At 63.3% G+C, this 229,756-nt stretch carries 204 protein-coding genes, 1 tRNA gene and 2 pseudogenes (2 of these 207 cut by a window edge); 102 read left to right on the plus strand and 105 right to left on the minus strand.

Annotated elements, in window-relative coordinates; genetic code table 11:
* Together CIT40_RS07070 and CIT40_RS07075 are read left to right on the plus strand one after the other, a co-directional pair.
* A protein-coding gene (locus CIT40_RS07070) for a hypothetical protein (RefSeq protein WP_094895173.1) crosses the window boundary here: on the plus strand, positions 1-675 show its final stretch. 2,250 nt of this gene lie to the left of the window's left edge; only the last 675 of its 2,925 coding nucleotides appear in the window; its start codon lies beyond the left edge, outside the window; the stop codon is at positions 673-675.
* Between the two features lie 12 nt (positions 676-687).
* Positions 688-1,029 (plus strand): hypothetical protein, encoded by a 342-nt coding sequence (locus tag CIT40_RS07075; RefSeq protein WP_148667174.1) that lies wholly within the window; start codon positions 688-690, stop codon positions 1,027-1,029.
* Positions 1,030-1,133: 104 nt separating this feature from the next.
* Here CIT40_RS07075 and CIT40_RS07080 read toward each other — a convergent pair whose 3' ends face one another.
* The 5 genes from CIT40_RS07080 to ctrA form a co-directional block, all read right to left on the minus strand.
* The gene (locus tag CIT40_RS07080) at positions 1,134-1,400 is read right to left on the minus strand and encodes a hypothetical protein (RefSeq protein WP_094895175.1); all 267 of its coding nucleotides are present in this window, start codon (positions 1,398-1,400) and stop codon (positions 1,134-1,136) included.
* Between the two features lie 40 nt (positions 1,401-1,440).
* Positions 1,441-1,686 (minus strand): hypothetical protein, encoded by a 246-nt coding sequence (locus tag CIT40_RS07085; RefSeq protein ID WP_148667175.1) that lies wholly within the window; start codon positions 1,684-1,686, stop codon positions 1,441-1,443.
* 108 nt (positions 1,687-1,794) lie between these two features.
* Positions 1,795-2,172 (minus strand): hypothetical protein, encoded by a 378-nt coding sequence (locus CIT40_RS07090; RefSeq protein ID WP_094895177.1) that lies wholly within the window; start codon positions 2,170-2,172, stop codon positions 1,795-1,797.
* A 1-nt stretch (position 2,173) separates the two neighbouring features.
* Positions 2,174-2,578: a DUF350 domain-containing protein gene (locus CIT40_RS07095; RefSeq protein ID WP_094895335.1), complete on the minus strand. Its 405-nt coding sequence runs from the start codon at positions 2,576-2,578 to the stop codon at positions 2,174-2,176.
* Between the two features lie 161 nt (positions 2,579-2,739).
* On the minus strand, positions 2,740-3,441 hold the full coding sequence (ctrA, locus tag CIT40_RS07100) for a response regulator transcription factor CtrA (RefSeq protein WP_008138878.1): 702 nt from the start codon (positions 3,439-3,441) through the stop codon (positions 2,740-2,742).
* Positions 3,442-3,914: 473 nt separating this feature from the next.
* Between ctrA and fliI the strand changes: the two genes are divergently transcribed.
* The 5 genes from fliI (at position 3,915) to CIT40_RS07125 (ending at position 8,788) form a co-directional block, all read left to right on the plus strand.
* Positions 3,915-5,240 carry a flagellar protein export ATPase FliI gene (gene fliI, locus CIT40_RS07105; protein WP_094895178.1) on the plus strand — a complete coding sequence of 442 codons (1,326 nt, stop codon included), beginning with the start codon at positions 3,915-3,917 and terminating at the stop codon, positions 5,238-5,240.
* 121 nt (positions 5,241-5,361) lie between these two features.
* Positions 5,362-5,781: a flagellar export protein FliJ gene (gene fliJ / locus CIT40_RS07110; protein ID WP_008138882.1), complete on the plus strand. Its 420-nt coding sequence runs from the start codon at positions 5,362-5,364 to the stop codon at positions 5,779-5,781.
* A 184-nt stretch (positions 5,782-5,965) separates the two neighbouring features.
* A complete protein-coding gene (locus CIT40_RS07115) occupies positions 5,966-6,511 on the plus strand; it encodes a sigma-70 family RNA polymerase sigma factor (RefSeq protein WP_094895179.1) in 546 nt (181 codons plus the stop codon).
* 22 nt (positions 6,512-6,533) lie between these two features.
* Complete coding sequence (locus CIT40_RS07120) at positions 6,534-7,592, plus strand: anti-sigma factor (protein WP_094895180.1); 1,059 nt, start codon at positions 6,534-6,536, stop codon at positions 7,590-7,592.
* A gap of 236 nt (positions 7,593-7,828) precedes the next feature.
* Positions 7,829-8,788, plus strand: coding sequence for a helix-turn-helix transcriptional regulator (locus CIT40_RS07125; RefSeq protein ID WP_094895181.1), 960 nt, complete (start codon positions 7,829-7,831; stop codon positions 8,786-8,788).
* Between the two features lie 1,445 nt (positions 8,789-10,233).
* Here the strand turns inward: CIT40_RS07125 and CIT40_RS07130 are convergent.
* The 8 genes from CIT40_RS07130 to CIT40_RS07165 form a co-directional block, all read right to left on the minus strand.
* Positions 10,234-10,437, minus strand: coding sequence for a hypothetical protein (locus CIT40_RS07130; RefSeq protein ID WP_094895182.1), 204 nt, complete (start codon positions 10,435-10,437; stop codon positions 10,234-10,236).
* A 294-nt stretch (positions 10,438-10,731) separates the two neighbouring features.
* A complete protein-coding gene (gene flhA / locus CIT40_RS07135) occupies positions 10,732-12,873 on the minus strand; it encodes a flagellar biosynthesis protein FlhA (protein WP_162307386.1) in 2,142 nt (713 codons plus the stop codon).
* 279 nt (positions 12,874-13,152) lie between these two features.
* Positions 13,153-13,455 (minus strand): copper-binding protein, encoded by a 303-nt coding sequence (locus tag CIT40_RS07140; RefSeq protein WP_094895184.1) that lies wholly within the window; start codon positions 13,453-13,455, stop codon positions 13,153-13,155.
* 10 nt (positions 13,456-13,465) lie between these two features.
* Positions 13,466-13,948 (minus strand): cupredoxin domain-containing protein, encoded by a 483-nt coding sequence (locus tag CIT40_RS07145; RefSeq protein WP_414645398.1) that lies wholly within the window; start codon positions 13,946-13,948, stop codon positions 13,466-13,468.
* 8 nt (positions 13,949-13,956) lie between these two features.
* Positions 13,957-15,291: a copper oxidase gene (locus tag CIT40_RS07150; protein ID WP_094895336.1), complete on the minus strand. Its 1,335-nt coding sequence runs from the start codon at positions 15,289-15,291 to the stop codon at positions 13,957-13,959.
* 13 nt (positions 15,292-15,304) lie between these two features.
* A complete protein-coding gene (locus CIT40_RS07155) occupies positions 15,305-16,729 on the minus strand; it encodes a TolC family protein (RefSeq protein ID WP_094895186.1) in 1,425 nt (474 codons plus the stop codon).
* Positions 16,730-16,738: 9 nt separating this feature from the next.
* Positions 16,739-17,020, minus strand: a complete 282-nt coding sequence (locus CIT40_RS07160) for a hypothetical protein (RefSeq protein WP_094895187.1) — start codon at positions 17,018-17,020, stop codon at positions 16,739-16,741.
* A 74-nt stretch (positions 17,021-17,094) separates the two neighbouring features.
* Positions 17,095-17,538, minus strand: coding sequence for a hypothetical protein (locus CIT40_RS07165; protein ID WP_094895188.1), 444 nt, complete (start codon positions 17,536-17,538; stop codon positions 17,095-17,097).
* A 226-nt stretch (positions 17,539-17,764) separates the two neighbouring features.
* On the opposite strand from CIT40_RS07165, the gene CIT40_RS07170 reads away from it, so the two are divergent.
* Positions 17,765-18,952: an MFS transporter gene (locus CIT40_RS07170; protein WP_193550928.1), complete on the plus strand. Its 1,188-nt coding sequence runs from the start codon at positions 17,765-17,767 to the stop codon at positions 18,950-18,952.
* Here the strand turns inward: CIT40_RS07170 and CIT40_RS07175 are convergent.
* Positions 18,949-19,356, minus strand: coding sequence for a DUF4864 domain-containing protein (locus tag CIT40_RS07175; RefSeq protein WP_094895190.1), 408 nt, complete (start codon positions 19,354-19,356; stop codon positions 18,949-18,951). The genes CIT40_RS07170 and CIT40_RS07175 overlap by 4 nt on opposite strands.
* A 65-nt stretch (positions 19,357-19,421) precedes the next feature.
* Positions 19,422-20,059 (minus strand): annotated as a pseudogene (locus CIT40_RS07180) (TetR/AcrR family transcriptional regulator).
* 251 nt (positions 20,060-20,310) lie between these two features.
* Between CIT40_RS07180 and CIT40_RS07185 the strand changes: the two are divergent.
* Genes CIT40_RS07185 through CIT40_RS07195 form a run of 3 tightly spaced genes read left to right on the plus strand, consistent with a single transcriptional unit; the run spans position 20,311 to position 24,114 of the window.
* Positions 20,311-20,808 (plus strand): (2Fe-2S)-binding protein, encoded by a 498-nt coding sequence (locus tag CIT40_RS07185; RefSeq protein ID WP_094895192.1) that lies wholly within the window; start codon positions 20,311-20,313, stop codon positions 20,806-20,808.
* Positions 20,805-21,860, plus strand: a complete 1,056-nt coding sequence (locus CIT40_RS07190) for an FAD binding domain-containing protein (RefSeq protein ID WP_094895193.1) — start codon at positions 20,805-20,807, stop codon at positions 21,858-21,860. Before CIT40_RS07185 ends, CIT40_RS07190 begins: the two co-directional genes overlap by 4 nt.
* Positions 21,853-24,114, plus strand: coding sequence for a xanthine dehydrogenase family protein molybdopterin-binding subunit (locus CIT40_RS07195; protein ID WP_094895194.1), 2,262 nt, complete (start codon positions 21,853-21,855; stop codon positions 24,112-24,114). The genes CIT40_RS07190 and CIT40_RS07195 overlap by 8 nt, the downstream gene beginning before the upstream one ends.
* Before the next feature lie 42 nt (positions 24,115-24,156).
* Here the strand turns inward: CIT40_RS07195 and CIT40_RS07200 are convergent, their stop codons facing one another.
* Both CIT40_RS07200 and CIT40_RS07205 read right to left on the minus strand, forming a co-directional pair.
* Positions 24,157-24,309 carry a hypothetical protein gene (locus tag CIT40_RS07200; protein ID WP_167443330.1) on the minus strand — a complete coding sequence of 51 codons (153 nt, stop codon included), beginning with the start codon at positions 24,307-24,309 and terminating at the stop codon, positions 24,157-24,159.
* A gap of 191 nt (positions 24,310-24,500) precedes the next feature.
* On the minus strand, positions 24,501-25,049 hold the full coding sequence (locus tag CIT40_RS07205; RefSeq protein ID WP_094895195.1) for a cupin domain-containing protein: 549 nt from the start codon (positions 25,047-25,049) through the stop codon (positions 24,501-24,503).
* Positions 25,050-25,198: 149 nt separating this feature from the next.
* Between CIT40_RS07205 and aptA the strand changes: the two genes are divergently transcribed.
* Both aptA and CIT40_RS07215 read left to right on the plus strand, forming a co-directional pair.
* The gene (gene aptA, locus CIT40_RS07210) at positions 25,199-26,527 is read left to right on the plus strand and encodes an omega-aminotransferase AptA (protein WP_094895196.1); all 1,329 of its coding nucleotides are present in this window, start codon (positions 25,199-25,201) and stop codon (positions 26,525-26,527) included.
* Between the two features lie 70 nt (positions 26,528-26,597).
* Positions 26,598-27,863 carry a D-amino acid dehydrogenase gene (locus CIT40_RS07215; protein WP_094895197.1) on the plus strand — a complete coding sequence of 422 codons (1,266 nt, stop codon included), beginning with the start codon at positions 26,598-26,600 and terminating at the stop codon, positions 27,861-27,863.
* A gap of 157 nt (positions 27,864-28,020) precedes the next feature.
* Here the strand turns inward: CIT40_RS07215 and CIT40_RS07220 are convergent, their stop codons facing one another.
* On the minus strand, positions 28,021-28,665 hold the full coding sequence (locus CIT40_RS07220) for a helix-turn-helix domain-containing protein (protein WP_162307387.1): 645 nt from the start codon (positions 28,663-28,665) through the stop codon (positions 28,021-28,023).
* A 167-nt stretch (positions 28,666-28,832) separates the two neighbouring features.
* On the opposite strand from CIT40_RS07220, the gene CIT40_RS07225 reads away from it, so the two are divergent.
* The 4 genes from CIT40_RS07225 to CIT40_RS07240 are packed head-to-tail and all read left to right on the plus strand — an operon-like array spanning position 28,833 to position 32,305.
* Complete coding sequence (locus tag CIT40_RS07225; RefSeq protein WP_094895199.1) at positions 28,833-29,591, plus strand: ABC transporter substrate-binding protein; 759 nt, start codon at positions 28,833-28,835, stop codon at positions 29,589-29,591.
* Between the two features lie 36 nt (positions 29,592-29,627).
* Entirely contained in the window at positions 29,628-30,281 is a 654-nt protein-coding gene (locus tag CIT40_RS07230; RefSeq protein ID WP_094895200.1) for an amino acid ABC transporter permease, read from the plus strand.
* Positions 30,278-31,009, plus strand: coding sequence for an amino acid ABC transporter ATP-binding protein (locus tag CIT40_RS07235; RefSeq protein ID WP_094895201.1), 732 nt, complete (start codon positions 30,278-30,280; stop codon positions 31,007-31,009). The genes CIT40_RS07230 and CIT40_RS07235 overlap by 4 nt, the downstream gene beginning before the upstream one ends.
* Before the next feature lie 12 nt (positions 31,010-31,021).
* Entirely contained in the window at positions 31,022-32,305 is a 1,284-nt protein-coding gene (locus CIT40_RS07240) for an NAD(P)/FAD-dependent oxidoreductase (RefSeq protein WP_094895202.1), read from the plus strand.
* 94 nt (positions 32,306-32,399) lie between these two features.
* Here the strand turns inward: CIT40_RS07240 and CIT40_RS07245 are convergent, their stop codons facing one another.
* Entirely contained in the window at positions 32,400-33,989 is a 1,590-nt protein-coding gene (locus CIT40_RS07245; protein WP_094895203.1) for a gamma-glutamyltransferase family protein, read from the minus strand.
* Positions 33,990-34,109: 120 nt separating this feature from the next.
* Between CIT40_RS07245 and CIT40_RS07250 the strand changes: the two genes are divergently transcribed.
* A complete protein-coding gene (locus CIT40_RS07250) occupies positions 34,110-34,883 on the plus strand; it encodes an enoyl-CoA hydratase-related protein (RefSeq protein ID WP_094895204.1) in 774 nt (257 codons plus the stop codon).
* Positions 34,884-35,016: 133 nt separating this feature from the next.
* Here the strand turns inward: CIT40_RS07250 and CIT40_RS07255 are convergent, their stop codons facing one another.
* Both CIT40_RS07255 and CIT40_RS07260 read right to left on the minus strand, forming a co-directional pair.
* Positions 35,017-35,193, minus strand: a complete 177-nt coding sequence (locus tag CIT40_RS07255; RefSeq protein ID WP_167443331.1) for a hypothetical protein — start codon at positions 35,191-35,193, stop codon at positions 35,017-35,019.
* Positions 35,194-35,202: 9 nt separating this feature from the next.
* Complete coding sequence (locus CIT40_RS07260; RefSeq protein WP_094895205.1) at positions 35,203-35,436, minus strand: DUF6894 family protein; 234 nt, start codon at positions 35,434-35,436, stop codon at positions 35,203-35,205.
* A 207-nt stretch (positions 35,437-35,643) separates the two neighbouring features.
* On the opposite strand from CIT40_RS07260, the gene CIT40_RS07265 reads away from it, so the two are divergent.
* The 3 genes from CIT40_RS07265 (at position 35,644) to CIT40_RS07275 (ending at position 39,757) form a co-directional block, all read left to right on the plus strand.
* A complete protein-coding gene (locus CIT40_RS07265) occupies positions 35,644-37,716 on the plus strand; it encodes a PQQ-dependent sugar dehydrogenase (RefSeq protein ID WP_094895206.1) in 2,073 nt (690 codons plus the stop codon).
* On the plus strand, positions 37,673-38,614 hold the full coding sequence (locus tag CIT40_RS07270) for an SMP-30/gluconolactonase/LRE family protein (protein WP_162307388.1): 942 nt from the start codon (positions 37,673-37,675) through the stop codon (positions 38,612-38,614). Before CIT40_RS07265 ends, CIT40_RS07270 begins: the two co-directional genes overlap by 44 nt.
* Positions 38,615-38,731: 117 nt before the next feature.
* Positions 38,732-39,757, plus strand: a complete 1,026-nt coding sequence (locus tag CIT40_RS07275) for a histone deacetylase family protein (protein WP_094895208.1) — start codon at positions 38,732-38,734, stop codon at positions 39,755-39,757.
* A gap of 19 nt (positions 39,758-39,776) precedes the next feature.
* Here the strand turns inward: CIT40_RS07275 and CIT40_RS07280 are convergent, their stop codons facing one another.
* Entirely contained in the window at positions 39,777-40,475 is a 699-nt protein-coding gene (locus CIT40_RS07280; RefSeq protein WP_244611921.1) for a 4'-phosphopantetheinyl transferase family protein, read from the minus strand.
* A gap of 637 nt (positions 40,476-41,112) precedes the next feature.
* Here CIT40_RS07280 and CIT40_RS07285 point away from each other — a divergent pair.
* Positions 41,113-42,063: a DUF6492 family protein gene (locus tag CIT40_RS07285; protein ID WP_094895210.1), complete on the plus strand. Its 951-nt coding sequence runs from the start codon at positions 41,113-41,115 to the stop codon at positions 42,061-42,063.
* 10 nt (positions 42,064-42,073) lie between these two features.
* Here CIT40_RS07285 and CIT40_RS07290 read toward each other — a convergent pair whose 3' ends face one another.
* Positions 42,074-43,141 (minus strand): endo-1,4-beta-xylanase, encoded by a 1,068-nt coding sequence (locus CIT40_RS07290; protein ID WP_094895211.1) that lies wholly within the window; start codon positions 43,139-43,141, stop codon positions 42,074-42,076.
* A gap of 321 nt (positions 43,142-43,462) precedes the next feature.
* Between CIT40_RS07290 and CIT40_RS07295 the strand changes: the two genes are divergently transcribed.
* The 3 genes from CIT40_RS07295 to CIT40_RS07305 all read left to right on the plus strand — a co-directional run bounded on the left by CIT40_RS07295 (position 43,463) and on the right by CIT40_RS07305 (position 45,877).
* Positions 43,463-44,899 (plus strand): lipopolysaccharide biosynthesis protein, encoded by a 1,437-nt coding sequence (locus CIT40_RS07295; RefSeq protein ID WP_094895212.1) that lies wholly within the window; start codon positions 43,463-43,465, stop codon positions 44,897-44,899.
* Between the two features lie 445 nt (positions 44,900-45,344).
* Complete coding sequence (locus CIT40_RS07300) at positions 45,345-45,488, plus strand: hypothetical protein (RefSeq protein WP_155525988.1); 144 nt, start codon at positions 45,345-45,347, stop codon at positions 45,486-45,488.
* The gene (locus CIT40_RS07305; RefSeq protein WP_193550909.1) at positions 45,485-45,877 is read left to right on the plus strand and encodes a 4-fold beta flower protein; all 393 of its coding nucleotides are present in this window, start codon (positions 45,485-45,487) and stop codon (positions 45,875-45,877) included. The genes CIT40_RS07300 and CIT40_RS07305 overlap by 4 nt, the downstream gene beginning before the upstream one ends.
* Positions 45,878-45,913: 36 nt before the next feature.
* Here the strand turns inward: CIT40_RS07305 and CIT40_RS07310 are convergent, their stop codons facing one another.
* Positions 45,914-46,141: a hypothetical protein gene (locus CIT40_RS07310; RefSeq protein WP_094895214.1), complete on the minus strand. Its 228-nt coding sequence runs from the start codon at positions 46,139-46,141 to the stop codon at positions 45,914-45,916.
* A gap of 54 nt (positions 46,142-46,195) precedes the next feature.
* A complete protein-coding gene (locus CIT40_RS07315; protein WP_094895215.1) occupies positions 46,196-46,873 on the minus strand; it encodes a Crp/Fnr family transcriptional regulator in 678 nt (225 codons plus the stop codon).
* A gap of 939 nt (positions 46,874-47,812) precedes the next feature.
* Between CIT40_RS07315 and CIT40_RS07320 the strand changes: the two genes are divergently transcribed.
* The 8 genes from CIT40_RS07320 (at position 47,813) to CIT40_RS07355 (ending at position 57,432) form a co-directional block, all read left to right on the plus strand.
* Entirely contained in the window at positions 47,813-49,045 is a 1,233-nt protein-coding gene (locus CIT40_RS07320) for a branched-chain amino acid ABC transporter substrate-binding protein (RefSeq protein ID WP_094895216.1), read from the plus strand.
* A gap of 120 nt (positions 49,046-49,165) precedes the next feature.
* A complete protein-coding gene (locus tag CIT40_RS07325) occupies positions 49,166-50,113 on the plus strand; it encodes a branched-chain amino acid ABC transporter permease (protein ID WP_094895217.1) in 948 nt (315 codons plus the stop codon).
* A complete protein-coding gene (locus tag CIT40_RS07330; protein ID WP_094895218.1) occupies positions 50,110-51,402 on the plus strand; it encodes a branched-chain amino acid ABC transporter permease in 1,293 nt (430 codons plus the stop codon). The genes CIT40_RS07325 and CIT40_RS07330 overlap by 4 nt, the downstream gene beginning before the upstream one ends.
* Positions 51,399-52,169: an ABC transporter ATP-binding protein gene (locus CIT40_RS07335; RefSeq protein ID WP_094895219.1), complete on the plus strand. Its 771-nt coding sequence runs from the start codon at positions 51,399-51,401 to the stop codon at positions 52,167-52,169. The genes CIT40_RS07330 and CIT40_RS07335 overlap by 4 nt, the downstream gene beginning before the upstream one ends.
* A complete protein-coding gene (locus CIT40_RS07340; protein ID WP_094895220.1) occupies positions 52,169-52,864 on the plus strand; it encodes an ABC transporter ATP-binding protein in 696 nt (231 codons plus the stop codon). The genes CIT40_RS07335 and CIT40_RS07340 overlap by 1 nt, the downstream gene beginning before the upstream one ends.
* A gap of 222 nt (positions 52,865-53,086) precedes the next feature.
* Positions 53,087-54,292 carry an ABC transporter substrate-binding protein gene (locus CIT40_RS07345; protein WP_094895337.1) on the plus strand — a complete coding sequence of 402 codons (1,206 nt, stop codon included), beginning with the start codon at positions 53,087-53,089 and terminating at the stop codon, positions 54,290-54,292.
* Positions 54,293-54,379: 87 nt separating this feature from the next.
* The gene (locus tag CIT40_RS07350) at positions 54,380-55,576 is read left to right on the plus strand and encodes a CaiB/BaiF CoA transferase family protein (RefSeq protein WP_094895221.1); all 1,197 of its coding nucleotides are present in this window, start codon (positions 54,380-54,382) and stop codon (positions 55,574-55,576) included.
* Positions 55,577-55,875: 299 nt separating this feature from the next.
* A complete protein-coding gene (locus tag CIT40_RS07355; protein WP_094895222.1) occupies positions 55,876-57,432 on the plus strand; it encodes a L,D-transpeptidase in 1,557 nt (518 codons plus the stop codon).
* A 33-nt stretch (positions 57,433-57,465) separates the two neighbouring features.
* On the opposite strand, the gene CIT40_RS07360 is transcribed toward CIT40_RS07355, so the two are convergent.
* The 7 genes from CIT40_RS07360 to CIT40_RS07390 all read right to left on the minus strand — a co-directional run bounded on the left by CIT40_RS07360 (position 57,466) and on the right by CIT40_RS07390 (position 64,465).
* On the minus strand, positions 57,466-58,278 hold the full coding sequence (locus tag CIT40_RS07360) for a class I SAM-dependent methyltransferase (RefSeq protein ID WP_094895223.1): 813 nt from the start codon (positions 58,276-58,278) through the stop codon (positions 57,466-57,468).
* A 54-nt stretch (positions 58,279-58,332) separates the two neighbouring features.
* Complete coding sequence (locus tag CIT40_RS07365) at positions 58,333-60,639, minus strand: caspase family protein (protein WP_094895224.1); 2,307 nt, start codon at positions 60,637-60,639, stop codon at positions 58,333-58,335.
* A 105-nt stretch (positions 60,640-60,744) separates the two neighbouring features.
* Complete coding sequence (locus CIT40_RS07370) at positions 60,745-61,284, minus strand: VOC family protein (protein ID WP_094895225.1); 540 nt, start codon at positions 61,282-61,284, stop codon at positions 60,745-60,747.
* Between the two features lie 102 nt (positions 61,285-61,386).
* Positions 61,387-61,716: a tripartite tricarboxylate transporter substrate-binding protein gene (locus CIT40_RS07375; protein WP_283810073.1), complete on the minus strand. Its 330-nt coding sequence runs from the start codon at positions 61,714-61,716 to the stop codon at positions 61,387-61,389.
* Positions 61,713-62,354 carry a Bug family tripartite tricarboxylate transporter substrate binding protein gene (locus CIT40_RS07380; RefSeq protein ID WP_283810074.1) on the minus strand — a complete coding sequence of 214 codons (642 nt, stop codon included), beginning with the start codon at positions 62,352-62,354 and terminating at the stop codon, positions 61,713-61,715. The genes CIT40_RS07375 and CIT40_RS07380 overlap by 4 nt, the downstream gene beginning before the upstream one ends.
* 11 nt (positions 62,355-62,365) lie before the next feature.
* The gene (locus CIT40_RS07385) at positions 62,366-63,259 is read right to left on the minus strand and encodes an MBL fold metallo-hydrolase (protein WP_094895226.1); all 894 of its coding nucleotides are present in this window, start codon (positions 63,257-63,259) and stop codon (positions 62,366-62,368) included.
* 3 nt (positions 63,260-63,262) lie between these two features.
* Positions 63,263-64,465 carry an ABC transporter substrate-binding protein gene (locus CIT40_RS07390; RefSeq protein ID WP_094895227.1) on the minus strand — a complete coding sequence of 401 codons (1,203 nt, stop codon included), beginning with the start codon at positions 64,463-64,465 and terminating at the stop codon, positions 63,263-63,265.
* Positions 64,466-64,631: 166 nt separating this feature from the next.
* Here CIT40_RS07390 and CIT40_RS07395 point away from each other — a divergent pair, with 166 nt between their 5' ends.
* The 3 genes from CIT40_RS07395 to CIT40_RS07405 are packed head-to-tail and all read left to right on the plus strand — an operon-like array spanning position 64,632 to position 66,715.
* The gene (locus CIT40_RS07395) at positions 64,632-65,330 is read left to right on the plus strand and encodes a TetR/AcrR family transcriptional regulator (protein ID WP_094895228.1); all 699 of its coding nucleotides are present in this window, start codon (positions 64,632-64,634) and stop codon (positions 65,328-65,330) included.
* A complete protein-coding gene (locus CIT40_RS07400; protein WP_162307389.1) occupies positions 65,308-65,859 on the plus strand; it encodes a carboxymuconolactone decarboxylase family protein in 552 nt (183 codons plus the stop codon). The genes CIT40_RS07395 and CIT40_RS07400 overlap by 23 nt, the downstream gene beginning before the upstream one ends.
* A 10-nt stretch (positions 65,860-65,869) precedes the next feature.
* Positions 65,870-66,715 carry an SDR family NAD(P)-dependent oxidoreductase gene (locus CIT40_RS07405; protein WP_162307390.1) on the plus strand — a complete coding sequence of 282 codons (846 nt, stop codon included), beginning with the start codon at positions 65,870-65,872 and terminating at the stop codon, positions 66,713-66,715.
* A gap of 113 nt (positions 66,716-66,828) precedes the next feature.
* Here CIT40_RS07405 and CIT40_RS07410 read toward each other — a convergent pair whose 3' ends face one another.
* Genes CIT40_RS07410 through CIT40_RS07425 form a run of 4 tightly spaced genes read right to left on the minus strand, consistent with a single transcriptional unit; the run spans position 66,829 to position 69,373 of the window.
* Positions 66,829-67,338, minus strand: a complete 510-nt coding sequence (locus CIT40_RS07410; protein WP_094895231.1) for a DoxX family protein — start codon at positions 67,336-67,338, stop codon at positions 66,829-66,831.
* Complete coding sequence (locus tag CIT40_RS07415) at positions 67,335-68,117, minus strand: HvfC/BufC N-terminal domain-containing protein (RefSeq protein WP_094895232.1); 783 nt, start codon at positions 68,115-68,117, stop codon at positions 67,335-67,337. Before CIT40_RS07415 ends, CIT40_RS07410 begins: the two co-directional genes overlap by 4 nt.
* Positions 68,107-69,024, minus strand: coding sequence for an MNIO family bufferin maturase (bufB, locus tag CIT40_RS07420; RefSeq protein ID WP_094895233.1), 918 nt, complete (start codon positions 69,022-69,024; stop codon positions 68,107-68,109). The genes CIT40_RS07415 and bufB overlap by 11 nt, the downstream gene beginning before the upstream one ends.
* A 43-nt stretch (positions 69,025-69,067) precedes the next feature.
* The gene (locus tag CIT40_RS07425) at positions 69,068-69,373 is read right to left on the minus strand and encodes a BufA1 family periplasmic bufferin-type metallophore (RefSeq protein ID WP_094895234.1); all 306 of its coding nucleotides are present in this window, start codon (positions 69,371-69,373) and stop codon (positions 69,068-69,070) included.
* Positions 69,374-69,685: 312 nt separating this feature from the next.
* Here CIT40_RS07425 and CIT40_RS07430 point away from each other — a divergent pair, with 312 nt between their 5' ends.
* The 3 genes from CIT40_RS07430 to CIT40_RS07440 all read left to right on the plus strand — a co-directional run bounded on the left by CIT40_RS07430 (position 69,686) and on the right by CIT40_RS07440 (position 73,758).
* On the plus strand, positions 69,686-71,782 hold the full coding sequence (locus CIT40_RS07430; RefSeq protein WP_094895338.1) for an adenylate/guanylate cyclase domain-containing protein: 2,097 nt from the start codon (positions 69,686-69,688) through the stop codon (positions 71,780-71,782).
* A 104-nt stretch (positions 71,783-71,886) separates the two neighbouring features.
* A complete protein-coding gene (locus tag CIT40_RS07435; protein WP_094895235.1) occupies positions 71,887-72,471 on the plus strand; it encodes a HutD/Ves family protein in 585 nt (194 codons plus the stop codon).
* Between the two features lie 96 nt (positions 72,472-72,567).
* Positions 72,568-73,758: an adenylate/guanylate cyclase domain-containing protein gene (locus tag CIT40_RS07440; RefSeq protein ID WP_162307391.1), complete on the plus strand. Its 1,191-nt coding sequence runs from the start codon at positions 72,568-72,570 to the stop codon at positions 73,756-73,758.
* 40 nt (positions 73,759-73,798) lie between these two features.
* Here CIT40_RS07440 and CIT40_RS07445 read toward each other — a convergent pair whose 3' ends face one another.
* Positions 73,799-74,302 (minus strand): hypothetical protein, encoded by a 504-nt coding sequence (locus tag CIT40_RS07445; RefSeq protein ID WP_094895237.1) that lies wholly within the window; start codon positions 74,300-74,302, stop codon positions 73,799-73,801.
* Positions 74,303-74,519: 217 nt separating this feature from the next.
* Here CIT40_RS07445 and CIT40_RS07450 point away from each other — a divergent pair, with 217 nt between their 5' ends.
* Both CIT40_RS07450 and CIT40_RS07455 read left to right on the plus strand, forming a co-directional pair.
* Positions 74,520-75,314 carry an adenylate/guanylate cyclase domain-containing protein gene (locus CIT40_RS07450; protein ID WP_094895238.1) on the plus strand — a complete coding sequence of 265 codons (795 nt, stop codon included), beginning with the start codon at positions 74,520-74,522 and terminating at the stop codon, positions 75,312-75,314.
* A 231-nt stretch (positions 75,315-75,545) separates the two neighbouring features.
* Positions 75,546-75,758 (plus strand): hypothetical protein, encoded by a 213-nt coding sequence (locus CIT40_RS07455; protein WP_094895239.1) that lies wholly within the window; start codon positions 75,546-75,548, stop codon positions 75,756-75,758.
* 45 nt (positions 75,759-75,803) lie between these two features.
* On the opposite strand, the gene CIT40_RS07460 is transcribed toward CIT40_RS07455, so the two are convergent.
* From CIT40_RS07460 to CIT40_RS07480, 5 genes are all read right to left on the minus strand, one after another.
* Positions 75,804-77,300 carry a sugar ABC transporter ATP-binding protein gene (locus CIT40_RS07460; protein ID WP_094895240.1) on the minus strand — a complete coding sequence of 499 codons (1,497 nt, stop codon included), beginning with the start codon at positions 77,298-77,300 and terminating at the stop codon, positions 75,804-75,806.
* A complete protein-coding gene (locus CIT40_RS07465) occupies positions 77,297-78,391 on the minus strand; it encodes an SMP-30/gluconolactonase/LRE family protein (RefSeq protein ID WP_094895241.1) in 1,095 nt (364 codons plus the stop codon). Before CIT40_RS07465 ends, CIT40_RS07460 begins: the two co-directional genes overlap by 4 nt.
* The gene (locus CIT40_RS07470) at positions 78,388-80,505 is read right to left on the minus strand and encodes an ABC transporter permease (protein ID WP_094895242.1); all 2,118 of its coding nucleotides are present in this window, start codon (positions 80,503-80,505) and stop codon (positions 78,388-78,390) included. Before CIT40_RS07470 ends, CIT40_RS07465 begins: the two co-directional genes overlap by 4 nt.
* A gap of 77 nt (positions 80,506-80,582) precedes the next feature.
* Positions 80,583-81,599: a sugar ABC transporter substrate-binding protein gene (locus CIT40_RS07475; RefSeq protein ID WP_094895243.1), complete on the minus strand. Its 1,017-nt coding sequence runs from the start codon at positions 81,597-81,599 to the stop codon at positions 80,583-80,585.
* A 39-nt stretch (positions 81,600-81,638) separates the two neighbouring features.
* Positions 81,639-82,610, minus strand: a complete 972-nt coding sequence (locus CIT40_RS07480; RefSeq protein ID WP_094895244.1) for an ABC transporter permease — start codon at positions 82,608-82,610, stop codon at positions 81,639-81,641.
* Positions 82,611-82,851: 241 nt separating this feature from the next.
* Here CIT40_RS07480 and CIT40_RS07485 point away from each other — a divergent pair, with 241 nt between their 5' ends.
* Complete coding sequence (locus CIT40_RS07485) at positions 82,852-83,805, plus strand: helix-turn-helix domain-containing protein (RefSeq protein ID WP_094895245.1); 954 nt, start codon at positions 82,852-82,854, stop codon at positions 83,803-83,805.
* 48 nt (positions 83,806-83,853) lie between these two features.
* On the opposite strand, the gene CIT40_RS07490 is transcribed toward CIT40_RS07485, so the two are convergent.
* The 3 genes from CIT40_RS07490 to CIT40_RS07500 form a co-directional block, all read right to left on the minus strand.
* Positions 83,854-84,045, minus strand: coding sequence for a hypothetical protein (locus CIT40_RS07490; protein WP_094895246.1), 192 nt, complete (start codon positions 84,043-84,045; stop codon positions 83,854-83,856).
* Between the two features lie 218 nt (positions 84,046-84,263).
* Positions 84,264-84,632, minus strand: coding sequence for a rhodanese-like domain-containing protein (locus CIT40_RS07495; protein ID WP_094895247.1), 369 nt, complete (start codon positions 84,630-84,632; stop codon positions 84,264-84,266).
* A gap of 294 nt (positions 84,633-84,926) precedes the next feature.
* Positions 84,927-85,055 (minus strand): hypothetical protein, encoded by a 129-nt coding sequence (locus tag CIT40_RS07500; protein ID WP_007600646.1) that lies wholly within the window; start codon positions 85,053-85,055, stop codon positions 84,927-84,929.
* 171 nt (positions 85,056-85,226) lie between these two features.
* Here CIT40_RS07500 and ku point away from each other — a divergent pair, with 171 nt between their 5' ends.
* Together ku and CIT40_RS07510 are read left to right on the plus strand one after the other, a co-directional pair.
* A complete protein-coding gene (gene ku, locus CIT40_RS07505; RefSeq protein WP_094895248.1) occupies positions 85,227-86,165 on the plus strand; it encodes a non-homologous end joining protein Ku in 939 nt (312 codons plus the stop codon).
* A gap of 2 nt (positions 86,166-86,167) precedes the next feature.
* A complete protein-coding gene (locus CIT40_RS07510; protein WP_094895249.1) occupies positions 86,168-86,506 on the plus strand; it encodes a hypothetical protein in 339 nt (112 codons plus the stop codon).
* On the opposite strand, the gene CIT40_RS07515 is transcribed toward CIT40_RS07510, so the two are convergent.
* The 7 genes from CIT40_RS07515 to CIT40_RS07545 form a co-directional block, all read right to left on the minus strand.
* Positions 86,503-86,997, minus strand: coding sequence for a 2'-5' RNA ligase family protein (locus CIT40_RS07515; RefSeq protein ID WP_162307392.1), 495 nt, complete (start codon positions 86,995-86,997; stop codon positions 86,503-86,505). The two genes, CIT40_RS07510 and CIT40_RS07515, sit on opposite strands and share 4 nt — an antisense overlap.
* A gap of 31 nt (positions 86,998-87,028) precedes the next feature.
* Positions 87,029-87,292 carry a hypothetical protein gene (locus tag CIT40_RS07520; protein ID WP_094895251.1) on the minus strand — a complete coding sequence of 88 codons (264 nt, stop codon included), beginning with the start codon at positions 87,290-87,292 and terminating at the stop codon, positions 87,029-87,031.
* 205 nt (positions 87,293-87,497) lie between these two features.
* Entirely contained in the window at positions 87,498-89,657 is a 2,160-nt protein-coding gene (locus CIT40_RS07525; RefSeq protein ID WP_094895252.1) for an exonuclease domain-containing protein, read from the minus strand.
* 531 nt (positions 89,658-90,188) lie between these two features.
* Entirely contained in the window at positions 90,189-90,557 is a 369-nt protein-coding gene (locus tag CIT40_RS07530; protein WP_094895253.1) for a hypothetical protein, read from the minus strand.
* 271 nt (positions 90,558-90,828) lie between these two features.
* The gene (locus tag CIT40_RS07535) at positions 90,829-91,566 is read right to left on the minus strand and encodes a hypothetical protein (protein WP_148667178.1); all 738 of its coding nucleotides are present in this window, start codon (positions 91,564-91,566) and stop codon (positions 90,829-90,831) included.
* Positions 91,567-91,802: 236 nt separating this feature from the next.
* Positions 91,803-91,878: transfer RNA gene (locus CIT40_RS07540), tRNA-Ile, on the minus strand.
* Between the two features lie 333 nt (positions 91,879-92,211).
* Positions 92,212-93,186 (minus strand): Bug family tripartite tricarboxylate transporter substrate binding protein, encoded by a 975-nt coding sequence (locus CIT40_RS07545; protein WP_162307393.1) that lies wholly within the window; start codon positions 93,184-93,186, stop codon positions 92,212-92,214.
* A 107-nt stretch (positions 93,187-93,293) separates the two neighbouring features.
* On the opposite strand from CIT40_RS07545, the gene CIT40_RS07550 reads away from it, so the two are divergent.
* Positions 93,294-94,268, plus strand: coding sequence for a TAXI family TRAP transporter solute-binding subunit (locus CIT40_RS07550; protein ID WP_094895339.1), 975 nt, complete (start codon positions 93,294-93,296; stop codon positions 94,266-94,268).
* Between the two features lie 182 nt (positions 94,269-94,450).
* On the opposite strand, the gene CIT40_RS07555 is transcribed toward CIT40_RS07550, so the two are convergent.
* Both CIT40_RS07555 and CIT40_RS07560 read right to left on the minus strand, forming a co-directional pair.
* Entirely contained in the window at positions 94,451-95,665 is a 1,215-nt protein-coding gene (locus CIT40_RS07555) for an ABC transporter substrate-binding protein (RefSeq protein WP_094895257.1), read from the minus strand.
* A gap of 100 nt (positions 95,666-95,765) precedes the next feature.
* The gene (locus CIT40_RS07560) at positions 95,766-96,659 is read right to left on the minus strand and encodes a helix-turn-helix transcriptional regulator (RefSeq protein ID WP_094895258.1); all 894 of its coding nucleotides are present in this window, start codon (positions 96,657-96,659) and stop codon (positions 95,766-95,768) included.
* Positions 96,660-96,945: 286 nt separating this feature from the next.
* Between CIT40_RS07560 and CIT40_RS07565 the strand changes: the two genes are divergently transcribed.
* The 3 genes from CIT40_RS07565 to CIT40_RS07575 are packed head-to-tail and all read left to right on the plus strand — an operon-like array spanning position 96,946 to position 100,912.
* Positions 96,946-97,773 carry an ABC transporter substrate-binding protein gene (locus tag CIT40_RS07565; protein ID WP_094895259.1) on the plus strand — a complete coding sequence of 276 codons (828 nt, stop codon included), beginning with the start codon at positions 96,946-96,948 and terminating at the stop codon, positions 97,771-97,773.
* Positions 97,774-97,827: 54 nt separating this feature from the next.
* On the plus strand, positions 97,828-98,937 hold the full coding sequence (locus tag CIT40_RS07570) for a molybdopterin-binding protein (RefSeq protein WP_094895260.1): 1,110 nt from the start codon (positions 97,828-97,830) through the stop codon (positions 98,935-98,937).
* Positions 98,938-98,947: 10 nt separating this feature from the next.
* Positions 98,948-100,912, plus strand: coding sequence for a molybdopterin biosynthesis protein (locus CIT40_RS07575; RefSeq protein ID WP_094895261.1), 1,965 nt, complete (start codon positions 98,948-98,950; stop codon positions 100,910-100,912).
* A gap of 47 nt (positions 100,913-100,959) precedes the next feature.
* On the opposite strand, the gene mobA is transcribed toward CIT40_RS07575, so the two are convergent.
* Both mobA and fdhD read right to left on the minus strand, forming a co-directional pair.
* Positions 100,960-101,601, minus strand: coding sequence for a molybdenum cofactor guanylyltransferase MobA (gene mobA / locus CIT40_RS07580; RefSeq protein ID WP_094895262.1), 642 nt, complete (start codon positions 101,599-101,601; stop codon positions 100,960-100,962).
* On the minus strand, positions 101,582-102,472 hold the full coding sequence (fdhD, locus tag CIT40_RS07585; protein ID WP_094895263.1) for a formate dehydrogenase accessory sulfurtransferase FdhD: 891 nt from the start codon (positions 102,470-102,472) through the stop codon (positions 101,582-101,584). The genes mobA and fdhD overlap by 20 nt, the downstream gene beginning before the upstream one ends.
* Before the next feature lie 209 nt (positions 102,473-102,681).
* Between fdhD and mobB the strand changes: the two genes are divergently transcribed.
* The 13 genes from mobB to CIT40_RS07650 all read left to right on the plus strand — a co-directional run bounded on the left by mobB (position 102,682) and on the right by CIT40_RS07650 (position 116,879).
* Positions 102,682-103,209: a molybdopterin-guanine dinucleotide biosynthesis protein B gene (gene mobB / locus CIT40_RS07590; RefSeq protein WP_094895264.1), complete on the plus strand. Its 528-nt coding sequence runs from the start codon at positions 102,682-102,684 to the stop codon at positions 103,207-103,209.
* A gap of 9 nt (positions 103,210-103,218) precedes the next feature.
* Positions 103,219-104,475, plus strand: a complete 1,257-nt coding sequence (locus CIT40_RS07595; RefSeq protein ID WP_094895265.1) for a molybdopterin molybdotransferase MoeA — start codon at positions 103,219-103,221, stop codon at positions 104,473-104,475.
* A 44-nt stretch (positions 104,476-104,519) separates the two neighbouring features.
* On the plus strand, positions 104,520-104,783 hold the full coding sequence (locus CIT40_RS07600; RefSeq protein WP_094895266.1) for a sulfurtransferase TusA family protein: 264 nt from the start codon (positions 104,520-104,522) through the stop codon (positions 104,781-104,783).
* 315 nt (positions 104,784-105,098) lie between these two features.
* Positions 105,099-106,754, plus strand: coding sequence for an OFA family MFS transporter (locus CIT40_RS07605; protein WP_094895267.1), 1,656 nt, complete (start codon positions 105,099-105,101; stop codon positions 106,752-106,754).
* Between the two features lie 90 nt (positions 106,755-106,844).
* Complete coding sequence (locus CIT40_RS07610) at positions 106,845-107,120, plus strand: hypothetical protein (protein ID WP_094895268.1); 276 nt, start codon at positions 106,845-106,847, stop codon at positions 107,118-107,120.
* Positions 107,121-107,367: 247 nt separating this feature from the next.
* Positions 107,368-109,077, plus strand: coding sequence for an NADH-ubiquinone oxidoreductase-F iron-sulfur binding region domain-containing protein (locus CIT40_RS07615; protein WP_094895269.1), 1,710 nt, complete (start codon positions 107,368-107,370; stop codon positions 109,075-109,077).
* The gene (gene fdhF / locus CIT40_RS07620; protein WP_094895270.1) at positions 109,074-111,842 is read left to right on the plus strand and encodes a formate dehydrogenase subunit alpha; all 2,769 of its coding nucleotides are present in this window, start codon (positions 109,074-109,076) and stop codon (positions 111,840-111,842) included. Before CIT40_RS07615 ends, fdhF begins: the two co-directional genes overlap by 4 nt.
* A gap of 210 nt (positions 111,843-112,052) precedes the next feature.
* Entirely contained in the window at positions 112,053-112,526 is a 474-nt protein-coding gene (gene ybaK, locus CIT40_RS07625) for a Cys-tRNA(Pro) deacylase (RefSeq protein WP_094895271.1), read from the plus strand.
* A gap of 133 nt (positions 112,527-112,659) precedes the next feature.
* The gene (locus tag CIT40_RS07630; RefSeq protein ID WP_094895272.1) at positions 112,660-113,103 is read left to right on the plus strand and encodes a hypothetical protein; all 444 of its coding nucleotides are present in this window, start codon (positions 112,660-112,662) and stop codon (positions 113,101-113,103) included.
* Positions 113,100-113,960 carry an alpha/beta fold hydrolase gene (locus CIT40_RS07635; protein WP_094895273.1) on the plus strand — a complete coding sequence of 287 codons (861 nt, stop codon included), beginning with the start codon at positions 113,100-113,102 and terminating at the stop codon, positions 113,958-113,960. The genes CIT40_RS07630 and CIT40_RS07635 overlap by 4 nt, the downstream gene beginning before the upstream one ends.
* A gap of 16 nt (positions 113,961-113,976) precedes the next feature.
* Positions 113,977-115,173: an ABC transporter substrate-binding protein gene (locus CIT40_RS07640; protein ID WP_094895274.1), complete on the plus strand. Its 1,197-nt coding sequence runs from the start codon at positions 113,977-113,979 to the stop codon at positions 115,171-115,173.
* A 60-nt stretch (positions 115,174-115,233) separates the two neighbouring features.
* Positions 115,234-116,115: an NAD(P)-dependent oxidoreductase gene (locus CIT40_RS07645; RefSeq protein ID WP_094895275.1), complete on the plus strand. Its 882-nt coding sequence runs from the start codon at positions 115,234-115,236 to the stop codon at positions 116,113-116,115.
* A gap of 8 nt (positions 116,116-116,123) precedes the next feature.
* Complete coding sequence (locus CIT40_RS07650; protein WP_094895276.1) at positions 116,124-116,879, plus strand: IclR family transcriptional regulator; 756 nt, start codon at positions 116,124-116,126, stop codon at positions 116,877-116,879.
* Between the two features lies 1 nt (position 116,880).
* On the opposite strand, the gene CIT40_RS07655 is transcribed toward CIT40_RS07650, so the two are convergent.
* Positions 116,881-117,561 (minus strand): GntR family transcriptional regulator, encoded by a 681-nt coding sequence (locus tag CIT40_RS07655; protein ID WP_094895277.1) that lies wholly within the window; start codon positions 117,559-117,561, stop codon positions 116,881-116,883.
* A 158-nt stretch (positions 117,562-117,719) separates the two neighbouring features.
* Here CIT40_RS07655 and tcuA point away from each other — a divergent pair, with 158 nt between their 5' ends.
* Together tcuA and tcuB are read left to right on the plus strand one after the other, a co-directional pair.
* Positions 117,720-119,111 carry an FAD-dependent tricarballylate dehydrogenase TcuA gene (gene tcuA, locus CIT40_RS07660; protein WP_094895278.1) on the plus strand — a complete coding sequence of 464 codons (1,392 nt, stop codon included), beginning with the start codon at positions 117,720-117,722 and terminating at the stop codon, positions 119,109-119,111.
* Positions 119,098-120,198, plus strand: a complete 1,101-nt coding sequence (tcuB, locus tag CIT40_RS07665) for a tricarballylate utilization 4Fe-4S protein TcuB (RefSeq protein ID WP_094895279.1) — start codon at positions 119,098-119,100, stop codon at positions 120,196-120,198. Before tcuA ends, tcuB begins: the two co-directional genes overlap by 14 nt.
* A 4-nt stretch (positions 120,199-120,202) precedes the next feature.
* On the opposite strand, the gene CIT40_RS07670 is transcribed toward tcuB, so the two are convergent.
* Positions 120,203-120,871, minus strand: coding sequence for an alpha/beta hydrolase (locus CIT40_RS07670; RefSeq protein ID WP_094895280.1), 669 nt, complete (start codon positions 120,869-120,871; stop codon positions 120,203-120,205).
* A gap of 5 nt (positions 120,872-120,876) precedes the next feature.
* Positions 120,877-124,281 (minus strand): acyl-[ACP]--phospholipid O-acyltransferase, encoded by a 3,405-nt coding sequence (locus CIT40_RS07675; RefSeq protein ID WP_094895281.1) that lies wholly within the window; start codon positions 124,279-124,281, stop codon positions 120,877-120,879.
* A gap of 679 nt (positions 124,282-124,960) precedes the next feature.
* On the opposite strand from CIT40_RS07675, the gene CIT40_RS07685 reads away from it, so the two are divergent.
* Positions 124,961-125,581 carry a TetR/AcrR family transcriptional regulator gene (locus CIT40_RS07685; protein WP_162307394.1) on the plus strand — a complete coding sequence of 207 codons (621 nt, stop codon included), beginning with the start codon at positions 124,961-124,963 and terminating at the stop codon, positions 125,579-125,581.
* Between the two features lie 12 nt (positions 125,582-125,593).
* Here CIT40_RS07685 and CIT40_RS07690 read toward each other — a convergent pair whose 3' ends face one another.
* The 3 genes from CIT40_RS07690 to CIT40_RS07700 form a co-directional block, all read right to left on the minus strand.
* Positions 125,594-126,901: a GGDEF domain-containing protein gene (locus CIT40_RS07690; protein WP_094895282.1), complete on the minus strand. Its 1,308-nt coding sequence runs from the start codon at positions 126,899-126,901 to the stop codon at positions 125,594-125,596.
* 241 nt (positions 126,902-127,142) lie between these two features.
* Positions 127,143-128,447 carry a nicotinate phosphoribosyltransferase gene (pncB, locus tag CIT40_RS07695; protein ID WP_094895283.1) on the minus strand — a complete coding sequence of 435 codons (1,305 nt, stop codon included), beginning with the start codon at positions 128,445-128,447 and terminating at the stop codon, positions 127,143-127,145.
* Positions 128,448-128,521: 74 nt separating this feature from the next.
* On the minus strand, positions 128,522-129,442 hold the full coding sequence (locus tag CIT40_RS07700) for a LysR family transcriptional regulator (RefSeq protein WP_162307395.1): 921 nt from the start codon (positions 129,440-129,442) through the stop codon (positions 128,522-128,524).
* Between the two features lie 102 nt (positions 129,443-129,544).
* Here CIT40_RS07700 and pcaH point away from each other — a divergent pair, with 102 nt between their 5' ends.
* Both pcaH and pcaG read left to right on the plus strand, forming a co-directional pair.
* A complete protein-coding gene (gene pcaH, locus CIT40_RS07705; RefSeq protein WP_094895285.1) occupies positions 129,545-130,333 on the plus strand; it encodes a protocatechuate 3,4-dioxygenase subunit beta in 789 nt (262 codons plus the stop codon).
* Positions 130,334-130,336: 3 nt separating this feature from the next.
* Complete coding sequence (gene pcaG / locus CIT40_RS07710) at positions 130,337-130,963, plus strand: protocatechuate 3,4-dioxygenase subunit alpha (protein WP_094895286.1); 627 nt, start codon at positions 130,337-130,339, stop codon at positions 130,961-130,963.
* A gap of 4 nt (positions 130,964-130,967) precedes the next feature.
* Here the strand turns inward: pcaG and CIT40_RS07715 are convergent, their stop codons facing one another.
* Positions 130,968-131,867 carry a helix-turn-helix domain-containing protein gene (locus CIT40_RS07715; protein WP_094895287.1) on the minus strand — a complete coding sequence of 300 codons (900 nt, stop codon included), beginning with the start codon at positions 131,865-131,867 and terminating at the stop codon, positions 130,968-130,970.
* A gap of 50 nt (positions 131,868-131,917) precedes the next feature.
* On the opposite strand from CIT40_RS07715, the gene pobA reads away from it, so the two are divergent.
* Positions 131,918-133,090 (plus strand): 4-hydroxybenzoate 3-monooxygenase, encoded by a 1,173-nt coding sequence (pobA, locus tag CIT40_RS07720; protein WP_094895288.1) that lies wholly within the window; start codon positions 131,918-131,920, stop codon positions 133,088-133,090.
* Positions 133,091-133,117: 27 nt separating this feature from the next.
* On the opposite strand, the gene CIT40_RS07725 is transcribed toward pobA, so the two are convergent.
* The 3 genes from CIT40_RS07725 to CIT40_RS07735 all read right to left on the minus strand — a co-directional run bounded on the left by CIT40_RS07725 (position 133,118) and on the right by CIT40_RS07735 (position 137,265).
* Positions 133,118-135,268 carry an adenylate/guanylate cyclase domain-containing protein gene (locus CIT40_RS07725; protein WP_094895289.1) on the minus strand — a complete coding sequence of 717 codons (2,151 nt, stop codon included), beginning with the start codon at positions 135,266-135,268 and terminating at the stop codon, positions 133,118-133,120.
* Between the two features lie 17 nt (positions 135,269-135,285).
* Complete coding sequence (locus CIT40_RS07730; protein WP_162307396.1) at positions 135,286-135,954, minus strand: hypothetical protein; 669 nt, start codon at positions 135,952-135,954, stop codon at positions 135,286-135,288.
* A gap of 186 nt (positions 135,955-136,140) precedes the next feature.
* A complete protein-coding gene (locus CIT40_RS07735; protein WP_094895291.1) occupies positions 136,141-137,265 on the minus strand; it encodes an HD-GYP domain-containing protein in 1,125 nt (374 codons plus the stop codon).
* A gap of 272 nt (positions 137,266-137,537) precedes the next feature.
* On the opposite strand from CIT40_RS07735, the gene CIT40_RS07740 reads away from it, so the two are divergent.
* The 13 genes from CIT40_RS07740 (at position 137,538) to CIT40_RS07800 (ending at position 150,292) form a co-directional block, all read left to right on the plus strand.
* On the plus strand, positions 137,538-137,861 hold the full coding sequence (locus tag CIT40_RS07740) for an STAS domain-containing protein (protein WP_094895292.1): 324 nt from the start codon (positions 137,538-137,540) through the stop codon (positions 137,859-137,861).
* Positions 137,861-138,226 (plus strand): response regulator, encoded by a 366-nt coding sequence (locus CIT40_RS07745; protein WP_094895293.1) that lies wholly within the window; start codon positions 137,861-137,863, stop codon positions 138,224-138,226. The genes CIT40_RS07740 and CIT40_RS07745 overlap by 1 nt, the downstream gene beginning before the upstream one ends.
* Positions 138,223-140,298, plus strand: coding sequence for a chemotaxis protein CheA (locus CIT40_RS07750; protein ID WP_094895294.1), 2,076 nt, complete (start codon positions 138,223-138,225; stop codon positions 140,296-140,298). The genes CIT40_RS07745 and CIT40_RS07750 overlap by 4 nt, the downstream gene beginning before the upstream one ends.
* Positions 140,298-140,759, plus strand: coding sequence for a chemotaxis protein CheW (locus CIT40_RS07755; RefSeq protein WP_162307397.1), 462 nt, complete (start codon positions 140,298-140,300; stop codon positions 140,757-140,759). The genes CIT40_RS07750 and CIT40_RS07755 overlap by 1 nt, the downstream gene beginning before the upstream one ends.
* A gap of 38 nt (positions 140,760-140,797) precedes the next feature.
* Positions 140,798-142,492 (plus strand): methyl-accepting chemotaxis protein, encoded by a 1,695-nt coding sequence (locus CIT40_RS07760; RefSeq protein ID WP_094895296.1) that lies wholly within the window; start codon positions 140,798-140,800, stop codon positions 142,490-142,492.
* A 64-nt stretch (positions 142,493-142,556) separates the two neighbouring features.
* Positions 142,557-143,033: a chemotaxis protein CheW gene (locus tag CIT40_RS07765; protein WP_094895297.1), complete on the plus strand. Its 477-nt coding sequence runs from the start codon at positions 142,557-142,559 to the stop codon at positions 143,031-143,033.
* Between the two features lie 56 nt (positions 143,034-143,089).
* Positions 143,090-144,889 (plus strand): methyl-accepting chemotaxis protein, encoded by a 1,800-nt coding sequence (locus CIT40_RS07770; protein WP_094895298.1) that lies wholly within the window; start codon positions 143,090-143,092, stop codon positions 144,887-144,889.
* A 130-nt stretch (positions 144,890-145,019) separates the two neighbouring features.
* Positions 145,020-145,874: a CheR family methyltransferase gene (locus tag CIT40_RS07775; protein ID WP_094895299.1), complete on the plus strand. Its 855-nt coding sequence runs from the start codon at positions 145,020-145,022 to the stop codon at positions 145,872-145,874.
* Positions 145,875-145,891: 17 nt separating this feature from the next.
* A complete protein-coding gene (locus CIT40_RS07780) occupies positions 145,892-146,983 on the plus strand; it encodes a protein-glutamate methylesterase/protein-glutamine glutaminase (protein WP_094895300.1) in 1,092 nt (363 codons plus the stop codon).
* A 5-nt stretch (positions 146,984-146,988) separates the two neighbouring features.
* Positions 146,989-148,716, plus strand: a complete 1,728-nt coding sequence (locus tag CIT40_RS07785) for a chemotaxis protein (RefSeq protein WP_094895341.1) — start codon at positions 146,989-146,991, stop codon at positions 148,714-148,716.
* A 141-nt stretch (positions 148,717-148,857) separates the two neighbouring features.
* Positions 148,858-149,304, plus strand: coding sequence for a hypothetical protein (locus CIT40_RS07790; protein ID WP_094895301.1), 447 nt, complete (start codon positions 148,858-148,860; stop codon positions 149,302-149,304).
* Between the two features lie 176 nt (positions 149,305-149,480).
* Positions 149,481-149,693, plus strand: a complete 213-nt coding sequence (locus CIT40_RS07795; protein ID WP_244611922.1) for a hypothetical protein — start codon at positions 149,481-149,483, stop codon at positions 149,691-149,693.
* Positions 149,694-149,845: 152 nt separating this feature from the next.
* On the plus strand, positions 149,846-150,292 hold the full coding sequence (locus CIT40_RS07800; RefSeq protein ID WP_094895303.1) for a CHRD domain-containing protein: 447 nt from the start codon (positions 149,846-149,848) through the stop codon (positions 150,290-150,292).
* A 46-nt stretch (positions 150,293-150,338) separates the two neighbouring features.
* Here CIT40_RS07800 and CIT40_RS07805 read toward each other — a convergent pair whose 3' ends face one another.
* The 3 genes from CIT40_RS07805 to CIT40_RS07815 all read right to left on the minus strand — a co-directional run bounded on the left by CIT40_RS07805 (position 150,339) and on the right by CIT40_RS07815 (position 153,329).
* Positions 150,339-150,704, minus strand: a complete 366-nt coding sequence (locus tag CIT40_RS07805) for a VanZ family protein (RefSeq protein ID WP_094895304.1) — start codon at positions 150,702-150,704, stop codon at positions 150,339-150,341.
* Positions 150,705-150,842: 138 nt separating this feature from the next.
* Entirely contained in the window at positions 150,843-152,429 is a 1,587-nt protein-coding gene (locus CIT40_RS07810) for an EAL domain-containing protein (protein WP_094895305.1), read from the minus strand.
* Positions 152,430-153,155: 726 nt separating this feature from the next.
* Entirely contained in the window at positions 153,156-153,329 is a 174-nt protein-coding gene (locus tag CIT40_RS07815; RefSeq protein WP_167443332.1) for a hypothetical protein, read from the minus strand.
* Between the two features lie 969 nt (positions 153,330-154,298).
* Here CIT40_RS07815 and CIT40_RS07820 point away from each other — a divergent pair.
* The 3 genes from CIT40_RS07820 to CIT40_RS07830 all read left to right on the plus strand — a co-directional run bounded on the left by CIT40_RS07820 (position 154,299) and on the right by CIT40_RS07830 (position 155,465).
* On the plus strand, positions 154,299-154,589 hold the full coding sequence (locus tag CIT40_RS07820; RefSeq protein ID WP_094895307.1) for a hypothetical protein: 291 nt from the start codon (positions 154,299-154,301) through the stop codon (positions 154,587-154,589).
* Positions 154,590-154,631: 42 nt separating this feature from the next.
* The gene (locus CIT40_RS07825; RefSeq protein WP_094895342.1) at positions 154,632-155,048 is read left to right on the plus strand and encodes a hypothetical protein; all 417 of its coding nucleotides are present in this window, start codon (positions 154,632-154,634) and stop codon (positions 155,046-155,048) included.
* Between the two features lie 138 nt (positions 155,049-155,186).
* Complete coding sequence (locus tag CIT40_RS07830; RefSeq protein ID WP_244611924.1) at positions 155,187-155,465, plus strand: hypothetical protein; 279 nt, start codon at positions 155,187-155,189, stop codon at positions 155,463-155,465.
* 15 nt (positions 155,466-155,480) lie between these two features.
* Here CIT40_RS07830 and CIT40_RS07835 read toward each other — a convergent pair whose 3' ends face one another.
* Positions 155,481-156,692 (minus strand): hypothetical protein, encoded by a 1,212-nt coding sequence (locus CIT40_RS07835; RefSeq protein WP_094895309.1) that lies wholly within the window; start codon positions 156,690-156,692, stop codon positions 155,481-155,483.
* 217 nt (positions 156,693-156,909) lie between these two features.
* Between CIT40_RS07835 and CIT40_RS07840 the strand changes: the two genes are divergently transcribed.
* Together CIT40_RS07840 and CIT40_RS07845 are read left to right on the plus strand one after the other, a co-directional pair.
* The gene (locus tag CIT40_RS07840; RefSeq protein WP_244611925.1) at positions 156,910-157,122 is read left to right on the plus strand and encodes a hypothetical protein; all 213 of its coding nucleotides are present in this window, start codon (positions 156,910-156,912) and stop codon (positions 157,120-157,122) included.
* Positions 157,123-157,191: 69 nt separating this feature from the next.
* The gene (locus CIT40_RS07845) at positions 157,192-157,431 is read left to right on the plus strand and encodes a hypothetical protein (protein ID WP_148667180.1); all 240 of its coding nucleotides are present in this window, start codon (positions 157,192-157,194) and stop codon (positions 157,429-157,431) included.
* Between the two features lie 28 nt (positions 157,432-157,459).
* Here CIT40_RS07845 and CIT40_RS07850 read toward each other — a convergent pair whose 3' ends face one another.
* Entirely contained in the window at positions 157,460-157,837 is a 378-nt protein-coding gene (locus CIT40_RS07850; RefSeq protein ID WP_094895311.1) for a hypothetical protein, read from the minus strand.
* A gap of 278 nt (positions 157,838-158,115) precedes the next feature.
* On the minus strand, positions 158,116-158,487 hold the full coding sequence (locus CIT40_RS07855; RefSeq protein ID WP_244611926.1) for a hypothetical protein: 372 nt from the start codon (positions 158,485-158,487) through the stop codon (positions 158,116-158,118).
* Positions 158,488-158,623: 136 nt separating this feature from the next.
* Between CIT40_RS07855 and CIT40_RS07860 the strand changes: the two genes are divergently transcribed.
* Positions 158,624-159,094, plus strand: coding sequence for a hypothetical protein (locus tag CIT40_RS07860; RefSeq protein WP_244611927.1), 471 nt, complete (start codon positions 158,624-158,626; stop codon positions 159,092-159,094).
* Positions 159,095-159,097: 3 nt separating this feature from the next.
* Here CIT40_RS07860 and CIT40_RS07865 read toward each other — a convergent pair whose 3' ends face one another.
* Positions 159,098-159,760, minus strand: coding sequence for a hypothetical protein (locus tag CIT40_RS07865; protein WP_094895314.1), 663 nt, complete (start codon positions 159,758-159,760; stop codon positions 159,098-159,100).
* Positions 159,761-159,819: 59 nt separating this feature from the next.
* Positions 159,820-160,557 (minus strand): metallophosphoesterase family protein, encoded by a 738-nt coding sequence (locus CIT40_RS07870; protein WP_094895315.1) that lies wholly within the window; start codon positions 160,555-160,557, stop codon positions 159,820-159,822.
* Between the two features lie 193 nt (positions 160,558-160,750).
* Between CIT40_RS07870 and CIT40_RS07875 the strand changes: the two genes are divergently transcribed.
* On the plus strand, positions 160,751-161,377 hold the full coding sequence (locus tag CIT40_RS07875) for a transglutaminase-like cysteine peptidase (RefSeq protein ID WP_094895316.1): 627 nt from the start codon (positions 160,751-160,753) through the stop codon (positions 161,375-161,377).
* Between the two features lie 11 nt (positions 161,378-161,388).
* On the opposite strand, the gene CIT40_RS07880 is transcribed toward CIT40_RS07875, so the two are convergent.
* The 3 genes from CIT40_RS07880 to CIT40_RS07890 form a co-directional block, all read right to left on the minus strand.
* A complete protein-coding gene (locus tag CIT40_RS07880; protein WP_244611928.1) occupies positions 161,389-162,708 on the minus strand; it encodes a hypothetical protein in 1,320 nt (439 codons plus the stop codon).
* 102 nt (positions 162,709-162,810) lie between these two features.
* Positions 162,811-163,086 (minus strand): hypothetical protein, encoded by a 276-nt coding sequence (locus CIT40_RS07885; RefSeq protein ID WP_094895317.1) that lies wholly within the window; start codon positions 163,084-163,086, stop codon positions 162,811-162,813.
* A 74-nt stretch (positions 163,087-163,160) separates the two neighbouring features.
* Positions 163,161-163,733 carry a hypothetical protein gene (locus tag CIT40_RS07890; protein ID WP_244611929.1) on the minus strand — a complete coding sequence of 191 codons (573 nt, stop codon included), beginning with the start codon at positions 163,731-163,733 and terminating at the stop codon, positions 163,161-163,163.
* Between the two features lie 264 nt (positions 163,734-163,997).
* On the opposite strand from CIT40_RS07890, the gene CIT40_RS07895 reads away from it, so the two are divergent.
* The 6 genes from CIT40_RS07895 to CIT40_RS07920 all read left to right on the plus strand — a co-directional run bounded on the left by CIT40_RS07895 (position 163,998) and on the right by CIT40_RS07920 (position 171,538).
* Positions 163,998-165,200: a polysaccharide biosynthesis/export family protein gene (locus CIT40_RS07895; RefSeq protein WP_094895318.1), complete on the plus strand. Its 1,203-nt coding sequence runs from the start codon at positions 163,998-164,000 to the stop codon at positions 165,198-165,200.
* 120 nt (positions 165,201-165,320) lie between these two features.
* Positions 165,321-165,947, plus strand: coding sequence for a hypothetical protein (locus CIT40_RS07900; protein ID WP_244611930.1), 627 nt, complete (start codon positions 165,321-165,323; stop codon positions 165,945-165,947).
* Positions 165,948-165,976: 29 nt separating this feature from the next.
* Positions 165,977-167,479 (plus strand): O-antigen ligase family protein, encoded by a 1,503-nt coding sequence (locus tag CIT40_RS07905; protein ID WP_244611931.1) that lies wholly within the window; start codon positions 165,977-165,979, stop codon positions 167,477-167,479.
* 142 nt (positions 167,480-167,621) lie between these two features.
* Positions 167,622-168,236 carry a hypothetical protein gene (locus tag CIT40_RS07910; protein ID WP_094895320.1) on the plus strand — a complete coding sequence of 205 codons (615 nt, stop codon included), beginning with the start codon at positions 167,622-167,624 and terminating at the stop codon, positions 168,234-168,236.
* A 262-nt stretch (positions 168,237-168,498) separates the two neighbouring features.
* Positions 168,499-170,805, plus strand: a complete 2,307-nt coding sequence (locus CIT40_RS07915) for a polysaccharide biosynthesis tyrosine autokinase (protein WP_094895321.1) — start codon at positions 168,499-168,501, stop codon at positions 170,803-170,805.
* Positions 170,806-170,911: 106 nt separating this feature from the next.
* Positions 170,912-171,538: a hypothetical protein gene (locus CIT40_RS07920; protein WP_094895322.1), complete on the plus strand. Its 627-nt coding sequence runs from the start codon at positions 170,912-170,914 to the stop codon at positions 171,536-171,538.
* Positions 171,539-172,349: 811 nt separating this feature from the next.
* Here the strand turns inward: CIT40_RS07920 and CIT40_RS07930 are convergent.
* From CIT40_RS07930 to CIT40_RS07980, 11 genes are all read right to left on the minus strand, one after another.
* Positions 172,350-173,287 (minus strand): IS630 family transposase gene (locus CIT40_RS07930; RefSeq protein ID WP_094895323.1). Its coding sequence is split into 2 segments (ribosomal slippage): positions 172,350-172,690 and positions 172,690-173,287, totalling 939 coding nucleotides; the frame shifts between segments, so codons are not numbered across the junction.
* 455 nt (positions 173,288-173,742) lie between these two features.
* On the minus strand, positions 173,743-174,858 hold the full coding sequence (locus CIT40_RS07935; protein WP_162307399.1) for a glycoside hydrolase family 5 protein: 1,116 nt from the start codon (positions 174,856-174,858) through the stop codon (positions 173,743-173,745).
* A 140-nt stretch (positions 174,859-174,998) separates the two neighbouring features.
* A complete protein-coding gene (locus CIT40_RS07940; protein WP_094895325.1) occupies positions 174,999-176,219 on the minus strand; it encodes an acyltransferase family protein in 1,221 nt (406 codons plus the stop codon).
* Positions 176,216-177,862, minus strand: coding sequence for a heparinase II/III family protein (locus tag CIT40_RS07945; RefSeq protein ID WP_244611932.1), 1,647 nt, complete (start codon positions 177,860-177,862; stop codon positions 176,216-176,218). The genes CIT40_RS07940 and CIT40_RS07945 overlap by 4 nt, the downstream gene beginning before the upstream one ends.
* 200 nt (positions 177,863-178,062) lie before the next feature.
* On the minus strand, positions 178,063-179,376 hold the full coding sequence (locus CIT40_RS07950; RefSeq protein ID WP_109862215.1) for a phenylacetate--CoA ligase family protein: 1,314 nt from the start codon (positions 179,374-179,376) through the stop codon (positions 178,063-178,065).
* Entirely contained in the window at positions 179,367-180,467 is a 1,101-nt protein-coding gene (locus tag CIT40_RS07955; RefSeq protein ID WP_148667182.1) for a glycosyltransferase family 4 protein, read from the minus strand. The genes CIT40_RS07950 and CIT40_RS07955 overlap by 10 nt, the downstream gene beginning before the upstream one ends.
* The gene (locus CIT40_RS07960) at positions 180,448-181,509 is read right to left on the minus strand and encodes a hypothetical protein (protein ID WP_148667183.1); all 1,062 of its coding nucleotides are present in this window, start codon (positions 181,507-181,509) and stop codon (positions 180,448-180,450) included. The genes CIT40_RS07955 and CIT40_RS07960 overlap by 20 nt, the downstream gene beginning before the upstream one ends.
* Before the next feature lie 164 nt (positions 181,510-181,673).
* Positions 181,674-184,190, minus strand: coding sequence for a glycosyltransferase (locus CIT40_RS07965; RefSeq protein WP_094895330.1), 2,517 nt, complete (start codon positions 184,188-184,190; stop codon positions 181,674-181,676).
* A gap of 176 nt (positions 184,191-184,366) precedes the next feature.
* On the minus strand, positions 184,367-185,677 hold the full coding sequence (locus tag CIT40_RS07970) for a glycosyltransferase family 4 protein (RefSeq protein ID WP_094895331.1): 1,311 nt from the start codon (positions 185,675-185,677) through the stop codon (positions 184,367-184,369).
* Positions 185,658-186,962, minus strand: coding sequence for a nucleotide sugar dehydrogenase (locus tag CIT40_RS07975; RefSeq protein WP_094895332.1), 1,305 nt, complete (start codon positions 186,960-186,962; stop codon positions 185,658-185,660). The genes CIT40_RS07970 and CIT40_RS07975 overlap by 20 nt, the downstream gene beginning before the upstream one ends.
* Before the next feature lie 267 nt (positions 186,963-187,229).
* Positions 187,230-188,726, minus strand: a complete 1,497-nt coding sequence (locus CIT40_RS07980) for an undecaprenyl-phosphate glucose phosphotransferase (RefSeq protein ID WP_244611933.1) — start codon at positions 188,724-188,726, stop codon at positions 187,230-187,232.
* A gap of 337 nt (positions 188,727-189,063) precedes the next feature.
* Here CIT40_RS07980 and CIT40_RS07985 point away from each other — a divergent pair, with 337 nt between their 5' ends.
* Both CIT40_RS07985 and CIT40_RS07990 read left to right on the plus strand, forming a co-directional pair.
* Positions 189,064-189,975: an ABC transporter substrate-binding protein gene (locus CIT40_RS07985; protein WP_244611934.1), complete on the plus strand. Its 912-nt coding sequence runs from the start codon at positions 189,064-189,066 to the stop codon at positions 189,973-189,975.
* 209 nt (positions 189,976-190,184) lie between these two features.
* Positions 190,185-190,460, plus strand: a complete 276-nt coding sequence (locus tag CIT40_RS07990; protein ID WP_244611935.1) for a hypothetical protein — start codon at positions 190,185-190,187, stop codon at positions 190,458-190,460.
* 326 nt (positions 190,461-190,786) lie between these two features.
* Here CIT40_RS07990 and CIT40_RS07995 read toward each other — a convergent pair whose 3' ends face one another.
* Positions 190,787-191,476 (minus strand): class I SAM-dependent methyltransferase, encoded by a 690-nt coding sequence (locus tag CIT40_RS07995; RefSeq protein WP_162307400.1) that lies wholly within the window; start codon positions 191,474-191,476, stop codon positions 190,787-190,789.
* 327 nt (positions 191,477-191,803) lie between these two features.
* On the opposite strand from CIT40_RS07995, the pseudogene CIT40_RS08000 reads away from it, so the two are divergent.
* The 3 genes and pseudogenes from CIT40_RS08000 to CIT40_RS08010 all read left to right on the plus strand — a co-directional run.
* Positions 191,804-192,070, plus strand: a pseudogene (locus CIT40_RS08000) (transposase); the annotation flags it as partial.
* 199 nt (positions 192,071-192,269) lie between these two features.
* Positions 192,270-193,367 carry an acyltransferase family protein gene (locus CIT40_RS08005; protein ID WP_094895334.1) on the plus strand — a complete coding sequence of 366 codons (1,098 nt, stop codon included), beginning with the start codon at positions 192,270-192,272 and terminating at the stop codon, positions 193,365-193,367.
* Between the two features lie 145 nt (positions 193,368-193,512).
* Positions 193,513-194,898: a mannose-1-phosphate guanylyltransferase/mannose-6-phosphate isomerase gene (locus tag CIT40_RS08010; protein ID WP_193550911.1), complete on the plus strand. Its 1,386-nt coding sequence runs from the start codon at positions 193,513-193,515 to the stop codon at positions 194,896-194,898.
* A 21-nt stretch (positions 194,899-194,919) separates the two neighbouring features.
* On the opposite strand, the gene fcl is transcribed toward CIT40_RS08010, so the two are convergent.
* From fcl to CIT40_RS08080, 15 genes are all read right to left on the minus strand, one after another.
* Complete coding sequence (gene fcl / locus CIT40_RS08015; protein ID WP_094892797.1) at positions 194,920-195,870, minus strand: GDP-L-fucose synthase; 951 nt, start codon at positions 195,868-195,870, stop codon at positions 194,920-194,922.
* Positions 195,851-196,936 (minus strand): GDP-mannose 4,6-dehydratase, encoded by a 1,086-nt coding sequence (gene gmd, locus CIT40_RS08020; RefSeq protein ID WP_094892796.1) that lies wholly within the window; start codon positions 196,934-196,936, stop codon positions 195,851-195,853. The genes fcl and gmd overlap by 20 nt, the downstream gene beginning before the upstream one ends.
* Before the next feature lie 494 nt (positions 196,937-197,430).
* Entirely contained in the window at positions 197,431-198,036 is a 606-nt protein-coding gene (locus CIT40_RS08025; RefSeq protein ID WP_244611936.1) for a hypothetical protein, read from the minus strand.
* A gap of 41 nt (positions 198,037-198,077) precedes the next feature.
* On the minus strand, positions 198,078-198,521 hold the full coding sequence (locus CIT40_RS32950; RefSeq protein WP_479686350.1) for a DUF968 domain-containing protein: 444 nt from the start codon (positions 198,519-198,521) through the stop codon (positions 198,078-198,080).
* Between the two features lie 227 nt (positions 198,522-198,748).
* On the minus strand, positions 198,749-199,156 hold the full coding sequence (locus CIT40_RS08030; RefSeq protein ID WP_244611937.1) for an ERF family protein: 408 nt from the start codon (positions 199,154-199,156) through the stop codon (positions 198,749-198,751).
* Between the two features lie 216 nt (positions 199,157-199,372).
* Positions 199,373-199,816 carry a transglutaminase-like cysteine peptidase gene (locus CIT40_RS08035; protein WP_244611938.1) on the minus strand — a complete coding sequence of 148 codons (444 nt, stop codon included), beginning with the start codon at positions 199,814-199,816 and terminating at the stop codon, positions 199,373-199,375.
* Between the two features lie 55 nt (positions 199,817-199,871).
* Positions 199,872-200,054, minus strand: a complete 183-nt coding sequence (locus tag CIT40_RS08040; RefSeq protein ID WP_094892795.1) for a hypothetical protein — start codon at positions 200,052-200,054, stop codon at positions 199,872-199,874.
* Between the two features lie 107 nt (positions 200,055-200,161).
* Positions 200,162-201,352 carry an ERF family protein gene (locus CIT40_RS08045; RefSeq protein ID WP_094892794.1) on the minus strand — a complete coding sequence of 397 codons (1,191 nt, stop codon included), beginning with the start codon at positions 201,350-201,352 and terminating at the stop codon, positions 200,162-200,164.
* Entirely contained in the window at positions 201,336-202,190 is an 855-nt protein-coding gene (locus CIT40_RS08050; protein WP_094892809.1) for a YqaJ viral recombinase family nuclease, read from the minus strand. The genes CIT40_RS08045 and CIT40_RS08050 overlap by 17 nt, the downstream gene beginning before the upstream one ends.
* 200 nt (positions 202,191-202,390) lie before the next feature.
* Complete coding sequence (locus CIT40_RS08055; RefSeq protein ID WP_094892793.1) at positions 202,391-202,945, minus strand: DUF5681 domain-containing protein; 555 nt, start codon at positions 202,943-202,945, stop codon at positions 202,391-202,393.
* A complete protein-coding gene (locus CIT40_RS08060; RefSeq protein ID WP_148667185.1) occupies positions 202,932-203,570 on the minus strand; it encodes a DUF5681 domain-containing protein in 639 nt (212 codons plus the stop codon). Before CIT40_RS08060 ends, CIT40_RS08055 begins: the two co-directional genes overlap by 14 nt.
* Entirely contained in the window at positions 203,567-204,847 is a 1,281-nt protein-coding gene (locus CIT40_RS08065; RefSeq protein ID WP_094892791.1) for a site-specific DNA-methyltransferase, read from the minus strand. Before CIT40_RS08065 ends, CIT40_RS08060 begins: the two co-directional genes overlap by 4 nt.
* 251 nt (positions 204,848-205,098) lie before the next feature.
* On the minus strand, positions 205,099-205,995 hold the full coding sequence (locus CIT40_RS08070) for a DMT family transporter (RefSeq protein ID WP_094892790.1): 897 nt from the start codon (positions 205,993-205,995) through the stop codon (positions 205,099-205,101).
* 54 nt (positions 205,996-206,049) lie between these two features.
* The gene (locus CIT40_RS08075) at positions 206,050-207,351 is read right to left on the minus strand and encodes an MFS transporter (RefSeq protein ID WP_244611993.1); all 1,302 of its coding nucleotides are present in this window, start codon (positions 207,349-207,351) and stop codon (positions 206,050-206,052) included.
* 120 nt (positions 207,352-207,471) lie between these two features.
* A complete protein-coding gene (locus CIT40_RS08080; protein ID WP_094892808.1) occupies positions 207,472-208,266 on the minus strand; it encodes a protein-L-isoaspartate O-methyltransferase family protein in 795 nt (264 codons plus the stop codon).
* Positions 208,267-208,334: 68 nt separating this feature from the next.
* Between CIT40_RS08080 and CIT40_RS08085 the strand changes: the two genes are divergently transcribed.
* From CIT40_RS08085 to CIT40_RS08095, 3 genes are all read left to right on the plus strand, one after another.
* A complete protein-coding gene (locus tag CIT40_RS08085; protein WP_334265239.1) occupies positions 208,335-213,590 on the plus strand; it encodes an amino acid adenylation domain-containing protein in 5,256 nt (1,751 codons plus the stop codon).
* 194 nt (positions 213,591-213,784) lie between these two features.
* Positions 213,785-214,765 carry an LLM class flavin-dependent oxidoreductase gene (locus tag CIT40_RS08090; protein WP_094892787.1) on the plus strand — a complete coding sequence of 327 codons (981 nt, stop codon included), beginning with the start codon at positions 213,785-213,787 and terminating at the stop codon, positions 214,763-214,765.
* Positions 214,766-214,812: 47 nt separating this feature from the next.
* A complete protein-coding gene (locus CIT40_RS08095) occupies positions 214,813-218,841 on the plus strand; it encodes a non-ribosomal peptide synthetase (protein WP_094892786.1) in 4,029 nt (1,342 codons plus the stop codon).
* A gap of 809 nt (positions 218,842-219,650) precedes the next feature.
* Here the strand turns inward: CIT40_RS08095 and CIT40_RS08100 are convergent.
* The gene (locus CIT40_RS08100) at positions 219,651-219,788 is read right to left on the minus strand and encodes a hypothetical protein (protein ID WP_155525989.1); all 138 of its coding nucleotides are present in this window, start codon (positions 219,786-219,788) and stop codon (positions 219,651-219,653) included.
* A gap of 959 nt (positions 219,789-220,747) precedes the next feature.
* Between CIT40_RS08100 and CIT40_RS08105 the strand changes: the two genes are divergently transcribed.
* Positions 220,748-229,756 carry the 5' portion of a beta strand repeat-containing protein gene (locus CIT40_RS08105; RefSeq protein ID WP_155525990.1) on the plus strand. The gene runs 4,077 nt beyond the window's last position, so only the first 9,009 of its 13,086 coding nucleotides appear in the window; its start codon is at positions 220,748-220,750; its stop codon lies off the right edge, out of view.

Here is a 229,756-nt window from a genome sequence, read left to right on the forward strand (position 1 = left end):
GAGCAACTGACGGTGAGCGGCCAGTGCTGCCCGTCCGGCAGCAAGCCGCAGCCCGACGGCAGTTGCCAGCCGCCGCTCAAGCAGGGATGTGCCCCCGAGCAACTCACGCCGAACGGCACGTGCTGTCCGACCGGAACGAAGCCTCAGAATAATAATACGTGTGGTTCATTGGTCGGCTGCCCACCCGGAACGAACACCGATCCGCTGACTGGCCAGTGCTGCCCGTCCGCGAGTGCTGTGGCAGGCGTCAAGGCGGCGTGCACGTGTCCGCAGGACCAGTTCCTCGTCGATGGCAAGTGCGTCGGAAACGCACCGCCGGCTGTAGGCGGCTGCTTCGCCGGCTATGTGAAGTTGCCAAACGGATCCTGCTGCCTCGCCTCGCAAGCGACATCCGGCGGAGAGTGCTGTCCGGCCGGCCAGAAGCTGGATGCCGACAAGCGCAAATGCGTGGCCGCGGGAGGGGCGACCTTCGTGCCGACCACGCCGCATCTGCCGCCGCCGATCGTCGTTCCCGGCAAGCGCGGCAAGATTGTCGCGCCGCCTCCGCCGCGGCCGCCGGTCGTCGTCGTTCCGCCGCCCCCGAAGCGTGTCGTTCCGCCCAAGCGCTTTACGCCAAGGCCAATCGATCGGCCAAGGCCGCTTCCGCCGAAAATCCGTCGCCAGATCGATCAGTAGGGAGAGATTTTGATGAAGCTACGAAAGCTCGCACCAGTGGCACTCGCGATCGCAAGTCTTGCCTGTGCCGTCACGTTGAATAAGGCCAAGGCCGGCATCGAGGCAGGATTGGCCGACGCCACGGCGCGAGCGGAGGCGCAGCTGCCGGTCAGGTTGGCACAAACGACGGTCGCGACGCCGAAGCCGAAGCCTGTGAAGAAGACCAAGAGCTTGAAGGTCGAACACCCCAAGACGAAGTGGCTCAATCCGCAGCCCGAACCGCCGATGGCGGGCAAGAAGCCGGTGCAGGGCAACAACTGGCTAAACCCGCAGCCGGAGCCGCCGCGGCCGGATACGACGAAGAAATTGCAGTAGGGACGGTTTGGCGCGTCGTTCTCGGGGCGCGCTCACCGGCATCATTCAAAAATTGCAGCGCGACAGCATCCCTGCCGTCGCGCTCCAAAATTCGTGCGTAGGCGTCAGTCGTTGGGGCCGGGCGATTTGTTCTGCTTCACCGTCGGAACATTCTTCCTGTGGATTTCCGCCTTGCCGCCGCCACTATAGTTTCCGCTGGCCGGCTGATGTTCACATTTGCAAGGCTGCGGCGTGATGTTCGGCGGACGGTCGTTCTGCGGTGGCGGCAGGCAGACCCGAACCATGCCAGGCGGGCAGGGCCCGGCTTCCACGGCGGCGGTTAGTGATGCCAGCGCGAGGAGGGCGAGAGCCGACGTCATGACGATACGCATCGTTGCACCTCGATTGTTGAAGGATGGAGCTGATCCGGGCTCAGTCGTTGGGACCGGGCGACTTGTTCGGCTTCACGGTCGGCACGTTCTTCTTGTGGATCTCGGCCTTGCCGCCCCAGGTCGGACTGCCGGGTGCATTCTCGCAGCGGCAGCGGGGCGGACCCATGGGCGGCCGGTCGCGCGGTTGCGGCTCGCAGACCTGGACCATGCCGGTCGGACAGGGCGCGGCTTGCACGGTCGCCGACAGCGATGCCAGCGCGAGGAGGGTCAGTGCCGACGTCGTCATCACGCGCATCATTGCACCTCGATCTTGGTGGCCACACCGGCCATCGAGGCTTCACATTACAGAGCAGCAGCAGGTCGGGGTTTGACGTGTCTCAATCACGCAGCGGCTTTAGCCGCCGCCCGAGAAGCCGTGCCCGAACGAGCCGAAGCCGCCGCGGCTGACGCTGCTGTGGCCGGAATCGGACGACGTTGCCGAAGCGGAATGGCTCGAGGAATCGCCGCCGAAGAAGCTCGATCGCGACGACCAGCGCGAGCTGCCGCCTGACGAACTGCTGCTGCTCGTGCAGGTCGTGGTCGTCTGCCCCGGCACGGCGCCGGGCGTCGGCTCGCAGCTCTGCCGCGGCATCATCGTGTAGGCGGTGGTGCCGACCGCGAGCGTGCCCATCACCAGCAGCGCGACATGGCCGGAGCGCTTGGTCGGCGGCGACGGCGGCCCGGTGACCGGCCGGCGCTTGCCGAACTCCTTCTTGGACGGTCTGTCGGCCATGTCAGTAGATCATGCTGGCGGCGTTCAGGAGCCCCGCGGCGAGCGAGGAGAGCCCGAGCCAGATCGCGGGCGCAAGCTCGCCGGCGGCGATCCGCGCCGACAGGTTCGGCACCGGCACTTTCACGAGAAAGAACACGATGACCTGCACGATCAGCGCGATCACCGCCCAGATCAGGCAGTCCAGCACATTGGCCGAATGCGCGATGGCGCTGACCAGCGGCGCCACGAAGCCGAGCAGGCTGAGGCCGAGCGCGATCGCCGCGGCGGGCTCGTTGTCGCGGATCAGCTGAAACTCGTTATGCGCGGTGATGCGGGTGTAGACGAACAGATACGCCACGATCGCGATTAGCCCGGTGCAGAAATAGACCAGGAAGGCGGGCAGGCCGGTCAGTGATTGCAGGATCATCGTTTCCCCATCGTGCAGCGACCATTCGTCGGCGGGGGAAGGATAGCGGTTCAACGTTAAGCTGGGGATGAGGCGATCCCCCCAAAAACAAAACCCCGCCATTTGCGGCGGGGTCCAGGCTGGGAGGAGCGAGCCGTGGCTCGCGACGTAAACCCAGAAGATCAGGCGGGAATGCGCTCTTCGTGCTCGTGCGGCTCGCGCAGCACGTAGCCGCGGCCCCACACGGTCTCGATGAAGTTGCGTCCCTCGGAAGCGTTGGCCAGCTTCTTGCGGAGCTTGCAGATGAAGACGTCGATGATCTTCAGCTCGGGCTCGTCCATGCCGCCATAGAGATGGTTGAGGAACATTTCCTTGGTGAGGGTGGTGCCCTTGCGGAGCGAGAGCAGCTCCAGCATCTGGTATTCCTTGCCGGTCAGGTGCACGCGCTGGCCGCCGACTTCCACCGTCTTGGTGTCGAGGTTGACGACGAGGTCGCCGGTCTGGATGACCGACTGGGCGTGACCCTTGGAGCGGCGCACGATCGCGTGGATGCGGGCCACCAGCTCGTCCTTGTGGAACGGCTTGGTCATGTAGTCGTCGGCGCCGACGCCGAGACCCTTGACCTTGTCCTCGATGCCGGCGAGGCCGGAGAGGATCAGGATCGGTGTCTTGATCTTGGAGACCCGGAGCTGCTTGAGCACGTCGTAGCCGGACATGTCGGGCAGGTTGAGGTCGAGAAGGATAATGTCGTAATCGTATAATTTACCGAGATCGACGCCTTCTTCCCCCAAATCGGTCGTGTAGACGTTGAAGCTCTCAGACTTCAACATCAGCTCGATCGACTGCGCGACGGCGCTGTCATCTTCAATCAGCAAAACGCGCATGCCAGTTCCCCATAGTCGCCGCTCCTGGGCGTCAGGTCGGCCGCATTCGCGGCACTCAACAAAACGCCTTTGAACAACTGATTCGGATCCTGACAACAGATGGTTAACAAATCCTGATTCTGGAACGCAAGTCCCCCCGGTGCAATTTTTCTCGAATCGCCCTAAGGTCTTGCGCGTGAAGCAGCTTTCGTCACCCAGCTCCGTTCAAGTTCCACTTTAAGAGACGGGCCTAACCGACTCCCGCGACTCAGCCTTCTTCTGAAGGGGAGTCACGCTCAGTCACAAAGACAGTGACGCAATGATTAATGATGCGGGTAAACACGAAGTTAAGCTCCGTTCAGAAATATGGCGAAACTTAAGGTTTTCCCCGTGAAGGCCCGGATCGCCAAAGCAACCTCTCGAGGCGACCTGTTAAGGCGATCGCCACAAAGGCCCTCTCGTGAAGGCGCGGCTCTGATGAAAGCCCTCTCAGTATGAAAGCTCTTGCCGAACAGATCGGCGATATCGACGGCATCAATATTTATGGCCGCGTGGTCGGCGTTCGCGGCCTGATGGTCGAGGTCGCCGGTCCGATCCATGCGATGTCGGTGGGTGCGCGGCTGGTGATCGAGACCGGCGCCAACCGTTCCATCCCCTGCGAGGTGATCGGCTTCTCCGGCAACAATGCCGTGGTGATGCCGTTCGCCGGCCTCGACGGCGTGCGCCGCGGCTGCAAGGCCGTCATCGCCAATGCCGCCAATCAGGTGCGGCCTTGCGCGGCCTGGCTTGGCCGCGTGATCAATGCGCTCGGTGAGCCAATCGACGGCAAGGGGCCGCTGCCGCAGGGGCCGGCGCCGATGCCGTACCGCAACACGCCGCCGCCGGCGCATTCGCGCAAGCGCGTCGGTGCCCCGCTCGATCTCGGCGTGCGCGCGATGAACACCTTCCTCACGTGCTGCCGTGGCCAGCGCATGGGCATCTTCGCAGGCTCCGGCGTCGGCAAATCGGTGCTGCTGTCGATGCTGGCGCGCAACGTCGACGCCGCGGTCAGCGTGATCGGGCTGATCGGCGAACGCGGCCGCGAGGTTCAGGAATTCCTGCAGGACGATCTCGGCGAGGAGGGCCTCGCGCGTTCGGTCGTGGTGGTCGCAACCTCCGACGAGCCGGCGCTGATGCGCCGCCAGGCGGCGTATCTGACGCTCGCGGTCGCCGAATATTTCCGCGACGAGGAACAGGACGTGCTTTGCCTGATGGATTCGGTGACGCGCTTTGCCATGGCCCAGCGCGAGATCGGCCTGTCCGCCGGCGAGCCGCCGACCGCCAAGGGCTACACGCCGACGGTCTTCACCGAGCTGCCGAAACTCCTGGAGCGCGCCGGGCCGGGCCTCGGCGAGGGCGCCATCACCGCGATCTTCACGGTGCTGGTCGACGGCGACGACCACAACGAGCCGATCGCGGACGCCGTCCGCGGCATCCTCGACGGCCACATCGTGATGCAGCGCTCGATCGCCGAGCGTGGCCGTTACCCCGCCATCAACATCCTCAAATCCGTCTCGCGTACCATGCCGAAATCGGCCGATCCGGAGTTCTGGCCCGTCATCCAGAAGGCGCGCGCGGTGATGGCGACCTATGCCGACATGGAGGAATTGATCCGTCTCGGCGCCTACCGGGCCGGCTCCAGCCCCGAGGTCGACGAGGCGATCCGCCTGCATGAGCCGCTGGAAGCGTTCCTGAAGCAGCGCAAGGACGAAAATGCATCCCTGGCCGACGGCTACCGCCAGTTGGCTCACATCCTCGGTAATTTGGAAACGGAACGCTAACTTTGTCAGGTCATCATCCGATCCTACAGAGTAGCAGTGCCGGTCTCGGCCCGAACAGGGCCTGTGGGGCGACCGGTATCGTCCCACGTGCAGCGAGGGGACTTCTGGGGAGTACGAGTCGATGAAGTCACGAGATACCCTCATCCGCCTGAAGAAGTTTCAGGTCGACGAGAAGCGCCGCCGGGTCACCCAGATCGAGACCATGATCGCCGACTTCCAGCGGATGTCGACCGATCTCGAGCGCGAGATCACGACCGAGCAGGAGCGTGCCGGGATCAACGATCCCTCGCACTTCGCCTATCCGACCTATGCCAAGGCCGCGATCCAGCGCCGCGAGAACCTGACCCGCTCGGCCGACGAGCTCAAGGGCCAGCTCGACGAAGCCAAGGCCGCGCTGGCCGAGGCCTTCGAGGAGCTCAAGAAGGTGGAACTGCTCGACGAGCGCGACCAGGCCCGCGAGCGCGCCGAAGAGAACGCCCGCGAGCAGGCCGACCTCGACAGTATCGGCCTGATGCGCGCCCGCATCGGCGCCGTCGCCTGAAGACAGAGCCGGCGGCCCAAGCGCCCGAGAATTTGTGAAACCCGGACCCGCAAGGTCCGGGTTTTCGCATGTGCTGTCCACAGCTTGGCGCCGCCCCCCTTGGTGGTCGGCTTGGCCGCGCGCTATGGTAGCGAAGTGCCGGGGCCTGCGCGGAACGCGATGGCCCGCGTGTCGAGGGGGCTGAATGCTGACGCCAGCAGAGCTGGTCGGGTTGATCGAGGCGGTGGCGAAGGGCGATCAGGCCGCGTTCGAGCGCCTTTACGCCGCCACGCGCGCGAAACTCTTTGGCGTGGTGCTCCGTATCTTGCGCCGACAGGATCTCGCAGAGGAGGTCATTCAGGAGGCCTACGTCAAGATCTGGCACGGCGCCGCCGGGTTCAATCCGGCGCTGGCCTCGCCGATCACGTGGATGGTCTCGATCGCGCGCAACCGTGCGATCGACATCGTGCGCAAGAAGACGGAAAGCTCCATCGAGGAGGAGCCCCAGGCGATGGAGGTGGCGGCCGACAGCCCCGATCCGCTGGCGCGCCGGGAGATGACCGAGGAGCTGAAGCGGCTGCTGGAATGCATCGGCCGGCTCGAGCCCGACCGTCAGCGACTCGTGCTTCTCGCCTATTACAACGGCTGGAGCCGCGAGCAATTGGCGGAGAAATTCGCCGCTCCCGTCAACACGGTGAAGACGTGGCTGCGGCGCAGCATGCTGGATATCCGGGAGTGCCTCGGACTATGAGGATGGTTTTGGACCGCAATTGATGGCCTACACGGAGGACCATATCGCGCTCGCCGCGGAATATGCGCTCGGTACGCTCGATGCCGATGAGCGCGCGCAGGTCGAGATCATGATGGCGGTGGACCCGGCGTTCGCCGACATCGTGCAGGCCTGGGCCTATCGGCTCGGCGCCCTCAACCAGATGGTCGGCTCGGTCGAGCCGCGTCCGATCGTGTGGGAGAACATCAGGTCCGAGATCGCGCGCACGGCGCAAGCGCTGCAGCCGCCTGGTCTGGCCGACATCGTGCCGCCGCCGATGCCGCCCGTCGAAGCCGCGCCGCCGCAGTCATCGTCGGAGAAGTCACCGTCCGAGCAGGGACCGCAACCAGAGCCGCAGCCCGCCGAAGCAGGGCAGCCCGAGCCGATGCGCTCCGGATCCGATGCGATTGGCGACATCGCGCCGGTGTTCATGCCGCAGGTCCATGCGCCCGACCCTGATGTCGTCCGCACGCCGCAGGTGCCGATCGTCGACGACACCAACGTGATCCATCTCGAGGGCCGCGTGAAGCGCTGGCGCGGAATCGCATCCGCGGTCGGCGCGCTCGCGGCCGCGCTGCTGGTGACGTTGTCGCTGCAGATCTTCCTGCCCGACGCGCTGCCGAACGGCTTGCGTCCCGCACCGCGCATCCAGACGGTGGAAGTGAAGACGCCGACCGCACCGCTCGCCGGCGCGGCGCAATACGTCGCGCTGCTGCAGGGCCAGGCCGGCGGTCCCGCCTTCATCCTCACCATCGACGGCGCGACCAAGAACTTTACCGTGCGCAAGGTCGGCGCGACGCCGGAGCCCGGCAAGAGCTTCGAACTCTGGCTGATCTCCGACAAGTTGCCGCGCCCGCGCTCGCTCGGCGTGATCGGCGCCGGTGATTTCACCGCGCGCCCGCTGCTCGCCTCCTATGATTCCGAGGTCGTCAACGGCGCGACCTACGCCGTCACCGTCGAGCAGGCCGGCGGTTCGCCCGACGGCCGGCCGACCTCGTCCCCGGTGTTTTCCGGCAAGCTGATCGAGACCGTGCCGCCGTCCCAGCCGCAGGCGAAGAAATAGGTCCCGTAGCCCGGATGAGCGAAGCGACATCCGGGACGTCTGTTCCCGCATGTCGCTTCGCTCATGCGGGCTACAAGAGCCTGTTCCTGTCGCCACGGTCCCTGCCGCCGTCGCACCCCGACAACTCCCCCTGAATCCGCCCCCGATTTGAACCTTGCCGCTCTTTGCGGCGTCAAATCCCCGGAATTTGCAGTCGGCGCCGCCGATCGCGGAGCCGAAGAGGGGCCAGAAATCAGATGGATGCAGCGAAAACGCCCGGCATCTTCGTTCATCAATATACGGGGCTACCGCAAGGCCCGGCGTTCGAGCATTGGCGCGAGCGGGCCTTCGGCGCCTGCGGCCTCGATGTCGGGCCGAGCCATGGCGCCAGCATCGATTGCCGGCTCCAGGTCAGCGTGGTCGACAACATCGCGCTTGCCATTCCCGAAGGCGCCTCCGCGCAATATTCGCGCACGCAGAGCGGGCTTGCTGACGGCAGCGACGATCTCGTCCTGATCGCGGCACATGCCGGTCTCGTCCGCGTGCGACAGAACGGCCATAGCGTCGAGCTCGCGCCTGCGCAGATGGTGCTCGTCGACATGGCCGTCACCGGCTCCGTCGGCCACACCGACGATGATCGTTTCACCACCATCCGCATGCCGCGCCGGGCGCTGCTCGACATCCATCCGCGCGCCGAGGACAAGCTGTCGCAAGTCCTGATCGACGGTGCGGTCGCCGAGACCATCTTCCGCTACCATGCGCTCGCCGCCAATCACGCGCCGCATCTCGACGCGGTTGGCCAGCGCCTCACCGCGCAGCACATGGTCGATCTCGTCGGCCTCCTGCTCGGCACCGATGCCGAGCATGCCAGCCTTGCCCGCGGCCGCGGCCATGCGGCGGCGCGCCTCGACCTCATGCGCGCCGATGTGATGGCAGCCCTCGGCCGCAACGATCTCTGCCTGTCCGAGATCGCGACGCGCTCTGGCCTCAGCCCGCGCCAGGCGCAACGCCTGTTCGAGCAGGCTGGCACCACCTTCACCGAGTTCGTGCTCGAGCAACGCCTGCTCCAGGCGCGAAAACTGCTCGGCGATCCCCGCGCCAGGGCGCGCAAGATCAGCGACATCGCGCATTCCTCGGGCTTTTCCGATTTGTCCTATTTCAACCGCGCCTTCCGCAAGCGCTTTGGCGCGACGCCGTCGGAACTGCGCGAGGCGTGACGCGACAAGTTCTGCGCGCGTAGCCCGGATGAAGCGCAGCGCAATCCGGGGCCTTTGAGCGTCTGGGCGAGATCCCCGGATTACGCTGCGCTCCATCCGGGCTACGAGATATCGCGTTGCCTGACGGGCAAAACACCCAATCGGTCGGTCAATCCAGGCCGTCAAAAATATTCCACTTTACCGAAATTCGGAAAGCGCGTATGTGTCGCCTCGACCCGGCCCAAGGAAGAGGGGCGTATCGCGATCGTCACGAACGCGGGCCGGACGGCGGTGGACGCAGATCGCATTGGCGCGAAGGGTTTTGCAGGGCGGGCAACCGTGAGCAAGGCCATCGCGCACACGACCGGTGTGATCGGCGTACGGCAAAATCGTGTGGTCCTGGCGCCCGCAGTCTGGCGTCAAGTGTTGCGGTGATGTGGAGGGCCCAACCGGGCCCACGCATCGGTCATCCGCAAGGCGACGGGGCAATAGTGCAACGCTCCCGGGGAGAGCACGACATAAGCCGTAAAGCCACTGCGCAGGGAAGGCCGGGATGTCTCCGGTTGCCCTGTTCTCCGCTATGCAGCAGCACACGCAGTCTGCCCTTGGCATGGCGGTCCACGGGAGCCAACCGGCTCCCGGCCTTCCCTGCGCCCTCTTTCAATCGAGGGTGAAGCGATCAAGCAAAGCTCGGGCGAAATGCGCCGCGAGAATGCGAAGGTGTGCCTGCCGCTTGAAAGCAGAATACCGAATGTTGTCACGAGCACTAACTTGCGACCGTCACCCTGAGGTGCTCGCCTCTTCGGCGAGCCTCGAAGGGCGACAGCCCGGCTGCACCAGCTCGGCCGTTCAACCTTCGAGGCTCAGCCTGCGATGCGTTCGCATCGCCCGCCTCGCACCTCAGGATGACGGGACGGATATTGCGAGCGCGGAGAGATTGAGAATGGCTCGACCCCGCGCGCCAAAAAACCGCTCTCGTGCCCCGGACGCAGCGCAGCGTCTCCCCGGCGATGCGAAGCATCGTCCGGTCGACGATGCGCTGCAGAGCCGGGCCCCATGTGGCAGCGCGCGCTGTGGCCTTCTGGGTCCCGGCTCTGCGCAGCAGCGTAAGAACGCTGCAGCGCGTCCGGGACACGAGAGCGGGCGCGCCGCCCCTACACGCTCCATCATTGCGAGGAGCCCTTGCGACGAAGCAATCGAGACTGTCTCCTCGGAGGGATTCTGAATTACTTCCGCCTTCGCCAAAGGCTTCGGCGGACACGTCGCGGCGCTGGCAATGCCGATGTTGTGGAAAGCTTCGGAGGACCTCGCTGCCGCCTACGCCGCATACCCCAGACATGAGAAAGCGCCCGTGGGGGGCGGGCGCTTTCTGTAGTCGACTTGGGGTTGGGGTCGTCTACATATCCACGTGGCGACTTTGGGGGGCTGGTAAAGAGCCGCGTGAATTCAAAAAACTCGTGTCTCCCTTAGCGAACGAGCGAGGTGTTCGCGCTGGTGATGGTGACCGGCTTGCCGGCCTTCATGACGCGGGCAGTCTGCGTCAGGCCTTCATCAGAACTCGTCGTACGCGCGGTGATGCCAAGGCCCGCGACTGCGATGCCGGCAACAAGGGCGACGGCTACGATCTTCAGGTGGGTCGAGCGGTCTGCGCTGTAAATCGAGTGGTTCATGGAAGGCTCCTGCCGCCATCTACCCGAAGTAGTCGCCTGCGTGTTTGGGCAGGTTCATGCTTCCGGTGCCCAACAACCTAGTATTGGGGGGATTCGTTCCCAAGAGGCCATCACAAGAGCGTGAACGGTCGTGAAAAATCGCGATCAAGAACGAACCTCGATCGTGCATTTTGGCAATTATTTCAAAGCTGTAATGTGCCTATCGGGCACCCTGTCGCCGATTGGTCGACAAGGTGCCTGGAACTCAAAAACCATTTGCCTGTGGCCGAAAAACACACGGCTTCTTAAGGCAAATCAGATGCTTCCGACCGTTTTCAACCTCGCCCTGGGGTGGATCTCAGCCTGCGACAGCACCGTCGTCTGGGCGCGGAACCGCTCCACCAGGGAGCGCACGAAGGGACGAATTGCCGCAGAGGTGACCAGCACCGGAGCCTCGCCCTCGCGGGCGGCACGCTCGAACGCCTCGCGCACGCCGGTCATGAACTCCGACAGTTTCGAGGGTTGCATCGCCAGGCTGCGCTCCTCGCCCTGGCCGATGATGGATTCGGCAAAGGCCTGCTCCCATTTCGCCGACAGCGCGATCAGCGGCAGATAGCCGGCATAGGAGGTGTTCTGCGCGCAGATCTGCCGCGCCAGGCGGGCGCGGACGTGCTCGACCATGGTGGCGGGATTGCGCGAGAAGGCGAGCGAGTCCGCGATGCCTTCGAGGATGGTCGAGAGATCGCGGATCGAGATGCGCTCGGCGAGCAAGAGCTGCAGCACGCGCTGGATGCCGGAGACCGTGACCTGGCCGGGGACGATGTCCTTGACCAGCTCGCTCTGCTCCTTCGGTAGCTCCTTGAGCAGCTTCTGCACCTCGCCATAGGACAGCAGGTCCGACATGTTGGCCTTGAGCAGCTCGGTGAGATGGGTCGAGAGCACGGTGGCGGCGTCGACGACGGTGTAGCCCTTGAGCGAAGCCTCCTCCTTGAGGCTGGCGTCGACCCAGGTCGCGGGCAGGCCGAAGGTCGGCTCGGTGGTGTGGATGCCGGGCACCTGCACCTGGCTGCCGCCGGGGTCCATGACCATGAACTGGTTCGGCCAGATCTTGCCGGTGCCGGCGTCGACCTCCTTGATCTTGATGATGTAGGTGTTGGCCTCGAGCTGGACGTTGTCGAGGATGCGCACCGCCGGCATGACGAAACCCATCTCGATCGCGAGCGAGCGGCGCAGCGCCTTGATCTGCTCGGTCAGGCGGTCGGTGCCGTCGGGGCCGTTGACCAGCGGCAGCAGCGCGTAGCCGAGCTCGATCTTGAGGTCGTCGATCTTGAGCGCCGCGGAGATCGGCTCCTCGGCCACGGCGGAGCCCGGCGCACCCGGCGTTCCCGCGGCAGGTGCGAGCTTGGCGGCTTCCTCGGCCCTGGCCGTCACCCGGTTGCGGTTGCGCGCGTTCCAGGCGAGCGCCGCGGCGCCGGCGCCGAGCGCGAAGAAGGGAAGGGTCGGGATGCCCGGCAGCGCTGCCAGCACCAGCATGACCGCGGCGGACATCGCCAGTGCCTGCGGATAGCCCGAGAACTGCTTCATCAGCGCCTTGTCGGCGGCGCCGGAAACGCCGGCCTTGGAGACGAGCAGGCCCGCCGCGGTCGAGACGATCAGCGCCGGCACCTGGGTGACGAGGCCGTCACCGACCGTCAGCAGCGTGTAGCTGCGCCCCGCGTCGGCGAAGGACAGGCCTTGCTGCGCCACGCCGATGATCATGCCGCCGACGACGTTGATGAAGACGATCAAGAGGCCCGCGATGGCGTCGCCGCGAACGAACTTCGAGGCACCGTCCATGGCGCCGAAGAAGCCGCTCTCGTCCTCCAGCTCCTTGCGGCGATGCTTGGCGACCGCCTCGTCGATCAGGCCGGCGGAGAGGTCGGCGTCGATCGCCATCTGCTTGCCAGGCATGGCATCGAGGTGGAAGCGCGCGGCGACTTCGGCGATACGGCCCGAACCCTTGGTGATGACGACGAAATTGACGATGATCAGGATGGCGAAGACGATGATGCCGATGACGAAATTGCCGCCCATCACGAAGCTGCCGAAGGCCTCGATGACGTGACCGGCGGCCGCCGTGCCCTCATGCCCGTGCGACAGGATCAGCCGGGTCGAGGCCATGTTGAGCGACAGGCGCAGCATGGTCGAGATCAAGAGGACGGTCGGGAAGGCGGAGAATTCCAGCGGCGCCTGGATGAACAGCGAGGTCATCAGGATCAGGATCGAGAGCGTGATCGAAATCGCCAGGAACAGGTCCAGCACGATCGCGGGCAGCGGCAGGATCAACACCACCAGGATGGTGAGGACGCCGAGCGCCAGCGCGATGTCGCCGCGCTTGAGGATGGCCACGACCTCGGCAAGGGTGGGGAAGCCGGCGTTCGTGCTGCCTACGCCCTGTCCCGCGGTGACGTCGACCATGGTAGCTGCTCCCCCGCGCGACTGCCGTCCGCGCGCCCCAATTGTCTGCGCGGCGGCCGAAGGGCCGCCGTTTCGAAAGTGAGGCACCGCACTGGCGTCCACAGGGATCCCCCCGTTTTACGCGGCTGACGACACTCGACTTCACCCGGCAATTCTTGCCGGGTGTATGGTTAGCAAAGGGTTAACGCGGGGAGCGGCAGGCGGTCAGGCCGGGGTGTTTCGGGCCCCGGGTCGTCATTCCGGGGCGCCCGGAGGGCGAGCTCGGAATGACGGAAGGGGCTATTTCGCCTTGTCGATTCTGGTCACCGTATAACCCGAAGCCGCCTCCTCGGCCTCGAAGGTCACCTTGTCGCCGACCTTCACCTGCTTGAGCATCGCAGGGTCCTTGACGCGGTAGACCATGGTCATGGGGTCCTCCATGCCGAGGCTTTTGGCCGGCCCGTGCTTGAGCGTGATCTTGCCGGCGCTCTCGTCGATCTTTTTGACCTCCCCGCTGATCGAGGCCGCGCCGGCCGCGAGCGCGGCAGTGGCAAGACCGACAGTCAGCGTCAATGCTGCGGCAGTGCGAATGATGCGGTTCATGGGAATCTCCTTATCGTGACTTCACGGTGACGTGGCCGACCATGCCGTAGTCGCGGTGGTCGGGAATGAGGCAGGAAAATTCGAACGTGCCGGGCTTGCTGAACTTCCAGAGAATCTCGGCCGTCTTGTTCGGGGCGAGCCTGACACCATTGGGATCGTCATGCTCCATGTGAGGATGCTTCTTCATCTCCACCGCATGCGCGAGATTCTCCTTCGGCGTGGCGAGCAGGAATTCATGGTCTTCCTTGCCGACATTGCGGAGCACGAAGCGGATCTGTTCGCCGCGCCTGACCTCGATCCTGGCCGGTGCGTAGTCCATCTCGTTCAGCAGGATCTCGATGGTGCGCGCGGGCTTGTTGGGGTCGCCGGGCTCGCCGGCCGAAAAGGTCGCGTGCCCGTGCTTGTCGTGCGCGAGGACGGGCACGATCGATAGCGCAGCCAGCGCGAGGCCGAGCCTGATGGTCTTCATCGTCATCTCCGGTTGGTGTTTCATCGAAACGCTCACATCTTCATCTTGTGCGTCGGCTTGCCCGGCTGCTGCCGCGCTGGCTCCGCGGCCGGAGGCGTGACCTCGTAGGCGACGGTACCCTTCGGGAATTGATAGGGGCCGGGATCGCGATAATCGTCGCGCGCGAGGTCCTCGCGGATCTTCATCACCGTGAACATGCCGCCCATCTCGATCGGGCCGAACTGGCCGGTGCCGGTCATCATCGGCAGCGTGTTGTCGGGCGCGGGCATCTCCATGTTGCCCATCGCCATGCCGGTCGAGCCCATCGCCATGCCGTCAGGCGCGAGCTTACCAACGGCCTTGGCGAGATCCTTGCGCGACACGCCGATCAGATTGCGCACCGCGTGCCCCATCGCATTCATGGTGTGATGCGATTTGTGGCAGTGGAACGCCCAGTCGCCGGGATTGTCGGCGAGCACGTCGAAGACGCGCACCGCGCCCACAGGGACGTCGGTCGTCGTCTCCGGATATTGCGCGCTCTCCGGAATCCAGCCGCCGTCGGTGCAGGTCACCGCAAAGCTGTGGCCGTGCAGATGGATCGGATGATTGGTCATGCTGAGATTGCCGATGCGCACGCGCACTCTGTCGCCGAGCCTGACCGGCAGCGGATCGATGCCGGGAAACACCCGCGCATTCCAGGTCCACATGTTGAAGTCGGTCATCTCGTTGACCTGCGGCAGATAGGTGCCGGGATCGACGCGATAGGTGCTCATCACGAAGACGAAGTCGCGGTCGACGGGCCGGAAGCCGGGATCGCGCGGATGCACGACGACCATTCCCATCATGCCCATCGCCATCTGCACCATCTCGTCGGAATGCGGGTGGTACATGAAGGTGCCGCTCTTCCGCATCTCGAACTCGTAGACGAAAGTCTTGCCCGGCTGGATGTGCGGCTGGGTCAACCCGCCGACACCGTCCATGCCGCTCGGAATGATCATGCCGTGCCAGTGCACGGTGGTGTATTCGGGCAGGCGGTTGGTGACGAAGATGCGGACCTTGTCGCCCTCGACCGCCTCGATCGTCGGGCCCGGCGACTGGCCGTTGTAGCCCCACAGATTCACCTTCATGCCCTCGGCGAATTCGCGCACCACGGGCTCGGCGACGAGATGGAATTCCTTCCAGTCGCCGTTCATGCGGAACGGCAGCGACCAGCCGTTCAGGGTGACCACCGGGCGATAGTCGGGGCCGCTGTTCGGATGCAGCGGCGGTTGCATCACCACCTTGTCCATGTGCGCGGCTTCCGGGATCGATGCCGCCTGCACGCGGCCCTGGACCGCGGATGCGCCGACGAGCGCGGCGGTGCCTAAAAATCCTCTGCGGGAAAACATTGCGGTCTCCATGTCAGTGGCCGGCATCGGCAGGCGCTGCCGCGGCGATGGTGGTTGAATTGTCGCCGCCCGCAGCAGGCGCGGCGCCGCCATTGACGGCGGTCTGCAGGTCGGACTGGGCGAGGAAGAATCGTTGCCGCGCATCGATCGCGCCGCGTAGCGAGGCCAGACGCTGCCGCGCTTCGGTCAGCAGCGCAAAGATATCGACCTGCATGCTGGAGAAGCGGAGCTGCATCTCCTCGGTGATGATCTTGCGCAGGGGGATGATCTCGCGCTGATAGTGGCTGGCGATGTCGTAAGCCGAGCGATAGACCCGATAAGCATCGCGCGCCTCCGAGCGAACGTTCACGGCGCGCTCGGTCAGGCGGTTGAAGGCGAGGTTGTAGGTCTCGGCGGCCTGCCGCACCCGCACCTCGCCGCCGTCGAAGATCGGGATCTGGAACTGCACGTCGAAGCCGCGCTCGCGAAACGGCGCGCCTTCCGGATCCTGCGTACGCCGTGAAATGCCGGCGAGATCGAGCAGAGTGACGAAACGCGTCGCCTCGGTGAGGTTGAGCGATTTTGCCAGCGTCGTCAGCTCCAGTCGGGCGATCTGCAGATCGATGCGATGGGCCACTGCATCGGCCTCGATCGAGGGCAGGGCCTGCGGCCGGCGCGGCAGCGGCGGCAATTGATTGGGCAGACGGAAGTCGAGACCGCCGTCCCACAATCCCATCAGGCGTGCGAGCCGTTCGCGCGCACTCGCCGCCGTCTGCCTTGCGGTGGCGAGGTCGGCGGTGGTCTCGGCGTAGAAGACCTGTTCACGGGCCTGGTCGAGCTTGTTGAGCGAGCCGGTCTCGCCGAGCTTGACCGCAAGCTGCGCGGTCGATTCGGCCGTCGCCTTCGCATCCGTCAGCAGCGCCGCCATCTCGTTGCCGGCCAACGCGCGCCAGTAGGCGCGGCGGACGTCGGCGGCGAGCCGCAGCGTCGCCAGCGCCGCGCGCAACTGGGCCTGGCGAAAACGCTCGCGGGCGATGTCGGAGCGGAACGGCAGGGTGGCGAGCGCAAGGATATCGCCGACCACCTGGCGCTCGATCTCGCTGGCGCCGTTGCCCGAGATCCGCGAGATCGAGAACACGGGATTGGGCGGCAGGCTCTGCTCGACCAGATCCGTCTCGGCCAGCGCCAGCTCGTTATAGGCGGCCTGCAATCCCTTGTGGTTGAGCAGTGCGATCTGAACGGCGGCCTCCACGCTCAGCGTGCGCGAGAGCAGTTGGCGGACACGTTCATCGACTGCGCCCGCCCCATCGGCCGTTCGCACGAATGCCACGTCCTTGTTGATGCTCTGGCTCGTCAGCTCAGAGACCGCGTTCATGCCGCTGTCGGGCGAGAACGCGGCGCAGCCGGACACGCTGAGCGCGGTGAGGATCAGGAGACCTCGCGCAAAATGGTGGGTCATGGCGCGCTCCTAACGGTCTTGCTTCGGCTGCGGCGTGACGGCGTCGTTGCGATCGCGCCATGGCGCCGGCGCCGCAGGCCGCAGGCTGGTGTAGGGCGCGATGGTCGACCGATAGCCGACAGGCGCGATCTTCGCCGAGGGATCAGCGGGATCGGCGCCGGCGACTTGCGTCGTCGCCGGCATGCAGCCGGACAGCGCCAGCGCAGCGCCGGTCAGCAGCATATGAAATCGAAAGTGTCGTCCTCGCGCCGCGGATGCGGCGGCGGATTTCGCCGCGGAAAGCGTCAGCATGATTCATCCCTGATCTGAGAGACCACAGGTTCGCGCGCGCAAAAGCGCGCTCGGCCCGAAATCGTCGCTTCAGATCAGGTGATGGGAGGGCGGTAGTGCAGGGGCGGCGCCGCGCTGTGCAGGCTGGCCACGATCTCTGGCGCGCAGGTGGAGACGGGCGCGGCCGGCTTGGCGACGGTGGGAAGATCGGCCGGCAGCGCGCTCACGCACATCATCGCGCAGCACGGGCCGGCTGTGCCCTTGCCGCCATGATGATGGGAATCGGGCGCGTCCTGCGCGGCGGCCTGGTGATGCGCGTGTGCCCCGGCATGATCGTGCGAGGTGCCGTCATGCATGTGTCCGGCGAGCATCTGCTGCTGCGTTGGCACGAGATCGGCCAGCACGGTCTCATCAAGACACGGCGCCGGACCACTGCCCCATGCGAGGCTTGCCGCCGGCGCGAGCACGCAAAACAGATAGGCAAGGGCAATGATTCGCCCCACCTTGATCCGCATCGCTCGTGTCAGTTGCAGCAACATTCCGCCAGCATGTATCCGCGCGGCAAAGCTGCACACGCGGATTGCAAACTAATGGCAAATCGCGCATTCGCCAAGCAGCTTTTACCGCAGTGCACCGCGCATGCCCAATATCGCGCCACGATGCTTGACCCCTTTAGCATCCGCGGGCCATGGTCCCGCCGTGCACGCGCCAAATCACTCAGGACAAACGTCTGGAGCATTCAGCCCTGATTCCCGTCAGGCCTGGATACGGCTTTTGCTTGCGCTGATGATCGGCTCGATCGGCGGCGTCGGCATGTGGGCGATCGTGGTGATGATTCCCGCGGTGCAGACCGAATTCTCCGCCAGCCGCGGCGCGGTGTCGCTGGCCTTCACCCTCATGATGTTCGGCTTCGGCCTCGGCGGCGTGATCGCCGGCAAGATCACCGACCGCTTCGGCATCGTGCCGGCGATGGCAATCAGCATCGCCTTTCTCGGCGTCGCGAATACGTTCGCGGGGCTGTCGAGCGAGCTCTGGCAGTTCGTGGCGGCGTATTTCCTGATCGGGCTCGGGACGTCGGCGACTTTCGCGCCGCTGATGGCGGAGGCCTCGCACTGGTTCGAGCGCTATCGCGGCCTCGCCGTGACCATCGTCGCGAGCGGCAATTATTTCGCCGGCACGATGTGGCCCCCGATCGTGAACTGGGGCATGCAGGAGGTCGGATGGCGCCACACCCATATCGGCATCGGCATCGTCTGTGTGAGCCTGATGACGATCCTGGTGCTGGTCCTGCGCGCGCAGATAGGTCACGACAAGGTCCACGACCACGCCAATGCGCCGCCGCCGCGCGTCGATCTCAAGCTCTCGACCAACACGCTGACGGTGCTGCTCTCGATCGCCAGCATCTCCTGCTGCGTCGCCATGGCGATGCCGCAGGTGCATATCGTTGCCTATTGCGGCGACCTCGGCTACGGCGTGGCGCGCGGGGCCGAGATGCTGTCGCTGATGATGGCCTGCGGCATCGTCAGCCGCATCGGCTCGGGCTTCCTCGCCGACAAGATCGGCGGCATCCGCACCCTGCTGATCGGGGCGCTGGCACAGGGCTTTGCGCTGGTGTTCTATCTGTTCTTCGACAGCCTCGCCTCGCTCTATCTCATCTCCGCGATGTTCGGCCTGTTCCAGGGCGGCATTGTGCCGAGCTACGCCATCATCGTGCGCGAGGCGATGCCGGCGCGAGAAGCCGCAACGCGCGTCGGCATCGTGATCTTCGCCTCCGTGTTCGGCATGTCCTTCGGCGGATGGGTGTCGGGCGTCATCTTCGATGCCACCGGCTCCTATGCCGCAGCGTTCGCCAACGGCGTGGCGTGGAATGCCGTCAATATCGTCATCGTCGTGACGCTGCTGATCCGCTCGCGGATGAGTGCGGCGAAAGCCGGGCCGGGCTTTGCGACCTAGACCGCCTGTCCCGCCTTCAGCAGCGTGCAGCCGGTGATCTTGTAACTGCCGTCCGGCTGCTGCTCGAGCGTGTAGAGAGCTTCCCAGGCCTCGCCGTTGGCATCGACGATATGGACGCGCTGCGCGATCCAGCTGCCTTCGCTCTTGCCGTCGCCAAATTCGAAGCTGTTGTGCCGGTAGACCGGCGCGTAGCCTTTCTGAACCATGGACATGAAGATGTCGGGCGCGGGGAATATTTCCTTGAGCGCCGGCGCGGCGTGGGCATAAGCGCCGGCCGCATCGTCGCGCGCAAAAGCCTGTTCCTGGGCCCGGATCACGCCCTGTGCCGTGGTGACGTCGTCGGCGGATGCCGAGACGGAGCTGAAGATAACGCTGATAGCGACGAGCAAGGCGGTAATGCGCATGACAGGCTCCGCGTTGAAATCCCGGCGATACCGATTCTAGCACGCCCTGGGGGAAGTACGGCACGCTATCGCTTTCGTTTCACCGCCAGCTTCGCAGGCTTGGCGGTACGCGCCTTGGCTTTGCCCGCTGGCTGCACCGCAGCCCGTCGACGAACACGTCGAGCATGCGCAGCACCGAGGACTGCCAGCCGGGCTGGTCGTGCATGTAGCACATGCCGACGAGCGCCCTGAGCAAATCCTCCGGGCTGACATCGCCGCGCATCTGGCCGGCCTCCACCGCGCGCGCGAGCAGCGAGCCGATCGCCCTGGTCAGCCGGTCCATCGAAAACGCCGCGAGTTCCGACGAACTCTGGAACGTCAGCGCCAGTGCGGCCGACATGCCTTTTTTCGTGGCGACGAATTCGACATTGGACCGCAGCCACTGCCGCAAGGCCTCGACCGGATCCTTGGCGCTTTTCAATTGTTCGGCAAGCTCGCTGAGTTGCTCGACCTCGCGCCGGTACACCGCCTCGAACAGATCCTGGCGTGTCGGGAAATGCCGATACAGTGTGCCGATGCCGACCCCGGCGCGTTTGGCGACGGCCTCCAGGCTCGCCTCCGGACCGCCGGCGTTGAACACGGCCTTGGCGGCCTCGAGCACGCGCTCGCGATTGCGCACGGCATCGGCGCGGGGCTTCCGGGTCTGGTCGCTGTGGTCGTCCATATCAGGCAATGTAGATCACGAATTGGTTAGATTGAACCCTTGTTGAACCTTTGCCGGCCTGCATCGCGTTGTACGCGCATGGGCTTTTGACCAATTTCAATATTTTCTCACCGGCCCTTGTTAAACGGAGGGAGCCTCCGTATCTTCGCCTTGATGTTGGCCGGCTTCTGCCCGGTCAATTCAGATCGACGGCGGCCACGGCGGTGGCGCGCTGCGCGATCACTCATGTCCAAATCTGATCGGAGCCTTGTATGAACCACTCCATCAGCCTCACCGTGAACGGTGCGCGGCGCGACTTCGTCCTCGACGATCCGCGCGTCACGCTGCTCGATCTCTTGCGTGAGCGCCTTCATCTCACCGGAACCAAGAAGGGATGCGACCGCGGCCAGTGCGGCGCCTGTACCATTCTGGTCGACGGCAAGCGCATCAACTCCTGTCTCGCGCTCGCGATCAGCCATGACGGCGCCGACATCCTCACCATCGAGGGCGTCGCGCGCGGCGACCAGTTGCACCCGGTGCAGGCCGCTTTCATCGCCCATGACGGATTTCAGTGCGGCTTCTGCACGCCCGGCCAGGTCATGAGCGCGATCGGCATGATTCAGGAGGCGCAGGCCGGCAACGATCCCGAGCGCATCCGCGAATGCATGAGCGGCAATCTGTGCCGCTGCGGCGCCTATGCCGGGATCGTCGATGCCGTGCTCGAGGCGCAAGGACAGATGGACCAGACCAACCAGAGGCGCTCGGCATGAAACGGTTCGATTATGTCAGGCCCGCCACCGTCACCGAAGCCGTTGCCGCCGCGGCTCAGCCCGGCGCCGTCTATCTCGCCGCAGGCACCAATCTGCTCGATCTGATGAAGGGCAATATCAGCCGCCCGGATCGTCTGGTCGACGTCACGCATCTCGAAGGACTTGACGCGATCGAGCGCCTCGCCGACGGGTCGTTGCGCATCGGTGCGCTCGTCAGCAATGCCGATCTCGCGCACGATGCGGACTTCGCCAGGTCCTATCCCGCCGTCGCCGAAGCCCTTCTCTCCGGAGCGTCCGCGCAGTTGCGCAATGCCGCGACCGTTGGCGGCAATCTGCTGCAACGGACGCGCTGTGCGTATTTCTATGACACCGCCAGCCGCTGCAACAGGCGCGAAGCCGGCAGCGGCTGCGACGCCCGCGGCGGCGAGAACCGCACCCACGCCGTGCTCGGCTGGAGCGAGAACTGCATCGCGACGCATCCGTCGGACTTCTGTGTGCCGCTGGTTGCGCTCGATGCCATCGTCGAGATCGAGGGTCGGGGTGGCCGTCGCGAGATCGCGCTGGAGGAGTTGCATCGCCTGCCCGGCGATACGCCCGAGCGCGAGTCCGCGCTCGAGCCCGGCGATCTCATCGTGGCGGTGCGCCTTCCGAAGGCGGCGCGTGAATTTGCCCCGCATTCGCGTTACCTCAAGGTTCGCGAGCGCACCTCCTACGCCTTCGCGATGGCGTCGGCCGCTGCGGCGTTGCGGATCGAGAATGGCAGGATCGCGGAAGCGCGGCTTGCGCTCGGCGGTGTCGCCGCAAAGCCCTGGCGTGCCCTCGCCGCGGAGGACGTTCTCAAGGGCGTCGCGCCCACGGCCGATGCCTTCCAGGAAGCCGCCTTGCGCGCGCTCACCGACGCAAAGCCGTCCGGCGACAACGCCTTCAAGATCGAGCTGGCACGCCGCATCGTCGTGCGCGCGCTGACCCTCGCTGCCGCCGGGACGCCCGCGCGCCTGCCCGCACTGCCGGCCTCTCCCTTTGCCCCGACATCAGGAGCGATCCATGCCTGAGCTCAACCTGACCAGCGCACCTGCCCATCTGCGGCACGGCTCGAACATCGGCCAGCCGCTGACCCGCCGTGACGGCGTTCTCAAGGTCACGGGGCAGGCGACCTATGCCGCCGACAATCATCCGGCCGGCATGCTGTTTGCGGTCCTCGCCGTTTCCAACATCGCGCGTGGCCGCGTGACCTCGCTCGATGTCGCCGCCGCCAAGCGCCATCCCGGCGTCGTGGATGTGATGACGCCGGACCACAAGCCGCAGCTTGCGATCGATCCGGAGATCAAGACCAATCCATTCGTGTTCCGGATGGAGGTGCTGCAAAGCAACGAGGTGCGCTACGCCAACCAGCCGATCGCGGTCGTGATCGCCGAGACGCTCGAAGCTGCGACGGAAGGTGCGGCGCTGCTGGCGCCGCGCTACGAGACGCTGCCCGCGCTGGTCGGGCTCGATGCCGGCGATAGTTTCGTGCCGCCGGTCGTCGGCGTCGGCAACCCCACGGAAAATCACCGCGGCGATGTCGAGGCGGGCCTTGCCTCGGCCGAGAAGCAGATCGATGCGGTCTATGAAACGCCGCCGCAATATCACAACGCCATGGAGCCGCATGCGATCGTTGCGGCATGGGATGGCGACAATCTACAGATCGACATGCCGACCCAGGGCCTCATGCTGTCGCTCGCGCGTGTCGCCGAGCTGTTCGGCATCGCGCATGACAAGATCCACATCCGCAGCCCGTTCCTTGGCGGCGGCTTCGGCTCCAAGGGATTGATGGCGGGGCCGCCGGTGCTCGGCATCATGGCGGCCAAGCTGGTCGGCAAGCCGGTCAAGCTGGTGCTGCGCCGCGAGCAGATGTATGGCCCGGTCGGCCATCGCGCGCCGACGCGCCAGCGCCTGCGCGTCGGTGCCGACGGCGAGGGACGGCTGACCGCGCTCGATCACCACGCGCGCACCGTGTCGAGCACGTTCGACGATTTCTACGAGCCCGCGGCCGATGCCTCGCACACGCTCTATGCGGCACCCGCGATCCGGACCTCGCACGATGCCGTGCGCGTCAACACCGGCACGCCGCTGTTCATGCGCGCGCCCGGTGAGGCGACCGGCTCGATCGCGCTGGAGAGCGCGATCGACGAGATGGCGTGGGCCTGCGGCATCGATCCGCTCGCCTTCCGCCTGAGGAACTACGCCGAAGTCGAGCCGGTCAGCGGCAAGCCCTTCTCGTCGAAGGCGCTGCGGGCCTGCTACGACCAGGGCTCTGCGCGTTTCGGCTGGGCAAAGCGTCCGCTGCAGCCGCGGCAGATGCGCGACGATGCCGGATTGCTGGTCGGCTGGGGCATGGGCACGGCGACCTTCCCGGCGCTGATGTTCCAGGCCGAAGCACGCGCGACGATCCGCCGCGACGGCTCCGGCGTGATGGAGATCGGCGCACACGACATGGGGCAGGGCGCCTGGACGGCACTGGCCCAGATCGCCGCCGACGCCGTCGGCCTCGATATCGACCGCGTCACGTTCAAGGCCGGTACGTCAGACTTGCCCGATGCCGGCATCGCCGGTGGCTCCGCCCACACTGCAACCGCCGGCGCGGCGATCCATAGCGCCGGCGCGGCCGTGATCGCCAAGCTTGCCGATCTCGCCACCGGCGACGAGCGATCGCCACTGTTCGGCGCCGGCAATACCGGCGTGATCGCGCGCGACGGCCGGTTGATCCGGCGCGACGACGAGAGCCGCGGCGAGAGCTACGCCGAGATCCTCGCGCGCGCTGGCGTCGGCGAAGTCGAGGCGCGCGGCACAGGCGCGCCGAACCCTGCGGCGATGGAGGAGTATGCGATGCATGCCCATGGCGCGGTGTTCGCGGAGGTGAAGGTCGATCCCGATCTGGGCCAGGTCCGTGTCAGCCGCATGGTCGGGGCCTTCGCCGCCGGACGGATCGTCAACCCGCGGATGGTGCAAAGCCAGCTGTTCGGCGGCATGATCTGGGGCCTCTCCTTCGCGCTGCACGAGGAGGCCGTCACCGACCGGCGCAGCGGGCGGATCATGAACGCCGATCTCGGTGAGTACCATGTCCCCGTGAATGCCGACGTGCCGCCGCTCGACGTGATCACCGTCGAGGAGCACGACCCGCACGTCAACGCGCTCGGCATCAAGGGCGTCGGCGAGATCGGCATCACCGGCAGTGCCGGTGCCGTCGCGAACGCGGTCTGGCATGCGACCGGCGTGCGCGTCCGCAAATTCCCGATCAGGATCGAGGAGTTGCTCACGCAGCGCTGAGGCGGCAGGCGGGGCGAGGCCTGCTCGCTCCGCGGCGGCCGATCAGTTCATCATCCTGCGGAGAGACTTGATCTGCTCTCTCTGCGCTTCGATGTATTTCGCGATGGCCTTACGCAGCTCGCGCGAATGGAGCTTGTCGGTGTCGAGCTGGACTTCATCGAGCGCGGCTTCGGCATTGGCGAGAGTGGTCTTCATGCGCGAGCTCCTGTTACGAAGCGGCCCTGGAGTACCCTGGAGTCCGGGGCCATAACCTCAGCACCTCTAAAGCCAGGCTGCTCGGCTACGGTTCGTAATATATAGAGGTCCGGCGCGCAGAAATTGAGATGGCTCAACCACCGTAAGATACCGGTGGCCCGTATGATCCCGGATGGGACTGATCGGGGCCATCAGAACGTCGGCGGCGTGCAGGCCGAGATCACTTCGCACGGCTTGCCGCCGACGCAGCGGAAGCGATGCGGGCGTCGGCTCTCGAAATAATAGGCATCGCCCGGATTGAGAATGCGCCGCTCGTCCTCGACGGTGACCTCGAGCTTGCCCGAGATCACGATGCCGCCTTCCTCGCCGTCATGGACGAGGTGGACGCGGCCGGTGTCGCTGCCGGGCTCGTAGCGCTCCTTCAGGATCTGCAGGCTGCGGCCGAACAGATTGTCGCCGATCTGTCGATACGAGATCGGCTTCTTGCCGACCTCGGTGAGTTCCTCGGCGCGGTAGAATATCTTGCGCCTGGACTCCGGCTCCAGCGCGAAGAACTCGGCGAGCCCCATCGGAATGCCGTCGAGGATGCGCTTGAGCGCGCCGACCGACGGATTCATCTGGTTGGATTCGATCAGCGAAATCGTCGAATTGGTGACGCCGGCACGCTTGGCGAGCTCCCGCTGCGACAGCTTCTGGCGGGCCCGGATGAATCGCAGCCGTCCACCGATGTCGACGCTCATGCCCCTGGTCCCTGTTGCAAGTGTTGCGGATCGCGCAAATATGGACCAGTGGGCCCAGCTAAATCAATGGCTTGCAGGTCTCCAGAAAAGGACTTGTTGCGCATCTGAAGCCGTGCCTCTGCTGTATCGTCAGCAAAGGAGCGTGGCCCGTGACCCTTCATCAGATTCCGAACACCATCAAGACCGATTCGTTCTGGATGCCGTTCACGGCCAACCGGCAGTTCAAGAAGGCGCCGCGCCTGTTCTCCTCTGCGGAGGGCATGCACTACACCACCGTCGACGGCCGCAAGGTGATCGACGGCTCCGCCGGCCTCTGGTGCGTCAATGCCGGTCACGGCCGCAAGCAGATCGCCGCCGCAGTCGAGCGCCAGCTGATGACGCTGGACTTCGCGCCGTCGTTCCAGATGGGCCACCCGCTGGCGTTCGACTTCGCCGAGCGGCTCGCCGAGATCGCGCCGAAAGGGCTCGACCGCATCTTCTTCACCAACTCCGGCTCCGAGTCGGTCGACACCGCGCTGAAGATCGCGCTCGCCTATCATCGCGCCAACGGCCAGGCGAGCCGCACCCGGCTGATCGGCCGCGAGCGCGGCTATCACGGCGTCGGCTTCGGCGGCACCTCGGTCGGCGGCATGGTCGCCAACCGTCGCGCCTTCACCACGCTGCTGCCGGGCGTCGACCATATCCGCCACACCCACGATCTCACCCGCAACGCCTTCGCCAAGGACCAGCCCGAGCACGGCGCCGAGCTCGCCGACGATCTCGAGCGTCTGGTCGGCCTGCATGGTGCCGAGACGATCGCCGCCGTGATCGTCGAGCCGGTGCCCGGTTCGACCGCGGTGCTGCCGCCGCCGAAGGGTTATCTGCAGCGCCTGCGGGAGATCTGCGACAAGCACGGCATTCTCCTGATCTTCGACGAAGTCATCACCGGCTTCGGGCGTCTCGGTACGCCGTTCGCCGCCAATTTCTTCGGCGTCACGCCTGATATGATGACGACCGCCAAGGGCATCACCAACGGCACCATTCCCTGCGGCGCGGTGTTTGCGCATCGCAAGGTGCACGACGCCATGATGATCGGCCCGGAAAACGTCATGGAGCTGTTCCACGGATACACCTACTCCGCGCATCCGACCGCCTGCGCCGCCGGCATCGCGACGCTCGACATCTACAAGGACGAAGGCCTGCTGACGCGCGGTGCCTCGATTGCCGAATATTGGCGCGATGCGCTGCATTCGTTGAAGGGCCTGCCCAACGTCATCGACATCCGCAATTGCGGCCTGATGGGCGCGGTCGAGCTCTCGCCGCGCGACGGCGCGGTCGGTGCGCGCGGCTACGACGTCATGGTCGACTGCTTCAATCGCGGGCTCTACTTCCGCATGAGCGGCGACTCCTTCGCGCTGTCGCCGCCCCTCATCGTCGAGAAGAGCCACATCGACGATATCGTGTCGATCCTGGGCGATGCCATCAAGCGGGTGGCCTGATAATTGCTCTCGCCGTTGCGAGTTGTTTCCTTGCAGCGGCGAGCGTGATGCCGCGGGAGTTTGACCAAGCGTGAAAGTTCTGATCCTCGGCAGCGGTGTCATCGGTGTCACCTCTGCCTACTACCTCGCACGTGCCGGCCATGAGGTGACGGTCGTCGACCGTCAACCCGAGCCGGCGCTGGAGACCTCTTTCGCCAATGCCGGCGAAGTGTCGCCCGGCTATTCTTCACCCTGGGCCGGGCCCGGCGTGCCGGTGAAGGCGGTGAAGTGGCTCCTGATGAAGCACGGCCCGCTGGTGATCCGGCCGAAGCTCGATCCCGTGATGTGGGTCTGGCTGCTCAAGATGCTGCGCAACTGCACCAGCGCGCGTTATGCGGTCAACAAGAGCCGGATGATCCCGATCGCGGAATACAGCCGCGACGCCCTGCGCGATCTGCGCCGTGACATCGGCATCCAGTATGACGAGCGCTCGCAAGGCACGCTGCAGCTGTTCCGTTACCAGGCGCAGCTCGACGGCACGGCTGAGGACATCGCCGTGCTCAAGCAATATGGCGTGCCCTACGAGACGTTGAGCCGCGAAGGCTGCATCGCCGTCGAGCCTGCGCTCGCAGGCGTGAAGGAAAAGTTCGTCGGCGGGCTCCGCTTGCCGCAGGACGAGACCGGCGACTGCCACATGTTCACGCAGGCGCTGGCCAGGCATGCCGAGGCGCTCGGCGTCCGCTTCATGTTCAACACCGGCATCGATCGCATCGTCACCGAGGGCGCGCGCGTCAGCGGTGTTGTGACCAGTGCCGGGATGTTGCAGGCCGACGCTTACGTGCTCGCGCTCGGCAGCTATTCGTCGCGGCTCGCAGCCCCGCTCGGCATTTCGCTGCCGGTCTATCCGGTTAAGGGCTATTCGATCACGGTGCCGATCAAGGACGCTGCGGGCGCGCCGGAATCCACCGTGATGGACGAGAGCTACAAGGTCGCGATCACGCGCTTGGGGAATCGCATCCGCGTCGGCGGCACCGCCGAAATCTCGGGCTTCTCGACCAAGCTCTATGATGCGCGCCGCGCCACGCTGGATCATTCGCTGACCGACCTGTTCCCGCGCGGCGGCGATCTCTCCAAGGCGACGTTCTGGAGCGGCCTGCGTCCGATGACGCCTGACGGTCCGCCCGTGATCGGCCCGACGCCGTATGCCAACCTCCACCTCAACACCGGCCACGGCACGCTCGGCTGGACCATGTCCTGCGGCTCGGCGCGCGTGCTCGCCGACATGCTGTCGGGCAAGAAGCCGGATATTGACGTGAGTGCGCTGACGGTGGACCGGTATAATCACCGGTTCGGGTAGTCGTCTCTCCTTGCGACTAAATCTATCGCCGTCACCCTGAGGCGGCCACGAAGCGGCCCTCGAAGGGCGGCGGCCCGGCTCTATCGGGGCCGTGCATCCTTCGAGGCTCGCTGCGCGAGCACCTCAGGATGACGGAATAAAGATTTGTGTGTGGGGCCTACCCCGCCCCGGTCACGCAATTGACCCACAGCACCACGGCCTTCGCATCCTCGGCCGGATTTGAAAACCGGTGCGGCCTGCGGCTGGCGAACCGAAAGCTGTCGCCGGTCTTCAGCGACCAGATCTCGTTGTCCACCGTCAGCATCATCTCGCCTTCGAGCACGAGGCCGGCTTCCTCGCCGTCATGGGTGTAGAGCTCGTCGCCGGTGGAGCCGCCGGGCTCCAGATGGACCAGGAACAGGTTGAGCTTGTTGTCGGTGCTCGCCGGGCTCAGCAATTGCTTGGAGACGCCGGTGCGCCACAGTTTCAACTCCGGCCGCTGAAGTCCGCGCGTCACTACCCGATCGGATGAGCCATCGGCGCTCGGGCTTGCGCCGAACAATGCGGCGATGCCGACGCCGAGCACGTCGGCAAGTGTGGCCAGCACGCGCAGCGAGGGCGACGACAGGCCGCGTTCGATCTGGCTGAGGAATCCGATCGAAAGCTCGGTGCGCGCTGCGACCGTCTCCAGCGAGAATTGCCTGACGCGTCGGAGATCCCTGATGCGGCGGCCGACCGCGACGTCCATCGCAGGCTCCGCCGGCTTGGCGACGGCTTTGGCCTTCACCCGCTTCGCCGGCTTGGATGCCGCCGGTTTGCGCATTCTCTTGCCACCGCTCACGTCAAACCGCTTCCTTCATGTGCATGAAAACAACTTGCAACGTCAGCGAAAGTGTGACCAAATTTTCATATTGGTGAAAATAGGCCGAAACGGTTCGGCTCGCAATACCCGCGAGCCGCCGCCACCGGCCAGACCCAAAGGGGGATGCGATGAAGCGTTTTGGTCTGGCCGCGATGGCGGCACTCGCGCTGGCGGCACTGACGCCGGCCTCGGCGCAACAGGTGCTGAAGGTCGGCTCGACGCCGACGGGCATTCCCTTCACCTTCCTCGACACCAAGACCAACACCATCCAGGGCATCATGGTCGATCTCGTCACGGAAGTGGGCAAGGATGCCGGCTTCAACGTGCAGATCGAGCCGATGCAGTTCTCGGCGCTGATCCCGTCGCTGACGTCCAGCAAGATCGACATCATCGCCGCCGCGATGTTCATCACCGCGCCCCGGAAAGAGGTCGTCGACTTCTCCGATCCGATCTACACCTACGGCGAAGGCCTGGTGGTGCCGAAAGGCGATACCAAAGCCTATGCCACGCAGGAGGACCTGAAGGGCGAGACGGTCGGCGCCCAGGTCGGCACCGCCTTCGTCGACGCGCTGAAGAAGTCCGGCCTGTTCGCCGACGTGAAGGCCTACGACACCATCCCCGACATCCTGCGCGACGTGAACACCGGCCGCCTCAAGGCCGGCTATGCCGACTATCCGATCCTCGCCTACAATCTGAAGCAGGGCGGCTTCCCCGAGGTGCGTCTCGTCGATGGCTACAAGCCCGTCACCGTCGGCTCGGTCGGCATCGGCGTGCGCAAGGGCGAGGCCGCGCTGCTCGGCAAGATCAACGCGTCGCTGGCGAAGCTGAAGGCCAACGGCACCATCGCCAAGATCCTCGACAAATGGGGCCTGAAGGCTCAGGGCTGATCAAGGCTCATAAGGCTTGTTAGTGAAGGCTTGCCGATGAAAGGCTTCTGGCACGACGCCGTCGAGTTCTTTCCGATCCTGATGAGCGGCGTCGTGCTGACGATCGTCGTCACCATCGGCTCGCTGCTGCTCTCGACGGTGCTCGGCCTGATCTGGGCGATGATGCGGGTCTCCGGGATCAAGGCACTGTCGTTGCTCAGCGCCAGCCTGATCAACGTGATCCGCGGCATCCCGATCATCGTGCTGCTGTTCTATCTGTATTTCGTGATGCCCGATCTCGGCGTCACGCTGTCGGCGCTGCAGGCCGCGATCCTCGGGCTCGGCATCGCCTATTCGGCCTACCAGGCCGAGAATTTCCGCGCCGGCATCGAGGCGATCGACAAGGGCCAGATCGAGGCGGCGCAGTCGATCGGCATGGGCTGGTGGCTGACGATGCGCCGCGTGGTGCTGCCGCAGGCGGTGCGCATCGTGCTGCCGCCCTACGGCAACGTCATGATCATGATGCTGAAGGATTCCTCGCAAGCCTCGACCATCACGGTCGCCGAGCTGGCCCTCCAGGGCAAGCTGATCGCGTCCTCGACCTTCAAGAACACCAACGTGTTCACGATGGTGGCGCTGATGTATCTCACCATGAGCATTCCGCTGATCCTGCTGGTCCGTCATTTCGAGAAGCGGGCGGGCAAGAAATGATCGAGCTCAACGACGTCCACAAGAGCTTTGGCCAGAACGAGGTGCTCAAGGGCATCACGGCCTCGGTCCAGAAGGGCGAGGTGGTCTGTGTCATCGGCCCGTCCGGCTCGGGCAAGTCGACCATCCTGCGCTGCATCAACGGGCTCGAAAGCTACGACCGCGGCGAGATCAGCATCGAAGGTCTGAAGGTCGATCGCGACGCGCCGTCGATCGTGAAGGTTCGGACCCAGGTCTCGATGGTGTTCCAGCGCTTCAACCTGTTTCCGCACCGCACGGCGCTGGAAAACGTCATCGAGGGGCCGCTCTACGTCAAGAAGGAAGCCCGCACGCAGGCGCTCGAGCGCGGCCGCGCGCTGCTTGCGCAAGTGGGGCTCGCCGAAAAGGCCGACGCCCATCCGCCGCAACTTTCCGGCGGCCAGCAGCAGCGCGTCGCGATCGCGCGGGCGCTCGCGATGCAGCCCAAGGCGATCCTGTTCGACGAGCCGACCTCGGCGCTTGATCCCGAACTGGTCGGCGATGTGCTCGGTGTGATGCGCAAACTCGCCGATGACGGTATGACCATGGTCGTCGTCACCCATGAGATGGGCTTTGCCCGCGACGTTGCCGACCGCGTGCTGTTCATCGACGGCGGAATCATCGTCGAGCAGGGGCCGGCCAAGGCGCTGCTCAACCAACCCCAGCATCCGCGCACGCAGGATTTTCTGCGGCGCGTGCTGCATCCGCTCTGACCGGTTCTCGATATGACGCGCCTGCCTCTGCCGCCCTCGCTCTATGCCGACACCGCCGTTGCGCCGGTTGCCACGCCGCCGCTCGATGTCGACAAGAATGTCTCCGTCGCGATTGTCGGCGGCGGCTACACCGGTCTCTCCACCGCGTTGCATCTGGCGGAGCAGGGCGTCGAGGCGTTGGTGCTGGAGGCGCAGGAGCCGGGTTGGGGCGCATCCGGCAACAATGGCGGCCACACCAATCCCGGACTGAAGCACGACCCAGATCGGATCGAGGCCGATTTCGGCGCAGAGCTCGGCCGCCGCATGATCGCTTTCTCCTACGGCACCACGAATTTCACCCACGAACTGATCCGCCGCTTTCAGATCCCTTGCGAGGCGCGGCAGAACGGCACGCTGCGTGCGGCCTATCACGAGGCCAGCGCCGCCGCGATCGAAACGACCGCGCAGCAATGCATCCGGCGCGGCATGCCGGTGACCTATCTGAACCGCGAGCAGCTCCGCGAGATGACCGGCACCGGCCGCTACATCGGCGCGATGCTGGACGCACGCGGCGGCGATCTGCATCCGCTCAGCTACGCCCGAGGTCTCGTGCGTGCGGCGATCTCGGCCGGCGCGAAGGTGCATGGCGAGACGCCAGCTCTGTCGCTGCGCCGTGAGGGCGCGCGCTGGCGCATCGAGACGCCGAAGGCGGTCGTGCATGCGGACAAGGTCCTGCTCGCCACCAACGGTTTTACCGACGATCTCTGGCCGGCGCTCCGCCGCACCATCGTGCCGGTGTTTTCCTCGATCGCCGCCACGGCGCCGCTCTCCGACGCGGTGGCCCGCGCGATCATGCCGACGCGTCCCGTGCTGTACGAGAGCGGTCACATCACGGTCTATTACCGCATCGACCAGCACAACCGTCTGTTGATGGGCGGCCGCGGCCCGATGCGCTGGATCAAGTCGCCGCACGACGTTGCCTATCTCATGCGGTATGCCGAGCGGCTATGGCCGCAACTGAAAGGCGTTTCCTGGACTCACGGCTGGAATAGCCGCCTCGCCATCACCGGCGATCACTATCCCCATGTCCATGAGCCGGCCGAAAACATCCTGATCTCGCTCGGCTGCAACGGCCGCGGCGTCGCGCTCGCGACCGCGATGGGCGCGCAGCTGGCGCGACGGCTGATCGGTGGCGCCAAGGCCGAGATCGACATGCCCATATCAGGAATCAAGCCGATCCCGATGCATGCGTTCTGGCCGGTGGGTGTGACGACCGCCGTGATCGCGGGGCGCGTGCGGGACAGGTTGGGGATTTAGCGCGACTTAGATTTGCGGTCGCTCCAACGCAGGTGCACTCCCTCTCCCGCAAGCGGGAGAGGTTAAGCAGCCAGCAGCGAATGTTCGAATCGTCTCAGCTTTCCGCGATCGCATCCGCCCAAGGCTGAAAGATCTCGATCGCGCCGGAATTGACATCGCCCTCGCGCATCACCACGCTCGGGCAGGCGAATTTCTGCGGCAAGGCCTGCACGCGAGTCTCCTCGTAGTCGAAGCGCGCGGCAAGGGCTTTGCGCACATCCTCCGGCAGGCGGGCGTCGCCGATCACCACCGCGCCTTCGCTGGCGTCGATGCGCGGCTGGTGGATGGCGGCATCGAGATCCATGCCGAAATCCATCGCAAAGGACGCGAGCTGCAATACCGAGGGCAGGATGCGGCGCCCGCCGGAAGCGCCGATTGCAAGACGTTTGCCGTCTTTGGTCTCGGCGATGACGGGCGTGTAGTTGCAGAGGCAGCGCTTGCCGGGCGCAAGCGAATTGGTGGTGCCCGGCGTCGGATCGAACCACATGATGCCGTTGTTCATGGCGATGCCGGTGTGCGGCGTCACATATCTCGAGCCGAACGACGACAGCAGCGTCTGCGTCACCGCGGCGATGTTGCCGTGGCGGTCGACCACGGAAAAATGCGTGGTGCAGGCGGGCGCCAGATATTCGGCGCCGAGCGAGCGCTTGCCGTCGGCATCGCCCATGTCCTTGAGCCGCTCGCGGAAGGCCGCCTGCAAAGCGAGGGCGTATTCGACATAGGCGGCCGCGTCCGGCGCGCTTGCCGGCTTCAGGCTCTGCTGCAGCAGGCGCAGCGCGTGCGCCATGGTAGGGCCGGCCGTGAGCTCAGGCGTCGCATAGACCTTGCCGTCGCGATACGGGATCGCCAGCGGCTCGCGCAAATGCGCGCGGAAGGCGGCGAGGTCCTCGACCGACAGCGAACCGCCATCGGCCTTGATGTCGGAGGCGATGCTCCTGGCGAGATCGCCCTGGTAGAAATCACGCGGTCCGGCCTCGGCGAGATACGACAGCGTCGCTTTCAGCGTGTCCTGCGGCAGTCGCGTCTCGGCCTTGATGCCCCATGGCGCGGTCGGCGGCAGGCCGTCCTTCAGGAACGCTGCCGCGCTGGCGGGATAGCGCCTGAGATCGGCTGCCGAACCGGAGATCGTCACCGTGGTCCACCAATCGACCAGCAGGCCTTCGCCGGCGAGCCTGGCTGCCGGCGCGACCAGATCCTTCCACGGCATCTTGGCGTAGCGGCGATGCGCCTCTTCCATCCCGGCGACGACGCCGGGCACCGCGATCGAACCTGGGCCGTGGATGTTGCGATCGTCCTTCACCCGCGGCCAGGGGAACAGATCGGAGGCCGCGCCTGCGCCGCTGAGCGGATAATCGGCGGTGCGCAGGCTCTGCGGCGCGGACATGCCGTAGTCGATCACCTGGTAGCTATGTTCCTTGGTGCGGTAGAGCACCATCGCACCGCCGCCGCCGATGCCACTGTTCCAGGGCTCCAGAACGTTCAGCGCCATGGTGGTCGCCACGACGGCGTCCACGCAGTCGCCGCCCGCCGCCAGCACCTGCGCCCCCACTTCGGCCGCCCGCCGCGATTGCGAGGCGACGATGCCGCCCTTGGATCTGACGGCGGGTTTGCGGACGGTTTGGTTGAGGCTGAACTGGTGAGGCATGGTGTCGTCTTGATCTCTGTTGTTTTGGCGTTGCTGTGCTGGCGCGGAAGCTCGGCATTGGCGGGACGCGCGAAGGATGGCACATTGCCGCCAACGAGAAAATCCAAAGGGAGACGCGGCATGGCTGGTGTGAAACAGGCGCGGGATGGCACGGTCGGAATCCTGACGCTGGACGAGCCGGCGAGCCTGAATGCGATGACGCCGGACCTGCTCGGTGCGCTCGCCGCCGCCGTCGGCGAGATGTCGCAGGACGAGGGTATTCGAGCCCTGATCCTCACCGGCGCGGGGCGCGGTTTTTGCTCAGGACAGAATTTGAAGGCGTCGGAAGCGCTGGGTGAGGATATTGCGGCCGGCGTCATGCGGTTCTACTGGCCGGCCTTCGAGGCGTTGCGCGAATGCCGCGTGCCCGTCGTCGTCGCCGTCAACGGCGTCGCGGCCGGCGGCGGCTTCAGCCTGGCGATGGCCGGCGACATGATCGTGGCGGCGCGGTCGGCGAGCTTCATCCAGGTGTTCAGCCGCATCGCGCTGGTGCCGGATCTCGGCTCGACCTGGCTGCTGCCGCGGTTGATCGGCCGCCAGCGCGCGCTCGAGCTGATGTTGTTGAACGAACCTCTGACGGCCGAACGCGCCCATGAGATCGGCCTGGTGCGGCACGTCGTCGACGATGCGAAGCTGATGGAGGAAGCGCTGAAATTGGCGCGGCGTCTGGCCGAGGGCCCGACGCGCGCCTTGGTGGCAACGCGCCTGCTCGTCGATGAGAGCGAGCATGCGACCTACGAGGCGCAGTTCCGCAGGGAAATCGAGCTTCAGGCGGTGGTCCGCAAGAGCGCCGACGCGATCGAGGGGCGCAACGCTTTTGTCGAGAAACGCACGGCGAAGTTTACGGGGAAGTGAGTTGGGCGCGCTTGCCCTACTCGTCATGCCCAGGCTTGTCCCGGGCATCCACGTCTTTGACCCACGTCCAAAAACGTAGATGGCCGGGACAAGCCCGGCCATGACGACGGAGGTCAAAGCGACGAACCCGCGCTCACAGCGAGCGGTTCAGCCGGCTGGCCTGATACTTGGCGCGCCATTTCGGGCCCGGCCCGCGCATGTAGTGCAGCTCGGGGCGGTAGGGATTGCCGGCGACCCGGATCAGCGTCTGCCATTTGGTGGCGACGAAGCTCAGCGGCTGGCGGAAGAGGCTCAGTGACGCGATCAACATGACATCACCTCAATGCGGCTTGCCGAGCATGGCAGTGAAGGGGAGATCGAAAATCTCTTCGCCGTCGTCGTCGCTGACATGGATCACCCAGTCGCGCCAGTCTTCGTTGCTGGGCGTCAGGATCATCGACCGCATGATTTGGGAGGCACGGTCGCGCGCCTCCGTGAGATTGGAGACGGCGGTGCCGTAGCGGTCGATCAGCGTGCCCTCGGTATTGGAGCAGTGAAAATAGACCTGGACCATATGCGCCTCCTGGCGGGAGCAACTTGGATGGCAAATCGATACCACCCGAAGCCTTCGCGAAACATTCGGGTCGATTCCGGTGAGGGAATCTACGGAGGTTGGTCGGCTCAGAGGTCGTTAAAGGTTTAATCACAGGCGAGTGATGTTGAACTGGACTGCGTTCGGACGGCATGGAACAGATTTTCGCGCGAAGTCGGAGGAGATGCCGTGAGCTACTTCACATCCAGGCGTGAACGCCAAAGCCTGCGCGCATGTGCGGGGTTCCTGGCGGCGCTGCTTGGGCTCACCTCGGCGGCGGCGTCGGAGCCGCTCCGCCGCAGCTTCTATGCGATCGGCGCGGAAACCTGCGGTGACGGCGATCTCGCTTTTCCCAGGATCCAGATCGGCATGAAGGCCGGATTTTGCGCAGGCCTCGTCGCCAGCGAAGAGGATCGCCTTAAATTTCCGCGCGCGATCGTCCAGGTGCCGGGCCGCGAGCTGTTCGTGGTGGCCGACATGGGCGGCTGGGGGCACAGTGATGGACGGTTGCTGCTGCTCGATCCGCGTGCGGCCCCGGGGCAGCGGTTCAAGGAATTGCTGACCGGCGTCGAATATCCGTTCGGCCTCGCGATCGGCCCGGACAGGAAGCTCTACGCCTCGACCGCCGAGACCATCTTCCGGTTCGATCCCCTCGCCGACAATCCGCGCGGCACGGTCGAGACCATCATCCGTCACATGCCGGGCCGGCGGATCACGCTGCCCGACGGCACAAAGGTCGAGGAGAGTGCGCATCCGCTCAAGCAGTTCGTCTTCGACAAAAACGGGCGGCTCTTCGTCAATGTCGGCTCCCACAGCGACGATTGCATCACGCCGGCGCCGATCACAAAGCCTTGCGCGGCGGCCGAAGGCGCGTCAGCGATGGCAGCGATCTGGCTGTTCACGCCGCCTGCGGGTGGCGTCTTCCCGGTGCTGAAGCCCGGGGATGCCGATCCGCCGCACATTGTCTATGCGCGGGGCTTGCGCAATTCGATGGCGCTGGCGCTGCATCCGAATTTTCCCGATGCCGGCTACGCCTTCCTGCAGGGCGAGAACAGCCGCGACTTGCCGGATATCTTCAAGCCGAACGAGGAGATCAACGCGATCGAACCGGGCAGGCATTATGGCTGGCCCTATTGCTACGATCTATCGACGCCGAGCCCTGAATTCAGAAACGTGCTGCAGGGCGGGGTCTACAAATCGCTCTGCACGGCCAACGCACTCTACAAGCCGCCGCTCTCACTGATGCCGCCGCATGGCGCGCCGCTCGCGATGCTCTATTATCACGGCAGAAAATTTCCGGAGCTGGAGGGCAAGCTGCTGGTCGGTCTCCACGGCTACCGTCCGACCGGCAGCCGTGTCCTCGTCTACGATGTCGACGATCACGGTTTCCCCAAGCTTTCCCCGGCGCCGGTGCGTTACCGCGTCAGTTGCGCCGCCGATCCGGCGCGCAGCTTTCAGACCGACGCGGGCGAAGTGGCCGCCGCGCCGTTCGATGAGCTGATCGCAGGCTGGCACCGCGTCAACGGTATCCGGCCGCAAGGCGCGCCGGTCGGCATGACGGTTGCGGAGGATGGCGCGATCTGGCTGGTCGAGGACAAGAACCAGACGGTGATCCGCATCGATCGTGCTGCGGGTGATCCGCCGCCACCGCTGCCGTGCGACATGCGCAGCCAGGCGATGATCGACCAGCTCGCAGCTTTCGTCGCCGGGGATGCGCGGAACAGCGCCCGGCTGACCACGCTGCGCAAAGGCCTGGTCGAGAAGCATTGCCTCGGCTGCCATTCCGATTTCGGTTTGAAGGGCGGCCAATCGGAGGCGGAGAAGGACGCGGCGGTGCTCCGCTTCATGCTTTCGCAGGACGGCTGGATCTATCCCGGCGATCCCGGCGCCGGCAGACTGCGCACGCGGCTGCGCGGTCTCGGCGCCGAGAAGCTGATGCCGCCGGGCGGCGAGGGCTTGCCGAAGACCGAGCCCGGCTATGCGCGCCTGCTCGACACCATGGATGTGCTCGTCGCGACGATGGTGCCGGGCACGCGGATGCGGATCAAGCCGGGACCACCACAGCGCAAGTTCTTCGGCAAGGCCAACAAGGAATGCGGCGAAATACCGACTGGGAAGGTCGTTGTCGTGACACAAAGGAACGCTGTAGACAAACCCGGCTTCAGCCGATTCTTCCGGCCGGCCGATCCCTTCCTGAATGGCGAGTGCAGCGACGGCGATGGCTATTACATCCGGCAGGAATTTCTGGTGCCTGTGCAGTAGCGTTCTTCTCGTCGTGGCGACGGCGTCCGCCCGGGCCGAGACCAAGCTGTTCGAGAGCGCGCAGGTGACGCCTCCCGGCGAATACACGCTCGGCATCGAGGGTCCCGCGGCTGACCTCGATGGCAATTTGTTCGTGGTCAATTTCGGCAAGCCCGGGACCATCGGACGGCTGCCCGCCGGCGGCACCGCGTCGGAGCCATTCACGGCGCTGCCCGAGGGGAGTGTCGGCAACGCCATCCGCTTCGATCGCAGCGGCACCATGTTCATCGCCGACTACAAGAAGCACAACATCTTCGCGATTGCGAAGGGGGCGACGGAGCCGTCCCTGTGGTTTCATTCCGACGAGATGAACCAGCCCAACGACATCACGATCGCGCGCGACGGCACGATCTTTGCGAGCGATCCGAACTGGAAGGGCAGGGAAGGTCATATCTGGCGGATCGCCAAAGCCGCCGACGGCACGGTGCAGGGACAGATCATGTCGGCGCCGCGCGCGATGGGCACCACCAACGGCATCGATCTCAGCCCCGACGGCAAGACGCTCTATGTCGGGGAATCCAGCAGCGGCCAGATCTGGTCCTATGCGATCAACGGCAGCGAGCTGACGGCTGCAAAACTCGTCAAGGCGTTTCAGCCCGACACCGTCGACGGGTTGCGCACCGATGTTGCCGGCCGGCTCTATGTCGCGCGCATTCTCAAAGGCACGATCGCGCTGATGAAGCCGAATGGCGCGGTCGAGCGGGAAATCGCGCTGAGGGCCAAGGAGCCGACCAATCTCGCCTTCGGCGGCAGCGACGGCAAGACCGTCTTCGTCACCCAGCGCCAGGGCGGCTTCATCGAGTCTTTCCGCACCGACCAGCCAGGGCGCGAGCACTGCCTCCAGCGCGGGCGCTGCTGAGCCCCGGTCTGCTTCCGTCGCAGGGCGCGACGGCATTCTTCTTGCTTGCATCTGGCCGCCGCAGGGATCAAGAAATCCACGGCCCGCCTTGAGAGCCTGCGAGCACGGAGTGTTTGAGTGAAAGCCGTCCATACCGAACTGCACCGCAGCCACGATCCGCAATTCTTCCTGGTCCGCGGCGTCGTCAAGCGCACCACCGAGCAGCCGGAGCGTGCCGACCGCCTGCTCAAGGGCTTAAAGGACGGCAAGCATCAGCTGATCGAGCCGACCATATTCGGGCAGGGGCCTCGCGCACGCGTTCATAGTCCGGAGTATCTGTCGTTCCTGAGCGAGGCCTGGGACGCCTGGACCGCGCTCGGAGATTCCGGCCCCGAGATGATCGGCAACATCCATCCGGTGCGCCATGCCGCGACCTATCCGACCCACATCGTCGGCAGGCTCGGTTGGCACACCGCCGACACCGCGGCGCCGATCGGTCCGGGCACATGGGCTGCGGCCTGTGCCGCGACCGACGTTGCGGTCACCGCCGCGCAGATGGTGATGGACGGCGAGGATGCGGTCTACGCGCTCTGCCGTCCGCCCGGTCATCACGCCTATCGCGACATGGCCGGCGGCTTCTGCTTCCTCAACAACAGCGCGATCGCCGCCGCGCATCTGCGGCAGAAGCACGAGCGCGTCGTGATCCTCGACGTCGACGTCCATCACGGCAACGGCACCCAAGGCATCTTCTACGCCCGGCCCGACGTCTATACGGTGTCGATCCACGCCGATCCCGTTGCCTACTATCCCTATGTGTGGGGCTATGCGCACGAGCGCGGCGAGGGACCCGGCCTCGGCACCAATCTCAACATCCCGCTGGCGATCGGTACCGGCGATGACGGCTACATCCAGGCGATGGACGTCGCGCGCAAGGCGATCGAATCCTTTGCCCCCGGCGCGCTCGTCATCGCGCTCGGCCTGGATGCCTCCGAGCACGATCCGCTCAAGGGATTGGCGGTCACGACGCCGGGTTTCCGCCGCATCGGCCAGGCCATCGCCAGGATGGGCCTGCCGACCGTGTTCGTGCAGGAGGGCGGTTATCTCTCCGATATTCTGGGCGCGAACCTGACCTCGGTGCTGGCGGGATTCGAAGAGGCGCGGTGATGCCGCGTCCGCGGCGGCGTCACTCAGCCGCTTCCTGCAGCGGCCAAGCATTGCGGCTGATGGGAAGGCCACCGTCCGCACGGGAGCCGTCGGCGATCGCGAGGCGATGCGAGGGCGAGGGCGAGTACAGCGAGAAGCGCCAGCCATCGGGATCGTCGGCGATATCGGGCTTGAAGCTGATCTCGATGGCCTGGTGCGAGACCTGCATCGCGAAGGCGTCGAGCGGCAGATTGAGCCCAAAGCCCCTGGCCTTCAGATAGGCTTCCTTGAGCGTCCAATAGTCGAAGAAGCGTTCGGTCGCGGCCGGCTCCGGCAGTGCCCGCAGCGTTTCGACCTCCTCCGGCGCAAAGAAGCGAAGCGCGGTGGACAGCGGCGCCACACGCCGCGACACGGTTTCGACGTCGACGCCGACGGATTCATGCCTCGACACGACGCAGGCGACGCAGCCGTCGGCGTGGGACAGGCTGAAATGCAGCGCGCTCGATGTCGCGGGCGCTGCGACAAACGGCCGTCCGTAACGGCCGGCTGCAAATGACCAGTCGGACGGCGCGACGTTGGAGGCGATCTGCGACAGCGCCAGGCGCAGCATCGCATGCGCGAAAATATACTGCCGTCGATGCCGCTCGAACATGAAGCGATCGGCACGGGTCCGTTCATCGACCGAGAGCAGCCGCCGGCACTCCTCGACCGCGCCCGGCGCGTCAATGGATTCGATCAATCCGACAAAGAGCTCAATTCTGTCGTTCGCCATCAATTGGGCCTTTAGCGCCAGGCCGTGGGAAAATCCCCGGTCCCGACGGAAGAAACAACTGAGCAAGAATCAACCGCGCAGACCGCTTCTAGCGATCCACCCGGGCGAATTCTTGTCGATTTGCAGGCCGGTTTACAGGCGCAAGCTTGTGCGAGACTCCAAGCTCGACCGCGAGCGGCCATCCTTCGAAAAGTGAAGCCTGACGGTTCCTGCGCGCCGCGGCCGATGCAGCCTAGTTCGTCTCGGCAACCAGTATTTTTTGGAAACCTTTGCGATCCTCGTTGCCCAACGAGGTACCCCTGAAAAATTCGATCACAGCCATAACGACCCCCCGGTCGAAAATATTCGTCCAAATCAAAACGCAGGAACAATCTTGCGCGATGAGGCCAAATAATCAAGCTGCAACTGGGTCATTCACAGCTTTGGCGAGTGAACCGTAGTCATCCGGGATGGCTGAGCGCTCCGTCGCTCCAGCCGAGCGTAGGCCGAACGCTGCCGTCGGATGGCTAACGCTTCGTTTCATTTTACCTTGATTGCGAATGGACGTATCCAACGCATGCCGGCGCCGCTATGAGTAAGGCCTGATGGCCATTTGAGCGCGCCCATGCATTCCGTTGCCTTGCTGACTGCCAGCTATGCCAAGGATATCGAACGCTTTTCGCTGCTGAGCGAGAGCATCGACACCTGGCTCACCGGATACACGCGGCATTATGTTCTCGTTAACGACGAGGATGTGCCGCTGTTCGCGCGGTTCGCCTCCGACAAGCGGGTCATCGTTCCGGCCTCGCGCTACTTGCCGAAATGGCTGTTCGCGCTGCCGCCGGCGCTCCAGTTCATCAGCAAGCGGCGGGTCTGGCTGTCGCTGATGTCGTCGCCGGTGCATGGCTGGCACATCCAGCAGATCCTCAAGATCGCCGGCGTCCTCAACGCGCCCGAACAGCGCGTCTGCATCCTGGATTCGGACAATCTGTTCTTCCGCGAATTCGACGTCGGCCGATATGCCGGCGCCGAAAAGACGCCGCTGTTCGTCACGCCGAAGGACATCGGCGCTGGTCACCCCTTGCATGGGCTGTGGCTGCGCACCGTCGATCAGCTTCTCGGCATCAAGGACCGCTCATTCCCCGCCGACGATTATGTCGGCAATGCGCTGGTCTGGGACAAGGGCACCGCGCGTGCGATGACCGATGCCATCAAATCGGCGACCGGGTTGAACTGGGTTCTGGCGCTGTGCCGGAAGAAGAAATTCTCGGAATATCTGATGTACGGCCATTTCGTCGCGAACTCGCCCGTGCATCTGGCCACCCACCGGGTCACGGAAGACAGCATCGCGGTCTCGCATTGGGACGACACGCCGCTCGACCGGCCGGCCATCGAAGCGCTGATGCGTGCCGCGAGGCCCGAGCAGGTCGCGCTCTGCATCCAGTCCTATTCGTCGACCTCGGTCGATGACATCCGCGACGTGTTCCGCCTCAACTCGCGCGATCGCCGGGCTCCGAGCCTTGCGCCGGACCATATCGACGACGCGGCCGAATTCGAGGCAAAGGCGCGCGGCTAAGCTCGCGCCTTCACGCGTCCTTCGTGAATTTGCTGATCACGTCCATGAACGGCTTCGGCTTGAACTCGCCGTCCAGCGGCAGCGGGCGGTTCGGCTGCTTGTCGGCGCGCGCAAAGACGCCGTTGATCCAGCTGTAGCGATCCGAGAGGCCCCAGGTGAGGATCGAGCGCACCGGGCCGCTGGTCGAGATCGCCGTCAGCAGGTCGTTGACGCGCTTGGCGACGATGGCGTCGCGCTCCGCCGGATTGCCCGTCAGCTTCTGATCGTCGACGTCGAGCTCGGTCACATACACTTCAAGTCCCCAGGAGCGCAGCTCGGTGACGAACTCGGCGAGCCCGTGGGTGTCGATCTCGAGCTCGGCATGCAGATGCGATTGCAGCCCGACGGCGTGGAGCGGAACGCCCTGGTCGAGCAGGTCCATGATCAGGTGGCGGTAAGCCGCGCGTTTGGCAATGAAGGAGTCCTTGGCGGACTCGATGTCGTATTCGTTGATCGCGAGCTTGACGAAGGGATCGGCTGCAGCCGCCGTGCGGAACGCCAGCGGAATCCAGTTCTGACCGAGATGCTGCGTCCAGAACGTGTCGCGTCGGTCCTTCGGGCTGCGGGGATTGTCCGGGATCGGCTCGTTGACGACGTCCCACGAGGTCAGCTTGTCCTTGTAGTAGGAGACGACGGTGCCGATGTGATCGACATAGGCGCGCTCGACGCCCCTGGTGTCCTTGATCTGCTTGGCCCAGTCCGGAATGTCGTGATACCAGGCGAGCGCGTGGCCGCGCATCGTCAGGTCGTTATCCCGCGCAAAATCCAGGATCGCGTCGGCGCGTTCGAAGTTGAACGTGTGCGCGTTCGGCCGCAGCATCGGCCATTTCAGTTCGAGCACCGGCACCACCTGGGTGCAATAGGTGCTGATGGCTTCGCCGAGCCTGGGATCGGCTTGCAGATCCCAGAGCGTGGCCGCCGCGCCGAACCCCTGATGGCGCTGTGCCAGTTTCGACGCCGGCGCCGCCGACACGGATGCGCCTGCCGCGAGTGCTGCGGCGCCGCCGAGGAGAAATTCGCGTCTGTCGAGCCTGGTCACGGCAGTCCTTTTTCGAGCCAACGCAGCATCGTACCAAGCGTCGCCCCACGACGCCGGGGTTTCGTGTCGTGGGGTTAACTTCCGCCGTCTGCAGGTCGTGGTTTCCTGCCGTGATCGCGCCTTGCCGGTGGAGGAAGGGCAAATTTAACGCTAACGCGCGAAAGCGGCTTCACGGCTTCATTCGCGGCCCGATCTGCAGACTTATGTGACACTCTTGAGCGATGCTGCGGCGCTTTCGTTCGCCCCGCCAAAGGGCCCATTCAAGGCCGCATTGATGAACGGCCGCCACACTCGCAAGACCGCCGCCGGTCCCGTGCCCGCATGCTGAACCGCCATTTCTCGATTTATCTCGTCGCCTACATCCTGCCTGCGGCGGTGGGCTTCTTCGCGGTCACGGCCTATACACGGCTGCTGACGCCGTCCGAGTACGGCGTCTATGTCGTCGGCATCAGCCTCGCCGGCATCCTGGGTGCGATCTTCTTCGCCTGGATCAAGCTGTCGGTGTCGCGCTATCAGGCGATGTCGTCGGAGGTGGATTTTCGCGGCACGGCGATGGTCGCCTTCGGCCTCACCGTCGCGGTGCTCTGCGCCACCACCCCGCTGGTGTTCCTGTTCCGCAGCGACCTCAGTGTCGAACTGCTGCTCGCCAGCATGTTCGTCGCGATCATGGTCAACGCGGTCGACGTCGGCCAGGAGTTCGAACGCGCCAAATTGCGGCCCTACCGGTTTGCCGCGATCTCGATCGTGCGCAGCGTGTCGAGCGTCGGCTTCGGCCTGCTCGGCATCTGGCTCGGCTGGGGCGGATTGGGCTTGCTCGCCGCGTTCGGCCTGGGATCGCTCACCGGCATCATCCTCAACCTGGTCGGCGACCGCTCCAAAATCGCGCGCTTCGAGCGCAGCCAGTTCATGCAGCTGGCCCGCTACGGCCTGCCGTTGACGCTGGCCGGGCTCTCCGTTGCGGTCTATTCGGCCTGCGACCGGCTGATCGTCGCCTATCTGCTCGGCAAGGACGCCGCCGGCATTTTTGGCGTCGCCGCAGACCTGCCGCGCCAGTTCATGGTCATGATCGCCTCCAGCGTTGCGGCGGCCACCGTGCCGCTGGTGTTCCGGTCCTTGTCCGAGAATAACGAGGAGACGACGCGGGAGCGCTTGACCGAAAGCCTCGAGCTGCTGCTCGTGGTCGTCGCACCTGTTGCGATCTGGCTCGCGCTTGCGGCGGACCAGGTCGCCGGCACGCTGGTCGGTGTCGACTTCCGCGCCGGTGTCTCGGCGCTGCTGCCAACCCTGGTGCTCGCCCGCTTCTTCGGTATCGCCAATCAGTTCTACGTGCAGATCAGTTTCCAGCTCGCCGAGCGCCCCTTCATGCTGGCGGCGCAATCCTTCCTCACCCTGGTGGTGAGTGTGGCGCTGATGTTCGCGCTGGTCGGAAGCTACGGTCTCCTAGGTGCCGCGCTGGCGACGCTCGCGACCGAGGCGCTCGGCTTCATCGTCGCAATCGTGCTGATGCACCGGGCTCACCCCGTGCCGTTCGATTTCAACCGGCTCGCCGGCATCGCAATATCGGCTGCGGCAATGGCGGGGACGATCCTGTTGGCGCGATCGCAAGTGGGTGGCACCGGCCTCATGGCGCTGATCGTCGTCAGTTTTGCGGGCGGTTCCGCTTATGCCGTCGTGGCGTGGCTTCTCAATGTCGCCCAGGTGCGGACGCTGTCGCTGCGCCTCTTGCGGAACTTCAACCGGAAAGCGCTGGGCGTCTAGCGGAGATGCCCGCCGAGCGGGACGCCGGCCGGGGCGGCCGGGTTCAAGGCGGAAGAGAACTCTCCTCGAGAGCAATATTGACCAGTAACTTCGGACCCGGCGGTCCATGCTGGGCTTATCACCGTCCCTCATCGGCAATCTTTCGGTGACTGAGAGTGCTGTCGTGCTCTCGCCTGACCCGCGGTGCATCGCATGCATTTGCAACATTCGCACACATACGGTTCTCCACCGGCATCGGCCCAAGGTCCGCGCTGTCATTGGTGCGGCGAAGCAATGAGCTTGTGGAGAATCCCCGGTCTATCGGCCTTCGAGATCGGAACATTCGGATGCGCCGGGTGCCAGCGAGGTTATTCCGCCGCAATCGAAACCGATCCGATGACATCGGCCGCCGTTCTCTGGCTGGACAGCCGAGGCTTGCGGCCACCGACTTGAGCGAGTCCGCCAAATGGAAGATCTGGAAGACTACGTCCATCGCGAGAACCTCAAGATATTCAGGCGGGAGATCGATCTGGAAAAAGACGCCGTCCGGCGGCGATGGCTCTTGAAGCGTCTGGCCGAGGAAGAAGCGAAGCGCCGGGCCCCGACATGACAGGCGGCCGCCGGGAGTACCTGCCCAGCGACGCCAAAGGGAGATGTTTGGTGAGCGGATACATACTCAATACCCGAGGAAACCGTGCCGGCGTCGTGAACGGCGCATCGATTTTCGATCTCTCCGGCAAGAAGGTCTACGATCTTCGGGGGAACGGCATCTACCGCCTCTCGGGTGAGTTGGTCGGCCATACGCGCGACGCGTCGGGCTGCGACAAGCGTCTGGATCGTGACAGCCAAGCGCTACTCGCGGCCCCGGGATCGCCGGAGCCTGAAGAGCCTGAGAACCGTCCCGAGCCGCCAAGGCAGCCATCCGCCACCTTTGCGGAAGCAATACGCCTGCGCCGGATCATCTCCGACAGCCCGTCCGATCGTCCCAAGAAGGCGTGATCTGTCGTCCCGGGCGGGGCCGGGTCGACCAGAAATCTAGTTCAGCGGCGACCGCACCCTGGTCGCAGCATCATAGACCAGGATCTGCAGCATCGGGAATCTGCCAAGCAGCTCGGTGCCGGCTGCCCGCGCAGCCGCTTCGCTGTCATGACGGGTCTTGAAGTGGCCGTCGACGATAAGCGCAAAGCCATCGGCTGGGGCTACGTCGGCCCTTTGAACCGTTCTCGGCTCGATCTCCTCTGCTTGCATGGTCGGCCTTTTCATGGGGTGCCTTCAATCGTTGCAGGAGATAGCTCGAGGCCCTCGCCTTCAGTCGTTTCAGTCGTCCCTCACGATCTCAGGCTTGTCGTACAAGACCGCGTTCAGGAGGGAACTATGAACCTCGATCTTGCCGTTGTAGGAGATGAAGCCGAGCTTGCGAAACTTGTTCATGAAAAAGCTGACGCGGGATCGGGTTGTCCCGATCATCTCCGCGAGCGTCTCCTGGCTGACCTTCGCCGAGATGGGTTGAGTGGCGCCGTCCGTGCCGAAATTCGCCAGCAGCAGCAGCAGACGCGCAAGCCGCTTCTCGCTCGAATTGAACAATTGGTCGATCAGGTCTTCTTCGATGCGGCTGTTGCGACTGAGCAGATATCCCATGAACAATTCGGAGAACTTCGGTTCGGCCCTGAGTACGACGAGCATCGCTGATTTCGTGATGGACGTGATCAGGCATTGCTCCATCGCCACCGTCGTCGAAATCCGCAAGGGATGGCCGTTCAGGCAGCCCTCGCCGAAGAATTGTCCGGGCTCCATGATCCCGACCACGGCCTCCTTGCCCTGTTCGGAGACGACGAGAACCTTGATCCTGCCCTTCTGAATGTAGAAAACGGCATCCGCGGCGTCGCCTTGCGAGAACACGACCTGATTCTTGGCGAACTTCAATATGGCTTTGCCCTGGCCGACCTTGGCGAGGAAGAGCTTTGGATCGAACGCGCTTTTCGCCGCTTTTGGCATGATGTCGTCAAAACCTGATGGTGAGAGCTCGAGCCTAGCAGGGCTTGGCGGGGCGAGTTAGGCAATTCTCGGTTCCGGCTCGCGCTCGCCCCTGACCCTGGCGGGCAATTTCGCGGCGGCTTCGGCCGGTTGCCAAGCGACTCGCCTGCGCTCAATGCCCCGCGGGGATTTGAAGCAGCGTCGCCACGCGCCGATCGGCGATTCCATTACAACCCTTCGATCTGCTCCTCGTCGGTGAGGGCGACATGTTCACCGGCGGGCTGATCGCTCTCCACACCCCGAAGGGCCAACGGATTGGCGAACGAAACGGTCGTCCGCGTTGTTCTGATGGTCGCTACCTTACGCGCTCTGCCCCGGCGGCTGTTTGGTCGATCTCATCGGTCGTCGATGGAGATCTTGTGAATGGTCCCGCACTTGCAGCACTCGAAGATTCTAAGATCGGGTCCGTCACGAGACGCCCCGACGTGGATCAGCATCATGCGACTCTGGCAGGCCGGGCACGGCGGTCGTGGGATCGGAATCAACGTCGGCTCCGGACGACTGTAGACCTCGGACATATGAAGGTACTCCCCATATGGCGGGGGATGCTGGATCCGAAGCCGCCGCCGATGACAGCCGATTCCGGCCGCGTGGCGGCAAGCATGCCGCACCAAGCTACCCGTCTCTGTTCAATATTGCTCATATTGCCGGAATCGCCGGCCGTGAGATCCGCGTGATACGTCGTCCGCAGCACGCACGATTGCCGTTCTATTTTCTCGCCGCGGAAAGCTCCTGTCAGGGTTCAGACAGCCGCTTTATATTCATGGCCCCGGGGGGAGCCATGTTCGGTTGTGCTTGATAAACGGGGGGCATTCTGCTCATAAGAGGCTGAAATTGCGCTGCAACACGCGCAAAAGAGCCCATCGACTAAAGTCGATAGCCAGCGAGGAAACGAAAAGAATGCGCAAACTCACTTTGGCCATTGCCGTGATCGCCCCGATGCTCGGTCATGCCGCCTCGGCCGAGGACACCATCAAGATCGGCTACATCGATCCGCTCTCCGGCGGCGGTGCCAGCGTCGGCGAGGGTGGCCTGAAGACCTTTCAGTATCTGGCCGAAGAGATGAACGCCAAGGGCGGCATCCTCGGCAAGAAGATCGAGATCGTCGGTCTCGACAACAAGACCAATCCGCAGGAAAGCCTGGTGCAGGCTCAGAAGGCGATCGACTCGGGGGTCCGCTTCATTACCCAGGGCAACGGTTCGTCGGTCGCCGCGGCGCTGTCGGATTTCGTCACCAAGAACAACACGCGCAATCCCGGCAAGGAAGTCCTGTACTTCAACTACGCCGCCGTCGATCCGAGCCTGACCAACGACAAGTGCAGCTATTGGCATTTCCGCTGGGATGCGGGCTCCGACATCAAGATGGAAGCGCTCACCAACTACATGAAGGACACCCCGTCGATTAAAAAGGTGTACCTGATCAACCAGGATTATTCCTTCGGCCAGTCGGTGCGATCAGATGCGCGCAAGATGCTGGGCGCCAAGCGGCCCGATATCCAGATCGTCGGCGACGAGCTGCATCCGCTGCTCAAGGTCACCGACTTCTCGCCCTACATCGCCAAGATCAAGGCCTCCGGGGCCGACAGCGTCGTCACCGGCAATTGGGGCCAGGACATCGCGCTGTTGCTCAAGGCCGCAGCCGACGCCGGCCTGAAGGTCAACTGGTACACTTATTATGCCGGCGGCGCCGGTGGGCCGACCGCGATCAAGCAGACCGGCCTCGACCACCAAGTGTTCCAGATCACCGAAGGCTTCGCCAATTCGGGCAACCAGTCGGCGATGGATTTCGAAAAGGCGTTCCGCGCCAAGGTCGGCCTCTCGCTGTGGTATCCGCGTGCCGTCAATGAGATGCGCATGTTCAAGGCGGCGGCCGAGAAGGCCAATTCGATCGATCCCGTGAAGGTCGCGGCGGCGCTCGAGGACCTGAAGTTCGAGGTTCTCGACGGCGGCCAGGGCCTGATGCGCAAGGACGACCACCAGTTCTTCCAGCCGATCTACATCTCCTCCTTCGGCAAGCTCGCGGCCAACGAGCCGTTCGACGAGGAAAACACCGGCTGGGGCTGGCATCTGGTCTCCAAGGTCGACACCGCGCAGGCGATGGTCTCCACGACCTGCAAGATGGCGCGGCCGTAATCACCTGGCCCATCGCGCTCCCGCGGCCATCACTGGTCGCGGGAAGGCGGCGGGCGGAAGGCCTTTGATTGGACGACATTCACCCGGGGCCATCAGGCCCCGGCCAGAGACGAGTGCGCTGTGCTTGAACTCATTGTCATTTCGACCCTGAACGGCGTGCTGTTCGGCATGCTGCTCTTCCTGCTGTCGAGCGGGCTCACCGTCATCTTCAGCATGATGGGCGTGCTCAACTTCGCCCATGCCAGCTTCTACATGCTCGGCGCCTTCTTCGGCTTCCAGCTCACCAAATGGATCGGCTTCTGGCCGGCGCTGGTGCTGGCGCCGCTGCTGGTCGGCGCCATCGGCATGGCCGTGGAGCGCTACGGCCTGCGCAACACCCACAAGCACGGCCATGTCGCGGAATTGCTGCTGACGTTCGGGCTTGCGTTCGCCATCGAAGAGATCGTGTCGATGATCTGGGGCAAGAGCCCGGTCGATTACCGCGTGCCTGCGCTGCTCGACTTCCCGGCCTTCACGATCTTCTCGACCAATTATCCCGCCTACAAGCTCTTCATGCTGGGCGTCTCGGTCGTGATCTTCGTCGCGCTGCTGATCGTGCTCAAGCGCACCCGCGTCGGCCTGATCGTGCAGGCGGCGCTGACGCATCCGCATATGGTCGGGCATCTCGGCCACAATGTCGGGCGCGTGTTCATGGCGGTGTTCGGCGTCGGCAGCGCGCTCGCGGGCCTTGCCGGTGTCATTGCCGGTCCCGCGCTGGTGACCCAGTCCGACATGGCAGCCGCACTCGGCCCGATCCTGTTCGTGGTGATCGTGTTCGGCGGCCTCGGGTCGCTGCCGGGCGCGTTCATCGCCTCGCTGGTCATCGGCCTGGTGCAGACTTTTGCGGTGGCGCTCGACGGTTCGCTCGCCAGCGCCTTCGGTCCGCTGGATCCGTCGGCCGGGCCCTCCGTCCTCACCGACATCTGGAACGTCACCATCGCTCAGGTCGCGCCGATCGTGCCTTATCTGCTGCTGGTGATCATTCTGATCGTACGCCCCATGGGCCTGATGGGGACACGCGAATCATGAACGCCAAGGTGCCCCCGAACCCGACTTCGACATCGAAGCCTGCCGGCGACGGCCTGCGCTTCTACGGCGTCTGGCTGCTCGGCATCGCCGCGCTGATCGTCCTGCCGATGATCTTCTCTTCCGGCGGCTCGCTGACGTCGTTCAGCCTGATCGGCATCGCGATCGTCTTCGCGCTGTCCTACAACATCCTGCTCGGCCAGACCGGCCTCTTGTCGTTCGGTCATGCCGTGCATTACGGCCTGGGCGGCTTCGCCGCCTGCCACATGATGAATGCGGTCGTCGCGCACAAATGGCCGATCCCGCTGCCGTTCATCCCGCTATTCGGCGGGCTCGGCGGCCTCGTGTTCGCCATCATCATCGGCTGGGTGATGACCAAGCGTGCCGGCACCGTGTTCGCGATGATCTCTCTCGGCATCGGCGAATTGGTGGCGTCATCTTCGCTGATCCTGCGCTCGGTGTTCGGCGGCGAAGCCGGCATCACGACGGACCGGACCGCGCTGCCAAAGATATTCGGCTGGTCGTTCGGCCCGCAGCTTCAGGTCTATTACCTCATCGCGTTCTGGCTGGTGCTGTCGGCGATCGCGATGTACGCGCTGACTAGGACGCCACTGGGCCGGATCAGCAACGCCGTCCGCGACAATCCCGAACGCGTCCAGTTCATCGGCTACGATCCCCACGTCGTCCGCTATCTCGCCTTCTGCTTCGCGGGCTCCTTCGCCGGCGTCGCCGGCGGGCTCGCCGCGATCAATTTCGAGATCGCGAACTCCGCCTATCTCGGCGCGATCCAGTCAGGCCTCGTGCTGTTCTCGACCTTCATCGGCGGCACCGCCTATTTCTTCGGGCCGATCCTCGGCGCGATCCTGGTGACCTACCTGCAGCTCGGACTGACCAGCGTCACCAGTGTCTGGCAGCTCTATTTCGGAATCATCTTCATCGGCATCGTGATGTTCTCACCCGGCGGCATTGCCGGCCTCCTGATGATGCACCGGCCGCTGGTTCGTGCAGGGACGCTTCGGACGGTGATCCCGTCCTATCTCGTCGCAATCGTGCCGACCCTGGCGCTGGCCTGCGGCGTCATCCTGACGATCGAGACGGTTGCGCGCTATTCCGGCGGTGAGGCCATCAACCTGTTCGGCATCGGCTTCAAGCCGCAATCGCCGCTGACATGGATCTCCGCTGCGATTCTCCTGGTCGGAGGCGGCTTCGTCGCACGGCTGACCTGGCGGCGGATCGCGGAGGCGTGGGACAGGGCTGCGACGGTCGCCCGTGACCGGGGGTATCTGGCATGAGCGGAGCGGTCCCCGGGAAAAGCCCAGCCATCGAAGTCCGCGCCGTCGAAAAGCGCTTCGGCAATGTCGGCATCATCCGCGACCTCAATCTGAGCGTCGCGCAAGGCGAGCGTCACGCGATCATCGGCCCGAATGGTGCCGGCAAGTCGACGACGTTCAACCTGATCAGCGGTCATATCAAGCCGACCTCGGGAGAGGTGAAGCTGAACGGCGAGGTGATCTCGGGCTTGCAGCCGTTCGAGATCAACCGGCGCGGCCTGTCGCGCTCGTTCCAGGTCACCAACGTGTTCGCGCGGATGTCGGTCTGGGAGAACGTGCGCTGCGCCGTGCTGTGGGCGACCGGGCATCGCTACGCCTTCTGGAAGAACGTCGACAGCCTGCCCGAGGTGCGCGAGCGCACCGCGAAGATCCTGGACGACATCCATCTCACCCATCGGCGCGACGTTCCGGCCGGTCTTCTGACCTATGCCGAGCAGCGCGAGCTCGAGATCGGTATCACCATCGCGAGCGGCGCGACCGTCGTCATGCTGGACGAGCCGACTGCCGGCATGAGCAACGCCGAAACGGAGCGCGCCGTGGCGCTGATCCGCCGGCTGACCGAGGGCAAGACCCTCGTCATCGTCGAGCACGACATGAGCGTCGTATTCGGCCTCGCCGACCGCATCTCGGTGCTGGTCTACGGCCACATCATCGCATCAGGCACGCCGGAAGAGATCCGGCGCGACCCGAAGGTCAAGGAAGCCTATCTCGGCGAGGAAGCGCACTGATGCTCGAGGTCAGGGATCTCCACGCCTATTATGGCAAGAGCCACATCCTGCAGGGCGTCGATCTCGACGTCGGCGCCGGCGAAGTCGTGAGCCTGCTCGGCCGCAACGGCGTCGGCCGGTCGACGACGGTCAAGGCCATCATGGGCGAGGTCGCGCCGCAGGGGACGATCCGCTTCAAGGGCAAGGACATCGTCGGCCTGCCGAGCTACAAGATCGCGCGGCTCGGGCTCGGCTATGTGCCCGAACATCGCGATATCTTTCCGAGCCTCACGGTTCGGCAGAACCTCCTGCTCGGCATCAAGGATACGCGCCGGCCCGGCAAGTGGCGGATGCAGGACATGCTCGACATGTTCCCCAATCTCGCCGCGCGCGCCGATACGGCCGCGGGCGTGCTGTCCGGTGGCGAAAAGCAGATGTTGACGACGTGCCGGACACTGATGGGTGATCCCGATCTGATCATGATCGATGAACCCACCGAAGGCCTCGCGCCGCTGATCGTTCAGCAGGTCGGTGATCTCATCGCGCGGATCGCGCAGGCGGGCGTTGCCATTCTGCTGGTCGAGCAGAAGCTGTCGATTGCGCTCCGCATCTCCAAGCGCGTCTACATCATGGGCCACGGCCGCGTCGTGTTCGAGGGCACGCCGGACGAGCTCAAGGCAAATGCCGCCGTGCGGCAGGAATGGCTCGAGGTCTGACGCTGCCTTCAGTCGGTGAGCTCGCGGAATAGAACGGCTGCAAGCTGCGCATACGCATCTGAATTCTTCGCTACATCTCCCGCGTCACATTCAGGCTATCGTCGCGTTCGCCGGCATCGCAATCGATGCCGCCGATGATAACCAAGAACAGAAGTGGAGGACGTTGACGACGGCCTGTGGGCACGCGCGTCGATGCACTCTGCCGGGGAAGGAGATGCCGACATGCCGGGAAAACAACTGGTCCGTGGAGCTGTTGCTCTATTTGCAGTCCTGAGCGCCGCTTCGGCTGCGGTTGCCGGGAACTACGACACCGGCGCCACCGACAACTCCGTCAAGCTCGGACAGACCATGCCGTATTCGGGGCCGGCCTCCGCCTATTCCGCGATCGGCCGGGCTGAAATCGCTTACTTCAAGATGCTCAACGACAAGGGCGGCATCAACGGCCGCAAGATCGAACTGCTCAGCATGGACGACGGCTACTCGCCCGCGAAGACGGTCGAGCAGGTCAGGCGCCTCGCCGAGAGCGACGAGGTGCTGGCGATGTTCTCGATGCTCGGCACCGGCCCGAACATCGCGGCCCAGAAATACCTCAACGCCAAGAAGATCCCGCAGCTGTTTCCGTCGAGCGGCGCCAGCCGCTGGAACGATCCGCAGCATTTCCCCTGGACCACCGGCTCGCAGCCGACCTACCGGACCGAGGGGCGGATCTACGCCAAATGGATCCTTGCCAACAAGCCAAACGCGAAGATCGCGGTGATCACGCCGAACGAGGATCCCGGCCGCGACTATCTCGCGGGCTTCAAGGAAGGGCTCGGGGAACACGTCAACCAGATCGTGTCGGAAGCGACCTATGAAACCTCGGATCCGACCGTCGACTCCCAGATCGTCAAATTCAAGGCCGCCGGCGCCGACGTCATTTTCAACGAATGTACGCCGAAGTTCGCTGCGCAGGCGATCAAGAAAATGGCCGAGCTCGGCTGGAAACCGCAGATCATCCTTCCCGCCGTCTCGAATTCCGTCGGCTCGGTCCTGGTGCCGGCGGGGCTCGAAAATTCCGTCGGCATCGTCACCGGCGCCTTCCTGAAAGATCCCGGCGATCCGCGCTGGGAGAACGATGCCGGCATGAAGGCCTGGCGGGAATGGATGAAGACCTACAATTCCGGAGCCGATCCCGCCGACATCTTCAACGTCACCGGCTACACCATGGCGCAGATCATGGAGCTGGTGCTGCAACGCTCCGGCAACGATCTGACGCGCGCGAACCTGATGAAGCAGACGCAGTCTTTCAAGGACGTCGAGCTGCCGATGCTGCTGCCGGGCATCAAGCTCAACACCTCTGCGGAACAGGTGACGCCGATCCGCCAATTGCAGATGGCGCGCTTCAACGGGAAGTCCTGGGAGCTGTTCGGCGACGTCATCGGCGAATAGGATCGACGTCTCGCGACCGGCGGGCAGGGCACCAGCCTTGCCCGCTTGAAAATTGCCTGCATCGCTTGCTCCAGCCCGGGTGACGACATGACGACAGCAACCGGTCCCCTCAGCGGCATCCGCGTTCTCGACCTGACGAGCGTGCTGTTCGGTCCCTATGCCGCGCAGATGCTCGGCGATTGGGGCGCCGACATCATCAAGGTCGAACCGCCCGCTGGCGACACCTGGCGCTACACCGGCGTGTTCCGAAACCGCGGCATGAGCGGGCAGTTCATGGCCGTGAACCGCAACAAGCGCAGCCTCGCGCTGGATCTGAAGCATCCGGACGGCAAGGCGGCGCTGGCCAGGCTGATTCCGACGGTCGATGCGCTCGTCACCAATGTGCGGCCCGCGGCGATGGCGCGGATCGGTTTCGGTTACGAGGCCTGCGCGAAGCTCAACCCGCGGCTGATCTATGCCGCGGCGACCGGCTTCGGACAGGACGGCCCGTGGGCTGCGCGCCCCGCCTTCGACGAGATCATCCAGGCCGCCTCGGGCCTCGCATCGTCGATCGGATCGGACGAGGAACCGGCCTTCGTCCCGAGCCTGATCGGCGACAAGATCTGCGCGATGGCGATGGTCGGCGCAGTCTCTGCGGCCTTGTTCCGGCGTGAGCGCACCGGGCAGGGCCAGATGGTCGAGGTGCCGATGCTTGAAACCATCGCCGGCTTCAACAGCATCGAGATGCTCGGAGGCCACGCCTTCGATCCGCCGATCGGCCCGACCGGCTACAAGCGGATGAAGAACCGGCGCCCGGTGCGGACCAAGGACGGCTGGCTGACCATGCTGCCCTATTCCGGGGACAATTGGTGCGCCTTCTTCGAGGCCGTCGGTCGTCCCGAGTTGAGCGACGAGCTCGGTGTGCGCGATCCCGTGTTGCGCTCGCAGAACATCGACAAGATCTACGACCGCATGAGCGAGATCGGGCCGACCCGCACCACCGCGGAGTGGGAGGAATTGCTGCTGCGGCTCGACGTGCCGCACACGGCGTTCGCCAGGCTCACCGAGATCGGCGAGCAGCCGCATCTCGCCGCGGTCGGTCTGTTTGCAGAGATCGATCATCCCACCGAGGGACGGATCAGGCAGGCGCGCCCCGCGACCAAATTCTCGGAAAGCCCGGCCGGCATCCATCGCATGGCGCCGCGCCTTGGCGAGCACTCGCGCGAGGTGCTGCGCGAGGCGGGCCTGAGCGATGCTGAAATCCAGGCTGCGGTCGACAGCAAGGCGGTCGGGGTCGCGTCGTAAGCCGTCCAGGAACCATCACGCAATTCTCTGTGATGACGGTCACATCGCGCGCTTAGGTCTTCGACCTGATACGTCGTTCATCTCACCAGCCGACACTCTGCCGCAGTGATTCGTGCCCAGCCCAGGCGGGCCGCGGCCCCGGGCCACCTTCCGCCCGCGCGACCCCTCGTATATGAGAGATTGCCGCCTACGAGGTCCTGATATTGCCGGATACGGAACGCAAGGTGGCTGCGATTTCTTAATCCAAAGATCGCAATCTGACCGATAGAGCGCGGACTGGTACTGGACCGGGGTATGGCATGAAAGACCTGATGACGACGGCGCAATCCTCCACGGCGATGCGGCGTTGGCGGCTCCCCGGACTTGTTGCGCTCGCGGCAGTGGCCGTCATCGCGGCGGCGCCGCCGGCCGACGCGGCCAAGCAGGCGCGCCAACCGGCCGAGGCGGTCGCGCAGCGGCAGGCCGGCGAGCCGATCATGGCGATCGTGTCGATCAAGAGCCAGCAGGTCACCTTCTACGATGCCGATGGCTGGATCCTGCGCGCGCCGGTTTCGACCGGCACCACGGGGCGCGAGACGCCGGCCGGCGTCTTCGCCATCGTCGAGAAGGACAAGGACCACCGCTCGACCATGTATGACGATGCCTGGATGCCGAACATGCAGCGCATCACCTGGAACGGTATCGCGCTGCATGGCGGACCGCTGCCCGGCTATGCCGCCTCGCACGGCTGCGTGCGGATGCCGTTCGGCTTCGCCGAGGGCCTGTTCGACAAGACGTATATCGGGATGCGGGTGATCATCTCGCCGCACGACACGGTTCCGACCGAGTTCTCGCACCCCTCGCTATTCGTGCCGAAGCCGGAGGCCATCGCGGCCGCGCCCGGCCGGGCCGACAAGCTGTCCGCCGAGGCCGACGAGGCGACGAGGGCTGCCGACGAGGCCAAGAAGGCTGCTTCAGTCGCCGCGAAGGAAGCTTCCTCGCTCCCTGCCGCGCTGCGTAAGCTGGAGCAGCAGAAGGCCCGCGCCGATGCCGAGCTCGCCTTCGCCGACAAGTCGCTCGCGAAGGCCAAGACTGATCAAGCCCGCGCCAAGGCCGAGGAGTTGAAGCAGAAGGCGGAGACCAAGGCCGCCGACGCGGCGACGCAGCTGGACGCCGCCAAGGCCGCCGCGCAGCCGAAGCGCGACGCCGTGGCCGCGACCAAGGACGCCGCCAAGGCCGCTGCGGTCAGGAAGACCGAGGCCGTCAAGGCAGCGACCGACGCGAAGCTCGCGGGTGAACCTGTCTCCGTCTACATCAGCCGCTCGACGCAAAAGCTCTACGTGCGGCGAAACACGCACAAGCCGGCGCCCGACGGCGGCGGCGAGGTGTTCGACACCAGCATCGAGGTGCCCGTCACGATCCGCAATCCCGAGCAGCCGCTCGGCACGCATATCTTCACGGCGATGGCGAAGTCCGATAAGGGCCTGCGCTGGAGCGTGGTCACGATCGAGAACGGCGACGAGGCCCGCAACGCGCTCGACCGCATCACCATCCCGCAGGACGTGTGGGATCGCATTGGGCCGACCGCGTTGCCGCGCTCTTCGATCATTATCTCGGACGAGCCGCTGAGCGCCGAGACCAATTACCGGACCGAGTTCGTCGCGGTGTTGAGCGACCAGCCCCAAGGCGGCTTCATCACGCGCAAGCCGACCGCACCTGCCATGATCGCCAGCGACGACGGCTGGGACAATGGCGGCAACGGCTTCGGCTTCTTCTACCAGCGCGACCCCTACGTACAGCCGGCCAATCCGCGCCGGCAGCGCGGCCAGTACCAATATTATCAGTCGACGCAGCCGATGCAGCGAAGCTGGTGGTAACTGCTCGCCCGCTGCGGCGGGCCGAGGTCGTCTCTACGCCCGCGCTTCGATCACGATCGCCTGAATCCTGCCGTCAACCGCTCCGGATCCATGCAGGGTCCGGATCGCCTCGGCAACGATGTCAGTCGCGGCCTGAAGCTTGCCGGCATCCCTTGCCTCGATCTCGCCGCGCAGCGGCGTGCCCTGGCAGAGCGCGAGCGCGACGTATTCGGGAGTGGGCGCGCGGCTCGTTTCGGATCGCGTCTCGATCGAGATGTCGCGGAAGCCTGCGCGTTCGAGATCACTCTTGATGAGGCTCTTGTCGTAGTAGCCGTGCGGCGTGCGAACCATGAAACGCGGCGGATCGTCGGGGAACATCTTGGCGAGGGCGATTGTCGCCTCGTGGGTGACCACATTGTCCTCGATGCGGTCCCAGACGTTGAACACGAACGTGCCATCCGGCTTCAGGACGCGCTTGACCTCTCCGTAAGCCTTGACGCGGTCCGGAAAGAACATCGCGCCGAATTGGCAGCAGACCACGTCGAACTCGGCGTCAACGAAGGGCAGGGCCATGGCGTCCGCCTGTCGCCAGGCGATGCGATCGTCGTTGGCTTGGCGTTGGGCGGCAACGGCGAGCATGGGCTCGTTGAGGTCGGTCGCAACATAACGAACGCCGGGCGGCAGTGCCGCGGCCACGGCGCGCGTCACGGCGCCGGTGCCCGCGGCGATCTCCAGCAGCACGGCGGGAACGCGGGAGGCGACGCGCTTCGCGATGTCCTCCGCATAGACGGAGAAGATCATCGGCACGAGATACTCGTCGTAGATTCTCGGAATCGAGCCGGCGAAAACCTTGTCAGTGTCGGACATGATGGCCTCGCTGAAGGTTCGGACACGTGGTGCATGCTACCACACATCGCGGCCTCACCGCGCCAGCAATGACGTGAACCCCGCCGGTTCCTGCATCGCCTTGCGCGCCTCCAGCGACATCGGCTCGTAGCGGCTGCCGGTGAAGATGCTGAGTTTGTTTTCGACGCCGTTCGAACCGGCGTAGCAGCCTTCGGGCGTGTAGCTGACATAGCCGTCGTCGCCGAAACCGACCGCGGTCAGGAGCATCCGCCGCTGCGCGATGTCCCAGACCTTGATAGTCTTGTCCTCGCTCGCCGAAATCAGCCGCGTGCCGCCCGGAAAGAACGCGACCGCCTCGACGTCCTCCTGATGGCCCGCGAAACTCGCCAGCAGCCGGCCGCTGTCGGCGTCCCACAAATTCACCGATTTGTCGCGCCCGCCGCCGCCGGTCACGATGCGCTTGCTGTCCGCGGACCAGCTCGCCGACACGACATAATCGCGATGGCCGGCGAGCAGCCGTGTATTGCCGCTCCTGGCGTCCCATATTTTCGCCGAGCCGAGCTCAGCGTCCGAACCGGCGGTGACCACGCGCAAGCCGTCGGGCGAATAGGCCACGCGTAGCGCCTTGCGGCCATTGGCGTCCTTTGCCTCGATGGCGCCACTGGTGCGATAGAACCTGATCTTGCCGTCATAGCCGGCCGAGACGAATTCGCCCGAGCCGGAGGGCGCGTAACTCAGGGAGCGCACCGCGGCGCGCGCGGGATCGCCGCTCGGGTGATCGAGCTTGCTCTTGGCGAGCTCGCGGGTCCCGAGATTCCAGATCCGGACGACGCCGTCCTCACCGGCCGAGGCCAGATATTTGAGCGAAGGCTCCGGTGCGAAGGCGACGGCGAATTGCTTTGCTCCCGCATCGAAGGTCAGGCTCCGGCCGCCGCTTCCGAGATCCCACACCTTCACCTTGCCGTCCCATCCGGCGGAGGCGAGCAGCGAACTGTCAGTCCAATAGTCGAGCGCGTAGACCGCGCCGGCATGACCTTTCAGCACCCGTGTCTGCCGGAACGAGGACGCATCCCACAGCCGGATCACGCCGTCGTCGCCTGCGGTCGCGATCTCCCGGCCGTCGGGCGATACGGCAATGGTGCGCACGCTGGCGCCCTCGACATTCGGTTTGATCGAGACCGGTATGAAGGGGCCGCCGACGGCGTCGTTATCGCGCCGCGCACTTCGCGTGGTACAGGTTGATGCCGGCACGGCGGCGACGCTCTTGGTCTCGGCTGCCGGTGGCGTCGCGAGCGCGAGTGGCGTGGCGGTCGCCGGGGCGGCCGCGAGTTTTGTCGCAGCGAGGGGTTTTGCCGCCTCCGGCTGTGGCGGCAGGACCGGTGAGGTCTGCACTTTCTTCGGTTCGGGTTCGGCGGTGACTGGGGCCATGCGCGGCGTCGCCGTGGCGAGCTTGTTGCGCTGAACCTTGGCCAGATCGGTGTAGAACCCGCCCGGATGCGCGGCAATGTAGAGATCCCAGGCCTCTACCGTCCCGACGCGCTCGGCAAACTCGTAATCGCGTGATGCGCTCGCGTCTGTCGATGCGACCGGAGCCGGAGCGGGAGGAGGTGCCGCCGCCGGCGCCAGCACGACGTCGTCGCCGCCGAGCGAGCCGTAGATGAAGGGCTCCTGCCGGTTGGTCGTGGCCTTGAGTACCTCGTCGCGGACATAGCCGAACGCCTTGCGCAGGTCGAGGCCCGGCGTTGCGAGATGGTGCGCCAGCGCGGCGGCGAAAGGGCTGTTCCTGCCGTCGCCATCGAGCGCGGTGAGCCCGGCCTTGGCGGCGAAGGCGACCAGCGTGTTCGGGCTCGATGGCTCCACCTTGGCAAGGCCGCGCGCCACCGCCCGCGATGCCATCGTGCGCTTCATGTTCTTGGCGAACGGGTTGTCGCGGCAGGCATCGAGAATGACGAGACGCAGCCGCTTCGCCGGCTCGATGGCCACCAGCACGCGGTCGAGCCCGATGGTCTCGTCATAGACGTCGGTGTCGTTCTCGAGCTGGGCGTCGACCGGAACGAGATAGTTGTTGCCGTCGATCTCGATGCCGTGGCCGGCATAGTAGATCACGGCGATGTCGGCGCCGCGCGCCTTGGCGCCGAAATCGCGCAAGGTCCGGCGCATGTCCTGCGCGGAGAGATCGTTGCGCGCCTCGACGACCGTGAAGCCGGCCTTCTTGAAGGTTTCGACCAGAAGGCCCGCGTCGTTGGTGGCGTTGGCGAGCTTGGGCGCACGCTGATAGGCCGAATTGCCCATCACCAGCGCCATGCGCTGGTCGGCAAATCCTGCGGCGGGCACCAACACCAACGTCAGCCCGCTGAAAAGAAACAGAAAAAAGAACTTCATCACGGCCCCCAAGCCGGGATCTGCAATGTCGGAGAGGATATCCGACCGGGGCCGCAATACAAATTCTATTTGGCTTCGTCCGGCGCTTCCTGCCGGCGAAAGCTGTTACGACTTCGTCCCGCCGACCTCGCGGATCGGCCGCGTCCCGTCCCAGCTCGACGCGGCTTGCCGGACCTTCTCGAAGAACGGCCCCTTGGTGCCGCTGATGTCGGAGATCTCGATCACCGTGCCCGGATGGGCCTGGGTGTCGAAATAGGCAAAGCGCCCCTTTTCGCCGCCGATCTGACCCTCATGGCCGATCCCATAGCCGAGCCCGATCGCCTTGTCGTAGAGCGCCTGGTAGTCGTGGCTCCAGTAGGACATGTGCTGGAGGCCTTCGTGGCCGGCGTCGAGGAACTCCTTGTACAGCGAGGGCGCATCATTGCGCTGCTGGATCAGCTCGATCTGGAGGTCGCCGGAATTGGCCAGCGCAATGCTCATCTCGACGGATGAGTCCTGGCCGCGATGGCGGAACCAGTCGGTCTTGACCAGGTCCATGTAGTACCAGGGGCCGACACCCATCACCTCGATCCAGTGCTTCATCGCGGCGTGGATGTCCCGCACCACATATCCGTTCTGGCGCACCGCGCCAAAGATGCGGCTCATGCCGTCGCTCCTCTCAACCGTTCACCACCGCACCTCATCCTGAGAGCCCGCCGCAGGCGGGCGTCTCGAAGGATGGCCGCAGGCGTGCTGCCCGCCACTGCTTCACTTCACCTCGATGCCTGCGTCCTTGGCAACCTGCTTCCAGGCTACGATGTCGCGGGCGTTGATGTCGCGCTGTTCCTCGCCGGGGACGAATTGCGGCGTGATGCCGAGCTTCAGCAGCTTCTCCTTGACCTCGGCATCGCCGAGCGCGTCCTTCAGCGCCGCCGACAATTTCTGAGCAACAGGCGGCGCCAGGCCCGCGGGCGCATACATCGCCCAGGACAGACTGCGGTCGAACGGCACGCCTTGCTCCCCGTAGCTGGCGATATCGGGCAGGCTCGGCGAGCGCTCGCCGCAGGCGGCCAGCGCCTTGATCGAGCCGTCCTTCACCAGCGGGTTGCGGTCGCCACGTCGAGTGTGGCCAGCGAAATGTGCCCGCCGAGCAGGTCGCCGGCCAGTTTCGCGATGCCGTTGAACGGCACGTGGTCCATCTTGATGCCGGTCTGCTGCATCAGGATCTCAGCGCAGAACTGGCCGGTCGAGCCGACGCCCCAGCTGCCGTACTGGATCGGCCCGCCCTTCTTGGCCATTGCGATCAGGCCCTTGATGTCGTTGGCTGCAAAATCCTTGGTCGCCACCAGGATGATCGAGGAGACGCCGACGCGACCGATCGTCGTAAAATCCCTGATCGAATCATAGGGCAGCTTCGGATAGATCGCCGGCGCCAGCACATGCGTGGTCATGCCGCCGACAGTGATGGTGTAGCCGTCATTTCGCGATGCCGCGACCATCTGGGTGCCGAGCGTGCCGGCCGCTCCCGTGTGGTTCTCGATATAGATGCTCTGTCCGAGCGTCTTGCCCATCTTGTCGGCGAGCAGCCGGCCGACCACGTCGCCGCCGCCACCCGCCGCATAGGGCAGCAGCATCTTGATCTTGTGCGTGGGGTAGGCGGCAGGATCCTCGGCGTGTGACGGCAGAGCCGCCGACAACAATGCAAGAAAAGAAAGCGTGACGGTGCGCAGCATCATGATGGCATTCCCTAATCTTCGAAACGAAACCTGTAGGCATCGCCGTGCCGGATCACGCGTCCGGCGGTCGGTGCCGGAAAATGGCCGGTGAGCAGATAGCTCGGCGTATCCGCGAGCTCCTCCAGCAGCGCCATGCGGGTTGCGAGCGCCGCAGCCGGATCGACGTCGGCGGCATTGGAGAGCCAAGGTGCTGCGCACTGGATCGGATGATGGATGACGTCGCCCGACATCACCGCGTGATCCTGGCCGCCGGTCAGGTGGATCTGCATGTTGCCGGCGGTGTGCCCGGGTGCCGGCGCAAAGCGCAAGGCCGCATCGCGATCGCTGAACAGGCGATGATCGGTCTCGACGAGTTCGGCAAGGCCCGCCGCCACCACCGGCAGCACGGAATCCTCAAACGAACCATGGTTCACCGGGCTCTTCGGCGCGGAATTGTGCGCGGCCTCGAAGTGCCGGAATTCCTCGCGGCCCATCAGATAGCGCGCGTTGGGAAAGGTCGGCACCCAGCGGCCGTCGAGGAGGCGCGTGTTCCAGCCGACATGATCGACATGCAGATGCGTGCACATCACGAAATCGACCTGTTCGGGCAAAACGCCCAGCGCCTGCAAGTTCGCGAGATAGGGTTGGTCGAGGTTGTTCCACGCCGGCACGCGCGGACGATGCTTGTGGTTGCCGCAGCAGGTGTCGACGATCGCGGTCCAGCGCGGCGTACGCACGAGATAGGAGTGGTGGCTGAGGATGAAGCGGCCGGTCTCCGGCTCGATATAGCGGTGATCGAGCCAGCTGCGGTTTTCCAAGATCACAGCGTCGGTGACGTTGGCGAACAACCAGGTCTTGTCGAAGGCGAGCGCGGGGATCTCGCTGACGAGATCGACCCGCATGTTGCCGATTTTGACCTGCCGCATGCTTCAGTTCTTCAGGAGGTCACCGAACGGCACCCAGCGCGTGCCGTCGAAACGAATCAGTTGAAGGCTCGTCATCGGCGTAAAGTGCTCGGGCGAATTGTTCACCGCCGTGCCGTTGATCAGCATCGGCAGCTTCACGTCCTTCATCGCGGTCGCCTGCTTCATCACATTGGCGCGGGTGAGGTCGTTGCCGGAGGCCTTCAGCACCGTCACCAGCGTCTGCGCGATGGTGTAGCCGTAGACGTTGAGCCAGTCGCTCTTGTTGGCGTCCGGCATGTACTTGTCCATGAACGCCAGCCATTCCCGGTAGCCGGGGTCATCCTTGTTGGCGGGATCGGTGGCATCTTTCAGATATTGGCTGGAGATGACGCCGGTGGAATTGTCCTTGCCGGCCGGCTCCAGCACGCCGCTAATCGAGGCCGAGACGTTGGAGATGATCGTCACAGGCTTCCACCCGATCTCGCCGATCTTGCGGATCGCCTGCGCCGCGAATTTCGGCGTTGCCGCGACCAGAACCACGTCGGAGCCCGCTGTCTTCAGCTGCAGGATCTGGGTATCGACCGTGGGTGCCGAGGTCTCATAGGCTGCGCGTGCGACGATCGCTTCGCCGCTGCCGAGGCCTTCTTCCAGCGCTTTCAGATAGTCCTTGCCGAGGTCGTCGTTCTGGTAGAGCACGCCGATCTTCGCATTGGCGTGGCTCGCCTTGATGTATCTGGCGTAGGCGATCGCCTCGTCGCGATAGGTCGGCTGCCAGCCGACGGTCCACGGGAAATTCCTGGGATCGTCCCACTTCGCCGCGCCCGAGCCCAGGAACAGCTGCGGCACCTTGCGGTCGTTGAGATATTTGTGCACGGCACTGTTGGTTGGCGTGCCGACGCCGCCGAAGATCAGCAGCACTTCCTCGCTCTCGACCAGCCGCCGGGTCTGCTCCACCGTCTTGGGCGGGCTATAGGCATCGTCGGCGATGATCATCTGGATGCGCCGGCCGTTGACGCCGCCGTCGTCGTTCACCTTCCGGAAATAAGCCTCCGCCGATTTTGCGATCTGCGCGAAGGCCGAGACCGGGCCGCTCAGCGGCGCGGTGGTGCCGATCTTGATGGTCTTGTCGTCGGCGCCGGGATCGTACTTGCTTTGGGCAGAGGCCGTGCTGGCTGCGAGCAGCGGCAACAGCATGCAGGCCGCACGAAGGCTGGCAAAGCGCGCCATGAAATCGTCTCCCCAAAATTGCTCTCCGCCTCTCGAGGAGCGGAGTTGAAACGCGAGAACATCGCCCGCGACGGACTTGCGGGCCGCGACCCCTCTCGCCAAACTGGCAAACGAACGATCGTTCGTACGGTTGACTAGCGAACGATCGTTCGTTAGTCAAGCTGTCATGGTTCTTCATACGTCCAGCGCGGCGGAAGCGGCGGCGCCTACGACCCGTGAGCGCATCCTCACCGAAGCGCTCAACTTGTTTGCGCAGAGCGGCTACGGCGGCGCCTCGATGCGCGAGCTGGCGCGCCGGGTCGGCATCCGCGAGAGCAGCCTCTACAACCATTTCGCCGGCAAGGCCGCGATCCTGGAAGCGATCGTCAGCGAACACGGCCCGGCAAGCTCGGCGAGCCGGCTCGAGGAGCCGCGCTACAAGCAGCTCGTGCGCCGGCCCGCGGCGTTCTGCCGCCAGTTCGCGCTCGACCTCGTCGAGCAATGGTCCGATCCGCGCGAGCACCAGTTCCAGAAGGTGATCACGGCCGAGCGTAACCGCGTCCCCGGCATCCGCGCCAAGTTCGCCGATCATTTCTACGCGCGCGAGCAGAGCATGATGACGGATTATTTCCGCGGCTTTGCGCTCGCCGGCCTGATCAGGACGCCGGATCCGCGCGAGACCGCCCGGCTGTTCGCGGCAGGCCTGATCTACATCCGCCTCGAGCATTACGTGATGGGCGCAGCACCTTCGCCGCGGCCGAAGGTGATCGAAGCCATCGAGCGCTATCTCGCCTTCTTTCTGTCGCTGATCGCGGCAGGCGAGGATACCGACAACAAGAAACGAAAGCCCAAGGGAGAAACGCGTGGCAAGGCTGCCCCTGATTGATCCGGAGACGACGAGCGGCGACATCCGCGCCTCGTTCGACCGCATGCCGGTCAAGCTCAACATCTTTCGCATGATGGCCCATGCCGAGGCCAACATGATCCCGGCGATGCGACTCGGCAATTCGATCCTGCACAAGCAGAAGCTCTCGGCGGTCAACCGCGAGCTGCTGATCCTCCAGGCCGCCCAATTGGAGGGCGGCGCCTATGAATGGCGCCAGCACGTGCCGATCGCGCTCGGCGTCGGCTGCACGCAAGGACAGGTCGAGGCGGTCGAGCGCGGCGACTACGATTCCGCCGCTCTGAACGAGGCCGAGCGCGCGCTGCTGAGCTTCGGCCGCGAGGTGGTCGAGAACGTCCGCGTTCCCGAGGCGACTTTCGCGGCCATGCGCCGCCATTTCAGCGAGCAGGAGATCGTGGAATCGATCGTCGCGCTCGGCTTCTACATGATGATGGCGCGCCTGACAGAAGCGACCGAAACCGATCTCGATCCGGCCGCCGGCATGACGGTCTATGACGGCGGCAGGAAGTAGGCGGCAAGAGATGACAGAGACCGACAGCAAGCCGGAGCGCTATGTTCGTCCGCCCAGCGCGGAATCGCTCGGTGAGGCGCCAGGCAGGGCGCGGCTGAAAGGCCGTCGCATCCTCATTGTCGGCGGCGGCCAGCGCGTGTTCGATGCCGAAACGGATCCCATCGGCAACGGCCGTGCCATGAGCATTCTGTGCGCACGCGAGGGTGCGAAGGTCGCGGTGGCTGACCTCAACCCCACCTCTGCCGGGCAGACCGTAAAGCGCATCACCAACGAGGGCGGCGAGGCATTTGCCATCGCGGCCGACGTCACGTCCGAGGCCGACGTCCAGCGCATGATCGAGGAAGCCCATCGCGCCATGGGCGGCCTCGACGGCATGGTGCTGAACATCGGCACGTTCGGCAAGACCGGGCTCGACAACGTCAGTCCTGAGGAATGGAACAGGATCTACGACGTCAATGTCCGCGGTCCAATGCTGTGCTGCCGCGCCGCGCTGCCGAAATTCGACAATGGCGGCGCCATCGTCTTCATCTCCTCGATCGCCGCACTGAAAGCGGGATCCCAGATGGCGGTCTATGATTCATCGAAAGCCGCGCTCGGCGGCCTGATGCGCAACATCGCCCATCTCGGAGCGCGCCGCGGCATCCGCGCCAATCTCGTCTATCCCGGCCTCGTCGATACCCCGAACGGCCGCGAAGCCGGCGCCGGCCGCCCCAACCGCGGCAAGGGCCACGTCCCGTTCGGCCGCCAGGCCACGGCCTGGGAGATCGCCTATGCCGTGCTGTTCTTCCTGTCGGACGAAAGCGTCTATGTCACCGCGCAGACGCTGGCGGTCGATAGCGGGTTGAGCGGGATGTAAGGCGTTTCATCCGGACTGCTGCTGATCATACTCATCGACGTCATCCTTCGAGGCGCGCAAGGGCGCGCACCTCGGGATGACGGCGGTGCATGTGGATACGCAAAGGCCCGTGCCTACCGCCCCTGCGATCGCGCGCGACACAGCAGATGGTCGAGCGAAATGGTCCCCGGCCCGTACGCCATGATGCCGAGCGCCATCGCGGCCCAGGTGAGGTGGATCGGCCAGCCATCGGGCACCGTGAGCTCGACGATGACCGTCATGAACAGGAGTCCGAGCCCTGCGAACCGCGTGCCGAGCCCCAGCACCAGCAGGATCGGAAACATGATCTCGCCGCAGCCTGACAGGAATGCCATGACCGTCGGTGCCGGAAAATGATAGGGCCCGCCGGGCAGATGCAGCATGAACTCGTCGCTGAACAGCGTCACCGCGGTGTCGTTGAGCCTGAGGAAACCGGCCCATTTGAGCATGCCCGAGCGCCAGAACGGCACCGCCAAAGCGAGGCGCAATACCAGTTGGACGAGCGACGGCGTGGCGAGGATCTGCACCAGCCGATTGGCCTTGTCGATGAGCAACCAGGGGGACGGCAGGCCGCTGCCGGCGGTCATGCGTTGGTCCGTGATCATGATGGGGCTCCGCAAGCAAGCGAGATGAAGGCGCCGGCTTCGATCAGCCCGGCGATGTTGGCGGCGATGTCGAATTCGGGCGCGGCGTCCAGCGCTGCCGCGGCAGCCTCGCCGAGCGGCCGTCCCGAGATCAGGTGAGCTGCGAAGACCGCCCCGCCTGGCGGGAGGCGGCGCACGGCGACGTCGAAATCGGGCCGGGTGATCAGGGCATCCTCAGGCGTCGAGGCATCGATGTGCGTGGGCGACGCACCGTCGCGGTGGGCCGCAAAGATCGTCACGGCCGCATATTGAGAGCGCAGGCATCGCGTGGCGGGGTGCGCAACGAACACCAGATCGGCCAATCGATCAGGCGTCACCGCCGACAGCCGGTCCGCGGACAGCGGGGCGGCGTCGCGTGCATGGTAACAGTCGAGCCAGGCCCGCTCGATACGCGCGACGTCGGCGAGCCAGGGCATCTCTTGCGCATGCTCATAGGCTTCGATGAACTGCGGAAAGTCGCGGCCATATTCGAACAGCAGCGGCGAGGTCGGCGGATTGCCGCGAACATGGAAGCGCGCCATGGCGCGGAAGAACTCGACGCCGGTGATGCGCTGCACGGCCGGATAGACTGCAGCCAGCGCGTCGATCAGGCTGACGGTGACGTTGTTGCGGTAGACGTCGTAGCGCTTGGCGGCGGCCTTGCCGTTCGGGCCGGTCACGATCGCTGGCGTGCCGCGCGCGGGATCCAGCAGCGCCGGCGCGAACGCAGCAGCGAATGACAGACCGGGTTCAGGCAGCATGACGCGCTCCTGCCATTGCTGTGGACTGATGACGGTCGAGGATCGCCTGCGCGGCATGGGCTTCGGCTTGCAGCACCGGCCAGTCCGGAATGTTGCTGTCCCATTCGATCAGCGTCGGCACCGCGCCGCGGTGCTGGATGACGATCTCGTAGAGCTTCCAGACGGCGTCCGCGACCGGCCCGTCATGGCTGTCGATCAACAGCAGCTCACCCTCGTCGTCGGCCTGCTCGGCATGGCCCGCGAGATGAACTTCCTCGACGCGCGACACAGGGAAATCGGAGAGATAGTCGAGCGCCGAAGTGCCGTGATTGGTGGCGGAGACGAACACATTGTTGACGTCGAGCAGCAGCCCGCAGCCGGTGCGCTCCGCGATTGCGCGGATGAACTCGGTCTCGCGCATCGCGGATTCGCGGAAGGCGACATAGGTCGATGGATTTTCCAGCAGCAGTGGCCGGCGGATGGCCTCCTGCACCTGGTCGATGTGGTCGCAGACGCAAGCCAGCGTCGCTTCGGTATAGGGCAGCGGCAACAGGTCGTTGAAGAAGCTGGTCTCGTGGGTCGACCAGGCCAGGTGCTCGGACACCAGCGCCGGCTGGTAGCGCGCGACCAGGCCACGGAAGCGGGCCAGATGCGCCTTGTCGAGCGGGCGGGGCCCGCCGATCGACATGCAGACGCCGTGCAGCGACAGCGGATGATCGCGGCGGATCGCTTCCAGCGCGCGATGCGGTTGACCTCCGTCTCCCATGTAGTTCTCGGCGTGGACTTCGAAGAAGCCACGCCGAGGTCCTGCCTTGAGGATATCGGGCAGATGCTCGGGCTTGAAGCTGGTCCCGGCGACGCCGCCGATGGGCGTTGAGAAGCGGAGCGCCATGGCTGCTGGTCGGGCTGGTTCGATCACCGTGCTCATCGTGCTGCTCCGTTCCTGCTTGCCGGCGACGTCGTGCCGGCGGTTAGACCGGCTTCAACGAACCCTTCTTGCCGCCCGGCAGCTCGATGCTGGTGCAGGTGCCGCCCTGGACGAACTTCCAGGCGTTGCCCTGGAAATCGACCGTCGAGGTGCCCTGGCAGGTGGTGCCGGGTCCCGCCGCACAGTCATTCTGGCCCTTCAGCGCGACGCCGAAGCACTTCTCCTTCTTGGCGGCGATGGCGGCCTCGCCCTCGGCCTTGGTCAGCGGTCCTGCGGCGGCGAGGGTCGCGAGCGCGGTCGAGACGGCGCCGGCGAGGATGAGCGAGGTGACGGCATGTTTGGCAGACATCGAGATTCTCCTGTTCGAGATGGCATCGCCCGGCAGGCGATGTGCGCGTGGTCTCCTTCGCTGCGCGGCAGCGGGCGTTACGGCCAAGCTGCTCACGAATCCGTGAGACCGATGGGATCGGGCGCACCGCCGGTGCGCTTGGGCCGCTATTTGCGGGCAAGCGGCGCCTCAAGGCCAATGCCTAGGGTCTATCGAGACGGTAGCCACCGGGCATTGGCGGCGTGCGTCTCTTTCCTGCCAGAGGTAACGGGGGAGCGCCGGCGGCGTAGAGCAATGTCAGTGGCTCCCATGGACCGGCAGGCGAAGACAGCGATGAAGGTTGATCCCGAACGACGGCTTCATGCGATCGCGGGGCTGACGGTCAGCATCCGCCTCGCGGTGTCCGCGCTGGTCCTGGCAGCGATCCTGCTGACGGCCGCGCTCTCCAGCCTGTTGTGGTGGCGTACGGCGGAGGCGACCAGCCGGCAGCTCGCCGCGACCATCAACGAGCAGATCGTGGCGGCGGTGCGCAAGGAGGTCTCGGCCATCGTCGACGAGGCCCGCGCCGCGCACACCGCGATCCGCACGCTGTTCCTGCAGAACGTGCTCGACACCCGCGAGGCCGACAAGCGGGAGTTCGTGTTTCTCTCGCAATTGCAGTCGCAGGCAACGATCTCCTGGGTCGCCTTCGGTTGGCCCGACGGCTCCTTTTTCGCCGCGCACAAGCTGGGCGATCGCCGCCTGGAGATGATGGAGATCTCGCTGACGGATCATCCGGGCCAGCGTCGCGTCGATGAATATGACGTGGTGCCCGGCGACATCGAATTCGCCAATCGCCGTTTCGAGCCGAGTGGATTTCACGTCGCCGATCAGCCCTGGTTCAAGGCCGGGCTGACCGCGGACGGTCCGCAATGGTTCAGGGTGACGGACCACGCGACCGGCGAGCGGCCGTCGATCGCCTTCGCGGGGCCGATCGACGTTTATCAGGAGCGGCAGGGCGTTCTGGCCGTCATCATCGAATATACCAGGCTTGCGCGCTTCCTGTCGCAGCTCGAGGTCGGGCGCACGGGGACTGCCTTCATCGTCGATAGCAGTGGCGAACTCGTCGCGGCACCGGACAAGGAGGCCGACGAGCTCCATCCGGCGCGCGGCGACACCACGCTGCTGCCGCTGGCGCGCGCCGCGCTCGCCAAGGCGGGCGAGGCCGGCCGCAAGGAGGCCTGGCGAGACAGGCTGACCTCCGGCGGCGCGGCCTACGAGGTTGCGCTGACGCCGCTGCCGTTTCCAGGCTGGTCGCTCGCCACGGTGATCCCGGAGGCCGAATTTCTCGGGCCGGTCGAGACGACGTTGCGCCGCCTGATCTTCGGCCTCGCCATCGGCGCCGTGCTCGCGGCGCTGGCCTCGGCGATGCTGGCGCGGTCCGTCATCGCCGCGCCGCTGTCGCGCGTCGTCGGCGAGCTTCGTCATGTCGAAGCCTTCGCGTTGGAGCAGGTCCGCCGCCATCCCTCCCGGCTCAAGGAAATCGCGAGCCTGTCCGGTGCGATCGCCGAAATGGCGGCCGGATTGTCAGCCTTCCGCAAATTCATCCCTGCCGATCTCGTCCGGGACCTGCTGCGCCAGGGCGTCGAGGCCAGGCCCGGCGGCAGCGTCCAGGAGCTCAGCGTGATGTTCATCGACATTGCCGGTTTCACCGGCTTGTCCGAGCGGCTGGGCGATCGCGTGGTGCCGCTGCTGTCGCGCTATCTCGACATCACCTCGGAGATCATCGTCGCCAATGGCGGCACCATCGACAAGTTCATCGGCGACGCCGTGATGGCGTTCTGGGGTGCGCCGCAGCCGCAAGGCGATCACGCCGCGCGCTGCTGCCGTGCCGCGCTCGCCTGTCGCAGGGCGATCGAGGAGTCCGGATTGGCCGACGATCTCGGCCAACCGCTCCAGATCCGGATCGGCATCAATTCGGGCCGCATGCTGGTCGGCAATATCGGCTCGGAGCTGCGGCTGAACTACACCGTGATCGGCGATGCCGTGAACGTCGCCAGCCGGCTCGAAGGCGTCAACAAATCCTACGGCACGCAGATCCTGGTCGGCGAGACGACCGAACGTCTGGCGCGCGGCGCCATCATCACGCGCGAGGTCGACAGCATCGCAGTCTACGGACGGGAAGAGGGGCTCTCCGTCCACGAGCTGATCGGGATGGTGGGCGAGGACGACATCGACGGCCAGGCGAAAAGCTGGATCGCGGATTACGCGCGCGGCCTTGCCCGCTACCGCGCGCGGCGGTTCGCCGATGCGCTCGCCGATTTCGAGAGCGTCCTGAAGCTCCGCGGCGACGATCGTCCCGCCGAGCTGATGCACGAGCGCTGCCGGCAGCTCGCTGCAGCCGCGCCCGATATCGCCTGGCAGGCCGTGGCGGCGCTGACCTCGAAATAACAGCGTTGATTGACCGTTGGCGCTCCGCAAACCGGGTGGCAAAGTCGGCACTTCATGAGACATGATGTGCCTATCAAACCCTGAAAAACCTGGCCGCCCAACACATGAAAATCACACTGCTCAAATCCGAGGACTATTCCCGATCGCCGTGGAAGAACGGCGGAGGCATCTTCACAGACATTGCGGGAGCCTGGCGTGCAGACGCGGCGGTGAAGGATTGGAGCAGCCTGCTCTGGCGCCTTGCGTCCACGCCGATCGTGGCGCCCGGCCCGTTCTCGCATATGCCCGGCATCGATCGCCTCCAGATGGTCGTCAATGGACGCGGGCTCGTGCTGAAGTCGCCTACGCAGGAATTCGACGAGCGTGAGCCGTTTACGACGGTGCGCTTCACGGGCGAGATGGAGGTCGTGACAGCGCTCGAAGAGGGGCCGGTCGAGGTTGTCAACCTGATGGCCCGGCGCGGCGCGGCGGAGATCGATCTTATCGCGCTTCGCGAATCCGGCACACGGCAGCTCGTCGCAGGGACCCATTTGGTCTATGCGGCGCGGGGCGATTGCCGCATTCGACTCGGTGACGAGGAATTTTCAATTTCGCACGAAAACACGTTGAAAGCAGAGCTCACCGCGGCCTCGCAACTCACCCTGGTGGCGGGGATGGCGGTGCTTGGCTCGATCCGGCTGGCCGCCTAGTGCGATCCCTGCGTACAATCCGTGCAACTGGCCAGGTTGACGGCGCGCGGCTGGAGCACGATATGTGCTGCGACGCAGACCGCCGAAGGGCAGACGATGACGACGCAAGACAATCACGCCCCAACGCCAGCCGACAGCGTCATCGACTGGCTCACCAAAGGCACGCGCGACGAACGCTTCATCGACGATATCTTCGCGCAGATGTGCATCCGCCTGCAGCATGCGGGCATTCCGCTGAAGCGGGCAACGCTTCACGTCCAGATCAATCATCCGCAATGGCTCGGCGCCCGGATGATATGGGCCGACGGAATGCAGGGGGCCGAGATCGCGCGGGTGGATTACGATGTCCGCGAGCGGTCCGAGTTCATCGGAAGTCCGGCCTCCGAGATCATTGAGGGTGCCGCAGAGTTGCGAGAGAATCTGGAACAAGATCCCTCGCTTGGCCGCAAGCATGCCCTTTACGACGAGATGCGGGCCAGTGGCCTGACCGACTATGTCGCCTGGCCGCTATATCACACGCTCGGCAAGCAGCACGTCGTCACCTACGCCACCGATCGCCCCGGCGGTTTCGAACCGGCGCATGTCGCAGCGCTCAAGAAAGTCCTGCCGGTGCTGGCGCTGGTCAGCGAGATCCGAATCAAGAACCGGCTGGCGCGAACGCTGCTTGAAACCTATGTCGGCTCCCATGCCGGCCAGCTGATCCTCGCCGGCGCCACCAGGCGCGGCAGCGGCACGACGGTGCGCGCCGCGATCATGATCTGCGACCTCAGGGACTTCACCAAGATATCCGACAATTGGCCGCGCGACGACGTCATCGACCTGCTCAACGACTATTTCGACGCGATGTCCGAGCCGATCGCGCGTCATGGCGGCGAGATCCTGAAATTCATCGGCGACGGCCTGCTCGCCATCTTCCCGCTTCATGAGCCTGATGCCTGCGCGAAGCTGCTCGACGCCGTGACCGAGGCCCGTCAGGCCATGACGGCGCTGAACGAGCGGAACCGTGCGACCGGGCGCGCGCCGTTGAACTACGGCATCGGCGTCCATGTCGGCGACGTCATGTACGGCAATATCGGATCGTCCAGCCGGCTCGACTTCACAGTGATCGGCCCCGCCGTCAACATGGCCTCCCGCCTCGAAACCCTGACCAAGCAGCTCGGACGAACCGTGCTGCTGTCACGCGACTTTGCGGAACTGGTGGAGGGGAAGTTCGAGCTGGAGCGCGTCGGCAAGCACGAGGTGCGTGGCTTCAGCGATCCGATCGAGCTGTTCGCGTATCACGGCTGAGGCGCGGACGCGGTCGGTCGCTGACGTCGATCGTCGGCAATTACTGCTTTGATCCGGTCCAGCTTCCGGTGCATCCGTCGGATCGTCGGAACGTCCCCGAGCCGCTGCGGCCTGAAAACCGCCCGGACATGGTCCAGGTCAGGCTTCCGGCGGCTCCGGTCCCGTAGGTAGCGCCATTCGGACTGACCTGACCGGTGCCGTATTGCCCCACCATCTTGCCGCTGGTGATGATCACCGTGTCGGTGGAGCCGGCACAGGTTGCGCCGACACTGGTCAGAACCCATGCGCCGTCAAAATTGCCACTCCCGCCGCTTCTTTGCGGCGCGCGGCTGGGTTCGTCGTTCGCCGGCTTGCCGCGGCGTGCGGGCCTTGCAGGTTCAGCCGCAGGAGGTGACCCGCGGGAGCCGGATAACGATTTCTCATCGTTGCCGATGCTGCCGCCGGCGCTTCCCGATTGTGCACGCACCATGTCAGGCAGGGCGATGGCAGCGAGTGCCGCAGACAACAGCGCGGCTTCACGAAAATATCGAAACTGGCTTTGCATATCGCATTGGTTTCAAAAATGAGCGGATACCGAAGGTCGGCCCTTGCGGCCTGCGCCGCGGCAATCATGCCGCAAGATTTGCCGGTCCCGGCGCAACGGTCAAGCGCCGCGTCGTCCGCCCCGCGGCTTGGTTCGCTGCCGATCATATTGCCAACGCGGCAGTGGCCTATTACGGTTTGCCTCCGTAGCCCAAAGTCCTTCGATTACCCGCAGCGACATGCCAAAATTCCTTCGCATCGGCGTCCATCAGTCCAACGTATCCGGCTACACGTCGAAGGCGTGGTGTGTCCGGCGGGTCGGTTCAGCGGTTTTCCTGAAGTGGGGCGCGGTGGAGGTCCATGGCGCCGGCGATGGGCGGACGGTCTACTGGACGCGACTGCCGCAGGAGAAGACAATCCGCTGCCGCACGACGCAGCGCGCGCAGGACTACGCCAAAGCCGCCATCGCCCGGCGCCGCAGCCATCGCTACGAACCGCTGGCCGGACCGATCGCGCTCCGGCGCCGACCCGCCCAGCGGAGCGCGGAGCTCAAGCAGGCACTCGCCACCATCCTGATCGTCGATATCGTCCGCTCCACCGAAAAGGCGGCGAAGCTCGGCGATGCGCGTTGGACCAAGGTCATGGGTCACTATTACGCGGCGGTGCGCAAGGAGCTGAAGAGCACGCGCGGCAAGGAAGTGGTGACCACCGGCGACGGCGTGCTGGCGACATTCAAGGCGCCGGCTTCCGGCGTCCGCTGCGCGACCGCAATCCAGAAGGCCGTGCGTACGCTGGGGCTCGACATCAGGGTCGGGCTGCATACGGGCGAGTACAGTGTGAGCGGTGGCGAGATGGTCGGTCTCGCCTTTCACATCGGCACGCGCGTCGCCGCCAAAGCGCGCGCCGGCGAAGTGCTGGTCTCGAGCGCGGTCAGAAACCTGATGGCACAGTCGGAGATCCGGTTCAGGGATCACGGCGTGCATCAGTTCAAGGGCGTGCCGGAGCGGTGGCGGCTGTTTCGGGTGGAGGATTGATCGGATTGCGGCCTATCGGCTCGGATCGTCCCCGTCTTGCGAAGCGGTGCCCGGAGTGCCTAGGAGTCCGGGCTCCGCTTCGTTCGGCCACCGGGGCAGGAACGCGCCCGATGTCATCCGGAGCATAGGGGCGGGCAGATCGTCCGCCTTGACCCATCTCAAACATAGGGAAGGTCCTTAGGGAACCATCCGCAATTTCGCCGGGCGCGGTTCGGGCGCATAAATAGGGATATGCAGCGCCAAATTCTCTTCAAATGCCCGCGCACCGGCATGAACGTCGAGCATCGGATCGACGACGAGCGGCCCGAGAGGCTTGAGCCGGCGGACGCCTATGTGTCCCTGCGGTGTCCGGCCTGCATGTCGCTCCACTTCGTCAACAGCACCACAAGCAAGCTGCTGGGCGAACGTAGCGCGCAGTCCGTCTCCATACCGCGTTCCGCCTGACAGGGTTCGTGTCGATTGTGCAGCGACGTGGCGGGCGGGCCACTGTCAGTGGATCGCCGCGTACATGATGGCTTCCTCCGTCGCCTCCAGCGCGGAAAACTCCTCGACCACCTTGCCTTGCCTGCACACCAGGACGCGGTCCGACAGCGCCATGATCTCGGGCAAATAGGAGGAGATCACCACCACCGCCTTGCCTTTGTCGGCCAGCGAATTGATCAACTCGTGAATTTCGACGATGGCTCCGACGTCGACGCCCCGCGTCGGCTCGTCGAAGATGATCAGTTCCGGATCCTGGATCAGCGATTTGGCGATCACGACCTTCTGCTGGTTGCCGCCGGACAATTCGACGACCTTGGCCTCGTCGCCGATGGCGCGCACCTTGAGCCGCTCGATCCAGGACTTTCCGGTCGCGGTGCTTTCACGTCGTGACAGCCAGGTGCGTCCTTTCGGAAACTTGGCGAGCAGGCCGAGATAGATATTGCGCGCAATGGATGCGGTCTCGAAAAAACCTTCGACCTTGCGATCCTCGGTGACGTAGGCGATGCCGGCCTGCACGGCCGGCGCTGGCACGCGGTAGCGGACCGGCTTGTCGCCGAGGATCACCTCGCCGCCATGGAAGAAGTCGCGCTTCATGACGCCTGCGACGATCTTGAACGTTTCGGTGCGCCCGGCGCCGACGAGACCGAAGACGCCGGTGATCTGGCCTGCGAACACCGACAGCGAATTGTTCTTCACCATCGGCGCCATCTTCAGGTTCTGCACCGTCAGCACCCGCTTGCCCGAAGGCCGCACCTGCGCCTTGCGCGCGCCGTAGAGCGTGTTGGAGAGGTCCCGCCCCACCATCGCCTGGACGATGCGCGCCCGGTCGAAACGGGAAGCGTCGTCGGTCACGACATGCCTGCCGTCGCGCAGGACGGTGATGCGGTCGGCGAGCAGCAGCGCCTCTTCGAGCGCGTGCGAGATGAAGATGATGGAGACGCCGCGCCGCTTGAGGTCCCTGACCAGGTCGAAGAAATATTTCTTCTCCTCCGGCGTCAGCGTCGCCGTCGGCTCGTCGAAGATGATCACCTTCGCCTTGTGCAGGACGGCGCGCGCGATCTCGACCATCTGCTTCTTGGCGGCGCCCAGGCCGCCGACCGTTGCGGTCGGCGTCACGTCGAAGTTGAGCGATTGCAGGAATTGCTGGGCCGCGATGTAGATGCCGCGCAGGCGGTTGTAGAATTTCTCCTGGCCGAGGAACAGGTTCTGCGCCACCGTCATCGTCGGCACCAGGCTGTTCTCCTGGAACACCATGGCAATGCCGAGGTTGCGCGCCTCCAGCGGGGTCTTCAGCGTAACGTCGGCCCCGTCGACCGTCATGGCGCCGGAGGTCAGCGTCACGACGCCGGCCATGACCTTCGTCAGCGTCGACTTTCCCGCGCCGTTTTCTCCGACCAGGGCGTGGATCTCGCCGCGCCGCAGGTCGAAATCGACGCCTTCGATCGCGGGTACGCCGGCGTAGAGCTTGGTCGCCTTCGACAGCGACAGGACGAGGTCGTTCATGCGCTTGCCCCCTCGCGCAGGGTTGCCAGCGGAAGCCTGATGATGCGGCCGGGGCCCTTTGCGATCATGACGAGGTCGGAGCCCACTTCGACGGCGGCGACGATGCCGTGGTTGACGCCATCGGCCCGGCTGTGGAGCGAATAGCGCGGCAGGCCGTCGGCTCCGAGCCGGATGACGAGACCGTATGACCGCGGCGGCGCCCAGGGCTTCATCACGCCCATGGTCTTGATATGGGCGCCCTGCAGCGGCTCCTTGAAGGAATGGCCGGAGCGCAGACGCGGCGCCACCCAGAACTCCGGGGCGATCTCGGCGATCATGCGGCGGCGATAGGCCGGCTCGCGCAGCACGAACTCGACCAGCTGGGTGCGCGCGGTGAAGGCGGTGAGCCAGAAGCCGCCGCCGCTCGCCGGCGAAAGCCTGGACGGATAGACGGGCAGGTGCCGCAGCAGGTCCTTGCGGCTTCCGTCCCGCGCGATCGAGATCAGGCGATGCCGCCAGCTTTCGCTGACGAGCACGGCGTCGTTGTTCGCGATGGCGCCGAACGCGTAGGCCAATCCGCCGGCAAGCTGCGTGATCGTGCCGGATTTCGGATCGAGCCGCAGCACCCGGCCGGTCTTGCCGAGTTCCATCAGATCGCGTGCCCATTCGCCGACATCGTGCAACGTCGATCCATCGGTTGCGATCAGCGTCCCGTCGCTTCCCGGAGCCAACGCATTGACGGCGTGCAGCCCCTGCGTGAAGGCCACCCTGGGCGTCTCGGCCGCGGCATTGTCGTAGAGCCGGACCTCGGTGCCGCCGAGCGCGACGACAAGGCCTCCATCGGGCAAGGACGCCAGCGCGGAGATCGGCCGCTCGAAGCTTCGGACCGTCGTTGTCGAGTGTCCGGTCAAACGTATCAGCCGCATGCCGTCGGCGATGAGCAGCGACGAGCCGTCCGCGGCGAGATCCTCCGGCGCGTCGCACGCGAGCAGGGTCTCCGCCTGCTCGAGCGCCTGGTTCGGCTTCAGCGCTCCGTCGAACGACGGCACGGTGATGGCCGCTTCGCCGCGGCCGAGGAAACGGTTGGCGAATTCGCTGATCGCGGCGATCACGACGGCTTCCCCCAGCGCTTGTCGTACTGCACGAAGTTCGGGTCGGCATTGTCGAGCTTGAAGCGGCCGATCCGGTTGTTGGCGATGCCGCCGAGATAGAGATAGCCGCGATGCTCGCGCATCGAGGTGATCATGGGATGGTTGAGCCCCTTGAGGTCCCAGAACGATTCCAGGATCTTGCCCTGCTCGTTGAACTTGACGACGCAGCCGGTGTTGATGTTCGGGAACAGCCATTCGTCGACCGGCACGCGCTTGGCCATGCGCCGGCGGAAGCCCGGCATCTTCCAGGCGAGATCGAGCGACGGGCTGCGCATGCCGACCAGCGCCAGCCAGTAATTGCCGTCCGAGGCGAGGTTGATGTTGTCGGGATAGCCCGGCAGATTGTCCATGACGATCTCGACGTCGCCCTTCCTGGGGCCGGCGAACCAGTAGCGCTTGATCGAGCAGCCGAACGTCTCCGCGAACAGGATCGATTGCCCGTCGCTGGCGACCGCGACGCCGTTCGGGAATTTCAGCCCGCGCAGTGCGGTATGGGTACTGCCGGTCTTGGTGTCGTAGCAGATGATGCGGCCGTTGCCGCGCGCTTCCAGCCCGTCGACCGGCCACTCGTCCATCTCGTAGCGAACCGTGGCCTCGGAGAAGAAGATCAGGCCGTCGTCGGTGATGTCTAAGTCGTCGGCGAGCCGCAGGCGGCTGTCGTCGTTCACGGAATAGAGGCTGCGGTTGGTCTCGTCGGTGGCCTTCTCCACGGTCCCATCGGGCGTGATGCGATAGAGGCCCATGCCGCCGATGCAGACATAGAGATTGTCCTGCTTGTCGAACGCCATGCCGAGCGGCTGGCCGCCGATATGCGCGAACACCTCCATCCGTTCGTAGTCCGGTGGGAAGAAGCGGATGATGTCGCCGTGCCGCGATCCCGCATAGAGCACGTCGTTGCGATCGAGGATGACGTCCTCGGGCGCCTCGATCCGGCCGAGCCCGATCAGCGAGACGTCGCGCAGCCTGTCGTTCTGCTCGAACGGCCCGCCGCTGCCGATCTCGGTCGGCGGCGGTGGCGGCAATGCGTGGTAGGTGGGGGCGACATAGACCTTGCTGATGATGCGGGTGCGGTTCTTCTGCCAGCGGATGTCGACCATTGCCGCCGCCAGCAGGATGGTCGCCAGCGCCATGCGGTTGACACCGCCGCGCGCGTTCATGGCGGTCAGCCCGTTGGTGACGAGCAGGACGATGAGCACGCCGACCATGGACTTGACGACCGAGCCCTTGCCGCCGCCGAGCGTAATGCCGCCGAGCACGGTGGCCGTCAGCACGATCACCTCCAGGCCGACGCCGATATCGCCGCCGACCGTGCCGAGCCGTGCCGCGAAGAACAGCGCGCCGATGCTGGTCAGCACGCCGCTCGCGACATAGCAGAGCGCGATGGTGCGACGGACCGGAATGCCGGAATTGTAGGCCGATCGCCGCGAGCCGCCGATCGCGGTGATGTGCCAGCCCGGCCGCAACCGCGTCAGGAAGACGTGACCGAAGATCGCGATGACGATGTAGACCAGCGCGACGCTGGGAATGCCGAACACGCTGCCGCCGCCGATGAAGTCCCAGGACGGAATGTCCGGAAAAGCCGACGCGATCGCGTTGGAATAGCGCTGGATCAGCAGGTCATAGGCCGAGCGATAGATGATCAGCGTGATCAGCGTGGTGATGAAGGCGCGCAGGCGGAGATATCCGATCAGCACGCCGTTCACCGCGCCGAGCAGCCCGCCGACGATCATGGTGACGACCACCACGGCGGGGACCGGCCAGTTCAGCACGTCGAGCAGATAGAGCGCGCAGAAATCCGTCAGGGCGAAGATCGACCCGACCGAGAGATCGATGCCGCCGACGATGACGACCAGCGCCATGCCGAGGCCGATGAAGCCGATCTCGCCGGCCTGCCGCGCGGTGTCGGCGAGGCTCGCAGGCGACAGGAAGTGCTCGAGCGAGCGGCTGAGCGCGAAGCCGATGATCAGCAGCAGGATCACCGGGATGGCGGTTTCGGTCCATCGTTTGGACAGGATCTCGCCGAGGAGATGGTCCGGCCAGTAGCGGTATCGGAGCCTCGTCAGTGTCTCGCGCATCTGCCTTCCGCTGATTCCATGAGCAAGGTCGCGCGTTCCGCGCCCGAAGGGGCGGAACGCGCAGCTTCAGTGTGCGATCACTTCTTGAGATCGGAGAGATTCCAGCACGCCGTCTGGGTGTCGGCGTTCTCCTTGGTGATCGGAATCAGCGTGGTGTATTCCGAGCCCTTGACCGAGCCTGCCTTGACGCCCGACGACAGCAGCCATTTGATGGTTCCGGCCATCTGGGCTGCCTGCGTCGGCACGTCGTAGCTCATGTCGAGATCGAACGAGCCGTTCTTGACGAGCTCGCAGGCGCCCTTGCGCTCGCCGCCGCCCGAGGTCGCCAGGAACACCTTGCCGGTCAGGCCGGCCTCCTTGATCGCGGCGGCAGTGCCGATGTCCATGCCGTCCCAGAAGCCGACGATCCCGCAGAGATCCGGGTTCTGCTTCAGCACCGTCTGGGTGATCGCCTTGGCCTTGGCGGCATCCCAATCGGCGGCCTGGCTGGAGACGACCTTGATCTCGGGATGCTTGGCGAGGATGTTCTCGACGCCCTTCAGCGTATAGGCGCTGGCCGCCGCCGAGAGCGCGCCCTGGATGATGGCGATCTTGTTCGACTTGCCCTGGCAGGCCTTCACCACGCCTTCGGTCTGGCGCTCGCCGATCTCGATCCAGTTGGCGCCGACGAAGGCCGAGCTGCGATAGGCCGAGCCCATGTTGATCTGGATGACGTAGATGCCCTCGTTCTCGGCGCGCTGCAGCAGCTTGGCGTAGGTCTGCACGTCGGGATTGTGGATCACCATCACCGCCGGCTTCTCCGAGATCAGCGACGTGACGGCTTGCGCGCCCGCGTTGGTATTCCAGTTGGGATCGCGGATCACGAACTTGACGCCGTAGGGCTCGAGCTCCTTCTTGAGGCCGGCGTACCAGCCTTCGGTCAGGTCGAAGTTCATCGCGACCGGCACATAGGCGACGGTCTTGCCGGCAAGCGCCTCCCGGAACGGCTTCTGGAACGGCTCGTCGAGGCCCTGCTGGGCGAGGGCCGGAGCCGCGACCGCTGAAAGCGCCAGTGCGGCGATACTTCCGAGCGCAAACCTATGAACGCTGGCCATTGTCTTCCTCCTTGTTGATACGCGTCTTTTTCAGGCAGATCAGATGTCGCCCTGTTGGGCCGTTTCTTCGTTTCGTGGATTGAGCAGGGTGTCGGTGATGACCGCGATCAGGAGCACGAGGCCCTTGATGAGGTTCTGGCCGGCATAGGGGACGTTGAGGATCGTCATGCCGTTCAGCATGGTGCCGATCAGCAGCGTGCCGATGATGACGTTGACGACCCCGCCGCGCCCTCCCGACAGGCCGATGCCGCCGAGCACGACGACGAGGATGACGTCGTAGATCAGCGTCGAATTGAAGATCCGGGTCGGCATGGAGTTGACGGACGCCGCCAGCACGAGGCCGGCAAAGCAGCCGATCAGCGCCGCAAGGACATATTGCAGCACGATGATGGGCCGCGACGGGATGCCGGTGACGCGCGCCGCGAACGGGTTGTCGCCGATCGCGTAGATGTAGGCGCCCCAGCGCGTCTGGCGCAGCAGCACGAAGACCACGACGCAGGCGATCACGAACATGACGATCGAGGTGGGAATGCCGAGGATGCTGCCCTGGCCGAGCCGCTCGAAGCCGGCCATGCCGTCGCTCCATTGCACGACGTCGAGCTGGAAGAGGGCGGCCTGGCCGAGACCGGCGACGAACAGGCCGGTCGCCAGCGTCGCGAACAAGGGCGGCACTTCCGCGTAGGCGATCAGCCAGCCGTTGACGAGACCGATCGCGATCGCCAGCAGGCCGGCCGCCAGCAGCGAGGCCGGCAGCGAATGGCCGTTCTGCACCATCTGCAGCACGAGGCCGGCGGGGACGGCGAGTGCCGCGATCAGCGACAGGTCGATGCCGCGGCCGATCACGACGATCGCCATGGCCAGGCCGAGGATGCCGAGCACCGCCACGTTCTGCAGCAATGTCAGCATGTTGTCGGCGGAGAGAAAGCCGTTGAGGAAGACCGAGAAGGTCAGGAAGAGTGCGGCGAAGACCGCGAACACGATCTCCTGTTGGCTGACCCGAACGCGCTTCATCGTTTGCCTTCCCCGGGATCGGCGTCGCGCGTGCGGGATCGCCCTCTCGGCGCGCGCTTGCCTCCCCCCGTCCCAAATTTGTTTTGCGCTTGATAGGCGAGACAGCTCACGCTGACTTGCGTCAACGCGCAAACCTTTTGCGCTGGCGCGCAAAGAGTCTTGCGCGAGGCTGACAGGAACCTAAGATTGACTGACAGTTTTTGTGCGTTGCACAGAAATGTCTCGACGTAACGGGCCGCCGATGGATCTCGTGTTTACGACCGAGGAGCTGGACCCCGCCAGGCGCTTTGCGGCCTGGCAGGATGCCATCTGCGACCACTACGTTCATGTCGACGTGAACGCGGTGAAGCCGGCCGACTATCAGGGCTTTATCCGCGAGGCGCAATTTGGCCCTGTCACGATGAGCGACGTCTTCCTGTCGGAGCAGCGCATCTCGCGGCGCGAGCGGCACATCGCGAAGCTCGACAAGGATTGTTACTACGTCCAGTTTTTGCAACAGGGCAGCATGGACGTGCTCCAGGCCGGCCAGACGCTGGTGACCAGCCCGGGCATCGGCGCGATCTTCTCGGCCTCCGACGCCTACGATTTGGAGTGCTCGAACCAATTCCGCTCGTTGTATCTGGAGATCCCGCGCAAGGAGTTTTCGTCGCGCTTCGCAGAAGGCAAGATGCCGTCGGCGGCGACCATCGCGACGGGGCGGGGCCTGGGGCGGATCGCCGCCGAATTCTGCGCGCTGCTCGCCGCGGAGGCATCACACCTGGAGGAGACGGCGCGAGGCCGGCTCGGTCACGAGCTGATGGACGTGCTGGCGCTCGCGCTGGACATGGGCGACAAGGACGAATTCTCGGAGGACGCCACCGCCCGGAACGCGCGCCTGCGCTCCGTCAAGGCCTGGATCGAGGAGCACTTGACCGATCCGGACCTGTCGCTGGAGAAGATCGCCAGGAGCAACGGCGTCTCGCTGCGGCATCTGCATTATCTGTTTCGGTCGACCGAAATGTCGGTGTCCGAATGGATCCTGAACCGCCGCCTGCAGCGTTGCTACGACGCGCTGATGCGCCCCGAGCTGCGCGCGCTCTCGGTGACCGAAATCGCCTATCGGCTCGGATTCAGCAGCTCATCGCATTTCAGCACGGTGTTTCGCCGCAAGTTCGGCCACAGCCCGTCCGAGCTGCGCCGGCGGCAGGTGGAGTAGGGCGGGCGCGAAAGCGCAAGCGGCCACCTCATCGGCTCGCACCGCGCGTCACGCCGACCAGCGGTCCTGCTCTTCCCGGTGCGCCTGCTCGTTCAACCGGTCGGCCAAATCCTCGGCGATCTCTTCCGACTCGGCCGAGGCCACCGGCTCGCCCTTGTGGGTCCGGAGCTTGTCCTTGTCGGCTTCGAGCGGGAAGTCGTCCGGTGTCAATTCGGTATCCTTGCCGGTAGGCTTGGTCATGGCTCGCCTCGCGGAGTTCCTGTCTGTCGGGGAACAACGCGCGTGAAGGCCGATTGTTGCGATGAAGGCGAAGCGCCGGCCGAAGACCCAGGCCGAAACGCGCATGACCCCGCCCCGCCACAACCACCGACCTCATCCTGAGGGCCCGCCGCAGGCGGACGTCTCGAAGGATGCGCCCCGGGCGAGCTCTCAGTCGCGCGGCCGCCCGGCCGGTCGAGCTACTTCTCGACCGCCCCGGTCCAGTCCTTGAAGCCGCCGAGATTGAAGACCTTCTCGTAGCCCATGTCCTTCAGCAGCTTGCCGGCCAGCGCCGACCGGCCGCCCGACGCGCAATAGAGTATGACGGACTTGCTCCTGTCGAACGCCTTGTCGTGGGACGGCAGCTCCGGATCCGCGCGAAACTCCAGCATCCCGCGCGAGACATGCACGGCGCCTGCGATCTTGCCGCTGGCCGCAACCTCCGGCGCATCGCGAACGTCGACGACGAGCGTGTTGCCGGCCTTGATCATCGCGGCGGCCTCGTCCGACGTGATCTTGGGGACCGCCGCGTTCGCGGCTTCGATCATTTGCTTGACGCTGGTGGGCATGGGGGGACTCCGTTGGTGCTTTCGAACAGAGGATAGCATATCGGCCGCGCCCGGCCTCATCCGATTGGAGGACCGCTGCATGCGGGCAAAGGGCTGCTGGCGGGCCTCACGATGAGGTTCAAATTGCGGGCAGCCATTTCCGCGAGCGCCTTGCTGCTGAGCCTCATCCTGAGGAGACTGCGAAGCGGTCGTCTCGAAGGACGAGGCGTGCTCGCGTGCACCATCACCGCAGATCGAGAAGGACTTCGGCGGCGAGGTCCGCGCAGCGTCAGGGGTGGAGAAGTCATCCACTCCTCATCGCACGCCCGTGCCCTTGCAGCGCTGGCACTTCACCACCTTGTCGCCCTTCTTGAGCAGGCCCTTGCCTTCGCAATTCTTGCATTTCTGCTTCTTCTTGATGTTCGGGCCTTTTTCACTGGTCATGATGGTCTCCTGCCGCCAGAGGGCGGCCTCGTGCAGGGGCTCGGCGGAAGGGCGGAGCGATGCGACATGAAGTCCTACACTTGCGCGGCCTTTTTCTCCACAAGCCATGTCGGAACCCGGGGCCGCCATTCGTCTTTAATCCGTGCCGCCTCGAACCGGAGTTCTGCGTACATGGCCCCCCGCGCCAATTGGAAAGGCTTCCTGAGACTTTCCCTCGTCACCTGTCCCGTGGCGCTCTATCCGGCCACATCCGAGAGCGAGAAGATCTCGTTCAACCAGCTCAACCGGCAGACGGGCCACCGCATCAAATACGTGAAAGTCGATGCGGACACCGGCGACGAGGTGCCGAACGAGGACATCGTCAAGGGCTATGAGCTCGAGAAGGGCCAGTATATCGAGGTCTCCAAGGACGAGCTCGAGGAGATCGCGCTCGAATCCACCCGCACCATCGAGATCGACGAGTTCGTCGACAGGTCGGACATCGACCCGCGTTACCTGATCCGCCCCTATTACATCCGGCCGGACGGCAAGGTCGGCCACGACGCTTTCGCGGTGATCCGCGAGACCATCCGCGAGATGGACAAGGTCGCGATCGGGCGCGTGGTGCTGACCAACCGCGAGCACATCATCGCCTTGGAGCCGATGGACAAGGGCCTCGTCGGCACGCTTCTGCGCTACCCCTACGAGGTGCGCAGCGAGGAGGACTATTTCGACGATATCCAGGAGGTGAAGGTCACCAAGGACATGCTCGATCTCGCCAGGCACATCGTGAATCAGAAGGCCGGGCGCTTCGAACCCGAGAAATTCGAGGACCATTACGAGACCGCGCTGATCGAGCTGATCAACGAAAAGCGCGCCGGCAAGGTGATCCAGCCGAAAGAGCGGCCGAAGGGCGAGAACGTCGTCGACCTCATGGAGGCGCTGCGGCGGAGCGTCGGCAAGGCAGCCGGGAAGGAGGCCGCGCCTGCGAAGGCCGGCAAGCCGGCGAAGAAGCCGAAGAAGGCGGCGGCCGGACAGAAGGAGATGCTGATGCCGATCGCGGGCAGGAAGCCAGCGAAGGAAGCGGCGGCGAAGAAGCCGGCCACAGGGGCGCGCCGAAAGTCGGCTTGAGCGTGAAACATCCGGTGACGCCGGACGGTCGATACTTCGTCGTCCGCGGACGGCTGTGGCGAATGGCCAATCCGCATTTGGGCGAGCGGGAAAAATCGGAGCTGGTCAAGCGCCTGATGGCGGCGCGGCGGGCCGTCCGTGACGCCAAGGCGGCGGTCGATTCCGAGTCTGAAGCGGCGGCCCATCGCGCCGTCGACGATGCCAAGCGCGCCCTCGGCGAGCGTGGCCCGGCATGGTGGCCGGACGGCGCCCCCGATCTCAACCGGCACATGGCGAAAAACACGCCCTACGCCGATTGGTACGCCAAGGTGCAGCGGCGGAGAGGTGCTGCCGAGGATTAGCTGTTGAATGGAAGCCGGCGGTCCAGCCGCCATGGACCATTTAAATACTCCCAGACCAGCAGCCCACCAACAGCGCCTGCGCGCGGCACGAAGCTGGCGCGAAGCTCGTCGTAAAGACCGCGCGCTGCAGCGGCCGTGACCTTGTTCTGGATGGTGACATGCGGCCGCCAGCCCTGGCTGTCCTGCCGGGACAGTTCGCCGCCCATGGCGATGCGCAGCGCAGTCCGCAATCGCGCGAGTTCAGGGCAGCTGATCTCGATGGCGACACCGAAGCCGAGCAGGCGAACACCGTCGCAGTGCATCGGCATCACGCCTGCGGGCAAGTCGACATCGGCCAGCCGGCTCGCTTGCGCAAGCGAGAGGCGGTGAAACAGCGTGAGATGGGCGTTCAACATGTTGCGCGCGGGCGGAAAATGCGCGCGGCGCAGTCCATCCAGCCAGTTGAAGCTGGCGGGGTCCAATTCCGCGGTCAGTATGAACGTCCGATCCATGCGAACATTGGATATGGCGATCGGTGAGGCGTCAGCAATCTCCGTCCGGGCATTCCGGACAAGTGTCTCCGATGGAATCGAGGACGTCGCGGATCTCCGCGGTCGCCTCATCCGGCGAAACACCGGCCGGCGGAACCTCGCGGGCGAGATCGATGGCGCGTGCGCGGGCGTGCGGATCGGCCCGGTCCTTCGCCCAGCCATGCTCCTCGCATTCGTGGATGGCGCCGGCCTCCTGCAGCACGCCGAGCGCCCATCCACGCAGCGTGCGGGTCCGTCTTTCTGTCGTCATCAGCATCGAGATCGCTCCTCGCCGGGACGAATCCGCGCCGCCCCCGCTCGTTCCCGGCGTTCAGCACGGGGCAGGGATTCCCAAACGGCAGGACTGGGCTTGTCCACGTGTTCCGGGGGGGTCTGTGGAGAATGCGAAGGATTTGGTCGTCTCGAAAGTCGAGGCGTATACTCAGGTCTCTCCGTCGCGGATCAAAACGCCGGCTTGCCCGCTAGGCGGCCTCGACATCCGCGGTCAAATCGTCATCGCGCTTGTGGTTGATGAGGTTCAGCAGATGCGCGGAGGCCCGCGCGTCGCACAGCGCGCGATGATGATTGGGCAGCGCAATTCCATAGATATCGCACAGCTTTCCCAAACCGTAGGATTCGTGTCCCGGGTAGCGGCGGCGCATCCCGGCGCACGTACAGAGTTTCGGAAACCGGAAGCGACGCTCCAGCCGCTTGTACTCGTAGGCGATGAAACCATAATCGAAGTTGACGTTATGGGCGACGAAGATGCCGTCAGCCATGAAATCGAGGAAGCTCTCGCTCACTTCGGCAAACACGGGGGCGTCCCGCACCATCTCGTTCGTGATCCCTGTCAGCTGGGTGATCTTCCAGGGGATGGGGCGTTGTGGATTGATCAGGCTGTGCCACTCGTCGACCACCTGATGATTGCGGACCTTGACCGCGCCGATTTCGGTGATGCGGTCACCGTTCGAGAACGAGCCAGTGGTCTCGATATCCACGACGACGTAGTCCTGGTCCGGATCGAAGCGATAGTCGACACGGCCGATCTCGGCCGTGATGCCGGCGGCGCCGAGCTGGTGAAGGCGGGTCAATTGATTGCGTCGAATGACGTCGCCCGCAGCCTTGATCTCCATGAACGAGACGCGTCCGTCGCGGACGACCATCAGGTCGGGAAAGCCGTCGCGCATGCCGCGGAAATCCTCGCACATGGCGCGGATGATCCGCGCGAGGCCCGGGGGATTTGCGCCCTGCAGCAACGCGCGCAAGGCCTCGATCTGAAAATGGTCCCAGGCAAAGATGCCATTGGGGCGTCCCCACCGGGCCGCAACGGTCCGCAGGATCATGGGCAGCGCCGTCCCGGCTTCGATCGCGCCGATTTTTTTCGCGATCGAGGCCGCAAACAACCGGCTGAAGCTGCGATCTCTCAGGCAATGCGGCACCCAATCGAAGCCGCTCGGCAATTGCGTGCTCTCGAACAACTCATCCCAGAACAGCAGGCCGAACAGGGTGTGCCACAGCATGTTCTCCGTGTGAAAGACCGTCGCGCCGTCGCGCCGCAGCACGCCCGCCACGCCTGCCTCGGGATTGCCGCGATGCGTGTCGTCCACCGTGATCGTCCGCCCGGACCGCAAGAGTTCGGTGTAGAGACCAGTCCGTCGCCCGCCAAACTTTCGGGCGTAGAAGTCGGTCGCGAAAAGATGCTCGCCATCGCTCAAAGGCTGGTCGATCATCCGTTGCAGCAAGGCCTCGGCTCCGGGGCGATCGCCATCGTTGTAGAGCAGACGCACCAGGCGTTCATTGCAGTCGGCCGATGCGCCGGCGCGATAGAGCTGCCGGGCGAAATCGTGATCGCCGGCCTTTTCGAAGAACACTCCCGCCTGGTGCGCCGCCCGGCTGCGCAGTTCCTCGGCGTATTCGGAGCCGCAGGCGGGGCCAGCGAGGATGTCGACGGCAGCCTGTCTGCAAACGGCGTCCGATTTGACGTCGAGGCGGTCGAGGATCTGGCTGTAGTGGAATGAAGCCAGGGCTTCATCTCCGTCGGAGAACCGCGCGCTGAAGGCCGTCTCCTGGTTGGTGCGCAGAACGCCCAAATCGCGCAACGCAAAACTCTTCAGGTCGGTCTCGGTCTTGCCGAAATAGAGATAGAGGAGGAACTCGATCGGCCTCGTGCCGTCGAGCGCGATGAACTTGTGCGCGCCGCAGTGCTGCGCGGCGACGGCGAAAGGGATCTGTTCGAGATAATAGTCGACGAACTTCGGCTTCGACCAGGATTTCCGGACATCGCCCCGTCCAGCGGCCTGTGCACCCGTGACCAGTACGTCTCTTGGAAGACAGGCCACGAACGCAGCATAGTCGCCTTCGCCGAGCGCGCGGGCGTAACTGGCCGCCATCAGTTCGGCCGCCGCGCGTCCGACGTCGGCAATCTCGGGATAGCTGAACAGAGACCGGTTGAAGATCGCGCCGCGCCGATTGACCATCCGGATCAGCAGGCACCGCGCATCCCGCGATAGGCCCTCGAAGCGCGCGATAAAGGCGCGATGTTCCTCGCCGAGGACCGAACCATAGGTCTTCTGAACGAACGCCAGCATCTCGACGAAATGATCGAGGTAGTAGTAGGCGGGCAGGATCGGTGGCTTGGCCAAGTGGACCTTGTCGGGGGAGGGGATTCGGGCGTTCTATTTTTGTTCCGAGAGGAGGCGGGAAGTCAAGAGCCGTTGGCTTGCGATGTCGTCTGAGCCAAGGTCGCTCGCTTCAAGCGCATGCCCGACAAGTTCCACCGTTCAAACCTGCAACTAGACGGCATAGCGAAACGCTATCCATTCGCTTCCGGCGGCGGCACGAGCTTGGCGACATCCGTTCCAGCTTCTTGGTGCAGTGGATCAAAGCCGCGAGTAACTCGTCGTCGATTTCGGTGCGGCCTTCGTACTCCGCCAGATTGCGCTCGTTGTGGGCCCTGATGAAAATCTGGATGTCCGCCTTGTCGGTTCTCGCCTTCCGTCACGGTCAAAAGCGAGGAGCGGAAAATTTAGTGCACTGTCACCGTAATCCCAGGGCTGGGCTTGTCCGTGTTCCGGGCGCCTGTGGAGAATGCGCGTGGGGGCGGGATCTTCTTTCAAGCCGCGGGCGACGATGCGGCGCATTCCGGAAATGATGCACTCAGTCGCGCGGATGACTTAGGCAGCTAACGTAAGTGGCCAAAGTAGCTTGATGCCGACCGCGATTGCAAGGAAGCATAGTACCCACATGACGATGGGGCCTGAAGCTCCTTCGAAATTGAATCCAAGGCCGCTAAACTTTATTTGGCCTTCAGTGCTTCTGAACAGTGCGATAATAATGAACGAGGCTGCGGCGGCAAAAGGGAGCCCGATAGTTGCGGGGAAATGGTGAAAAACAAGACTCCATTGCGGGTTGCCCCATTCGGTGGCGACGAAGATAACGAATAGCGCGATACTACCTATAATTCCCACGATAGCTGAAATGTAGACAATGTTGTCTAAGTCTGCTCGCTCAATGATGGGACCATTTTCGTCACCCTCGGTCATCCGAACCCGCTCCCTGCTCAAACCTTCTCAACGATGCGCGCTTGGTTTTCGCCAAACCACGCCGCGACGTCATGCTGGTTATCTCCACGGGCCAACATGCCGATCGCGATTTTTGCGTCGTGTATCGTCATTGCCATGAACCATCCCTCCTAATTATTCAGTGATCCGAAAACGTCGCCATTACGTGCCAGTGCACTTGATTCACGCGCCTTCGCGCCTCCTAATGTGGCTGAGCCATTGAGTGCACTGGCACCGCAATCAGCTTGACCGGTCACGCACCAGGCACTCCTTGAGCCACATCGATCACGTGGCGGTCCGACCCGACGGTGATCACCACCGTATAGGTCTTTTGCGCACCGCCCTGATCAGTGGGCGGCGCGAGGTGCAGTTGGCCTCCGTACCATTCGCCGGGCAGGAGTGTATTGTCCTTGATCACCGCTTGCTCGAGCACAGCCATGTTGCGTTGACCTGCTTCGATCGTCGTAGAGATCATCGCGTCATTTTGTGCGGCTGCGTTGCCTTGCGCGATCGCAGCTGCTGTCGGGCTGTAGAATGAGCCGGTGCGGCCGCTTGGGGTCGTATAGGTGCCATATCCAGCTCGCGATGCGCTGTAAGCGTTGGCGCCGGCCGCGACCCCTGTCAGAAGTGCAGCTGCGACCTGCCGGTTCTTCTCCTCTTGAACAAGCATCTCATACGTCACGATCTTCATGTCGAAGTCGGACCCCGCGGCATGTTGGACGGCTTCAACTTGCCCAACTCGAAACTCGACCGGCTGGCGGCCGAGATTGTTGATACCGACCACGAACACCGGCCGGCCGTTCGCTTGAAGCTGTCGGGACGCCGGCCGAACGAGGACCAGAGAATTCTTTTGGCGAGAGACGAGAGCAGGTTGCCCATCCCTCATGAGAGCTTGTTGCTGAGGATTGGAAGCCTTGAACGAGACCGTTTCGCCAGCCGTCGTGCAGCCGGTCAGCGCGGCGCAAGCGGCCGCCAAAACTAAAATGCGCATGCTGAAATACCCCCGTCTAAAGAGTTGATGCAAGCGCAACTACTGAGCGAGGGCAAGGGGAGTTTGCGCGCGTAGGGCCAGTGGTCCTCAAGCAAAAGGTCTAAGATGGCAGGCGATCATCGCTCGGTGGCTCGCGTCGCCAAACAGCCCGGCTTCGCCTTCGGCTTACGCCGGACACCACGCTTCGCCCTCGCTCTCCACGTGGCTGCGCCACGCGTAGCCCGCAGGGCGAAGCGTGGTGGGCCCGGCAGGACTCGAACCTGCAACCAGACCGTTATGAGCGGCCGGCTCTAACCATTGAGCTACAGGCCCCGCCGCGAGCGGCTCGCGGGAACGCGCGGCCGGCAACGGTGCGCGGTTCGTTTACAGGGATGGGGGCGGGGGTGCAATGCTGGCCCGGGCGGACGGGAACGACGACGCGGCATTGCCGATGATTTTCGAATAACCGAAATTGGCGACGAAGCCTGTATACCCCTGTTTTGCCCGACGAAGCAAAACCACCTCTTCAAGACCGGTTTATCGGGGTCGCTAACCCATTGAAATGATTGGCCCCGTCTACTGTGCATGGGGTTGTTTTTCGACTTTTGGTGTCGAGGGGGCCAAGCTGCCCCCTCCGATGTCGTACTGCTTCGTAGCCGAGCCGCGCTAATCCACCGAGACTCCGGCGAACTCCACCACCTTGCGCCACTTCTCGGTCTCGTCGGCGACCAGCTTGCCGAACTCGGCCGGTGTCATCGGCTTGGTAATGCCGCCGACTTCGGTGAGGCGCGCGACCACCTTCGGGTCCTTCAGCACTTCGCCGACGGCCTTGTTGAGGGTCTCGATCACCTCGGGCGGCGTGCCCTTCGGCGCGGAGATGCCGTAGAAGCCGACCGATTCGAAGCCCGGCACGGTCTCGGCGATCGCGGGCACGTCGGGCACGCTGGGCCAGCGCTTGGGCGAGGTCACGCCCAGCGCGCGGACATTGCCGCCCTTGGCCTGCTCCAGCGCGGAGGGCAGATTGTCGAAGATCAGCTGTACCTTGTTGGAGATGATGTCGGGGAAGGCGATCGCAGAGCCACGATAGGGCACGTGGATCATGTCGCACTTGGTCATCGCCTTGAACAGCTCGGCCGACATGTGCACCGAGGTGCCGTTGCCGGACGACGCATAGGAGATTTTGCCGGGATTGGCCTTGCAATAGTCGATGAACTCCTGGACCGTCTTGGGCGGGAACGCATTGGAGACGACCAGCATGTTGGTGAGCTGCATGATGCTGGCCACCGGCGCGGTGTCGCGGATGAAGTCGAACGGCAGCTTCTTGTAGAGCGAGGTCGAGATCGCATTGTTCGGCGCGACGAACAGCAGCGTGTAGCCGTCGGGGGCTGAATTGATCGCGGCGGCGGCGGCGATGTTGCCGCCGGAGCCGGCCTTGTTCTCGACGATGAATTGCTGGCCGAGCTTGTCCGACAGCGCCTGCGCCATGATCCGGGCCACGATGTCGACGGGGCCGCCGGCGGCAAAGCCGATGAACCAGTGCACGGGGCGTTCGGGATAGGCGGCGGACGCGGGAGGCGTGACGCTGAAAAGACCTGAGAGAACTGCAAGCCCGAAAAAACCGTGACGCAAAATTCGCAACATGATGCCTCCCATTGTTCTATTGTCGTTGAGGGGCATGCTTTCACAAAATCGGGCCGCTGCCTACTTCGCCGCAAGTCGGTGTTGACGCAGGCCCGCCGGGAATGACCATGAGATTCGCGACGATCTTTATCGCTGCGGTGCTGCTCGCAAGCCCCGCGCCTGCTCAAACCGGAGGCAACGCCATTCCGACCACGACGATCAGCCATACAATCAGTCTTGGCACCGCGACGCCGGGCGGCGGCTTTCCGCTCTACGGCAACGCCTTCGCGGAGGTGATGAACGCGGCCGATCCGCAAATCGCCATCGCGCCCCGCAACACCAAGGGCAGCAACGAGAACATTCCGCTGCTGGAGAAGCGCGAGCTCGATCTCGCGCTGGTCGCGGGCGAGCCGGCCTACGAGGCCTTTGCCGGCATCGGCCGCGCGCCCGTGCGGTTGAAGATATTGACGGCGATCTATTCCAACCCTGGCATGTTCGTGGTGCGCGCGGACAGTCCCTACAGGACAATCCGCGATCTCGTGGGACAGCCGGTCGCGTTCGGCGCCAAAGGCTCGGGCCTGCCGATCCTGGCGCGCTACGTGCTCGATGGTCTCGGCCTGAAGCAGGACGAAGACTTCAAGGCGGTCTATCTCGACCGCGCCGGCGACGGCCCCGCGATGGTCGAGGACGGCCGCGTTACCGCACTGTGGGGCGCCGGCATAGGCTGGCCCGGCTTTGCCGCGGTCGCATCGAGCGCGTCAGGTGCGCGCTTCATCGCGCCCAGCGTGGAGGAGATGACGCGCATCCGCGCCAGGCATGCGTTCCTGAAGCCGCTGCTGGTGCCGGCGAACAGCTATCCGAAGCAGGACGCGCCGATCGCCTCGCTCGGCTCCTGGAGCTTTGTCCTCACGCGCGAGGATCTGCCTGACGATGTCGCCTATCGCCTGGCCAAGACGCTGCACGGCGTCGAAGCGGTTTTTTGCAAGAAGCTCGCCCAGGCCTGCGAGACCACGGCGTCGAACACGGTCGCGGCCGCGCCGAGGCCGGAACTGATCCATCCCGGCGTGATGAAATATTTTCGCGAGATCGGGGTGGTGAAATAGCGAGCGCGCTTTTTCCTTCTCCCCTTGTGGGAGAAGGTGGCGCGAAGCGCCGGATGAGGGGTTCTCTCCGCGCGTACAAATTGAGAGTTCGACTCGCGGAGAGAACCCCTCACCCGGCTGCGCTTCGCACAGCCACCCTCTCCCACAAGGGGCGAGGGTGCACCGTCATCGCGGCTATATCATCACTTCTTCACCAGCGCACATGCCTGGTCCGGCGGCCCGAACGCCTTGTCGCCCGAGATGGTCGTGAGGATCTTGTAATAGTCCCACGGATATTTGCTCTCCTCCGGCGTCTTGACCTGCACCAGCCAGAGGTCGTGCACCATCAGATTGTCATCGCGCAAGCGGCCGTTGCGGGCGAAGAAATCCTCGATCGGCTTTTCCCGCATCTTGGCGGCGACCTTGAGCGGATCGTCGGTGCCGGCGTCCTTGATGGCGTTGAGATAGTGCATCACGCTGGAATAGACGCCCGCCTGCCACATCGACGGCATCTTGTTCATCTTGGCGAAATAGCGCTTCGACCATTCGCGGGTCTTGTCGTCCATGTCCCAGTAGAACGAGGTCGTCAGCAGCAGGCCTTGCGCGGCCTGCAGCCCGAGGCCGTGGATGTCGGTGATCAGTGCCAGCAGCGCCGCCATCTGCTGGCCGCCCTTGAACACGCCGAACTCAGATCCGGTCTTGATCTCGTTCATGTTGTTGGGGGGACCGGCGGCAATGCCGATGATCTTGGCCTTGGAGGCCTGCGCCTGCAGCACGAAGGAGGAGAGATCCGGCGTTGCCAGCGGCGGCTTGACCGATCCGAGCACCTTGCCGCCATTGGCGTTGATGACGGTGGAGGCGTCGCGCTCCAGCGAATGGCCGAAGGCATAGTCGTCGGTGATGAAGAACCAGCTGTCCCCGCCGCGCTTGACCACCGCGTCCGCCGTGCCGACCGCGAGCGCGCGGGTGTCGAACACCCACTGGATCGCGTAGGGCGAGCAGAACTTGCCGTGGAAATCCGCGGTGCCGGTGGAGTGGGTGATGAACAGCCGCTTCTTCTCGTTGGCGATGTTCTGCACCGCGAGCCCGACCGCCGAGACCGGCACGTCGACGATCAGGTCGACCTGCTCGACGTCGTACCAGCGCCGCGCGAGCGAGGCGCCGATGTCGGCCTTGAGCTGGTGGTCGCCGACCACGATGCTGATCGGCTTGCCGAGCACCTTGCCGCCGAAATCGTCGATCGCCATCTGCGCGGCCGTCACCGAGCCCTGGCCGGTCGGCGCGGAGGCCGGGCCGTTCATGTCGGTGAGCACGCCGATCTTGACGACGTCGTCGGAAACCTGCGCCGATGCCGCGCCGGACAGCAGCGCCGCCGTCAAGGCGGCCGCGACCGGCAGTCCAAATCTGATTGGATTCACGCTTGTCCTCCCCTGATCCGGCGCGTTGGCCGGGGTTGCCCCGGGTGTGCCCCCGGCTGAATTGGTTTCTTTTGCAACTATTTTGGGGCGGGCGTCAATGTCAGGCTGCGAAGCGGATCTGTCCTGCGGGGGAGGGATCGTAGCCGGTCAGCTCCTCGGCGCGCTGGCGCAGCCGCCGTTCGTTCAGGAATCCGATCAAGGCCCGCATGGCGGGGCGGAAATAGCTGCGCTGCCGCATCGCGAGGTCGAAATTCTCCCAGACCAGCGGCACGAAATCGAGGCCGGCCGAACGCGCCGCAGCGCGCGTCGCGATGCCGCAATCGGCCTGGCCGGCGCGGACCAGTTCGGCGAGATCCGGTCCGGTCAGGGCCGGCGCCTCGACCCGGCGTAAATCCCGCGTCGAGGCGCCTGCGCGCTTCAGGAGCAGGTCGAGCAGCATCTGCGCGCCGGTGCCTTGCTGCCGCATCGCCATCCGGGCGCCCAGCGCGAGCACGTCCGTCAGGCCGTGCAGGTGCCTGGGATTGCCTTGCGGCAGCACGAGACCCTGCTCGCGGCGCACGAATGCGACCAGCACCGCATCATGCAAATCCGGAGCGGCGCGCAACGCTTCGACACTGGCATCGCCGGTGAGATCGTCGGACGCATCCAGGCTGTGGAAGTGTATCGCCGCTGCCATCACCTCGTTGCGCTGCAAGCGCTCGAGCCCGCGCACGCTGCCCTCGCTCATCGATCCCAGGCCCGAGCCGGATTCGCGCAAGGCCCAATCCAGCAGTTCGTCCTGGCTGCCGCCCACGATTGGCGGCGGCTCCGCGATCAGCATGCCGGCCGGACGCGCGAGGCCCGAGAGTACCCAGAGGTCGAGTTCGTGGCGCGGGAAGAGCCACTTCCCGGTCACCTTGGTGCAGGGGATCGCGCCGGTGGTGACGAGTTCGTAGAGCTTGCGTTCGCCGAGCCGAAGATAGTCGGCGGCCTCGCTGGTCGTCAGGAATTCCATCCTGCATTCCTATGCAAATTCTTGCTTCTTTTTGACGTTCGACGCAGGTGGAATTCTGCATTTCAATTCCCGTCCGCGGGACCATGCCTGATCATCTCGCTGCTTTGCAACACATCCCGGCGCGTGATCTCTGCTTTGGTGAACGATCCTGAATCGCTCGCGCGGTGCGCAGGATGCCTCGCAGCGTTGCCGCTATTTCCCGGACGACGTGCGCAAAAAGCAGGCGCGTCACGAGTGCGGCGCAATCGGCCGTCATCATGATCGGGTCAATTATAGGAACCCGACCATGAGCCGCTTGTTCGTCGTATTCGCGCTGCTCTGCGGCCTTGCCGGCGGCGTCGCGGCCTCGTCCGCGGAGGATCGCAGCATCGTCCTCGCGACGACCACCGCGACACAGGAGTCGGGCCTGCTCGACTATCTGCTGCCGATCTTCCGCGACAAGACCGGCATCGAGGTGACCGTGATCGCGCGGCGCGCCGACGCGGTGCTCGACGGGCCGCGAAGGGGCGAGGCCGACGTCGTGCTGATGCATGCGCGGCCGCAGGAGGAGAAATTCGTCGCCGACGGGTTTGGCGTGAAGCGTCTTGACGTCATGTACAACGACTATCTGCTGATCGGGCCGAAGAGCGATCCCGCCGGCGTCAAGGGCAAGGACATCGCGACGGCGCTGAAGGCGATCGAGGCCAAGGGCGCCCCGTTCGTGACGCGCGGCGATCGGTCGGGCACCCACGCCGCGGAGCTGGCGCTCTGGATCGTCGCCGGCATCGACATCGCGGCCGCCAAGGGCGCCTGGTACCGCGAGGTGGGGCAGGGCATGGCTTCGGCCCTCGACGCCGCGCGCGCCGCGAACGGCTATGTGCTGTCGGATCGCGGCAGCTGGATCGCCTTCAGGGATCGCGGCGATCTCGACATCGTCGTCGAAGGTGACCGGCGGCTCCTCAATCAGTACGGCGTGATGCTGGTGAACCCCGGGAAGTTTCCGGACGTGAAGAAGGATCTCGCGCAGACCTTCATCGACTGGCTGACCTCGCCGGAGGGGCAGACGGCGATCGCGGGCTACAAGGTCGACGGGCAGCAGCTGTTCTTTCCCAATGCGGACAGGTCGGGCGGTTGAGGTCCACGCCGCCGGCGGTTGCCAAACCGGGCGATGCATGGTCCACCATGGCGCATGACCCAGCGCCTGCCGCCATCGCTGACATCGCTTGATACCGCGCTCGCCGCGATGCTGAGTGGGCTCGAGCCGCTTGCACCGGTGCAGTTGCCGCTGAGCGAAGCAGCCGGCTGCATCGCGGCGGGCAATTCGCCGCTGGAGGCCTATCCGCCGCACGACATCGCCGCCGCGGACGGCTGGGCGCTGTGCGCCAATGATCTCGTCGGCGCATCCTCCTATTCGCCGCTGCCTTTGACGAAAGCGCCCGCGTGGGTCGAGGCCGGTGATGCGATGCCCGATCGCTGCGATTGTGTGCTCGATGCCGACGTGGTCGATGCATCCGGGCCGCTCGTGCAGGTGCTGGCGGAGGGTGTGCCGGGGCAGGGCGTCAGGCGTGCCGGCAGCGACATCGCGGAGCGCACGCCGGCCGGCGCCGCGGGCAATCCGGTCGGCGCGGCCGATCTGCTGCTCGCGCGCGTTGCCGGTTGGGACAAGCTCTCCGTGCGTCGGCCCCGGCTGCGCATCGTCAACGTGCCCGCTGCAACGGCAACGATGCATCTGATTGCCGGGATCGCGCGCGCTGCGGGACTGGATGTGCAGACGTCTGAGGCTGCGGCGCGTGATGCGGCGTCGATTGCCGATACGCTCGATATGTCCTCCTGCGATCTGATCCTGACGGTCGGCGGCAGCGGCGTCGGCCGCGCCGATGCGGCCGTCGCGGCGCTGGCCGAGCGCGGTCATGTGATCGCTCACGGTGTTGCGCTTCAGCCCGGGCGGACTGCCGCCGTCGCGAAGCTTGGAGAGGTTCCCGTCGTCGCCTTGCCGGGCTCGCCGGATCATGCGCTGGCAGCGTGGCTGGCGCTCGTGCTCCCGCTCATCGACCGACTATCGGCGCGCCGGCCGCGCCGGCGGCTGAGCCTGCCGCTTGTGCGAAAAATCGCATCCAGTGTCGGCATCGCCGAGATCGCCTTGCTGGCCAGGGAACCTCACGGCTGGACGCCGCTCGCCGTGGGCGAATGGCCGCTCCGGGCCATTGCCGGTGCGGATGCATGGCTGCTCATTCCCGCCGGCGATGAGGGATTTGCGGCGGGGGAGCCGGTCGATGCCTATCTGATGCGAGAATGCTAAGGCTTTTGCCATGTCGATGAACCCACAATCGCAAATCCGCAGCGCGCTCGAACAAGAGCAGTTCCTCAAGATCCTCTCGCGCGAGGAGGCCTTGGCGCGCTTCGAGGCCGCGTTGTTCCCGCGCGCCGTTCCGAGCGAAAAGCGCAGGCTCGGCGATGCGCTGGGCCTGGCGCTTGCCGAAGACATCACCGCCCCTATCGACGTTCCCCCGTTCGATCGCTCCAATGTCGACGGTTTTGCCGTGCGCTCGGCCGACCTTGCGGCGGCAGGCGAAGGCGCCGCTCGGAGCCTTACGCTGAACGGCGAGACCATCCCTTGCGGCACTGCGCCGAGGATGCAAGTGGCAGCGGGAACTGCGACGCCGATCGCCACCGGCGGTCCCCTGCCGCGTGGTGCCGACGCGGTCGTCATGGTCGAGCACACCCAGCCCGCCGGATCCGATGCGATCGATGTGCGCCGTGCCGTCTTGCCGGGGCAATTCGTGTCCTACGCCGGATCCGACATCGCGCGCGGCGAAGCGCTGCTGCGCGCCGGCACCATCATCGGCTCGCGTGAGATCGGCATGCTGGCCGCGTGCGGCATTGCCGAGGTGAACGTCGCGCGCAAGCCGCGGGTGGCGGTGATCTCCACCGGCGACGAACTGGTCCAGCCCGGCGAGGCGCTCGCGCCTGCCGAAATCTACGACACCAACGGGGCCATCGTCGCGGCTGCGATCGACGAGAACGGCGGCGAGGCAGTTTTTCTCGGCGCCATTCCAGACGACGAGGCGAAACTCGAATCCGCAATGCGTAGCGCGCTCGCCGAGGCCGACATGCTGGTGCTGTCCGGCGGGACCTCGAAAGGCGCCGGCGATCTGTCCCATCGCATCATCGGCCGGCTCGGCCAGCCCGGTATCATCGCGCATGGCATCGCGCTCAAGCCCGGCAAGCCGCTGTGCCTTGCGGTCTGCGACGGCAAGCCGGTGGTGATCCTGCCGGGCTTTCCGACCTCGGCGATGTTCACCTTCCACGACATGATCGTGCCGGTGCTGCGCAAGCTGGCCGGCCTGCCGCCGCGCTCCGACGCAAAGGTGAGCGCGACCGTGCCGGTGCGCATTGCCTCCGAGCTCGGCCGCACCGAATTCGTCATGGTGTCGCTGGTCGAGGGCCGCGACGGCCTGATCGCGTATCCCTCCGGCAAGGGCTCCGGTGCGATCACGTCCTTCGCGCAGGCCGATGGCTTTTTGCGGATCGATGCGCTCGCCGACCAGATGCCGGCCGGGACCGAAGCCGAGGTGACGCTGTTCACGCCGCATGTGCGCGTGCCCGATCTCGTCATCGTCGGCAGCCACTGCACCGGCCTCGATCTCGTCACGGCGCAGCTCGCGCATGCCGGCCTGATCGTGCGCTCGATCGCCGTCGGCAGCCTCGGCGGGCTAGCGGCCGCCAAGCGCGGTGAATGCGATCTCGCGCCGATCCATCTCTTCGACGACAGAAGCGAAACCTACAACACGCCCTATTTGGTCGAGGGGCTCGAGCTCATTCCCGGCTGGCGGCGGACGCAGGGCATCGTCTTCCGCAAGGACGACAAGCGCTTCGAGCGGCTCGGTGCGAAAGAGGCCGTTGCTGCCGCGCTCGAGGACGCCGCCTGCATCATGGTCAACCGCAACCAGGGCGCTGGCACGCGCATCCTGATCGACCGTCTGCTCGGCGGCGCGCGCCCGGAAGGTTACTGGAACCAGCCGCGGTCGCACAACGCGGTCGCCGCGGCCGTCGCGCAGCATCGCGCGGACTGGGGCATGACCATTGCGCCGGTCGCTGATGCCGTCGGCCTCGGTTTCATTCCGCTCGCGGAAGAGCATTATGACTTCGCGCTGGTGAGGGCGCGCAAGGACCGGCCGGCGGTGCAGGCGTTTCTCGATGCATTGGGCTCGGACGAGGTGCGTGCCGCATTGGAACGAGCGGGCTTCAGGCCGGCGCAAACGAACAAGTCGTGAATGGGCCCTTGGCCAAGACCAGGCAGGAACTCAGAGCTCAAGCGGCCCTAAGATGCATCGTCCAACGCCGCCAGCCGCTCCGCTTCGGCGATATCCTCGACGGTATTGGCATTGAAGAACGGATCGAGCGGCTCGGTGGGCCATGTCACCGTCGCGAGCGGATAACGCGCGGTCCAGCGGTCGATCTTGCGGAGGTCCTCGACGACCAGGGCGTGGCGCAATTCGCCGCGCAAGGCGACGCGCCACAAGCCGATCACGGGATGCGACTGATCGCCTGACGCGGCGACCGCGAGCTGGGCATTTTCCCGCGTGCGTGCATCATGCAGGCGCGCGACGAGGTCGCGCGGCAGGAACGGGCAGTCGCCGGCGGCGCTGAGAACCCACTCGACGCCCGGCCGATTTGCTGCGGTCCAGTCCAGCGCGGCGAGGATGCCGGCGAGCGGACCGGGAAAGCCGGGCACGTCGTCGGCAACGACCTGCAGGCCGAAGGACGCGAAACGCGCGGGATCGCCATTGGCGTTGAGGATCAGCCCGCTGCATTGCGGTGACAGGCGCGCGATCACGCGCTCCAAAATGGTGCGGCCGCCGATGGTGCGCATCGGCTTGTCGCCGCCGCCCATGCGCCGCGCCAGGCCTCCGGCGAGCAGCACGCCTTGCGTCAGCGGAATGTCAGTCGTCACCAGCTTCACCCTTGCGCTTGTGCTTCGCCGACTCTTCCTCGACGTAAGCGAGGTCCTGGTCGTAGACGATGCGCTCTGCGCCAGCGAGGACGATGAAGCGCTTGCCGCGGGTGCGGCCAACCAGCGTCAGCCCGACCTGCCTTGCGAGATCGACGCCCCAGGCGGTGAAGCCGGAGCGCGACACCAGGATCGGAATTCCCATGCGGACCGTCTTGATCACCATCTCCGAGGTGAGTCGCCCGGTGGTGTAGAGGATCTTGTCGGAGGCGTCGACGCCGTGGCGGTACATCCAGCCGGCGATCTTGTCGACGGCGTTGTGGCGGCCGACATCCTCGGTGTAGCAGAGCGGGGTCCCCTCCTTGCACAGCACGCAGCCGTGGATGGCGCCGGCCTCGAGATAGAGCGAGGGCATGGTGTTGATGGTCTGCGTCATCTGGTACAGCCAGGATGTGCGCAGCTCCGCCTTTGGCAGCGCGACGCTCTCCACTGCCTCCAACAGATCGCCGAAGGCAGTGCCCTGCGCGCAGCCCGAGGTCTGCGTGCGCTTCTTCAGCTTGGCTTCGAAATTGGTGTGATGTTCGGTGCGCACCACGACCACCTGGAGGTCGTCGTCGTATTCGACCTCGGTGACTGCGTCGTTATATTTCAGCATGTTCTGGTTCAGCAGATAGCCAAGCGCCAGATATTCGGGGTAGTCGCCGATCGTCATCATGGTGACGATCTCCTGGGAATTCAAATAGAGCGTCAGCGGTCGCTCCATCGGCACCTTGATCTCGACCTTGGCACCAGTCTGGTCGGTCCCGGTCACGCTTTGGGTCAGGCGCGGGTCGTCTGGATTGGGGACGATCAGGGGCACCGGGGTTTTGTCGATCTTCATCATGGCCGCGAGGGTAGCATGACATTCGGGTCAAGCCGATATATGCATGGCGGGGAATGGGTGAAATGCCTCGGTTCGTCATTGCGAGCGCAGCGAAGCAATCCAGAATCTTTCCGCGGCGGCAGTCTGGATTGCTTCGCTGCGCTCGCAATCACCGGTGAGGGACCTGAGGTTCCATCGGCCGGCGAGCCGTTGGCGGAGAGCGAACGGTCATGAAAGTCATCGGCCTTGCAGGCTGGAGCGGAGCGGGCAAGACCACGCTGTTGACGCGGCTGATCCCGCACTTCAAAGCGCAGGGCCTGCGCGTCTCGGTCATCAAGCATGCGCATCACCAGTTCGACGTCGACGTGCCCGGCAAGGATTCCTGGCGCCATCGCGAGGCCGGCGCGGCCGAGGTGCTGGTGGCGTCGTCAAACCGCTGGGCCCTGATGCACGAACTGCGCGGGTCGGCGGAGCCGCGGCTGCCGGAACTCCTGGGCAAGCTGTCTGCGGTCGATCTCGTCGTGGTCGAGGGCTTCAAGCGCGAGCCGCATCGCAAGATCGAGGTGCATCGCGCGGCAAACGGCAAGCCGCTGCTGTTTCCCGACGACCCGGGGATCGCCGGGATCGCGGCCGACACCGCCATTGACACCGGGCTGCCGACTGTCCATCTCGACGATATCGCGGCGGCCGCGGCGCTGCTGCTGCGCGCGGCGATGCCGGTCGAGGAAGCGGTGGCGAAGAGCGCCGCGATGCGCTGACGAGGCACCATGGCGCAACTGTCGGACGATTGCTTTGCCTTCGGCGGCCCGATGATGTCGGTCGACAAGGCCGTTGGCCTGATCACGACGCGCGTCGATGCGATCGCCGATATCGAGACGGTGGCGCTGGTCGAGGCGGACGGGCGGGTGCTGGCGCGCGATGTCGCAGCGCCGCTGCCGCTGCCGCCCTTCACCAACTCGGCCGTCGACGGCTACGCCGTGCGCAACGCCGACATTCCGCAGGCTGCGGAGCGGGCGTTCCCGCTCGATGGCCGCATCCAGGCCGGCGCTCTTGCACAGGCACCGATCAAGCCTGGCTACACCGCACGCATCTTCACGGGCGCGCCGATGCCGCCGGATGCCGAAACCGTCTTCATGCAGGAGGACGTCCGCATCGACGATAACGGAAAGATCGTGCTGCCGTCGGGGCTGAAGCCCGGCGCGAATGTCCGCCCTGCAGGCGAGGACATCCCGAAGGGGCACATCGCGTTGCGCGCCGGGCAGCGGCTGCGGCCGCAGCATGTCGCGCTTGCCGCCGCGTTCGGTCTTGTCGGTCTCGACGTCGTCAGGCGCATTCGCGTTGCGGTGTTCTCGACCGGCGACGAACTGGCCTCGCCCGGCGAGCCGCGCGCGGCCCCGCAACTGTTCGATTCCAACCGCTTCATGCTGATGGCGATGCTGCGCCGGCTCGGCTGCGAGGTCAGCGATCTCGGCATCTTGCGCGACGAGCGGATTTCGCTCGCGAACGGCTTGAAGCAGGTTGCCGGCTCTCATGACCTGATCCTCACGACCGGCGGCGTCTCGACCGGCGAGGAGGACCACGTCAAGGCGGCGGTCGAGAGCATCGGCTCGCTGGTGCTGTGGCGGATGGCGATCAAGCCCGGCCGCCCCGTGGCGATGGGGATCATCGACGGCACGCCGCTGATCGGATTGCCCGGCAATCCCGTGGCAAGTTTCGTCACCTTCGTCCATGTGGTGCGGCCGACCGTGTTGGCGCTCGCGGGCAGTCTTCCCGAGCCGCTGTTGCCGATCCCGGTGCGCGCTGCGTTTTCCTACAAGAAGAAGAACGGTCGCCGCGAATATGTGCGCGTTTCCCTGCGGCGCGCGCAGGACGGCCGGCTCGAGGCCGTCAAGTTTCCGCGCGAGGGGGCGGGGCTTCTGTCCTCGCTGGTCGAGACCGACGGCCTCGTCGAACTCGACGAGCCCATCACGCATGTCGAGCCAGGGCAGGACGTAGGCTTTTTGTCCTACGCGGATCTGCTGTAGAGACTTGCGTTGACCCCACCGCCTCGTCCCGCCATGTTGCGTCCATGACCAGAACGACGCTCGATCTCACGGGATTGAAATGCCCGCTACCCGCCCTGAAGACCCGCAAGGCGCTGAAGCCGTTGCAGCCGGGCGATCAGCTCGAGGTCCATTGCACCGATCCCTTGTCGGTGATTGACATTCCGAACCTGATCCGCGAGACCGGCGACAAGGTCGAGATCACCGAGCGCAACGAGGCGCGCATCGTTTTCTTGATAGAAAAAGCGAATGGTTCAATAGAGAGTGTCAATGGTGCGCTGCGTTCTTGAGAACGTTATCGCGCGGATACCAACCTTTTGTCTATCGACATCGATCATGGCTTCTGCCCAAATTGACTTTCTCCGCGCAGGCGCGGAGGTTGAGTCTCGCCTGCGATACGCGGGTCAACGGGCCATGCACGAAGCTTGCGCGTCGTATCGGGCATAGAGCCCCGCTCGAGGGGTTAATTTTTAAGACGCGCGTGACGATCCTGGCGGGCGTCGGGTGATTGTGCGGAGCAGCAGGGACACGGCTGAACTGCGCCGGGCTGAGGAACGGGGTCATAGTGGCAGGCTGCTCAGAAGGGTGGCTTAGGGGAGGACTTGATGACGACAGTTGAAAGCGCTGGGAAACTTTCGGGTGCAGGCGCGGGAATTCTCGATCGCGAACACACGGTCGCAAGGGCTGGCTTCAATCGCTGGCTGGTGCCGCCGGCGGCACTGTGCATCCATCTCTGCATCGGCATGGCCTATGGCTTCTCGGTGTTCTGGCTGCCGCTGTCGCGTTCGATCGGGATCACCCAGAGCAAGGCATGCCCGGACATCTCGCTGTGGCAGGAGCTCTTCACGACGACCTGCGACTGGAAAGTTGCGAGCCTCGGCTGGATGTATACGCTGTTCTTTGTGCTGCTCGGTGTCTCCGCCGCGATCTGGGGCGGGTGGCTCGAGCGCGCGGGTCCCCGCAAGGCTGGTTTCGTTGCTGCGCTTTGCTGGGGCGGCGGCCTCCTGATCGGCGCCTTCGGCATCTACGTCCATCAGCTCTGGATCATGTGGCTCGGGGCCGGCGTGATCGGAGGGGTCGGGCTTGGTCTCGGCTATATCTCGCCGGTGTCGACGCTGATCAAATGGTTTCCTGATCGCCGCGGCATGGCGACCGGCATGGCCATCATGGGTTTTGGCGGTGGTGCGATGATCGGTGCGCCGCTCGCCAATCTGCTCATCAACTACTTCAAGAGCGCGACGGACGTCGGCGTCTGGCAGACCTTCGTCGTGATGGGAGTGATCTACTTCGTCTTCATGACGATCGGCGCCTTTGCCTATCGGGTGACGCCGCCCGGCTGGCAGCCTGATGGCTGGACGCCGCCGAGCGAGAAGAAGTCGATGATCACCGAGCACCACGTGCACCTCAACAATGCGCACAAGACGCCGCAATTCTGGCTGATCTGGTGGGTGCTCTGCTTGAACGTCTCGGCGGGTATCGGGGTGATCGGCATGGCCTCGCCCATGCTCCAGGAGATCTTCGCCGGCAAACTGATCGGGCATCCGGAACTGACGTTCAGCCAGCTTTCGGTCGAACAGAAGGCGTCGATCGCGGCGATCGCCGCCGGCTTCGCTGGCCTGCTGTCGCTGTTCAACATCGGCGGCCGGTTCTTCTGGGCGTCGATGTCGGACCTGATGGGTCGCAAGAACACCTACTACACGTTCTTCATCCTCGGCATCGTGCTCTATGCGCTGGCGCCGACCTTCGCGGCGATGGGCTCGAAGTTGCTGTTCGTGCTCGGCTTCGGCATCATCCTGTCGATGTACGGCGGCGGCTTCGCAACCGTGCCGGCCTATCTCGCCGATATGTTCGGCACGCAGTTCGTCGGGGCCATTCACGGCCGGTTGCTGACGGCCTGGTCGACGGCGGGCATCATCGGCCCCGTCGTGGTCAACTACATCCGCGAGTTCCAGCTCGCGGCGGGCGTGCCACGCGATCAGCTCTACAACACGACGATGTACATCCTGTGCGCCATGCTGATCGCCGGTTTGATCTGCAACTACCTGATCAAGCCAGTCGATCCGAAGTGGAACATGAGCTCCGAGGAGGTCGCCAGATTGCAGGCGGCCAGCGCGAAGAGCGAGGCGTCGATCCAGCACGGCTCGTTCGGCATCGGCAAGGGCGGTCTGGACGCCAGGGCGGCGATGTTCTGGGCGTTCGTCGGCGTACCGCTGGCCTGGGGCGTGTGGAAGACGCTGGAGAGCGCGGTGAAGATCTTCTGATCACAGTCGACATGGTCGCGGGACGCTGGTGATCGGCGTCCTGCGGCATTCGCTTTTCAAATCATCAAGAATGGGATTTAGGGGATTCTTATGCTTCGCACCCGCATCTGCCTTGCCGCCGTGCTGCTCGCTGCAAGCCTTCATGCTGCATCGGCACAGACCGCGGCGGCGCCTGCAACCACGGCTGCAACGACCGAGGCCAAGCCCGGTAAGATCAAGCTCACCATGCAGAAGCTGAAGGACATGAAGGCCAAATGGGCGGCCAACAAGCCGAAGCTGAAGGCCTGTCGCTCTGAAGTGAAGTCCAAGGGCCTTACTGGCGATGATCGCTGGTTCTACATCGAAGAGTGCATGAACAAGACTTGAGGCAGGTTCCGCGTAGCGTTTGCGTGAAGGGGCGTGGCAGGGCGGCTGCCCGCCCCTAATCATTATAGAGCCGTTCCAAATTTGCTTGCCCCTCTGGTATACCAGAGACTAGAGTTGAGCTGAATGAGGCTCGATGCAGGGGACGCCGGGGCGCGCGGTTCCATCGGTCGAGCCTGGAAATGAAGGCGGATCGCGAAGGCGGTGCTGCCCGAGATCATCGCGGATTTAGGGAGAACGCGACGTTTCCATGAGCAGCAACGACGACGTTCACAAGGTCAGAGAATTCGAGCATCCCGGCGAGGGACGCCGGCGCGCCAAGGCCACGCCCAAGGGGCGGCAGGTCGATCCCGCCGCCGCGCACGAGATCGAGCAATTGCTCGGCGACAAGCCGCGGCGGCGCGATCTCCTGATCGAATATTTGCACCTGATCCAGGACAAATATCATCAGATCTCGGCCGCGCATCTGGCCGCGCTCGCCGACGAGATGAAGCTCGCCTTTGCCGAGGTGTTCGAGACTGCGACCTTCTACGCGCATTTCGACGTGGTGAAGGAGGGCGAACCGGATATCGCCCCGCTGACGATCCGCGTCTGCGATTCTCTCACCTGTGCGATGCTCGGCGGCGAAAAGCTGCTCGAGGATCTGCAGAGCGCATCGGGTCCCGGCATCCGCGTCGTCCGCGCACCCTGTGTCGGCCGCTGCGACACCGCGCCAGCTGCGGAAGTCGGCCACAACTTCGTCGATCACGCGACCGTCGCCAATGTGATGGCGGCCGCGAAGAGCGGCGACACCCATGCGCACCTGCCCGAATATGTCGACTACGACGCCTATGTCGCTGATGGCGGCTACAAACTCCTCAACCGCGTGCGCTCGGGCGAATTGTCCAAGGACGATCTCCTGAAGGGGCTCGACGACGCCTCGCTGCGCGGCCTCGGCGGCGCCGGCTTCCCGACGGGGCGGAAGTGGCGCGCCGTGCTCGGCGAGCCCGGTCCGCGGTTGATGGCGATCAACGGCGACGAGGGCGAGCCCGGCACGTTCAAGGACCGCATCTATCTCGAAAGCGACCCGCATCGCTTCGTCGAGGGCATGCTGATCGGCGCTTATGTGGTGCAGGCGTCCGACGTCTATATCTACCTGCGCGACGAATATCCGGCCTCGCGCGAGATCCTCGAGCGCGAGATCGCAAAGCTGCCGCCGGGCGGCCCGACGCTGCACATGCGCCGCGGCGCCGGCGCCTACATCTGTGGCGAGGAATCCTCGCTGCTCGAAAGCATCGAGGGCAAGCGCGGCCTGCCCCGGCACAAGCCGCCTTATCCGTTCCAGGTCGGCCTGTTCGGCCTGCCGACGCTGATCAACAACATCGAGACGCTGTGGTGGGTGCGCGACATCGTCGAGAAGGGCGCCGACTGGTGGAAGGGCCATGGTCGCCACGAGCGTCATGGCCTGCGCAGCTTCTCGGTCTCGGGCCGCGTGAAAAATCCCGGCATGAAGCTCGCGCCCGCGGGCATCACCGTGCGCGAGCTGATCGACGAATATTGCGGCGGCATGGCCGACGGCCATCAATTCTACGCGTACCTGCCGGGCGGTGCGTCCGGTGGCATCCTGCCGGCGTCGATGGACGACATCCCGCTCGATTTCGGCACGCTGGAAAAATACGGCTGCTTCATCGGCTCCGCCGCGATCGTGATCCTGTCGCAAAAGGACAGCGTGCGCGCGGCTGCGCTCAATCTGATGAAGTTCTTCGAGGACGAGAGTTGCGGCCAGTGCACGCCGTGCCGGGTCGGAACCCAGAAGGCGGCGCTGCTGATGCAGCAGCCGGTCTGGAACCGGGCTCTTCTGGAAGAATTGAGCCAGGCGATGCGCGATGCCTCGATCTGCGGGCTCGGACAGGCGGCATCGAATCCGCTGGCCACCGTGATCAAATATTTCCCTGACGAGTTCAAGGAAGCGGCCGAATGACCAAGATTACGTTCGAACTCGACGGCAAGCAGGTCGAGGCCAAGCCCGGCGAGACCATCTGGCAGGTGGCCAAGCGGCAGGGCCGCGAGATTCCGCATCTCTGCTATTCGCCGGCACCCGACTATCGGCCCGACGGCAATTGCCGCGCCTGCATGGTCGAGATCGAGGGCGAGCGTGTGCTCGCGGCATCCTGCAAGCGCACGCCGTCCGTCGGCATGAAGGTGAAGTCGGAGTCCGCGCGTGCGGTGTCGGCGCAAAAGATGGTGATGGAGCTGCTGGTGGCCGACCAGCCGGCGCGCGAGACCTCGCACGATCCGGATTCCAAGTTCTGGCATTGGGCCGAAACCACCGGGGTCACGGAGAGCCGCTTCCCCTCCGCCGAGCGCTGGGAGACCGATGCCAGCCATCCGGCGATGAGGGTCAACCTCGATGCCTGCATCCAGTGCGGCCTGTGCGTGCGCGCCTGCCGCGAGGTCCAGGTCAACGATGTCATCGGCATGGCTTATCGCAACCATGGCTCGAAGATCGTGTTCGACTTCGACGATCCCATGGGCGAGTCCACTTGCGTCGCCTGCGGCGAATGCGTTCAGGCCTGCCCGACCGGCGCGTTGATGCCGGCCGTGATGCTCGACGAGAAGCAGACCCGCGTCACCTATGCCGACAAGAAGGTGGATTCGCTCTGCCCGTTCTGCGGCGTCGGCTGCCAGGTGACTTACGAGGTCAAGGACGAGAAGGTGATCTATGCGGAGGGCCGCGATGGTCCCGCCAATCACAACCGCCTCTGCGTCAAGGGCCGCTTCGGCTTCGACTACATCCACCATCCGCATCGCCTGACCAAGCCGCTGGTGCGGCTGCCGAACGCGAAGAAGGATGCCAACGACCAGGTCGATCCGGCCAATCCCTTTACCCATTTCCGCGAAGCGAGCTGGGAAGAAGCGCTCGACATCGCCGCCAAGGGCCTTGTCAAGATCCGCGACGAGAAGGGCGTGAAGGCGCTGGCCGGCTTCGGCTCGGCCAAGGGTTCGAACGAGGAGGCCTATCTGTTCCAGAAGCTGGTGCGCACCGGCTTCGGCTCCAACAATGTCGACCATTGCACCCGTCTGTGCCACGCTTCGTCGGTAGCCGCGCTGTTCGAAGGCCTGAGCTCGGGCGCGGTGTCGGCGCCGTTCTCGGCCGCGATGGACGCCGAGGTCATCATCGTGATCGGTGCCAACCCGACCGTGAACCATCCGGTCGCCGCGACCTTCATCAAGAACGCGGTCAAGCAGAACGGCGCCAAGCTGTTCGTGATGGATCCCCGCCGGCAGACGCTGTCGCGTCACGCAACCCGGCACCTGCAGTTCAAGCCGGGCTCCGACGTTGCGATGCTGAACGCGATGATCAACACGATCATCACCGAAGGCTTGACCGACGACCAGTACATCGCCGGCTACACCGAGGGTTTTGAGGACCTCAAGGAGAAGATCAAGGAGTTCACGCCGGAGAAGATGGAGGCGATCTGCGGCATCCCGGCGCAAACCCTGCGCGAGGTCGCGCGGACCTATGCGCGCGCAAAATCGTCGATCATCTTCTGGGGCATGGGCATCAGCCAGCATGTCCACGGCACCGACAATGCGCGCTGCCTGATTGCGCTGGCGCTGATCACCGGCCAGGTCGGCCGTCCCGGCACCGGCCTGCATCCGCTGCGCGGCCAGAACAACGTGCAGGGCGCCTCCGACGCCGGCCTGATCCCGATGTTCCTGCCGGACTATCAGCCGGTCGGCCGCGACGATCTGCGCGGCAATTTCGAGAAGCTCTGGCAGCAGGATCTCGATCCCGTCCGCGGCCTCACCGTGGTCGAGATCATGAACGCGATCCACGCCGGCGAGATCACGGGCATGTACATCGAGGGCGAGAACCCCGCGATGTCCGACCCCGATCTGCAGCATGCCCGCCAGGCGCTCGCGATGCTCGATCATCTCGTGGTGCAGGACCTGTTCGTCACCGAGACCGCGTTCCATGCCGACGTCATCCTGCCGGCCTCGGCTTTCGCGGAGAAGGAAGGCTCCTTCACCAACACCGATCGCCGCGTGCAGTTGGCGCGCCAGGTGATCAAGCCGCCCGGTGATGCGCGGCAGGATCTCTGGATCATCCAGGAGATCGGCAAGCGCATGGGCCTGCCCTGGAATTATGCCGGCCCCGGCGACGTCTTCACCGAGATGGCAGAGCTGATGCCGTCGCTGAAGAACATCACTTGGGATCGTCTGGTGCGCGAAGGCGCGGTGACCTATCCCGTCGATGCGCCCGACAAGCCCGGCAACGAGATCATCTTCACCACGGGCTTTCCGACCGCGAGCGGCCGCGGCAAGATCGTGCCGGCCAAGGTGATCCCGCCGGACGAGATCCCCGACGCCGAATATCCCATGGTGCTGTCGACCGGCCGCGTGCTGGAGCACTGGCACACCGGCTCGATGACCCGCCGCGCGCATGTGCTCGACCAGATCGAACCCGAGGCTGTCGCGTTCATGTCGCCGAAGGACATGCACGCAAAGAAGCTCGCGCCGGGTGATTTCATTCGCCTCGAGACCCGCCGCGGCGCGCTCGAGGTCAAGGTCCGCTCAGATCGCGACGTGCCGCAGAATATGGTGTTCATGCCGTTCTGCTACGCGGAGGCTGCGGCGAATTTGCTGACCAATCCGGCGCTCGATCCGTTCGGCAAGATTCCGGAGTTCAAGTTCTGCGCGGCCAGAGCCGAGCGCGCGGAGATACGGGACGCGGCGGAATAGGGACTACGCCGTCGTTTGGCGGCGTGGTTTCGCAGACCCCAACCTCGGTGTCGTCCCGACGAACGCCGGGACGACGGATGGTTGTGTGGCGGGCATTTGTCCCACAAACGTCATTGCGAGCGTAGCGAAGCAATCCAGACTGCCTCGGCGGCGAGATTCTGGATTGCTTCGTTGCTTCGCTCCTCGCAATGACGGTGGTAGATATCGCCTATGTCCAAAGTCACTCCCGCCACCCGGGCGCTTGCTGCAGCCGGTGTCGCCTTCACCGTCCATGCCTACGACTACGATCCTGACGCTGAGAGCATCGGCCTCCAGGCTGCCGCCGCACTCGGCGAAGACCCGTCGCGCGTGTTGAAGACGCTGATGGCGCAGGTTGACGGCAAGCCGGTCTGCGTGATTGTGCCGTCCGACCAGGAAGTGTCGATGAAGAAGCTCGCCGCAGCCGTGGGCGGCAAGTCGGCGCAGATGATGAAGCCGCCGGAGGCCGAGCGCCTCACGGGCTACAAGGTCGGCGGCATCAGCCCGTTCGGGCAGCGCAAGCAAGTACCGACCGTGATCGAGCAGAGCGCGCTTGCGCATGATCTGGTCTATCTCAATGGCGGCCAGCGCGGTTTGCAAGTGCGCCTCAGGCCGGCCGATGTGCAGCGCGTGTTGAAGGCGATCGTGGCTGACGTGCTTGCCTGACGGAGGCCGATAAGGGTCCCCCTTGGAGCTGCCCGGCCCAGGCAGGGGACTTGAGTTCATGTGGGAGGTCTGTATAGAAACATCATCAAAATAGAATGACGTTCTGTTAGACAGAACAATTGGGGATGAAGCGATGGCATCTGAGCGCAGCGGCAACAGCAGTGATGCGCCGATCCGATGTAGCGCCGACGCCGTCATCGCGGCCTTTGAGTCGATCCCGGCCCTGCTGGCGCGCGATGCGACGTTGACGGCTCGCGGTCGCTGGCTCGACGTCGATTGCCTGCTCGGGGTGAGCACGCAGCCGTTCCACGTCAGCATCCGGGCCGGGCAGATCGTGGATATGACGCGGGCTCCCGTGTTGATGCGATCCTGGCGCTTCGCATATCGCGCCACGCCGGCCGCGCTCGCCGCCTACTGGCAGCCGCGCCCGCCGGCGGGCTGGCATGATCTGCTGGCGTTGACCAAGCGCGGAGAGGCGACGCTCGAAGGCGAGATCCATCCCTTCATGACCCATCTTCAGTATTTCAAGGATCTGCTCGCATTGCCGCGCCGTAACGGCTTCGGAGGCGTGTCATGACCGGGGGCATCATCGAGCCCATCGTCGGCCGCTACGCGCATGTCGAAATCGAGGGTGAGATCAACCGGATCTATTTCGAGGAGAACGGCAGCGGCATTCCCCTGGTTTGCCTGCACACTGCCGGCTCCGATGCGCGGCAATGGCGTCATCTGCTGGTCGATGAGGAGTTCACCAGGACCTACCGCATCATCGCTTTCGACATGCCTTGGCACGGCAAGTCCAATCCGCCTGATAGCCAATATGGCAGCGAATACCGGCTGACGACCGCAAGCTACACCGCGACCATCCGGGCGTTCTGCAGTGCTCTCGGGCTGGATCGGCCCGTGCTGATGGGTTGCTCGATCGGGGGCCGCATCGTGCTCAACCTCGCCATCGAACATGCGCGCGACTTCCGCGCCTTGATCGGGCTCGAGGCCGCCGACTTCCAGCAGCCCTGGTACGACACGGCATGGCTGAACCGGCCCGACGTCCATGGCGGAGAAGTCTGCGCCGCCCTGGTGTCCGGACTGATCGCGCCGGATGGACCGGAGGCCGCTCGCAACGAGACGCTGTGGGGCTACAAGCAGGGCGGCCCCGGCATCTTCAAGGGCGACCTCTATTTCTATCGCGTCGACGGCGATCTGCGCGGCCGCACGTCTGGCATCGACGTCAACCAGTGCCCGCTCTACCTCCTGACCGGCGAATACGATTTTTCCTGCACGCCGGAAGATACGCTGCGGACAGCCGCCGGCATCCCAGGCGCGAGGGCGACCGTGATGGATCGGCTCGGCCATTTTCCGATGAGCGAAAACCCAGATCAGTTCCGCCGCTACATCGCGCCGGTGCTGCAAGACATCCTCGATAAGCAAAGATTGTAAACGGGAGGCGTATGTTATGAAGTTGCGTTGGATGATGGCGGCCGTTCTGGCCGCGCAGGCGGGTGCTGCATTTGCGGCCGACAATGTCATCAGGATCGGCGTTCTCAACGACCAGTCCGGCGTGTTCGCCGACAATGGCGGACGGGGCTCGGTCGCCGCCGCAAAGCTCGCGGCCGAAGATTTCGGCAACGAAGTGCTCGGCAAGAAGATCGAGATCATTTCGGCCGACCACCAGAACAAGCCGGACATCGCGTCGGCCACGGCGCGAAAGTGGTTCGACAACGAGGGCGTCGACATGATCGCGGACGGCGCGGCATCTTCCGCCGGCTTTGCCATCCTCGAAGTCGCCAAGCAGAAGAACAAGATCTTCGTCATCTCCGGCCCCGGCTCGTCCGATTTCACCGGAAAGTCCTGCTCGCCCGTCAGTTTTCACTTCAACTACGACACCTATGCGCTGTCGAAGTTGACCAGCGACGCGATCACGCGGGCCGGCGGCAAGTCCTGGTACTTCGTGACCGCCGATTATGCGTTCGGCCACGCGCTGCAGCGTGATGCCACCAAGTTCATCGAAGCCGCGGGCGGCAAGGTGATCGGCTCGGCCGCGCACCCGCTCGGCACCGCCGACTTCGCGTCCTTTCTGCTGCAGGCGCAGGGTTCGAAGGCCGACGTTGTCGGCCTTGCGACCTCGGGCGCGGACGTCCAGACCGCCATCAAGCAGGCGGGCGAATTCGGCGTCGTCGAGGGTGGCCAGAAGCTCGCCGGCCTGCTCGTCTTCATCACCGACGTGAACTCGCTCGGCCTGAAGGTCACGCAGGGCCTGCAGGTGACGACCTCGTTCTATTGGGACCTGAACGAAGAAACCCGGGCTTGGTCGAAGCGGTATGCCGGCCTGATGGACGGAAAGGTCGCCAGCATGGTGCAAGCCGGCGTCTATAGCGGCGTCCATCACTACCTCGCCGCCGTCAAGGCGGCCGGGACCACCGACGCGACGGCCGTCGCCGCCAAGATGCACGAGCTGAAGGTCAACGACATGTACAACAAGGACGTCGCGATCCGGCCCGACGGACGCGTGCTGCACACCATGTATCTGGTCCAGGTGAAGAAACCGGAGGAGTCCAAGTACAAGTTCGACTATTACCGCATCGTCAGCTCCAAGCCGGGCGCCGAGGTGTTCCGGCCGATGGCCGAGGGCGGCTGCCCGCTGGTCAAGTAACTGCGCCGGCCGGGCGGGCTGTCACCCGCCCGGCCGCAGGATTTCGAGGGAGAGTACGGAATGTCTGGTTCGATTGGGTTTATCGGTCTCGGTGTCATGGGCGAGCCGATCTGTCGCAACCTGTTGCGCAAGAGCGGACGAGCGGTCCTTGTCTTCGACCTTGCCGCGGAGCCGCTGGCGCGGATCGCGGCCGATGGAGCGACCGTAGCGAAGTCGGTCGCAGATGTCGTCGGCGGCAGCGAGACGATCTTCCTGTGCCTGCCCAGCGCCAGGCACGTGATGTCGGTGTTCGAAAACATCCTGCCGGCCATCAAGCGAGGCCAGACCGTGATCGATCTCGGCACCTCCGATGTCGGCCAGACCCGGTCGTTCGCCAAGCAGCTGGCCGACAAGGGCGCGCTCTGGATCGACGCGCCGATCGCGCGCACGCGCCAGGCAGCGCAGGACGGGACGCTCAGCGTCATGGTCGGCGCGTCGGCGGAACAGTTCGCCGTGGTCGAGCCGCTGATCCGGCATTTCGCCACGGATGTCACCCTGTGCGGCGGGACCGGCGCGGGGCAAGTGACGAAGATTCTCAACAACATGGTGCTGTTCGAGACGGTCAATGCGCTGGCGGAGGCGGTCGCGCTCGCCAAGCATAATGGCGTCGATCCGAAGCTGTTGCTGGAGACGCTGTCGAAGGGTTCGGCCGACAGCTTCGCGCTGCGCAACCATGGCATGAAGGCGATCGTCGCCAGGGAGTTTCCGCTGCGGGCCTTTTCGACCGAATATGCCATGAAGGATCTCTCCTACGCGCTCGAATTGGGCGCGCAGGCCGGGCTGAACCTGCGCGGCGCGGCACTGATGCGCGAGATGTTTCAGGAGACGATCGACAAGGGCATGGGCGATGCGTATTTTCCCGTCATCGCGAAACTCATCGATCCCTCCGGATTTCCTCAATAGGAGACGACATGCCATCGCCCGGCGTTGCCGCCGTCGATCGTGCCCTGAGCATCCTGGCGGCTTTCGAGGACGCTTCGGAGCCGCTGGCGCTGGCCGAGCTTGCCCGGCGGACCAAGATGTACAAGAGCACGCTGCTGCGGCTGATGGCCTCGCTGCAGGAGTTCGGCTATCTCGTGCAGTTCGCCGATGGTCGCTATCATCTCGGCCCGACGCCGTTCCGGCTGGGCGCGGTCTACCAGCGCAGCAACAACATGCACGACCGCGTCATGCCGCTGCTGCGCGAGCTCGTGGCCGACGGGTGCGAAAGCCCGTCGTTCCACGTGCGGCATGATGCCAAACGCAGGCTCTGCGTCTTCCGGGTCGATTCCCAGCATTCAACGCTCGACCGGGTCGAGGCCGGCATGCTGTTGCCGCTCGACCGCGGCGCGGCCGGCCGGGTCATCCTCGCCTTCGACGGCGAGAAGGGCGAGGGCTGCGACGAGATTCGCGAGGGCTGCATCGCGGTGTCCTTTGGCGAGCGCGATCCCGATTGTGCCGGGCTCGCCTGCCCGGTGTTCGGCCCCGGCGGCAAATGTGTTGGCGCCCTGTCGCTTTCAGGGCCGAAGCCGCGTTTCACGCGCGACAACATCAAGGCGATGACGTCACAGCTGCTGAAGGCCGCCATCCGGCTGACGCGGGCGCTGGGTGGCCCGACCGAAGCTCTTGATGCGGTGTTGGTGGCCGCTGCCGACGATGCGCGTTCTCCGCGCCGGGTGCGACGATAGGCTACTGCTTCTGCAACAGCTTCAGCCGGCAGCGCAGCGCCTCGCGGATATGCGCGCGCGTGAGCTGCTCGGCCTTGTCGCCGTCGCGGGCGCCGATGGCATCGATGATGGCCTGATGCTCGCCGTGGCTGGTCGACGGGCGGCCCGTCACCGTGAAGGTGGTCGGGCCGAGCAGGGCGATCCAGTCCTGCAATTCGCGGGACGCGTTGTCGAGATAGCGGTTGCGTGCGGCGCGGCAGATCGCTTCGTGGAAGGCGCGGTTGAGCCGCGCCATCTCGGCGGCGTCGGCCCCGGACACCTCGCCAAGAGATTGTTCGATATCCCTCAACGCGTCGATCTCGGTCGCGGAGGCATGCTCGGCTGCAAGGCGCGCCGCAGCCCCCTCCATGATCTCGCGCATGGCGTAGAGTTCGAGCACCTCGGAAATATCGAGGCTGCGGACGATCAACCCGCGGCCGGCGGCGGGCTCGACGAAGCCACGCGCCGCGAGCCGGCCCAGTGCCTCGCGCACCGGCGTGCGGCTGACCTTCAGTCGCTGCGCCACTTCCTCCTCGCGCAGGCGATCGCCGGCGCGGTAGCTGCCGGCCTGGAGCGCCTCGCACAGCGAACGAAACACCGCTTCGCCCAGCGCCATGCCGCCGCGTGCGATCAATCCGCCTGCCTTTGCCGGGCGTCTGGCCATGAATCCTCGGGCTGGCGATGCGCATCCTGCCCATGCAGAGATGCCACTTGCATCACGTCTGTATATCTTTGTATACAAAAGTACGCAATGGTTGTCAGGGTTGACCGGGGCGGCTTGCGGGCAGAATGTCTCCAACTTCGTCGCATCGGACGGACGGCATGAGCAGCAAATACGACGTGCTGGTGATCGGGGGCGGTAACGCGGCGCTGTGCGCCGCCATTTCCGCGCGGCGCGGCGGTGCCTCGGTGCTGGTGCTCGAAGGCGCGCCTAAATTCTATCGCGGCGGCAATACCCGCCACACCCGCAACATGCGTTGCGCCCATGATGCGGCAACCGAAATCCTGACTGGTCCCTATACCGAGGAGGAGTTCTGGGAAGACCTGCTGCGCGTCACCGGCGGTCAGACCGACGAGGTGCTCGCCCGCCACATGATCAGTGAGTCCAAGGACATCCTCAACTGGATCGTGGAGCAGGGCGTGCGCTGGCAGCCCTCGCTCGGCGGCACGCTGAGCCTCGGCCGCACCAATTCCTTCTTTCTCGGCGGTGGCCGTGCGATGCTGAACGCGTTGTATCTGACCGCCGAGCGGCTCGGCGTCGATGTCGAATACGACGCGGAGGTCACCGACCTCGTGATCGAGGACGGCATGTTCCTCGCCGCGCGCCTGAAACGGCCAATCAGGGGCGAGACCGAGATCCGCGCGACCGCGCTGGTCGCTGCGGCCGGCGGGTTCGAGGCCAATATCGAATGGCTCAAGCAATATTGGGGCGAGGCCGCCGATAATTTCCTGATCCGCGGCACGCCCTATAACCGTGGTTCGATTTTGAAGATGCTGCTCGACAAGGGCGTGCAGGAGGTCGGCGACCCCACGCAGTGCCACGCCGTCGCGATCGACGCCCGCGCGCCGAAATTCGACGGCGGCATCATTACGCGGCACGATTCCGTCGTGTTCGGCATCGTCGTGAACAAGCACGCCCAGCGCTTCTATGACGAGGGCGAGGATATCTGGCCGAAGCGCTACGCGATCTGGGGGCGGCTGGTCGCGGCGCAGCCCGACCAGATCGCCTACATCATTTTCGATTCCACTGTCGTCACGAGCTTCATGCCGACGCTGTTCCCGCCGATCGCCGGGCAGACCGTGGCTGAGCTCGCCGGCAAGTTGGAGCTCGATCCGATCGCTCTGGAGAAGACCATCACCGAGTTCAACGCCGCGGTGCGGCCCGGCACGTTCGACCACACCATTCTGGACGATTGCGTGACGGAGGGCATCAGCCCGCCCAAGACGCATTGGGCGCGCAAAATCGAAACGCCGCCTTATCTCGCTTATCCGGTGCGGCCCGGCATCACCTTCACCTATCTCGGCACGCGCGTGAACAAAGAGGCGCGGATGCTGATGGCGGACGGCAAGCCAACGGGCAACATGTTCGCCGCCGGCGAGATCATGGCCGGCAACGTGCTCGGCAAGGGCTACGCCGCCGGGATGGGCATGACGATCGGCAGCGTGTTCGGGCGGATCGCAGGACGGGAAGCGGCGAAACATGCACGGAACTAGGATACTGGACGAAGCCGACCGTCTGATGACGGTCTGCAATTCCTGCCGCTACTGCGAGGGGCTGTGTGCGGTATTTCCGGCGATGGAGATGCGCCGCGCCTTCTCGGACGGCGATCTCAACTATCTCGCCAATCTCTGCCATTCCTGCGGCGCCTGCTATGTCGATTGCCAGTTCTCGCCGCCGCATGAGTTCAACGTCAACGTTCCCAAGACGCTCGCGATCGCGCGGGCCGAGTCCTACGCCGCCTATGCCTGGCCACGGGCGCTGTCCGGCGCCTTCGCCCGCAACGGCCTCGTCATCAGCATCGTCGCCGCGCTCAGCATGGCCGCCTTCATCTTCGGCTTCGCCGCAGTAAACGACCGCAATGTGCTGTTCGGTGTGCACACCGGCCCCGGCGCCTTCTATAAGTTGATGCCGCATAACGCGATGGCGGCGTTGTTCAGCGCCGCGTTTCTCTATGCGATGCTGGCTCTCGTCATGAGCGTGCGCGCTTTCTGGCGCGACATCAGCACGCCGATTGGCGGCCGCGCCGATGGCGGATCGATCTTCCAGGCGATCCGCGATGCCGGTGAGCTGCGTTATCTCCATGGCGGCGGCGTCGGTTGCTACAACGAGGACGAGAAGCCGACCGACCGGCGCAAGCTGTATCACCACCTGACCTTCTACGGCTTCGTGCTGTGCTTTGCCGCAACTTCGGTCGCCACCCTGTATCACTATCTGCTTGCGCGCGAGGCGCCGTATCCGTGGTGGGACCTGCCGGTGGTGCTGGGCACGCTCGGCGGCATCGGTCTGATCATCGGTCCGGTCGGCCTGTTCATGGCCAAGCTGCGACGCGATCCGGCGCTGCTCGACGAGAACCGATACGGCATGGATGTCGGCTTCATCGCCATGCTGTTCCTGACCGGCCTCACCGGCATGGCGCTTCTGGTGCTGCGCGAGACCGCCGCGATGGGGCCGCTGCTGGCGCTGCATCTCGGTGCGGTGTTCGCGCTGTTCGTCACCATGCCCTACGGCAAGTTCGTGCACGGCATCTATCGCTTCGCAGCCCTGGTGCGCTATGCGCAGGAGCGGCGGACGGCAGCGTGACCCGTCATATCCGTTGAAAGCGGCCCCCGCGCAGAAAGGCGATGGTCTGTGCGATCGCAACGGTGTGACGCGGAAGTCCGGTATGCGATGCCTTCACGACGACATGGTCGGCCATGCCGGCCAGCATCGCGCTTTGCACGGAAACCCGTCCGTCATTCGGCTTCGGCAGAACGAAGAGACCGGCAATGGGATCGATAAAGCGGCTTCCTGCGATCACACCGACCGGATAATCCACCGCGGGCAGGCCGTCCGGCCGCGTCGTCGTCGTGAGTTCGAGCCCCGCTGGCCCGTAGAATGCGCGGTAGGGCACAAATCCCTGTAGGAGATCGGCGACCTCGCTGCCGCCGTTTGGAGTCCCCAGCATCACGACGCCGGCAAGCCGGGCTGGCCGGTACTTCGCAATGTAAGCGCGGGTCACCAGCCCGCCCATCGAGTGCGCGACGAAATGCAGCGGCGCGTCCCGTTCGGCGAAGCGGCTGATGGCCGGATAGAGATCGTCCGCGAGCTTGGCGATCGGCTTGCTGCGGCTGGGATAGTCGATGTTGAGCGTTGCGAAGCCGACCGCCCGGAGCGCCCGCTCCAGCTTCGTCAGGGATGCCGAGGTCCGCGCGATGCCGTGAAGCAGAACCACTCCCGGGCATCGCGCGTCGCCTGATTGAGGCGCCTCGTGCATCGTCCTTACGCCACCTCGCGCTCCGGCGCGGAGGCCTGCTCGCGGGCCATCGCCGTCGCGGTGACGTAGTCGGTCTTGCCGGTGCCGAGCAGCGGCACCTTGTCGACCACCATGATCGCCGCGGGAACGGTCAGCTCGGAGGCGCCGATCGTCTTGGCCTGGCCCTGCATCGCGCTGCGCTCGGCGTTCTTCTCCGTCGTCAGCAGCACGATGCGCTCGCCCTTGCGCGGATCGGGGATCGACACGGCAATCGATCCGGCCAGCGGCCACAGCGTGGTCGCGATGGCTTCGACCGCCGACAGTGACACCATTTCGCCCGCAATCTTGGCAAAGCGCTTGGCGCGGCCCTTGATGGTGATGAAGCCGGCGGCGTCGATCGCCACGATGTCGCCTGTGTCGTGCCAGCCCTCGGGCAGCACTTCGAGCACGCCAGGGTTTTCCGCCCGCAAATAGCCGAGCATCACGTTTGGTCCACGTACCGAGAGCCGTCCGCCTTCCTCGATGCCGGGGACCGGATCGAGGCGGCTTTCCATCAGCGGCGACAGGCGGCCCACGGTGCCGGGGCGGTTGGCCATGGGCGTGTTCATCGCCAGCACCGGCGCGGTCTCGGTGACGCCGTAGCCTTCGAGGATGCGGATGCCGTAGCGCTCCATGAACACCTGCCGCGTGCGGTCCTTGACCGCCTCCGCGCCGGCGATCACGAGGCGCAGGGTGCGGAAGTCGTAGGCGTGCGCCGAACGGGCATAGCCGCTGAGGAACGTGTCGGTGCCGAACAGGATCGTGGCGCCGGTCTGGTAGATCAGCTCGGGGACGATCCGGTAGTGCAGCGGCGAGGGATACATATAGATCGGAATGCCCGCGAGCATCGGCATCATCATCCCGCCCGTGAGCCCGAACGAGTGGAACACCGGCAGCACGTTGAACACCTTGTCATTGGCGTTGGCGTCGACCCGGGCCAGCGCCTGCGCCGCGTTGGCGAGGATGTTGCGGTGGGACAGAACCACGCCCTTGGGCGTGCCTTCCGAACCCGACGTGAACAGCACCACGGCCGGATCGCTGGCCTGCCGGACGACGCGCGGCGTCGTGCCGGCGAGCAGGCCCTTGATCTTGTCGGCCGTGCCGATCGAGGCGCGGACGTCCTCGAGATAGACGACCCGGGCTTCTCCGGAGATCGCAGCCATCAGCTTGTCGAGCTTGCCCTTCTCGATGAAGGCCTTCGAGGTCAGCACGGTCTTGACCTGCGCGGCCTTCATGGCGGCCAGCACGTTGACCGGACCTGCCGAGAAGTTGAGCATCGCCGGCACCCGGCCGATGTTCTGCAGCGCCATGAAGACGACGGCGACGCCCGCTGAGTTCGGCAGCAGCACGCCGACATTCTCGCCGATTGCGGTGCCGGTCTCGAGCTTGCGGCTGAGAACCTGCGCGCCGAGGATCAGCTTGCGATAGGTCAGCTTGGTGCCGAGCGCGTCCTCGATGATGACCTTGCCGGTGTCGCGGTCGCGATAGGCATGTCCGAGTGCCTCGAACAGCGAGTGATCGAGCATGGCGTTCTTGACGAGAGCGTCGATCATCACGTCCTGCAGTGCGGCACCGGCGGCATTCCGGCGCGCCTTGCCCTTCAGCGCCGTGTCGACCGGAAGCTTGACCGGCGGCAGGATGGTGACCGTTACCCGCGGAAACCACGAACGCTTGATCTGGCTGGAGTTGAGATAGCTGAGATGCGAGCGCTGCGCGCCCTCGATGCGGACCGGCACAACCACGGCATCGGCCTTGTCCGCGATCATCGCGGTGCCGTCATAGACCTTCATCAGCGAGCCGGAGACGGTGATGCGTCCCTCCGGGAAGATCACCACCGGCTCGCCGGCGGCGACCAGCTTGATCAGGTCGCGCGCGGCCAGCGGCTTGGTCGGGTCCATGGTGTAGTGCTTGACGACGCGCAGGAACGGCTTGGCCCACCAGGCCTTGGCGATGCCGGTGTCGACAGCGAAGCTCGCGTCGATCGGCAGCACGGCGTGCAGCAGGGGGCCGTCGATCAGGCTGACATGGTTGGGCGCGATCAGCATCCGCGTACCCGGGGGCGGCAGGTTTTCCAGCCCGCGAACCTCGGTGCGGAACAGTGCGCGGAACAATAGTCCGCCGGCATCACGCACGCCTTCCTTGCCCCATTTGGTCAGCACGAACCACACCGCACCGAAGCTGGCGACGCCGAGGCCGAAGAAGATCCAGCCGATATGAAGGCCCGCCGCCTGCAGCAGCGCGACGAACAGCGAGCCTGCTACCATGAAGGCCGCCTGCAGCACGTTGCCGGCGGCGATGATGCGGGCACGCTCGGATGCTGCCGACCAGGCCTGGACCGCGGCGAAGGAGGGAACGACGAACAGGCCGCCGCCGAATGCGAAGGCGACGAAGTCGGCCAGCATGCGCAGCCCCGCGAATGAGGTCGCGAAGTCGGCCGCGGTGACGTCCTGGCCCTTGGCAGTGACGCCGATGGCCCAGGCGAGATCGAGGCCGGCAAATCCCATGATGATGGCGCCGATCGGCACCAGCGCGAGGTTCGGGCGAACGTGGCTGAGGCTGGCGGCGAACAACGAGCCGATGGCGATGCCGATCGCGAAGATCGCAAGGCACAGCGTCACCACGCCCTCGGTGCCGCCGACGACGTCCTTGACCAGCGCCGGCAGCAGCGACAGCACGATCGCGCCGACCAGCCAGAACCAGGAGACGATCACAGTGCCGTCCCACAGCCGGTGGTCGGCGTGCAGGGTTTTGAGAAGGCTCACCGTCGAGGTCCAGGGATTGGCATCGACAGGCAGGTCGGGCGCGGACGGCGTCGTCTGCGGAATGCGGGAAGCGAACGCCCAGGACAGCAGGGCCAGCACGACCACGGCCGATGCGACCCAGCCCATATGCGCGGATCCCGCCACGAACTGGCCGCCGGCGACGGTGCCGAGCAGGATCGCCATGAAGGTCGCGCCTTCGACCAGAGCGTTGCCGGTCGCGAGCTCGCCGAGCTCGAGCTGATCCGGAAGCATGGCGTATTTCACGGGCCCGAACAGGGCGGCGATGACGCCGAACAGCGCGAGCGCTGCGAACAGCAGCGGCACCGAGTGCAGGAAGAACCCGGCGGCGGCAAAAGCCGCGGCGAAGATCTCGGCGAATTTGAGCCGTCTTGCGACGACGGATTTGACGTATTTGTCGGCGAGCTGGCCGCCGAGCCCCGACAGGATGAAATAGGGGAAGATGAAGACCGCGCCTGCCACCGTCACCAGCGCGTCGCCGTGGCCGGTTAGGGCACTGTAGAGCAGAATGATGACGAGCGCGTTCTTGAGCACGTTGTCATTGAGCGCCGAGAAGAATTGCGCCCAGAACAGCGGCGCAAAGCGGCGTGACGACATCAATTCCCTGATCATGACTAGTCCTGTTTTGGAAAGGCAGCCTGAAGTGCTTGCAGAATGGGTGAAACGTCACGACCGGAAGGATGGGGATCGGACGGTTGCAGGGTGACGATGGTCGGCGCCTGCTCTGTCCCCTCGGTCCCTCTGATCCTGTTGGTATCCAAGTGGCCTCGTTAGGTTCGGAAAATATCTGGTCACGACTGCAGTCCGGTCGGAAAGGTCGCGCCTCTTGGGTATCGCGGGGGGCGATGAGGAAAAGTTGAACCGCATCGCCGAGGGTGACGAAATCGGATGCCGATGTCGGGGCATGGTAAGTCCTTCCTTGCAACCTGATCTTGCATTCGAATCGACACGGAACGTGCTGGCTGCCCGCGCTTCAGGTGAGATGGGCGAGGTGGCGAAAAGGCGACAAGCGGCCAAGAACGCTGAGCTTGCGGCCTTCGAGACGTGCGCGGTCGCGGCTGGCCCGCCACATCCGGAAGGTCGCGCGGCGTTCGGCAAGCACGCCGGCAATGTCGCAGGCATTTGCAATGCGATCGATCGGCCTCATGGCGAGCCGCAGCAGCGCGCGGCCAGGGGCGGTTACGAGAGCGATGGCGTCGTCGACGAAGGTGGCGGCGATATCAACAGCGAGGGTTTGCATTTTGCAGGTCTCCGGGTTAAATTGAACAATGTTCACATGAGTAGCTTGAAAATGAACAATGTTCAAGAAGAATCGCTGCGGGATCAAAAAAAAAGTCGGAGGCGGCTCCAGATCCTGGAGATCGCGCGGGGTATTATTTCCTCTAAGGGGTTGAGATCGTTGAAGGTTAGGGACGTCGCGGAGGCCGCCGGCTGTTCCGTTGGCAGCGTCTATAACGAGTTCGGCGACTTCGACGGGGTGATCCTGACCGTCAATCGGGAGACCGTTCAGGCCCTGACGGCCCGGCTTCGCGGGGTTCCAGCTGAGGACCCCGTTCGCCAGCTCTACGGGCTTGCCGAGACCTATCTCGAATTCTTCGCGGAACACGCCAATCTGCTGCGCTCGCTGTTCGAGCATCGGATGGAGGACGACCGTCCTTATCCCGACGACATCCTGCAGATGGTGATGGATGCTTTCGCGCTGATGCATCCACCCCTGGTCCGGCTGCTACCTGATGCGGATGACGTGAAGATCGCTCTGTTGTCGCGCACCTTGTTTTCCGCCGTTCATGGAATCATCTCGCTCGGTCTGGAGGAGCGCATGGTGGCCGTGCCGCCCCAGATGCTGCGTCAGCAGGTCGAACAATTCCTCGACGCGCATCTGGTGGGTCTCGGGATCGTGCCACCGCGGTGACGGCGGAGAGCGTCAGGCGCGCGCGACCTCGAGCGGCCGAGCTGCGACGACGACGACATCGGTTCGTCCGCCGTCGGCCTGAACGCGGTTGCGCCCCTTCTCCTTGGCGCGATAGCAGGCGGCATCGGCGCGCCGCATCGCGCCTTCGAGCGAGGTGCTGGCGTCGGCGATGCAAGTGACGCCGATGCTGGCGGTGACCGCAAAGCAGCGATCGTCCCAGACGAAGCTGAACAGCTCGAGCGATCGCCGCAGCCGTTCGGCGATGTCGAGCGCGTTCGCAGGCGAGCACTGCGGCAGGATCAGGCCGAATTCGTCGCCGCCGAGCCGGGCCACGAGGTCACGCGGATGCCGGTCCTGTTGCAGGAGGCGCGAGACCTGGCAGAGCAGGCGGTCGCCGGCGAGGTGCCCGCAGCTGTCGTTGACGTTCTTGAACTGGTCGAGGTCGAGCAGGATCAGTCCCAGTGAATCCGCTGCGGCATCGTCCAGTTCGCTTTGCAGGCGCGCCTCGAATGCGCGGCGGTTGGACAGGCCGGTCAGCCAGTCGTGCGATGCCTGCCACACCAAGCGTTCCTTCTCGGCATGCAAAGCATCTTCGAAGGCTTGACGCTGCAGCACCAATCGCCTGGTGTGCCAGATCAGGAGCAGGATCAGCATCGCAGCGGTGACGATGTTGATGCCGGTCAGCGTCAGCTTGATGGCGCGGGAGCCTTCGCCGAGCACGGTGGAGAACCGGTTGGCATGGACCGTGAATTGGGCGTTCAGCTCGGAGAGCCGCGACGACAGGAACTGCAGCCGGCTTGCGTCTCGAACAGGACCGTTCTCCAGCTCCGACCGGATGACTTCGCCGAAGACGCTGAGCTCGAGCAGCATGGGATCGGTAGCGGCCCACTCGCGGATCGCATCCCGAAGGAAGCTGACGCCATGGAAGTAGCGGAACAGCCAGATCAATCCCGGGACGTCATCGGGGTGGTTGCCGCCTTGCAGGAAGCCGATGCGTGCGGCCTCGACGTCGACCGGATCGCGCTCGAGCGCCCAGCGCGCGAATTCGTCGCCGATGGGAACGGCAAGTGCGGCCTGGTATTGCACAAATTGGCTGGAATCGCCCGAATGCAGATAGAGATTGAGGAAATAGACGGCGTTCTTCTGCGAGCGCGACCATATCGCTTCGCCCCCGACATAGGCCCGGACCGAAGACATCACCTCGAGACTGAATCCCGCGATCGCCGCCTGGAGCACGACGACCATCACGAAAGGCGACACGAGCTTGATGACATGAAGGAAGCTGTGTCCCTTCGTCGACGTTGCTGTTCTGCGAGACACCTTGCGTTCCCCAAATCGCGCAACGACCCCGCGGAGCGCTGCGCCTGCAACGCCAAGTAGAAGAGATGGTTGCTTAACTCGGCCTGAAAGGTGCGGGAGACCGCATTGCAAGGTGAAAGCGCCGTGAAGCCGATGTCTACAGATCGCTTCAAATACCGGCAAATCAGAAATGGCGTGGTATCGACGCGGCGGTGCCTCCCATTCGTCCTGCGCAGTTACCGAGAGCGTCTCGTCGGCGCCGTTAGACCAGCACCGGCTTGCGGACGCGGCCGGCGTCGCCGAACACGCGCAGATAACGCTCGATCTCCGAGGGCATGCCGGTCGCCTTCTCCGGATTGTCGGAGAGCTTGACGGCGGGATGGCCATCCACCGACGACACCTTGCAGACCAGCGAGATCGGATCGAGATTGAACGAGCCGTCCGGCGGGCAGCCGACGAAGTCGTTGGTGAGGTTGGTGCCCCAGCCGAACGAGAGCCGCACCCGACCGGCGAAGTGGTGATAGGTCTCCTCGATCGAGCCGACATCCATGGCATCCGAAAAGACGAGCAGCTTGTCCCTGGGATTGCGGCCGTTCTTTTCCCACCAGGCGATGATCTCCTCGCCGGCCTGGATCGGCGGCGCGCTGTCGGGGCGGAATCCGGTCCAGTCAGCGACCCATTCGGGGGCATCGCGCAGGAAGGCCTTGGTGCCGAAGGCATCGGGCAGCGCGATCAGCAGATTGCCGCCATAGGTCTGGCGCCACTGGTCGAGGATGCGGTAGGGCGCCCAGCGCAATTCCTCGTCGTCCCTGGCGAGCGCGGCCGCGACCATCGGCAGCTCGTGCGCATTGGTGCCGATGGCTTCGAGATCGTTGTCCATCGCGAGCAGCACGTTGGAGGTGCCGATGAACGACGAACCCAGCCCTTCCTTCACCGCTTCCACGCACCAGCGCTGCCAGAGGAAGCCGTGACGGCGGCGGGTGCCGAAGTCGGACAGGCGCAGATTCTCGAGCTTGCGCAGCCGCTCCACCTTGGTCCACAGCTTGGCCTTGGCGCGGGCATAGAGCACGTCGAGCTCGAAGCGGCCGCGGCCCTTCATCGCCGCGCGCGAGCGCAGCTCGTTGAGGATCGCGAGCGCCGGAATCTCCCACATCGTGGTGTGGCTCCAGGGGCCGTGGAAATGCAATTCGTACTGGCCCTCGACCTTGCGCAGCTCGTACTCGGGAAGGCGGAATTCAGCCAGCCAGCGGATGAAGTCCGCCGAGAACATGTGGGTCTTGCCGTAGAAGGTGTTACCCGCCAGCCAGATCAGCTCCTTCTTGGCGAAGCGGATGGTGCGGGCGTGGTCGAGCTGGGCGCGCAGCTCGCCCTCGTCGACGATCTCGGCGAGCCGCACATGGCGCGAGCGGTTGATGACCGAGAAGGTCACCTGCTGGTTCGGGTAGGTTTCCCGAATCATTTGCAACATCAATAGTTTGTAGAAGTCGGTATCAAGCAGGCTGCGGATGATGGGATCCAGCCGCCAGCTGTGATTGTAGGTCCGGCTCGCGATATCGGTGACTGTCATGGGAGGATTTTAGCGCGGCTCCCCTTGCGCAACCAGTGGGTTTGGCGAGGGGCAGGCTTCCGGGAGGCGGAGGCTCAGCCGCCCGCGACTGTCGCCGCGACAGTTTCCAGCTGGCTCCTGACCCAGCGATGAGCCGGATCTTTCTGATAGCGCTGGTGCCAGACCATGAACATCGGCAGCTCGGCCAGCGTCTGCGTGCGTGACGCCAGCGGTATCCGCGTTTGCGCGAAGCCGCGCATCACGCCGGGTGCGAGCAGGCTCGGCATGCTCGCCAGCATCTGCGAGCCGCGCAGGAAGGACGGCACGCCGGAAAAGCTCGGCACCGAGATCGCGATGTCGCGGTGAAGACCGTTGGCCGCCAGCCGGCGGTCGAAGTCGAGCCGCTCATTGTCGGTGTAGACCACCGTGATGTGACGCGCGGCGAGGTAGGCGGCGCGACCGGCCGGCGCGGTCCGCGCCTTGGCATCGAAGTAGCAGACGTAATGATCCCTCAGCAGGCGCTTCTGCACGATGTCGATGCCGGACGGCGGCAGCGGCGTGATCAGGAGATCGCAGCGGTCCTCGCGCAGCATGGCGGGCGAGGGCGACTGCGAGGGGATCACGCGCAGGTTCAGACTCTTCACCTGGCCGGCGACATGATCGAAGAACCGGGGCAGCAGCAGATCGCGCTGGAAGTCATTGGCCGCGATCGTCAGCGAAAGCTGCGCGCGTGGCGGCTCGAAGCTGACGCCGCCGGCAAAGCTTCGCATCTCGTCGATCAGCGCGCGCGCCTTCGCGGCCAATGATTGCGCATGCGCGGTTGCGACGATGCCGCGGCCGGATTTGGCGAACAGCGGATCGCCTGCGATCCGCCGCAGCTTGTTCAGGGCGTGGCTGACGGCGGACTGCGTCAGGCCGAGCCGGGTGGCGGCGGCCGTGACCGACCCCTCCTCGAGTACGGCGAGGAACAGTTCGAGGGCGTGGCCGTCGAGAGCCAAATGATCGATTTCTTTCATGAAACATATTATAATCGATCTATTTATCTGTGGAATAGACCGGCCCATGATCTCCCGACAAGCCGCGCGTCCGGACCCGGGCGCGCCCCAGGGAGAAACACGATGAACGCCCAGGCGCCAGCCTTGCGGGATCCCCGCCTCAACCGCCCCGAGCCCCTTGCGCCGCCGCTCGGCGACGGCGGCTTCTTTCAGCGGGATCGTTCGATTCATCCGCCGGCGCATGCGCCGGGCTACAAATCCTCGGTGCTGCGCTCGCCGCGCCAGTCTCTGCTGTCGCTGGAGGGTTCGGTCTCCGAGATCACGGGACCGGTGTTCGGCCACAACGATCTCGGCCCGCTCGACAATGATCTGATCCGCAACTACGCCAAGGACGGCGATCCGGTCGGCGAGCGCATCATCGTGCACGGCCGCGTGCTGGACGAGACCGGCCGCGGCGTGCCGAACACGCTGGTCGAGTTTTGGCAGGCCAATGCCGGCGGCCGCTACCGGCACAAGAAGGACACTTATCTGGCGCCGATCGACCCGAATTTCGGCGGCTGCGGTCGCGCGCTGACCGACGACACCGGCTACTACTATTTCCGTACCGTGAAGCCGGGACCCTATCCCTGGCGCAACTACGTCAACAGCTGGCGTCCGGCCCATATCCACTTCTCGGTGTTCGGCTCAGGCTTTGCACAGCGGCTGATCACGCAGATGTATTTCGAGGGCGATCCCCTGATCCCGATCTGTCCGATCCTGACGACCATCCCGGACAAGGATGCGCTCGACCGCCTCGTCGCGCCGCTCGACCTCAACGCCTCGGCGCCGTTCGATTCGCTGGCCTACCGCTTCGACATCGTCCTGCGCGGTCAGCGCTCCACCTATTTCGAAAACCGCACCGCGGGGAACTGAGCCATGCCGCAGCAGCTCAACTATCTCAAGGAAACCGCTTCGCAGACCGCCGGTCCCTACGTTCATATCGGCCTGATCCCGGCGATGGCCGGCTTCGACATCTTCGAGAAGAACTTCTCGAATGTCCTGACAACGCCTGATACCGAAGGCGAGCGCATCACGCTGGAAGGCAAGGTGCTCGACGGCACCGGGACGCCGCTGCGCGACGTGTTGCTCGAGATCTGGCAGGCCAATGCGAGCGGCCGCTACAACCATCCGGCCGATCGTTCGGCAGGCGCGCTGAATGACGAGTTTCGCGGCTGGGGCCGCGCCGGCTCGGACTTCGAGAGTGGTCTGGTTACCTTCGAGACCATCAAGCCGGGCGCGATCACCGACAAGGCGGGACGCAAATGCGCGCCGCACATCAATGTCTGGATCGTCGCACGCGGCATCAATATCGGCCTCAACACCCGGCTGTACTTCTCGGACGAAGAGGCCGCCAACGCCGCCGACCCCGTGCTCAATTTGATCGAACAGCCGTCCCGGCGCTCGACGCTGGTCGCCAGGCGCAGCGAGCGCGGCGGCAAGGTCGTGTACTCCTTCACGATCAATTTGCAGGGGCCGGAGGAGACGGTGTTCTTCGACGTGTGAGGCCTCAGCTCTCGTCGCCATGGAGCTGCGCGCGAAAGGCGCGCGGTGAGACCCCTGTGGCGGCGGCGTAGACCCGGCTGAAATAGGCGGGGTCCTCGAAGCCGAGCGTGTAGGCGATCGTCGAGACCGGCAGATTGGTGTAGACGAGGTTGCGTCGCGCCTCGCGGATCAGCCGGTTGAGGATCAGATGCGAGGCGGTATCACCGGTCGCCGCCCGTGTGATCCGGTTGAGATGTGTCGGCGTCACCGCCAGCGCCTCGGCATAGTCCGCGACGCTCCAGCGTTCCAAATGATGCTGCTCCAGCAGCGCCTCGAAGCGGCGGAACAGGCTGGATTCGACCGTGCCGTTGCCGCCGCTCTCGCTCGTGAGGGCGCGCGCCACCAGCCCGATCATGGCCGACGACAATGCCCGCAGCACATGCGCGCGGCCGAAATCGCGCGCGGCGTGTTCCGCGAAGATCTGCTTCATGGTGGCGCGGATCTGCGGCGTACCGCGCACCACCGCCGAGCGGGCCAGCGCGCCGCGCAGGCCCTCGGCGGAGAGCAGCGCCTCGTCCAGAATCTCCGCGGCGATGGTCAGCACCCAGCCTTGCGTATCGGGCACGAAGCGGAAGCCGTGGACGTCACCGACAGGCACGTTGACGATCTGCATCGGCTTCAACGGCACCACCCGCCCGTCGAGCGTCGCCTCGCCGCCGCCGCGCTCGATCAGCAGCACCTGGTGCAGCCGGGCATGGCGGTGCACGGCCAGGGTCCAGTCGTGCAGCACCGAGCGCGCCGCGATGGTCTCGCAATGCACGACGTCGGGCAAGTCGCCGGACTCGCCGAACAGATTGTAGATACGGATCGCCGGGGCTGCGCTTCTCATGTTCGAATAGTACAAGACAATGGCGAAACCCTCCATCGGTCCGTGGCGTCAAATCTGCAAAAAAGTGCCGACGGGAGGACGCATAAATGAAGGTTCAGGTCTGTATCATCGGCGGCGGGCCGTCGGGGCTATTGCTGTCCCAGCTGTTGCACCTCAAGGGCATCGACACGGTCGTGCTGGAGAAATACAGCCGCGACCATGTGCTCGCCCGAATCCGCGCCGGCGTGCTCGAGCACGGCTTTGCCGAGTTGATGCGCGAGGCGCAGTGCGGCGAGCGGATGGACCGCGAGGGCGAGATCCACACCGGGTTCGAGATCGCCCATGACGGCGTGCTCTCCAAGATCGATCTGCACAAGTATTCCGGCGGCAGTTCGGTGCTGGTCTACGGCCAGACCGAGCTGACGCGCGATCTCTATGAGGCACGGGACCGCCTAGGCGGCAAGGTCGTGCACGATGCGCAGGACGTGACGCCGCATGATCTGACCTCGGACCGTCCCTACGTGACCTATCGATCGAACGGCGAGATTGTCCGCGTCGATTGCGACTACATCGTCGGCGCCGACGGTTTTCACGGCGTCAGCCGCAAGTCGATCCCGAAGGACGTGTTGCGCGAGTACGAGAAGGTCTATCCGTTCGGCTGGCTGGGGGTGCTGTCGCGCACCAAGCCGGTGTCGCCCGAGCTGATTTATGTGAAGCACGAGCGCGGCTTTGCGCTCTGCTCGCTGCGCTCGCAGGTACTGAGCCGCTATTACGTCCAGGTACCGCTGACCGACAAGGCCGAGGATTGGAGCGACGATGCGTTCTGGGCCGAGCTGAAGCGTCGCTTGCCGGACGAGGTCGCGGGCCGTCTGATCACGGGGCCCTCGATCGAGAAGAGCATCGCGCCGCTGCGCAGCTTCGTCGCCGAGCCGATGAGCTATGGCCGGCTGTTCCTCGCCGGCGATGCGGCTCACATCGTGCCGCCGACCGGCGCGCGTGGGCTCAACAGCGCCGCGTCCGACATCTACTATCTCTACCACGCGATGCTCGCGCATTATCAGAGCGGCGACGATTCCGGGCTCAAAGGCTATTCCGCCAAGGCACTGGCGCGGATCTGGAAGGCGCAGCGTTTTTCCTGGTGGATGACGATGCTCCTGCACCGCTTCCCCGACCGGCTCGACTACGAGGACCGGCTTCAGCAGACCGAGCTGGACTATCTGCTCTCGTCCGAGACGGCGCAGCGGCTGCTCGCGGAGAATTACGTGGGGCTGCCGTTTTAGGCGTGGAGCCTCTGGCGCTCCTCATCGCTACTTCCCTTCCAGCGCATTGACCGGGGTCCAATCCGGCGGCGGTGGATTCGCGGTGAATGCCGCAGCGCGCCTGGCGAACAGCGCTGACGCCGGATCGGCCTTTGCCATCTGTCCGAACGCATCGGCCGCCTTCGCGAAATCACGCGCGCGCCATCGGGCGAGCCCTTCCGCATAGACTGCGGTCACCTTCGCCTGTTCCGCGCTCTCCGCGCTCTTCTCGGCCCGCGGCTCGAACACCTTGATGGCTTCGCCGCGCCCCAGCACCCTGATCGCATCAAGCTCGCGCCAGGCAAAGGCGTCGCCGCTCTGCGTCATGGTCGTCTCCGAGGCCATGATCGCTGTGCCGTAATATTTGTTGGCGCCTTCGAGCCGCGAGGCGACGTTCACGGTGTCGCTCATCACGGTATAGTTGAAGCGGCGGCGCGAACCGATGTTGCCGACCACGGCCTCGCCGCTGTTCAGCCCGATCCGGTGCGACAGGCCGTGGCCGGCGAATGCGGGATTGCCGGCATTGAGCTCCGCCAGCTTCTCATGGCATTTCAGCGCGGCGCGAACCGCGTTGCGGGCATGTGCGGGATCGTCGGCCGGCGCGCCGAACATGGCGACGATGGAATCGCCGATATATTTGTCGACATAGCCGCCATGGCTTTGGATGATGTCGGTCATGGCGGACAGATATTCGTTCATCAACGTCACCAGTTCGACCGGCGTCATTGCCTCGGCAATGGACGAGAAACCGCTGAGGTCGGAGAAGAACATGGTGACGTTGCGCATCTCGCCGCCGAGCGCCGGCATCTTGCCGGATGCGACCATGGTCTCGATCACTTCGGGCGCGAGATAGTAGGCAAAGCTCCTGCGCAGGAAGCGCTCGTCGCGATCGGCCAGCACGAAGCGATAGCCGATCATGATCGCAAGCGCAGCAAGGCTGGCGAGTGCCGGCTCCGTCAACGGCAGCGCCAAGGCATGGACGAACGCACTGACGGCGATGGCCGCGTAGGCGAGGGTGAGGCCGAACCATGCCATCAGCGCGCCGCTGGGCGCGAGCAGGCAGGCCGCGCAGGCGATGATCGCCGCGAATGCGATCGTGAGAATGGTCCGCATCGGAAAGCCGAGCTCGGTTACGGCGTCATGCTCCATCAGGTTTCGGACAGCAGTGGCGTGGACGAACACGCCGGCGATGGCGCTCCGGGGCTTCGACGCGGCAGCTGTCGAGATGGGGAGGGCGCATCGCGCCCCCGGCGTGCCGTCATACCCGCCGGACAACCGCATCGAGGTGAGCTTGCGGTCGTCGAAATTGAGAATGCTGCCGAGCAGCACGACCTTGCCCTCGAAGGCGCGACGGAAGAAATCGCGGTCGCCCTTTTCGGTGCAGGCCCGCAAATCGGCGAAGGAATATGTCGGAACGTCGCGTCCCATTCCGCGGAAGTTGAGCGTCGACGTATTGGAGACTGCACTCGGAATCGCGTAGCCGGACAATTCGGTCGCCCCCGAAGGCGCAATCTCCGGCTTGGCGCCGTTGGCGCGCGCGGCGAGTTCGACGGCCATGGCTGGAACCGGCTTGCCCTCGATCGAGAAGCTGAGCGGCATCCGCCGGATCACGTCGTCGGGGTCGGTGTGGACGTTGAGGGCGCGGACGTTGTTTCTCACCGCAAGCCGCTGTGCGGGGTAAGGCCCTTCCGGATGGTCGTTGCTGAGGATCTCGCCAAGCACCAGCTTGCCGCCGTCGGAAAGCTTCCGCAGGGCGATGAGATAGTCCCGGTCGAAGCCCTTCATGCGGGAGCCGAGCGCAGCGTCGCCGAAGGGGATCTCCGATTGCTCGATCGAGCTCGGAAAGATGACGTCGAAGCCGATCACCTTGGCGCCGCCTTCGGTGATGCTGCCGAGCACCCGGCCGATCTCGCGCGTCCAGGTCTGCGTCGGCGATCCCTTGAATGGTGGTGTGTCGTAGGTTTCACCGTCGATCGCCACGACGACGACCGGCGATGTTGCGGGATCGCGGCTGTCGCCGACAAGCTTCCAGCGCATCGCCGTGAGGATGTCGAGCGAAAGGCCTTGCAGGGTCTGCAGCGGCGGCGACGTGAAGATCGCGCCGGTGAGGAGCGCAATCAGGATCGCCGCAACGATGTCCCGTCCCCCGATCCGCCGCATCGCTCCGTCGCAGACCGCTATTCGAGCCGCAGCAGGCGGCCGATGATCGGGGTCGGCGAGGCGGTGGCGCTAGCGTCGACCTGGAAGGTGTAACGCTTGGTTCCGAGGCTTGCGAGATAGCTGCCGCCCGGGGTCAGCGACTTTCCGGCCTTGGCAAAGTCATAGAACTTGCCGCGGATCATGATGTCGTTCTTGAGCGGCACGCTGATCGTGGGTTCCTTGCCGTCCGTGCGCTCGATCACCAGCGTGCTGCCGCTCTTTGCCTGAATCAGGGGCGCGACGCCGTAGATCGTCGGCAGCTTGGACGGAGCGGCCTTGGCGTCGGACCGCATCGTCCGGAACGTGGTCGCGGCACTCTGGTTCGCCTCGCGTTCGGAGAGCTGCGCCGCCTTGGCGTCACAGGGCACCTTGGCGCGCTGCACGTCGCCAAGCTGCACCGTGCTCTGCTCGGCGCCGACCAGCACGACGCCCTCGCTGATGGTCTCGCGCAGGCAGGATTTGAGATAGCTGAGCGTAATGCTGGCCTTGGGCCCGAGCTTGATGATCTTGCCCGCAGCGACATAGTCCATGAATTCGACGCCATCGACCTTGCCTTGCACATCCTCGACGATGGCGGCGGGCGTCTCTGCCAGGGCAGGGGCCACAGTACAGAACGCGCCGACAACAGCGCCGATCAGGCTTCTCATGGCTATTCTCATTCAATTCGACCGATGCTTTGCTGGTCCCCGTCCCGGTGCGATTTTTAGCATCGGGGCCCCCAGGCAAGTGTGACCAGAATCACTCTTTGCTAATTGGTGTATTCTAGCAGGAAGTGGTTCAAACCGCTCATCGCCGACAGAGGAGGGTGCCAAGCTGTTGGCCGGGCGGCGAAATCAGCTGGCGGTGACAGCAGCAGGCGAATGCCCCTCGACCGGAGACTCCATGATCGGAGCGAGCGGAGCCTCGGCCTTGTGAAATGGCGTCGCCCGCTCGCCGGCGGCGATCCCGACCACCTCGTCCCAGCGCGACAAGAAGGCCTCGACGCAGGCCGGATCGAACTGCCTGCCCTTGTTCTCGACCAGATAGCTGCGAGCCTCATCGATCGGCATCGGCTCTTTATAGGGGCGTCGCGTCGTCAGCGCGTCGAAGACGTCGGCGACCGCGACCACGCGCGCGGCGACCGGAATCTCGTCCGCCTTCAGACCGTTTGGATAGCCCGCGCCGTCCCAACGTTCGTGATGGCCTGCGGCGATTTGCGCACCCAGCTGGATCAGCTCGCAACCGGAGTCCGCCAGGATCCGCTCGCCGATCGTTGCATGGGTGCGGATCACCGCCATCTCGTCGTCGGTCAGCCTACCGGGCTTGAGCAGAATGTTGTCGGGAATGGCGACCTTGCCGACGTCATGCAGGGGCGCGGCCAGATAAATGTCGCGGCAAAGCCGTGGCGGCAGTCCGAGCTGCTCGGCGATGATGCGGCTGTACCTGGCAACCCGCAGCGTGTGCTCGCCGGTGTCGTTGTCACGGTATTCCACCGCGAGCGCGAGCCGCAGGATGATCTCCTCCTCGCGTTCGCCGAGCTTTCGCGTCGCGGCCGCGACTTCACTGGCCAGGTGCGCGGCGCGGTCGTTGAGCTTGCGGACAGCTGCGCCGAGTTGAATCAGATTCCGCAACCGAACCGTCATCTCGAGGCTTTCCCGCTGCTTCGGCAGGAAATCGGTCGCGCCGGCCTGCAGCGCTTCCATCTTGACGTCATCCGTCTGCCGTGAGGTGACCATCGCGATCGGAACGTCTGCGCAGCCCGGCAGGGCACGGAAGGCGCGGATGAAGCTGATGCCGTCCATATGCGGCATCTCGTAGTCGACCAGCACGAGATCGAACACGCGCTCCCGCGCGCAAGCCAGCGCTTCCACGGGATCGAGGAAGGCGGTGGCCTCGACCAGACCATCTGCCTCGATGTGACGTTTCAGGTAGTTGAGGACAGACCGGCTGTCGTCAACCAGAAGCGCTTGGGTCAGCATCTGTGGCCGGGGCTCTCTTCGCTGGCAAAGACACGAACCCAAGCCATAACCCGGGCAAATTTAACGCGAAGCAAATGCACCTCCACGACAGCGCACGCGCCGCGGATATGCACGCCGCGCATGAAAGATGTCGGCAGGCTGTGCACGCTTGCATGCGGTTGCGCGAATTCCGCGGGAATGTGACCCGTAGTTGTACGGATGCCCGCGTTAGGGGTTTGCTCACCCGATTCACGTCAAACGAGTATCGGAATCAAGCAAGAGGCGGGGCAGCGATGGCGCTAAATCCCACGGAGCCGAGATGGTCGTTGCGGTTGCCCGCCGACTGCAGCATCGCGGCCATTCGCAATGTCTATGAGCTCATCCGCGAGGCGTTCAGCCGCCAGGAGCGGCTCGAGATCGACTGTTCGAGCGTCGACAAGGCCGACGTGACCTCGATCCAGCTTCTGCTGTCGACGGCCAAGACGGGGCAGGCCCAGGGCCGCCCGGTGGTGCTGACCTCTTTCTCACAGTCTCTTCGCAACACCCTTCGCCGCGCCGGCTTCACCAGCGAGGCGATGATCGATCAGCACTTCCCGCAAAAGAAAGATGGCATCTGATGGCCACGATTCTGACCGTCGACGATTCGCCCAGCATCCGGCAGATGATCAAGGTCGTGCTCGAGCCGGCCGGCCACAGCGTGATCGAGGCCGGCGACGGCGCGCAAGGGCTCGCCAAGGCCCAGGCCGGTAAACTCGACCTCGTCATCACCGACCTCAACATGCCCGTCATGAACGGGCTGGAGCTGATCCGGGCACTGCGCAAGCTACCGAGCGCGGTCGGCATGCCCATCGTGTTCCTGACGACCGAATCCAGTGACACGGTGAAGCAGGAAGCCAAGAGCGCCGGCGCCACCGGCTGGATCACCAAGCCGTTCAAGCCTGAGCAACTGCTCGCCGTGGTCGGCAAATTGGTGCGCGCATGAGCGTGATGGACCCGACCGAGATCTTTCGTCAGGAAGCCAGCGAGCTCTTCGAAGTTCTTGAAGGGGCCTTGCTCGACCTCGGCCAGCGTCCCGACGACCGCGAACTGGTCGATTCCGCCTTCCGCGCCCTGCACACGATCAAGGGTTCGGGCGCCATGTTCGGCTTCGACAAGGTCGCCTCCTTCACCCACGAATTCGAGACCGCCTTCGACCGCGTCCGCAAGGGCGAGATCAAGCCGACCCAGGAGCTGATCTCGGTCGCGCTCGCGGCCAAGGACTACATCCGCGCATTGATCGAAGATCCCCAGTCGACCGACGACATCATCGGCGAGGCGATCCTCGACGACCTCAAGCGCTTCGTGTTTCCCGACCAGCCTGCCGTTCCCGTCGCTGAGGTCGCCGAGGCGCCGCCGCTGGCCCCCGTCGAGAGCAAGCAGGCCGGCTGGCACCTTTATCTGGAATTCGAATCCCATATCCTGCGCAACGGCTCGAACCCGCTCGACCTGCTGGAAGATCTCTGCAAGCTCGGCCCCTGCTTCGTCGTGCCTGTCACCGACGGCATCCCGTTCCTCGACGAGATGGAGCCGGAAGACTGCTATTTGAAGTGGGACGTCAAACTGCACGCCGCCTGCGACAAGGACGCGATCGACGACGTCTTCATGTTCGTTTCGGACGAGATGAAGCTGACGCTGTCGCCGCTGGAGCATGTCGAAGCGCCTGCGCCCGCACCGCTGTTCCAGTTGCTCGACGAGGAGCTGGCGCCGGTGGCCGACATGCCCGCGCCGCCGGTCGAGGCCGCTGCCGCGCCCGTCGCCGAGCAGCCCGTCACAAAGGCGGAGCCGAAATCCGAATCGAAGCCTGAACCGAAGCTCGAGGCCAAGCGCGACGATCGCGGCATCGCCACCGTCCGCGTCCAGGCCGAGCGCCTCGACGAATTGATGGACCGCGTCGGCGAGCTCGTCATCGCGCAGGCGCGTCTGACCCAGCTCGCATCCTCCGGCTCCGATCTCTCGATCAAGATGATCGCCGAGGAAATCGAGCGCCTTGCCTCCTCTCTGCGTGACACCACGATGGGCGCGCGCATGGTGCCGATCGGCTCGCTGTTCGGGCGCTTCCGCCGCCTGATCCACGATCTGTCGCGCGATCTGTCGAAGCCGGTCGAATTCGTCACCACCGGCGAGGACACCGAGCTCGACAAGACCATGATCGAGTGCCTGGCCGATCCGCTGGTGCATTTGATCCGCAACGCCATCGATCACGGCATCGAGGATACCGCGACCCGTTCGGCCAACGGCAAGACCGAGCAGGGCCGGATCGAGCTCGCCGCCGTCCATTCCGGCGCGCAGGTGCTCGTCACCGTGAAGGACAATGGCGGCGGCCTCAACACCGCCCGCATCCGCGCGAAAGCGGAAGAGCAGGGGCTGATTGCAGCCGGCGCGGTGCTCACCGATCACGAAATCCATCAGTTCCTGTTCCATCCCGGCTTCTCGACCGCGCAGACCATCTCGGCGCTGTCAGGCCGCGGCGTCGGCATGGACGTGGTCAAGCGCACCATCGAGAACATGCGCGGTTCGATCGACCTGTCGACCCGCCCGGGCCAGGGCACCACCGTGACGCTGCGGCTGCCGCTGACGCTGGCGATCATCGAAGGTCTTCTGATCCGCGTCGGCGAGGGCCGCTACATCATTCCGCTGTCCGCAGTCGAGGAATGCATCGAGCTGACCGCCGAGGACGAGCGCTCCCGTGGCCGCAATTTCCTCAACGTGCGCGGCAATCTCGTGCCGTTCCTCCGGCTGCGCGAGATCATGAGCGCATCTGGCGCGCCGGACCGGCACCAGAAGACGATCATCATCTCGACCGGCGACACCCACGTCGGTCTCGTCGCCGATCAGATCATCGGCAACCACCAGACCGTGATCAAGTCGCTCTCCAAGCTGCATTCGGACGTCACGATGTTCTCCGGCGCGACCATCCTGGGTGATGGCACGGCGGCATTGATCCTCGACGTCGCGCAGCTCGTCGCGTTGGCGCAGTCGAAGGTCGAGAAGCAGCATATCAGCGAGGCGGCGTGATGAACGGTGGTTTGGCTGGCGAACGGCAGGCCGACGCGATGCAGGTCGTGATGATCGGCCTCGGCGAGGAGAAATTCGCGCTCGATGCCGGTCTCGTGCGCGAGATCATCGATCCTGTACCCGTGACCAAGGTGGCGGGCGCCCGGGCCTTCGTTCCCAGCGTGATCAACGTGCGCGGCAACGTCATTCCGCTCGCCGACTTGCGCATCCGCTTCGGCATGCCGCAGCTCGATGACACGGCCGAGACGCGCATCGTCGTGATCGAGCTCGATCTCGACGGCGAGCCGGTCCTGGTCGGCGTCACCGCCGACAAGGTCTACGAGGTCACCGAGATCTCGCAGACCGACGTGCAGCAGACGCCGCGCGTCGGCATGCACTGGAAGCCGGAGTTCATCCGCTTCATCGCGAAATGGCGTGAAGAGTTCGTCATCGTTCCCAACATGGAACGCATTCTGAATTGAAACGAGGGTCTCGGGCGAGACTTGGGTAGGGGCTGAAGATGAGATTTACGGTCAAGGCAAAGCTAGCCGTCGCGTTCGGCGTGGTCCTGCTGCTCTCGATGTCGGCGGGCGGCCTCGCCTATGTGAAGCTCAGCGAGATGATCGACACTGCCGACAATCTGGTGTCGCGCGCCGGCCGGATGGACCGTGCGGCCGAGATCGAGAAGGGGATCCTGACACAGGTTAGGTCCGAGAAGAATCTGCTTCTGGCATCCGACAACGAAGCGGACGGCTTCGTTGCCGAGATCGCCAAGCAGCGCGAGGCCCTTCTCAAGCTGAAAGAAGAGATTCACACCGCGGCCTCCCCGGAAGGCAAGAAGCTGATCGAGAATTTCGGCGCCGCCTACGCCCGGATGAATGCCGTTGAGGACGAAGCGCTCAAGATCGCCCGGACTGACAGGCCGAAAGCCATCGAACGCTCTGCGGTCGAGGTTCGAAAGGCGGTCCGCGAGGCAATGGATGCCGCCAACGTCTATGTCAGCAACGCCAAAAAGAACATGGCCGACCAGGCGCTCCAGGCGCACGAGGACGGCAATCGCGCCCACGTCATGCTGGTCGCTGCGGTGGTCGCATCGCTCGTGATGGGTCTGGCCGCCGCGATCTGGATATCCCTCAGCATCTCCCGCGGGCTCGGCCGTGCGGTCGGCCTCGCCGGTGCCGTGGCGGCCGGTGATCTTACCCAGACGATCAATATCTCCAGCAATGACGAGATCGGTGATCTCGTCAAATCGCTGAACTCGATGGTCGAGAAGCTTCGCCGGGTCGTCGAGGAGGCTCTCACCGCTGCCAGCAACGTTTCCGCCGGCAGCCAGGAGCTCTCGGCCAGCGCCGAGCAGCTCTCGCAGGGCGCCACCGAGCAGGCCTCGTCCGCCGAGGAAGCCTCGTCCTCGATGGAAGAGATGGCCTCCAACGTGAAACAGAACGCCGACAACGCCAACCAGACCGAGAAGATCGCCGCGCGATCGGCCCAGGACGCCGAAGCCAGCGGCGTCGCCGTCGGTCGTGCGGTCCAGGCGATGCAGACGATCGCCGAGAAGATCACCATCGTGCAGGAGATCGCGCGCCAGACCGACCTGCTCGCGCTCAACGCGGCGGTCGAGGCCGCACGCGCCGGCGAGCATGGCAAGGGTTTTGCGGTGGTCGCCTCTGAAGTGCGCAAGCTCGCCGAGCGGAGCCAGGCAGCAGCCGCCGACATCGGCACGCTGTCGACGGAAACGGTGAAGGTCGCTCAGGAAGCCGGCGACATGCTGTCCAAGCTCGTGCCGGACATCAAGAAGACGGCGGAGCTGGTGCAGGAAATCACTGCCGCCTGCCGCGAGCAGGACGTCGGTTCGGCCCAGATCAACCAGGCGATCCAGCAGCTCGACAAGGTCGGCCAGCAGAACGCCAGCGCGTCCGAACAGGTGTCTTCGACGTCGGAGGAGCTCGCCTCGCAGGCCGAGCAGCTCCAGTCCACCATCTCGTTCTTCCGCATCGAGGATGCGCGCAAGGAGAAGACGGCGGCCGAGCCGATCGACCGCGCCGTCGGACAGCTCCGGGCCAAGGCTGCGCACATGGCGGCCGCCGATCGCGGCACCAAGAAGCCGGCGCCTGCCCGCAAGCCGGCGCGTGCGATGAAGGTCGCCGGTGGCGGCGGCTTCGCCTTCGACATGAACGACGGCGAAGACGATCGCGACGCCGAGTTCCAGCGCTGATCAACCGGTCCGGCCTAGTGCCGGACCGCACTCATTTCCAAATCCTCGGAATCCGGACCGCATCATGGCCGCAACTTCGCAATATCTGACGCTCGGGCTCGCCGGCGAGACGTTCGGCATCAGCATTCGCAACGTCCGCGAAATCCTCGACATGCGGCCGATCTCCCGGCTTCCTCACGCACCGGACTTCCTGCTCGGCATGATCGACGTGCGTGGCAGCGGCTATCCGATCGTCGATCTCCGGAACAAGCTCGGCCTGCCGAGCGTGGCCGCCACGGAAGCAACCCGGATCATCATCCTCGACGTGCCGATGAAGGACCGCTTGGTCGGCGTCGGCTTCGTTGCCGACTGCGTCTTCGAGGTCACCGACATCGACGAGCAGGCCATTGAGCCGATCCCCGAGGTCGGCGGCAAATGGCAATCGGACTATGCCGCCGGCATCGGCCGAAAGGGCGAAAAATTCGTCGTCATCTTCGACCTCGCCAAGCTGATGGCGCGCGACGAGATCCCGGAAGGGCGCGAGTCGCCTCAGGCAGCCTGAGTTCCAGTTAAGCGTGACCGAGCGTAACTCCCTCAATTCGAACCAACGAGACTGAAATGCGATTCACCGTCAAAGCCAAGCTCGCTAGCGCCTTCGGCATGGTCATCCTCCTGTTCATTGTGGCCGGTGCCGTCAGCTACATGAAATTGTCCGACATGGCCGCGACCACGGAGTCCATGGTGCTTCGTGCCAAGCGCATGGAGAAGGCAGCCGAAGTCGAGAAGATCATCTTCCAGCAGCTCCGGGCCGAAAAGAACGCCATTCTGGGAACGCCGGCCGAGGCCGATGAATTCGCCGCGAACGCAGCCAAGCTCCGCGACGACGCCACGAAGACCAAGGACGAGGTCTATGCGATGGCGAGTGAAGGCGGCAAGAAGCTGCTCGACAACTTTGCCAGCGCCTTTGCCAGGATGAACGCCTATCAGGAGGAGACGATCAGGCTGGCGAAGACGGACAAGACGAAGGCGACCGAGCGATCGATGGGTGACGGGCGCAAGGTGGTCGCCGACGCGACGGAAGCGATGGGTGCCTATGTCACGAACACCAAGAGGCAGATGGCGGAGCAGGCCGCGCAATCTCAGGAAGACAGCCGCCGTGCCCAGCTGATCCTCATCGTCCTGGTCGTGGTTTCGTTGATCGTTGCCGCAGTCGGTGCGATCTGGATTTCCATCAACATCAGCCGGTCGCTCGCCAAGGCAGTCGGTCTGGCAGATGCCGTCGCAATCGGCGATCTCAGCCAGAAGATCGACAACGTCGCCAACGACGAAATCGGCGATCTCGTCAAATCCCTCAACGCGATGACAGCCAATCTGAACGCCACCGCTGCTATCGCCAACGAGATCGCGCATGGCAACCTCACGGTCGAAGCCAAGCCGCTGTCGGACAAGGACACGCTCGGTCTCGCGCTCGAGCGCATGGTGGAGAAGCTTCGCCAGATCGTGTCGGAAGCCCTGACCGCGGCGCAGAACGTCTCCGCCGGCAGCCAGGAACTCTCGGCCAGCGCAGAGCAGCTCTCGCAGGGCGCGACCGAGCAGGCTTCGTCCGCCGAGGAAGCGTCCTCCTCCATGGAGGAGATGGCCTCCAACGTGAAGCAGAACGCCGACAACGCCAGCCAGACCGAGAAGATCTCGGCGCAATCGGCCAAGGACGCGGAAGCCAGCGGTGCCGCGGTCGGCCGCGCCGTCAACGCGATGCAGACCATCGCCGAGAAGATCACGATCGTGCAGGAGATCGCCCGCCAGACCGATCTGCTCGCGCTCAACGCCGCGGTCGAGGCCGCCCGCGCCGGCGAGCACGGCAAGGGTTTTGCGGTGGTCGCCTCCGAAGTGCGCAAGCTCGCCGAGCGCAGCCAGGCGGCCGCAGCCGAGATCGGCACGCTCTCGACCGACACCGTCAAGGTGGCACAGGAGGCCGGCGCGATGCTCTCCAAGCTCGTCCCCGACATCAAGAGGACCGCCGAGCTGGTCGAGGAGATCACCGCGGCCTGCCGCGAGCAGGACGTCGGCTCGGCCCAGATCAACCAGGCGATCCAGCAGCTCGACAAGGTCGGCCAGCAGAACGCCAGCGCTTCCGAGCAGGTGTCCTCGACCTCCGAGGAGCTCGCTTCGCAGGCCGAACAGCTTCAGTCCACCATCGCTTACTTCCGCATCGAGCAGGGCGGAAAGGGGCAGGCCGCGCCGATCGACCGGGCGGTGAGCCAGTTGCGGGCCAAGGCTGCGACCATGGCGGCGGTCGAGCGGCCGGCCAAGAAGCCGGCGGCCAAGCCGGCCCGTGCCCTGAAGGCTGCCGGTGGCGGCGGCTTCGCCTTCGACATGAACGACGGCGAGGATGACCGGGACGCGGAGTTCCAGCGCTGAACTGCTTCGAGGATCGGCCCCCGACGGGGGCCGATCTGCTTCCGCAATTGTGCACGAGTTTAGGATCCAAGATGGCCTGTCCGGCCCGACATTCAGTACAGGCGGCCATCGGGGCCCGGAGCAGGCGGACGTGATGCCCGCCCTGCAGGATACGGCCGTGCATCTGTCGGACCGCCACTTCCGGACCATCGCCGAATTGATCGAGGGCCAGGTCGGCATCAAGCTGCCGCAGGGCAAGCGGCTGATGCTGGAGGGGCGGCTGCACAAGCGCGTGCGCGCGCTGAATTTCTCCGATCTCAACGAATATGTCGACAACCTGTTCGAGGCGGATCTTTTCGACAACGAACTCACCCATCTCATCGACGTGGTGACGACGAACAAGACCGACTTTTTCCGCGAGCCGCAGCACTTCGCCTTCATGCGCGACGTCGCGATTCCCGGCCTGCTCAAATCGCATGGACGGAAGAACGCGAACCTGAAGATCTGGAGCTCGGCGAGCTCAACCGGCATGGAGGCGTACACCACCGCGATGGTGCTGGACGACATGACGCGGAACGGCTCGCGCTTCCAGTACCGCATTCTCGGGACCGACATCTCGACCGCCGTGCTGCGTCTCGCCAAGACCGCGATCTACACGCGCGACGTGCTCGGCCCGGTGCCGGAGCCATTCGTGAAACGTTATTTTTCGATGTCGCGGGACAAATCGCGCGGCGAGGTGCGGGTCGTACCCGAGTTGCGGCGCATGACGCACTTCATGCGGATGAACCTGATGGACAAGTCCTACCCGGTCGACCGCGACGTCGACATTATTTTCTGCCGCAATGTCTTGATTTATTTCGAACGGGAGACGCAGCGCAAGGTGGTCGAGCAATTGTGCAGCCATTTGCGGCCCGGCGGTTACCTGCTGGTCGGGCATTCGGAATCGATGATCCACAGTGCAGTACCCGGTCTGAAGCAAGTTCAACCAACCATTTTCCAGGTCTAGCCGGAGCGCCGCCTAAAATGCCGAAGCAGAAAGTTCGCGTGCTGATCGTGGACGATTCGGCGTCGGTGCGCCAAATCCTTCTCACGATCCTGTCCGAAGACCCCGACATCGAGGTGATGGGAACGGCCTCGGATCCGTTCGTGGCAGCGCGGCGTCTGCAGGACGAGATTCCCGACGTCATGATCCTCGACCTCGAAATGCCGCGCATGGACGGCATGACGTTCCTGCGCAAGATCATGGCGCAGCGCCCGATCCCGGTGATCATCTGCTCCTCGCTGACCGAGGAGGGCTCGAACGTGATGTTCGAGGCGTTCGAGGCGGGCGCGGTCGACATCGTGCCCAAGCCGAAGATCGACACGCGGCAGGCGCTGCTCGAATGCTCGACGCGGTTGCGTGAGGCGGTGAAGTCGGCTGCGCGCGCGCGGGTGCGGCCGCGTGCGGAACGCCGGGCCATCGAGAAGAAGCTGACAGCCGATGCCATCATCCCGCCGCCGGTGCAGAGCAAGGTCCGGCCGACGACGGAGCGCATCGTCTGCATCGGCGCTTCGACCGGCGGAACCGAGGCGCTCAACGACGTCCTCGAGATGCTGCCGGTGCATTGTCCGCCGATCGTCATCGTCCAGCACATGCCGGCAGGGTTCACCGCGGCCTTTGCCAGGCGTCTCGACGGCGTCTGCCAGATCAGGGTCAAGGAAGCCGAGGACGGCGAGCCGGTGCTGCCGGGTTGCGCCTATATCGCGCCCGGCGCCCGCCACATGCTGCTTCAGCGCATCGGTCTGCGCTACCAGATCGCGATCAAGGACGGCCCGCCGGTGTCGCGCCATCGCCCCTCCGTCGACGTGTTGTTCCGCTCGGCGGCCCAGCATGCGGGCGCCAATGCGCTCGGCGTCATCATGACGGGCATGGGCGACGACGGCGCGCGCGGGATGCTGGAAATGCGCAAGCTCGGCGCCTCGACGCGGGCGCAGGACGAAGAGAGCTGCGTGGTGTTCGGCATGCCCAAGGAAGCCATCGCCCATGGCGGTGTCGAGAAGGTGGTTTCGCTGCATCACATTCCGCGAGAGATCATGCTCTGGTACCAGGCCGGACACGCCGCGGTGGCAGGCTGATGGCCATGTCTGTCGTTCCAGCCAACACGCTCACCGAGGCAACCGCCGCGATCGAGGACGTCTCCTCGCGCATCGAGGACGTCTTCGCGCGCGTCGGCCACGAGCTCGGACGCGGCCACCTCATCTTCAAGGAGCTGAACCAGGGCCTCGCCACGCTTTCCGGTGAGCTCTCGGGCGCCGAGATCGAGGGCGCTGCAACGGCGCTGCAGGAGATCGCCGCGCGGCTGAGCGAGCTGGCGCAGGCGCTGCCGGCGGAGAGCACCCTGCTGGAGACGATCGGCAAGAGCACGGCAGAGGCATCCTCGCTGCTCAAGCCGCTGTTCAAGCATATCGGCATGATCACCATCATCGCGCGCAGCGCGCGGATCGAGGCGGCCTCGCTCGACGGCGACCGCGAGGGCTTTCTCGCCTTCACCCAGGAAGCTTATGATCTCGGCAAGGCCGTGCAGCGCTCGATCGAAGGCTGCGCGCGGGACCAGCAGCGCCTGTCCGAGGCGGTCGCCACCGCCTCCGGCCGGCAGAAGGAATTCGAGAGCCGCTACCGGGCCCAACTGGTGTCGGAGAGCGCCGAGCTCGGCGCGGCCTATTCAGGATTACGCGACCAGCGCAGCAAGAGCAGCCATCTGGCCGACCGCGCCAGCTCCAGCACCCGGAAGATCGCCGAGGCGGTCGGCGGCGCCATCATCTCGCTGCAGGCGGGCGACAGCACGCGTCAGCGTCTCGAGCACGTGTCCCACGGCATCAGGCTTGCGTCGCAATCCGCGCCGAGCCTCGTTCCCACGCCCGTGACGAGCGACGACGGCGTGCGTGCGATTTGCCGGTTGCAGGCGGCCCAGCTCAGGGATGCCCAGCGCGAGTTCGGCGGCGACGTCGGCCAGATCGTCGGCGCGCTGACGGCCATCCTGCACGATGCGGGCAGCGTCGTCGGCCACGGCCGCACGCTGTTCGGCGGCGAGGACGGCGGCTCGTCGTCGTTCCTGACGCGGATCAAGCAGACGCTGGCGCACGCCTCGACCCTGATCGCCACCTGCGAGAGCGCGGGCCGCTCGGTCGACGAGGCGCTTGCGATCGTCGAGGACACGCTGGCGAAATTTCGCCAGGCGATCGCCGGGCTTGCCGAGGCGACCGTCGACATCACGCTGATCGGAATGAATGCCGGCCTCAAGGCGAGCCATCTCGGCAGCCGCGGCAGCGCCTTCGTCGTGATCGCCAACGAGCTCAAGGCGACCGCCGACCAGGTCTCCGCGGGCGCCGGGCGCCTGCGGCCCGTGCTCGACGCTATCGAACGCTCGGCGAATGAGCTGAGGGAGCTGCGCGTGCAGGGTGATCCCACCCAGCTTGCCAAGCTCGAGCCGCAAATCCTTCAGGCGCTGCGCGAGGTCGAGGCGGGCAATGAACGGCTCGGCAAGCTGATGAGCCGGCTCGTGGACGAAGGCGCGGAATTCGAGCGGCTGATGAACTCGGCTCAGGGGCAGATGACCGGGCTCGGCGACAGCTCCGCAGCCTTGCCTGCGGTCGCCACGCGGCTCGAGACGGCGAGCACAGGCGCGCAGCGGCTACAGCCGGAGCTGCAGGATCAGGCGATCCTCGACGATCTCTTCGCGCGCTACACGATGGAGCGTGAGCGGGACGTTCATCGCGAATTCCTGCAAGCGCTCGGACTGGCGTCGATCGCCGCCACGCGCCGGGTCGAGGCGGTCGAGACCGTGGATGACGGCATAGAATTGTTTTGACGGCGCCGTCGCGGGCTGCGGTGTCAATTTGAAGGGTTGGCTTTGCGGGGCGTTAACCGTGCCGGCATGCTCGCCGCGTCGGTCATTGTCGCGCCCCAGAGTTGGTTGCAAATACCAGTGAATATTACAACGGGTGTTTCCATGATGCGAGACGGCAAATACGCGGCCTGGTTCAGGACCCCGCGCGGCCAGGGCACAGGTATCGTGCATCTTGCGGACGGACGGATTTCCGGCAGCGACAGCTTCATCACCTATGGCGGCTCCTATCGGTTCGACGACGACCAGCGCTTCACTGCCGTCCTGACCACGCAGCGCTATGCCGAGGGTCCGCCGACCGTGTTCGGGCTGGACGAAGTCGAAGTCAGCCTCTCGGGCGTGTGCACCGGTGTGATGGCGACCTGCTCCGGAACGGCGAGGCAAGCGCCCGACGTGATGTTCGAGGTGACGCTGATCTACTGCCAGGAAGAAGCGCCGGCGACGGAGGCTCGGTGCGCCGTCGTGAAGCTCAATGACAAATTGCCCAAGGGTCTCGACAGCCGTTCGCGACCGCGCCAGTTTCCTGTGCCTTCCAGGCCACCCGCATCTTAGTCTTGCGTTGACGCTATCGCAGCGAAGCGGGCTGCGACCGCGCCGCGGCAACGGTGCATTTAGGCGCGGAACGTTACGATGAGGCCGCAATCAAGGACGGACGAAACATGCCTCAGATCTGGATGACATACGACGAACTGGCGACGCTTTGCGACTGTCCGCCCGCAGAAGCCAGAATGCGGGCCATCCATCTGTCGCTCGACCGACGCAAGAGCCGCGACGGCGCAACGCGCGTCAAGCTTGACCTCGCGCTGACGGCCAAATTCTTCGCCTCGGTGCGCGAAGCGGATTTCGATCTGGACGGCGCCATCGCCGCGCTTCAGAGCACGCACAGGCAGATGGCCGAACTCCTGACACCGACCGGGTTCCGCGAGCGCGGGGCGGCCTGAGCACTGCGCCTCATAGTGCCGGGCTCGCCGCAGGAGCAGCCCCCGTCGATCTCCGCTGCCTTTTCGAATCAGGCATAGTCCTGTCTCCGGAATTTCAAGCCGGGGGCCGGGGTTTCAACCCTAACGGGCCTGAGAGCCCGCAGGAGAATGCCATGAGGAAAGCCAGGTATCGGGTCGGCGTAACGCTGGCGGGAACGGTGATGTTCGGCGGGATGCTTATCGTCACGTCCGCGCCGTCACGTGCGGAGGTCGTCAAGCTGCAGGCCGACCTCAAGGGCAGCAATGAAGTGCCTCCGAACGGTTCCTCCGGTTCAGGCAAGGCTGAGGCCGCGTTCGACACCCAGAGCAAAGTCCTGACCTACACGGTCACCTATGCCGCTCTGACTGGTCCGGCGCTAGGCGCTCATTTCCATGGTCCGGGTGAAGCGGGCAAGAACGCCGGCATCGCCTTGCCCTTCAAGACGGTCCAGAGTCCCATCCAGGGCAGCGCCACGCTCACGGATGCCCAGGCGGCGGATCTGTTGGCCGGCAAGTGGTACGCGAACATTCATACGGCCGCGAACCCGGGCGGCGAATTGCGCGGGCAGATGATGAAGTAGGGGGAGATCGCCGGAGGCGCTGAAGACGTTGTCAGCGCCTTGAGCCTCAGGCTGGCGGCCGAGGCAGGAAGGCGAGGATCGTCTGGGCGAGGATGACACCGAAGGTTCCTCCCGCCGCCTTTTGCAGCACGTCCAGGAAGCCCGGATCCCGATCCGGGGTCAGCGCTTGCAGAACCTCGAGCCCCATTGCGACGGCCAGGACCAGCGAGCAAGCCAGAACCAGCCGGCCGGGCAACAGGAAGGCCAGCAGGAATCCCAGCAGGCCATAGGCGCTGAAGCGCTCGATGACCACGATCCAGTAGGCCTCGCTATGTCCCATCAGCGCCGGCCGTCCCGCCAGCCTTGCCAAGGTGGCATAGACGATCAGGGCGAGACAGATTCCTGCGGCTGCGATGAGGTGATTACGGCGCATGGCCCACCATAGCCGCTCGGGCGCGGTCCCGCTTCGAAAGACGAGAACATCGTTAAAGGACCCCGCCGATCTTCCGCATCGCGGACTGCCTGAAACCTGGCCGCAATCGCCGGCGGGGAGTCCGTCCGGGGACGATGGTCAGGCCACCAGGACGTCGCCGGCCGGCGCTGCGGATGCGGAGCGGCGGCGTGAATCGACCAGCTCGCTGAATTTCGCAAACGGCAGCGGTGCGGCGACGAGGTAGCCCTGTCCTTCTTCGACGCCGGATGCGATCAGGGCATGGCGCTGCTCCTCCGTCTCGATGCCTTCGGCAACGACCGTCATCCGAAAGTCCCTGGCGAGCGCGACCAACATCTCGACGATCGTCGTGGTCGAGGCATCCACGGTGATGGTGTCCACGAAGAATTTGTCGATCTTGATCGTGTTGGCGCCGAGCCCCTTCAGCCGCGACAGACCGCTGTGGCCCACGCCGACGTCGTCGATGGCGACGCGGAAGCCATGGTCACGCAGCTCGGCCACCACGGCTGCTGCGTGCGCGAGATCGTCGAGCTCGTCGCGTTCGGTCACTTCGACCACGATCTGGCGTGCGGAGATTCGCGCTGCCAGGACCGTGCGGCGCAGCGTCTCGACGAAGCCGGCACTCAGCAGGTGCTTGGGCACGACATTCACGGACATCTTGAAGGTCTTGTCCGCCCTCAGCACGCCATGCAGGTCGGCGAGCGCCGATTTCAGGATCTGCCAGGTCATCACCTGGATGCGCCCGCTGGATTCGGCCAGCGGAATGAAGTTCATCGGCGGCACCACCGAGCCGTCCCGACGAACCCAGCGCGCCAGAACCTCGCAGCCCGTGATCTGGCCGCTCCTGAGGTCGAAGATGGGTTGGTAGTATGGCTTGAATTCGCCGGCCGCGAGGCCGCGATCGAGATCTGCGACCGGCCCTTCCATCCGGCGGCTGCGTGCCAGCAGGATGCCGAACAGTGCACCAAGGCCAAGGGCGACTGCGAGCGCCGGCCAATAAGCCTCGCTGTTCCAGCTCGACAGCACCGCGTGCTCGAGCCGGATCGTGGCGTGAAGCGGGAAGCGCGTGGAATGCTTGTCGAAGCTGATCGGCCCTTGTAAGGGCTTGCCGGCATCGAGCCGAAACTCGCCGAGCTTCTCGCCATTGCTCAAGGCGAGGATCACGTCGCTGTGCGCGCGCAGCTCAGCGGGCATGAGATCGAACAGGCCGGCGTTGAGGCCGACGATGGCGACCAGCGCGGAGCTGCGATTGACGTCTCCGAGCACGCCCAGCGCGTCGCCGCCGAACTGTTCCACGCGGAACAGCGAGAGCTTCCTGTCGTGTGAGGGCAGCATGTCGCGGCGATCCGCCCATCCCTTGTCGAACTCGAGCGTTTCGGAATAGGCCGAGCAGATCACCGATCCGTCCGGGTTGACGAGACGGACGTCCTTGATCGCCGAGCGCTGGTAGACGTGGAGCCGGATGGCTTGCAACGCTGCCGGCGCGCAGCTGGCAAGATCGCGCTTGGCGAGCTCGTCGAGGCTGGCTGCGGCAAAATCAACCGCAAATTCGGAGCGGCGCAGAACGATCTCGGTCAACTCGTTGAGCTGATGCACCTGTTGATGGCGAATGACGGCCTCTGCCGCGAAATGCCCAGCCAAGCCGAACGCCATCGTGCTCGCGAGGACGAGCGCCGCAAACGGAAGGTTCGATCGCTGGTGTCTCATCCGGTCCGGGTGGAATGAGGAGAGGCGGGGGACTGAGCGTCGGAATTATCTTTGGAATTGATCCTAGCCAGCGAGGGCTAAGATAGGGTTTAACGGGCAGACCGGCCTGGAAGGGCTACCAAGTGGTTTGCCCGACCGATGGTCAGCGCGGCCTAAGCATGAAAGTTGAGCAGTATGATCAGGACGTTAAGCCTCCTCCTGTCGTTGATCGTCGGAAGCTCCGTGGCCTCCGCGCAGGGGACAAAAGACCAGCCGGCGGGCAATCAGCCCACCACCCGCAGCGGCACCGCGACGAATTCCGGTTCGGACAGCATGGGTGGAGCTTTCAAGGGGACGGGAACACCCAATTACGGAACGAGCCCCGGGATGGGCTCCCAGAAGAAGACGCGCAACTAGGTCTGACGGCCGGGCGGACCGAAGGCGGGACGTTTGGCGCGTCACCGGGGGCGGGCGTGAATGGCCCCTGGATAAGGTTGGTCGGACCTGTGGCTGTGTGGCGCGGCGGGATCGCGGGTGGCCCGCAACCGAAGCACCACGAAGGCGATATTGGCCGCCAGCCAAATCAACATTGCGGAAATGGCAAAATGGAGCACTGCCAGACCTCACTGCGAAGTCTGGATAAACATCCAATGGTTGCTTTGGTTCCGTTCTGCAAAAAGCTGCACGGGTTCGCCGAGGTGTCGACGCGGCAGCGGACGTGGAAAGCTGGCCCGAGCTGTTCCAGGACTAGCTCTTCTTGCCCGTCTTCTGCTTCAGCGAAAGACCAAGCCGCAATGCCATGCGCTTGATCGCATCAGGCGAGCGGCCGAGAACTTTCGCCGCCTCTTCCAGCGAAGCCGAAGACTTCGCCAGCTCCATGAGCCGGCGGTCTTCTTTGAACGACCAGGGCTTGCGCGCCATAACCGAAATGATCCTCTTGTCGGGACAACGACAAAGCCGCCAAGCGACCCATGTTCGCTCGACGGCTTTGCTTGGGTGGGGCCGGGCTTGGGGGAGCCCGGTGCGAGGATGGATATGCGATCGGTGAGACTTCGCAACAAACAACGCGGGTTAAGCTAACCGCTCAACCTTACCGCGACGAAATCGACGCGTGACGCTCCGTAGTACCACGGTATTTCGCCGGCGAATCCGGTGCGCGTCCTCCGACGGCCGTTCTCCGCACCGGTCAACGTTTGAAGCGCCAAATGAACGAGGGTTCATGGTGCCGGCGCAACGAGTTCTGGTAAAAAGAACTGCGCCTCTTCTCCGCGCTCTTCGCCCCGTGCGCCGACCAATCTTCAAGCATCACGTTGCACAAACTTCATCTTCGTCTGACAAAACTTTCAGCGGTCACGATCTTGAAGTCGACACAACGAAAAGATGAAAATGAGCGCGGGAGGAACGTTCCGCAAACGTGGGAACATTCCAAATGTTAGCTGCACTGGTCTTGATTTCGATTTTCGCAGCGGGTTTTGGCTGCGGCTATGGTGTAAGGGCGTGGCGCTCGAAAAGGCGATCGGCGCGATACCGTCTTTATGCGCCCTATACCCCTGCTGCGATGGACACCGGTCGAGGCCAGCGGCCATCCTAAATCTTGCGGCGAAGCGCGCTGAATGGTCGTGGCCGCGAAGTCGAAATAACCACGTGTGGTTAGGTTAACTCGTCGCCGTCCTTGAGCGCCTTGGAACGGCAGCCTAAGACGGATCAGTTCATGACGAGCGTTTGGCCGCCTCGATTTTTCCGGGGCGCGCAGGTAGGCATAGATGACGTATCTCATTGCGTTGCTGGTGGCGACAACTTGCGCCCTCATCTCGATTGCGTTTGTTTGCACCTATGGTCGGCATCTGAAGGATCTTCCAGGTCCCTGGATCATGACCGAGGGTCATTCAAATGATTGATCAACGGCACAACGCGCCCCGCCGGTATTTCGTTGACGGGCAGGGGCATCGCGTTCTGATCGGCCTGTCGCTGGAAGAGACGGCGGAATTCGAAGCGCTGGATGTCGCCGAGACGGAGACGCCGCAAGTCGTGACCGAAACCGGCATGGGCCAGCGAGCCGCCGCGGTTGACGACGTTCGATGGCTGGAGCTCTATTCCAAGCACGAAGGCGCCTGGCGGGTGTGGATCGCACGAAGCCAGACGGAGCGGACGCCAAATTTAGGCTTTGTTAACTATGCCTGACCGATGGTGGCGGCTTAGATTTCGACAATGGGGATGGCCCACATGTTTCAGCTGTTCCTGAGAGCGCGCGCACACAACCTGCTCGGCTCCCGCCGCGAGGACAAGGTCTTCAAGGCCCGCTCGGCCGAGCGCGATGCGGAGACCGACCGCGCGAGGATCGGCGCCGTCATGGCCGCGATCGACACGGCACTCCGAGATGCGGAGAGCGAGCAGGCCGGCCTCAACCGGCGCGTCGATGACGCACTTGCACGCGCATCCGTTACCTTCGGAAACGGCACCGATGAATATCTCGAGCGTGAGGCGCTCGACAACCATCACCAGGATCTCTTCGCGGCCGACATCTCCAACGGCCAGCGCCGGCTCAAGGAGTTGGCCAGCAGCATTGCGCACCTGAAGTTCGTCAAGACCGCAATGCTCACCCGCTTTCCGAATTTCAAGCCGCCGCAGCTCAACAGCTAGCCGGCATCGAGGATCTTGCTGCCCGCTTGCCATCCTTCGCGACGCAGACAGTGACAATTCGGTGCTGCTTTGCCGTTTGGTGCTTCGATCCTTTTTGCTATGGTCTCGGCAAGCGTTCATGTTTGAAGGAGCAACGACGTGCCGGTCAGGGATATGCGAAGGTTGGTTGGATTGGCATGGGTGTTGACATTGGCGGCGCCGGCGACGGCGTCGGCCATCACGGCCGAAGTGGCGCGCGCATGTGACGCGGCGGTGGCCAAGGCCTATCCGCCCAGGCAAATCGGCAACCCGGCGGCCGGCAGCACCAAGGGAACGGCCAAGGATCAGCGCGCATACTACCAAAAATGCGTCGCGAACGACGGCAAAGTCGACGACGCGCCGGCAGAGGCGCCCAAGGACAGCAAGCCCAGTAAGTAGCCGTCGCCCGTCGATCTAACGCGGCGGCGGGCAGGGCGAATAGAACGCGCCGTTGGCCGCATTGATGCGTTCGACGCATTGGTTGGGATCGGTAACGGTCCCGGCCACGGTGAAATCGTAGCCCATGCCTTTGACGACGACGACGTAGCGGCCGGGTGACAGCGTGAAGCCGTCCTGCTCCGGCTGCAGCAACAGCATCCTCGGCTGATCCTCGACCGGTCCCACCTTGTAGGGGTGGGACATGCTGCGAATGACCCAGGAATCGCCCGCGCTGACCATGGCGGCCTTGCCGGAGGCGTCGACGCCCAGCGACCTCGACACCTTCGCGACGACTCGAACTTCGGTCACGCTTGCCTCGATGCTTCCGTCAGGTCTGAACACGATGAAGGTGACGTCTCCGCTTGTCAGGGTCGTTGCACTCGGCGTGTTGATGGCCGCCGAGATCGCAACGCGGCGGTCCGGAATCTTTCCGGGGACCGGTTTCAGTTCCTGCAGTTGCCCCTCGTTCAACGCGTAGACGCCGAACGTGGTCGGCAGGGGCATGGAGGGGTGTGCGGGTGGCGCCGGCTCCTTTGCAATGTCGGGCGCTCGTTCAACATTCGCGCTCTCGGCTGGGGGCGGGGCGGTCGGCCGGGGCTCGGAGGCGCTTGGCGCGCGTTCGGATGGCTGGGCCAATTGTGACAGTGCAGTCATTTGTGTCTTCAACCGCGGCCAATAGATCACCGCGGCGCTGGCACCGGCCATGAGCAGGAGAATGACGGCCAGTCGAAGCAGAAAGGTGAAGGCGCCGCTCCGTTTGGGTTGATCCGGCTTTCGCGGCGGGGCCACTGGACGGCGCGGTGCTCCGGTGTCCTTCGCAACGGGCGGCGACGCCGAAACGGGGGACGACATCGGAATGGGTGGGGGAGCGGGGGATTGGACCGGCGGGGAGGCCGGAACGGCGCTTGCCGTAATTTTTTGCGGCTCGGACGCGGCGTTGCGCTCGAAGGAACGCTCGACCTCCTTGATGGCGCGTTCGAGAACTTGCTGAAGCTCTCGAGATTCCCGCGCGTCGGCGTGGGTGAATTGCTCCAGAAGCTTGACGCGCGCCAGCTCGTAGACGATCTCCCGCATCTGCCGGGGATCGTCCGATACGGCGCGGATGCGGCTCGACAGGAGACGGATAAACCCGGCCTTGATCTGCTGCGTCGAGGGAGCGTTTGCCGCGGTGTCACCGGAGTCGGTCATCAAGGCCGATCAAGTAGCCCGGATAAGGCTATTTCGCTAGGTCTTTCCGCTTCAAACGCCTCGAGATGAGGCCGTTTCGCCTCGATTGCCAAGGTTGCCAAGCCCTCGCTCGGTGCTCGAAGGTGCTTGCTTTTGGGCGAGAACCTGTGACATTTCGCCAAGCTCCTCTCCTTCGTGGTGTTCGACCATGCGCGGCGTTCTAGCAGTCCTCTCGGTTTTGACGTTCCTGGTTTCGCCTGCCGTTGCGCAGGGGATCAAGGATCAGGCCAACACCACGAGTTCCAGCATCATCACGACGCCGACGAAGAAGGCGCAAACAACCCAAGCGGCGTCCCGGCCGACCGCGGTACGGCATGTGACGGGGCTTCCGGCCGGAAAGTCGGCCCAAGGCGTCTGGCGGGACGGCAAGCTGGTCGCCGTTCCTCGCTGAGGCCGCCGCCCAACGAACCGTGAAGGAACGGTGATCGCCTCCCTGACGTTCTTGCTCGGGAGATATCATATGAAACGACCAGTTCTGATCGCCATCGCGTTGCTGGTACCCGCTACGGCCTGGGCCCAGGGCGTCAACGATCCTTCGACGCCCAACCGCAACGTGACGATTGTCAATCCGTCGCAGCCGGCGCCCCCCAATGCGACGCGTAACATCCCGAGCCGGATCGAGCCCCCCATCACCTCGGGTGGACGCGCCCGGCCCTATCACGGGAATAGAACCCGGGGCAGCGCGTCGAGCCGCCGCTAGCTGCGCCGTTCACTTGTTGCGAGACGAGCTATTGCGGGTTGACCTCGACCTCCAAGGTCGAGGTCCCTGCATCGTGGCGGTTCTTTCCCGAGATCAGCAGCGTGAACTTGTCGGTGCCGCGGGTTTCGTTTTTCGCCGAATAGCGGAAGCCCGACCCGACAACCGCCAATTCTCCTTGCGATGGTCCGCTCACGACCGACACGTCGAAGATCTGCATGTAGGACCACCGCAGTCCCTGGATGCAATCCGCCCCCGGCGCGATCGACATCGTCCATTTCACCGTATCTTGCGACAAGGCGAACGGCGTCCGGTCCTTGATGCAGAGAGGGCTCGCCTGCGCCGCGAGGCCGGATGCAGCGAAAGCAGCGACGGCAACACCTGACAACAATATTGGTCTTGCACGCATGCTCGGCAACTCCACGAGTGATGCCGGAGGATAGCAGCAATGATCTAACGAGGTCTTAGAAGGGCGGTTCTCTGGAGACGGCCATTCATATGGAACTTAGATCAACCGATCATCCCTGGACCCAACTCGGAACCATGCATTCTGCTCCCCGTTTTGCCAGGCCTGACCTTTATTTCGGAAAGGCGTAAGTTATTGATTTTGTTGGGCCCGCCTACTGTGCATGGGGTTGTTTTTCGATTTTTGACGGATGGCCCCGAAGTTCTGAGGCAGGCCCCCGACTATGGCCCGCTGGGTATCATCCCGCCGCCGGCTGGGAAGTTGCTGGCCTTCAGTGTCATTCCGCTGACGCGGAAGCGCACATTACCGGCCAGATACAGATAGTCCGAGGTGGTGCTGCCGACCGTCCGGACCTCGACGTAAGTCAACGTGATCGAGCCGACGCTCGGCGTGACCTGGGTGATGTCGACGTAACGGGCACCAGGGAAGAGCTTCTGGTCGAGCCCGTAGAAGATCTTCTCCCGCTCGGACCACAGCACGAAGTGGCCTCCGGTCTTCTGATCGACCGCCTCATATTGCGTATGGATGACTTGCGGGTATTCGATCTGGCCGGCGGTCGCAGATTGTGTTGCGAGGCAGATGACAAGAGCCAAGGGGGCAATGCTGCGAACCACGTGCTGAAATCCTCGGAGCTAAAGTGGAAACTCTGCCCGCGAATTGGCTTTCGTGCAATCGGCAAAGATATAAACTGAACCTGAGTTGAGGCTGGTGCGGCTAACGATGGCCCTCATGCCCTGGATGTTTGGAGTGACCCGCGTGCGCACCGCCCGAAGTGACCATCCGCCCGGCCGCGGAATGCTGTTTGGGGCGCTCGGTGGCGCGGTCATGACCATCGCCGGCGGCCTTGGCCTCGCAACTCCGTCCCAGTGTTTTGCCCAGACCGAGCCGGAGCCCTCGGTCAACGACTATCTTCCGCCAAGCGAGCCGGAGGTGTCGCGCGACGAATGGCGGCAGCGGATCGAGGACGCACGGCGGCGCGCCAAGGAAGCCTCGCGCGAGCGGCGGGAGCATCCGGAGCTCTACAAGCCGGTCCCGGAAGATCCGGACCTCGTCGCGACCGAACGTCTCCTCCGCGACGATAGCCTGCAACGAGGCGATATCGTCACCACCAAGAAGGGCATGTTCGTCTACCAGGGCCGATCCGACCAGCCGCGTCGCGATCAGGACTTCGTGCCGGTCAACCCCAAATCGGTGCGCTGAACTTCAGTACCGCCGCAGGATCTCGTTGAACTTGGGATCGGTGATCTCAGTCGTGTCGAGCAACAGCGCCTTGCCTTGCGGCGTCGCCTGCACATAGGCCGCGATCAGCAGCGGCTCGTAGCGCGAGCGATTGGCAAGCGCGGCACGGATGTCGGATTGCGCCAGCAGCTTGATCTCATCGTCTGTCGCCGCCGCGCTCGAGGTCACGGTCCGGACGCGCGCGAAGGCGACGTCGATCGGCACCGATCCGGTCAAGAAGGACATCTTCACTGCCGGCGTCGCCGCTTCACCGGCCTGGGCCTGCAGCGTGCCGAGCGTCAGCCAGAGCGCGGGCCTGATCGGGGAGACTTTCAAGGCCGTGATGACGGCGGTCTCGGCCGCCTTGGTCTCGCTGGTCCGTCCGGCCGCCTCGGTGGATGGACGGTGAAGAACGTCGGCGGCCCGCGCCGCCGCGTAGTTCGCGAGCAGGTCACCATCCAGCGAAACCGATGCCAGCACACCGCCGGCGGCCAGCCTGGCCTTCTCGGGCGGAATCTCGCCCGAGAACAAATCACTCGCGCGAAAGTCCGGTCGGACGAGATCGCCGTAGAATGCCATGCCGGCATGAAGCGCCAGCACGATCGCAGTGCAGATGCCGATGACGCGAAGCAGGAACATGCGGTTCATGGTGAAATCGACAAGGCCTGTGAGGGCGAAGCGAACGGATTGAAACGGGAGCAGGGCTCTCAAATTGCCATCAGACTATCGCCCTGGATCGTCAGCAGCGTCAAGTTTCCGGTCGCGTAAGCGCCGGTGTCGATGTTGATGCGGTTCGGGCGAATATCGGGCACGCTGACCGGCGTATGTCCGTGGACGATATATTTGCCGAAGCGCTCCTCGGACGCCAGGAACTCCTCGCGGATCCAGAGCAGATCCTCATCCTTCTGGCGCTCGAGCGGGACGCCGGGCTTGACGCCGGCATGCACGAAGAAGAAGTCGCCGCAGGTATAGGACGAGGGTAATTGCTGCAGGAACGCGAGGTGCTCGGGCGGCAACGCGCGCCTCAGTCCTTCGATCAGCTCGACCTGCTGCTCTGCCGAGGGGTTCATGGTCGGATTGATGCCGTAGGAGACCAGCGTCAGCAGACCGCCATAGTGGCGCCACTCCTGCAGGCGGGCGGGGTCCTTGAGGACTTCGAGCAGGAAGATCTCGTGGTTGCCCTTGAGGCAGACCGTCTCGTGTGTCTTCGAGCGCTCGATCAACAGATCGATGACGGCGCGCGAGTCCGGGCCGCGGTCGACATAGTCGCCGAGAAAGACCTGGATGGCTCGTTCGGGGGCCGAGCGGGCGAGATCGACGTCGATGACGGTTAACAGCGATTGAAGCAGATCGGCGCGGCCGTGCACGTCGCCGATGGCATAGATACGAACCCCGTCGGGAAGCCGAGGCTTGGTCTTCTTTCGAAAGCGTGAGGAAAGGCCCATCGGGTCGGTCGAATCGCTTCCAGCGTCACGAGCGGAACATCGTGACCGCTCTTACCAGAACAAGTCACACATCGGTATTCTTAATTGTTTCCGACCGATTAGCCCGCATTTTGATTAAAGGATCGCGCGGCGTTTGAGCCGTATTTCAAGACGTCTCGCGTAGCGTCTCCCCAACAAGAACGGGGAGCGCGACATGCGCAAATTTGTAAAGTTCCTTGCGGCCGTGGCCGCAACCGTCGTTGCTGCAGGGGTGGAGCAGCGGGCTGAAGCCGCTTTCGTCGGCGCGCCCTTGGGCCTGCGCGGCGCCATCCAGTACATCAAGTTCGACCAGCCGACGCTGGCGCCGATGGCGTTCACGCTGTTTTGCCTGAAGTACAAGGACGAGTGCAAGCCGCGGCCGCAGCAGATCGTGTTCAGGGGCGGTCGCCTGAAGCTCACGGCGGAGCGGCTGGCGCAAATGCAAGAGGTCAACCAGCACGTCAATACCGCGATCCGTCCCGAGGCCAATCTGGAAGGGCTGCGCGGCGAGAAATGGCTGCTGCATCCGACCAGCGGCGACTGCAACGATTATGCTGTGACAAAACGCCACGAGTTGATCGCCAAGGGCTTTCCGGCGCGCTCGGTTCTGCTCAGCGAGGTCGTGACCACCTGGGGCGAGCATCATCTCGTGGTCGTGGTTCGCACCTTCGCCGGCGATCTCGTGCTGGACAATCTCTCCGGCCACATCCTGCCGTGGTCGAAGAAGCCCTACCGCTGGGTCCGCATCCAGTCGCCGAAGAACCCGAACTATTGGGCCTCGCTCGGCGACCGCTCGGTCTGATCACCCGCGCTCTACCGTGATCCGGACTGGCTGACGCTCTGCGACAGCCCCAATCCCACGAGCACTGCAAGGCACAGGATTGCTGCGGGCTGCAGCAGTCCCGAGCCTGCGAAGCTCTGAACCAGCGCAAACAAGACACAGGCCGCGGCGGCCGCGGGGAAGAACGAGTCGCGTCCGCGCTGCAAGGCGCCGAAGAACAGGCGCACGAGCGCGATCATGCTCACCGCCAGCGCAACTGCCAGGCCAATCCATCCCATGCCGGCAAAGACGGCCGTGGCTGTCGACGGCGCCGTCAAAGCGGCTCCGGCATCACTCTGGTAGATCCGGCCCACCGCAGCAAAGGTCCCGGCGCCCGCGCCGAACCAGCGCGTGTCGGACAACATCCGCTCCAGCGCGGCCCGCGTTTCAGTCCCCATATCCGGGACGAGCCGCAGCAGGACCGGTCCGGAGCCCTTTTCGAACAGGAACGACAGCACGATCGCCGCGCCGATCAAGGCGGCAGCGGCGAGCGCGCCCGCGGCCAGAGGCGACAGGTCAAGCCGGCGAATGACGAGGATCAGCAGGATCAGCACGACGCCAAATCCTGCGGCGATCGCGTTGTTGGTCCCGGAAAGGCCAAAGACCGCAGCAGCGCTGATCGATGCCCCCGCAAGGCCGAGCAGTCCAAGCATGATCGAGCGAAGCAGCGAATGGCGCGTTTCAGCCCGCTCGGCCGCAAGCTGCATGACAGCGAGGTTCAACATGAGGCCGAAGCCGGCCAGGGTGGTCGCGAACTCGGAGGTTGCGGCAGAGCCTGCAACCGCCGGCGAGAGCCGATGCAGATCCAGCGTCAAGGCGGAGACCGCGGTAATGCCGCCCAGGACAAACAGGACAAGCTCAGCGCGGCCGCGATCTCGGACGACCACAATGGTCACGCCGAGCAGCGCGGTTGCTGCCAGCGCCATCATCAACGCGTTCAGGGTCGAGCCCAGATCGGCGGTGATCGGCCCGAGCGAGAGGCCACCAAGGACCTCGCGAGCGCTGGCCCAGATCGGATGCCCAAAGCCCAGCGGAAGCGGCATCAGTTGCGCCGCGATCAACAGAGGAATGGCGATCAGGATCCAGCGGCCCCAGGAGGTCGCGCGGATATAATGATCGTAATCGGCTTTTCGCGCGCTCGCGGTCGCCGCCAGCAGGCTGAGCCCGGCAGCCATCGTCCCGAGCTGCGCACCGAACCTGGCGCCGGCGATTTCGAGAGCGGAAGCGGAGACGATGGAAACGATGAGGGAAAAATAAGCGAGGGACAAACGGCGCTCGATGCGGAATCCTGAAACGGTCAGGTCACCATACAAGCGAGCGGGTGGTTTTCAAGCAAAGGTCGTTCCGGCCAACAACTTGCTGGCCTTTGCATGCGCGCCGCAGGTCGATCGCGAGGAAGATCAGCCGAAGAGAGATCAGCGAGCGCTCTTAACCGGCCGGGCGAACACGCGTGCGGCGCGGGCGGCGGCAAGGCTGAAGCGGGCGGCCGAGCCGAAGAGGTAGCCGGCCTGGAGCGCAATGGCGGCAAAGACCGCAGCCTTCAGGCCTTCGAGGACGCCAAGACTTGTCATCAGGCTGACCGGAAGTACGGTGAGCACCAGGGCGAATGTGACCGGCAGCAGCACCAGGACGCGAAAGCGTTGGCCCAGCACGGCACCTACCAGAAAGCTGAAGATCAAAAGCGCGGTCATCCGAAACACTCCGTGCTTCGGACCCTAAGTTCCCCACCCTAAAAAGACCCTTAAGTCGTATGGCTAAATTTGGCCTATTGGCCGCAATTCGCCAGCAGCGACTGATAGGCCTCCCGCAGGCCGTTCAGGGCCACCACCCCCTTGATCTCGCTGTCGGCCTCCTTGACCACCACCGACAACGAGGCCGTCGTCTGCCATTTGCCGGCGGCAAAGGCCGAAACCTCGTCGGGCAGCAGCACCGCCGCGCCCGCGGCCGCCATGCTGGCGTCAAAGGTCAGGCTGCCGCCGCCGCTCGCGGCGATGGTGACCTTGGGACGGCTCCGCGGCGGGAAAGGCCGGATCAGGGCCACCAGCACGTCGATCCTACCCTTTGGGGCACAGCGGACGATGAGGCCGGCGAAGTCCAGGTCGGATTGAGTGGTGTCCGCGGTCTTGGTGATGGCCGCGAAGCTCTCGCCCTCCTTGCCGCCTTGCGTACGGCTGAATTTCCAGACGGAAGTGGACGCGGGGGTGGCCACCTCAACAATGGGCGCGCCCTGGCACGAGGACGGCACGCAGGAGCCAGCCCAATCCAAGGGGCGATCTGCGCTGCCAAGGAGGGAGCCTGCCAGGAAGGCGAACAGAAGGCCAGACACGACGAAATCCAATCTTGATGGTTCCAACCTTAACATGCGGTTGCGAGGTGAAGACGGCCGGTTGCTAGGGTTCCCCGCAGTCCGCGTGGGCGGGATGCTCGTCGACGCGGCTCACGAGGTACAACAAATAGTCACAAAGGGTTAAACCAGGCCCCAAAGCGTGGCCTACACGCAACAGTAGCCGGCCGAGTGTGCCGTTAACCAGCGGGAACACTTGTCGCACCACCCCCTAAGCCGTACCAATCTACGTCAATTGGGGACTCGCGGGCGACATTCATGCATTTCATTGCCAAGACCAACGTGTTGAAGCCGGCTTTCCTCGTAGCCGCTTTGGCGCTTGGAGCGTGCTCGACCAATCCCGGCTCCGGACCGCTTACGGACGACGTTAACAACAAGATTCAGACGGAGAACGCCCCGGCCTACGAGCTTGTGCCGCTCAATCCGGCCACGGTGAAGATCCTGCACACCCATGAGCCCAAGGGGCTTGCCGGCGTGTTTACCGATCGCCGTCCGCCCGCCAGCATCGTGTTCGGCATCGGCGACGTCGTCAGCGTCACCATCTTCGAAGCCGCGGCAGGCGGTCTGTTCATCCCGGCGGAAGCCGGCGTCCGTCCGGGCAACTATGTGACGATCCCGGATCAGTCGGTCGACAATGACGGCTTCATCACGGTGCCCTATGCCGGGCAGATCAAGGCCGCGGGCCGGACGGCGGTGGAAATCCAGCGCTCGATCATCGAAAAGATTGGCAACCGCGCCATCGAGCCGCAGGCCGTGGTGTCGATGTCCTCGCAGCGCACCCAACTCATCAGCGTGCTCGGCGAAGTCAATTCGCCGGCGCGTTACCCGGCGAGCGCGGCGGGCGCCAAGGACAAGGTGCTCGACGCGATTACCCGGGCCGGCGGCATCAAGGGCCAGGGTTTCGAGACCTGGGTCATGCTGGAGCGCGGCGGAAGGCGGGCCACGGTGCCGTTCGAAAATCTCGTGATGGCGCCCGAGAACAACGTCTATGTGCGCCCCGACGACAGCATTTACGTCTATCGCGAGCAGCAGAAGTTCATGGCGTTCGGCGGCAGCGGCCAGAGTGGCGAGTTCAACTTCGATGCCTGGCGCATCAACCTCGGCGAAGCCGTCGGCAAGGCCGGTGGTCTGCTCGATGGTCAGGCGGATCCGTCTTCCGTGTATCTCTATCGCCGCGAGCCGCGCGAGGTCGCTGCCCAGCTCGGCATCGACGTGAGCAAGTACACCTCGGAGACGATCCCGGTCATCTTCAACGTCAACTTGCGCGATCCGGGCGGCTTCTTCCTGACCACCAAGGTCATGATGAAGAACGGCGACATCATCTATGTCTCGAACTCGCGCAATGTCGAAACTGCCAAGTTCCTCAACTTCCTGAGGGTGATCATGGCGACCGGCAGCGATGCCGTGAACCTCAGCAACGACGCGCTGATCTTCCGCAACAACATCAAGCTGGCGCCGTAGACGCCGACTTGATCCACTGAAACCGATGGCACCGGGGCTTTGTCCCGGTGCCATTTTCGTTTAGCGATCAAAGCGGTCTGCCGGGGCTCCGAGTTCGGGATCTGGATCAAGGCGTTCCTAATGGCGCACCGGTCATCGGTCACCCGCGATGTTGCAAGGGGCTTCATGCGCTTTCAAACATTTTGCTGCCGTCTGGCTCTCGTCCCGCTCGCCCTCGGGCTTGCACCGGTCAGGACGGTTCTCGGCGCTGCTGCAGAGCTGGGCGTCCGCCACCGCATCGACGTGATGGTCTCCGCCGAGCCCGAAGCCCCAATTTTGTCGCGCCTCAAGGGAGCCAAGGGCGAGCTGTCCTTTACGGTCCGGCTGTCGGCAAACTCCAAGGAGAGCAAGTTCTTCGGAATGCTGCGTCCGTCTTTCCCGGAGATCGTTGTCCCCGATGGCGTGGGCCAGCCGCTGGTTCAGCAGACCAAGCTCTGGGAGGAGGAGGTCTGCCACCAGCGCCGCGGCCTGCCCAAAGTCACGGTTACCCAACTTGGCGGGCATTTCGGCGAGGGGGAGCGGCGGATCGAGATTTCGGCCATTAACCGGCACATCGGCGTCCTGGTCCCGCCCGATGAATTAACCCCTGGAATAAAACTCGATCCGGGCAGTGACAGCTTTGGGCTATTCTACGCGTTCCGGGCGCAGACCCGGAACAGCCGTCTCAATGTCGATCTCAAGCTCTATCCGATCGACTGCTTCCTCTAAGCTCAAGCAGCCCGCCTCAAGAAAGCACGATGCGCCTTTGGCATCCCAACATGGACTGGTTCAGGATTCGCTGGTCATGGAGCCTGCCTGCGGCCTTCCTCCTGTTCTTTGTGGTGGCTGGTGCGCCGTTCCCGTTCGGCTCGACCAATGATCTGTCGATCGCGTTCTGGTGCCTGTGTCTCGGGACCGCGGTGATCTTCGCGCCGACGCGCGATCTGCGGGCGCCGCATCTGTGGCTGCTCGCCGGCATCGGCGTGATCGTTGTGGCCTACGCGTTCGTGCTGCACGAGCAGCTCTCCGATCATCCCTGGGTCGCGCCGTTCCAGCCGATCTGGAAGCAGGCCTCGGATCTCCTCGGCGTGCCAATCGCTCCGTCTGCGTCGATCGTGAAGAACGAGGCGTTCTTTGCGCTCGGCGCGCCGCTTGCCAACATCCTCGCCATCGTCCTCGGCATCACCGTCGGGGCGAACCGCGATCGTGCCCGCCGCATGCTATGGGTGATCGCAATTTCAGGCGCGGCTTACGCCCTCTACGGCGTGCTCTCGTTCCTGATTGAGCCCACCATGATCCTGTGGCGGGACAAGACCGCCTATCTCGGCAGCGTCACCGGCACCTTCATCAACCGCAACACGGCGGCGGCCTATTTCGGCTCCTGCGCGGTGATATGGATGCTGCTGCTCCTGGAGGATGTCCGCCGCCGGCTTCCTGAGCGGCACATCGAATGGCGGCGTCTGTCGCTAGATCTGCATACGATCCCGCCAAGACAAATCCTTCCGCAGCTCGGCTGCGTCCTGATCTGCCTGATGGCGATGTTCATGACGGGATCGCGCGCCGGCGTCGGCCTGTCGCTGCTCGCGATGATAGTGGCGTTTACGCTGTTCTCGCGGAAAGACCTGCCCCCGCGCACCGGCATCTGGATCTCCCTCGGCTCCGGAATCGCCGTCGCGCTCGGCTTGCTGCAGCTCCTGGGCGGCCGCGTCTCCAGCCGCTTCGATAGCAATGGCTTGGTCGACGAGGGCCGCATCGAGGCCTGGAAATCGACCCTTCGGATCATCGGCGACAATCCCTGGTTCGGCACCGGCATGGGCACCTTCCAATGGGCATTCCCGCCCTACCGCAGCCCCAACATCTCGATTCGCGGCGTCTGGGATGCCGCGCATTCGACCCCGCTGGAACTTGCCTCCGAGGTGGGCATTCCCTTGGCGCTGCTGGTGGCGCTGGGCTGGGGCATCATGCTGCTGGTGTTGGCCAGGGGCGTGTTCGGCCGGCGGCGGGACGTCATCATCCCGCTGGCGGCTGTGGCGACCGCGACGCTGTCGCTGCTGCATTCGTGCCTCGACTTCACGTTGCAGGTGCCCGGCTACAGCATTCCATTCTTTGCGCTTTTCGGCGCGGGCCTGGCGCAGTCCTTCCGGACCAAGGAGATCCGCCCCGTGGCGGAGACGGACGCCACCAGCCGGCGAGGCAAGGGCCACCAGACAACCGCGGGCGCGGCCCCGAGCCGGGCGCCTCAGTTTCACAAAACTGTCTAGATTCGAAGCACTTGCGCCGTTTACGAAGTCTTTAGAATAAGTGGACAGCTCTTCTCTCTTCCGCTAGTTTCCAGCAAAGAGCACAGCCATTTGCCCGGGCCGAGGAAGCATATCGGGGCAGCCGATTTTTGGAGGTTTGTTTATGAGCGTTGTCACGATTGCGCTTCGCATGGCTGCCGCTGCGGCCCTCGCCGCGACCATCTCGGCGGCCGCCTGTGCCGCCGTTTACCCGCCGCAGCGCCAGCTGCCGGCCACCGTCATTTCCGACTTCAAGACCGCCCCCAGTAGCCTGTTGCAGCAATATCCGACCGGGGGCCCGCAGCTGATCTCGCGCGTGCGCGACCTCGGTGCCTCCGATCCGACCACCCTTCCAGGCCTGATAGCGCTCCTGAAGGATCCCGCGACCACCAAGGACCAGATGCGCGGCATCGTCGCCGGCCTCGCCCAGGTCGCCCGCATGGCCGCCCAGTCCGATCAGGCCTATGCCAATGAGATCCAGGCCGCGATCGCCGGCACTGGCAATGCCGACGTGATCGCCGCCTACCAGGCCGCGACCGGCGACGTCGCGATCGCCGCGACCGGCGGCGGTGCGGGCGGCGGCGGAACCGGCGCAGGCGGTCCGACCGGTAGCGGTTTTCCCACTGGCGGCGGTGGTAGCACTCTGATCCGCTTTGGCAATAACACCTCAAGTAACATCGCGCCCAATGGCGGCAGCGGCGGAGTTGGCAGCACCACTAATAGCGTCAGCGGGCGCTGACGGGAACCGCGCATGCGGCAATGAAACCTCACGAAAGCGGCGCCGGCAGCGCCGCTTTTTCTTTTTTGCCATTAAGCGTCCTGCAAAAAGTCGCGTAAGTCGCGCGTTGCAGTGCATCCAGTGCGTTCAATTGGAGGCAGGTTTGTGCTAAGTCCCGCGAAGTGCGGTAGCTTGGTATCCGGGTTTGTACCGATGGCCGGCGGTGGTTTTGGTTAGCATTGATCCCAAGCCAACAGATCGATCCATTTTCAGGAATTGCTAGATGTTGCAGGTGAACAAGCCGACCTCGGAGATTAACCGTGATTTTGCCGAGGCCGATGGCTCAGCTTTGCAGTCGCTGAGTTCGTATTTCGAGATCATCAGGCGCCAGTTCCCGACTATCGTCGCGATCGTCTCTGCCTGCGTGATCCTAGCGGTGCTCTATCTCTTTACCGCGGCGCCGCTGTTCACCTCTACAGCTTCGATGGTGATCGACACGCGCAAGGTGCAGCTGTTCCAGCAGCAATCTGTGCTCGGCGACATTGCGGTAGATTCCGCCACGGTGGAGACCCAGGTGGAAATTCTGAAATCCGAGAACATCAGCCTCGCAGTGATTAGAGACCTTCATCTAATCGAAGATCCAGAGTTCACCGGCTCAGGCGGCGGCCTCTTGGGGTCGGTCATTGGGCTCGTCGCAGGCATTTTTTCAGATGGCAGCGTATCATCCGAATTCGAGCTGACCCGCAGGGCGCTTGAGCGGTTTGAGAAGAACCGCACGGTCAAGCGGCTCGGGCTTACGTACGTTATGGAGATCGGTTTCACTTCGAAGGATCCGGCGAAGGCAGCTAGGATCGCCAACGCAATCGCGGACGCGTATGTTGTTGACCAGCTTGAAGCGAAATACCAAGCAACGCGGCGGGCGAGCGTTTGGCTGCAGGACCGTATTAAAGAGCTGCGTACCCAAGCATCGGCCGCACAAAAGGCGGTGGTCGATTTCAAGAGTGCTAACAACATCGTCGATACTGGCGGGCGGCTCATGAACGAGCAGCAGCTTGCGGAGGTTAACAGTCAGCTCATAATGGCGCATGCGGCTACCGCTGAGGCGAAGGCGAGGCTCGATCGGGCTAACGACATCGTTAAGCAGGAGATCCCGGATGCCTCCGTGGCCGATGCGCTGAAGAACGAAACCATTGTCAAATTGCGCGCGCAATATGTGGACATGGCCTCCAAGGAATCGATCTGGTCGGCTAGATATGGCTCCGATCACCTAGCCGCTGTGAACCTGCGCAACCAAATGGCGGAAATCAAAAAGAACATTGCGGCCGAACTAAAGCGCATCCAGGAATCCTACAAGAGTGACTACGATATCGCAGTGACACGGGAGGAGGCCATTAAGACGAGCCTCGCCAACGTCGTCTCGGAGTCGCAACTAACCAACCAAGCTCAAGTCCAACTCCGTGAGCTCGAGAGCAACGCGCAGTCTTATCAGGCGATGTATGATAATTTTCTCCAGCGCTATATGGAATCAGTACAGCAGCAATCTTTCCCGATCACCGAAGCGCGGATTATTAGCGCGGCGACGACTCCGCTGAAGAAGAGCTCTCCGAAAGCGCTAATTGTCCTTGCTGGAGCACTGATGGGAGGCTTAATGTTGAGTTTCGGCGTCGCCCTGGCGCGAGAACTCACCGATAAGGTGTTCCGCACCACCGGCCAAGTGGAGGAGGAACTAGGCACGAACTGCATCGCCATTCTTCCCGCGCTTAGAGAGGCAGCGTCGCCCGGGATGCTATCCAATAGGTTCTCGACGTCATTCCGGAGCAATGCCAACGAACGAACCCGCGATCTCGAGGTTTCGGGCTCGAAGGGCAATCCCCAGCCTGACATGCTACGCTATGTGGTTGAAAAGCCCCTCTCGCGTTTTGCAGAAGCTGTTCGCTCCTTGAAGGTGGCTGTCGATCTTAACTCGATCGTGCGCGAAAACCGCGTGCTGGCGGTTACCTCGACTTTGCCGAATGAAGGCAAGAGCACGCTTTCGTCAAATCTTGCACAACTCATCGCCCATGGCGGCGCGCGGGTAATATTGGTCGATGCTGATTTGCGCAACCCCTCGCTATCACGCGCCGTGGCGCCGGACGCGAGGAGTGGCCTTGTAGACGTGGTTGCGCAGAAGGTGCAGCTCGATGAAGCGTTGATCATCGATCCCGAGACGAAGCTGTCGATTCTGCCTTCCGGCATCACCTCGAAGCTCCTGCACACTAACGAAATTCTCGCCTCGAAAGCGATGCATGCGCTAGTCACGCAGCTGCGGTCGAAATTCGACTATGTGGTGCTGGACATGCCGCCGATGGCGCCGGTGGTTGATGTGCGTGTCACCTCTTCCTTCGTCGATTCATACGTCTTCGTTGTGGAATGGGGCAAGACTAAGATCGACGTAGTGCGGCATAACATGCGCGGTTCGCCGGAAATTCAGGATAAACTGCTTGGAGTGGTTCTAAATAAAGCGGATACCAAGGCGCTGGCGCGCTATGAATCGTATCACGGTCGCTATTACTATCAGAAGTACTATGCCCGGTATGGTTATGTGGAGTAGCACGCGGCTTACGCTTCAGCCGCTTGCTGTCGCCGCGCTTTGTTGGTCGATTACCGTTCTGCCAAGTTTTCGAGCTGCTGCGCCGGTGCGAGACATCACTCAGCGAATGATAATCGACGACCGCTTTCGGCCTGGAAGCTTGAGTGTTATGCTGACGCAACTAGAGGCAGAGCCGGAGCAGGCAGTCCTGCGATCCAACATGGCTCGGGCGGAGGCTCTTGTGAGCATTCGACGAGCCGAAGGTGTTGCGAATCTCGAGTCCGGCATCGATATCGACGAGGTACAGGAACGCGCCGAGCGGAAGGCGCGCAAGTCTCTTGCACTTAACCCATCAGACTCCTTTCTTTGGTTAATGCTATATTCCGTAGCGTCGGCGCGGAGGGGTACTGACGTTGGCAATGTCCATTACGTTAATGCGTCCTATTTCGCTGGACCGCATGAGGGATGGATTGCCCTGAGTAGAAATCGGCTTGGGCTTTCGATTTTTCCGATCCTCGACCCTTCTGTACAGCAGCTAATTGTTTCCGAATTCGCAGAGCTGGTGGATGCAGGATTTGTAGAGATCCCAGCGACGAATCTGATGGGTGTGGGATGGGAGGAACGGGAACGACTGCTCAACGCTCTGCGGCATGTCGACCCTGCATCGAAGAAGCGCCTTTATAAGCGCCTCCGCCAGGATGGTGTCAAAGTTGCGATTCCTGGTGTTGAAGAAGAGGAGAGACCATGGCCATAATATGTTATCGCCTCCTGCTTGCGTTAGCTATCCTCTTCGCGAGCGTTATTCCATCTGCAAGTTCCGATCAAGCTGGACCAAGATTAACGTTGCAAGGACCTGCTGATCAGTCAAACACTTCTATCATCCGCGATGCGCTTGGGCGTCCTTGTCTCGATATAGAGGCGGCCGCGCGAAAGGAGACAATTGATCCACAGGTCTTGGATCACGTAGTCAGTATCAAGAACAATTGCTCGCGCGCCATCCAGGTAAAAGCTTGTTACGCCAATTCTGAGCACTGCAGCAAACTTGTCCTTTCGCCATATAAGCGTGTCGATACTATTCTGGGATCAATGCGAGGGGTGAAGATCTTTCGATATACTATCTATCAAAAATGAGTGTGGCAGCTTGATCGGTTCTACGCTTGGGTTTGGCTACGTAGCAAGCCGTCAACAAGAATGCTGGCAGGCAATTTGAGTGACTGCTGGTCATGATCGGTGAGAGCTAAACAGCTGCGCGCACCAAGTTGCCGCATGCCGTGCTGCCTAAATCTTGGAAAATTATGCGAGATTGTTCGCAAAGACAGAGAGTATAATTCTCCACCAGGCATCGTTGATTGGGGCGCCTCGGCAAGGTTCAGTGCTAAAAAAGCGCCCGAAGAAACACGATCTAACGCGCGATGGCGCTTCGCTGATACTTTGCCCACTGGGCTCGCGGCCGGGCGACCTCCGGTCGATCGCGTTCGCCAGCCGCCATCTTGAAGCTGAGCTTATCGGCATGCACAAAGTCCCACAACGATTCGTGGTCGACCTGAGACTAGAGCAGATTCTGATCAGACACGATCATAACCGGCTGCGGCGAAGAAGTTCAGGCACTCTTGGGCGGGGAATGCGGCCGGGACGAGGGCGATAGCGTTGTCCAAAGCCTCGATCGATCTGGCGGCGGCCTTTCGAAGGGAGGCTTTGAGCTTTGCGAACGCCATTTCGATCGGATTGAGGTTGGGCGAATAAGGCGGCAGATAGAGGAGCTGGGCCCCCACGGCGCCGATTGCGATGCCGACCTCGGCCCGCTTGTGTGCTGCGAGATTGTCCATCACCACGATGTCGCCGGGCCTGAGTGTTGGCACGAGGACTTGCGTGACGTAAGCCTCGAACGCCGGATCATCCATGGGCCGTCAAGGACCATCGGCGCAGTCATGACTGTCGCCTTGAGCGCGCCGACGGATGTCGTCGTCTTCCAATGACCATGCGAAAGCGCTGCGACACAGCGCTGGCCGTACGACGAACGGCCATAGCGGCGCGCCATCTTGGTCGAGGCTCCCGTCTCGTCGATGAACACCAGCCGATCGATGCCGATCTCAGGCTGAGATGCCTTCCACGCCGCGCGTTCAGCGGCCACGCCCGGCCGATCCTGCTCGCTGGCGTGCGACGTTTTGTTGCGGCGATCAAAGAAGCGCCAGACCACGCTCGGCACGAAATGCTCGCCGTGGACTTTGAGGAGATGGTCAGCGATCTCGGCTAGCGTCATGTCAGGCGTAGCCTTGACCAGGGAGAGGATCTCCGCAGCATGACTCTCGATCCAAGCTGAACGCCGGTCTCCGCCCTGCGCTCCCGCCTCACAGGCACCGGTGCTTCGCCACTCGCTAATTAGTTCGATCGCTGTCGATGGCGCTACGCCGAACCGGCCGGCGGCGCCCCGACAGCTCATGCCTTCATCTTCCACAGCTCGAATAATGCGAAGGCGAAGGTCCGGCGAGAGCGGTTTAGCCATTGGGGGGGCTGGCCTCCATCACCAGCCCTCAGGGTGAATCACTATTTGCCTCCCAAGGGAATCCCTTCCGATTCCGTCAGGTAGGAAAATGCTCTAAGACCGGCAAGTTCGGTAACGAGACCACGTATGGTGAAAATGCTTTCCTTGATCCGCTGCGACAGCTAGATTGCATGGTCTCCCGACACCGCCTTCGGCTTGTGAACGCCGATCTGTCCAGGCTACCACTGCCGGTCTCTTCGTCCGGCTGCATCAAGCCGATGGCCGTGCTAATCGCTACCCCAAACGGCTTGGCCGCCTGATTGCGTGACATCCCGCCCCGATTGCAGCCATGACACGCTTACGAAGATCCAGCGAATACGGATTCCCCATCCATGCTGGCGTCCATCCAGCCAGCATAGTGAATCTGAAAAATGCTGATTGGAATACTAAATCGATTCAACCTAACCAGATCCGATTTAGTTAGTCCTCTTCATCCCGAGCGCCTCAATTATTACTTGATCAAAGTGTTGAGATTCCTTGCCCAAGGCGAGTCCCATGAATTGGGGGCCTTCGAAACTCCAGTAGCTCCAGGGAATGCCTCGCTTCTCGGACGCCGACCGGACTGTTTCAAGCCAGCGCCGTCGAGATGCGGGATCAACGCCGGGGCGCTGCACACCAAACTCCCCGAGGAAAAGGCGTTGCGGTGCAATGCTGTTCTTCTTTGCCCATTCGACTTGTGCATCGAAGATGGCCTCAACGCCAGCGGCGGTGCCGTAGGCTTCGAGACGTTTGAAGGCGATGTCGAGATCCCGGGCGATCTGCGCACGTAGCTTCATGTCCGAGATATCCGCATTCGTGAAGTCCTTCCTTGCGCGACGCTCGACCTCGGCGAGTTCTTCACCCGAAATTGGAAAAGAGATTGCACCGATAAAATTGGCCGCGCTAATGGGCTGCTTAGGATCCTTCGTCAATTGATGGGTGAAAGGATGAGGCGCATATACATGAAATGTATAGTAGGTGTTTGCATCATTATAAGCTTTCGGGGCAATCATCATGAGATCAAGGTTGCAGCAGGCGCAACAACCCGAAAGGACGACGGTTAAATTTGGCGCGGCAGCTCGCACCGCTTCGAAATAGGACTGTTGAGTTTCTTGCCACTGGCTCGCTGATACTTTGTTCCAGGCTTTCGTTGCGGGCTCGTTTAGAATCTCAAGCGCTACACGTTCTTTGGGAAGACTCGAGAGGAGTCGCGCCATGCGGCTTTCGAGTTGCCGAAGTAAAGCGGCATTGGGATCTTCGGCGGCTTCGGTAAAAGACTGAGGCGGAAACCGCGGATCCTGTGAGATAGGATGAAAGTCGAGGATGACGTTGAGGCCGGCATCGAGAATTCGCCGCAGGCGGTCGAGAACGATCTCGTCGAGCTCGGTTGCCTGCTTCGCGTCTGCCGAAAGGAATATACCGAGCCCAACGGTAAGGCGAATAGTGTCGAAGCCGGTGGTTTTCAGCCGGGCCAGATCATCCGGCCTGAGGGGGTGTGTCTCGGCTGTAAATGGCGGCCAAACGTAGCGCGGCGGAGTGCTCGACGTCATCATGGGCCAGTTGAGTGCGCTATGGATCGAGATTGCCCGACCGATATGCATTTGGGGCAATGGCTGCGTCCTGCCGTGCTGAGGAACAGCGAGTAGGATCAAGAGGGTGGTAAACCAAAGCGCTCGCATTTGCTTTCGGCAGATCATCGAGAGTCCTCTGGCTTGTATTTCAGCGGCAGAGCGGGGGCCGTATCCATCGGTTTGGAGCGATTAGCGTTTTCATTGGGCGACGTCGCGTCGGCAGCCTCGTCCCGCCCACAGCTCTTAACTGTCCGAAAGCGCTCCCGCAGTGCAACGAACGGCGTCTCAAGCCAGTAATACGAGGCGGTCGCGAAGGCAAAGCTCATGACGAAATTTAAGACCGCGAGGCCCGAGGTCGGCAGGCTTGTCGGGCCGAATGCTCCGGCAAAAAAATGCCAGAAATAGAGCGAATAGCTGAGTTTCCCGACGAAGACGACTAAGGGTAGATTCAAGATGAATGCGATAAAGCGCGACAGCGGGCTTTGCGAATAAAGAAGATTGTAGAGGATCACGACTACTGCCACAGCCTGAACCGTATAACGCAAGGTTTCGCGAAAGATTGGGTCACGCCAAAGAAGGCTACCGAGGATCGCCACGATCCCCAGGCTCAGCGCCAGCGGATGCTCAAGCCGGCGCAGGATGTTCTGCCAATAGGATACTTCGAGCAGAAGCGCAAGCAAGACTCCGAAAGCAATCGAATCGATGCGATACTGCGTTTGGTAGTATGTGATGAATGAGTAAGCCGGATCATCGATTGGATTCATGGTCACAAAGATCACCCGGGCCAAGAGCGGGATAATGCACAGAATCAGTACTGCAATGCGCAGTCGGCCTCCAAGATCAACCAGAGCCGCAAAGAGCACCGGAAATACGATGTAGAAATGCTCTTCGACCGACAGCGACCATGCGATAGAGAATGGCATCGCAGTATAGCTGTGCGTCACGTAAAGATTAGAATAATAGTAATTCGCAAAATAGAACAACGCGGAGAGTATCGGTTTAAGTTCGATCTGGTTGGATCGCCCGGTTAGTGAGAATACCAACACGGCTAAGATCGCGTAGGCGACAACAACGGGGTAAAGCCGGATGACGCGCCTCAGGTAGAAATCCCTGATGTTCACGCTCCCAGTCGTCTTGTATTCCGACAAGAGCAATCTTGTGATCAAGAAGCCGCTGATCACAAAGAAGATCAGCACGCCAAGTCCGCCGGGAAAAAGGCGCGCGTTTACAAAGTGACTTAGCATCACCATCATAATGCTGACAGCCCGTAAACCGTCGAGCGTCGGGAGTCGCTCGAAACGTGCGTCGAGACTAGGGGAGGGAGGCGCTTCTCTGATTATCATTCGTTACCCTCCAACGGTTTGATCAAAGTAGTCACTCCTGCCTCACCGACTTCACCCGACCAGACGAGGCGGCTCGCCGGCATTTTCTTACCGAAAGCGGGCGAAACCCAACCTCCGCCGTCCGCAGGTTCTCCTCCTCTATGAAGCATTACCTTACCGACAGCCGAAAACTGGAACGCTAAAATTGCTTTTCCATTTTCGATGACCCGGCAATCAATATCCCCGACGTCGACCTCAAGGCTTGGTGCGAACTGGAATGAGATCTCAGCTCTGCGCGGCGCCCCTTGGCCGATCAGTTGGTCGCGCACGATGATTGTTCCTTGTTCCGTAGTGATGCTTCGGCGATGGCGGACGGCGAAGGAGGCCTCGTAGCCGTCGTGGCTTGCAACGAGGCGCCATGTCTCGCCGGGTTGGGACGTTTCGAGCCTGACGTTCGCTTTTTTCGACCAGTTGAATGGTCCGGTCATGCTGCTCTGGTTTGCGTTGCTGACCGAGAGAGTATTGTGGGCAGCCGTGCTGCGGAACCAGTCCCGCCAGTCTGCGCCAGCATGATAAAGATAGGTGCCGGGATCGACGAGTATCCCTCTGCCGTTGCGCGCGAGGGTAAACGATAGTGCGTCGGCATGCCCGTGGGCGGCGATTGATAGATACCCCAGTGGTCCGTGATCAAAGACGAGGTGCCAACCGTTATGGCGCACGACTGAATATCCGCCCGTCGCAAAGGTTTTGAGCCCCCGCCGCTCGCCGATCGTTGCCACGCAGCTGGCGACGTCCGCGGCGTAGCGGCCACTCCTCACGCCGACTGCTAGCACAAATCCCTCGTCGTCGTCGCCGATCGCGGGCACTCGGCAATCAGAATCGGCGAGCCAGGCGATGAAATCGGCAAACGCGTCGAGGCGTTTAAGGGTGGCAGGAGCGATTGGTTCTACTTCATGCGCCACCAAGAGGAGCTCGGCGCTAAAAGCACCGTAGGTCGGAGACTGCTCGGCCGGGACGCCATCGGGGAATATCTGTTTCAACGCTTCCGCGTCGAGAACGCGGAGCGCGTGCGCGGCGGCAGCGGCAGCGCCAGCAAGGTCAGGCATCGCGAGGCCGATCAGGTATTCGGCGGCGGCTTCCGCGATCAGATGATTGTTGGCCGACGAGAAGCGGGAAGGAAAGCGCTTTAGCCAGTAGAGGGAAGCGGCAAGGATACTGCGCAGGCGGCTCGACGTCGCCCCGCTCAAACGCTCGCCGACAAGACTCGAGACGACGAGCAGACTGATCGCCCGCAACGCCACTTCGATGCCGGAATTCCACGCGATGCCCCGAAATGGAGGGTTGGCGTCAAACCAGCTCTGGATTGCGGTCTCGACCGCGGCCAGAGCGGCGCCGCCGCCGTCGCCGTCGAGCGCGACCTTTGCCGCGAGCGGCTGCAGGAATTGCAGACGGTTAATCTCCCAAACGCACTTGATGTCGCCAAGTGCGCGCTCGTGTCGGTAGGGAATGTCAAAGCAGTAATGCTCGCTGCCTGGCCACAGGCCGCCGGTCGCTGGATCGAGGCGCCACAATTCGGCAGGGAAGAGATTTGACGGATCGCGCTTCGGCCAGGTGTGCCCAAGTGCCACAAATTGTCCGGCCAGCGTCTCTTCCGCAGCGACCATGACAGCCTCCCGTCGCTCTCCGGCAAGGCGAAGTGCCAGGCGAGCAAGCCCGTCAAGTCGCGGTATGGGCCCCGGCGCGGTATAGCGCGCCCACCCTTCTAAACGGTTCTTTGCGGTGCTTCGTTTCGCTCTCTCGACGACACGATGAGCGATCTCGGCAGCGCTCATCGCACGTAGCCGATTGAGATGCCAAGCGATGCTCATAGATGCCGCACCAACAAGGGAGCTTTGCCGCGCGCGGTTCTGTGGAGGCCGCTAACCTGAACAATCTCGATCGATATAGACGCGGGGATCTTGAGGCGGGCTTTCGCTAGGATCAATTTCTGTGTCTCTTCCGAGAAGCCCGTCTTTGGAATGATCCAGATTTCAACGTGATCTGCTCGACGCTGATGAAGCTGCATCTGCACTATGTTAGGTATACCCCGCGGGATATGGTTGATTCCGAGAATTCGGGTTCCGTCGGGGGCGAGGACAAACTCGTCCGATCGTCCGGCGATCCCAAGGAAGGGACGAAGCCCCAGCGCAATATCGTCGAGGGCCGGGCCAATCAGACCCTTTGGCAGCCGGGCATGATCGCCAGTACGATACCTGACCAGCGGCTGGGCATCGTTCCAGTAAGATGTTCCGATGACGTCATATAGGTCGTGATCCTCTTCCGAATGCGAATAAACAAGCTCCACACGCCCATAGAGTGGCATAAAGTAGTGATTTAAACCGTCAATCGAGTAAGACAGCGACACGCGTTCGGCTTGTCCATAATAATCGAGAACGGGGGTTCCGAAGGTCCTTTCGCCAAGACGGTGCACTTCATTTGAAAGGACCTCGGATGACGAAAGAACCATGTTCAGGCTAGCAATATTTGTCGCTTGTCCGTTGATCAAGCCACAAAGACTTTCCAGAGCGCTGGGATAAACCCAAAGAATGTTTGGCTTGAACTGAGCCAGCGCATCGCCATAAGCCGAAACCGTATTCGCATTCAGGTGCACGGCAGACATCGCCAGCATCATGCCATTGCGCTGAAGCTTCCAAAATGGTGGGGAAGTATCGGAAGGGTCTTTGATGTTGTCAGCGCGCAGCACCGCAATTCGTGCCCGGTACCATTCGACGCCTCCATGTTGTGCCACAAGATGATCAAGTGCGGCTTGCTCGAATACCACTGATTGCCAGGATCGGGTAAGGCCAACTGGAATGCCGGTTGAGCCGCCAGTCTCGGCCTTGCCCGCCGGCAGCAGCGACTTGCGGGTCATGGTCTCTGCACAGTCGCGCAGTGTGGCCTTCTCAAGTATCGGCCAGTCCTCATAGACACCGCGCAAGCCTTGAGCCCGTGCATAAGCCGTTTCGCGGGCAAGGCGGAGCGTGTGGGAAGTCAGGCGCGCGCGCGCAGCGCAGCGCTCGTCTGCAGTAGCATTCTGAGTGCGCCTCAACAGCTTGCGATAATGTCCGTAGAGAAGCGGCGTACGGCGAACTAAGATATCGCCGATCGAGGATGATTTCAAAAATGTCTTCAATGACATGTTGCGGTCTCGCGCCAGAGTGAGATTAGGCGGCGCGCGTAGGCGCCTATTTCGAGATGTTCCCGATGGAGGCGTACGGAGGCTTCGCTGAGCCGCTCGCGCAAAGCGCTATCGTCGATGAGCTGAGCGAGTGCCACCGTGAGCGCTTCGACGTCGCCCGGTGGCACAAGTAGACCGGTTTCGCCATGCTTGACGATGTCTGGTGTAGCTCCGACCGGAGTTGCTACAATGGCGAGGCCTGCCGCCATGCCCTCGATCACCGACATTGGCAAGTTCTCGGCAAAGGAGGGAAGAACGAGAACGTCGGAAGCTGCGATCCGCGTCGCTGTTTCGTCGGGGTCTAGCCAGCCCGGCACTTCGACGCGCCATTCGATTCCGGTGCGTGCAACGGCGCGCCGCGTTTCTTCGATTTCACCGTCGCCGGCAAGGACTGCACGCCAGCCCGCCTTATCGTTTAACCGCGACAAGGCCTGGATTAGGATCCGCGACCCCTTACGCTCGCCAAGCCGGCCGAGAAACAGAAGCCGGGTGACTCCATGCGGATCCGGTACGCGAACCCGGACGGGAGTCGGAACGGCATTCGGCAATACGGCAACCCGCTCTGGCAAAACGCTGAGCGTTTCGACTGCGAACGTACGCCAGATTTCACCTAGCACAATCACACGCGCGGCGTTGCGGAAAACACGCTTTATCAGGCGTTGACGCGAAGGGGAGAGACTGGCGTAAAATTGCTCGTATAGCGCCCCGTGCAGATGCACAGCGTAAGGAATGCCAAGAGCGCGGGCGACCAACATAACAGCAAGTTTGCGTGCCGTGCTGCCCGAACTAGCGACATTCACGTGGACGAGGTCGCAGCGCTTCATCAGTCTCAATCCGATCATACGCGAGAGAAACGCGCCAAGGTGCAGCGGCGCGATCCAGAGAGGTCCCCGCCCCCGCGTGGTGCCGAAGAGCACGCGCATTCCGCGCAGCGAAACGGTGTCAAGTTCGCTGCGTAACGCATCCATCAATCTGTCGATGCCTCCTTCGCCCCCCTTTCCAAGGGGCGTCGCGATAAGGATCGTCGGCGGTTTAAGGGGAACTCTGGACACGGTGCTTTCTTTCGTAATCCAAGCGCCAGATCCAATACCCCGCGAGCGCAATTCCGGCAGAACTGCTGCCTTTAGTAGTAAAGGCGATCGTAGCAAATGCTGCGAGTGTAAATGTCATAGCAAACAACAGACTGCGGCGCAGAGCTGGTGCTTGTAGAAATGTGAGACTAAGGCTGGCAAGGAGCGCCATTGGGTATCCAGCCGCGAACGTTATGAATACGAAAGAGTTTTCGATATACCGCCCACCGGTTGCGGATTTCGTCAGCTCCTCCATGCGGTCGTAACTGTCAATCCCCCACCAGAACTCATCACTTCTTAGCCAGTCGAGCGCGTCAAAGATGAATAAGCGTGACTGTGAGCTTTCTTCCCAGACGCCAAGAGAGAGAATGCGATCGAAAGCGCCGACGGAGTATGCAATCGTCACTACAATAGGAACAGCAAACAGCACACCAAAATCCAGGAAATAGTCGATCGCAGAGCGGCGCGGTAGGGTTGGTTTGATAACGTTCACAATGAAGATTGCCGCGGCAATGGCGAGCGGTCCCCGTACACCGCAAAGCGCCGTTCCTCCCAAAAATGCCAACATCAAAGGGCGTCTGGCAAAAGTGCCGACTGCGCCGCGCGTAAGAAGCAACATGGCGCAGCAAAAGAGAAGGCCAGCATTGATGGGATGGCCGAATAGCCCTGCGGGACGAAAGATCACCTCGACGAACTCGCGGGGAAGAATAGGCGTACGCAAGACGAATTCCAGTGCGACTAGCAAAACGTTCAAGGTGATGATCCAGACGAACAGGGCGATCGCGGCTCGCGCCTGTTCGAGGGGCAACCTACTGAGTGCCACGAGGAGGATCGCCGGCGTGATTTGTACATCAATCAGACTGGACATAACCGCGCCCTTGCCCTGTAATCCAAGAAGGACGCAGACGAACACAAATAAAAAGACAGCGTTCCGATAATGGGCATCCAGGCGGTTTGCCGCGGGAAATTGCAGGATATGTAAAAATAGGACAAGAGCGATCCAGGACGCGGGGTGGAACTTCATGAGAAAGTTTCCACCAGCCTGAGAGTAAGGGATGACTAGGTTTAGTATTGGCGCGCTGACCAGAAATATTAGCGCAACCATCGTTAGAACGAAGCCAAACCCGTTTCCGCGTCCACCCCGCACGGTGCCATCGTTCCTTGCCCTAAGGGACGCTGTTCGCATGTTCATGCCAACTTGGTTCGGGCTTCAAAGAGGTTAGTTGTGAGCATGAGAGTCTCGCGCGCGGTCCTCTCCCATGAGTAAAGTTTCGCATTGGCAAGAGCCGCTTCACTCAGCTTTTCTCGCAAGCGAGGGCTACAGCGAAGCTTGTGCATTGCCTCCAACAATCCTTTTGGTTGGTTAGGATCGAAGAACAAAGCGCCTTCGCCCGCAACTTCGCGCAAGACCGGAATGTCCGAAGCGATAACGGGTGTTCCGAGCGCTTGGGCTTCAAGTACTGGGAGACAAAACCCTTCTTTCCAAGATGAGACAATCAGTGCACTTGCTCGCTGGTAGGCCTTCTTTAGCTCATCTTCGGAGACGGCACCGGCAGCGAGGAATTCCTTGGGCATCTCACCGCGCGCACTGTATTTGGCAAGTATGCCATGTGAATCGCGGCCGATCCAGCGCACTGTAAGACGCTCTCCGCTTTCTTCTGCTTGTTTGAGGGCGGAGAGAAGGCATTCGACATTTTTTGTCGGCTGGATATTTGCGACATAAAGAAAATGCCCACGTTCATCGGGTCGCTGCGGAGACTCTGGCGCAAATTTTGACGCCTCCTTGATGGTTACCATCCGTTTCTTTGCAAAAGATATTGCCGCGGCCGCTTCGTCACGCGTAGCGTCCGAGACACAGACGATCCGCCGCGAAACTAGCGCAAACCATCGCCACATTAGATTTGCATACGCGACTGTGCGCAGAGGCCGACTCGCACGGTCGAGATCGTATAGATCATGGATGGTGATGAATTGCTCGACAAGGGGCAATACGCTGCCGGAGGGCGCTGTGCTGAGGTAGGCGCCACACCCGTTACGCAGCGCGATAAAGTTGCCGAATGTATGAATGAGCGGAGCGTATATCTTATAAGGAAGAAAGCGCGGCTTTTTCGGCAACTCGATCCAGCGGATACTGTTGTGCGCTCGAGCCTTCGGCAATGTGGCGGGTGAGCTGTTCGTAAATGCGAACAGCGTCTCTCCGGCGGTGCTGCGCGCAAGCGCGTCCATTAGGCTGTCTGTATAGCTCGACAGACCAGTAATTCGATCGGGGTCGGACGTCACGAACGACACCGCGAGCGAATTATTGCGAGTGCCCATAGCGGAGTTGGCAAGGGCCAGAGAGGCTGTGATAGCTACTATGGCTATCAATACCTGCAGTAGTAAGACAGCAAGAGGCGGCGCTGCGGAAAGGGTGACCTTGATAAGTTCGCTCGCAGCGAACGCCGCAAGGCCAGTCCCAGAGGCTAGCCCGATGGCGCGCCACGGCACCGGGATTGGCATTAAACGCGTCGAAATCGCTATAGTGACGCCAAGCACGGTTGCAGCTCCGATCGCATAGGTAAGCGCGGCGCCGAATAGTGGCCAATAAGGCATAACAACCATGGCAGTGGCGCCACCCGTAAGAGTGCCTGCAATAAGCGGTGGCAGCTGCAAAAAGTTGCGTAGGTGGAGATGAAAGACATTGTCATAGACAAAGTACTTAAGGTTCAGCATCACCGCGCCGACGGCGATAATAGGCACTGCGACATGAAAACTTTCGTGATAGGCGAGAGGGAACAGCGCAAGCGCGATGACGTCGCGTGATGACAGCAGCATTGCGGTTGCAGGCAGGGCAACGGCTAGGATGAAGCCTAGCTGGCGCCGCAGGAAGGGCTGCGCCTCGGCTCCGCGGCCTTCATTTGCTAGTACCGAAAGCTGTACGAAGCCGCCGATGTTGAAGGCGTGGGCAACGATGTCGAAGCCACTACGGGCGACTGCGAAGGCAGCAGCATAAATCCCGAGCGTCGCAGCGTCTTGAAATGTCTTTAGAACTAGCTTGTCTAGGCTAGCTACGGCTTGCCCGATCAAGGCGAGAATCAGCAAGCGCGCTGCAAAGATGCGGAGCGCTGGCCAATCTGCCCGGTCAACTAGTGCGGGCCGTGTTTGCCGCAGCCCGCTTGCGAGCGAAATCGCGCCGACAACGAGGTTGGCGCCAGCACCGGCGATGATCGCAGGAAGAAAGTCTGCGTAAAACACCATGGCGGCCACGCTTGCACCAAAAGCGAAGATGGCTCGTATTGACTCGAGAACGGAAGCGCGCCTCGCCTCTCCCGACGCTTGGTTGAGCGCTAGTCCGAAGCGAGCCAGCGCTGCCGCACCTATGTACGCCGCAACTGCAATAGAAACGCGCCTCCCCTCTTCGGGAGCGAGTGCGCTTGCCGCCACCGACGCGACAAGAACCGCCAAAATGGTGGAGCCACCGGCAATGGCCAGCATTTTTAAGCCAAAAGTGCGGGACACGCCACCATTCGTCGCACCAAATCTCGTGAGCGCGATCCGAGTCCCGTTCGTAAGAGCGACATCGGCGAATTCGCCGATAATAGAGACCAAAGAGAAATAGCCGAAAGTTTCCGGCGTCAGCAGTCGCGTGCCAACTAGAATTGTCAAGAAAGCGACGACTCTAGGAAAAAGTGTGCTTGGGAGGTAGGTAACAAAAGACTTGATCATGCACGCCCTTGTAGCGATTCGCGCATATCGGCGTACGTCCTTAGAAAATGGATCTGATATGTTTTCTCGAAGGCGGGCGTGCCAAAAGCAGGGCCGCCCAAGCCGAAGGTCGTGACTAAGCGATTTAAGATGAGTGCACTCTCTGGCAATTCACGTGCCCCCTCGTTTCATTCCGTTCACGAGCGCGCTGAGAAATCGCCTTTCGAACCATTACGTTCTGCAGCACGACGGTATGCGGCGATCAGCTTCGGCACCTCGAAATTCCATGCTAGTTCCTGTTCGACCCTGCGACGGCCGATGGCTCCCATTGTGGCTCGGCGCTCCGGATCGGTGAGGAGCTCCTCTATCTTGTCGGCAAAATCGATGGGATCGTTTGCGCGCGCGTATAATGATGCATCTTGGGCCGACCTGCGACCCTCCGTGACGTCGAATTGAACGATCGGTTTGCCGAAGGCCATGTATTCGAGGATTTTGTTCATGGTTGATTTGTCGTTCATGGGATTGACTCGGTCAGGATTGACGCACACATCGGCGCTTGACAACACCCGGAATAGAAGCTCGTCGGGAGCTCGCCCAGTAAACGTTACGTGCTCTTCGAGACCCATCTGGCGACTCAATTCTTTCAGGCTCTCAAGGCTAGGACCGCCGCCGACGAGAATGAACTTGATATCGAAGCGTCCTTTTACCTCGACAAGATGATGAACGGCGCTGAGCAGAAGGTCGATGCCCTCCTGCTCTCCCATGACCCCGACATAACCGACAAGGAAGCGATGTCCTTCGACCAATGATTGGTCGGGCGCAACAGGCTGAACGCGTGAGAGATCCGGCCCGGAGCGAACGACGAACACGTCCTCCGCATTGCGCCCACCACGCCTTCGCGCAATAGCCTTATAGCTCTCGTTGGTTGAAATTACCACGTCGGCCGTCTTGAACGTCAGCCATTCCATGAGACACAGGCAGCGCCACAAAAGTCCACGCTTCTTGAATTTCGCTTCAAATAATTCGGGATTGATGTCGTGATGGTCGAAGATGAACCGCTTGCCAATTAGCTTGAACGGCAATGCCACCAAGAAGATGAGGTCGGGCGGATTGCAGGCATGAATGGTATCGAATCCGTGGCGAAACAGAATCTTCCAGGCAAGCCAGGTCTCATGGATGAGCGCGGTGGCGTATTCGAGGAGAAAGCCCTTTAATCCAGTTGCCTCGACCGGAAGCGGATGGCGGAATATGCGAATGCCCTCAAGCACGACCTCGCGCTGCTCATAGCCCTTACCAGTTGGGCTGATGATCGACACTTCAGCACCGGCATCGCGAAGCGCACGCGCCTCTTGCCAGACGCGCCGATCGAAAGGTATTGGCAGGTTCTCGACAACGATCAAAACCTTGCGTCCGGCAAGCGCATAGGACAGCTCCGCCTCAATTTGAGGAAGGGATCGTTCTGTCCCCGTCGGTAAGGCCGCCGAAATATCAAGCAGCGTGTTCGACATGATGTTCAGATCCTGTCTTTGCGAGATTGGTCAGGTCCACAAGATCCTGATTCGCCGGCAGCCGAAGCTGGGACGCTGTTCCGTTTGCGGCGATGACCCGGTCGAAGTGCCGCGTTTCGGCTTCATCTCGGCTAACGAGAAGCGACGCGAGTTGTGGAAGATGTGACCAAGCGTAGCCGAGGTTAGCGCCGACAAGCTTGTGCGCGTCCACTGTTGGGTCAAAGATGGCAAGACGGTAGCCACCACGCAGCAACGCGCGAGCCAGATCGACGTTCGGACTCTCGCGGAGATCGTCAGTCCCGGTTTTGAAAGCGACGCCTGCAAGTAGGATCGAAGCGCCTGGCGGAAGACCGTCGGTTGCAAGCTGCAAGAGGCGGAACTTGTGTGCCTCGTTAGAGCGCATCAACGAATCGATCAGGGGAGTGTTAGCACCGCAGTCGGCTGAGATGCTTTGCAATGCCCGTACATCTTTCGGCAAGCAGGAGCCACCGAAGGCGCCACCAGGCCGCAAGTAATATGCGGAGAGATTTAGTTTGGTGTCGGAGATGAAGATCTTATGAGCCGTTTCGGGATTGACACCAAGCTGCAGGCACAGGCGGCCAATCTCATTCGCAAAGCTGACCTTTACAGCGTGCCAAGTATTGTCGACTAATTTTGTGATTTCCGCCTCTGCAAAGTGCGTGACGAATCGCGGCGCCTTGATGCGCGCGTAAAGCGCTTCCATAGCGTTGCTAGACTGTCCATTGGACGTGCCGATCACGATCTTGGGCGGCGCAAAATAGTCTGCAATGGCAGATGACTCGCGCAAGAATTCGGGATTGTAGACGAGCTCTACTGCATTATTAAAGTGAGGGCCAAGCGCAGCCTGAAAAATCGGCGCGACCAACTCTTCCATTGTACCAGGCCTAACCGTGGATCGATAGACGACGGCTAGAGGCGTTGCACGGTTGTGGTCGACATGAGCGGCGATTTGACGGGATACTTCCGCGATGAAACGCATATCATGCGCCCCATCCACACCACTAGGTGTTCCCACGCAGACAATTGCTGCTTCGCGGTCAGCAAGTCGCGCCCCGATCTCTGTGTACGCAGATATCAGCCCGGCGCTTATTCCGTTGCGAAGCAAATCATCAAGGCCAGGTTCGATGATTGGGCAAATGCCCATATTGATATTTTGTACTTTCGTGGCGCTTACGTCGAATCCCAAAACGCTGTGCCCCTCCTTTGATAAGCAACAAGCAGCAGTCAGCCCGACGTAACCAAGACCAAAAATAGCAACTTTCATTTCACTTTTCCTGTGCCCAAGAACTGCCCAACTGCTTTCTCTTCCATTAGCGCCGAGCTCAAGATCTCGTGTAGAATCGACCGCACGCCTATTAGCCGCACTTGTTACAATGAGGTCGTCGCTTAGCAGGCGCGACACAACTCTTTCGAGAGCATAAACAGCTGGATGATCGTAGAGGTGGATAGGTAAGATCGGCTGTTGTTGAATGGAGACCTATGAATCCCTAATTGCCTTGGAAGCAAGCGCGCAGTCAACGGCGGCACATTTTTAGTAGGCGCTGTGCTGTCGAAAGCCTACGAGAGTTGTTCTTAAGAGAATTCTGAAGTCTAAGGCGATACTCCAGTTGTTGATATACCAAAGATCATACTCCACTCGCTTCTTCATTAGTTCGAGCGCACGGGTTTCTCCTCGATAACCATTAACTTGGGCCCATCCTGTGATTCCAGGTTTGACGTGATGGCGGAAGGCGTAGTTGCCGATGATCTGCTCATACTCGTCGTTGTGGGCGGCCGCGTGCGGGCGGGGGCCGACCAGTGACATGTCTCCCTTGAGCACGTTGAAGAGCTGCGGCAGCTCGTCGATCGAGGTCTTGCGCAGCCATTTGCCGATCGGCGTGACGCGCGGGTCGTTCTTCTGCGCCTGTCGGATCGTCGGGCCGTCCTCCAGCACGCGCATGGTACGGAACTTGAAGATTTTGAACGCGCGCCCGCCGAAGCCGTGTCGGGTCTGCCGGAAGAAAACCGGGCCCTTCGAGCTGAGCTTGATCAGGATCGCGGTCACCAGCATCACCGGCGCGAACACGAACAGTGCAACGCTGGCGCCGACAAGGTCGAGCGTCCGCTTGAGCGCGCGCTCCTTCCAGGACAGCGGCGCTCGGCGCAACTCGGCGGTGAAAGTGTTGCCGGTGGAGACCAGGGGATAGCGCAGGAACCGCGCTGCGTTGGGGTCCGGCACCAGATGCACGGGGATGGGCAGGATCTTCAGCGCATCCAGAATGCTGTCGATCGCGTGCTGCCGGCTCCAGTTCATCAGCAGGAAGACGTGCTCGACCCGGTTCTCGCGCGCGTAAGCGATCAGCTCCTCGAAGCGCGGCGCCAGCTGCGACAGCAGCAGCGGCGAAGCGAGGTCCTTGGGCCGGATCTCCATCACCTGCATCAGGCGGTAGCCGTGCTGGCCGAGGTCGTCCACCGTATTGGACGCGGTGGCAAGGCCGAACTCGGCGATCATGATCGCCCGGCCATTGGCGAAGGCGCCGGTGCGTAAGGCACGCGCCGTCCACCGCGCCGCTACGATCTTCCAGGCGAGCAGGACGGCGAGGCCGACCAGATAGAACGAGATCGTGGTGCCGCGGGAGAACTCCTCGCTGACCTTCATGGTGAACGCGATCGCCAGCAGCGCACCGAACAGGCCGGTCCACGTCGTCAGCGCCATCCGGAACGTGCGGGGCAGGTTCGTGATGTTCTTCAGCCGGTAGCCGTGCTGCACCGTTGTCAGCAGCACGAAATTGATCGCCACCAGCGCGCTCGCCGCCGCATACACATCGGTCTTGCCGAGCGTGCCCGCGGTGGCGACGTGATACCCGACCGCGCAGCCGATGCCACTGACCACGACGAGCACCGCATCGACCACCAAAATGGCCCGCTCGACAACCACAGGGCGCATCAAACTTGCTGCAAAACCTTTAGTCGGCAGCTTCGACTCGATCACACCACTTTTCGCCGTAGAATCAGCGATAGGCACCGGCCGTGTGGAAATAATCGTCATTCTGCTAAACCCATCGACGCGAAATTCGTTTACCCGAATAAGCCGTGCTATCGGTCAAAATCGCTGTTAAAACAAGGCTAACGAAAAATTAACCTTACCCCCAAGCTGCATTGTAGCTCATCTCGCCTCGACTGATATGTTAAATTTCACAGCCTCTTAGGATGTTCTCTTGCCACGAACGCAGTCCCGGCGGCGAACCCGGTCGAGAGGGAAGCACAGCTTCGCCATTGGCCTTGCTGCCTTGGCCTTGGTCGGAACCGCGCTCCTCCTTCTTCGCCCGGATGCGGCTCCAATACAGGCTACGGCGGCTCCAACGGCCGCCGCACTCAAGTTCCTGTTGGACGGGCCATATGGGGCGCGCTTTGCCGGCGAACTCTTCGCGTTGAGACAGGGTTATTTCTCGTCCCGCATCGAGTTGGCGACCCAACCCGACCCAGACTTCGTTCAAACTGTTGCACGTCAACATGCCATCGGCGTGACGAGCGGCCAGAAGTTCTTGCTGGCCACCTGGCGCGGCGTTCCCGTGACGGCGTTCGCAGCAAGCTTCCTCGATACCTCCGTCGCGATCTTCACGCTCGAAAGCTCGGGCTTGCGACGGCCGGTTGATCTGGTCGGAAAGCGGGTCGGGTACCGCCGGGGGAGTGAAGGAGACGTCGTGTTCGATGCCATGATGGCGCAGCTCGGGCTTCCCCGCAGCCAGATCACCAAGGTCCCCGACCGCGACAACTTCGAAGCTCTGCGGGGCGGGCAGGTGGATGCCCTCATCGCCGCAATCGACGAGCAACCGGATCCCTCCAGTTCGACCTTTACGAAGTTGAATGTCATCAAACCGCAAGACTACGGTATCCATGTTCCTGGCTTGGTCTACTTCGCTAGCAATGCTCTCGTCCATGAACAGCCATCCATGATCGCCGATGTCCTTCAGGGTCTCATTCGAGGATGGCAATTCACCTACGCCAACTACGCACGGAGCGTGCCCGTTATCGCCGGCGCCGGCTCGGCCAGGTTGAACCCCGAGCGACTCAAATTCGAGTTGCAGCAGCAGCGCCCGCTGGTGCTCCCGACGGGCGGCCGCATCGGCGACTACGACGAAAGCCGCTGGCGGACGCTTCGGGATATCCTGCTCTTCGCCAAGCTCGGCGAGGAAGTCGTGCCTTTGGCTCAGACGGTCAACTACCAGTTCCTTCGGGATGTCTACCGCCGATCGCCTGATCTCGCTGCCCCGGGGGCATGGAGCGAGGAAAAATAGGACCAAGAAGCCACACTTGCGCGCCATATCGTCCCAAAGGCCCCCCGTCGCCTCGGCATTAGTTGCATTTGAGCTGATCGCCTTGGTAAACTTCGGTTCACTATTTGGGCTAGTCGCGGAGTGGTCTTGCGAACCGGCGACGTCGATCGGCTGGGATCTGACAAGCGCGGTTGGGGATCAACTCCTCAGGGGCAAGGAGCTATTTTTGGATGTTTAGGACGTTGATCCGTGCAGGCCTTGTGGCCGCGACTGTTACGTTCTGCGCGGCGAGCGGAGCGAACGCAGCGATGCAGATGCCCGTGCCGGTCGCCGCCCTGCTGACGGGCGAAAGCCAGGCGACGCCAGTGACGTTTTGGGCGCAGCCGTATCCTTACCGCTACGCGCCGTGGCGCCGTTGCCCCTTGGTGCGTGTCGAGACGCCGTATGGCTGGTACATGGATCGCATCTGCGCGCCTGTCGGACCCGTGCTGCGGCGAGCTTACTGAGCCAGAACTGATCACCGCATCATTGCTCCTCAATGAAGTCGTGCCGACTACGCAGGGCTTTACGCGTGTTCAGCACGTAGGTTTGCTCCTTACTGTTCTTTGCGCATAGCGAGCTAGGGCTGTGCAATCGGCGAGAGGGGGGATCGCCTGAATTGCTCCGTTCTCCTATATTCAGGGGCGAGATCGGTATCCTATTTTCATCGCCCCGGTAGCGCGGCAACGGTCTGCATGTATTATGCATCTGATGCTCCGGCAATTGTGAGCTCTTCACTTCGCTCAATAATCAAAGGGGCTAACGCCCGCCAACTTACATAAAGACAGATCAATCAAACCTTGTGACCGGCTACATACACGGCTGGAAACAGAAGCCCTCCAGCGCCGCTTTGACCCAATACCTCAACAAGGTTAGCCTTTCTGGCATAGAGTGCTTTATAGTAGCGCTTGGTCACTGCTGATGAGTCTCCGAACGCTGTATGGCAAAGGCTCAAAAGGTCTCGCTCAGTAAATCCCGCATGAGCCCCCGCTTCGTTTGACCAGCGGCCTGTCGCTCGCATCCTGTAATCCGCCAAATTCCATTTGATCTTGTTGTTCAGTGAGGTAGGCGAATTTAGATAGCCGACGACTCGCGACTTGTTGGGCGTTCCGATCAAATAGGAACCGTTAGGCTTTAGGACCCTTGCCATCTCCGATAGCGCTGCTTTGTGATCTGGAATATGCTCTAGAGCGTGAAATGAATAGACAAAATCGAAGGATGCGTCGGGGAAATCAAGTTGTTGAGCATCCATTATTTTTAGCTCAGCTGGTGCACTCCCGTCCCGGTCAAACTGAAACTGCTCACCGATGTCAATGCCTATCGTGCTCGCGTTCAAGGAGCGGGCAAGAACACCCGCCTCTCGTCCGTCCCCACAGCCGACTACAAGAATACTTGGAGAAATACAATCAATGAGGTCGCGCACGATAGCAACTAGGGCTCTCGTCTTATTATCCTTTACTTCCTTCAACGCAGCGTCTGCCAAAGCGCCTTCTCCCGATAAGAGACTATCGATCTAATATACCGGATGCCCTGTAAATTGCGACGCATCGCCCTCACAGGATGTCGATCAACCTTAACGGCCGCGCCGCCTTGTCCCAACAGCAAACTCGGGCAGAGCGATAATAAGGGCCTCATCTTTGCCGGGCAATAAACAGTCATCCGTGAAGAATTCCCAAGTCGTTGATTTGGAATCCAGGAAATGGCATTTTGCCGTGGTGGGATTTGCTCTAAAGCGGGCGCTTGGAGCGGGATTCCTTGCAAACTCGATTTGTGATTCGCTCGCCTTTGACCGCTTGGGCGAGGGAACAAGATGCGACCACGGGAGCGGCGCGAGACGGGACAGCAGGATCTTTTTCGCTCTCGGCTCGACCAGATCATCGACATGAAGCATTTCGCTGGTGACGCTGGGTCACACTGTGGATCGGAGCTTCCTGGTGGAGCGGTTCGGCCAAGTTTACAGCGATGATCCCAGGCGGCCGCCGCTGCCGACGCGGGTGATGGCGGAGCTGTCGATCCTCAACACACCTACGACCTGTCCGACGAAGTGCTGTGCGAGCGGTGGGGCGAGAAGCCCTTTTCACGGGCTGGCTTTGCGCCAATCCTATGCGCGGGTAAACAAGTAATGAGGGTTTTTCCAAATTCGAGGGAATAAACCAAGTTGGCGCTGGATGCTTGTCGCGGTGGGCCCAAACCTCGTAGGGTGGCACAGCTTACTTTGTTGATTGTTCCGAGGGGCGCTGGTGCCGAGATATTTGGCTCTCGACGGACTGCGCGGCGTGGCCGCGCTGATGGTCGTGCTGTTTCATGTGCGATGGACCAACCATCTCACTGACACGGGGTTTTTTGTTAGGGGATACTTGTTCGTAGACTTGTTTTTCGTATTGTCTGGCTTCGTCCTGAGCGCCTCCTACCTCAAGAGGATTCGCAACTTTCCGGAAATCCGACGGTTCTTACGAAAGCGCTTCTTTCGAATATATCCACTTCATTTGGCGATGCTTGCAGCTCTCGTCGCACTAGAGCTGTTGAAGGTTTTCGGCGAAAAGAGCGGCATGTGGGTCCCTGAGCACAAGCCGTTTACCGGAACAAATTCGACAATCGATCTGATCTACAATCTTCTTCTTCTCCACTCTCTCAACGTATCGGATCACACAAGCTGGAATATTCCGAGCTGGAGCATAAGCAGCGAAGCTGCTTGCTACATTGTATTTGCATTCGCAACGAGAATTGGGCTCACGTCATCTCGGTTGATGGGAGCACTTTCCCTTGTCGTTGCTTTGATATGCTATGGCTACGTAATTTTACAGAAGGGAAACTTAGACGCAACCTACGACTACGGATTCTTACGCGGATTGGCAGGAATGTCGCTAGGTATTTGGTTGTTTCACTTAAGCCAACGCGCTTTGTTTGCGCGCTTGAGTTCACGTATTCTGACCACTAATTTTTGCGTACTGCTGATAAGTGCATCTGCAACGCTCTGGTTCTCAACGAGAGTCGCTGACATTGCTGCGATTATCGTCTTCTTTGCCTCCGTTCTTTTGCTCTGCCAAGATCGAGGTGTTGGGGCAAGCCTCCTCTCCACAAAGGCAGTCTCTTTCCTCGGGAAGATATCTTATTCGATTTACATGGTTCATGTACCGATCCTGACATGCCTTGGGATCGTCCTGCGGCGCGTCCTACCGGCTTCGGCGCGCTCGATTGACGCTAACGGCTATGAGCGTTTCTTGATGAATCCTTGGCTAGGAGATGTGTTGTTGGCAGGTATTATTGCTCTTATCCTATTTATCTCAGTACGGCTCTTCAAAAGTATCGAAGAGCCCTGGAGAGAGTTCGGAAAGAAGTGCGGCATTGTGAAAACTAAGTTCGCTACAAGATAGCGATGTATTCTTGGTCTGAGTCCGTTTTGATTGAACGACACTTGGTTTTCTTATGAAGGTATGAGCAATGGGCCGCGAGAGTTGTTTCGATTTTCAAAACCCCAGTTTCTTACCCTCTGAACAGCACCGGCTCTTACCTTTATTGATGTGCGGCGGCGCCGGCACGCGGCTGTGGCCGGCTTCGCGAGAGGTGCGGCCAAAGCAGTTCCTGCCGCTGTTCGGCACGCGCTCGACCTTCCAGGACACGCTGCTGCGCGTCTCCGATCCCTCCCTGTTCAACCGGCCCATCATCATCACCAACGCGTCCTATCGCTTCATGGTGCTGGAGCAACTCGCCGAGATCGGCATCGAGGCCGACGTGATCCTCGAGCCGATGCGGCGCGATTCCGGACCCGCGATCGCGGCCGGTGCGGTGTTCGCACAGAACCGCGCCAGTGACGCCATCGTGCTCGCGCTCGCTGCCGACCACGTCGTGCAGGACAATGCGGCTTTCGTCGCCGCCTGCCGCGAGGGCCTCACCGCCGCGAGCACCGGGCGCATCGTCACCTTCGGCATCAAGCCGGAGCGGCCGGCAACCGAATACGGCTACATCAATCCGGGCGAGGTGATCTCCGGTGAGGTTCATGCGGTCGCACGCTTCGTCGAGAAGCCGGACGCAGTGAAGGCCTCCGATTACGTCAATTCGGGTTATCTCTGGAACAGCGGCAACTTCATGTTCCCGGCGAGCCTGCTGCTCGACGAATATCGCAAGGTCGATGCGGGAAGCGTCGAGACCATCACCAGCGCGGTCAACAATGCCGGCCGCGATCTCGGCTTCGTCACGCTGGAGCCCGAAGCGTTCGGCGCGGCGAAGGCGATCTCGATCGATTATGCCGTGATGGAGAAGACCTCGCGCGCAGCGGTTGTGCCGGTGTCGTGCGGCTGGTCCGACGTCGGCTCCTGGCACGCGGTGTGGGAGCTCTCCGACAAGGACGCGCAAGGCAACGCGTCGCACGGCAGCGCGGTGTTCGAGGATTCCCGCAATTGCAACGTCACGACCGATTCCGCGCTGGTGGCGCTCGAAGGCGTTGATGATCTCGTCGTGGTCGCAACCGCCGATGCGGTGCTGGTCTCGCGCCAGAAGGATGCCAACGGCCTGAAGCGTCTCGTCACCAAGCTGAAGGCGGTCGCGCCGAAGGCCACCGAGGAGCATCTCAAGGTGCACCGCCCCTGGGGCAGCTACCAGTCGGTCGACAATGGCGAGCGCCACCAAGTCAAGCGCATCGTGGTGAAGCCGGGCGGCCGGCTGTCGCTGCAGAAGCACCATCATCGCGCCGAGCACTGGATCGTGGTCCGCGGCACGGCCCGCGTCACCGTCAACGAGACCGTGAAGGCCGTGCACGAGAACGAGTCGATCTACATCCCGATGGGCGCCGTCCACCGGATGGAGAACCCCGGTAAGATCATGCTGGAACTGATCGAGGTCCAGACTGGAAGCTATCTCGGGGAAGACGACATCATCCGGATTGAAGACGACTATCTTCGCGCCTAACTCGATTGGAGACGCGTGTTTTCATTCGCCCTCAAGCGATTCTAAGTAACTTTGATAAGCTAAGCTTAGTCCATGCTCGAGCGGCATAGTCGCCCGCCAGCCGAGCTTGGCAAGGCGGCTCACGTCGAGCAGCTTACGGGGCGTTCCGTCCGGACGCGATGTGTCAAAGCTGATTTTTCCGCTGTAGCCGACGATCTCGGCCACGACGCGTGCGAACTCCGCAATCGGGATGTCGTCCCCTACCCCGATGTTGACCAGCTCGGCGTCGGAGTAGGTCTTCATCAGGTGCACGCAAGCATCGGCCATATCATCGACATAGAGAAACTCGCGTCGCGGCGTGCCGGTGCCCCACACCACGACATTCTGCGCGCCCGACGCCTTCGCCTCGTGGAAGCGACGGATCAGGGCGGCGACGACGTGGCTCAATTCGGGATGATAATTATCGCCGGGACCGTAGATGTTGGTAGGCATCACGCTGATGAAGTCGCGGGCATACTGGCTTCGAAAGGCCTCCACCATCTTGATACCCGCGATCTTGGCGATCGCATAGGGCTCGTTGGTCGGCTCTAGCGGACCTGTGAGCACCGAGTCCTCGCGCAGCGGCTGTGGCGCCAGCTTCGGATATATGCAGGACGAGCCCAGGAACATCAGCTTCTCGGCTTCGTTCTGATGCGCGGCCTGGATCACGTTAGCCGCGATCGCGATGTTGTCGTAGATGAACTCGGCGCGCAGAGTGTTGTTGGCGACGATGCCGCCGACTTTTGCCGCGGCGAGGAAGATCACCTGCGGCCGCGTCTTCGCGAACCAATCGAACACCGCGGCCTGGTTGCAGAGATCGACCTCGCGCCGGTCCACGGTGACGAGTTCGACGTCCTCCCGCTCGAGCCGGCGCGCAATCGCGCTCCCGACCATGCCGCGATGGCCGGCGACGTATACGCTTTTGCCTTTCAGCTCAAACGGTGCGTTTGCCACTGCCAGCGTCCCGCTTTGCGTTCACCAGATCGCTCGCCATCATCTCCTCGACCAGTTCCGCAAAGCTCCGCTTCGGCTTCCAACCGAGCACCTCGTGCGCCTTGCTGGCGTCGCCGACCAGGAGGTCGACCTCGGTCGGTCGGAAGTAAGTCGGATCGATCCTCACGACCGTCTTGCCGGTTTTGATGTCGACGCCGGTCTCGTCGATGCCCTCGCCGCGCCATGCGATGTGGCGGCCGACTTGCGCGAACGACAGCTCGACCATCTCGCGGACGGAGTGCATTTCGCCCGTAGCGAGCACGAAATCGTCGGGCTTGTCGGCCTGCAGGATCTTGTGCATGCCCTCGACATAGTCGCGCGCATGGCCCCAGTCACGCTTGGCCGAGAGATTGCCGAGGTAGAGCGTCTCTTCCAGCCCGACCTCAATGCGAGCGACAGCGCGCGTGATCTTGCGGGTGACGAAAGTCTCGCCGCGGGTCGGGCTCTCATGGTTGAACAGGATCCCGTTGCTCGCGAACATGCCATAGGCTTCACGGTAGTTCACGGTGATCCAGTAGCCGTAGAGCTTTGCCACACCGTAAGGTGAGCGCGGATAGAACGGCGTGGTCTCCTTCTGCGGAATCTCCTGGACCAGGCCGTAGAGTTCGGAGGTCGAGGCCTGGTAGAATCGCGTCTCCTTCTCCATGCCGAGGATGCGGATTGCTTCCAAAAGCCGCAGCACGCCGATGCCGTCGGCATTGGCGGTGTATTCTGGGCTCTCGAAGCTGACGGCGACGTGGCTCTGGGCGGCGAGATTGTAGATCTCGCTCGGCCGGATCTGTTGCACTAGGCGGATCAGATTGGTCGAGTCCGTCATGTCGCCGTAATGCATTAGGAAAGGCACGTCGCCGACATGCGGGTCTTGGTAGAGGTGATCGACCCGGGCGGTGTTGAATGAGGACGAACGACGCTTGATGCCGTGCACCACATACCCGAGCGATAAGAGATATTCAGCGAGATAGGCGCCGTCCTGCCCGGTCACGCCGGTGATGAGAGCGACGCGCCGCTTTCGTTCATCGTTTGCCAAGCCAAAAGTCCTTCGCTAGCTGGACTCGTACTGGCGCAGAGCCCTACGGTATAGAGAACGAAACGTCAATGCGAATCAATAGTAAACTATTGAATTACTTCTCGATTTAGGCATTTTTGCCCGCGCGTCTCGCATCATGTCAATGCTTATGGATGCATTGCCGCAATGCCAAGTTGATCTGGAGTCCTTGATCATACCGCCTGCTTTTTCATTCGCACGGCCATGAAGCTGCTTCGGCTCCTTCTATTCATTCCCCTTGTGAGATGCACAAAGCACAGAGAGATCATCCCGGACGTGGGCGTTGCCCCCAGAAGGGGATGCTTGCCACTTCCTGCCACGTGGGCTTGCGAGCAGATCCTTAAGTGCTATCTCGACCAGCTGAGGCGACATGGCAGCGCATGACTTTCGGCCTCCGCAAGATTTAGCGCTAGCACATAGAAAGTCGTTTGCCCCTTGCTCCTTCATCTCCTCTATAAGACCGTAGCCGATTGAAGCTAGCGTTCATGCAAGGTCTCTTTATCAAGGCCTTTTCGCTGAGACTTGACGCCGCTTAACTGACTTCTGCGTTCAGCAACATTGGCAAGATCCGACATCTTCGAGCGCCGGAAGTTGCTGATCTCCTTCAGCAGCACTAGGCGTCGAAGCTGTGCTCCATTCAGGAGGGCTTCAAACAAACCGAGGATATCGCGCGCCTGAACGTAAACCTCCATGCTGATGGCATGTTGATCGAAGCCGTACGCGCGAAGACGGGCTTCGATATTGCTCGCAGCAGAAGCATCCAGTTGCCAGTCGAGCGCGTTATGGATAGTGTAAATTTTGGCTGCATCCTGGAATTCCGGGGCAATGCCGACCACGTCGATGCGGCGAAGCGTTATCTCGATCGCCTTTTGGCGGTAGGTGTTCAGGAGCCTATGCCGCAGAGTCCTGTAGCGTTGCATCTCCCAGGAGAGTTCTGCGATGTCTATGGCTAGCAACCATTCGATGGCAGACCGAGGATCGAGATCGCGGAAGATGGCGGCCTGAAGAGCATGATACTGATCGATGCTCTCGCCGGGCAGAAGTTGAGGTGATGGACATAGTGCCTCGAACTCTGATGGCATGATGCTCGCCAACTGAGTCGGGGGTAAGTTGACAGGCCCATTCATTGACCTCGGGCCTCCGATCTTGAACGTGTGGGCGCTGCAGCGGCATTTGCGCCGCTCGTTAGGTGGACGGGACTCGCGCCCCAAAGCTCCTTCGCGATTGGCAAGGGCGAAATTTGCAGGTTGGTCCACCAGGCTCTTTCGTCTCCGTGCCGGTGCAGGGACAGGTGATGGGATCGGCAAAGTGGGACGGTGAACTCGTCGCTGACTTTTCGTCCCAGGGTCCGCGGTTGAGCAAATTTCAAGTGATGCGCATCAGCGGGGTTCTTCTGGCAGACTAGGCAAACCTGGCTGCGGATGAAGGCGAGGTGGTCCTTACTTCGTCTCCGAGGCGGCTCTTTCGGAAAGGCGAGGCCGACCTGCTCTGCGTGGGCAGGCGCGTGGACGTCGCCGGGTGTCTTCGAAGCACGTTCTTCAGGTGGAGGCCCTCCGACCGCTGACATGGCCCTGTGCTCTGCTATATCGCGATCGGGGAGGGCGGCTTCCTCGAACCTCTTCTGGTCTGAGGCCTCAAGAGTACGGGCGTCGCCCTCCAGGAGAGTGTTCTTGAGCGGGAGGCTGATCTTGGCCCAGGCGAGCAGGTCGTCGCCGCCTTCTCGCAGAGCAAGCTCAGCCAAGAGCCGATCCAATAGCTCAGCGGAGCGGACAGGCGGAAGAATAGGAGAGCGTTTTAGGACGCCTTAGGCGGCCTTAGTTTTGGTCCTGGTGAAATCTGCGGTTCCGCAGCGGCGGCAGGGCCGGACATGAGATCCGGGGCGTCCAGATCATCCTCCCCGGCGATCCCGACCAAGGCAAACAGCGCATAGCGGCGGGCGTAAGTCAGCGCGGCTCCCATCCGATGCGGTGCCTCGACCTCCTTGGAGGCGCAGACCGGTAGGTCCGAAGAGATCCACTCCCCGGAAGCATGTGCGAGAATGGTGGTGAGGTATCTGACCGGTTGGCTGCCTCGGATCCGGGTGGTCTGGATAGTCGCTGTCTCCTTCTGGCTCAGGGTCTTGCGGACGATGTCCAAGCCGGACGTGAGGGAGGCGTAGTGGAAGGTTCGCTCATCCTCTCGCGGGAAGGGCGAGCGAATCACCGCTGTCCGAGTCTTTTCCGGGGTTGGTGAGTTCAGCCTGGGCCCGGGCCAGGACGGCGGCGATGCCCAATAAGGGCGATGCCTATGAGACCGGTCGAGTAGCGCCTAGAAGGCTGCAACCTTGCGTGTCCAATGCGGGGGATCTGTTCCCGCCTCCGCCCGCACGAGGACATATCGATCCAAAGCATCCACAACGGCGTAACAACCCGGCTCAGATTATCGAGCACGAGGATCTCTCACGAGCAGCACGAGATGGTGCTCTCCGGTCGCCCCGATGACGACCTCTGCGAGGAGGAGCGCCGAGCTGGACCAGCCGGCTCGTAGCAGCAGATGCCGCTTGGTGACGGCGTAATCGCCACAATTGCCTTCGTAAGGGAATATCTGCCACTCCGCGTCACGCCGGCTTGCAAGCGGCCCCCTCGGCGCTATGCCGAAATTCACGGTTGAATTGATCTGCGCAAGTTCTCGCCAACGCTGAATTGAGGGGCGGAAATCTCGGATCCTGCGATCGTCGTGACGTTGGCAGTCCTCGGGGTATTGAATGCAGAATTGCGAGAAGGCCAGCGGTGGCGTCACCGTTTGGGATTCATAGTTCGAATAAGCGGGCTGGCCGCAAACGCAATACATTACGGCCAGCATGCGGACCGCATGTCTGATCATCGAAAGTTCGCCTGACATTTCTGATTGCCAGGCGAAGTATATGGTCGCATCGGCGCTAGTCTACGCGTTTCACCTTGTAGCCTTCGCTTTGCAGAGAGGTGCCTGGCATCAAAGTGTGTGCGTGCGGCGGCTCGCCGAACAATACGTTGTAGGCTCGTTCCTTGACGCTGCTGGCGAGGAGCAGCGCGAGGAACAGGAGGCCGAGGGCTCCGGCAGCGATAATCAGTTCGGCGAGCATTGGTGCGGCGCCTGGACCGAAGAATGGCTCGCGCTGCTGGCCGCATGCAGGAGACGAACTTGGCTCTCTTCGGAGCTGCACGGGCTCTTGTGATTTGATCGGGTCATTCACAGTTGGGCTCCCCTTTCAAGCTCCGACACGCGCATACGCTCTGGCACGCCGATGCCGACACCGGCGTGCGCCGGGTTCGATGCCCAAAGTTCGCTCGCGACTGGCAGAGGCGATATCTGGACGTCCGCCCACCAGGTGCGTTCGTCGCCGTGCTTGTGCAGGGCCTGGTGATGCGCTCGGCAGAGAGGGACCGTGAATTCGTCGCTGACCTTGCGGCCCAGGGCTCTAGGCTGCGCGAATTTGAGATGATGCGGGTCGGACGGTGTTTGTTTGCAGACGAGGCACGGCTGCGCGCGGATGAAGGCGAGGTGAGCTTTGCTCCTTTTTCGAAGAGGTTGCTTTGGAAAGGCGAGGGCGCTTTTCGCCATGAGAGCGGCAGCCCCCGGCTCGGCCCCGGGAGGCTCACCTCTGGGCGGGTTGGCGGCGAGTGTCGGGTCGAGCGCCACCGTGACCGCTGACTCGTCGCTTGCCGCGTTGAGAATCGCAGGAGCGTCCGGAATCTCAACTTGTTCTTGATAGGCGGCTTCCACCGCCCGCGCATCGACTTCGAGCAGAGTATTCTTGATCGGGAGGCTTCTCTTCGCCCACGTCAGGAGATCGTCACCTCCTGCTAGGTGTGCGAGTTGGGCTATCAGCCGGTCGCGCAGCTTGGCGGAGTCTTCGGCAGGAAGCAGCTGAGGGCGGTTCAAGGTGCCCTTGGGCGGCTTTCCTTTTGGGCCCGAACCTGTCTGTGGCTGAGGGGCAGCGGGAGATCCGGCGACAAGGTCCGGAGCATCCAGATCGTCCTCGCCGGCAATCCCGACCAGGGCGAATAGGGCGTAGCGGCGCGCATAGGTAAGGGCCGCGCCCATGCGGTGTGGGGCCTCGACGTCCTTGCCGGCGCAAACCGGCAAGTCGGACGAGATCCATTCGCCGGAGGCGTGAGCGAGCAGGGTGGTAAGGTGAATCTGGCCTGTGGCCTGCTCGCTCCGGGTGGTCTGGATCGTCGCGATTTCCTGCCGGCTCAGCGCCTTGCGCACGATGTCGAGGCCTGCCGCCAGAGAAGCATAGCGGAAGCTGCGATCATCCTCGCGCGGGAACGGCGAACGGATGATCGCCGTCAGGGTCTTTTCGGGGTTGGTCAGATCGGCCTGCGCACGGGCGAGAGCGGCCGCGATCGCTCCGATGTGGTCACTGGATTGGTGCATCGGCCGCCTCCTGGGTAAGCGCCTCGAAACTGATAGCGCCGGACTTCGAGCGCTTGGCCTTGATGCCGTGGCCGCTGGCCTCCTTGGCGTCTTCCGGCATGAGCCTCTTGAGTTCGGCCTTGGCGAGCTCGTGGTCCCCGTACGCCGCCTTGGTGCGGAGATAGGTCGCGGCAAAATCGGCCCACGCGTTCGATGAAGCCATGTCCACGATCTCGATCGCTTCCAGCCGCGGGCGCGGCGTTTCGAGGTTGAACAAGGCGGGGCGTTCGCCGTTCTGGACGCACCGCCAAAATTTCCTCTCGGCTGTAAGCAGAAGGTGCTGGTAGAGCGGGTCGGCGTGGACCTTGATCTCAACCCATTTGCCGCCGCCGGTGATGATGGAGAGAACGGCGCTGCGGGACGCGGTGACCCACATATTATGCTGCAGCTGCGCCATGTGCTTGTCCGCTGCAGCCTCCTCGGTGAAGGCCCAAGGCAGCATGAATTTTGCCTCGAACACAGCGCCGGTTTGTTCGACCATGCCATCGAGCGTTGCCGCCATCCATTTGTGGATGGGGTGGCGCACGCGCTTCTGGATGTCCTTGATGGTGGTGCCTGTCGACCGTTGATACCAGGCCCGATTAAGGACCTCTGTCACCGTGCCGAGCTGGACGATCAGGTTGTCGCCGAGGTCTTCCGGCTCGATCTCGCCGCGCTTCTCTCGCCAGAGGCGGATGAGGTGGTCTTCATCGTCGCCCATGATGATGCGGGCGTCCGAGCCGCCGATGAAGTTGCGCCGGTCGTGCGGATTGAACCTGACGATGTGCGGCTGCCCGGTGGATGCCGATGGCGCTTCGATATGGGGTGTACTCAACAGAATCTCCTGCTCTAGGCTTGCGCGGCCTTGATGCCGCACTGCCCAAAACCTCGCTTTTGCGAGGTGAGATCCGATGCCGTTTGCGCCCGGCAGAATCAGTAACGCTCCGTTTGGCTTCCGGTGCCAGTCCTTTCCGGAGCAAGATTCTTGCTCTTTTGCGCGGCTCCTGACCCAAAGATGCTCTAGGGAGGCTCGCTCCACCACTGCGGCCACCGTACCTTCTTTGGCATCCGCGTAGCGTCCACGACGATGCGCTGTTGGTACGGCGCGAGAGGTGCTGGCAGACGCTCTAGCGCGGCTTCGACCACCCACGGCTCGATCGCCATGCGCGCGGTTTCGCGATATGGATCGAGCTTGGTTGCCATCCGCAGTCTTTCGAGCGCGCCGGCGACGCTGCCCGGCTCAACTGAGACCAGGATGATCGTGAGTGGCTCGCTCGCTTGTTGTTCCTCTCGGACCTGCTTGATAAGCCCCAGCAGCGTGCGGGAGACTCCGGTATCGCCCTCAAGGCCTCGCTTGGCCAGCTTGAGGAGCAGCAGCTCGATCGCCGTAACTTGGCGTTCGACACCGTCGTCGCGGATCGTGAACGTCTGACCGAGCACCGATTCGTAGGGCGGTTTTTGCTCTCGGCTCCTGGGCGGCCGACCTGCGGGATTTCCGCTTCGGCCCTTGACGAAGCGTGAGCTAACCGGCGGGCGTCCATAGCCAACGGCGCCCTCGTGTTCAAGCCCGCCCATGAGGCTCTCCCGAAGCCTGTGATGCCGGGAGCATCTGCGCTCCAAGTTCCTGCGTGCAGCGCTTGATATCAGCCCAGTCACCCTCATCAAATCCTGCGCCGCCACGGTTTCGGCGCAACGCAAGCTCGACCGGCCATGGCTCGATAAGAAGCGGGGTCCGCTCAAGCTTATTCCAGCTCGCCCGGTACTGATCGATCCTGACGATGCCCAGAATCATAAGAGCCTGATCTGCATTATCAGGGTCAGGTGAAAACTCCCGCATAGCTTCCGGCGGAGAGGATTGCACCGGCCTTCGTTGCTTAAACCAGGCCTCTCGGTCCCTGATCCATTCCAAAACTTGGCGAATAGCCTTCGCTTTCCCTGCAAGTGCATCCTTGAAGGTCCGGTGCTGGATAGCTTCCTCCATCGACATCTCCCGGACCTTGCCGCCGATGGTCGCGGTGACGGTCTTGTCGAGCAACACCTGATAGGTGGAGCCTTCCGTCGCGTGCTTGCCGGTCCCGCGAGGTCGCCCCTTCGGATTGCCGCTGCGGCCCTTTTGAAACGAACCGACATTTGGCGATCGGCGGTTGCGCCGCCGGCTCGGTGTGCCCTGTTGTGGTTGGGTCTGGAATTGATCGCTCACGAGACAGCTCCCTCAAGCCGCGGCTCGAGACCGGTTTGTGCCGACCAGCGCTCAAGCGCCACGTCGACATATTTCGGGTCAATCTCCACCCCTCGGAAGCGCCGCCCGGTGCGTTCGGCTGCAAGAAGGGTTGTGCCTGAGCCCAGAAAGAGATCGAGAACGAGATCACCGTGTTTGGTAACGTCCTTGATGGCGTCCGCGACCAGCCCCACCGGCTTGACGGTCGGATGGAGCGTGAGGTCTTCCCGCCGGCTGCCTCGCATCGAGTTGGCGGACGCATAATCCCAGACATTGGTCCGGTTGCGGCCGTGCTTGCCGAGCTCGACCATATTGAGATGACCGGCGGCGCCCACGCGGTAGACGAAGACCAGCTCATGCTTGGATCGATAGAAAGATCCCATGCCGGCGTTGGATTTGTTCCAGATGCAGAGGTTGAGGAGGTCGCCATAGACAGCTTGGCCGACCGCGAAGACATCATCCATATGCCGCCAGTCCATGCAGACGAAATGGACCGCGCCATCCCGCGAGACATTCGCTGCGGCGCCAAGGGTCTCCCTCAGAAAGGCGCGGAACTCACCTTCGCTCATCTCTCCCGAGGCCATGGCAAACTCGCCGTGGCGGCCCGCCGGGTTTGCGTTGCCCGCGATCTTGACGTTGTAGGGAGGATCGAGAAACGCCGCATCGATGCGGAGGCTCTCGCCGACGATCCTTTGAAGGAAAGCCGCATCGCGGCTGTCGCCGCATCCGACCCGATGCTCGCCCAAGATCCAGATGTCGCCGGGCTTTGTTGTCGGGGTTGCAGGAACCGAGGGAACGACGTCGTCGTCAGGATCTGCGGGCTTTGCGAGGATCACGTCAATCTCGCCCGTCGAGAAGCCCGTCATTGTAACGTCGAAGTCAAGATCGATGGCGGCGAGCTCGCCGAGTTCGGTTTGCAGGATCTCGATATCCCAGCCGGCGTTCAGCGCGATCTTGTTGTCCGCGAGCCGCAGCGCGCGTTTCTGAGCATCCGACAGCCCGGACAAGGTGATGGTTGGCACCTGGGCAAGGCCCGATGCCTTTGCCGCCATGAGTCGGCCATGGCCGGCAATGATGTTGCCTTCGGGATCGATGAGGATCGGGTTCGTGAACCCAAACTCGTTGATGGAGGCCTTGAGCTGTTCGATCTGCCGCTTCGAATGGGTCCGCGCATTGCGCGGATCGGGCGTAAGATCGTTGGATGGGCGATAGGCGATGGAGAGCTGCGCAAGGGCAGGGAGCGAGACTGTCTTATTCATGACAACCACGCTGCGCCCGGTTAGTTACGAAAAAGACAACCGAATCTGCGATTTATCTCGGTAATGACTTACCTCAAAAATTCGATTCGTTTGAGCAATGCGCGCGGCGACCGACGTAACTCGGTGCTGACCGCAATCCGGTGCGGTGCCTCAATCCCCTGCTGGCCTCGCTATTTGAAGGAGGCGCAGCCAAAGGGCGTCGGCAAGACATTTAGGTGAACTCCATCGCACGGCTGCATTCTTACATTGGCTTAAGACCTGGTCGCCAGCACGACGCTCGCGAGTGTGAACAGCAAGGCCGCGATCTGGCCAGCGCCAAGCGGTTCGTGCAAGGTCGCCGCGGATGCCAGCACGCCGACGACGGGAACGCCGATCGTGCCGATCGAAGCGATCGAGGCCGGAAGCCGGGCCAGCGCCGCGAACCAGCTCACATAGGCGACGCAATATTGCATGATCGTTACGTAGACGATCAGGATCCAGCCAAGCTGCGTGATGGCGAAAACGTCAGTGGTCTCGATCGCAAGTCCGATCAGAGTGATTGGAAGACAGCCGATCAGGATCTGCCAGGCAGCCGATGAGAGCGGCGGCATCTGGATCGGCAGTTTCTTGGCGAAGACGGTGCCGAATGCGAAGCCGATCGCGCCGCCCAAGGCCAGCATAATGCCCGGAAGCTTTTCCCAGCTCGCGGAGATGCCGTTGCCGCCCATGATGGTCGCAAGCCCCGCGAGCGCCATGAACAACGCCGTCGTGCGCAACGCCGTCGGCTTTTCGCCGAGCACCGGCCAGGCAATAATCGCAGCCCACACTGGCATGGTGTAGCCGATCAGCGCGACTTCACTGGCGGGTAACCAGAGCAGAGCAAACCCGATCAGGACCATCCAGCAGGTGACATTGAAGGTCGCAGACAGAATGATGCGGCCCCACATGCCTTCAGGCACGCGAAGGCTTTGGCCCCGAAGCCCGGCCAGCATTGCGAGCAGCGCCGCACCGACGAGCCCCATGACGCCTCGATAGGTCAGCGGTGGAAGCTGGCCGAGCAGATACTTGGTCGCGGGCCAGTTGCTGCCCCAGCCGATCGACGTGATGGCAAGGAATGCGAGCCCCGCCGGGGCAATGCGCGTTGTCGTCCTGGATCTGGGCTCGTGCATCGGGTCACCAAGAGAGCAGTTGCGCAAGTCCGAACCAAAATTTCCGCGCTCGGCTCAGTATTTGAGCGGAAGCCGAGCAGTCTCCGGTGCGGCAAGGACAGATACCAGCGTGAGCACGGAAAGCGCGATGATGAAGATGGAGATTGCCCAGGCTCCACCCGTCCAGACCAGCAGTGCGGTTGCGATCAGCGGTGAAAGCCCCCCGCTAAGCGCGGCTGCGATGTTGGCGCCGAGCGAAGCGCCGCTGTAGCGCGTCCTCGTCCCGAATAATTCGGGCATGTACGCGGCCTTCGGTCCGAACAGCAGCGCGTGGGTTAATGTCATCGTGACAATCAGCGCGAGCGTCACGATGGTTGCGTCCTTCGTGTCGAGCAACCAGAAAAGGGGGAAAGCCATGACGATGGAGGCGATGGCGCCGGCGAGGTAAAGCGTCTTCCGGCCATAAAGGTCGGACAGCCACCCCGCGAGCGGCAGCGTCACGAATTCGACCAACGCCGCATAGACCACGGCATTGAGCACGGTCTGCCGCGGCATTCCGAGCTTCGTCGTGGAATAGGTGATGACGAACACGGTCAGGAGATACGCGAGCCCGACCTCTGACACCGTGATGCCGATGGCGAGCAAAAGGTTGCGCCAGTCGCGCCGGAAGATCTCGAAGATCGGTTGGCTTACGACGTCCTTTCGTTCGAGAACCTGTTTGAACTCAGGCGTTTCGGCCAGGCTATATCTGGCGATCAGCCCCACCAAGACCAGGACGAGACTGAGAAGGAAGGGCACGCGCCAACCCCAGCTCAGAAAGCTCGCGTCGGGTAGCTGCGTAACGAGCGCAAAGATGCCTGTCGAGGCGGCCACTCCCATTGGAAAGCCAACCTGCACCAAGCTGCCCCAGAAGCCGCGCCGCTTGCCAGCGTGCTCGATCATCATCGTGACCGCGCCACTCCATTCGCCGCCGATGCCGATGCCCTGCACAAAGCGCAGCGCCACCAGCATGATAGGCGCCCAGATGCCTACCTCATCATAGGTGGGCAGGCAGCCAATCAGGAACGTGCCGATGCCCATCATCAGCAGAGTTGCGACCAGCATCGACTTGCGTCCGATGCGATCGCCGAAGTGACCGATGATCGCGCCGCCGATCGGGCGGGCGACAAACCCGACCGCATAGGTGCCAAAGGCGGCCACGGTGCCGATCAAGGGGTCGAATGCCGGGAAGAACAGCTTATTGAACACCAGCGCGGCGGCCGTTCCATAGATCAGGAAGTCGTACCACTCGATCGCGGTACCCAGCACGCTCGCCCACGCCACCTTTGCGATCGAAGGAGTTCGCGCAGACCATTGGTCCGCGACGTTATCGGTGATGATCGTCAAGGTTGATCCCCTGCTCAGACCGCGCCACAATCTTTGGGCGAATTGAAATCCAAGCCGAGCATACAGGCAAGCGAAATCTGAATCAGATCGGCAGGCGGATCGAGTCTTCTATCAATTGTCCGACGGGAGACCCTGTTCAAGTCCCTGAAAACGAACCGGCGCGAGAACGGAGGCCTGCTCCCACCAATCGGCGACCTGCTCGTCTAGCTCGGTCTCGCCGCGACCCTTGCAGGGGAATATCTCGACGCGCCTCACCGCTTCCGCGTAGAAGCCATCAATCTTTCGCGTGACCTTCACCACCGTTCCTTCGCGGTTATGTTTGGTCAGCGGCACCAAGAGCCGTCCGTCAAGGCGAAGCGACTGCAGCCAGAGCGGGTGAGGATGGGTGAAGCCGGCGTGGACCACGATGACGTCCGCCAGTTCTCCGATATTGCGGCACGCATCAGTGCATAGTGCGCGGACATTCTTGTAGCCGCGCAGGTTCGCTCGTGCTTGGGCAACAAACCCCTTTTCACAGTCGATCGCAACGACCTGGCCATGCGGGCCGACAAGTTCGGACAGGATCGCCGAGAAGTAGCCGAGGCCGCACCCGATCTGGACGACCCGCTCGCCGGCTTTGATATCGAGAATTTCAAACAGATTGGCCCAGAGGCTGGGAAGGCCGGTGTGCAGCCTTCGCTTTTCGTCGATCGCAACCAGTACGTCATGGTAGAGATGGATCGGATCCGCGTCTGGCGTAGTTTGATATTCGCGACCTTCCGAGGCTCGCACCCGCCAAGGCCCCGGTCCGGCGAAGCGTTCGCGCGAAACAGACGTGAACGCGTCGATCAATCGCGATGATGAAATGCGTCCGCGCTTCCTGATTTGCTCGACATAACGTTTTCGCGCAGGCGCGATGTCGCTCATCTTGCTTCTTCCCATCGCTGACGATATCGTCGTGCACGATAGCCCAGGCCCGAAGAAAAGGCACGACCTTGGCCGCTCGAGTCGCATCATCGCTGCGATCGCCGTCGGATCGCGACGCGTTCTCCAGCATTGCTGGCCTGCTCGAGTTCTATGCGCGAACCGCGCCTGCGCAAACCGCCATCATGGATTCGTCAGGTGTTTCCGTCAGTTATGCGGAGCTTTGGGTTTGCGCGGAGCGTGTCCGGCAGCGTTTGCGGAAGTTCGGTGTTGCTAATCATCATCGCGTTGCGGTTGTGCTTCCGCGTGGGGTCGAAAATGCTATCGCGCTGGTTGTGATAGCCGCCGCAGCAGTGTGCGTGCCGATCAATCCGGATTTTACGCCGGACGAGCTCCAACGCTATTTTGCCGATTTGAAGCTGGCAGCGCTCGTCACAAGTGTTGAGGCGAAGCCCGCGAGTAGAAGTGTTGCCAAGGCGTTAGGAATTCCGGTTCTCGATGTCGCTTCGCGAGCAAGAGCGGTCGACTTCGAGCTTGCCAGCAGCACTCTCGGATCAGGAGTAGCAGCCGGAGACGTCGGTCCGGATGATGATGCATTCGTCCTGCTCACCTCCGGTACCGCCGCTCGTCCAAAGATGGTGCCGATTACCCAAGCAAGTGTCTGTCTTTCCGCCAGGAATGCAGGAGCCGTTCTGTCCTTAACAAAGGCCGACCGGTTGTTGAATGTGCTTCCGCTCTTTCATGCGCACGGGCTGATTTCTGGTCTCTTGACCGCACTTGCCGCTGGATCGTGCGTCATATGCACGAAAGGCTTCGATGGAGCTTCCTTCTTCAACTGGCTGCGGGAATTGCAGCCGACTTGGTATACGGCCGTACCGACCATCCATCGCGCAGTGTTGGCAGCCGCGCCTGTGGACGGTCGCGTGGCTGAGCGGAACTCCTTGCGCATCATCCGCTCTGCTTCATCCTCCCTCGCTCCGGCTACGCTTGACCGGCTTGAAGCACTGTTTGCGGTCCCGGTCGTCGAGACCTATGGAATGACCGAAGCCGCGTCCCAGATTGCCGCCAATCCCCAGCATCTGCGCAAGTCCGGCTCGGTCGGCGTGGCGTCGGGCCCGGACGTCGCGATCATGGATGGTGATGGCTGCTTACAGGCGAGCGGTCAGCATGGCGAGATCATGCTGCGCGGTCCGACCATCACACGCGGTTATGACAATGACCAGGAGGCAACGCAGGCCGCGTTCAGGGACGGCTGGTTACGCACCGGAGATCTCGGTTATCTCGATGAGGACGGTTATCTTTTTATCGTGGGGCGCATCAAGGACGTCATCAACCGGGGAGGGCAGAAGGTCTCGCCGCTCGAGGTCGAGGAGACCCTGCTGACGCACCCCGACGTTCTTGAGGCCGGAGCTTTTGGTATCCCTCACGAAAAGCTCGGAGAAAACGTTGCGGCGGTCGTGGTGCTGAGGCGGGGTGCTGACGTCACGCCGCAACAGGTGCGGCAATTGGCGGCCAGCCGGCTCGCCGCCTACAAGGTGCCGAGCTTGATCCACGTCGTCGACGAAATTCCCAGAGGTGCCAGCGGAAAGATCACGCGAAGCGCGCTTCCCGGCTTGATCGTCTCAAGTCCTGCAGTGCCGGCCGTTGCGCCTCGCTCGAAGTTGGAGAGCGAACTCGCCGCGATCTGGTCCAAAGTCCTCGAAGCGGACCGTGTTGGGGTCGATCAGGATTTCTTTGCGCTGGGCGCCGATTCTTTGGCAGTGACGCAGGTGTTGTCGCGCCTTCGCGAGAAGTTCGGGGTCGACCTTACATTCGGCGATGTCTTTGACGCTGGGACGATCGCGGCTCTGGCGGTGCGGTTGCAGGCGGCATCGGTCCGGCATGATGAAACCGCGTCCAAATGGAGGGCTGCACCCGACGGGGGGGCCGGCCCGCTCTCATTCCAGCAGCAGAGGATGCACATCCTCAGTAAGCTCGATCCGACCAAGTACAATTACAATGTCGTTGAGGTGGCGCGATTGTCTGGCCGGCTCGACGTGAGGGCTCTGGAGGCGGCGATCAAGGCCGTTGCCCGGCGCCACCAGGTTCTAAGATCTACTTTCTCCGAGGCTGATGGCGAGCCGGTGCAGAAAGTTGGCCGTGTCTCGCCGGAACTCAAGCAGATCAAGCTGGCTGGCTATGCCGGCGGAAGGCGCTCAGGCGCAATCCGGCGCGAGGCAATGAAGGTTGCCCAAGATTGTTTCGATCTCGAGCGGGAGCCGCCGTTCAAGGCAACGCTCGTACGATTTGACGCGACGGATCACGCTCTTATCGTCGCGCTGCATCACATCGCGACCGATGGCTGGTCACAGCGGCTGTTATGGCAGGAGCTTGCGGCGCATTACGCCGCCAGTCGGGACGGAAAGCGGACGTCGGTTCCCCATCTCAAGTACCAGTATCAGGACTATGTCGGCTGGCAACAGGCATGGGCGCAGACGCAGGCGGCCAGCCAACAGCTCGACTATTGGCGTAAGCAGCTGGATGACGTGACCACGCTGCCGCTCCGCACCGATCGCCCACGCGGCGAGAGCTGGACTGGGCGCGGCGCCAGACATTACGTCAAGATTCCGCGGGCGCTGTCGGTCCGGATCAAGGAGCTTGGCCAGCACAACAGTGTTACCCCCTTCATGACGCTGCTGGCCGCGTTCCAGTGCCTTCTGTATCGGTACACAGGTCATGAGGACGTAGCGACGGGTTCCTTGATCGCCAATCGCAACCAAGTGGAAGCCGAGCCGCTAGTTGGCATATTTGCCAACAGCGTGATTATGCGGACAGACCTGTCCGGCGATCCGAGCTTTCGCGAACTGCTGCAACGCGTGCGCCGGGTCACGCTCGATGCCTATCGCAATCAGGATCTCCCCATCGAAACGATTTTGCGCGCGCTCCAGGCATCGCGCCGGGACGGCAGTCCACCGTTTCAGATCATGTTTATTCTGCAAAATGCCGCGGTCGAGGCCGGCCATTTCCCAGGCTTGTCGACGCAACGGATCGAGATCGACCCGGCGGTTGCCCGATTCGATATCACCCTCGAGCTTCTTGAGACCGACGGACAGTTCACGGGATTCTTCGAATACGCCACCGATCTGTTCGACGCGGACACGATTGCCCGGATGACGGGTCACTTCCGATCGCTGCTCCAAGGCATCGTGACCGATCCCGACATGAAAATATCCCGCCTGCCTTTGCTCGAATCGGTGGAACGGCATCGCTTGCTCGAAGAATGGAAGGGCGCAAGTCTTCCCCGGCGCGGCAATTTCATCGAGCGCTTTGATCGTCGGGCGGCGCGTGATCCCAGGGCGACGGCCGCCGGCGACGGCCACGGCAAATCGACCTATCACGAGCTGGCCGGCCGGAGCCTTGCCATCGCGCAGCGGCTCGCTCGGGAAGGTGTCGGGGAGGACATGATCGTTGCGCTCCTCGCCGAGCGGAGCGTGGACCTGCTTGCGGCGATGATCGCGGTCCAGCGCGTGGGCGCGGCATTTCTCTGTTTGGACCCGGCGCAGCCTGCTGCGCGGCTTGCCGCAATCATCCAGTCCGCGCGACCCCGGCTGCTGTTGAGTTCGAGCGGCTGCGCCACCCGGCTCGACGAGATATTCTCGGCCTCTTCAGCTGCTCGTCTGCCGTGCGCAACGCTCGAGGACATCAAAGGGCGCAGCCGGGGCAAGCCGATGAAAGCACGTGCGCCATCGGGCCTCGCCTACCTCATCTACACGTCTGGCTCGACGGGCGCGCCGAAGGGCGTGATGATCGAGCAGCGCGGTCTGTCAAATCATCTGGCTTCACTGGTGTCCGAGCTCGCCCTCTCGAATAGGGACGTGATCGCTCAGACGGCACCACAAAGCTTCGTCATCTCGGTCTGGCAATTCCTGGCCGGCCTGACCGCGGGCGCGCGCGTCCACATCTGCGCAGATTCGATTGTTCAGGATCCCCTATCGCTTGCACAGGAGATGCATCGTGAAGGCGTCACGGTCCTGCAGATCGTTCCGTCGCTCCTCAGGTTGATCCTCGAGCGGGTCAACGAGACCGCGATTTATCGTGCGTTTGCCGGTCTTCGGTTGTTGATTTCGACGGGCGAGCCGCTGCCGGCCGATGTTTGCCGGAGCTGGTTCCAACATTTTCCAGGCGTGCCGGTGATCAATGCCTACGGCGCATCGGAATGTTCCGACGACGTTTCGCTGCATCGTTTGGATGCGGCCCCAACAGGGGCAGTCGTGCCCGTCGGTCGCCCCCTGCCGAATGTCCAACTCTATGTTCTTGACGCCGGGCTGCAGCCATTGCCGATCGGCGTGACCGGTGAGCTGTATGTCGGCGGCGACGGCGTGGGCCGGGGCTACGTTGGAGACAACGAGCAGACCAGCGCCCGTTTTCAGCGCGATCCTTTCACTGATCGTGCGCACGCGCGGCTCTATCGTACCGGTGACCTTGCGCGTTGGCGCGTGGATGGAACCCTTGAGTGTCTCGGTCGGGCCGATCATCAGGTGAAAATCCGCGGCTATCGCGTCGAGCTCAAGGAGATCGAGCATGCCCTTCTGGATCATCCAGGCATCAGCGCCGCGGTGATTGAGCCGTGCCGTGAGGCGAGTGGCGACGTCAAGCTGGTCGCCCACATCGTTGCCACGGGCACGCATCAGCCGAGCGCGGCCGATCTGCGCGAATTTCTCAAAGCGAGGCTGCCAAGCCAAGCGGTGCCGTCGACCTTCCTGTTTCTGGAGCGGATGCCCCTCAATGGGCACGGCAAGGTCGATCGCGCAGCAATCGCGGCGTCCCCCCGATCGGAGCCGATCATTGTGCCTCCGTCGGTTGAGCCGTCTCGTTCTAGCGAGAAGGTCATCCGCGACATCTGGAGTGACCTGCTGAATGTGAGCGATATCAAGGTCTCCGACGATTTCTTCGATCTCGGCGGTCACTCTCTGCTGGCGGGCCGTGCGATGGCCCGCATCAAGCAGGCCCTTGGGGTGACGTTGCCCATCCGGACGATTTTCGACCTGCCAACGATCGCAGCGCTCGCCAAACGCGTCGATGAAGCTCGCGGTTTAGAGGTGCCATCTGAGGCTGCGTTGCTTCCAAAAGACGAGCAAAGTGGTCCGGCCGCACTGGCGTTTGCACGGGCCGAAATGACGGCCGAGCAGGAAGACGGCGTGAGGGACCTGCTTGCGCGCCGCAAGCGTGAGCTTCAGGAGGCAATTCGCAATGCGGGAACGGGCATTGGCTCGCCAGTCCCGAACTCCGGCAAGGTCAAGGCGAAAGCCAGCAGCAAGAGAGCGATCGAGCAGATGCCGGACGCCTAGCGTTAGGCGTTTTGGGGCGGGGGAATGGCGCACGAACGGATTGGCATCGATAGCGGACTGCTCGATGTCCTTGACTCCCGATGGGTTCTGATCGTACGCGCGCGATCCTGTCGCCTGCGGGGTCGGATCGTACGGCGCGGTTCGCGTTTGATGCCCATCGCCGCCTCCACTGGCAGCCGTCCAGGAGCATCTAGATGAGCAACGCAAGGCTTCGTGTCTTTCCCGCCATCTCACGCAATCGGGATCCCGCCAAATATGTCGACGAGTTGATGCACGTCGCGCGTTTTGCGGATCGCAATCGCCTTGAGGGGATCCTGCTGTTCGAAGGCAATGACGTGTTCGTCCAGCCTTGGGCGATGGCGCAACACATCGTGGTTCAAACCAAGCGGAACTCGCCGTTGATCGCGGTCAACCCCGTCTACATGCATCCCTTCACCGCGGCCAAGCTGGTGGCGTCTTTTGCGCAGCTTTATGGGCGTAAGCTGTATCTGAACATGATCACCGGTACCGCCGTGAGCGACTTGCAGGCGCTGGGCGACCAATGTGCGCACGCAGACCGGTATGTCAGGCTGGGCGAGTTTATCAAAGTGGTGCGCCTGCTGCTCGAAAGCCCCCGCCCGATCGATTTTCGCGGAAACTTCTACACTGGGTCCGGCCTGCATCTTCACTACCGGCCTCCGGCCGATCTGCTGCCTGAATTCCTGATTGCCGGTCAATCCGACGCTGCCGAGCGCATTGCCTCTGAAACCGGTTGTATCAAGATGCAGATGCTGCCGCCGGACCACGACCGCGGCATCAAGGCGCCCGGCTTGAATTTCGGGATCTTTGCACGTCAGGACCGTGACCTCGCACGTCGCGCCGCGCGGGAGCGCTTCTCCGACAGCGCAGAGGGGCGTGAACTACTCACGCTCACGATGGAGAATACGGATTCGGTGTGGAAGCGGCGGCTCTTTGAGGGACAGACGGCCGAGATGCAACACAACGGGTATTGGCTGCTGCCGTTTCTCACCTTTCAGGCGGATTGCCCCTACCTGGTCGGCAGCTATGCGGAGATCGGTGAAAAACTCAGAAGCTTCGCGGCCCAGGGGCTTACGACGATCATGCTCGACATGGTCGCAGACGAGGCCGAGATGCGGCATGTCGTCAAGGCGCTGGAAGCAAGCGGCGTGTTCTGAGTCACGAGAGCCCCCCTCGTTAGGATGATAGACGTGAGTCGCGCCCGATGTCGGATATCTCCTCCGCCCCCCTCGAACTGCCGAATCCGCCGCCACTGACAGTGCGCTCGCCTGGCAGTCGCGTGCCGCTGTCCCACGCGCAGGAAGGGCTATGGTTCCTTGAACAGCTCGGGCTCGTCGGCGCTGCTTACAACATGCCCTGGATGCTGAAACTCGAAGGGACGCTGGATGCTGCGGCCCTGGAGCAGAGTTTCGGAGATGTGGTGCGACGTCACGAAAGCCTCCGCACCAGGTTCGAGACAGTGGACGGTCGCGGGTTTCAGGTGGTCGACCAAGCCGGAGCCTTCCACCTCGACACGGTCGATCTTTCCACGCTTGGAGACGACGAGCGGCGGGCGGAGACCGGACGTTTGATGTCGGAGGATGGACGGCGCTTGTTCGACTTGTCGGCCGGGCCGCTATTCCGCGTCACACTACTTCGATTGAGCAAGAACCAGCATATCGTGCTCGTCAACATGCATCACATCATATCGGATGCCTGGTCGATTGGCGTGATGTTTGCCGAGATTACAGCGCTGTATGCAGCCCGGGTGGCGAGACAAGTATCGCCTCTCGAGAGCTTGCCGGTTCAATACGCGGATTACGCGCTTTGGCAACGCGAATGGCTTGGTGGCGAAGTGCAGACGCGGCAGTTGGAATACTGGAAGCGGCAGCTTGCGGGCGCGCCGCAGGCACTGGCGCTGCCGACCTATCGCGCGCGGCCACAGATACAGAGTTTTCGAGGTGCAAGCCGCGGCTTTAGCCTGACGCCACAGCTTTCATCGGACCTGCGCGGTCTCGCGCGTCGAGAGAAGGCGACACCTTATATGGTGTTCTTGGCGGCATTTTCGGTGCTGCTGGTGCGCTATAGCGGGCAACGAGATATCCTCATTGGCTCTCCCTTCGCCGGTCGTGGGCTTCCGGAGCTGGAGGCCATGGTCGGTTGCTTCGTGAACATGCTCGTCATGCGCACGGATGTGTCTGACGATCCCAGCTTCCGCGATTTGCTGCAGCGCGTGAAGGAAACGACACTTTCCGCTTATGAGAACCAGGATGTGCCGCTCGAAAAAGTAGTGGAGGCACTGCAGCCTCATCGTGATTTGTCCCGCCTGCCGCTGTTCCAGGTCGCCTTGATCCTGCTGAACGTCCCCCCGGCGCAGCTGGATCTTCCAGGGCTGCGAGTGAGTCAGGTTGCCACGGAGCACGTCACGACAAGGTTCGACCTGTCATTGACCTTGTACGAGACCTCCTCCGGCGTACGCGGATGGTTCGAGTATGCGTCGGACTTGTTCGATGACGATACCATCGTACGTATCGTGGGACACTTCGGGAATTTGTTGAGCGCAATCGTTGCCGGTCCCGACGTGCGCGTCTCGGAGCTTAAGCTCCTGAATGCGCGCGAGCACAGTCATCTGATCACCGAGTGGAACGCAACAGCGGCGGACTACCCTGCTGAGAAGTGCGTCGGCGAGTTGTTTGTGGAGCAGGTGGGGCGCACACCGCATGCGGTTGCAGTCGTTGGCGAAGCGAACCAGCTGACGTATCGTGAGCTGAACATGCGATCGAACCGCCTCGCGCACCATCTGCGCGGACTTGGCGTCAAGCCGGATGATCGCGTGGCGATTTGCGCCCAGCGCGGTGTCGAGATGTTGGTTGCTCTGCTCGCGGTGCTCAAGGCGGGTGGGGCTTACGTCCCGATGGATCCGACCTTTCCGATCAGGCGTTTGGCGGACATGCTGGCAGACTGTGCGCCCCGCGCAATACTGTCGGATGCGGAGACTATGCGAATCCTGGCGGGCCATACGGGAGACCTCCCGCTGATTGATCTCGCCAATGAGGCGCTTTGGACGAATGGTCCCGAGCGCAATATTTCCCCCGCCGCGATCGGACTGCGACCGGAAAGTCTCGCCTATGTCATCTACACGTCAGGTTCCACCGGACGGCCCAAAGGCGTCATGGTCGAGCATCGGTCGCTGGTGAATCTCCTGACATCGATGAGTGAGCTCGTCGGTATGAATCCGGCTGATCGCCTGCTGTCGGTGACCACCGTAGCGTTCGATATCGCGGGCCTCGAGTTGCTGATGCCGTTGCTTGTCGGCGCCAGAGTTGTCATCGCCGACCGTAAGACGAGCAGCGATCCACGACGGATGATGGATCTGCTGCTGCGGGAGCAGATCACGGTCTTGCAGGCAACTCCCGCGAGCTGGCGGGCCCTGATCGAGAGCGGTTGGGTGGGAGAGCCCCGTCTCCGCGCGCTGTGTGGCGGCGAGGCCTTGACGGCCGATCTTGCCGACCAATTGCTTCGGCGAACCTCGGCATGCTGGAACGTTTATGGACCTACCGAGACAACAATTTGGTCGTCGGCTCACGCGATCAAGCAGCCGGCGCATCCGTCGACCGTCGTCCCGATCGGCCGACCCATCTCGAACACGAGGATCTATGTCCTCGACGAACACCGTGCTCCTGTCCCGATCGGAGTCGTCGGAGAGATTTATATCGCCGGCACGGGGGTGGCGCGCGGTTATCTTAATCGCCCCGAGTTGACCGGGGAGCGGTTTGTCACCGAGCCTTTCGCGACCGACCCTGACGCGCGGATGTATCGGACCGGCGACTTGGGGCGGTTGTTGCCAGAGGGAAGTATCGAGTATCTCGGACGAAACGATTTTCAGGTGAAGCTGCGGGGCTATCGCATTGAACTTGGTGAAATCGAGGCAGCATTGATGGGCCATGCGTCGGTACGGCAGGCGGTGGTCGTCGCGCGCGAAGATCGCGCCGATGATCCTCGCCTGGTGGCCTATGTGGTGGAAAACCGCGGGACATCCGTAAAGCGGCACAGAGAGCGCGAGAGCCGTCCGCGAGCGATGGGCACGTTGTCGGACGACTTACGAACTCATCTCCAGCGGCACTTGCCGGACTATATGGTGCCGTCAACCTTTGTTGTGCTCGATGCGCTGCCGCTGACCCTCAACGGGAAACTGGACCGGAGCAGCTTGCCCGCGCCGTCAGGCCATTCGCGTACATCCCGCGCCTACGAGCCCCCGCGCGGCAAGCTGGAGACGATGTTGGCGCAGACTTGGAGCGAGTTCCTGGAGATCGATCGCGTCGGACGTGACGACAATTTTTTCGAGCTTGGCGGCCACTCGCTCTTGGCCGTGCGTGTCGTCAATGAATTGAGTCGTCGTGGCACCGAGATCTCACTGGCCAAGCTGTTCGCAAGCCCGACAATAGCGCTGCTCGTAGGCGAGGAGGCTGGCTCCGATGGCCGCACCAGCGACGGCGCTGCAATTACTCTTCGTGCAGAAGGAAGTGGCGCTCCGCTATTCCTCGCGCCGGATCTCTTTAATCAGATGATCTATGGTCCGATCCTCACCCGACACCTTCGCGGCGGTTTTCCTGTGTATGGTTTGACAATAGGCCAAGTAGCGGCGGCATCGGCACGCACGATCGAGGCGATCGCGAGGGGCTTGGTCCGGACAATACGGTCCATTCACCCGTGCGGGCCGTACCGCCTGGCAGGCTGGTCGTTCGGCGGAATACTGGCCTACGAGATCGCAAGGCAGCTCGTCGATGAAAGCGAGACTGTGCAGTTCTTGGGATTGATCGACGCGCCGTACGGGCGGCCGAGATCCCCGTCGAAGACGTCAGACGTCGTATTCCTGCGGAACTACATTGGCAGCCGGACGGGTGGCCGAATGCATCGGTCCGACTTTCGCTCGATGGTTCTAGAATGTCGTGAGAAGGCTTTGTTGCCCTGGTCATCTACGGAAGAAGACGTACGCCACATGATTGCGCAGTCGCGGACACGCGAGCGCGCGGGCAGCCAATACGTTGGGGCGGCTATTCCGATCGCTCTCCAACTTTTCACGGCGGCGGAAAATCCTCTGGATGACCGGCTCTATGGTTGGGATCGAGTCGTTCAGGCGCCCCGGATCCACAAGACCGTTGTTCAGGGTACGCATCATTCGATGCTGCAGAGCCCTTACGTAGCGTCGCTAGGTAAGGTGTTTTCGGACGCTATTTTGCTGCCGGCGGGATAGAGATGTCGGCTTTCGCCGCCTGCTCGAACTGTTTCACTCGCACCAAGCACCACCAGCCGCGATCGCTAAGGGGCGGGCCATGGACCTCAAATAGGCCAAGACCGGCCAAAAGATGATGCGCTATCGAGGGCGCTGTGACACGGGATCTCAACGCGGCCGATGACTTTGGACCATGTCCCCCGGCGTCGTGTGGCGAGCGGCGCGGTGGGAAGAACCACACTCGTTCTGTTGTGCCTGATCTTCTCGACGTCCAGCACTTTTCGGTCTCCTATTTCCCTGTTTGCAGCCTGCTATCTGAACGATTAGGAAACCGCCCCTTTCGATGCCTAACCTAAGGCAAACAGGGCTTCTATTTCCCTTGGCGGCATCCAGAACCGGCCAGATATGCCTGTTCTTCGGCAAAATCTTCGAAAAATTCCCTGTTCCCAACGATGGACGCCTGGCCTTCTTGGGAAGCACTGTTTTTCCGGCCTAGTCCATCTGGGGGCGGCGCGCCCGGCCGGCTTTAACCTATCGCTTGTCGCGACCGTCCCGTGCGCGCACCGTTCTTGCGGCTGCCATCGCGCGTTCGTGCGCAGCACCATTCCGTCGCGATTAAGCACCAAGGCGGGTTGTCGAACCTGGTCCAGGACGTCCGTCATCGAGGTCAGCGCGACCCTTCCAATCGCTGTCGCCAGCGTCGCGGTCAGGCGCGGCGCCAATTGGGCCAACCGTTGCTTGTCGCGTGCCTCGAATGTGCCTTCGCGGCCGGTTCGTTGGAGCGTCAACGCCCACGCCGCGCTGTCTGCCCAGAAGCCGATGCCCGCGAATCAGCGGTAGCCGGATGGAAACAGCAGCTCGTTGTACATGGGATCGGCGCAAATCTGCTCTGGGCTCATCACACCGAGGTCGGTCACGACCTCACCGTCCATCATCCGCGGAAAACCCTTGGCGCGCGGGTCCCGCAAATGCCAGTTATTCCCGAAATGGAATCGGTCGCTTCGGCGATCGATTCCGTGCGCGGAACGTCCGGGAGCATGATGTCGCTCTGGAGTATGGCCGCTGACGCTCCGACCGCCCTGCAGATGTCATCCATGATGGCGCGCCGCACATTCGGGTTTACGGCGGCTTCGCCAAGCCGATCGATGATCTTCGACCATCATGGCTGTCTATTCTATTGGGTCCTCGAGAGCAGTCCCCCTCCGCCGAGCCCAAGACAATCGTTACAGCCGGCGAGCCGCCCTTGTATGTCTTGCAGCAGCCCCGCCACCGAACCTGGGGCTCTCAAACGCGCTTCCCGGCCCGGAATGCTCCGCAAGGAGGCGGTCGAAGCAAGCCGTCTTGCCTATTTCTCCTGAAAAATTGCCATCGACTAAAGTCTAACGGGATAAGTCCCGGCAGAGGAGGCATCACCGGGTCCCAAATGACCCATTCGGGTCATGCGTCCGGATGAGCCGGCGCTATTCCATGGCGAGGTTTACCTCGTGAATCGAACGAGATGGCAAGTGGACGGCCGACCCTTCGCAACTGCACCACTTCGCTCTCACCCTGCTTAAGGTTAGCAACTCTGCTGTCTTGACGCAGCGACGTAACAGTGGAAACAATTTGCAATTGTCAGAAAAGTTCTTTCGACGGCTGGGAATATCGACTTCGAGAATTCGGGCGACGCCGAGCAACGACGCAAGGCGTCGAACAATAACAAGATCACGTCATTTCAAACTCGCGCCGTTGGGCTGACGGCGAAACTTGAAAAAAATCAAGAAGGTTAAGGGAGGGGGCTCGCCATGAGCGACCGCATGATGCCACGCGTCGCGTCGATATCGCGTTCCGCTTTCGACGATTGAACATCTCTCCATTTGCACGACGCGAAGCCGCTGCCGCGCGCTCGCGAACAATACCCATTGCCCATCGAGAAAGATGAACCGCCATGATCATCAACGGCACCAATGCAAACGATCAGATCGCTGGCACCAGCTCGGCCGACGTCATCAATGCGAAGAATGGCGACGATACCGTAGGCGCCGGAGCGGGCAATGATCTCATTCAGGGCGGCAACGGCAACGACAACATCAATGCCGGCGCGGGCAACGACATCATCGACGCCGGCAATGGCAATGACACGGTGGACGGCGGCACCGGTAACGACATCATTCTCGGCGGCAGCGGCAACGATACGCTGCTCGGTGGAGCGGGCAACGACCTGATCTCCGGCGACAACGGCGACGATATCATCGACGGCGGCGCCGGTACCGACATCGTCAGCGGCGGCAACGGAAACGACATTCTGGTGTACCGCGTTTCGGAAAACGTGGGCTCTGTCGATGTCTACGATGGCGGCAAGGGCCAGGACACGCTCCGTCTTGTCGTTACGCAAGAGTTCGCGAATTCGGCCTCGTTCAGGTCCGATCTCGCCGCCATCCAGGCACTCGTCGCTCGCTATGGTAGCGCAAACTACGCGTTCAGGAGCTTCGACCTGGCCGTGGTCTCGATCGAAAAGATCGAGGTCGTCATCGAGGGCTCGACCAATCATGCGCCGGTCGCAGTCGCGGATATCGCCTCCGTCAAGGAGGACGTGACGACGGTTGCGAGCGGCAATCTGCTCGCAAACGACACGGACGTCGATGCCGGCGATACCCACATCGTGTCGGCTATGGCGGGGGGCACGGATAACGGCACCACGATCACCGTCGTCGGCAGCTATGGAACGCTGGTGGTAACCAAGGCGACCGGCGCCTACACCTACACGCTCAACAATGCCGGCGCGTCCGTGCAAGCGCTCGCCGAAGGCCAGCAGGTGGCCGAGCAGTTCACCTACACGAATGCCGACAACCACGGAGGAACGGGCTCGTCGACGCTCACGGTGACCGTCACCGGCAGCAACGACCCGGCCACGATCGCGGTGTCCGGGAGCCAGGATGTCTCGGTGACCGAGGCCGGCACCGTGGCCGGCGATCCCAGCGCGTCGGGCCAGCTTGCGGTGCACGACGTCGACAACGGCCAAGGCCATTTCGCAGTCCCGGCCTCGCTGGCAGGAACCTACGGCGATTTCACTTTCAATGCGGCGACGGGCGCCTGGACCTACACGCTCGATCCCGCGAAGTCGAATCCGCTCACCGCAGGGCAGCAGGTCACCGACACCCTGACGGTCACTTCAGCCGACGGCACCGCCAGCCACAATATCGTGGTGAACATCACGGGTACCAACGATGCGGCCGTGATCGGCAATCTCGGTCAGCACGACGTCACCGAGGACGGCGTCCTGACGGCGTCCGGCACGCTGTCGATCAGCGATGTCGACTTGAATCAGAATTCGTTCCAGACAATCGTCGCATCGACTGGCAATCTCGGGACGCTGACGATCGGCACCAACGGTGCCTACAGCTATTCGGTCGCCAACAACCTCGTTCAATATTTGGGCCAGGGCGAGACCCGCGACGAGACCTTCACCGTCAAGGCCGTGGACGGCACGGCGAAGAACGTGACGTTCACGATCCATGGCGTCAACGATGCCGCCGCCATTGGCGATCCAAGCCAGCACGATGTCACCGAGGACGGCCAGCTGACGGCATCCGGCCAACTGACCATCAGCGACGCAGACCAGAACCAGGGCGCGTTCCAGGCCGGCCAGATCACGTCATCCGGGAATCTCGGCACCGTGACGCTGCAGGCCGACGGCCAGTACACCTATTCGGTCGGCAATGCGGCCGTTCAGTATCTCGGCGCCAACGACGTCAAGACGGAGACGTTCACGGTCAGCTCTGTCGACGGCACGACCAAGAACATCAGCTTCAATATCCATGGCGCCCAGGATGCGCCAAATCTCAGCGTTCAGGACTCCTCGGGTCAGGCCGATCAGAACATCACGCTGCACATCGCAGCGAGCAAGATCGACCTGAGCAGCACCTTGTCGGTGAAGATCGAGGGCGTGCCGTCGAGCTTCACGGTCCAGAATGGCGCAACGGTCGGCGATGGCACCTGGCTGGTGACGGGCGACTCGATCCAGAACGTCGTCCTGATCCCGAACCAAGCAGTCGGCAACCCCGCTCCGTTCACCCTGCACGTCACCGCCATCTCCGATGACGGTGTTCATCAGGCCGTGAGCACGGGCTCCCTTCAACTGACCGTGACGTCCGGTGCCAACGAGATCAACGCGCTGGATATCGACGGCTATATCGGCGGCGCGACCGTATTTGCTGATGCCAACAACAACGGAATACTTGACGAAGGCGAGGCGCACACGACGACGCGGGCTGACGGCAGCTTTACGCTGGCGGGTGGATCCGGTCCGCTCGTGAGTATCGGCGGCGTCGATATCTCGACGGGGCTGCAGGTCGCCGGCTTCCTGAGGGCGCCGGAGGGCTCCACGGTCATCACTCCGCTGACGACGTTGATCGCCGCGCTGGTCGACAGCACGGCAAATGACGAGCACCCGCTGACGGCGGATCAGGCCATGAGCGCCGTGGCGGCCGCCTTCAATCTCGATCTCACCGGAGGCGTCGACCTGAGGTCGTTCGACCCGGTGCCCGATGCGGTAAACAACGATGCCACCGCGACCGCGATACTCGCGGCAGCCATCCAGGTGCAAAGCACCGTCGCCCAGGTGTCGGCCGTCGGCGTGGAGACGGGCGCGGTCATTACATCCATTGCGAGCGCAATTACGGCGTCTCAGAGCGGCCCCGGCGCGCCCGTCTTCGATCTGGCCTCTTCGGATACGGTTCAGAGCGTCGTCACATCCTCCGGCGTCGATGCAGCGGCCGCCGCGACGGTGATCGAGGTCGTTGCTGCTGCCAACGACAGCATTCAGTCGGCCACGAACGTCACTGAATTGGCACAGGCCGGTCAGGTCGCTCAAGGCGCGGCGGCCGACCAACTCGCTGCGACCGATTTTTCGGATCAACAATCGATCAATCAGCTTACGGACCGTTTTGTCGACAATCTCGACACTGAGGTTACGAATGCCGTGCTGACGCCGGTTGGGAACGCCTTGTTCGGCTCGCTCGGCGACGACGTGCTTTCGGGCGGAGGCGGCAACGATCTGATCGACGGCCAGGATGGTAATGACCGCATCAGCGGTGGCGACGGAAACGACATCCTCTTCGGCGGGGCCGGCAAGGACTATCTCGGCGGCGGATCAGGCGACGATATTCTCGACGGTGGCCCGGGCTTCGACCGCGCCATCTACACCGACGCCACCGGCGGCGTCACGATCAACCTCGCGGCCGGAACGGCGTCCGGCGCTGGCGTGGGGACGGACACCCTCGTCAACATCGAAGCAGCCGTTGGCAGCGACTTTGCCGACACATTCAACGGGGCTGGCTTCACCGGCGATGCTCGGGTCCCGGGTAGCCCTGTCGGCTACAACGAGTTTGAAGGCAGGGGCGGCGACGACACCATCATCAGCAACACCAACAGCCAGGGCGCTGAGCTGACGCGCGTCTCCTATGTCAGCGCCACCGGCGCGGTCACGGTGGATCTCGCCGCCGGCTACGCACAGGGCGATGCGTCGGTGGGCCACGACACGCTCGTCGGGTCCGGCTTCAACGGCGTCTGGGGCTCCGCGTTTAGCGACACGATACTGGGCAGCAACAACCCGATGTTCACCGCAGAGGTGTACTCGGGCTTTGCGGGCAACGACTACATCGACGGTCGCGGTGGCTACGACCGCGTGGACTACAACGTCGATTCGAACACCACGACGGGAATTACGGTCAATCTCGCCGCCGGTTCTGTCACCGGCGATTCGACCGTCGGAACCGATACGTTGCGCGGGATCGAGGCAATCCGAGGCACCAACTTCGCCGATACCTACAATGCCGCCGGCTTTGGCTCTGGCAGCGTCAATGCCGGCTCGAACGGAACGTTCAACGAGTTCACCGGCAATGGCGGCGACGACTTGATCACCGGCAACGGCTTCACGCGGCTCGGTTTCAACAACGCGACGGGCGGAGTCCAGGTCGATTTCGTCACCGGCATTGCCACCGGCGATTCATCGGTCGGAACCGATCATTTCACCGGCGTCAACGCTGTCCAGGCCTCGATGTTCGACGACACGCTGCTGGGCGGGGCGACCAACGACACCTTCACCGGCCTTGCCGGCAACGACTATATTGACGGCCGCGCCGGCTTCGACGTCTCGTCCTACAACAACATCTTCTTCACCACGGGAAGCATCACCGTCAATATGGCGGCCGGCATCGTCACCGGAGACGCCTCGAACGGCACGGATACGCTTCGCTCGATCGAGGGCATTCAGGGCACCAACTTCCAAGATACCTACGATGCGACCGGTTATGGGGTGACGGGTGCGAATGTCGGCAATAGCGGGACCTTCAACCAGTTCGAAGGGCTGGGCGGTGATGACGTCATCACCGGGAACGGCAACACGCGCCTGATTTTCGCCAACGCGACCGGAGGGGTGACCATCAATCTCGCGGGCGGCACCGCCACCGGCGACGGCTCGACCGGTCACGACACATTCACCGGCGTCAACAGCGCCCTCGGCAGCAACTTTGCCGACATCTTCGACGCAACCGGATTCTCCGGTCCGAGCGGGACCTCGTTCCAGGGGCAAGGGGGCGACGACCAGATCACGGGCAACGGCGCGACGCAGATCCAGTACAACAACGCCACTGCCGGCGTGACCGTCAACCTCACTGCTGGCACGGCCGACGGCGACGGTTCGGTCGGCCACGACACCATCACGGGCGGCGTGTTCAACGTCCTGGGCTCCAATTTCAACGACACCATCATCGGCAGCGTCAGCAACGACGCTCTCTCCGGTAACCTCGGGAACGACATCCTGGATGGTCGCGCCGGCAACGATTTTCTCAGTGGCGGCGCTGGTGCGGACACCTTTGTCTATGCGAGCGGCGGCGGTTTCGACACGGTGCAGGACTTCGTCCACGGCCAGAACGACAAGATCGATCTGACCGGGGTCTATGGCATCTACAGCCTTCTGGATGTGCAAGCGCATGCCGTGCAAAGCGGCCCCAACGCGATCATCACATTTGGCTCCGGTGACAGCCTCACGCTTCAGAACGTCAATCTGGGCAGCCTGGCGGCGAGCGATTTCCTGTTCGGCACGCCGGCCGCGCCGATCGTCGGCGACGACAACGCCAATACTCTCGTCGGAACGGCCAACGCCGAATCTATCAGCGGTCTCGGCGGCAACGACCGCCTCCAGGGCCTCGGCGGTAGCGATCTGCTGGACGGCGGCCTCGGTTTCGACCGCGCCATCTATACCGATGCGGCCGGCGGCGTCTCCATCAACCTGACAGCCGGCACGGCGTCGGGACCAGGGGTCGGCACGGATACGCTCGTCAACATCGAGGGCGCGGTCGGCAGTAATTTTGCAGACACGTTCAACGCGGCTGGATTCATCGGCGACAGCGGCATTCCCGGTGCAGCGGTTGGCCTTGCCGAGTTCGAGGGCAGGGGCGGTGACGACGTCATCACCGGTTCGATCAATGCATCCGGCGAGATTCTTGGACGCGTGTCGTATCTCAGCGCCACGGCGGCCGTGACCGTCGATATCGCTGCAGGAACCGCTGATGGCGATGCCTCGGTCGGGCACGATACGTTCAGCGCGGTCAATGCCATCGTCGGCTCCGCCTATGCCGACACCTTGCTCGGAAGCGATAATCCAAATGGAACTTACGAGCAATACGATGCCCGCGGCGGCAATGATCTGATCGACGGCCGCGGCGGCTACGATTTTGCGTCCTATAATAACGACCTGACGACGACATCGGGCATTACGGTCAACCTCGCTGCCGGCATTGTCACGGGTGATAGCTCGGTCGGTACCGACACGTTGCGTTCGGTCGAGGCCGTGCGCGGCACCAATTTCGCCGACACCTACAGCGCCGCCGGTTTCAGCGGCGCGAGCACCAATGCCGGCTCGTTCGGCACTTTCAATAATTTCGAAGGTATGGGCGGCGACGATACGATCAGCGGAAATGGCGCGACCCGGATTCAGTACACCCTGGCGCTCGACGGCGTGACGGTCGATCTTGCCCTGGGAACGGCTCAGGGTACCGCGGCCGGCGACATCGCGCAGGTCGGCACCGATCATTTCACCGGTGTCAATGCGGTGATGGGATCGCTGTTTGGCGACGTCATCAACGGAAGCAGTGCCAGCGAAGTCTTTATGGGGCTCGCCGGAAACGATCAGATCGACGGTGGCGCCGGGTTCGACACCGCTCAATACAGCAACCTGACCTTCGTCACGGGGGGTGTCAGCGTCAATATGGCGAGCGGCACGGTCACCGGCGATGCCTCGACGGGGACCGATAGTCTGCGTTCGATCGAGGGCGTTCAGGGCACAATATTTGCCGATACCTATGATGCGACAGGCTTTGGTCAGGCTGGCGCACTCAACGTCGGCAACAACGGCACTTCCAACAATTTCGAAGGCCTTGGCGGCGATGATGTCGTAACCGGCAATGGCAGCACGAGGCTAATCTACGGCAGCGCTACGGGGGGTGTGACCATCAGCATGAGTGCCGGCACGGTCACGGGTGATGTGTCCGTCGGCCACGATAGCTTCACCAACGTCAACGCCGTCAACGGCAGCAATTTCGCCGATCTTTACGACGCGACCGGATTCGTCGGCCCGAACAACAATTTCAATATATTCCAGGGCCTGGGTGGCAACGATCAGATCATCGGCAATGGCAACACTCAAATTCAGTATGGTAATGCCACCACCTCGGGCGTGACGGTCAATTTGGCGGCGGGCACCGCGAGCGGTGACGGTAGCGTCGGCCATGACACCTTCACCGGCGTCAACCAGGTTGTCGGCAGCAACTTTGCCGACGTTTACGACGCAACCGGCTTCAACAGCGTCTACGGAACGTTCAACAACTTCATGGGCGGTGCCGGCAACGACATCATCACCGGCAACGGCGATACGCAGATCACATTCGGCAATCCGACAAGTGGTGTTGTCGTCAACCTTGGGGCAGGAACCGTCGACGGCGATGCGTCGGTGGGGCATGACACGATCACGGGCGGCGTCAGGGCCGTTCAGGGCACGATATTCAATGACATCCTCACCAGTGGCGATGGCGACAACACCCTGTTCGGCAATGCCGGCAGCGATGTCCTCGATGGCGGTGCCGGGAACGACTATCTGAGCGGCGGTACCGGTGCCGATACCTTCATCTACGCGACCGGCGATGGTGCGGATTATGTCCAGGACTTCCTCCATAGCGATGGTGACAAGATCGATCTGACCGGCGTCAACGGAGTGTTCAGCCTTGCCGACGTGCAGGCTCACGCGACGCAAATTGGTTCAGACACGAGCCTCGACTTCGGGGGCGGCAATACGCTGTATTTGCAGAACGTCAATCTCGGCAGTCTCACCGCGAGCGACTTCGTGTTCGGGACGCCAATCGTGGGAGACGACAATCCCAATACGCTGGTCGGTACGTCACACAACGACACGATCGTTGCCCTCGGAGGTAACGACATGCTCGAGGGCGGCGACGGGCTCGACCTTCTCGACGGTGGATCTGGCTTCGACCGGGCGATCTATGCCGCGGCAACGGGCGGCATCATCGCCAACCTCGCCGCTGGCACCGCCTCGGGGGCGGGCGTCGGAACGGACACGCTCGTCAACATCGAGGGGGTGATCGGCAGCGATTTTGCCGATACGTTCAACGCGGCCGGCTTCGTCGGCTCGACCGGCCTGCCCGGCGTCGCCACCGGCCAGAGCGAGTTCGAAGGGCGCGGCGGCAACGACATCGTCGTCGGCAACATCAACGCCCTGGGGCAGGTCGTGACCCGGATGTCCTATCTGGGAGCAACCAGCGCGGTGACTGCGGACATCGGAGCAGGCACCGCGGATGGCGATGCCTCCGTCGGCCACGACACCTTCTCCAATGTCTCGACGATCTGGGGCTCGGCCTATAACGACACGATCTACGGCAGCGACAATGCGTCCTTCACTTACGAGACCTATGAAGGTCGCGGCGGTGACGATTATATCGACGGCCGTGGCGGCTACGACCAGGTCACCTACAATTCAGACACGACGACCACGTCGGGCATTTACGTTCACCTCGCCGCGGGCACGGTGAACGGCGATGCGACTGTCGGCACCGACACGATACGCAGCGTCGAGGCCGCGCGCGGCACCAACTTCGACGACACGTTCGACGCGACCGGGTTTGGTCAGGTCGGGGCGACCAATGTCGGTTCCTCCGGAACCTTCAACGACTTCGCCGGCGCCGGCGGCAACGACACCATCATCGGCAACGGCTCCACCCGACTGAACTACCAGATTGCGGCCGCGAGCGTCAGCGTCGACCTCGAGACCAGCGTGGTCGGGACCACCAATGCGGTCACGGTCTCCGGCAGCGCCACGGGCGCTACGGAGGGCACCGACACCTTCACCGGCGTCAATGCGGTGCAGGGCTCGACATTCTCCGACACCCTGCTCGGGAGCAGCTTCAACAACAACTTCACCGGCCTCGGCGGCGACGACTATATCGACGGCCGCGGCGGCTTCGACACCGCGATCTACAACAGCCTCAGCACGGTCACGAGTGGTGTCACCGTCGACATGGCGGCGGGCACAGCGACTGGTGATGCGTCGATCGGAACGGATACGCTGCGCTCGGTCGAAGGCATTCAGGGCACCGGCTACGCCGACACTTATGTGGCGACGGGCTTTGGCGGCGCGAGCGCCAACGCCGGCTCGTTCGGCAATTTCAACCAGTTCGAGGGCCTGGGCGGTGACGACCAGATCACCGGCAACAATAACACGCGACTGATCTACTCGAATGCCACGGGCGGCGTCACTGTCAACCTGAACGCGGGCTCGGTCACGGGCAACGCCTCGGTCGGACACGACAGCTTCACCGGCGTCAACAGCGCCTATGGCAGCAATTATGCCGACACTTACGACGCGACAGGCTTCATTGGGTTCAAT

It is taken from the genome of Bradyrhizobium amphicarpaeae (assembly GCF_002266435.3).
GTDB lineage: Bacteria > Pseudomonadota > Alphaproteobacteria > Rhizobiales > Xanthobacteraceae > Bradyrhizobium > Bradyrhizobium amphicarpaeae.

What these genes read in the sequence shown, in the direction of transcription:
- CIT40_RS07235 (WP_094895201.1), top strand. Translation starts at nt 30,278, where the DNA reads ATGATCGAGCTCAACGACGTCCACAAGAGCTTTGGCCAGAACGAGGTG.
- CIT40_RS08070 (WP_094892790.1), bottom strand. Translation starts at nt 205,995, where the DNA reads ATGCACGAGCCCAGATCCAGGACGACAACGCGCATTGCCCCGGCGGGG.
- CIT40_RS07515 (WP_162307392.1), bottom strand. Translation starts at nt 86,997, where the DNA reads ATGGATCGGACGTTCATACTGACCGCGGAATTGGACCCCGCCAGCTTC.
- CIT40_RS07635 (WP_094895273.1), top strand. Translation starts at nt 113,100, where the DNA reads ATGACCGGGGGCATCATCGAGCCCATCGTCGGCCGCTACGCGCATGTC.
- CIT40_RS07295 (WP_094895212.1), top strand. Translation starts at nt 43,463, where the DNA reads ATGCTGAACCGCCATTTCTCGATTTATCTCGTCGCCTACATCCTGCCT.
- fdhF (WP_094895270.1), top strand. Translation starts at nt 109,074, where the DNA reads ATGACCAAGATTACGTTCGAACTCGACGGCAAGCAGGTCGAGGCCAAG.
- CIT40_RS08035 (WP_244611938.1), bottom strand. Translation starts at nt 199,816, where the DNA reads ATGATCAGACATGCGGTCCGCATGCTGGCCGTAATGTATTGCGTTTGC.
- CIT40_RS07380 (WP_283810074.1), bottom strand. Translation starts at nt 62,354, where the DNA reads ATGATGCTGCGCACCGTCACGCTTTCTTTTCTTGCATTGTTGTCGGCG.
- CIT40_RS07875 (WP_094895316.1), top strand. Translation starts at nt 160,751, where the DNA reads ATGCGCAAATTTGTAAAGTTCCTTGCGGCCGTGGCCGCAACCGTCGTT.
- CIT40_RS07970 (WP_094895331.1), bottom strand. Translation starts at nt 185,677, where the DNA reads ATGTCGAACACGCTGCTTGATATTTCGGCGGCCTTACCGACGGGGACA.
- CIT40_RS07095 (WP_094895335.1), bottom strand. Translation starts at nt 2,578, where the DNA reads ATGATCCTGCAATCACTGACCGGCCTGCCCGCCTTCCTGGTCTATTTC.
- CIT40_RS07320 (WP_094895216.1), top strand. Translation starts at nt 47,813, where the DNA reads ATGCGCAAACTCACTTTGGCCATTGCCGTGATCGCCCCGATGCTCGGT.
- CIT40_RS07340 (WP_094895220.1), top strand. Translation starts at nt 52,169, where the DNA reads ATGCTCGAGGTCAGGGATCTCCACGCCTATTATGGCAAGAGCCACATC.
- CIT40_RS08090 (WP_094892787.1), top strand. Translation starts at nt 213,785, where the DNA reads ATGAGCAACGCAAGGCTTCGTGTCTTTCCCGCCATCTCACGCAATCGG.
- CIT40_RS07795 (WP_244611922.1), top strand. Translation starts at nt 149,481, where the DNA reads ATGCGGGCCATCCATCTGTCGCTCGACCGACGCAAGAGCCGCGACGGC.
- CIT40_RS08080 (WP_094892808.1), bottom strand. Translation starts at nt 208,266, where the DNA reads ATGAGCGACATCGCGCCTGCGCGAAAACGTTATGTCGAGCAAATCAGG.
- CIT40_RS07490 (WP_094895246.1), bottom strand. Translation starts at nt 84,045, where the DNA reads ATGACCAAGCCTACCGGCAAGGATACCGAATTGACACCGGACGACTTC.
- CIT40_RS07780 (WP_094895300.1), top strand. Translation starts at nt 145,892, where the DNA reads ATGCCGAAGCAGAAAGTTCGCGTGCTGATCGTGGACGATTCGGCGTCG.
- CIT40_RS07245 (WP_094895203.1), bottom strand. Translation starts at nt 33,989, where the DNA reads ATGCCTCACCAGTTCAGCCTCAACCAAACCGTCCGCAAACCCGCCGTC.
- CIT40_RS08010 (WP_193550911.1), top strand. Translation starts at nt 193,513, where the DNA reads ATGTGCGGCGGCGCCGGCACGCGGCTGTGGCCGGCTTCGCGAGAGGTG.
- CIT40_RS07750 (WP_094895294.1), top strand. Translation starts at nt 138,223, where the DNA reads ATGAGCGTGATGGACCCGACCGAGATCTTTCGTCAGGAAGCCAGCGAG.
- CIT40_RS07565 (WP_094895259.1), top strand. Translation starts at nt 96,946, where the DNA reads ATGAGCCGCTTGTTCGTCGTATTCGCGCTGCTCTGCGGCCTTGCCGGC.
- ybaK (WP_094895271.1), top strand. Translation starts at nt 112,053, where the DNA reads ATGTCCAAAGTCACTCCCGCCACCCGGGCGCTTGCTGCAGCCGGTGTC.
- CIT40_RS07845 (WP_148667180.1), top strand. Translation starts at nt 157,192, where the DNA reads ATGAAACGACCAGTTCTGATCGCCATCGCGTTGCTGGTACCCGCTACG.
- CIT40_RS07190 (WP_094895193.1), top strand. Translation starts at nt 20,805, where the DNA reads ATGAAACGGTTCGATTATGTCAGGCCCGCCACCGTCACCGAAGCCGTT.
- CIT40_RS07835 (WP_094895309.1), bottom strand. Translation starts at nt 156,692, where the DNA reads ATGACCGACTCCGGTGACACCGCGGCAAACGCTCCCTCGACGCAGCAG.
- CIT40_RS07300 (WP_155525988.1), top strand. Translation starts at nt 45,345, where the DNA reads ATGGAAGATCTGGAAGACTACGTCCATCGCGAGAACCTCAAGATATTC.
- CIT40_RS07715 (WP_094895287.1), bottom strand. Translation starts at nt 131,867, where the DNA reads ATGGAGGGTTTCGCCATTGTCTTGTACTATTCGAACATGAGAAGCGCA.
- CIT40_RS07520 (WP_094895251.1), bottom strand. Translation starts at nt 87,292, where the DNA reads ATGCTGATGACGACAGAAAGACGGACCCGCACGCTGCGTGGATGGGCG.
- CIT40_RS07980 (WP_244611933.1), bottom strand. Translation starts at nt 188,726, where the DNA reads ATGACGATTATTTCCACACGGCCGGTGCCTATCGCTGATTCTACGGCG.
- CIT40_RS07945 (WP_244611932.1), bottom strand. Translation starts at nt 177,862, where the DNA reads ATGGTCGCTGCGGAAGAGACGCTGGCCGGACAATTTGTGGCACTTGGG.
- CIT40_RS07645 (WP_094895275.1), top strand. Translation starts at nt 115,234, where the DNA reads ATGTCTGGTTCGATTGGGTTTATCGGTCTCGGTGTCATGGGCGAGCCG.
- CIT40_RS07655 (WP_094895277.1), bottom strand. Translation starts at nt 117,561, where the DNA reads ATGGCCAGACGCCCGGCAAAGGCAGGCGGATTGATCGCACGCGGCGGC.
- CIT40_RS07160 (WP_094895187.1), bottom strand. Translation starts at nt 17,020, where the DNA reads ATGCTGACGCTTTCCGCGGCGAAATCCGCCGCCGCATCCGCGGCGCGA.
- bufB (WP_094895233.1), bottom strand. Translation starts at nt 69,024, where the DNA reads ATGAGCACGGTGATCGAACCAGCCCGACCAGCAGCCATGGCGCTCCGC.
- CIT40_RS07125 (WP_094895181.1), top strand. Translation starts at nt 7,829, where the DNA reads ATGGATGCAGCGAAAACGCCCGGCATCTTCGTTCATCAATATACGGGG.
- CIT40_RS07410 (WP_094895231.1), bottom strand. Translation starts at nt 67,338, where the DNA reads ATGATCACGGACCAACGCATGACCGCCGGCAGCGGCCTGCCGTCCCCC.
- CIT40_RS07260 (WP_094895205.1), bottom strand. Translation starts at nt 35,436, where the DNA reads ATGGTCCAGGTCTATTTTCACTGCTCCAATACCGAGGGCACGCTGATC.
- CIT40_RS08055 (WP_094892793.1), bottom strand. Translation starts at nt 202,945, where the DNA reads ATGGGCGGGCTTGAACACGAGGGCGCCGTTGGCTATGGACGCCCGCCG.
- CIT40_RS08045 (WP_094892794.1), bottom strand. Translation starts at nt 201,352, where the DNA reads ATGCACCAATCCAGTGACCACATCGGAGCGATCGCGGCCGCTCTCGCC.
- CIT40_RS07570 (WP_094895260.1), top strand. Translation starts at nt 97,828, where the DNA reads ATGACCCAGCGCCTGCCGCCATCGCTGACATCGCTTGATACCGCGCTC.
- CIT40_RS07735 (WP_094895291.1), bottom strand. Translation starts at nt 137,265, where the DNA reads ATGCTGACCCAAGCGCTTCTGGTTGACGACAGCCGGTCTGTCCTCAAC.
- CIT40_RS07425 (WP_094895234.1), bottom strand. Translation starts at nt 69,373, where the DNA reads ATGTCTGCCAAACATGCCGTCACCTCGCTCATCCTCGCCGGCGCCGTC.
- CIT40_RS07200 (WP_167443330.1), bottom strand. Translation starts at nt 24,309, where the DNA reads ATGAAGACCACTCTCGCCAATGCCGAAGCCGCGCTCGATGAAGTCCAG.
- CIT40_RS07435 (WP_094895235.1), top strand. Translation starts at nt 71,887, where the DNA reads ATGAAAATCACACTGCTCAAATCCGAGGACTATTCCCGATCGCCGTGG.
- CIT40_RS07145 (WP_414645398.1), bottom strand. Translation starts at nt 13,948, where the DNA reads ATGAAACACCAACCGGAGATGACGATGAAGACCATCAGGCTCGGCCTC.
- CIT40_RS07805 (WP_094895304.1), bottom strand. Translation starts at nt 150,704, where the DNA reads ATGCGCCGTAATCACCTCATCGCAGCCGCAGGAATCTGTCTCGCCCTG.
- CIT40_RS07385 (WP_094895226.1), bottom strand. Translation starts at nt 63,259, where the DNA reads ATGCGGCAGGTCAAAATCGGCAACATGCGGGTCGATCTCGTCAGCGAG.
- CIT40_RS07675 (WP_094895281.1), bottom strand. Translation starts at nt 124,281, where the DNA reads ATGATCAGGGAATTGATGTCGTCACGCCGCTTTGCGCCGCTGTTCTGG.
- CIT40_RS07365 (WP_094895224.1), bottom strand. Translation starts at nt 60,639, where the DNA reads ATGAAGTTCTTTTTTCTGTTTCTTTTCAGCGGGCTGACGTTGGTGTTG.
- CIT40_RS07685 (WP_162307394.1), top strand. Translation starts at nt 124,961, where the DNA reads ATGAACAATGTTCAAGAAGAATCGCTGCGGGATCAAAAAAAAAGTCGG.
- CIT40_RS07240 (WP_094895202.1), top strand. Translation starts at nt 31,022, where the DNA reads ATGACGCGCCTGCCTCTGCCGCCCTCGCTCTATGCCGACACCGCCGTT.
- CIT40_RS07220 (WP_162307387.1), bottom strand. Translation starts at nt 28,665, where the DNA reads ATGCGCAAACCGGCGGCATCCAAGCCGGCGAAGCGGGTGAAGGCCAAA.
- CIT40_RS08040 (WP_094892795.1), bottom strand. Translation starts at nt 200,054, where the DNA reads ATGCTCGCCGAACTGATTATCGCTGCCGGAGCCCTCGGCCTCCTGTTC.
- CIT40_RS07130 (WP_094895182.1), bottom strand. Translation starts at nt 10,437, where the DNA reads ATGAACCACTCGATTTACAGCGCAGACCGCTCGACCCACCTGAAGATC.
- ctrA (WP_008138878.1), bottom strand. Translation starts at nt 3,441, where the DNA reads ATGCGCGTTTTGCTGATTGAAGATGACAGCGCCGTCGCGCAGTCGATC.
- CIT40_RS07350 (WP_094895221.1), top strand. Translation starts at nt 54,380, where the DNA reads ATGACGACAGCAACCGGTCCCCTCAGCGGCATCCGCGTTCTCGACCTG.
- CIT40_RS07305 (WP_193550909.1), top strand. Translation starts at nt 45,485, where the DNA reads ATGACAGGCGGCCGCCGGGAGTACCTGCCCAGCGACGCCAAAGGGAGA.
- CIT40_RS07430 (WP_094895338.1), top strand. Translation starts at nt 69,686, where the DNA reads ATGAAGGTTGATCCCGAACGACGGCTTCATGCGATCGCGGGGCTGACG.
- CIT40_RS07150 (WP_094895336.1), bottom strand. Translation starts at nt 15,291, where the DNA reads ATGTTTTCCCGCAGAGGATTTTTAGGCACCGCCGCGCTCGTCGGCGCA.
- CIT40_RS07790 (WP_094895301.1), top strand. Translation starts at nt 148,858, where the DNA reads ATGATGCGAGACGGCAAATACGCGGCCTGGTTCAGGACCCCGCGCGGC.
- CIT40_RS07090 (WP_094895177.1), bottom strand. Translation starts at nt 2,172, where the DNA reads ATGGCCGACAGACCGTCCAAGAAGGAGTTCGGCAAGCGCCGGCCGGTC.
- CIT40_RS07725 (WP_094895289.1), bottom strand. Translation starts at nt 135,268, where the DNA reads ATGCGGCGGATCGGGGGACGGGACATCGTTGCGGCGATCCTGATTGCG.
- CIT40_RS07450 (WP_094895238.1), top strand. Translation starts at nt 74,520, where the DNA reads ATGCCAAAATTCCTTCGCATCGGCGTCCATCAGTCCAACGTATCCGGC.
- CIT40_RS07230 (WP_094895200.1), top strand. Translation starts at nt 29,628, where the DNA reads ATGAAAGGCTTCTGGCACGACGCCGTCGAGTTCTTTCCGATCCTGATG.
- CIT40_RS07460 (WP_094895240.1), bottom strand. Translation starts at nt 77,300, where the DNA reads ATGAACGACCTCGTCCTGTCGCTGTCGAAGGCGACCAAGCTCTACGCC.
- CIT40_RS07770 (WP_094895298.1), top strand. Translation starts at nt 143,090, where the DNA reads ATGCGATTCACCGTCAAAGCCAAGCTCGCTAGCGCCTTCGGCATGGTC.
- tcuB (WP_094895279.1), top strand. Translation starts at nt 119,098, where the DNA reads ATGCACGGAACTAGGATACTGGACGAAGCCGACCGTCTGATGACGGTC.
- CIT40_RS07560 (WP_094895258.1), bottom strand. Translation starts at nt 96,659, where the DNA reads ATGGAATTCCTGACGACCAGCGAGGCCGCCGACTATCTTCGGCTCGGC.
- CIT40_RS07485 (WP_094895245.1), top strand. Translation starts at nt 82,852, where the DNA reads ATGGATCTCGTGTTTACGACCGAGGAGCTGGACCCCGCCAGGCGCTTT.
- CIT40_RS07765 (WP_094895297.1), top strand. Translation starts at nt 142,557, where the DNA reads ATGGCCGCAACTTCGCAATATCTGACGCTCGGGCTCGCCGGCGAGACG.
- CIT40_RS07615 (WP_094895269.1), top strand. Translation starts at nt 107,368, where the DNA reads ATGAGCAGCAACGACGACGTTCACAAGGTCAGAGAATTCGAGCATCCC.
- CIT40_RS07915 (WP_094895321.1), top strand. Translation starts at nt 168,499, where the DNA reads ATGTTGCAGGTGAACAAGCCGACCTCGGAGATTAACCGTGATTTTGCC.
- CIT40_RS07815 (WP_167443332.1), bottom strand. Translation starts at nt 153,329, where the DNA reads ATGGCGCGCAAGCCCTGGTCGTTCAAAGAAGACCGCCGGCTCATGGAG.
- CIT40_RS07535 (WP_148667178.1), bottom strand. Translation starts at nt 91,566, where the DNA reads ATGCGCATTTTAGTTTTGGCGGCCGCTTGCGCCGCGCTGACCGGCTGC.
- CIT40_RS07085 (WP_148667175.1), bottom strand. Translation starts at nt 1,686, where the DNA reads ATGACGACGTCGGCACTGACCCTCCTCGCGCTGGCATCGCTGTCGGCG.
- CIT40_RS07115 (WP_094895179.1), top strand. Translation starts at nt 5,966, where the DNA reads ATGCTGACGCCAGCAGAGCTGGTCGGGTTGATCGAGGCGGTGGCGAAG.
- CIT40_RS07785 (WP_094895341.1), top strand. Translation starts at nt 146,989, where the DNA reads ATGTCTGTCGTTCCAGCCAACACGCTCACCGAGGCAACCGCCGCGATC.
- CIT40_RS07850 (WP_094895311.1), bottom strand. Translation starts at nt 157,837, where the DNA reads ATGCGTGCAAGACCAATATTGTTGTCAGGTGTTGCCGTCGCTGCTTTC.
- fliI (WP_094895178.1), top strand. Translation starts at nt 3,915, where the DNA reads ATGAAAGCTCTTGCCGAACAGATCGGCGATATCGACGGCATCAATATT.
- mobB (WP_094895264.1), top strand. Translation starts at nt 102,682, where the DNA reads ATGAAAGTCATCGGCCTTGCAGGCTGGAGCGGAGCGGGCAAGACCACG.
- CIT40_RS07455 (WP_094895239.1), top strand. Translation starts at nt 75,546, where the DNA reads ATGCAGCGCCAAATTCTCTTCAAATGCCCGCGCACCGGCATGAACGTC.
- CIT40_RS07755 (WP_162307397.1), top strand. Translation starts at nt 140,298, where the DNA reads ATGAACGGTGGTTTGGCTGGCGAACGGCAGGCCGACGCGATGCAGGTC.
- tcuA (WP_094895278.1), top strand. Translation starts at nt 117,720, where the DNA reads ATGAGCAGCAAATACGACGTGCTGGTGATCGGGGGCGGTAACGCGGCG.
- CIT40_RS07545 (WP_162307393.1), bottom strand. Translation starts at nt 93,186, where the DNA reads ATGTTGCGAATTTTGCGTCACGGTTTTTTCGGGCTTGCAGTTCTCTCA.
- CIT40_RS07255 (WP_167443331.1), bottom strand. Translation starts at nt 35,193, where the DNA reads ATGTTGATCGCGTCACTGAGCCTCTTCCGCCAGCCGCTGAGCTTCGTC.
- fdhD (WP_094895263.1), bottom strand. Translation starts at nt 102,472, where the DNA reads ATGATGAAGATCGACAAAACCCCGGTGCCCCTGATCGTCCCCAATCCA.
- CIT40_RS32950 (WP_479686350.1), bottom strand. Translation starts at nt 198,521, where the DNA reads ATGTCAGCGGTCGGAGGGCCTCCACCTGAAGAACGTGCTTCGAAGACA.
- CIT40_RS07885 (WP_094895317.1), bottom strand. Translation starts at nt 163,086, where the DNA reads ATGACCGCGCTTTTGATCTTCAGCTTTCTGGTAGGTGCCGTGCTGGGC.
- CIT40_RS07730 (WP_162307396.1), bottom strand. Translation starts at nt 135,954, where the DNA reads ATGAGAAGCCTGATCGGCGCTGTTGTCGGCGCGTTCTGTACTGTGGCC.
- CIT40_RS07335 (WP_094895219.1), top strand. Translation starts at nt 51,399, where the DNA reads ATGAGCGGAGCGGTCCCCGGGAAAAGCCCAGCCATCGAAGTCCGCGCC.
- CIT40_RS07470 (WP_094895242.1), bottom strand. Translation starts at nt 80,505, where the DNA reads ATGCGCGAGACACTGACGAGGCTCCGATACCGCTACTGGCCGGACCAT.
- CIT40_RS07900 (WP_244611930.1), top strand. Translation starts at nt 165,321, where the DNA reads ATGGCGCACCGGTCATCGGTCACCCGCGATGTTGCAAGGGGCTTCATG.
- CIT40_RS07270 (WP_162307388.1), top strand. Translation starts at nt 37,673, where the DNA reads ATGGCTATTACATCCGGCAGGAATTTCTGGTGCCTGTGCAGTAGCGTT.
- CIT40_RS07225 (WP_094895199.1), top strand. Translation starts at nt 28,833, where the DNA reads ATGAAGCGTTTTGGTCTGGCCGCGATGGCGGCACTCGCGCTGGCGGCA.
- CIT40_RS07175 (WP_094895190.1), bottom strand. Translation starts at nt 19,356, where the DNA reads ATGCGCATTACCGCCTTGCTCGTCGCTATCAGCGTTATCTTCAGCTCC.
- CIT40_RS07330 (WP_094895218.1), top strand. Translation starts at nt 50,110, where the DNA reads ATGAACGCCAAGGTGCCCCCGAACCCGACTTCGACATCGAAGCCTGCC.
- CIT40_RS07975 (WP_094895332.1), bottom strand. Translation starts at nt 186,962, where the DNA reads ATGAAAGTTGCTATTTTTGGTCTTGGTTACGTCGGGCTGACTGCTGCT.
- CIT40_RS07650 (WP_094895276.1), top strand. Translation starts at nt 116,124, where the DNA reads ATGCCATCGCCCGGCGTTGCCGCCGTCGATCGTGCCCTGAGCATCCTG.
- CIT40_RS07370 (WP_094895225.1), bottom strand. Translation starts at nt 61,284, where the DNA reads ATGAGCCGCATCTTTGGCGCGGTGCGCCAGAACGGATATGTGGTGCGG.
- CIT40_RS07825 (WP_094895342.1), top strand. Translation starts at nt 154,632, where the DNA reads ATGTTTCAGCTGTTCCTGAGAGCGCGCGCACACAACCTGCTCGGCTCC.
- CIT40_RS07205 (WP_094895195.1), bottom strand. Translation starts at nt 25,049, where the DNA reads ATGAGCGTCGACATCGGTGGACGGCTGCGATTCATCCGGGCCCGCCAG.
- CIT40_RS07935 (WP_162307399.1), bottom strand. Translation starts at nt 174,858, where the DNA reads ATGATGACGTCGAGCACTCCGCCGCGCTACGTTTGGCCGCCATTTACA.
- CIT40_RS07600 (WP_094895266.1), top strand. Translation starts at nt 104,520, where the DNA reads ATGACCAGAACGACGCTCGATCTCACGGGATTGAAATGCCCGCTACCC.
- pcaG (WP_094895286.1), top strand. Translation starts at nt 130,337, where the DNA reads ATGCCGCAGCAGCTCAACTATCTCAAGGAAACCGCTTCGCAGACCGCC.
- CIT40_RS07360 (WP_094895223.1), bottom strand. Translation starts at nt 58,278, where the DNA reads ATGTCCGACACTGACAAGGTTTTCGCCGGCTCGATTCCGAGAATCTAC.
- CIT40_RS07605 (WP_094895267.1), top strand. Translation starts at nt 105,099, where the DNA reads ATGACGACAGTTGAAAGCGCTGGGAAACTTTCGGGTGCAGGCGCGGGA.
- CIT40_RS07740 (WP_094895292.1), top strand. Translation starts at nt 137,538, where the DNA reads ATGGCGCTAAATCCCACGGAGCCGAGATGGTCGTTGCGGTTGCCCGCC.
- pcaH (WP_094895285.1), top strand. Translation starts at nt 129,545, where the DNA reads ATGAACGCCCAGGCGCCAGCCTTGCGGGATCCCCGCCTCAACCGCCCC.
- CIT40_RS07475 (WP_094895243.1), bottom strand. Translation starts at nt 81,599, where the DNA reads ATGGCCAGCGTTCATAGGTTTGCGCTCGGAAGTATCGCCGCACTGGCG.
- CIT40_RS07745 (WP_094895293.1), top strand. Translation starts at nt 137,861, where the DNA reads ATGGCCACGATTCTGACCGTCGACGATTCGCCCAGCATCCGGCAGATG.
- CIT40_RS07575 (WP_094895261.1), top strand. Translation starts at nt 98,948, where the DNA reads ATGTCGATGAACCCACAATCGCAAATCCGCAGCGCGCTCGAACAAGAG.
- CIT40_RS08025 (WP_244611936.1), bottom strand. Translation starts at nt 198,036, where the DNA reads ATGCCATCAGAGTTCGAGGCACTATGTCCATCACCTCAACTTCTGCCC.
- ku (WP_094895248.1), top strand. Translation starts at nt 85,227, where the DNA reads ATGGCCCCCCGCGCCAATTGGAAAGGCTTCCTGAGACTTTCCCTCGTC.
- CIT40_RS07500 (WP_007600646.1), bottom strand. Translation starts at nt 85,055, where the DNA reads ATGACCAGTGAAAAAGGCCCGAACATCAAGAAGAAGCAGAAATGCAAG.
- CIT40_RS07405 (WP_162307390.1), top strand. Translation starts at nt 65,870, where the DNA reads ATGACAGAGACCGACAGCAAGCCGGAGCGCTATGTTCGTCCGCCCAGC.
- CIT40_RS07165 (WP_094895188.1), bottom strand. Translation starts at nt 17,538, where the DNA reads ATGTTGCTGCAACTGACACGAGCGATGCGGATCAAGGTGGGGCGAATC.
- CIT40_RS07390 (WP_094895227.1), bottom strand. Translation starts at nt 64,465, where the DNA reads ATGGCGCGCTTTGCCAGCCTTCGTGCGGCCTGCATGCTGTTGCCGCTG.
- CIT40_RS07415 (WP_094895232.1), bottom strand. Translation starts at nt 68,117, where the DNA reads ATGCTGCCTGAACCCGGTCTGTCATTCGCTGCTGCGTTCGCGCCGGCG.
- CIT40_RS07905 (WP_244611931.1), top strand. Translation starts at nt 165,977, where the DNA reads ATGCGCCTTTGGCATCCCAACATGGACTGGTTCAGGATTCGCTGGTCA.
- CIT40_RS07445 (WP_094895237.1), bottom strand. Translation starts at nt 74,302, where the DNA reads ATGCAAAGCCAGTTTCGATATTTTCGTGAAGCCGCGCTGTTGTCTGCG.
- CIT40_RS07800 (WP_094895303.1), top strand. Translation starts at nt 149,846, where the DNA reads ATGAGGAAAGCCAGGTATCGGGTCGGCGTAACGCTGGCGGGAACGGTG.
- CIT40_RS07530 (WP_094895253.1), bottom strand. Translation starts at nt 90,557, where the DNA reads ATGACCGAGGGTGACGAAAATGGTCCCATCATTGAGCGAGCAGACTTA.
- CIT40_RS07480 (WP_094895244.1), bottom strand. Translation starts at nt 82,610, where the DNA reads ATGAAGCGCGTTCGGGTCAGCCAACAGGAGATCGTGTTCGCGGTCTTC.
- CIT40_RS07355 (WP_094895222.1), top strand. Translation starts at nt 55,876, where the DNA reads ATGAAAGACCTGATGACGACGGCGCAATCCTCCACGGCGATGCGGCGT.
- CIT40_RS07440 (WP_162307391.1), top strand. Translation starts at nt 72,568, where the DNA reads ATGACGACGCAAGACAATCACGCCCCAACGCCAGCCGACAGCGTCATC.
- fliJ (WP_008138882.1), top strand. Translation starts at nt 5,362, where the DNA reads ATGAAGTCACGAGATACCCTCATCCGCCTGAAGAAGTTTCAGGTCGAC.
- CIT40_RS07965 (WP_094895330.1), bottom strand. Translation starts at nt 184,190, where the DNA reads ATGATCAAGTCTTTTGTTACCTACCTCCCAAGCACACTTTTTCCTAGA.
- CIT40_RS07670 (WP_094895280.1), bottom strand. Translation starts at nt 120,871, where the DNA reads ATGCACGAGGCGCCTCAATCAGGCGACGCGCGATGCCCGGGAGTGGTT.
- CIT40_RS07075 (WP_148667174.1), top strand. Translation starts at nt 688, where the DNA reads ATGAAGCTACGAAAGCTCGCACCAGTGGCACTCGCGATCGCAAGTCTT.
- CIT40_RS07940 (WP_094895325.1), bottom strand. Translation starts at nt 176,219, where the DNA reads ATGATAATCAGAGAAGCGCCTCCCTCCCCTAGTCTCGACGCACGTTTC.
- CIT40_RS07310 (WP_094895214.1), bottom strand. Translation starts at nt 46,141, where the DNA reads ATGAAAAGGCCGACCATGCAAGCAGAGGAGATCGAGCCGAGAACGGTT.
- CIT40_RS07700 (WP_162307395.1), bottom strand. Translation starts at nt 129,442, where the DNA reads ATGAAAGAAATCGATCATTTGGCTCTCGACGGCCACGCCCTCGAACTG.
- CIT40_RS07860 (WP_244611927.1), top strand. Translation starts at nt 158,624, where the DNA reads ATGCCCTGGATGTTTGGAGTGACCCGCGTGCGCACCGCCCGAAGTGAC.
- CIT40_RS07960 (WP_148667183.1), bottom strand. Translation starts at nt 181,509, where the DNA reads ATGAAGTTCCACCCCGCGTCCTGGATCGCTCTTGTCCTATTTTTACAT.
- pobA (WP_094895288.1), top strand. Translation starts at nt 131,918, where the DNA reads ATGAAGGTTCAGGTCTGTATCATCGGCGGCGGGCCGTCGGGGCTATTG.
- CIT40_RS07920 (WP_094895322.1), top strand. Translation starts at nt 170,912, where the DNA reads ATGATAATCGACGACCGCTTTCGGCCTGGAAGCTTGAGTGTTATGCTG.
- CIT40_RS07870 (WP_094895315.1), bottom strand. Translation starts at nt 160,557, where the DNA reads ATGGGCCTTTCCTCACGCTTTCGAAAGAAGACCAAGCCTCGGCTTCCC.
- CIT40_RS07120 (WP_094895180.1), top strand. Translation starts at nt 6,534, where the DNA reads ATGGCCTACACGGAGGACCATATCGCGCTCGCCGCGGAATATGCGCTC.
- CIT40_RS08095 (WP_094892786.1), top strand. Translation starts at nt 214,813, where the DNA reads ATGTCGGATATCTCCTCCGCCCCCCTCGAACTGCCGAATCCGCCGCCA.
- CIT40_RS07820 (WP_094895307.1), top strand. Translation starts at nt 154,299, where the DNA reads ATGATTGATCAACGGCACAACGCGCCCCGCCGGTATTTCGTTGACGGG.
- CIT40_RS07185 (WP_094895192.1), top strand. Translation starts at nt 20,311, where the DNA reads ATGAACCACTCCATCAGCCTCACCGTGAACGGTGCGCGGCGCGACTTC.
- CIT40_RS07895 (WP_094895318.1), top strand. Translation starts at nt 163,998, where the DNA reads ATGCATTTCATTGCCAAGACCAACGTGTTGAAGCCGGCTTTCCTCGTA.
- CIT40_RS07865 (WP_094895314.1), bottom strand. Translation starts at nt 159,760, where the DNA reads ATGAACCGCATGTTCCTGCTTCGCGTCATCGGCATCTGCACTGCGATC.
- CIT40_RS07155 (WP_094895186.1), bottom strand. Translation starts at nt 16,729, where the DNA reads ATGACCCACCATTTTGCGCGAGGTCTCCTGATCCTCACCGCGCTCAGC.
- CIT40_RS07315 (WP_094895215.1), bottom strand. Translation starts at nt 46,873, where the DNA reads ATGCCAAAAGCGGCGAAAAGCGCGTTCGATCCAAAGCTCTTCCTCGCC.
- CIT40_RS07950 (WP_109862215.1), bottom strand. Translation starts at nt 179,376, where the DNA reads ATGTCATTGAAGACATTTTTGAAATCATCCTCGATCGGCGATATCTTA.
- CIT40_RS07760 (WP_094895296.1), top strand. Translation starts at nt 140,798, where the DNA reads ATGAGATTTACGGTCAAGGCAAAGCTAGCCGTCGCGTTCGGCGTGGTC.
- CIT40_RS07345 (WP_094895337.1), top strand. Translation starts at nt 53,087, where the DNA reads ATGCCGGGAAAACAACTGGTCCGTGGAGCTGTTGCTCTATTTGCAGTC.
- CIT40_RS07990 (WP_244611935.1), top strand. Translation starts at nt 190,185, where the DNA reads ATGTTTAGGACGTTGATCCGTGCAGGCCTTGTGGCCGCGACTGTTACG.
- CIT40_RS07250 (WP_094895204.1), top strand. Translation starts at nt 34,110, where the DNA reads ATGGCTGGTGTGAAACAGGCGCGGGATGGCACGGTCGGAATCCTGACG.
- CIT40_RS07810 (WP_094895305.1), bottom strand. Translation starts at nt 152,429, where the DNA reads ATGAGACACCAGCGATCGAACCTTCCGTTTGCGGCGCTCGTCCTCGCG.
- CIT40_RS07595 (WP_094895265.1), top strand. Translation starts at nt 103,219, where the DNA reads ATGGCGCAACTGTCGGACGATTGCTTTGCCTTCGGCGGCCCGATGATG.
- CIT40_RS07080 (WP_094895175.1), bottom strand. Translation starts at nt 1,400, where the DNA reads ATGCGTATCGTCATGACGTCGGCTCTCGCCCTCCTCGCGCTGGCATCA.
- CIT40_RS07285 (WP_094895210.1), top strand. Translation starts at nt 41,113, where the DNA reads ATGCATTCCGTTGCCTTGCTGACTGCCAGCTATGCCAAGGATATCGAA.
- CIT40_RS08065 (WP_094892791.1), bottom strand. Translation starts at nt 204,847, where the DNA reads ATGAATAAGACAGTCTCGCTCCCTGCCCTTGCGCAGCTCTCCATCGCC.
- pncB (WP_094895283.1), bottom strand. Translation starts at nt 128,447, where the DNA reads ATGACAGTCACCGATATCGCGAGCCGGACCTACAATCACAGCTGGCGG.
- CIT40_RS07910 (WP_094895320.1), top strand. Translation starts at nt 167,622, where the DNA reads ATGAGCGTTGTCACGATTGCGCTTCGCATGGCTGCCGCTGCGGCCCTC.
- CIT40_RS07630 (WP_094895272.1), top strand. Translation starts at nt 112,660, where the DNA reads ATGGCATCTGAGCGCAGCGGCAACAGCAGTGATGCGCCGATCCGATGT.
- flhA (WP_162307386.1), bottom strand. Translation starts at nt 12,873, where the DNA reads ATGGTCGACGTCACCGCGGGACAGGGCGTAGGCAGCACGAACGCCGGC.
- CIT40_RS07495 (WP_094895247.1), bottom strand. Translation starts at nt 84,632, where the DNA reads ATGCCCACCAGCGTCAAGCAAATGATCGAAGCCGCGAACGCGGCGGTC.
- CIT40_RS07395 (WP_094895228.1), top strand. Translation starts at nt 64,632, where the DNA reads ATGGTTCTTCATACGTCCAGCGCGGCGGAAGCGGCGGCGCCTACGACC.
- CIT40_RS07640 (WP_094895274.1), top strand. Translation starts at nt 113,977, where the DNA reads ATGAAGTTGCGTTGGATGATGGCGGCCGTTCTGGCCGCGCAGGCGGGT.
- CIT40_RS07195 (WP_094895194.1), top strand. Translation starts at nt 21,853, where the DNA reads ATGCCTGAGCTCAACCTGACCAGCGCACCTGCCCATCTGCGGCACGGC.
- CIT40_RS07550 (WP_094895339.1), top strand. Translation starts at nt 93,294, where the DNA reads ATGAGATTCGCGACGATCTTTATCGCTGCGGTGCTGCTCGCAAGCCCC.
- CIT40_RS07140 (WP_094895184.1), bottom strand. Translation starts at nt 13,455, where the DNA reads ATGAACCGCATCATTCGCACTGCCGCAGCATTGACGCTGACTGTCGGT.
- CIT40_RS07610 (WP_094895268.1), top strand. Translation starts at nt 106,845, where the DNA reads ATGCTTCGCACCCGCATCTGCCTTGCCGCCGTGCTGCTCGCTGCAAGC.